This is a genomic window from Bradyrhizobium sp. USDA 4506 (assembly GCF_054058795.1).
In genome coordinates this window covers 1,831,920-2,062,605 of record NZ_JBSSBM010000002.1, presented here as the reverse complement: position 1 = coordinate 2,062,605, position 230,686 = coordinate 1,831,920, and the positions used below count along the sequence as shown (strand labels likewise).

The 230,686-nt window shown below is 62.0% G+C and carries 195 protein-coding genes and 3 pseudogenes (2 of these 198 only partly in view); 85 read left to right on the top strand and 113 right to left on the bottom strand.

Features of this window, described 5'->3' with window-relative positions:
• Positions 1 to 609: the 5' portion of a response regulator transcription factor gene (locus ACVIHF_RS11735; RefSeq protein WP_456780782.1), read on the bottom strand. Its footprint begins 27 nt before the window's first position; only the first 609 of its 636 coding nucleotides appear in the window; its start codon is at positions 607 to 609; its stop codon lies off the left edge, out of view.
• 266 nt (positions 610 to 875) lie between these two features.
• Positions 876 to 1,070 (bottom strand): hypothetical protein, encoded by a 195-nt coding sequence (locus tag ACVIHF_RS11730; RefSeq protein WP_456780783.1) that lies wholly within the window; start codon positions 1,068 to 1,070, stop codon positions 876 to 878.
• A 578-nt stretch (positions 1,071 to 1,648) separates the two neighbouring features.
• Here ACVIHF_RS11730 and ACVIHF_RS11725 point away from each other — a divergent pair.
• Positions 1,649 to 2,050, top strand: coding sequence for a response regulator transcription factor (locus ACVIHF_RS11725; RefSeq protein ID WP_456792123.1), 402 nt, complete (start codon positions 1,649 to 1,651; stop codon positions 2,048 to 2,050).
• On the opposite strand, the gene ACVIHF_RS11720 is transcribed toward ACVIHF_RS11725, so the two are convergent.
• On the bottom strand, positions 2,016 to 8,444 hold the full coding sequence (locus tag ACVIHF_RS11720) for an AAA family ATPase (protein WP_456780784.1): 6,429 nt from the start codon (positions 8,442 to 8,444) through the stop codon (positions 2,016 to 2,018). The two genes, ACVIHF_RS11725 and ACVIHF_RS11720, sit on opposite strands and share 35 nt — an antisense overlap.
• 253 nt (positions 8,445 to 8,697) lie before the next feature.
• Here ACVIHF_RS11720 and ACVIHF_RS11715 point away from each other — a divergent pair, with 253 nt between their 5' ends.
• The 8 genes from ACVIHF_RS11715 (at position 8,698) to ACVIHF_RS11680 (ending at position 14,293) form a co-directional block, all read left to right on the top strand.
• Entirely contained in the window at positions 8,698 to 9,582 is an 885-nt protein-coding gene (locus ACVIHF_RS11715; RefSeq protein ID WP_456780785.1) for a LysR family transcriptional regulator, read from the top strand.
• Positions 9,583 to 9,814: 232 nt separating this feature from the next.
• Entirely contained in the window at positions 9,815 to 10,096 is a 282-nt protein-coding gene (locus ACVIHF_RS11710; protein WP_456780786.1) for a DUF427 domain-containing protein, read from the top strand.
• A 347-nt stretch (positions 10,097 to 10,443) separates the two neighbouring features.
• Positions 10,444 to 10,830: a DUF1003 domain-containing protein gene (locus tag ACVIHF_RS11705; RefSeq protein ID WP_456780787.1), complete on the top strand. Its 387-nt coding sequence runs from the start codon at positions 10,444 to 10,446 to the stop codon at positions 10,828 to 10,830.
• Between the two features lie 139 nt (positions 10,831 to 10,969).
• Positions 10,970 to 11,383 (top strand): cupin domain-containing protein, encoded by a 414-nt coding sequence (locus ACVIHF_RS11700; protein WP_456780788.1) that lies wholly within the window; start codon positions 10,970 to 10,972, stop codon positions 11,381 to 11,383.
• Between the two features lie 111 nt (positions 11,384 to 11,494).
• A complete protein-coding gene (locus ACVIHF_RS11695; protein ID WP_456780789.1) occupies positions 11,495 to 12,100 on the top strand; it encodes a sulfite oxidase-like oxidoreductase in 606 nt (201 codons plus the stop codon).
• Positions 12,093 to 12,839 (top strand): ferredoxin reductase, encoded by a 747-nt coding sequence (locus ACVIHF_RS11690; protein WP_456780790.1) that lies wholly within the window; start codon positions 12,093 to 12,095, stop codon positions 12,837 to 12,839. Before ACVIHF_RS11695 ends, ACVIHF_RS11690 begins: the two co-directional genes overlap by 8 nt.
• A 250-nt stretch (positions 12,840 to 13,089) precedes the next feature.
• The gene (locus ACVIHF_RS11685; RefSeq protein WP_456780791.1) at positions 13,090 to 13,776 is read left to right on the top strand and encodes an antibiotic biosynthesis monooxygenase family protein; all 687 of its coding nucleotides are present in this window, start codon (positions 13,090 to 13,092) and stop codon (positions 13,774 to 13,776) included.
• Positions 13,777 to 13,795: 19 nt separating this feature from the next.
• A complete protein-coding gene (locus tag ACVIHF_RS11680) occupies positions 13,796 to 14,293 on the top strand; it encodes an OsmC family protein (protein ID WP_456780792.1) in 498 nt (165 codons plus the stop codon).
• On the opposite strand, the pseudogene ACVIHF_RS11675 reads toward ACVIHF_RS11680, so the two are convergent.
• From ACVIHF_RS11675 to ACVIHF_RS11665, 3 genes and pseudogenes are all read right to left on the bottom strand, one after another.
• Positions 14,290 to 14,642 (bottom strand): annotated as a pseudogene (locus tag ACVIHF_RS11675) (DUF488 domain-containing protein). The gene ACVIHF_RS11680 and the pseudogene ACVIHF_RS11675 sit on opposite strands and share 4 nt — an antisense overlap.
• Before the next feature lie 43 nt (positions 14,643 to 14,685).
• Positions 14,686 to 15,231, bottom strand: coding sequence for a carboxymuconolactone decarboxylase family protein (locus tag ACVIHF_RS11670; RefSeq protein WP_456792122.1), 546 nt, complete (start codon positions 15,229 to 15,231; stop codon positions 14,686 to 14,688).
• 200 nt (positions 15,232 to 15,431) lie between these two features.
• Complete coding sequence (locus ACVIHF_RS11665; protein ID WP_456792121.1) at positions 15,432 to 16,148, bottom strand: helix-turn-helix domain-containing protein; 717 nt, start codon at positions 16,146 to 16,148, stop codon at positions 15,432 to 15,434.
• A gap of 767 nt (positions 16,149 to 16,915) precedes the next feature.
• On the opposite strand from ACVIHF_RS11665, the gene ACVIHF_RS11660 reads away from it, so the two are divergent.
• Positions 16,916 to 17,974 carry a LysR family transcriptional regulator gene (locus tag ACVIHF_RS11660; RefSeq protein WP_456780795.1) on the top strand — a complete coding sequence of 353 codons (1,059 nt, stop codon included), beginning with the start codon at positions 16,916 to 16,918 and terminating at the stop codon, positions 17,972 to 17,974.
• A gap of 81 nt (positions 17,975 to 18,055) precedes the next feature.
• On the opposite strand, the gene ACVIHF_RS11655 is transcribed toward ACVIHF_RS11660, so the two are convergent.
• Positions 18,056 to 18,742 carry a redoxin domain-containing protein gene (locus ACVIHF_RS11655; RefSeq protein ID WP_456792120.1) on the bottom strand — a complete coding sequence of 229 codons (687 nt, stop codon included), beginning with the start codon at positions 18,740 to 18,742 and terminating at the stop codon, positions 18,056 to 18,058.
• A gap of 298 nt (positions 18,743 to 19,040) precedes the next feature.
• Here ACVIHF_RS11655 and msrB point away from each other — a divergent pair, with 298 nt between their 5' ends.
• From msrB to ACVIHF_RS11635, 4 genes are all read left to right on the top strand, one after another.
• On the top strand, positions 19,041 to 19,493 hold the full coding sequence (gene msrB / locus ACVIHF_RS11650) for a peptide-methionine (R)-S-oxide reductase MsrB (RefSeq protein WP_456780797.1): 453 nt from the start codon (positions 19,041 to 19,043) through the stop codon (positions 19,491 to 19,493).
• 2 nt (positions 19,494 to 19,495) lie between these two features.
• Positions 19,496 to 20,008, top strand: coding sequence for a peptide-methionine (S)-S-oxide reductase MsrA (gene msrA / locus ACVIHF_RS11645; RefSeq protein WP_456780798.1), 513 nt, complete (start codon positions 19,496 to 19,498; stop codon positions 20,006 to 20,008).
• 309 nt (positions 20,009 to 20,317) lie between these two features.
• Positions 20,318 to 20,572, top strand: a complete 255-nt coding sequence (locus ACVIHF_RS11640) for a DUF2171 domain-containing protein (RefSeq protein WP_456780799.1) — start codon at positions 20,318 to 20,320, stop codon at positions 20,570 to 20,572.
• Between the two features lie 123 nt (positions 20,573 to 20,695).
• A complete protein-coding gene (locus tag ACVIHF_RS11635; RefSeq protein ID WP_456794084.1) occupies positions 20,696 to 21,724 on the top strand; it encodes a transaldolase in 1,029 nt (342 codons plus the stop codon).
• A gap of 256 nt (positions 21,725 to 21,980) precedes the next feature.
• On the opposite strand, the gene ACVIHF_RS11630 is transcribed toward ACVIHF_RS11635, so the two are convergent.
• Positions 21,981 to 23,354 (bottom strand): helix-turn-helix domain-containing protein, encoded by a 1,374-nt coding sequence (locus ACVIHF_RS11630; RefSeq protein WP_456780800.1) that lies wholly within the window; start codon positions 23,352 to 23,354, stop codon positions 21,981 to 21,983.
• 631 nt (positions 23,355 to 23,985) lie between these two features.
• On the opposite strand from ACVIHF_RS11630, the gene ACVIHF_RS11625 reads away from it, so the two are divergent.
• The 11 genes from ACVIHF_RS11625 (at position 23,986) to ACVIHF_RS11575 (ending at position 34,960) form a co-directional block, all read left to right on the top strand.
• Positions 23,986 to 24,306 (top strand): hypothetical protein, encoded by a 321-nt coding sequence (locus ACVIHF_RS11625; RefSeq protein ID WP_456780801.1) that lies wholly within the window; start codon positions 23,986 to 23,988, stop codon positions 24,304 to 24,306.
• On the top strand, positions 24,284 to 24,580 hold the full coding sequence (locus ACVIHF_RS11620; RefSeq protein WP_456780802.1) for a GNAT family N-acetyltransferase: 297 nt from the start codon (positions 24,284 to 24,286) through the stop codon (positions 24,578 to 24,580). The genes ACVIHF_RS11625 and ACVIHF_RS11620 overlap by 23 nt, the downstream gene beginning before the upstream one ends.
• A 351-nt stretch (positions 24,581 to 24,931) precedes the next feature.
• Positions 24,932 to 25,726, top strand: coding sequence for a gluconate 2-dehydrogenase subunit 3 family protein (locus tag ACVIHF_RS11615; RefSeq protein WP_456780803.1), 795 nt, complete (start codon positions 24,932 to 24,934; stop codon positions 25,724 to 25,726).
• A gap of 11 nt (positions 25,727 to 25,737) precedes the next feature.
• Positions 25,738 to 27,498: a GMC family oxidoreductase gene (locus tag ACVIHF_RS11610; protein ID WP_456792119.1), complete on the top strand. Its 1,761-nt coding sequence runs from the start codon at positions 25,738 to 25,740 to the stop codon at positions 27,496 to 27,498.
• Between the two features lie 25 nt (positions 27,499 to 27,523).
• The gene (locus ACVIHF_RS11605) at positions 27,524 to 27,901 is read left to right on the top strand and encodes a c-type cytochrome (protein ID WP_456780805.1); all 378 of its coding nucleotides are present in this window, start codon (positions 27,524 to 27,526) and stop codon (positions 27,899 to 27,901) included.
• 712 nt (positions 27,902 to 28,613) lie between these two features.
• Entirely contained in the window at positions 28,614 to 29,249 is a 636-nt protein-coding gene (locus tag ACVIHF_RS11600; protein WP_456780806.1) for a nitroreductase family protein, read from the top strand.
• A gap of 35 nt (positions 29,250 to 29,284) precedes the next feature.
• On the top strand, positions 29,285 to 29,830 hold the full coding sequence (locus ACVIHF_RS11595) for a carboxymuconolactone decarboxylase family protein (RefSeq protein WP_456780807.1): 546 nt from the start codon (positions 29,285 to 29,287) through the stop codon (positions 29,828 to 29,830).
• A 470-nt stretch (positions 29,831 to 30,300) separates the two neighbouring features.
• Positions 30,301 to 31,218, top strand: a complete 918-nt coding sequence (locus ACVIHF_RS11590; RefSeq protein WP_456780808.1) for an NADP-dependent oxidoreductase — start codon at positions 30,301 to 30,303, stop codon at positions 31,216 to 31,218.
• Between the two features lie 64 nt (positions 31,219 to 31,282).
• Positions 31,283 to 32,200, top strand: a complete 918-nt coding sequence (locus tag ACVIHF_RS11585) for an NADP-dependent oxidoreductase (protein WP_456780809.1) — start codon at positions 31,283 to 31,285, stop codon at positions 32,198 to 32,200.
• Between the two features lie 91 nt (positions 32,201 to 32,291).
• On the top strand, positions 32,292 to 32,747 hold the full coding sequence (locus tag ACVIHF_RS11580; protein WP_456780810.1) for a (2Fe-2S)-binding protein: 456 nt from the start codon (positions 32,292 to 32,294) through the stop codon (positions 32,745 to 32,747).
• A 5-nt stretch (positions 32,748 to 32,752) separates the two neighbouring features.
• A complete protein-coding gene (locus tag ACVIHF_RS11575; RefSeq protein ID WP_456780811.1) occupies positions 32,753 to 34,960 on the top strand; it encodes a molybdopterin cofactor-binding domain-containing protein in 2,208 nt (735 codons plus the stop codon).
• Between the two features lie 114 nt (positions 34,961 to 35,074).
• On the opposite strand, the gene ACVIHF_RS11570 is transcribed toward ACVIHF_RS11575, so the two are convergent.
• The 5 genes from ACVIHF_RS11570 to ACVIHF_RS11550 form a co-directional block, all read right to left on the bottom strand.
• Entirely contained in the window at positions 35,075 to 36,796 is a 1,722-nt protein-coding gene (locus tag ACVIHF_RS11570) for a glutamine--tRNA ligase/YqeY domain fusion protein (RefSeq protein ID WP_456792118.1), read from the bottom strand.
• A gap of 8 nt (positions 36,797 to 36,804) precedes the next feature.
• Positions 36,805 to 37,254 (bottom strand): DUF983 domain-containing protein, encoded by a 450-nt coding sequence (locus ACVIHF_RS11565; protein WP_456780813.1) that lies wholly within the window; start codon positions 37,252 to 37,254, stop codon positions 36,805 to 36,807.
• A gap of 70 nt (positions 37,255 to 37,324) precedes the next feature.
• Positions 37,325 to 40,504, bottom strand: a complete 3,180-nt coding sequence (locus ACVIHF_RS11560) for an efflux RND transporter permease subunit (RefSeq protein ID WP_456792117.1) — start codon at positions 40,502 to 40,504, stop codon at positions 37,325 to 37,327.
• Positions 40,501 to 41,628, bottom strand: coding sequence for an efflux RND transporter periplasmic adaptor subunit (locus tag ACVIHF_RS11555; protein ID WP_456794083.1), 1,128 nt, complete (start codon positions 41,626 to 41,628; stop codon positions 40,501 to 40,503). Before ACVIHF_RS11555 ends, ACVIHF_RS11560 begins: the two co-directional genes overlap by 4 nt.
• An 89-nt stretch (positions 41,629 to 41,717) precedes the next feature.
• Positions 41,718 to 43,412 (bottom strand): GMC family oxidoreductase, encoded by a 1,695-nt coding sequence (locus ACVIHF_RS11550; protein ID WP_456780815.1) that lies wholly within the window; start codon positions 43,410 to 43,412, stop codon positions 41,718 to 41,720.
• Between the two features lie 275 nt (positions 43,413 to 43,687).
• Between ACVIHF_RS11550 and ACVIHF_RS11545 the strand changes: the two genes are divergently transcribed.
• The 4 genes from ACVIHF_RS11545 (at position 43,688) to ACVIHF_RS11530 (ending at position 46,941) form a co-directional block, all read left to right on the top strand.
• Positions 43,688 to 44,725, top strand: a complete 1,038-nt coding sequence (locus ACVIHF_RS11545; RefSeq protein WP_456780816.1) for a hypothetical protein — start codon at positions 43,688 to 43,690, stop codon at positions 44,723 to 44,725.
• Between the two features lie 322 nt (positions 44,726 to 45,047).
• Positions 45,048 to 45,599, top strand: coding sequence for a cytochrome P460 family protein (locus ACVIHF_RS11540; RefSeq protein WP_456780817.1), 552 nt, complete (start codon positions 45,048 to 45,050; stop codon positions 45,597 to 45,599).
• A gap of 178 nt (positions 45,600 to 45,777) precedes the next feature.
• Entirely contained in the window at positions 45,778 to 46,311 is a 534-nt protein-coding gene (locus tag ACVIHF_RS11535) for a DUF1993 domain-containing protein (RefSeq protein ID WP_456792116.1), read from the top strand.
• A gap of 69 nt (positions 46,312 to 46,380) precedes the next feature.
• On the top strand, positions 46,381 to 46,941 hold the full coding sequence (locus ACVIHF_RS11530) for a hypothetical protein (protein ID WP_456780819.1): 561 nt from the start codon (positions 46,381 to 46,383) through the stop codon (positions 46,939 to 46,941).
• Positions 46,942 to 46,948: 7 nt separating this feature from the next.
• On the opposite strand, the gene msrA (ACVIHF_RS11525) is transcribed toward ACVIHF_RS11530, so the two are convergent.
• Together msrA (ACVIHF_RS11525) and ACVIHF_RS11520 are read right to left on the bottom strand one after the other, a co-directional pair.
• Entirely contained in the window at positions 46,949 to 47,479 is a 531-nt protein-coding gene (gene msrA, locus ACVIHF_RS11525; protein ID WP_456780820.1) for a peptide-methionine (S)-S-oxide reductase MsrA, read from the bottom strand.
• Between the two features lie 76 nt (positions 47,480 to 47,555).
• Positions 47,556 to 48,002: a DUF983 domain-containing protein gene (locus ACVIHF_RS11520; protein ID WP_456780821.1), complete on the bottom strand. Its 447-nt coding sequence runs from the start codon at positions 48,000 to 48,002 to the stop codon at positions 47,556 to 47,558.
• Between the two features lie 362 nt (positions 48,003 to 48,364).
• Here ACVIHF_RS11520 and ACVIHF_RS11515 point away from each other — a divergent pair, with 362 nt between their 5' ends.
• The 4 genes from ACVIHF_RS11515 (at position 48,365) to ACVIHF_RS11500 (ending at position 52,505) form a co-directional block, all read left to right on the top strand.
• A complete protein-coding gene (locus ACVIHF_RS11515) occupies positions 48,365 to 48,766 on the top strand; it encodes an SPW repeat domain-containing protein (RefSeq protein ID WP_316396936.1) in 402 nt (133 codons plus the stop codon).
• Between the two features lie 244 nt (positions 48,767 to 49,010).
• Complete coding sequence (locus ACVIHF_RS11510) at positions 49,011 to 50,447, top strand: MFS transporter (RefSeq protein WP_456792115.1); 1,437 nt, start codon at positions 49,011 to 49,013, stop codon at positions 50,445 to 50,447.
• 89 nt (positions 50,448 to 50,536) lie between these two features.
• Positions 50,537 to 50,956, top strand: a complete 420-nt coding sequence (locus ACVIHF_RS11505; RefSeq protein ID WP_456792114.1) for a cupin domain-containing protein — start codon at positions 50,537 to 50,539, stop codon at positions 50,954 to 50,956.
• 751 nt (positions 50,957 to 51,707) lie between these two features.
• Positions 51,708 to 52,505, top strand: coding sequence for a hypothetical protein (locus ACVIHF_RS11500; RefSeq protein WP_456780825.1), 798 nt, complete (start codon positions 51,708 to 51,710; stop codon positions 52,503 to 52,505).
• A gap of 1,238 nt (positions 52,506 to 53,743) precedes the next feature.
• Here ACVIHF_RS11500 and ACVIHF_RS11495 read toward each other — a convergent pair.
• Together ACVIHF_RS11495 and ACVIHF_RS11490 are read right to left on the bottom strand one after the other, a co-directional pair.
• A complete protein-coding gene (locus ACVIHF_RS11495; RefSeq protein ID WP_456792113.1) occupies positions 53,744 to 54,331 on the bottom strand; it encodes a hypothetical protein in 588 nt (195 codons plus the stop codon).
• A 64-nt stretch (positions 54,332 to 54,395) separates the two neighbouring features.
• A complete protein-coding gene (locus ACVIHF_RS11490; RefSeq protein ID WP_456792111.1) occupies positions 54,396 to 54,764 on the bottom strand; it encodes a hypothetical protein in 369 nt (122 codons plus the stop codon).
• An 889-nt stretch (positions 54,765 to 55,653) separates the two neighbouring features.
• On the opposite strand from ACVIHF_RS11490, the gene ACVIHF_RS11485 reads away from it, so the two are divergent.
• Both ACVIHF_RS11485 and ACVIHF_RS11480 read left to right on the top strand, forming a co-directional pair.
• Positions 55,654 to 56,991, top strand: coding sequence for a hypothetical protein (locus ACVIHF_RS11485; protein ID WP_456792110.1), 1,338 nt, complete (start codon positions 55,654 to 55,656; stop codon positions 56,989 to 56,991).
• A gap of 77 nt (positions 56,992 to 57,068) precedes the next feature.
• Complete coding sequence (locus tag ACVIHF_RS11480) at positions 57,069 to 58,001, top strand: DUF4238 domain-containing protein (RefSeq protein WP_456792109.1); 933 nt, start codon at positions 57,069 to 57,071, stop codon at positions 57,999 to 58,001.
• 24 nt (positions 58,002 to 58,025) lie between these two features.
• On the opposite strand, the gene ACVIHF_RS11475 is transcribed toward ACVIHF_RS11480, so the two are convergent.
• Positions 58,026 to 59,906: a hypothetical protein gene (locus ACVIHF_RS11475; protein ID WP_456792108.1), complete on the bottom strand. Its 1,881-nt coding sequence runs from the start codon at positions 59,904 to 59,906 to the stop codon at positions 58,026 to 58,028.
• 555 nt (positions 59,907 to 60,461) lie between these two features.
• On the opposite strand from ACVIHF_RS11475, the gene ACVIHF_RS11470 reads away from it, so the two are divergent.
• The 3 genes from ACVIHF_RS11470 to ACVIHF_RS11460 are packed head-to-tail and all read left to right on the top strand — an operon-like array spanning position 60,462 to position 73,802.
• Positions 60,462 to 68,060, top strand: a complete 7,599-nt coding sequence (locus ACVIHF_RS11470; RefSeq protein WP_456792107.1) for a hypothetical protein — start codon at positions 60,462 to 60,464, stop codon at positions 68,058 to 68,060.
• On the top strand, positions 68,057 to 73,132 hold the full coding sequence (locus ACVIHF_RS11465; protein ID WP_456792106.1) for a hypothetical protein: 5,076 nt from the start codon (positions 68,057 to 68,059) through the stop codon (positions 73,130 to 73,132). Before ACVIHF_RS11470 ends, ACVIHF_RS11465 begins: the two co-directional genes overlap by 4 nt.
• A 19-nt stretch (positions 73,133 to 73,151) precedes the next feature.
• Positions 73,152 to 73,802 carry a hypothetical protein gene (locus ACVIHF_RS11460; protein WP_456792105.1) on the top strand — a complete coding sequence of 217 codons (651 nt, stop codon included), beginning with the start codon at positions 73,152 to 73,154 and terminating at the stop codon, positions 73,800 to 73,802.
• A gap of 2,072 nt (positions 73,803 to 75,874) precedes the next feature.
• Here ACVIHF_RS11460 and ACVIHF_RS11455 read toward each other — a convergent pair.
• From ACVIHF_RS11455 to ACVIHF_RS11350, 22 genes and pseudogenes are all read right to left on the bottom strand, one after another.
• Positions 75,875 to 76,615: pseudogene (locus tag ACVIHF_RS11455) on the bottom strand (TrbI/VirB10 family protein); the annotation flags it as partial.
• Positions 76,612 to 77,640, bottom strand: coding sequence for a P-type conjugative transfer protein TrbG (gene trbG / locus ACVIHF_RS11450; RefSeq protein WP_456792104.1), 1,029 nt, complete (start codon positions 77,638 to 77,640; stop codon positions 76,612 to 76,614). The pseudogene ACVIHF_RS11455 and the gene trbG, both read right to left, overlap by 4 nt.
• On the bottom strand, positions 77,637 to 78,320 hold the full coding sequence (gene trbF / locus ACVIHF_RS11445) for a conjugal transfer protein TrbF (protein ID WP_456792103.1): 684 nt from the start codon (positions 78,318 to 78,320) through the stop codon (positions 77,637 to 77,639). The genes trbG and trbF overlap by 4 nt, the downstream gene beginning before the upstream one ends.
• 93 nt (positions 78,321 to 78,413) lie before the next feature.
• Entirely contained in the window at positions 78,414 to 79,640 is a 1,227-nt protein-coding gene (gene trbL, locus ACVIHF_RS11440; protein WP_456792102.1) for a P-type conjugative transfer protein TrbL, read from the bottom strand.
• Complete coding sequence (trbK-alt, locus tag ACVIHF_RS11435; RefSeq protein ID WP_456792101.1) at positions 79,637 to 80,005, bottom strand: putative entry exclusion protein TrbK-alt; 369 nt, start codon at positions 80,003 to 80,005, stop codon at positions 79,637 to 79,639. Before trbK-alt ends, trbL begins: the two co-directional genes overlap by 4 nt.
• A complete protein-coding gene (gene trbJ, locus ACVIHF_RS11430; protein ID WP_456792100.1) occupies positions 80,002 to 80,736 on the bottom strand; it encodes a P-type conjugative transfer protein TrbJ in 735 nt (244 codons plus the stop codon). Before trbJ ends, trbK-alt begins: the two co-directional genes overlap by 4 nt.
• On the bottom strand, positions 80,733 to 83,174 hold the full coding sequence (gene trbE / locus ACVIHF_RS11425; protein WP_456792099.1) for a conjugal transfer protein TrbE: 2,442 nt from the start codon (positions 83,172 to 83,174) through the stop codon (positions 80,733 to 80,735). The genes trbJ and trbE overlap by 4 nt, the downstream gene beginning before the upstream one ends.
• A gap of 10 nt (positions 83,175 to 83,184) precedes the next feature.
• A complete protein-coding gene (locus ACVIHF_RS11420) occupies positions 83,185 to 83,448 on the bottom strand; it encodes a VirB3 family type IV secretion system protein (protein ID WP_456792098.1) in 264 nt (87 codons plus the stop codon).
• Entirely contained in the window at positions 83,448 to 83,771 is a 324-nt protein-coding gene (locus ACVIHF_RS11415) for a TrbC/VirB2 family protein (RefSeq protein ID WP_456792097.1), read from the bottom strand. Before ACVIHF_RS11415 ends, ACVIHF_RS11420 begins: the two co-directional genes overlap by 1 nt.
• A gap of 1 nt (position 83,772) precedes the next feature.
• Positions 83,773 to 84,687: a P-type conjugative transfer ATPase TrbB gene (trbB, locus tag ACVIHF_RS11410; protein WP_456794082.1), complete on the bottom strand. Its 915-nt coding sequence runs from the start codon at positions 84,685 to 84,687 to the stop codon at positions 83,773 to 83,775.
• Between the two features lie 358 nt (positions 84,688 to 85,045).
• Entirely contained in the window at positions 85,046 to 86,245 is a 1,200-nt protein-coding gene (locus ACVIHF_RS11405) for an MFS transporter (RefSeq protein ID WP_456792096.1), read from the bottom strand.
• A 129-nt stretch (positions 86,246 to 86,374) separates the two neighbouring features.
• Complete coding sequence (locus ACVIHF_RS11400; protein ID WP_456792095.1) at positions 86,375 to 86,800, bottom strand: ribbon-helix-helix domain-containing protein; 426 nt, start codon at positions 86,798 to 86,800, stop codon at positions 86,375 to 86,377.
• A 6-nt stretch (positions 86,801 to 86,806) separates the two neighbouring features.
• On the bottom strand, positions 86,807 to 88,795 hold the full coding sequence (locus tag ACVIHF_RS11395; protein WP_456792094.1) for a conjugal transfer protein TraG: 1,989 nt from the start codon (positions 88,793 to 88,795) through the stop codon (positions 86,807 to 86,809).
• Between the two features lie 36 nt (positions 88,796 to 88,831).
• Positions 88,832 to 90,595, bottom strand: coding sequence for a relaxase/mobilization nuclease domain-containing protein (locus tag ACVIHF_RS11390; protein WP_456792093.1), 1,764 nt, complete (start codon positions 90,593 to 90,595; stop codon positions 88,832 to 88,834).
• A gap of 385 nt (positions 90,596 to 90,980) precedes the next feature.
• Positions 90,981 to 91,691 (bottom strand): lytic transglycosylase domain-containing protein, encoded by a 711-nt coding sequence (locus tag ACVIHF_RS11385; protein ID WP_456792092.1) that lies wholly within the window; start codon positions 91,689 to 91,691, stop codon positions 90,981 to 90,983.
• A 173-nt stretch (positions 91,692 to 91,864) separates the two neighbouring features.
• Positions 91,865 to 92,377, bottom strand: a complete 513-nt coding sequence (locus ACVIHF_RS11380; protein WP_456792091.1) for a S26 family signal peptidase — start codon at positions 92,375 to 92,377, stop codon at positions 91,865 to 91,867.
• Entirely contained in the window at positions 92,374 to 92,838 is a 465-nt protein-coding gene (locus tag ACVIHF_RS11375) for a DUF2840 domain-containing protein (protein ID WP_456792090.1), read from the bottom strand. The genes ACVIHF_RS11380 and ACVIHF_RS11375 overlap by 4 nt, the downstream gene beginning before the upstream one ends.
• Before the next feature lie 289 nt (positions 92,839 to 93,127).
• Complete coding sequence (locus ACVIHF_RS11370; RefSeq protein ID WP_456792089.1) at positions 93,128 to 94,009, bottom strand: replication initiator protein A; 882 nt, start codon at positions 94,007 to 94,009, stop codon at positions 93,128 to 93,130.
• 22 nt (positions 94,010 to 94,031) lie between these two features.
• A complete protein-coding gene (locus ACVIHF_RS11365; protein WP_212485963.1) occupies positions 94,032 to 94,313 on the bottom strand; it encodes a helix-turn-helix transcriptional regulator in 282 nt (93 codons plus the stop codon).
• Positions 94,314 to 94,446: 133 nt separating this feature from the next.
• A complete protein-coding gene (locus tag ACVIHF_RS11360; protein WP_456792088.1) occupies positions 94,447 to 94,959 on the bottom strand; it encodes a DUF2285 domain-containing protein in 513 nt (170 codons plus the stop codon).
• Positions 94,960 to 95,026: 67 nt separating this feature from the next.
• Entirely contained in the window at positions 95,027 to 95,221 is a 195-nt protein-coding gene (locus tag ACVIHF_RS11355) for a transcriptional regulator domain-containing protein (protein WP_456792087.1), read from the bottom strand.
• Between the two features lie 166 nt (positions 95,222 to 95,387).
• Complete coding sequence (locus ACVIHF_RS11350) at positions 95,388 to 95,660, bottom strand: DUF2285 domain-containing protein (RefSeq protein ID WP_456792086.1); 273 nt, start codon at positions 95,658 to 95,660, stop codon at positions 95,388 to 95,390.
• A 161-nt stretch (positions 95,661 to 95,821) separates the two neighbouring features.
• On the opposite strand from ACVIHF_RS11350, the gene ACVIHF_RS11345 reads away from it, so the two are divergent.
• Positions 95,822 to 96,073 carry a helix-turn-helix domain-containing protein gene (locus tag ACVIHF_RS11345; protein WP_456792085.1) on the top strand — a complete coding sequence of 84 codons (252 nt, stop codon included), beginning with the start codon at positions 95,822 to 95,824 and terminating at the stop codon, positions 96,071 to 96,073.
• Positions 96,074 to 96,666: 593 nt separating this feature from the next.
• On the opposite strand, the gene ACVIHF_RS11340 is transcribed toward ACVIHF_RS11345, so the two are convergent.
• The 3 genes from ACVIHF_RS11340 to ACVIHF_RS11330 all read right to left on the bottom strand — a co-directional run bounded on the left by ACVIHF_RS11340 (position 96,667) and on the right by ACVIHF_RS11330 (position 99,836).
• Positions 96,667 to 97,650, bottom strand: a complete 984-nt coding sequence (locus ACVIHF_RS11340) for an HNH endonuclease (protein ID WP_456792084.1) — start codon at positions 97,648 to 97,650, stop codon at positions 96,667 to 96,669.
• The gene (locus ACVIHF_RS11335) at positions 97,647 to 99,428 is read right to left on the bottom strand and encodes a hypothetical protein (RefSeq protein WP_456792083.1); all 1,782 of its coding nucleotides are present in this window, start codon (positions 99,426 to 99,428) and stop codon (positions 97,647 to 97,649) included. Before ACVIHF_RS11335 ends, ACVIHF_RS11340 begins: the two co-directional genes overlap by 4 nt.
• Positions 99,429 to 99,524: 96 nt before the next feature.
• On the bottom strand, positions 99,525 to 99,836 hold the full coding sequence (locus ACVIHF_RS11330; protein WP_212485966.1) for a DUF736 domain-containing protein: 312 nt from the start codon (positions 99,834 to 99,836) through the stop codon (positions 99,525 to 99,527).
• Between the two features lie 261 nt (positions 99,837 to 100,097).
• Here ACVIHF_RS11330 and ACVIHF_RS11325 point away from each other — a divergent pair, with 261 nt between their 5' ends.
• Positions 100,098 to 100,406, top strand: a complete 309-nt coding sequence (locus ACVIHF_RS11325; RefSeq protein WP_456792082.1) for a hypothetical protein — start codon at positions 100,098 to 100,100, stop codon at positions 100,404 to 100,406.
• 44 nt (positions 100,407 to 100,450) lie between these two features.
• Here the strand turns inward: ACVIHF_RS11325 and ACVIHF_RS11320 are convergent, their stop codons facing one another.
• Entirely contained in the window at positions 100,451 to 101,059 is a 609-nt protein-coding gene (locus tag ACVIHF_RS11320) for a cell envelope biogenesis protein TolA (protein WP_456792081.1), read from the bottom strand.
• Between the two features lie 171 nt (positions 101,060 to 101,230).
• Positions 101,231 to 102,163 carry a non-homologous end joining protein Ku gene (gene ku / locus ACVIHF_RS11315; protein ID WP_456792080.1) on the bottom strand — a complete coding sequence of 311 codons (933 nt, stop codon included), beginning with the start codon at positions 102,161 to 102,163 and terminating at the stop codon, positions 101,231 to 101,233.
• A gap of 145 nt (positions 102,164 to 102,308) precedes the next feature.
• On the opposite strand from ku, the gene ACVIHF_RS11310 reads away from it, so the two are divergent.
• From ACVIHF_RS11310 to ACVIHF_RS11300, 3 genes are read left to right on the top strand one after another with little or no spacing between them, the layout of a single operon-like run.
• Positions 102,309 to 102,701, top strand: coding sequence for a hypothetical protein (locus tag ACVIHF_RS11310; protein WP_456792079.1), 393 nt, complete (start codon positions 102,309 to 102,311; stop codon positions 102,699 to 102,701).
• A gap of 46 nt (positions 102,702 to 102,747) precedes the next feature.
• Entirely contained in the window at positions 102,748 to 103,200 is a 453-nt protein-coding gene (locus tag ACVIHF_RS11305) for a hypothetical protein (protein ID WP_456792078.1), read from the top strand.
• Positions 103,200 to 103,925, top strand: a complete 726-nt coding sequence (locus ACVIHF_RS11300) for an SOS response-associated peptidase (RefSeq protein WP_456792077.1) — start codon at positions 103,200 to 103,202, stop codon at positions 103,923 to 103,925. Before ACVIHF_RS11305 ends, ACVIHF_RS11300 begins: the two co-directional genes overlap by 1 nt.
• A gap of 79 nt (positions 103,926 to 104,004) precedes the next feature.
• Here the strand turns inward: ACVIHF_RS11300 and ACVIHF_RS11295 are convergent, their stop codons facing one another.
• The 9 genes from ACVIHF_RS11295 to ACVIHF_RS11255 all read right to left on the bottom strand — a co-directional run bounded on the left by ACVIHF_RS11295 (position 104,005) and on the right by ACVIHF_RS11255 (position 120,911).
• A complete protein-coding gene (locus ACVIHF_RS11295; protein WP_456792076.1) occupies positions 104,005 to 104,487 on the bottom strand; it encodes a hypothetical protein in 483 nt (160 codons plus the stop codon).
• 102 nt (positions 104,488 to 104,589) lie between these two features.
• Positions 104,590 to 108,267, bottom strand: a complete 3,678-nt coding sequence (locus tag ACVIHF_RS11290) for a DEAD/DEAH box helicase (RefSeq protein WP_456792075.1) — start codon at positions 108,265 to 108,267, stop codon at positions 104,590 to 104,592.
• 237 nt (positions 108,268 to 108,504) lie between these two features.
• Positions 108,505 to 111,918, bottom strand: coding sequence for a TM0106 family RecB-like putative nuclease (locus ACVIHF_RS11285; RefSeq protein WP_456792074.1), 3,414 nt, complete (start codon positions 111,916 to 111,918; stop codon positions 108,505 to 108,507).
• A 90-nt stretch (positions 111,919 to 112,008) separates the two neighbouring features.
• Positions 112,009 to 114,894 carry a Z1 domain-containing protein gene (locus ACVIHF_RS11280; RefSeq protein WP_456792073.1) on the bottom strand — a complete coding sequence of 962 codons (2,886 nt, stop codon included), beginning with the start codon at positions 114,892 to 114,894 and terminating at the stop codon, positions 112,009 to 112,011.
• A 17-nt stretch (positions 114,895 to 114,911) separates the two neighbouring features.
• Positions 114,912 to 115,895, bottom strand: a complete 984-nt coding sequence (locus ACVIHF_RS11275; protein ID WP_456792072.1) for a PD-(D/E)XK motif protein — start codon at positions 115,893 to 115,895, stop codon at positions 114,912 to 114,914.
• Positions 115,892 to 117,382 (bottom strand): ATP-binding protein, encoded by a 1,491-nt coding sequence (locus tag ACVIHF_RS11270; RefSeq protein ID WP_456792071.1) that lies wholly within the window; start codon positions 117,380 to 117,382, stop codon positions 115,892 to 115,894. Before ACVIHF_RS11270 ends, ACVIHF_RS11275 begins: the two co-directional genes overlap by 4 nt.
• Before the next feature lie 35 nt (positions 117,383 to 117,417).
• Positions 117,418 to 118,164: a DUF6339 family protein gene (locus tag ACVIHF_RS11265; RefSeq protein WP_456792070.1), complete on the bottom strand. Its 747-nt coding sequence runs from the start codon at positions 118,162 to 118,164 to the stop codon at positions 117,418 to 117,420.
• Entirely contained in the window at positions 118,165 to 118,995 is an 831-nt protein-coding gene (locus tag ACVIHF_RS11260) for a hypothetical protein (RefSeq protein ID WP_038966900.1), read from the bottom strand.
• Positions 118,992 to 120,911 carry a hypothetical protein gene (locus ACVIHF_RS11255; protein ID WP_456792069.1) on the bottom strand — a complete coding sequence of 640 codons (1,920 nt, stop codon included), beginning with the start codon at positions 120,909 to 120,911 and terminating at the stop codon, positions 118,992 to 118,994. Before ACVIHF_RS11255 ends, ACVIHF_RS11260 begins: the two co-directional genes overlap by 4 nt.
• 500 nt (positions 120,912 to 121,411) lie before the next feature.
• On the opposite strand from ACVIHF_RS11255, the gene dcm reads away from it, so the two are divergent.
• Genes dcm through ACVIHF_RS11240 form a run of 3 tightly spaced genes read left to right on the top strand, consistent with a single transcriptional unit; the run spans position 121,412 to position 124,293 of the window.
• A complete protein-coding gene (gene dcm, locus ACVIHF_RS11250) occupies positions 121,412 to 122,632 on the top strand; it encodes a DNA (cytosine-5-)-methyltransferase (RefSeq protein ID WP_456792068.1) in 1,221 nt (406 codons plus the stop codon).
• Positions 122,625 to 123,074, top strand: coding sequence for a very short patch repair endonuclease (locus ACVIHF_RS11245; protein WP_456792067.1), 450 nt, complete (start codon positions 122,625 to 122,627; stop codon positions 123,072 to 123,074). The genes dcm and ACVIHF_RS11245 overlap by 8 nt, the downstream gene beginning before the upstream one ends.
• Position 123,075: 1 nt before the next feature.
• On the top strand, positions 123,076 to 124,293 hold the full coding sequence (locus tag ACVIHF_RS11240; protein ID WP_456792065.1) for a type II restriction endonuclease: 1,218 nt from the start codon (positions 123,076 to 123,078) through the stop codon (positions 124,291 to 124,293).
• Here the strand turns inward: ACVIHF_RS11240 and ACVIHF_RS11235 are convergent.
• The 4 genes from ACVIHF_RS11235 to ACVIHF_RS11220 form a co-directional block, all read right to left on the bottom strand.
• Positions 124,280 to 125,275, bottom strand: a complete 996-nt coding sequence (locus tag ACVIHF_RS11235) for an HNH endonuclease (protein WP_456792064.1) — start codon at positions 125,273 to 125,275, stop codon at positions 124,280 to 124,282. The two genes, ACVIHF_RS11240 and ACVIHF_RS11235, sit on opposite strands and share 14 nt — an antisense overlap.
• 192 nt (positions 125,276 to 125,467) lie before the next feature.
• On the bottom strand, positions 125,468 to 126,058 hold the full coding sequence (locus tag ACVIHF_RS11230; RefSeq protein ID WP_456792063.1) for a Cap15 family cyclic dinucleotide receptor domain-containing protein: 591 nt from the start codon (positions 126,056 to 126,058) through the stop codon (positions 125,468 to 125,470).
• Complete coding sequence (locus ACVIHF_RS11225) at positions 126,055 to 126,510, bottom strand: hypothetical protein (protein ID WP_456792062.1); 456 nt, start codon at positions 126,508 to 126,510, stop codon at positions 126,055 to 126,057. The genes ACVIHF_RS11230 and ACVIHF_RS11225 overlap by 4 nt, the downstream gene beginning before the upstream one ends.
• Before the next feature lie 30 nt (positions 126,511 to 126,540).
• The gene (locus tag ACVIHF_RS11220; RefSeq protein ID WP_456792061.1) at positions 126,541 to 127,707 is read right to left on the bottom strand and encodes a CBASS cGAMP-activated phospholipase; all 1,167 of its coding nucleotides are present in this window, start codon (positions 127,705 to 127,707) and stop codon (positions 126,541 to 126,543) included.
• Between ACVIHF_RS11220 and ACVIHF_RS11215 the strand changes: the two genes are divergently transcribed.
• From ACVIHF_RS11215 to ACVIHF_RS11200, 4 genes are all read left to right on the top strand, one after another.
• Complete coding sequence (locus ACVIHF_RS11215) at positions 127,681 to 128,844, top strand: CBASS cGAMP synthase (protein ID WP_456792060.1); 1,164 nt, start codon at positions 127,681 to 127,683, stop codon at positions 128,842 to 128,844. The two genes, ACVIHF_RS11220 and ACVIHF_RS11215, sit on opposite strands and share 27 nt — an antisense overlap.
• Positions 128,837 to 130,525: a ThiF family adenylyltransferase gene (locus ACVIHF_RS11210; protein ID WP_456792059.1), complete on the top strand. Its 1,689-nt coding sequence runs from the start codon at positions 128,837 to 128,839 to the stop codon at positions 130,523 to 130,525. Before ACVIHF_RS11215 ends, ACVIHF_RS11210 begins: the two co-directional genes overlap by 8 nt.
• On the top strand, positions 130,495 to 130,986 hold the full coding sequence (locus ACVIHF_RS11205; protein WP_456792058.1) for a Mov34/MPN/PAD-1 family protein: 492 nt from the start codon (positions 130,495 to 130,497) through the stop codon (positions 130,984 to 130,986). Before ACVIHF_RS11210 ends, ACVIHF_RS11205 begins: the two co-directional genes overlap by 31 nt.
• A 424-nt stretch (positions 130,987 to 131,410) precedes the next feature.
• A complete protein-coding gene (locus tag ACVIHF_RS11200) occupies positions 131,411 to 131,707 on the top strand; it encodes a helix-turn-helix transcriptional regulator (RefSeq protein ID WP_456792057.1) in 297 nt (98 codons plus the stop codon).
• On the opposite strand, the gene ACVIHF_RS11195 is transcribed toward ACVIHF_RS11200, so the two are convergent.
• Positions 131,661 to 132,917, bottom strand: a complete 1,257-nt coding sequence (locus tag ACVIHF_RS11195; protein ID WP_456794081.1) for a tyrosine-type recombinase/integrase — start codon at positions 132,915 to 132,917, stop codon at positions 131,661 to 131,663. The genes ACVIHF_RS11200 and ACVIHF_RS11195 overlap by 47 nt on opposite strands.
• 291 nt (positions 132,918 to 133,208) lie before the next feature.
• The gene (gene guaA, locus ACVIHF_RS11190) at positions 133,209 to 134,819 is read right to left on the bottom strand and encodes a glutamine-hydrolyzing GMP synthase (protein ID WP_456792056.1); all 1,611 of its coding nucleotides are present in this window, start codon (positions 134,817 to 134,819) and stop codon (positions 133,209 to 133,211) included.
• A 137-nt stretch (positions 134,820 to 134,956) separates the two neighbouring features.
• On the opposite strand from guaA, the gene ACVIHF_RS11185 reads away from it, so the two are divergent.
• On the top strand, positions 134,957 to 135,328 hold the full coding sequence (locus ACVIHF_RS11185) for a nuclear transport factor 2 family protein (RefSeq protein WP_456780827.1): 372 nt from the start codon (positions 134,957 to 134,959) through the stop codon (positions 135,326 to 135,328).
• A 222-nt stretch (positions 135,329 to 135,550) separates the two neighbouring features.
• Complete coding sequence (locus ACVIHF_RS11180; protein ID WP_456780828.1) at positions 135,551 to 135,883, top strand: DHCW motif cupin fold protein; 333 nt, start codon at positions 135,551 to 135,553, stop codon at positions 135,881 to 135,883.
• A 200-nt stretch (positions 135,884 to 136,083) separates the two neighbouring features.
• On the opposite strand, the gene ACVIHF_RS11175 is transcribed toward ACVIHF_RS11180, so the two are convergent.
• Entirely contained in the window at positions 136,084 to 136,533 is a 450-nt protein-coding gene (locus tag ACVIHF_RS11175; protein WP_456780829.1) for a winged helix-turn-helix transcriptional regulator, read from the bottom strand.
• Positions 136,534 to 136,648: 115 nt separating this feature from the next.
• Between ACVIHF_RS11175 and ACVIHF_RS11170 the strand changes: the two genes are divergently transcribed.
• A complete protein-coding gene (locus ACVIHF_RS11170) occupies positions 136,649 to 137,932 on the top strand; it encodes an MFS transporter (protein ID WP_456792055.1) in 1,284 nt (427 codons plus the stop codon).
• 97 nt (positions 137,933 to 138,029) lie between these two features.
• Here the strand turns inward: ACVIHF_RS11170 and ACVIHF_RS11165 are convergent, their stop codons facing one another.
• Genes ACVIHF_RS11165 through ACVIHF_RS11155 form a run of 3 tightly spaced genes read right to left on the bottom strand, consistent with a single transcriptional unit; the run spans position 138,030 to position 140,095 of the window.
• The gene (locus tag ACVIHF_RS11165) at positions 138,030 to 139,328 is read right to left on the bottom strand and encodes an RsmB/NOP family class I SAM-dependent RNA methyltransferase (RefSeq protein WP_253609086.1); all 1,299 of its coding nucleotides are present in this window, start codon (positions 139,326 to 139,328) and stop codon (positions 138,030 to 138,032) included.
• Between the two features lie 22 nt (positions 139,329 to 139,350).
• Complete coding sequence (locus ACVIHF_RS11160; protein ID WP_168855672.1) at positions 139,351 to 139,773, bottom strand: MAPEG family protein; 423 nt, start codon at positions 139,771 to 139,773, stop codon at positions 139,351 to 139,353.
• 37 nt (positions 139,774 to 139,810) lie between these two features.
• The gene (locus ACVIHF_RS11155; protein ID WP_253609088.1) at positions 139,811 to 140,095 is read right to left on the bottom strand and encodes a hypothetical protein; all 285 of its coding nucleotides are present in this window, start codon (positions 140,093 to 140,095) and stop codon (positions 139,811 to 139,813) included.
• A 64-nt stretch (positions 140,096 to 140,159) separates the two neighbouring features.
• Between ACVIHF_RS11155 and ACVIHF_RS11150 the strand changes: the two genes are divergently transcribed.
• Positions 140,160 to 140,996, top strand: a complete 837-nt coding sequence (locus ACVIHF_RS11150; RefSeq protein WP_456792054.1) for a metallophosphoesterase family protein — start codon at positions 140,160 to 140,162, stop codon at positions 140,994 to 140,996.
• A gap of 6 nt (positions 140,997 to 141,002) precedes the next feature.
• Here the strand turns inward: ACVIHF_RS11150 and ACVIHF_RS11145 are convergent, their stop codons facing one another.
• Both ACVIHF_RS11145 and ACVIHF_RS11140 read right to left on the bottom strand, forming a co-directional pair.
• Positions 141,003 to 141,260, bottom strand: coding sequence for a hypothetical protein (locus ACVIHF_RS11145; RefSeq protein ID WP_456794080.1), 258 nt, complete (start codon positions 141,258 to 141,260; stop codon positions 141,003 to 141,005).
• 144 nt (positions 141,261 to 141,404) lie between these two features.
• Entirely contained in the window at positions 141,405 to 142,427 is a 1,023-nt protein-coding gene (locus tag ACVIHF_RS11140; protein ID WP_456792053.1) for an NADP-dependent oxidoreductase, read from the bottom strand.
• A gap of 701 nt (positions 142,428 to 143,128) precedes the next feature.
• On the opposite strand from ACVIHF_RS11140, the gene ACVIHF_RS11135 reads away from it, so the two are divergent.
• The 6 genes from ACVIHF_RS11135 (at position 143,129) to ACVIHF_RS11110 (ending at position 150,289) form a co-directional block, all read left to right on the top strand.
• On the top strand, positions 143,129 to 145,099 hold the full coding sequence (locus ACVIHF_RS11135; protein WP_456794079.1) for an AMP-binding protein: 1,971 nt from the start codon (positions 143,129 to 143,131) through the stop codon (positions 145,097 to 145,099).
• Positions 145,096 to 145,881, top strand: coding sequence for an ABC transporter ATP-binding protein (locus ACVIHF_RS11130; RefSeq protein WP_051003365.1), 786 nt, complete (start codon positions 145,096 to 145,098; stop codon positions 145,879 to 145,881). The genes ACVIHF_RS11135 and ACVIHF_RS11130 overlap by 4 nt, the downstream gene beginning before the upstream one ends.
• A 9-nt stretch (positions 145,882 to 145,890) precedes the next feature.
• Complete coding sequence (locus ACVIHF_RS11125) at positions 145,891 to 146,820, top strand: branched-chain amino acid ABC transporter permease (protein WP_080667122.1); 930 nt, start codon at positions 145,891 to 145,893, stop codon at positions 146,818 to 146,820.
• 15 nt (positions 146,821 to 146,835) lie between these two features.
• Positions 146,836 to 147,963 carry a branched-chain amino acid ABC transporter permease gene (locus ACVIHF_RS11120; RefSeq protein ID WP_456792052.1) on the top strand — a complete coding sequence of 376 codons (1,128 nt, stop codon included), beginning with the start codon at positions 146,836 to 146,838 and terminating at the stop codon, positions 147,961 to 147,963.
• Between the two features lie 82 nt (positions 147,964 to 148,045).
• Positions 148,046 to 149,371 carry an ABC transporter substrate-binding protein gene (locus ACVIHF_RS11115; protein ID WP_456792051.1) on the top strand — a complete coding sequence of 442 codons (1,326 nt, stop codon included), beginning with the start codon at positions 148,046 to 148,048 and terminating at the stop codon, positions 149,369 to 149,371.
• 75 nt (positions 149,372 to 149,446) lie between these two features.
• The gene (locus ACVIHF_RS11110) at positions 149,447 to 150,289 is read left to right on the top strand and encodes an ABC transporter ATP-binding protein (protein WP_057019776.1); all 843 of its coding nucleotides are present in this window, start codon (positions 149,447 to 149,449) and stop codon (positions 150,287 to 150,289) included.
• Between the two features lie 75 nt (positions 150,290 to 150,364).
• On the opposite strand, the gene guaB is transcribed toward ACVIHF_RS11110, so the two are convergent.
• Both guaB and ACVIHF_RS11100 read right to left on the bottom strand, forming a co-directional pair.
• Positions 150,365 to 151,855 (bottom strand): IMP dehydrogenase, encoded by a 1,491-nt coding sequence (guaB, locus tag ACVIHF_RS11105; protein ID WP_028335041.1) that lies wholly within the window; start codon positions 151,853 to 151,855, stop codon positions 150,365 to 150,367.
• Between the two features lie 182 nt (positions 151,856 to 152,037).
• Entirely contained in the window at positions 152,038 to 152,289 is a 252-nt protein-coding gene (locus tag ACVIHF_RS11100) for a hypothetical protein (protein WP_253609095.1), read from the bottom strand.
• A gap of 139 nt (positions 152,290 to 152,428) precedes the next feature.
• On the opposite strand from ACVIHF_RS11100, the gene ACVIHF_RS11095 reads away from it, so the two are divergent.
• Positions 152,429 to 153,916, top strand: a complete 1,488-nt coding sequence (locus ACVIHF_RS11095; protein ID WP_456780840.1) for a DHA2 family efflux MFS transporter permease subunit — start codon at positions 152,429 to 152,431, stop codon at positions 153,914 to 153,916.
• A gap of 528 nt (positions 153,917 to 154,444) precedes the next feature.
• Complete coding sequence (locus ACVIHF_RS11090; RefSeq protein ID WP_456792050.1) at positions 154,445 to 155,191, top strand: phasin; 747 nt, start codon at positions 154,445 to 154,447, stop codon at positions 155,189 to 155,191.
• 339 nt (positions 155,192 to 155,530) lie between these two features.
• On the opposite strand, the gene ACVIHF_RS11085 is transcribed toward ACVIHF_RS11090, so the two are convergent.
• The 3 genes from ACVIHF_RS11085 to ACVIHF_RS11075 form a co-directional block, all read right to left on the bottom strand.
• Positions 155,531 to 156,367, bottom strand: a complete 837-nt coding sequence (locus tag ACVIHF_RS11085) for a Crp/Fnr family transcriptional regulator (protein WP_456781923.1) — start codon at positions 156,365 to 156,367, stop codon at positions 155,531 to 155,533.
• Between the two features lie 233 nt (positions 156,368 to 156,600).
• Positions 156,601 to 157,302, bottom strand: coding sequence for an RlmE family RNA methyltransferase (locus ACVIHF_RS11080; protein WP_456780842.1), 702 nt, complete (start codon positions 157,300 to 157,302; stop codon positions 156,601 to 156,603).
• A gap of 166 nt (positions 157,303 to 157,468) precedes the next feature.
• Entirely contained in the window at positions 157,469 to 158,512 is a 1,044-nt protein-coding gene (locus tag ACVIHF_RS11075; RefSeq protein ID WP_456780843.1) for a Ppx/GppA phosphatase family protein, read from the bottom strand.
• Between the two features lie 217 nt (positions 158,513 to 158,729).
• On the opposite strand from ACVIHF_RS11075, the gene ACVIHF_RS11070 reads away from it, so the two are divergent.
• On the top strand, positions 158,730 to 161,102 hold the full coding sequence (locus ACVIHF_RS11070; protein ID WP_456792049.1) for a xanthine dehydrogenase family protein molybdopterin-binding subunit: 2,373 nt from the start codon (positions 158,730 to 158,732) through the stop codon (positions 161,100 to 161,102).
• A gap of 167 nt (positions 161,103 to 161,269) precedes the next feature.
• Here the strand turns inward: ACVIHF_RS11070 and ACVIHF_RS11065 are convergent, their stop codons facing one another.
• Positions 161,270 to 162,073 carry a hypothetical protein gene (locus ACVIHF_RS11065; RefSeq protein ID WP_456780845.1) on the bottom strand — a complete coding sequence of 268 codons (804 nt, stop codon included), beginning with the start codon at positions 162,071 to 162,073 and terminating at the stop codon, positions 161,270 to 161,272.
• Positions 162,074 to 162,208: 135 nt separating this feature from the next.
• Between ACVIHF_RS11065 and ACVIHF_RS11060 the strand changes: the two genes are divergently transcribed.
• The 3 genes from ACVIHF_RS11060 (at position 162,209) to ACVIHF_RS11050 (ending at position 165,738) form a co-directional block, all read left to right on the top strand.
• The gene (locus ACVIHF_RS11060; RefSeq protein ID WP_057020032.1) at positions 162,209 to 162,709 is read left to right on the top strand and encodes a YaiI/YqxD family protein; all 501 of its coding nucleotides are present in this window, start codon (positions 162,209 to 162,211) and stop codon (positions 162,707 to 162,709) included.
• A gap of 4 nt (positions 162,710 to 162,713) precedes the next feature.
• On the top strand, positions 162,714 to 164,531 hold the full coding sequence (locus ACVIHF_RS11055) for an ABC-F family ATP-binding cassette domain-containing protein (RefSeq protein WP_456792048.1): 1,818 nt from the start codon (positions 162,714 to 162,716) through the stop codon (positions 164,529 to 164,531).
• A 127-nt stretch (positions 164,532 to 164,658) separates the two neighbouring features.
• Positions 164,659 to 165,738, top strand: coding sequence for a D-TA family PLP-dependent enzyme (locus ACVIHF_RS11050; protein ID WP_456792047.1), 1,080 nt, complete (start codon positions 164,659 to 164,661; stop codon positions 165,736 to 165,738).
• A gap of 145 nt (positions 165,739 to 165,883) precedes the next feature.
• Here the strand turns inward: ACVIHF_RS11050 and ACVIHF_RS11045 are convergent, their stop codons facing one another.
• The gene (locus ACVIHF_RS11045) at positions 165,884 to 166,786 is read right to left on the bottom strand and encodes a LysR family transcriptional regulator (protein WP_456792046.1); all 903 of its coding nucleotides are present in this window, start codon (positions 166,784 to 166,786) and stop codon (positions 165,884 to 165,886) included.
• Positions 166,787 to 166,879: 93 nt separating this feature from the next.
• On the opposite strand from ACVIHF_RS11045, the gene ACVIHF_RS11040 reads away from it, so the two are divergent.
• A complete protein-coding gene (locus tag ACVIHF_RS11040; RefSeq protein ID WP_456792045.1) occupies positions 166,880 to 168,097 on the top strand; it encodes an MFS transporter in 1,218 nt (405 codons plus the stop codon).
• Positions 168,098 to 168,174: 77 nt separating this feature from the next.
• On the opposite strand, the gene ACVIHF_RS11035 is transcribed toward ACVIHF_RS11040, so the two are convergent.
• The 9 genes from ACVIHF_RS11035 to ACVIHF_RS10995 all read right to left on the bottom strand — a co-directional run bounded on the left by ACVIHF_RS11035 (position 168,175) and on the right by ACVIHF_RS10995 (position 178,033).
• The gene (locus ACVIHF_RS11035; protein ID WP_456792044.1) at positions 168,175 to 169,395 is read right to left on the bottom strand and encodes a TIGR03862 family flavoprotein; all 1,221 of its coding nucleotides are present in this window, start codon (positions 169,393 to 169,395) and stop codon (positions 168,175 to 168,177) included.
• 2 nt (positions 169,396 to 169,397) lie between these two features.
• Positions 169,398 to 170,315 (bottom strand): SDR family NAD(P)-dependent oxidoreductase, encoded by a 918-nt coding sequence (locus ACVIHF_RS11030; protein WP_253609106.1) that lies wholly within the window; start codon positions 170,313 to 170,315, stop codon positions 169,398 to 169,400.
• A 269-nt stretch (positions 170,316 to 170,584) separates the two neighbouring features.
• On the bottom strand, positions 170,585 to 170,731 hold the full coding sequence (locus ACVIHF_RS11025) for a hypothetical protein (RefSeq protein ID WP_225159189.1): 147 nt from the start codon (positions 170,729 to 170,731) through the stop codon (positions 170,585 to 170,587).
• Positions 170,732 to 170,925: 194 nt separating this feature from the next.
• Complete coding sequence (locus ACVIHF_RS11020; RefSeq protein ID WP_016846543.1) at positions 170,926 to 171,405, bottom strand: MaoC family dehydratase; 480 nt, start codon at positions 171,403 to 171,405, stop codon at positions 170,926 to 170,928.
• A gap of 13 nt (positions 171,406 to 171,418) precedes the next feature.
• Entirely contained in the window at positions 171,419 to 173,143 is a 1,725-nt protein-coding gene (locus ACVIHF_RS11015; RefSeq protein ID WP_456792043.1) for an AMP-binding protein, read from the bottom strand.
• A gap of 130 nt (positions 173,144 to 173,273) precedes the next feature.
• A complete protein-coding gene (gene mmsB / locus ACVIHF_RS11010; protein WP_456792042.1) occupies positions 173,274 to 174,161 on the bottom strand; it encodes a 3-hydroxyisobutyrate dehydrogenase in 888 nt (295 codons plus the stop codon).
• A 25-nt stretch (positions 174,162 to 174,186) separates the two neighbouring features.
• Positions 174,187 to 175,269: an enoyl-CoA hydratase/isomerase family protein gene (locus ACVIHF_RS11005; protein WP_456792041.1), complete on the bottom strand. Its 1,083-nt coding sequence runs from the start codon at positions 175,267 to 175,269 to the stop codon at positions 174,187 to 174,189.
• Positions 175,266 to 176,411 (bottom strand): isobutyryl-CoA dehydrogenase, encoded by a 1,146-nt coding sequence (locus ACVIHF_RS11000; protein WP_456792040.1) that lies wholly within the window; start codon positions 176,409 to 176,411, stop codon positions 175,266 to 175,268. The genes ACVIHF_RS11005 and ACVIHF_RS11000 overlap by 4 nt, the downstream gene beginning before the upstream one ends.
• A gap of 125 nt (positions 176,412 to 176,536) precedes the next feature.
• Complete coding sequence (locus ACVIHF_RS10995; RefSeq protein WP_456792039.1) at positions 176,537 to 178,033, bottom strand: CoA-acylating methylmalonate-semialdehyde dehydrogenase; 1,497 nt, start codon at positions 178,031 to 178,033, stop codon at positions 176,537 to 176,539.
• A 121-nt stretch (positions 178,034 to 178,154) separates the two neighbouring features.
• Here ACVIHF_RS10995 and ACVIHF_RS10990 point away from each other — a divergent pair, with 121 nt between their 5' ends.
• A complete protein-coding gene (locus ACVIHF_RS10990; protein ID WP_456792038.1) occupies positions 178,155 to 179,069 on the top strand; it encodes a LysR family transcriptional regulator in 915 nt (304 codons plus the stop codon).
• 162 nt (positions 179,070 to 179,231) lie between these two features.
• On the opposite strand, the gene ACVIHF_RS10985 is transcribed toward ACVIHF_RS10990, so the two are convergent.
• Both ACVIHF_RS10985 and ACVIHF_RS10980 read right to left on the bottom strand, forming a co-directional pair.
• Entirely contained in the window at positions 179,232 to 179,843 is a 612-nt protein-coding gene (locus ACVIHF_RS10985) for a TetR/AcrR family transcriptional regulator (protein ID WP_057019760.1), read from the bottom strand.
• A gap of 60 nt (positions 179,844 to 179,903) precedes the next feature.
• Positions 179,904 to 180,455, bottom strand: a complete 552-nt coding sequence (locus ACVIHF_RS10980) for a PaaI family thioesterase (protein WP_456792037.1) — start codon at positions 180,453 to 180,455, stop codon at positions 179,904 to 179,906.
• A 221-nt stretch (positions 180,456 to 180,676) separates the two neighbouring features.
• On the opposite strand from ACVIHF_RS10980, the gene ACVIHF_RS10975 reads away from it, so the two are divergent.
• Positions 180,677 to 181,447 (top strand): enoyl-CoA hydratase, encoded by a 771-nt coding sequence (locus tag ACVIHF_RS10975; RefSeq protein WP_456792036.1) that lies wholly within the window; start codon positions 180,677 to 180,679, stop codon positions 181,445 to 181,447.
• Positions 181,448 to 181,606: 159 nt separating this feature from the next.
• Here ACVIHF_RS10975 and ACVIHF_RS10970 read toward each other — a convergent pair whose 3' ends face one another.
• The 4 genes from ACVIHF_RS10970 to ACVIHF_RS10955 all read right to left on the bottom strand — a co-directional run bounded on the left by ACVIHF_RS10970 (position 181,607) and on the right by ACVIHF_RS10955 (position 185,849).
• Entirely contained in the window at positions 181,607 to 181,987 is a 381-nt protein-coding gene (locus ACVIHF_RS10970; RefSeq protein WP_456792035.1) for a DUF5071 domain-containing protein, read from the bottom strand.
• 174 nt (positions 181,988 to 182,161) lie between these two features.
• Positions 182,162 to 183,574 (bottom strand): sensor histidine kinase, encoded by a 1,413-nt coding sequence (locus ACVIHF_RS10965; RefSeq protein ID WP_456792034.1) that lies wholly within the window; start codon positions 183,572 to 183,574, stop codon positions 182,162 to 182,164.
• A gap of 141 nt (positions 183,575 to 183,715) precedes the next feature.
• Entirely contained in the window at positions 183,716 to 184,975 is a 1,260-nt protein-coding gene (locus ACVIHF_RS10960) for an MFS transporter (protein WP_456792033.1), read from the bottom strand.
• Between the two features lie 229 nt (positions 184,976 to 185,204).
• On the bottom strand, positions 185,205 to 185,849 hold the full coding sequence (locus tag ACVIHF_RS10955) for a hypothetical protein (RefSeq protein WP_456792032.1): 645 nt from the start codon (positions 185,847 to 185,849) through the stop codon (positions 185,205 to 185,207).
• Between the two features lie 191 nt (positions 185,850 to 186,040).
• On the opposite strand from ACVIHF_RS10955, the gene ACVIHF_RS10950 reads away from it, so the two are divergent.
• From ACVIHF_RS10950 to ACVIHF_RS10940, 3 genes are all read left to right on the top strand, one after another.
• Positions 186,041 to 186,208, top strand: a complete 168-nt coding sequence (locus ACVIHF_RS10950) for a hypothetical protein (protein WP_253609117.1) — start codon at positions 186,041 to 186,043, stop codon at positions 186,206 to 186,208.
• A 634-nt stretch (positions 186,209 to 186,842) separates the two neighbouring features.
• Positions 186,843 to 188,039 (top strand): acetyl-CoA C-acyltransferase, encoded by a 1,197-nt coding sequence (locus ACVIHF_RS10945; protein WP_310880455.1) that lies wholly within the window; start codon positions 186,843 to 186,845, stop codon positions 188,037 to 188,039.
• Positions 188,040 to 188,280: 241 nt separating this feature from the next.
• Entirely contained in the window at positions 188,281 to 189,585 is a 1,305-nt protein-coding gene (locus ACVIHF_RS10940; protein WP_253609119.1) for an MFS transporter, read from the top strand.
• 27 nt (positions 189,586 to 189,612) lie between these two features.
• Here ACVIHF_RS10940 and ACVIHF_RS10935 read toward each other — a convergent pair whose 3' ends face one another.
• The 3 genes from ACVIHF_RS10935 to ACVIHF_RS10925 form a co-directional block, all read right to left on the bottom strand.
• A complete protein-coding gene (locus ACVIHF_RS10935; RefSeq protein ID WP_253610034.1) occupies positions 189,613 to 190,929 on the bottom strand; it encodes a carbohydrate porin in 1,317 nt (438 codons plus the stop codon).
• 48 nt (positions 190,930 to 190,977) lie between these two features.
• Positions 190,978 to 191,997, bottom strand: coding sequence for a transporter (locus tag ACVIHF_RS10930; RefSeq protein WP_057019751.1), 1,020 nt, complete (start codon positions 191,995 to 191,997; stop codon positions 190,978 to 190,980).
• 142 nt (positions 191,998 to 192,139) lie between these two features.
• Entirely contained in the window at positions 192,140 to 192,922 is a 783-nt protein-coding gene (locus ACVIHF_RS10925) for an acetoacetate decarboxylase (RefSeq protein WP_253609120.1), read from the bottom strand.
• Positions 192,923 to 193,161: 239 nt separating this feature from the next.
• Here ACVIHF_RS10925 and ACVIHF_RS10920 point away from each other — a divergent pair, with 239 nt between their 5' ends.
• Positions 193,162 to 194,325 carry a patatin-like phospholipase family protein gene (locus ACVIHF_RS10920; RefSeq protein WP_456792031.1) on the top strand — a complete coding sequence of 388 codons (1,164 nt, stop codon included), beginning with the start codon at positions 193,162 to 193,164 and terminating at the stop codon, positions 194,323 to 194,325.
• Positions 194,326 to 194,430: 105 nt separating this feature from the next.
• Here the strand turns inward: ACVIHF_RS10920 and ACVIHF_RS10915 are convergent, their stop codons facing one another.
• Together ACVIHF_RS10915 and ACVIHF_RS10910 are read right to left on the bottom strand one after the other, a co-directional pair.
• Positions 194,431 to 195,990 carry an acyl-CoA carboxylase subunit beta gene (locus ACVIHF_RS10915; protein WP_456780861.1) on the bottom strand — a complete coding sequence of 520 codons (1,560 nt, stop codon included), beginning with the start codon at positions 195,988 to 195,990 and terminating at the stop codon, positions 194,431 to 194,433.
• Positions 195,920 to 196,894, bottom strand: a complete 975-nt coding sequence (locus ACVIHF_RS10910) for an IclR family transcriptional regulator (RefSeq protein ID WP_310880451.1) — start codon at positions 196,892 to 196,894, stop codon at positions 195,920 to 195,922. The genes ACVIHF_RS10915 and ACVIHF_RS10910 overlap by 71 nt, the downstream gene beginning before the upstream one ends.
• A gap of 129 nt (positions 196,895 to 197,023) precedes the next feature.
• Here ACVIHF_RS10910 and ACVIHF_RS10905 point away from each other — a divergent pair, with 129 nt between their 5' ends.
• The 4 genes from ACVIHF_RS10905 (at position 197,024) to glsA (ending at position 202,651) form a co-directional block, all read left to right on the top strand.
• Entirely contained in the window at positions 197,024 to 197,245 is a 222-nt protein-coding gene (locus tag ACVIHF_RS10905) for an acetyl-CoA carboxylase biotin carboxyl carrier protein subunit (RefSeq protein WP_016847177.1), read from the top strand.
• Positions 197,246 to 197,398: 153 nt separating this feature from the next.
• Positions 197,399 to 198,562 carry a TAXI family TRAP transporter solute-binding subunit gene (locus tag ACVIHF_RS10900; RefSeq protein WP_456792030.1) on the top strand — a complete coding sequence of 388 codons (1,164 nt, stop codon included), beginning with the start codon at positions 197,399 to 197,401 and terminating at the stop codon, positions 198,560 to 198,562.
• A 143-nt stretch (positions 198,563 to 198,705) separates the two neighbouring features.
• Positions 198,706 to 200,769 carry a TRAP transporter permease gene (locus ACVIHF_RS10895; RefSeq protein WP_253609123.1) on the top strand — a complete coding sequence of 688 codons (2,064 nt, stop codon included), beginning with the start codon at positions 198,706 to 198,708 and terminating at the stop codon, positions 200,767 to 200,769.
• 22 nt (positions 200,770 to 200,791) lie between these two features.
• The gene (gene glsA, locus ACVIHF_RS10890; protein WP_253609124.1) at positions 200,792 to 202,651 is read left to right on the top strand and encodes a glutaminase A; all 1,860 of its coding nucleotides are present in this window, start codon (positions 200,792 to 200,794) and stop codon (positions 202,649 to 202,651) included.
• A 189-nt stretch (positions 202,652 to 202,840) separates the two neighbouring features.
• Here glsA and ACVIHF_RS10885 read toward each other — a convergent pair whose 3' ends face one another.
• From ACVIHF_RS10885 to ACVIHF_RS10815, 15 genes and pseudogenes are all read right to left on the bottom strand, one after another.
• Positions 202,841 to 203,368: a carboxymuconolactone decarboxylase family protein gene (locus ACVIHF_RS10885; RefSeq protein WP_253609125.1), complete on the bottom strand. Its 528-nt coding sequence runs from the start codon at positions 203,366 to 203,368 to the stop codon at positions 202,841 to 202,843.
• Between the two features lie 577 nt (positions 203,369 to 203,945).
• The gene (locus ACVIHF_RS10880) at positions 203,946 to 204,305 is read right to left on the bottom strand and encodes a Zn-ribbon domain-containing OB-fold protein (RefSeq protein WP_092085482.1); all 360 of its coding nucleotides are present in this window, start codon (positions 204,303 to 204,305) and stop codon (positions 203,946 to 203,948) included.
• A pseudogene (locus ACVIHF_RS10875) lies at positions 204,302 to 205,440 on the bottom strand (thiolase family protein). Before ACVIHF_RS10875 ends, ACVIHF_RS10880 begins: the two are co-directional and overlap by 4 nt.
• Before the next feature lie 121 nt (positions 205,441 to 205,561).
• Complete coding sequence (locus tag ACVIHF_RS10870) at positions 205,562 to 206,728, bottom strand: acyl-CoA dehydrogenase family protein (RefSeq protein WP_253609127.1); 1,167 nt, start codon at positions 206,726 to 206,728, stop codon at positions 205,562 to 205,564.
• Positions 206,729 to 206,739: 11 nt separating this feature from the next.
• Positions 206,740 to 207,939, bottom strand: a complete 1,200-nt coding sequence (locus ACVIHF_RS10865) for a CaiB/BaiF CoA transferase family protein (protein ID WP_456780862.1) — start codon at positions 207,937 to 207,939, stop codon at positions 206,740 to 206,742.
• Between the two features lie 163 nt (positions 207,940 to 208,102).
• A complete protein-coding gene (locus ACVIHF_RS10860) occupies positions 208,103 to 208,312 on the bottom strand; it encodes a hypothetical protein (protein WP_253609129.1) in 210 nt (69 codons plus the stop codon).
• Positions 208,313 to 208,455: 143 nt separating this feature from the next.
• A complete protein-coding gene (locus ACVIHF_RS10855; RefSeq protein WP_456792029.1) occupies positions 208,456 to 209,994 on the bottom strand; it encodes a class I adenylate-forming enzyme family protein in 1,539 nt (512 codons plus the stop codon).
• Between the two features lies 1 nt (position 209,995).
• Positions 209,996 to 211,165 (bottom strand): acetyl-CoA acetyltransferase, encoded by a 1,170-nt coding sequence (locus ACVIHF_RS10850; protein WP_253609131.1) that lies wholly within the window; start codon positions 211,163 to 211,165, stop codon positions 209,996 to 209,998.
• 45 nt (positions 211,166 to 211,210) lie between these two features.
• On the bottom strand, positions 211,211 to 211,861 hold the full coding sequence (gene eda / locus ACVIHF_RS10845) for a bifunctional 4-hydroxy-2-oxoglutarate aldolase/2-dehydro-3-deoxy-phosphogluconate aldolase (protein WP_253609132.1): 651 nt from the start codon (positions 211,859 to 211,861) through the stop codon (positions 211,211 to 211,213).
• On the bottom strand, positions 211,858 to 212,814 hold the full coding sequence (locus tag ACVIHF_RS10840; protein ID WP_456792028.1) for a sugar kinase: 957 nt from the start codon (positions 212,812 to 212,814) through the stop codon (positions 211,858 to 211,860). Before ACVIHF_RS10840 ends, eda begins: the two co-directional genes overlap by 4 nt.
• Before the next feature lie 156 nt (positions 212,815 to 212,970).
• A complete protein-coding gene (gene denD, locus ACVIHF_RS10835) occupies positions 212,971 to 213,957 on the bottom strand; it encodes a D-erythronate dehydrogenase (RefSeq protein ID WP_028344631.1) in 987 nt (328 codons plus the stop codon).
• A 55-nt stretch (positions 213,958 to 214,012) separates the two neighbouring features.
• A complete protein-coding gene (locus ACVIHF_RS10830; RefSeq protein ID WP_057019735.1) occupies positions 214,013 to 214,936 on the bottom strand; it encodes a carbohydrate ABC transporter permease in 924 nt (307 codons plus the stop codon).
• Positions 214,929 to 215,888: a carbohydrate ABC transporter permease gene (locus ACVIHF_RS10825; RefSeq protein WP_018271134.1), complete on the bottom strand. Its 960-nt coding sequence runs from the start codon at positions 215,886 to 215,888 to the stop codon at positions 214,929 to 214,931. Before ACVIHF_RS10825 ends, ACVIHF_RS10830 begins: the two co-directional genes overlap by 8 nt.
• A 109-nt stretch (positions 215,889 to 215,997) precedes the next feature.
• A complete protein-coding gene (locus ACVIHF_RS10820) occupies positions 215,998 to 217,317 on the bottom strand; it encodes an ABC transporter substrate-binding protein (RefSeq protein ID WP_057019733.1) in 1,320 nt (439 codons plus the stop codon).
• A 76-nt stretch (positions 217,318 to 217,393) separates the two neighbouring features.
• Entirely contained in the window at positions 217,394 to 218,461 is a 1,068-nt protein-coding gene (locus ACVIHF_RS10815) for an ABC transporter ATP-binding protein (RefSeq protein ID WP_028334988.1), read from the bottom strand.
• A gap of 208 nt (positions 218,462 to 218,669) precedes the next feature.
• On the opposite strand from ACVIHF_RS10815, the gene gntR reads away from it, so the two are divergent.
• The 4 genes from gntR to ACVIHF_RS10795 all read left to right on the top strand — a co-directional run bounded on the left by gntR (position 218,670) and on the right by ACVIHF_RS10795 (position 223,353).
• The gene (gene gntR / locus ACVIHF_RS10810; RefSeq protein ID WP_168855702.1) at positions 218,670 to 219,698 is read left to right on the top strand and encodes an HTH-type transcriptional regulator GntR; all 1,029 of its coding nucleotides are present in this window, start codon (positions 218,670 to 218,672) and stop codon (positions 219,696 to 219,698) included.
• A gap of 210 nt (positions 219,699 to 219,908) precedes the next feature.
• Positions 219,909 to 221,747 carry an IlvD/Edd family dehydratase gene (locus ACVIHF_RS10805; RefSeq protein ID WP_253609134.1) on the top strand — a complete coding sequence of 613 codons (1,839 nt, stop codon included), beginning with the start codon at positions 219,909 to 219,911 and terminating at the stop codon, positions 221,745 to 221,747.
• Positions 221,748 to 221,859: 112 nt separating this feature from the next.
• Complete coding sequence (locus tag ACVIHF_RS10800; RefSeq protein ID WP_253609135.1) at positions 221,860 to 222,594, top strand: SDR family oxidoreductase; 735 nt, start codon at positions 221,860 to 221,862, stop codon at positions 222,592 to 222,594.
• A gap of 12 nt (positions 222,595 to 222,606) precedes the next feature.
• On the top strand, positions 222,607 to 223,353 hold the full coding sequence (locus tag ACVIHF_RS10795) for an SDR family NAD(P)-dependent oxidoreductase (RefSeq protein ID WP_253609136.1): 747 nt from the start codon (positions 222,607 to 222,609) through the stop codon (positions 223,351 to 223,353).
• Here ACVIHF_RS10795 and ACVIHF_RS10790 read toward each other — a convergent pair.
• Positions 223,350 to 224,222: a LysR substrate-binding domain-containing protein gene (locus ACVIHF_RS10790; protein WP_253609137.1), complete on the bottom strand. Its 873-nt coding sequence runs from the start codon at positions 224,220 to 224,222 to the stop codon at positions 223,350 to 223,352. The two genes, ACVIHF_RS10795 and ACVIHF_RS10790, sit on opposite strands and share 4 nt — an antisense overlap.
• 92 nt (positions 224,223 to 224,314) lie before the next feature.
• Here ACVIHF_RS10790 and ACVIHF_RS10785 point away from each other — a divergent pair, with 92 nt between their 5' ends.
• The 4 genes from ACVIHF_RS10785 (at position 224,315) to ACVIHF_RS10770 (ending at position 227,926) form a co-directional block, all read left to right on the top strand.
• Positions 224,315 to 225,217 (top strand): DMT family transporter, encoded by a 903-nt coding sequence (locus ACVIHF_RS10785; RefSeq protein WP_253609138.1) that lies wholly within the window; start codon positions 224,315 to 224,317, stop codon positions 225,215 to 225,217.
• Positions 225,218 to 225,302: 85 nt separating this feature from the next.
• Positions 225,303 to 225,983: a site-2 protease family protein gene (locus tag ACVIHF_RS10780; RefSeq protein WP_028334324.1), complete on the top strand. Its 681-nt coding sequence runs from the start codon at positions 225,303 to 225,305 to the stop codon at positions 225,981 to 225,983.
• A 103-nt stretch (positions 225,984 to 226,086) separates the two neighbouring features.
• Positions 226,087 to 226,494 carry a hypothetical protein gene (locus ACVIHF_RS10775; RefSeq protein ID WP_026192644.1) on the top strand — a complete coding sequence of 136 codons (408 nt, stop codon included), beginning with the start codon at positions 226,087 to 226,089 and terminating at the stop codon, positions 226,492 to 226,494.
• A 196-nt stretch (positions 226,495 to 226,690) separates the two neighbouring features.
• Entirely contained in the window at positions 226,691 to 227,926 is a 1,236-nt protein-coding gene (locus tag ACVIHF_RS10770; RefSeq protein ID WP_225160636.1) for an ABC transporter substrate-binding protein, read from the top strand.
• A 140-nt stretch (positions 227,927 to 228,066) separates the two neighbouring features.
• On the opposite strand, the gene ACVIHF_RS10765 is transcribed toward ACVIHF_RS10770, so the two are convergent.
• The 4 genes in view from ACVIHF_RS10765 to ACVIHF_RS10750 are tightly spaced (at most 11 nt apart) and all read right to left on the bottom strand, a layout consistent with a single transcriptional unit that may run on beyond the window.
• Positions 228,067 to 228,861: a TonB family protein gene (locus ACVIHF_RS10765; protein WP_253609139.1), complete on the bottom strand. Its 795-nt coding sequence runs from the start codon at positions 228,859 to 228,861 to the stop codon at positions 228,067 to 228,069.
• Between the two features lie 11 nt (positions 228,862 to 228,872).
• A complete protein-coding gene (exbD, locus tag ACVIHF_RS10760) occupies positions 228,873 to 229,337 on the bottom strand; it encodes a TonB system transport protein ExbD (protein ID WP_076826519.1) in 465 nt (154 codons plus the stop codon).
• Between the two features lie 3 nt (positions 229,338 to 229,340).
• Positions 229,341 to 230,387: a tonB-system energizer ExbB gene (gene exbB / locus ACVIHF_RS10755; protein ID WP_253609140.1), complete on the bottom strand. Its 1,047-nt coding sequence runs from the start codon at positions 230,385 to 230,387 to the stop codon at positions 229,341 to 229,343.
• A gap of 3 nt (positions 230,388 to 230,390) precedes the next feature.
• A protein-coding gene (locus ACVIHF_RS10750; RefSeq protein ID WP_253609141.1) for a Fe2+-dependent dioxygenase crosses the window boundary here: on the bottom strand, positions 230,391 to 230,686 show its final stretch. The gene runs 394 nt beyond the window's last position; only the last 296 of its 690 coding nucleotides appear in the window; its start codon lies beyond the right edge, outside the window; the stop codon is at positions 230,391 to 230,393.

Here is a 230,686-nt window from a genome sequence, read left to right as displayed (position 1 = left end):
CAGCTTGAGCTTGTCAGCCATCCGACCAAGTTCTGGAAGCGAACCGGCCTGCATCTTCTGCATCGCCCTGCTGCGATGCACCTTCACCGTGGCTTCGGCGATGCCGATATCGTGGGCAATCTGTTTGCTCAGGCGACCGCGCGCCACCTGAATTACGATCTCGCGCTCCCGCGGGCTTAGGGAGGCGAAACGCTGCCGTAGGGAGACCAAATCCTTGTCATTCTCCCGCCGCGCTCGATCGCGGGCCAAGCCAAGCTGAATGGCATCGAGAAGATCCTGATCGCGGTACGGCTTGGTCAGGAACTCGATCGCACCCCGCTTCATTGCCTGCACAGACATCGGTATGTCGCCGTGGCCCGTGACGAAGATGATCGGGATCTCCCTGTTCGCCGCAGCCAGCTCGCGCTGGAAATCGAGGCCGCTTTGGCCGGGCAATCTGACGTCGAGCACCAGGCAGGTAGGGCAATCCGGTGGATCGGATTTGAGGAAGTCGGAAATGGAGGCAAATAGCTGAACGTTGATGCCGAGCGATCGCAGCAGGCGCCCGACCGACGCGCGGAGATCCGGATCGTCGTCGATGACCAACACGGTGGAGGTTGCGTCAGACATCGCTGCCACTCGGAAGAGATCGCGAAAATCAGCCTGCATCTTGCTTTTGCAGGTCCGACAACACCGCGCATTTCTAGTCCCAATCCCGGAACCTGAACAGCCCCTTTTTTCTGAAGGATGCGCGCCGGGAACACCAACGCTTGCGAGCACTGACACAACTCGTTTCCTCCGGACCCTCGGGTCGACTTTCGTCTGAAGTTCGATCTCTGGTCGGACCGATAGCTGCTGAGGGAAGCTGCCCATCGGCACTTGTATGCCTCGCGTATTCAGCGCTCGGCGGATCGAGCCGACGCCTTGGCTGCATCGTCGAACGTAGCCCTCTCGGCTCGCCGCTCGTAGTCGTCGGCAAGAGCCTTAAGCTGAGCCGCAATGGCTTGGTCCGTCATGCTTTTGGCAGTGCGAAGCAAAGTCTGCGCTGTCTTCAAATATTCCTTGCCTCGCTGTGAGATCTGAAGCGTCACGACGCTCTCGCACGGTTTTTGGGCGACTGGTCGAAAGCGAATGGGAACCAGCCCATCCAATTGTGGTCACCTTGGCGGCGCGCCTTGAAGCCATCGACGCACTTCCTGGAGCAAAGCGGCGTTCGCCACGAATAATGGCGGACGAGACCAAACTTGCCCCCACAGACCGCGCATCGCATGGCCTTGTCAGACCCGTGGCTTTTCAAGTGGTAAGGCATTGTTTTCTCCTCTTGGCCTGTGCGCATTTCGGATGCACTAAAACTAAGAGGATTGTCACCAACGGCTCAATTGAGCGCAGGTTGAGCTCGGACATCCAAGGGGGGCGGGACGGTGATACGAAGGCTTAGGGCGCTCGGGCGAGTCCTAGAGTTCGCCCGCTACGATCCCGCGACTGCTTTCGTCCGGCGAAAGCCTCGATTTGCAAGTCATGCCGGATAGGCTTCGCAATCATCGTCCAGATAAACCAAAGTTTACGGGGCACAGGCGGCACACTGGTGGCATTCTCTCAGATATCAAGCAATGTGAGTGTTACTATAATTGGATAGTTATCTGCCCGCAGACGCGTCCAGCGAACGGCCATGGGCGGTATGATGAAGAAGGTACTAGTTTCGGTCGTCGAAGATGATCGGTTCCTTCGTGAGTCCATGTACAGGCTCATGAGATCGCTGGGTTATACGGTCGAAATTTTCGCGTCTGCGGCGGATTTTCTCGCCTCCCCGCGGCTTACCGAAACAGCTTGCCTGATCGCCGACATCCATATGCCTGCTATGACCGGGCTCGAACTCCACCGGCATCTTGTCGACACGGGCAACGCGATACCGACAATCCTCGTGACGGCCTTTCCCAATGATGCTGATCGGGCTTGCGCCCTGAACGATGGGGTCTTGTGTTACCTGCGTAAGCCGGTGGATGAGGACCATCTCACACGATGTGTTTGCGCGGCTCTCAGGTCGGCAGGCTCGCCTGAGAAGGGGTCGTGAGCTCCCGTTCCGCCCTCGGCAGTGTGAACTGGAACACGGCGCCGCGGGGTTCGTTCGCCTCCGCCCATAGCTTGCCGCCATGAGCGCGGATGATAGACCGGCAGATCGACAGCCCCATGCCGGTTCCATTGGACTTCGTGGTGTAGAAGGCGTCAAAGACCCGGTCGAGATGTTCCGGATCAATGCCCGGCCCAGAATCGCGCACGGCCACGACGGCGCCTGCTTGGCCTTCCTCTGCGCTGATCAACAACTCTCTCGCCCCCTCCTCCATCGAACCCATTGCTTCAGCCGCATTCAGAATCAGATTCAGCAAGACCTGTTGCAGCTGAACGCGATCCCCCAGAACCGAAACTAGCCCCTCTGCAAGCCGGGCCTGGACCGAAACGCCATTCCTGAGGGTCACGCTTCGAGCCAATACGATCACTTCGTTGATTGCCACGTTGAGGTCAAAGCACTCTTTTCGCGGCGGCGCTTTCTTGATTTGCTCTCGGATGCGATCGATGATTTCTCCTGCCCGATCAGCATCTCCGACGACACAGGAAAGTGCTTCCCTTACCTCACCTAGGTCCGGCGACTGCATCTTCAGAAAATTCTGGGCCGCCCGCGCGTTGTTACGTGCGCTGGCGATCGGTTGCGCGATTTCGTGCGACAGCGAGGCTGCTAACTCTCCCATCGTGCTCACGCGGTTCATGTGGGCGAGATTCGCCTCGCTTTCCCGCAATGATTCCTCAGCTTGTTTGCGCTTTGTCACATCTACAGCGGTACCGACAAACTGGATGAGCTCGCCGTCTTCGTTGAGAACCGGATGACCTGAGGCACTGATGTGCCTAACTGTTCCGTCTGGCAGCACAACCCTGTACTCGGCATAGGTGTCAGTTTTTTTGCGAAGCGACTCCTCAAATCTCTCCTTTACCCACTCGCGGTCCTCGGGGTGGATCTGCAGTCGAAAATTTTCTCGAGAAGGTAGGCTCGACCGTGGATCCAGGCCGTAAATGTGGAACATTTCCTCGGAACAATACAGCACCTGTTCCGTGCGGGGATCCCAAGCCCAACTGCCTGTATGCGTCAGCTTCTGCGCTTCGGCCAAATAATCCTTACTTCGCATCAGAGCTTCCTCGGCGCGCTTGCGTTCAATGAACTGACCGATCTGGCTGCCGATGGTGGCCACCATGTCGAGCAGCTCTTGATCGGGTTGCTTGATCTCGCGGCTGAAAAACTCGATCACGCCCAAGACTTCGCTCCCGAGCAGGATAGGAAAGCCGATGGCCGCGTGTAGTCCTTCGCGTTCGGCGATGGGTCCGCGCGGCAAATTTTTATCAGGAACGACATCCGGAATGTATACGGGCTTAAGGCTGGACCACACCCGGCCCGGTAGTCCCACCCCCGGATTGAAGGTGAACTGCCAATCGGCTCTTTCAAATTCGGGGATTTCTATCGACGCTTTATGCCAAAGCTCGACACAGCGCAGCGCCTCGGCCTCCCGGTCCACACGCCAGAGCGCGCCTACGTCCCATCCCAGACACTCGCCCATGGCCCGCAGTATTCTCGGAGTGACCTCCTCGATCGTGGCCGCTTCCGCCAAGACCTGCGCGACGGTGTGCTGCACGCGGAGGCGGTCCTCCGCACGCTTGCGCTCTGTCAAATCGAGCACGAATGCTAGGCCCTCGTCGCCTCCTTCTCTGAACAGAGCGACGCCAATAAGCACAGGAACGCGGCTGCCGTCTTTCCGAATATACTCCTTCTCGAAGGGCTGAACTATCCCGGTTGAGTTCAGTTCCGCCCGAGTCAACATGTCGCGCTCGCGCCATTCCGGCGGCGACAGCTCGGTCCAGCGCACGCGGCCCGAAACCAGGTCTTCACGGTCATATCCCACGATACGGAGAAACGCGTCATTGGCCTCGAGAATTCGACCTTCGCGGTCGGCAATGATGATCCCAATGATGTTCGCGTCGACCAAACGCCGAATCTTCCCTTCGCGGTCTGCGACGTCGCGATAAAGCCGCGAATTTTCGAGTGAGATCGCCGCCTGCGACGCAAGCACCGTCAACAGGGCGACGCGGTCGGGCGTAAAGGCCATGGGCGTCAGATTGTTCTCCAGGTAGAGGATGCCCGTAAGCCTTCCCTGGTTGATTAACGGAAAACAGAGAATAGAACGGAGATGATTCTCAACGATGTAGGGATCGTCAGAATATGGATTGCGAGATGACGCGTCGTCGAGAATAACGCTTTCCCGGGTGCGCAGAACATAGTGGATCACCGACTCCGGCAGCACTGTCGCAGCCACCTCCTCGTCGCGCAGATGCACGGTCACCGAATCGCCGTCCGTCGTGGCTTCGGCGGCGATCCGTTGCTCAGCTCCGCGTGAAAGAAGCAACAAGCCTCGTTCGGCGCCAGCCTGTTCGAGCGCCGTGCGCATAAGCATTTCGAGCAGCTTCTCCAGCACGATCTCGGCCGAGACGGCCTGCGACACCTTGATCACCGTTGCGAGGTCGAGTTGCTCGACACACGCTGCGATCGTGTTTGTCGAAGCAGGTGCGGGCTCTTCCATCCTGAGGCGCGGATACATCGCATCCAGTTGGCGCACCTTGCCGTCCGCGCCCCAGCGCAGATAGCAGTCGCGGGCGTTTCGCAGATACAGGTGCGCGATTTGCTCGAAGCCGCACGCGGTGTAAAAGCGCGCCGCCAACTCATTGGCGAGCGCCTCGTTGTGGACAAAGCCGTTTGCCCGTGACGAAAGGATGGCTTGTTCGTAAAAGTTCATGGCATCGAACGCGCGGCCATCAATCCTGGCAATCTCCGCATCAACCAACGCAGCGCGGTTCTCGAAGTTTTCCGGACAGGCTGCGGCCCAGCTGGCGAGCTGACGGTGATGAGGGGCCAAGGCCTCCAGAGACGGCGTCCGCTGGCTGGCGGGCATCGAATCGCAAAACGCCGCGTACGACAAGGCGCCGTAGAAGTGATAGTCGGCCGCCTCCATGATCGTGAGGGACATGCTCAGAAGCGGCTGCGCCTTCGATGCAGCATCAACCGCCGTCGCATAGTCACCAGCCAAAAAGCGGGCCTGCAACTTGCAGATCCAATACAAGCATTGGGCGGCCGTCACGTCCGAAGTGTTCGCAAAATCGCGTTCGATTCGCTGCTCATCAAACTGCCCGCCATCCAAGGAGCCGAATCTTGCCGTTGCGCCGCGCAGCATTCGCACGATAGCGAGTGCCACACCGACGATTTCAAGGTTTGTGCCAAGCTGTATGTGGCCCAAGTGTACCCTTTCAGCTTCACGTTCGATGTCGGCAAGCGCATCACCGACCGCAAGAAGATTCAGGACCCTCAGCCCGGAGCAGATCCCTGCATACACGAGGTCGCCGGTTTTCTGCGCCGCATCAAATGCGCGGCCGATGAGTTCACAGCATGTTCTGATATCCCTTGTCCAAGGCATGACCATATTTCCGAAGTTCAGATATACACCCGCCTGGAAACGCCATAGTCCACGCTGCTCGACGAGCTCACAAGCGAGTTGCCCGACGCGGTACGCGCCCTCGTAATCGCCGAACCGCAGCCCGGCGATCATTCCAAGCCGACCATAGGCGACGGCAGACGCGTCGCTGTTGCCACGATCCAAGGTAAGACGCAGCATTTGGCAGACGACGAGCGTGTAGAGGTTGAGGTCGGTGTATTGCGCCGGCGAAGAGAGCCGGTTCAGGACATCTAGCTCGGCGAGGGATGCCGGGTCGGTCATCAAGGGAAGGGCGATCAGCTCCTCGGTCGCGCGCTGGCCGAGCTCCGACCAGACACGCTGATACGCTTGGCGCGCCTCCTCATCCGTCGGATGCGGCGACCAGCTGATGCCGAGGTACCTTAGGTACTCGAGACCGACGGCGACCGAGCGGCTGGGCTGATTGAGCGTGAGGTAAAGGTCGATTCCGAGGCGTGCCACACCCGCCCGATCAGCCATATCCGTGACGCGAGCAGATAATGCTGCCAAGTGGTTTTCTGCGTCCGAGAGCGCGCCAGTCAAGAGCTCGCATTCGGCGCGATGGAGGTCGAGTGCGAAGATGAGCTCCCGCCGGTGCTCCCAGCACCCCTCCGCCAATAGGCCTCGACCGGTGATAAAGTAACTGAGCGCCGAAACGTAGGCAGCCGATGCTTTGGCGCGCCGGCCTGCTGCCAAGTTCCATTCCGCGGCCTGCTCGCGTTCATCGACCGATGTGATCAAACCAAGACCTCGGTTGAGCTGATTAACAATTTCAAAGGTCGCTTCGTCTCGCTTCTCCGGAGATGTCCGTGCCGCGAGCAGTCTCCCTATCCGGAGGTGCGCCTCGCCGCGCAGCTGCTCCGGGATCAGCCCATAGGCGGCCTCCTGAACGCGATCGTGGACGAACCGATAAGCGCCTGCCACACGCTCGACCAACTCCTGATGGAGGGCCGGCCATAGACTCGTATCGAGTTGCTCCTCCGAAATCCCGAGTACCATCGAAAGGACTGTGCTCTCGGCAATGTTTCCAAGACAAGCCAGCTGCTGCAATGCATTCTGCGCCTCGGTCGGCAGGCGGGTTAGCTTCCCGACCATAAGATCAGCGACATTATCGGTGTAGCCCTTGGCTTCAATGCGGTCGATATCCCAGGACCAGCGCGCGCCATCATGATCGAATTTGAGTAGTCCTTCCTCGACGAGCGAAGACAGGAACTGAACGGCGAAAAACGGATTTCCGCCGGTCTTCAGTTGTACCAGCTTCGCAAGCGGCTTTGCGCGCTCTAACTCGCAGCGAAGTGCGTCCGCAACCAACTGCCCAAGGTGCTCTTGGGCGAGCGGCGACAGCTTGATCTCCGCGACCTTTCCGCCAGCGGTCTTGATGGCGTCGAGTTTTCTCGTTAGCGGATGGGCCGCAGTGACTTCGTTGTCGCGATAGGCACCGATAAGCATGAGGTGCTCCGAATCTGGCCGCAACAGGTCCTCCAGCAGATCAAGCGTCGCCGCGTCGACCCACTGCAGGTCGTCGAGGAAGAGCGCCAGTGGCCGGTTCGAGCGGGCAAGTGCGCCAATGAAGCGCCGAAATACGAGTCGAAAACGGCTTTGTGCCTGCTGTGGCGGCAACTCAGGAACCGGTGGCTGGTCTCCGATGACTAGCTTGAGTTCGGGTATGAGGTCGATCATGAGTCGCCCGTTCGATCCAAGCGCCTCTAAAAGCACGTGCCGCCAGCTTGCCAACTCGGTGTCGCCCTTGCTGAGGAGAGACCGGACGAGACTTTGAAAAGCCTGCACCAGTGTCGCGTAAGGAATATCGCGCTTGTACTGGTCGAATTTGCCAGACGCGAACAGGCTGCGCTGCGGCACGAGCGCCATGTGTAGTTCATCGACGACTGAGGACTTGCCGATGCCGGAATATCCTGAGACCAGCACCAACTCCGGCATACCGGTCTTGATGATGCGATCGAAGCACGAAAGCAACGTCGCGATCTCACGATCTCGTCCGTACAGCTTTTCGGGGATCAGCAGCTCATTCGGCGTGTCCTGCAGGCCCAGCGGGAAGTCATCGATGCGGCGGCGCGCTTCCCATTCCGCCAGGCAGCGTCGCAGATCGCGCTCGATACCGCCGGCGGTCTGGTAACGATCCTCGGGTGTCTTGGCGAGCAGTTTCATGATGATCGCCGAGACGGGCGCCGGGACAATCTCCAACCGCTCCCTTGGCGGCATCGGCTTTCTGGCAATATGGCAGTGCACCCACTCCATGGGATCGGCCGCCGTTAAGGGCAGAACGCCCGTGAGCATCTGGTACAGCGTGACGCCGAGGGCGTACAGATCGCTGCGGGCGTCGATCGAGCGGTTCATCCGCCCGGTTTGTTCGGGTGCCATGTAGGCGAGCGTACCGGCGATGGTTTCGGGCGGCTCAGGCGCCTGCCGCTCGCGGGACAGGCGCGATGCGATGCCAAATCCGGTGAGCCGTACGTGTCCATCGGCGCAGTGCACCACAATGTTAGCTGGCTTGATGTCCTTGTGGATGAGGCCGCGCTGGTGGAGCTTGCCTATAGCCGTTGCAGCACCGATCGCGAGGGCCAAGAAGCCTCCCACATCCATCGGTGACCCGAGCAGCCTAGCGAGCGGCTCGCCGCCCGGATCCTCGAGCACCAGCAGCATGGTGCGGCCGCTGCCGCGCTCCACCTTGAGCGGTCGCACAGCCCAGGCTGCGTCCAGCTCATCCTTCAAGCTCAATTCGTGAGCGAGGCGATCGAGTCTTGAGCGGGACGGTTGGTCGATGGCACGGGCATCAAGCAGCACGGCAAGCCGGTTGCCATTGTCGTCCAGTCGCCAGCCACGGCTCAACACGCGCTCGCCGTCCTCCCACAACACCTGAGAGCTACCGTCCGAGTACGCGACGTTCAGCGACTGCTGCACCATCTGTCAGACTCCGACGTCGGGCTTCGGCTTGAAGTCGGCTGATCAAGCTCTTCGTGCGCCACACGCGCGGCCTCCCGTCCCTTAGTCTTGCCGGATGCGCGGACGGAGATCTTCCTTCTCTTTAGCAGCAATTTGGAGCGATTTGCCGGGCTTTACTCGCTACGGCGGCGCACACGAGTCAATAAGCGCCCTGCCCGCTGGTTCCAAGGGAACTCGGAGCGCAACCGCGACCCGGAAGGAAAGAGAACAACCCATGGAGCTTCATCAAGTTCGCTACTTCCTCGCCGTCGCGTCCACACTCAATTTCACCCGCGCAGCCGAGCAGTGCAATGTCACGCAGCCCGCCCTGACCAAGGGGGTGCAGAAGCTCGAGCAGGAACTAGGCGGCCAGCTGATCTACCGCGAGCGCCAGTTGACGCAGCTCACGGACCTTGGGAAGGAAGTCCTTCCGATGCTGGAGCGCACATTGGCCTCGGAAGAGGCGGTGCGTCGCAGAGCCCAGGAGTTCCAACGCAAGGAGGTCGCGCCACTGAAGATCGGCCTCGCCCCCTCCATCTCGGCGTCGCTCGTCCTCGATCCGATCGCGGAAATCGCAAAGTTAGTCCCTGGGCTTCACGTCGAGCTGCGTGAGGGCGCAGCGGAGAAGCTCGTCGACCTCTTGCTTGAGGGGGACATCAACGCCGCAATGGTCGGGGACGTGCAGGACATGCCTGCCCGCATCGATGACTGGTTACTGTTCGAGGAGCGCTACGTCGTGGTTCTCGCGCCGACACACCGGCTCGCAAACCGTCCCTCGATCGGCATCGACGACCTCCGCGAGACCGTCTTGCTGGAACGCGCCGGATGCGACGTCGCCCCGAAGATCCAACGGTCGTATTTCCCCGAGGAACCGCTCCGGCTCGGCTATTGCAGCGGTCACGACTTGCACCTGCAGCACATGGCCGCGGCTGGCTTCGGCGTGATACTCGCACCCGAGCACATGCCACACCTTCCGACGCTCAAGACCATTCCGCTCGAAGGCGCCCCGGTTTCGCGGGAGGTGCGGCTGCTGGCTGTGCAGGGGCGCCGCTACTCGCCCGCGCTGGACGCTTTCGTCAAGGTCGCGCGGCTTCGCGACTGGTCGGTCGATGTCCCCTAGAAGGGCATGCTGCATGCAACGCTTTCGGAGGTGGCGAGCGCGCCCGCATAACCACGACGCGCACGCCGGCGGACAACCGCTTCAGCCACCGGCCGGGGCACTTGCGTCACACTGGAGTGGCCCGGCGAAGCGTAGCGCTATGCAATCCATTCCCGATCGTTATTTCGCGGAGGCCGCGGCGTGCGATAGCGTCGGAGCCATCGCGACAACGTAGCAGGACGAGGAACAGGAAATGACAACGGCGACTTGGAACGGCGCGATGATCGCGGAGTCGGATAAGACGGTCGTCGTCGAGGGAAACCACTACTTCCCGCCCGGGAGCATCCGCAAGGAATTCCTACAGCGGAGTTCGAGGACGAGCCGCTGTCCGTGGAAGGGTACGGCGAGGTACTACTCGTTGGTGGTGGACGGAAAGACCAACGAGGACGCCGCGTGGTACTACCCGGAGCCGTCGACGGCGGCCGCGAACATCAAGGACTACGTGGCTTTCTGGAACGGGGTTGACGTCAGGTAGTGCGCGATGGCGACCGCCAGGCTCGACGCGTGGCAGCAGCTGAGCGAGAACGAGCTTGCCGGCGCCTGGTACCAGGGGCGCCATCGCGGAGACCGCCGCCACGGCAGAACGAGGCGATCAGAACGCGGCAGGGCACTGGCCGCGTCGACCCCGCAATCGAGCGGACCGGGTCCTCGTAGCGTGGAAAATAAGGCGGAAGACCAGGGCAGCATGGAACAGGCCGAGCACGACCTGCTCGCCGACCTACGGCGAGCACGCCGCTCGCTTCGGCTTCAGGACCTGGATGAGCCCGCGGCGGTTGCGCGCCTGACACTGGGCAGAGGATAGCGGACGCGGTCGCCACCGTCATGGGATCGTGGAGCTTCATCATCGTCCCGAGTGCGATCCTTTTCGCCTGGGTAACCGGCAACCTGGTCGGCGCGACGAGGGGCTGGGACCCCTACCCGTTCATTCTTCTCAATCTCGTGCTTTCGTTCCAGTCGGCCTACGCCGCGCCGATCATCATGATGAGTCAGAACCGGCAGCAGGACATTGATCGCAAGGCTGCGGAGAACGACTACCGGATCAATGTGAGGGCAGAGCACGAGATAGAGTTGCCGCACGAGAAGATCGACCAACTGCGTGAGCGCGAAGTCCTGAAGCTAACGGAGGCCGTCAGGACGCTAACCGCGCTGCTGGAGCGGTCGGCGTTGGGTGCACGCGAGCCCGATGCGGAAGGCGGACGGCCGTCATAACGCGCGGCTATCGACTTCATGGCGTGACGTCATTTCCCATTCGCCGCACGGAATACCATGTTTCACGGTACGTTGTGAGCGGCGACCCTTCGCCGCCACTGCGAAGTCGAATAAGGGTCCAACAATCAGGAGTCTACAAATGTCAGTCCAGCAGCCGGTCCTCACGCCGCCACACGGCGGCGAGACAGTGACCTCGAGCGGAGGCTCGAGCATCGAGATGAAAGTGGAGAGCAGCCAGTCCGGAGGCGAATATGGCGCTGTCATGTGGACGGTGCGGGCCGGAGAGGAGCCGCCGCTGCACACCCACTCGCGCGAGGACGAGCTGCTCTACGTGGTGCAGGGCAAGCTCATCGCGCGGGTCGGCGATGCCCGTGTCGAGGTGGGACCGGGCGCCTACGCAGCTCTTCCCCGCGGTGTGCCGCATACGATCGAGGTGGTCGGCGACCAGGCGACCCTGTTGCTCAGCTTCGTGCCGGGTGGGCTGGAGCGTTTCTTGGTCCCACGGAAAGGCGAGCAGCCCGATCCGGCCGCTTTCGGCCTGACGTTCCCCTAGGGGCGGCGACCGCGGCGCGCGGCGTTCGTGACCGCGCGCGCGGGTCCGGGCGCCGACCGCTCGCGACCGCCGGATGATTGATGTCACGCGCCGGCACGGAGGAAATCCACCATGGTCACTCGCGGTTTCACAGGCCGCCAATCCGGATCCGAACCATCGGACCGGATTCCCCCGGGGCAGCACCTCGTCGACAATTTCCCGGTGCTTACGGCCGGCCCCACGCCGCAGATCGAGCCCGCGGACTGGACTTTCACGCTAAAGGTCGGCCCTCGTCCGGCCAAAGCGTGGAGCTGGTCGGAGTTCAACGCGCTCCCTCGAACCAGGATGACGCGAGACATCCACTGTGTGACCTCGTGGTCGAAGCTCAACACCGCCTGGGAGGGCGTGGCCGTCGACGACATCCTCGCCGACGCTGGCCTTACCGCACCCACTCCTTTTGCGCTCGCACATTGCTACGACGGATACTCCACCAACGTGCCACTCGCGGACCTCACGACGGGGAAGGCTATGGTCGCGCTCAAATACGAAGGCCAGCCGCTGCCGCGCGACCACGGGGGACCGGCGCGCCTGCTCGTGCCACATCTCTACTTCTGGAAGTCGGCGAAGTGGGTGAACGGGCTTCAGTTCACGGAGCGTGACGAGGCCGGCTTCTGGGAGTTGCGAGGGTACCACATGTACGGCGATCCGTGGCATGAGCAGCGATACACGAATGACTGAAGCGATTGCCGCAACCGCGCAATGGCAGAGCTGCGCGATTGTCAAGATTGCGACGAGGACGCCGGCTATCAAAAGCTTCTTTCTCCGCCTCTCCGAAACGTTCGACCATACGGCCGGACAGCATGTTGACGTGCGGCTGACCGCGCCCAACGGCTACACTGCCATGCGCAGCTACTCGATCGCCTCGGCCCCGAGCGATTCCGAGGTGATCGAGCTGGCGATCGAGCGCCTCCCGGACGGCGAGGTCTCCCCGTTCTTCCACGACGTCGCCCAAGTAGGCGACATGATCGAGCTTCGCGGGCCGCTCGGCGGACACTTTCTCTGGCCGGGGCCTTCCAACAAGCCAGTGCTCTTGATCGGCGCCGGCTCCGGCGTCGTGCCGCTCATGGCCATGATCCGGTATCGGAAGGCCAGCGGCGAGCCGGTGCCTGTCGCGCTGTCGCTCTCCTCCAGGACCTGGGGTGACGTGCTGTTCAGGGACGAACTCCTCGAGCTCGAGAGCTCGCTTCCCGATTTCGCGCTCGCCTTGGCGCTGACACGCGAGCCTGCGACGCGCCGCACCGACTTCAGCAGGCGGATCGACGCCAGAATGGTCGCTGACGTCGCGGCACGGCTGCCTATGTCTCCCGGCTGCGCCTTCGTGTGCGGGTCGAACGCCTTCGTCGACATCGCGGCGGACGCCGCCCTCGCCTTGGGACTGGAAGCGAGGGCGATCAAGACCGAACGCTACGGCGCTTGAGAGACGACTCCTCTCGCTTTGCGAGAGGATAGTTTTCGCAAAGGCCAGATTATCCGCGCGGCCTGTGGCGATCACGGTCGCGCCGAATGCAAGAAGACGCAACAGCGAACGAAACGGGAGCCGCGTGGATGCTGGCCAAAACGATCGATGATGACAGCTTGAAGGTCTTCTGCCGTGAAGAGCGCGCCTAGCTTGGGCAATTCGACATCGAAATCGACTGCGTCGCACACTCTAAGAGCGGGATACGAACATGTTTTCAGTGATTTTTGAAGTCCTCCCCAATAAAGTGAACTGCAATGACTACCTCGACAACGCCAAGATGCTGCGCCCCGATCTGGAGCAGGTCGAGGGCTTCGTCGACAACGTCCGCTACAAGAGCCTGACCCGCGAGGGCTGGATCCTTTCGGTTTCGAACTGGCGGGACGAAAAGTCGCTCGTCCGCTGGCGCACCCGCATGCGCCATCACGAGGTTCAGCAGAAGGGCCGCGACGAAATCCTCGCTGACTACCACCTGCGAGTCGGCCAGATCACTGCTGACAATCAAGTGCCTCCGGGGTACGCCCTCACGGAGCAGAGGCTCGACGAGACCGAAGTCGGAGACGGAACGACGGTCACGCTGATCAACGCGACTCGCCCCGCGGAGTGGAAGCAGACCAACAACCCTTACGATTGCGCCGAGTGGCTCGGCTTGAATCCGTGGGCCGCCGACAGCACGTCCTGGGACGTCTTCGACGCCATACTTACGCCCGGCGAGCTGATTCTCCTCGTGTCCTGGAAGGACGCCGATGCAGCGCAGGCCTACGAGGACGCTTCCGGGCCGAATGATAAGGCAAGGGTCCGTAGAGTGCGGATCGTGCGCGACTACGGGAAATACGACCGTCGCGAGGCGCCTCAGTACTACGCAGACGCCAAAGGCGGCGAGACCCTCCACGCCTGACACCGCTCCGGAAAGCACGATGACGAATTCGAACGACGATAGAGCCCCTCGCCCACAGGCTGAGGTGGCCGGGGACCTTGACGGTCCTGGCACCCTTAACGGCCGTGCCGGCGCATCGGTGTTTTCGATCGGCGGCCCCGACGGCAGGGGCGGCACGGCGGCGGCAGCTAACCCCTACGAGTTGTTAAGCGCTTCGCTCGCCGCGTGCACAGCGATGACGATACGGCTGCAGGCGCGAAGGCGGAGAATCCCGTTATCCCACGTCGAGGTAGCCGTGTCGTACCACCATGGCGGGGATGGCGGCCGCGATTCCTTCGAGCGCTCCATCAGGCTCGAAGGAAACCTTGGCAACGAGGCGCGCGCGCAACTGATGCAGGCTGCGAACATGTGTCCCGTCGGGCGGACGCTCGGCCTTAGCGCCGACATCCGCACGAACGATAACGTCGACGTCGCGCCAGCGGCAAGCTATGACGACGACTTGAGCGAGCTTTCGATCCCGTACATCGACCCCGACTAGTGTGCCGCGAGATAGTCCGCGAGCGCCACGGCGTTGTTGCGCTCGGTATCGTGCGCGCCGAAGAGCAGCGTGACTTCGCCCGTCGATACAAGATCCGTCAGGTGCGCGACTGCGGCGTGATTGGCGCGGAGTTCCTCGAAGTATCGCCTGTGAAACTCGCGTCGGGTCATGGCCAAACCAGGTCCTGAGGCTTGCGCTCGGGGCGATGTCCTTCCACCCGTCAACGCTGGCATGCTCCTTCGTGAGCCCGCGCGGCCAGATGCGGTCGACGAGCGCCCCTCATGCCGTCCGAGGCCTCGGGCGGCTGGTAGACGCGCTTGACACCAGGCCGCGGGCATCGTCGAGACATCGGATTCACCAGCCCTCCCCTCTCCAAAGGAAGGTGCCTCGCGTTAGCCTGCCTTCGCGGGACTGGCCTTGGGAAAATCGATCGGGGTCTGCACCGCATTGTTCATGAAGTTGGTCAACAGGAACTGGGCAGTCAGCGCAATCATCTCGACGATGTTGGCGTCTGTCCACCCAGCATCCCTGACCGCCGCAAACTGGGCGTCGGAAACTTTGCCGCGCGTCTCGATGAGCGCCTTCGCGAAGGCGACCGCAGCCTGGCGCTTGGGATCGCTCGAGCGGCCCTCCCTGTTCAGCCCGATTTCGTCCGCCGGGATTTTGGCCAGGTTGCCCGCGATGAAGCTGTGCGCGGCCAGGCAGTAGTCGCACCCGTCCGCCTCCGACACCGCCAGCGAGATCCCGTCTCTCGTCTTGACGTCCAGGGTCTTCGTGAGCGATCCCATCAGGGTAGCCCAGCCGGAGAGCGCGTTAGGGCTGATCGACATGAGGCGGTGCAGGTTGGGCACGAAGCCCAGCATCTTGTCAACGTTGTCGAGGATCGGCTTGGACTCCGCGGGGGCGTCCTCACGTTTCGGAATGGCAATACGCGGCATTTGATCCTCCTACCGTAGACCGCGAACGATTATTCGGTTCGTGACGATGCGGGCCGTCACTGACGCCCGACCGTCTCAGCCAGTGTTCGCCACTGGAGTGCCTCGAAAGCTAGCGCGCGTCACGCCGCGGCGGGCATGTTTCTTGATCATGCAATCGATAACAGCAGGTCATCGACTGAGCACCGACCGGCGCACCAATGTCACGTGTCCCGGCCTTCGTCCTCAGCTGCGCCTGCCCCGCCGCGCTGACCATGCGCGGAGCGCCCCTTACCCTCGGATTCTGCCGGGACGTATCCATGCACTTGGCGAAAAGCACGGAGAAAGCTGCTGCAGCTCCTATAACCGACCGCCCGCGCGATCTGCTCAACTGAAAATGTCTTCGCGGCGAGCATATCGGCTGCGCGCTTCATCCGCATTTGCCGGAGCGCGACCATCGGTGAACTTCCGATTGCGCGCACAAACCGCGCCATGAATGCGGATCGGCTCAAGCCAGCTTTCTGCGCCAAGGCCATGACGGAGTGATCGGCCGATGGCCGCGCCACCATATCGGCGAACGCATGGGCGATTTGACGGTCACTCAGGATAGAAAAGCGCTCGAGCCAAACGCTGGTCGAATTCAAACTCCGACGGATGAGCGTGACGAGCACCTGCTTCAGGATGGCGGTAGTCATCGCCCGCATTCCAACCTGCCGGCCGCTAATTTCTGCCAACGCAGCCTGCAACTTTGACCCCAGTTCGTCGTCGGGTTCGAAGCGCTCGACAATCGGCGTGGAAAGGTCAGCAAAGAGGTCGATCGACGAGCCGTAGGTGGCGCGAAAGTACCCGCAGATCAGCATCACCGCCGGGTCGACGTTCCCGGCGACAAATCGCTGGATACCCTCGCCGAAGCGGGGAATCCCATTGAGCTTCGACCACATTCACTGTTTTGGCCGCTGTGCGGTCATCAACCTCGATGTGAAACGGCTTCTTGGGCGGTGTGATGACAAGGGTGTGAGGTACCAGAGGAAATGCGGAGAAACCACTCACGATCATTCGTCCGGTCCCGGAAAGATTGTAGTGGATAGCCGGCGCGTCCGCGCTCTCGAATGACAGGCGCCAACCTGGACTGACCAAACACTCGATAAGACCAATGACTTCGACATCGAAAGTTGCCATCAGTACATCGAGATCGGATCGAGGCAATGCAAGATTTGGACGATCGGACATTTGTTTCGGACTCTCGGGGTGAGCTGATGTCCTATTCTTGGGACAGGACAATTGCAAATCTTGGTACTGCTTTATGGCTAACACGGTGCGTGCCTGCGCCCTGACAGCCTGGGTGGAAGCCTGGAACCTCCTTGACGAACGTGGGCTTGCCGCGCCCCTCATTCCGACGTTTCAGAACTGAGACCTTAGGAGATCCTAATGAACAAAAAGCACTTGATGAAAAAGACGACCGAGCCGATCCCGACGCAAACCCTGACATATGACTGGTCTCGCCTATGATGTTGCACGCAACCGCTGCGTTAATAGGAAACAGCGTCGGTGAGAACACTTTGCGCAAGACGCGGATCGACAATTCCGAGCCGGCGCACAATATCGGTTTCCGCGGAAACTCCGCGACAAACCGCTTTGCCATCGGCTCTGCCTGCTACGGCAACGAACTGGAACGGTCCGAACGAGGGCAAGTCTTTCGAGTATGAGTATGCAGCTCCAGTTTTATCAGGTGCGATATTTCTTAGCTCTAGCAAGGACACTCAATTTTACGCGGGCTGCGGAGCAATGCAATGTGACGCAGCCGGCGCTGACAAAGGCAGTACAAAAGTTAGAGCAAGAACTCGGTGGCGCGTTGATTCACCGTGAGCGTCACCTCACCCAGCTCACCGAGCTGGGCAAGATGGTTTTGCCCACACTGGAGAAGATATTTGCCGCCGCCGAGGCGGTACGGCTTCAGGCGCGAGGCTATCAAAAGAAGACAATCGCCCCGCTCAAGATCGGGTTGGTGCCGTCAGTCTCCGCCGCACTCGTTACGGAATTGCTCCTGGAAGTCGCCAGGATTATCCCTGACCTGCGAGTCGATCTGCGCGAGGCGGATGCCAACGGGCTCATTGCGATGCTTTTGGATGGCGAGATCAATGCCGCACTCGTCGGTGACGCCGTGGAGCTACCTGAGCGTATCGATCGCTGGCGGCTGTTCGAGGAGCGGTACGTGCTCGTCCTGTCTCTGAGACATCCGATGGCGAGGCAAACCGTTATCCGGCTCAAAGACTTGCATGAGGTGGAATTTCTCGAGAGGGTCGGATGCGACGTCGCCGGCCGATTCAAACAGGCTTGTTTTGCCGACCAGCCAGGCCCTAAGGTTGTGCACAGGAGCGATCAGGAAAGCCATCTTCAGGAAATGGCGTCCGCCGGTTTTGGGGCCATCCTGGCGCCAGAGCACGCTCCAAGGCTGCCGTCGCTCGCCGCTATGCCAATTGAGGGCGACCCCGTCCGGCGCGAGGTGCAGCTTCTGGCCGTGGCGGGGAGGCAGTATTCGCCCGCGCTTGACGCCTTTATCAAGGTCGCTCGTGTTCGTAACTGGACGACTGCACTGGACAAACTCCGCTGCGCGTCTGCCCCTACCTCAAGCAATGTCAATGTTCGCAAGGTTGACGCACAAGGTGCAGGCTCCTTGTTCCAGATCACAGGTCCCGGTCCCGCCTCCTCACGCCCGAGCTTGTCGCGGGCATCAACCGTCGTTGCTAAAGTGGCACGAAGTCGTTGATGGTCGAGGGACAAGCCCACGACGCAGTTGCAGTTACCCACGCGTAGCCTCTTGAATTGACTCGTCTCGTTTCCGGTTAGCCTAAGGGCGAGGCTTAGGCCCATCCAATTCGGACAGGGCAGCAAGCACGGTTTCGGTCGTCGCTCCCGTGATGGAGTCCGGCCCGACACACGCTCGACGGATGATCCCTCGTTGGTCGAGGACATATGTGGCCGGCATTGGCAACATCCAAAAGGAGAAGCCATGGGGAGCGGAGAGATCAAGGCCGCGCTGCAAGAGACGGCTCTTTATCTCGGCTGGCACCACGGACACCAGGCCGAACGAAGGGCTCACCCCAAGATCTAGGTCTGAGAGGATTTCCAGATCCAGTCGGTGATCGCATTTGAGATTGCGTGGCAAGTCTCCAGTCTCGGGCGTTATGGCAATTGCTCTGGCGCCGGCAGCGCGGATTCTGGGGGTGGCCCCGTGAAGAACCCGTAGTCCAGCTGCGCACAATGGGGACCAAGTCCCGTAAACGAAGGTGACGATCAACGGTGCAGTTTGTCGCAATTCCAAAGATAAAACGAGCTTTCCATTTGCCTCGGGGAGAAGGAAATCGGGCGCAGATTCGTTCACCTTCAGGGCGCCGTCAGGAACCCCCGCCTCTCTCAGCCATGATGAAATCAGCCGGTCGGTTCGGATATCCAGCGTGCGAAAACCGCTCAAGGTCTCCGCGGCGGGGTCGATCGTCTTACTAACCGGGCGCCCCTTCGAAACTTCATCGTCCATTCTGGTTCTCCCCCAACGGGGGCCCCTCGCAGTACCTGTCCGCGTATGTTTCTTGCATGGTGACCGTGCGTTCCGGGAAACTAAAATTCAACTTTGGAATGGAAGTCGTTGACGAATTATCTTTAGGAATAGTCGGGCGAGCGTCTCAGACCCGTCGCCTGGGCCGATAAATCGGTCCCGGCAGATTGAAACACCTCCTGGTGTCGATCCGCATGGCATCGTTTCTATAGCCGGAGGTGATTGGACGGTCGACCACCCGGTGCGTATCCTCAATGCTGAACAACGAGGAGTACGGCGAATGGCGATCTATAGGAAAAACCTCGAAGCCGTCTCGAAGTTGACTCCCGAGCAGTACCGCGTCACGCAGACCGCCGGGACCGAGCGCCCCTTCGCCAACGAATACTGGGACAACAAGGAGCCTGGCCTCTACGTCGACGTAGTTTCCGGCGAGCCGCTCTTCGCATCCTTCGACAAGTTCGACAGCGGGACGGGATGGCCGAGTTTCACGCGGCCCCTGGAGGCTGCAAACGTCGTCGAGAACGTTGACAGCTCGCACGGCATGGCCCGGACGGAGGTTCGCTCCAAGCACGGCGACAGCCACCTTGGCCACGTTTTCCCAGATGGGCCGCGCGACAAGGGCGGGTTGAGGTACTGCATGAACTCGGCCTCCTTGAGATTCATCCACCGCGACCAATTGGAGCGCGAGGGTTACGGCGCGTATGCAAAGCTCTTCGCAAAGCAGGAGGCCTGACGATGGCAGCGACTACAGAACGCGCAATCCTGGCAGGGGGTTGCTTTTGGGGAATGCAGCAACTGATGCGACGCCTGCCCGGTGTCGTCTCAACGCGGGTCGGGTACTCGGGCGGCAACGTCAAGAACGCCACGTACAGCAACCACGGCACGCACGCAGAAGCGATCGAGATCACGTTCGACCCGAGTCAGACGAGCTTCCGCGACCTGCTGGAGTTCTTCTTCCAGATCCACGACCCGACGACGCCCAACCGGCAGGGAAACGACCGAGGCGCGAGCTACAGGTCGGCGATTTTCTACACGAGCGAGGAACAACGCCGCGTCGCCGAGGACACCATCGCCGACGTGGACGCCTCAGGGCTGTGGCCGGACAAGGTGGTGACGGAGGTTTCGCCCGCTGGCGATTTCTGGGAGGCCGAGCCCGAGCACCAGGACTACCTGGAACGCTACCCGAATGGCTACACCTGCCACTTCGTCCGCCCGCAGTGGAAGCTTCCGCGCAGAAGCGCCGCCTGAGTGCGGCGCGGGGACGTGTGGACGGCGCCGGACACAGCTTACTTCGCTTCGTGAAACGAGGGTTGCGACGCACCCTCGCCAATACCCGCGCTTCCGCGCGGTCGAGGGAGCGGTCGGCGAGTGCAACGGCAACATTCATGTCCGGCCAGTTCGTGCTCCCGGACGGTTCGTGCGTCACACCGCCGGGCCACGTCCGCGCGAGCTACCAGAATTTTTCGCCGGCGCACACGCGTTGGCAATTCGCGGGTCTCTGGCTGGCGGAGCACGCTTCGCTTCGCCACAGTTGGCGAAATCACAAGGAGAGATGAGATGACCACGAACAAGATCGTCCAGAACATGGAAGTGATCGGCGCGGACGGTGTTCACGTCGGCACTGTCGACGGTGTCGCCAACGGTCGCATCAGGCTCGCCAAGGGCGACAGCGGCGAGGGCCAGCACAAGGGCCACGCGCATTTCATCGACCTCGGGCTGATCGCCGACGTCGAGGGGAAAAGGGTTCGCCTCTCGGCAAACGCGGCGGTAGCGGTCACGTTCGAAGAGGAGCAATCGGGAAAGCCCGTTTGACGAAAGAAAACCCGACGACCCTGGCCACGCGCGAGGCATAAAAAGCCGCGAACCGACGACAGGAAACCGGTTTCGCGGGCATGGTGCATGCACGACTTGAGCCGACATCGAGAGGAAAAGGCCTTGGTGTCTAAGCTGGATCAACTACGCGCAATGACAACGGTGGTCGCCGACACGGGCGATCTCGGTGCGGTGGCGCGTCTCAAGCCGGTAGACTGCACGACGAATCCAACGATCGTCCTGAAAGCTATCGACAATCCCGAGTACAGGGATGTTGTCGAAGAAGCGCTGACACGGGGACGAAAACTGAGCGGCGACGCTGCACGCGTCGCCGCCGCGACTGCCGACCGACTCGCAGTCTCCGTCGGCGTCGAGCTCTTGCAACTCGTGCCAGGCTTTGTGTCCGCAGAGGTGGACGCCAACCTGTCGTTCAATATCGGAGCATTGGTCGCGAGGGCGCGCCAGATTATCGACGCCTACAAGCAGCGCGGCGTCGGACCCGACCGCCTGCTCATCAAGCTCGCATCGACGTGGGAAGGAATACGCGCTGCAGAGATCCTCCAAAGGGAGGGCCTGAAGTGCAACATGACGTTGCTGTTGAACCGGGCGCAGGCGATTGCCAGCGCCGAAGCTGGCAGCTTCCTGATCTCGCCGTTCGTGGGCCGCATCTATGACTGGCACAAGAAGTCTGGTGGAGAGGACTTCGACCCCGCCGAGGATCCAGGGGTCCGGTCCGTGCGGGACATTTACGGATACTACAAGTCGAACGGCATCGAGACGATCGTCATGGGGGCGTCATTTCGCAACACCGGCCAGATCGAGGCGCTGGCCGGATGCGATCGGCTGGCGATCGCGCCAGCCCTCATAGACGCGCTTGCGTCCGAGGGGGGCGAGCTCAAGCGGGTCTTGGCGCCGACCGCCGTGGAGCCACGCTCCCTTCGCACGGCGGAAGACGGGATCTGCCACTGGTTCGTGAGCGAAGACGCCGTCGACATTAAGCACCTGGACCCCGCGGGTCCGATGGACGAAACAACCTTCCGGTGGATCATGAACGAGGACGCGATGGCGACCGAGAAGCTGTCCGAGGGCATTCGCGTGCTCGCGAACGACCTGAAGACGCTCCGCCGCAGGACTGCAGAACGCCTCCTGTGAGCCGCGACGTCGCCACGGCCGACAGCGAACGCAGAGCCGTGATCATCGTGATGCACCACCTGAACAACTTGAGGTCTCAAAGATCCCATGGCTGCTCGAGGAGCTCGGGCTGCAGGTCCGTCCAGCGTATCTCGCGGAGTGAAGGCCGGCGTCAGGCCGAATCGGATTCCTCGATCGCATCTTCGCTCGGCGTGGTGGGCCATACGGCAGACCTGCTCCTCAGCGAAATCTTCGGCGATGCAAACGTTCTTTGCTTCTAGCGTTGCGACCACCGAAACTCTCGAGGGGTCTCACCGAGCAAATGACGGAAATGACGTGCTAGATGACCCTGGTCGAAAAAGCCAACAGCGAACGCAATTTCTGCTAACGGAAGATCCGTCCGAACCAACATCTCCTGGGCGCGCTCAACGCGCTTTTGCGTGAGGTAGACATGCGGCGTCACCCCGGCGGATTGCTTAAACTGTCGTGCAAAATGATGCACTGATAGTCCGGCAACTCCAGCCAGCATCGAGAGATCGATAGTTTCGCCCAAATGCACTTCCACGTACTCCCGCACCCGACGCATTGCGCCCGGCGACAATCCGCCCCATGCTTGCGGTGCTGGCGGCAGGGTCGAAACATCAATTGAGCCCAGGCGCGGCCGCGTGTGCAGGTCATGGCTCGTTGGATTGTTTGAGGCAGTCACAGGGCGATCGGGTGGAGTGACAAGCGCGGGCCGACTATCATTGCTGCCGGCGATCGGTAACCGCACAGAGAAATCGGTCCGGTCCCGGTGCCGGAAAATGTCGACGTTTCGCTCGAAGATCGACCACAAGCTGGTACCTGCCCGGAGTCCACGATCATCGAGCATAAGGGACGTGCGCGCGAACCGGTTTGCGCCCATGATACGTTGGTTGCCGTCAATCGCCAGCAACATGCCTTGAGCGCCTCTCTCCGGCGGCGCTATGGCGACGATCCACTCTCGACGGAAGTGCTCACGAAAAAATCGCTCTTCTATCGCGCATGCCGATCGCAGTGTGAGCGCACCAGTGAGCGCGTGCGCTCGTTCCGAGAGTTCAGGATCGACGGCAGAGACGTCCAACACTGCCATCAATCGCCCATCAACCCCGAAGATCGGCGCACCAGAGCAGCTCAGATTAATGTGTCTGGACCTAAAATGCTGGCTTCTGTGGACCGTGACAGGCCGCTCTTCTATGATGCAGGTGCCGATGCCGTTTGTACCCTCCAACTCCTCGGACCACACTCCCCCAAGCCAAGTTCCCCAATATTTGAACTCGCTTGCCCGCATATCTTCACCGCGATGGGCGACTACGATTCCCGCGCTATCACAGAACAAGATGGCATAACCAGCTTCACGAACCACCCTATATAATTCATCTATCTCCTCTTGGGCACTAAAGGTGAGCTTATCCAGCGGTTCGCGAAAATGCTTCAATTCAGCCGGCGTAAGGATGCGCGGCGCCGTGCTATCGACTGGATCAAGTCCGTATTTTTTTACTGATCTTTGCCAGGAGCTTGATACTGCTTCCACCCCCGGCGGAGGCGCCGCCCCCTGTGCAACCGAACAAACGTGTTCGACGTGCCCAGCGAAAGTGTCGAGCGAGCTTGCAGACCGTTCCAGGAGTCCCATCACCGCACCTGGTTCACGATGGACAGGCTTACAGCAATGGCGCGCCGTCCATCTTCTGCCCGTGGCAAAACGCGCTATCGCGGCACGCGGCGCCGCAGGTCCTCAAGACACCACGGACACCTAAAATATCATCCTCGAAGCTGCATCAAGGTATACCGCGCGGAGTACCCTCGCAATCTCCGCAGGGGCAGCTGACGGTACTGCTTTCGGCTATGGAACAGCGAGCCTGACGGCGCGCCGTAGGCCAGAGTTCCAAGTAAAAAAGCAAGGGCCTCCGGTCCGGATCAAATCCCTCCAAGAATGGCTAGATCATTTGTTGGATGGTCAGCCATCGGACCAGACCTTCGCGGTCTTGTGTTCCGCTCCGAACATCCAAAGGAGAACGCTATGATCGACACTGGACATGTGGGCGCCGCGGCAGACAATATTGCTGAAGCGACGCAGCGCATCGCGACGATAGTCGCTAACGCTCGGGCCGCTCGGCACCTTCTGGATTATCGGCCGCCGGACCTAGACGAGATACGACAAGCGCTCGATTGCATCGTGAGGGACGCTTATCGAGCCAGTGACGTGATCTACCGGGTCCGCGGGCTGCGGCCCCTTCAAGGAGGCACCACCGAGGAAGGAGCGCGTGGAGATCAATGGAGCGATCCGCGACGTGCTCAAACAGACGCGTGACGAGGTAACGAAAAACGGCGTATCAGTGCTGACCCACTTCGCAGCGCGCTCGCCGACTGTCCAAGAAGATCAGGTGCAACTACAGCAAGTAATCCTCAATTTGACTATCAACGCCGTGGAAGCAATGAGCGGCATGCGCGAAGAACCGCGCATCCGTCGCCGTCCGTCCAGACACACGGCTCGCCCCGCTTGCTGCGGCGGTATCCTGGACAATCCGGCAATGAACCGGCTTGAAATGCCCTTCGGCGACGGTGCGCTCGCAGTCGCCTACTAAAAGCCGCCTCGCCCTGCTCCACACGGAGGTGCCGCAAGAGCTGTCCGGCCAAGGGTACGGATCGCGGCTGGCACAAGGCTTTTTCGAAGCGTTGCGATGCGATGGAAAAAGGGTGATCGCGAGGTGCCCCTTAATGTCTTCCTACGCCGCCCGACACCTTGAGTATGGCGCGCTCCTCGATGCTGATCGAAGACGGACGGGACGCACGCGCGCACAACGCTTCTGGATGAGGATACCTCCGCCTATCGAATGCATGACCAAAGGTAATTTCTAATTTCGTCGGCTGCGTCCGATCTTTGGGTCTGCTGGGCCGGCCGAGCACACGCGGTCGCCTCCACTAATCGAAAGCATTGCGGCGAGTCACCGTGCCACGCGTGGGCGGTAAAGGAGCCTCCATGAAGTAACCGACGACTGTTGGCCTGGCTGTTGCCGTCTCGCTGCTCGCCACCACTTTGGCGGCGCTCGCGTAGATCAGCGCAGCGGCTCCGACCGGCCCGACCGCGAACGCGCGTCAGGCAGACTGAGCTCCGCATGAGGCGACCCACGCTTCCGCCGCACAGAGGGACGCCTCGCACATGGATGATCACGCGATTACGCCGCGACAAAAAAGTGGACTGCAACTCCGATGACCAATGACCAAAGCGACAAAACCCTCCATCCGAATCGTCGAGGCTTTCTCGGCGTTGCCGCCGCCACGGGCGCCGCTTCGCTGGCTCCGGGTGTCCTGATAGGAACCGTCGTGACAACCGCGGCGCGCGCGGAAGCACCCGAACCGGCCTCCTCCCAATCCGTCGATGCTTCCGCGAGTACTATCGCTGCCAAGTTGCCGTCGCCAGTGCCCGGCTATCTGTCTTTCGGCCCGGACGAAGCCGTCTTCGTCGAAGTGATGGTCAACGTGATGTGTCCCGCGGATGCGCTGACACCCGGCGGCGTCGATTGCGGGCTTGCGGCCTACGTCGACCGACAACTGGCAGGCGGTTTCGGTAAGGGCGCACGCCTTTATATGCGCGGCCCCTGGCGAGAGGGTAAGCCAGAACTGGGTTATCAATTGCCGCTCACACCTGAGCAGTTTTTCAAGGCGGGACTCGCTGCCGCGGATGCGGCCTGCCGGAAACGCAATGGCAAGGCCTTTAGTGAATTAGATGAGATTGGTGCCGACCGATTTCTCCATGAAATTGCCGACGGCAAGGTGACGGACGAGCGCGTCCAGCTCGCCTCGTGGTTCAACGAACTCGTCTATCCGCTATTTGAGCAAGCTTGTTTCGCCGATCCCGTTTACGGCGGCAATGTCGGCAAGGTGTTTTGGAAGGCGATCGGCTATCCAGGTCTCCCCGCGGTTCATTCCCAGGACATGGTCGATTTCCGTGGCAAGCCCTTCCCGGATGCCGCCAATCCGAAATCCATCGCCGACTTCGCGTAAGGGTAGAAATCATGGCTATACGCTTGAAACATCGCACCGTCGTTTTCGTTGGCGGCGGATTTACGGCGGCGCTGGCTGCTCGCCAGCTAACAGCCAAGGGCGTCGATGTCGTCGTCCTTGAACGTGGAATCGACCGCACCCACACTGCCGCAACAAGCCTGCCATCGCAGCGCGACGAACTGCGCTGGGACGTGCATGGTGATCTCTTTCAGGATTGGTCCGTCCAGACCTACACGCTTCGCCATAATGATGGCGAAGCGGCTCTGCCGATACGACGTCTCCAGGCCTTCAAGCCCGGCGAGGGAATGGGCGGTGCGGCCAATCACTGGAACGGGCAGACCTGGCGCTGGAGCGAGTCTGACCCTGTTTTGCGCACCCACCTTGAGAACCGGTATGGAAAGAAGGCCATTCCAGCTGAAATGGCGATCCAGGATTGGGGCGTCACCTATGCAGAGATGGAGTCCTATCACGATCAGTTCGAAAAGCTGTTCGGCATTGCCGGCAAGGCAGGAAATCTGCGTGGAAAGGTGCAGGAAGGCGGAAATCCGTTCGAGGGACCACGGCAGAGCGAGTTTCCGCAAAACCCTCTGCCTATCACCGAAGCGGGCGTGATCTTCAGCGAGGCAACCAAGAAGCTAGGCTACAAACCTTTTCCCTTGCCGGCAGCAAATTCGCCGGAGGCCTACACCAATCCCGATGGTATGCAGCTTGGTCAGTGCCAGTTCTGCGGCCATTGCGAGCGCTTCATCTGCGAAGCCAACGCCAAGGCGAGCCCCGAAGTTCTGCTTTATCCGATGCTGAGAAAGCGCGAGAGCTTCGAATTGCGTCTGGAAACGCATGTTCTCGATATTCTTTATGATCGTAAGGCAAAACGCGTGAGAGGCGTTCGCTACATCGATCGCGTAACCGGCGAGGAGTATGAACAGCCGGCCGACGTCGTCGTACTTTCTTCCTTCACGATGTCGAATATCAAGTTTCTGCTGATGGCGGGGATCGGGACGCCTTACAATCCCAAGACTGGTCACGGGCTGGTCGGCAAGAATTTCTGCCACCAGACGATGTTCGGCACGCGTGTCTTCTTCAAGGACCGCTGGATCAACCCGTTCCTGGCATCCGGTGCGTCACAGACCGTGATCGACGAGTTCAACGGGGACCATTTCGACCACAGCAGTCTTGGCTTCTTCGGAGGCGGCTACATCTACGCCAACGTGACGAACGGACGGCCGATTACGAGCCGGGCTGTGCCGCCCGGCACGCCGAAATGGGGCGCGGAGTGGAAAAAAGCCAACGCGGATTGGTACGCACATAATTTCAGCATAACTGCCCATGGCAGCTGGTATCCGCATCGGGAGAACTATGTCGACCTCGACCCGACCTATGTCGACGCCTATGGGCAACCGCTCTTGCGCATGACGTTCGACGTTCGCGAGAACGAGCGCAAGATGTCGGTATATCTGTCGAAAAAGATCGACGAGATCGCCAAAGCGACCGGTGCCGACATCGCACCGCCGACAGCCCCCCGCAAGGGGCCGTACGATAGTCGCGTGTATCAGACCACCCATGTCGCTGGTGGCACGATTATGGGAAGCGATCCTGCGACGAGCGTCGTCTCCCCTCACCTGCAGCACTGGAATGCGCAAAACCTGTTTGTCGTCGGTGCATCCGTCTACCCCTTCAATGCAGGCTACAACCCGACAGGCCCGCTAGGGGCTCTCGCGCTTCGACTCGGCGACGACCTCAACGATTATGTCGCGCGGCCGCGCCACCTCTGATCCCGACCTAAAAAGGACGTTCCCTATGAAAAGCGCGGGAAAGATTGGCGCGTTTATCGCGGTGCTCGTACTTGCGGGAGCAACCGCGAATCGCGGCTACGCACAGGACGCCGAGCACGGAAAACCCATCTTCAAAGCTTGCGCAGCTTGCCATGCGACAGATCATGCCAGTCGCGCCGGGCCGGGCCTGGGGGGACTCATTGGCAGGAAGGCGGGTACGGTTCCCGGCTTCAGCTATAGTAACGCGATGAAGAAGTCCGACATTGTCTGGGATACGAAGACCCTCGATGCGTATCTGGAATCGCCACAGCAAGTGGTTCCCGGAAACAGGATGCCCTACGCAGGGCTGAAGAACCCGACGGACCGAACGGACCTCGTTGCCTATCTTGCTACGTTGAAGTAACGGCTCATTGAGCGAGGCGTCAGCAAGACGCCATCCATTCGCACGCTAAACATCGATGCCGCCGACCAATGTGTGCGGGCGTCGGAATTGCGTGATGCTGTGTCTGAAATCCTCACCGCCATGCGTTCTGGGCGTGCTGCCTGTGCGCTTCGAGAGCAGCGGCGATACGCGATGCGGTTCCCTGAAAAGACCGAAGGGGCGCACGCGCACAGCGCTTTTAGGAACGATACCCCGCGCTTATCGAATGCATGACCAAACGGAATTTCTAATTTCGCCGGCTGCGTCCGATCCTGAGGACCACTGGGTCGGCCGAGCACGCGGCCGCCTCGACATCGCATGAAGCCATTGCACCGGGCCACCGCGCCGCGCGCGGGCAACAAAGGAGACCCCCATGAAATTACCGAAGACCGTCGGCCCAGCTGTTGCGGTCTCCCTGGTCGCGGCCACCAAGGCGGCGCTCGCGTAGATGAGCGAAGCCGCTCCAGCCGGTCCGACCGCGAACGTGGTGGACGCTGATATGTGACTGGTCAAGCCGCCGCCCTACACCAAGCAGTTCTGGAAGCGAGGTCACACTGTTCTGCCTTCGTTTTCGGAAAACTACCCGTGGTTCCTGGCATTAGATGTCGAACGGACCCATCGCCGCAGCATTTTCAACAGAGAAAGCGAAAGCACTCTCGTACCTCAACCTATCCCTTCACCCATAGGAATCGCCATGACCGACGGAATCACCATGACCAACGGCGTCATCGAATGCATCCTGAGCCGCAGCGCCACCAAGTACTTCGACCCTGCCGCCACCTTGAGCGACGAACAAATCCGCGAGCTGGTGAGAATCGGCACCACCGCGCCGACGTCCTTCCACCTGCAGAACTGGCGCTTCATCGCCGTACGCACGCCTGAAGCCAAGGCTCGGTTGCGTCCGCTCGCTTGGGATCAGCCCGCGATCACCGAAGCAGCCGTTACCTTCATCGTCTGCGGCGTGTTGGCCGATTCCAGCGTTGTACCAGAGCGTCTGGCACCGCTGGTGGAAGCGGGCATCATGCCGGCAACGATGGTGCCTGAATGGGAAATCCCCGCACGCAATCTGTACATGGAATACCCGCAGCGCCAGCGCGACGAGGCAGTACGCACCGGCACGTTCGGCGCGGCGGCGATGATCTATGCGGCCCGCTCGCTGGGCCTGGGTTCGACGCCGATGATCGGTTTCGACGCCGAAGCGGTGCACCGCGAGTTCGGACTGGCCGAGGACGAAGTACCGGTCATGCTGTTGTCCGTGGGGCCGGAGCGTCCGGGAAACTGGGCGCAGAAGCCGCGCCGTCCGGTCGCAGACGTGCTGGATCTCGTATAAGTATTAGTAAAGCCCGAAACTTGCGGAAGAAGACGATGCAAAGAAGTGCAGCTCTAAAGCCGGAACAGGTGCCGGCCGATTCGAAACTGACCCTCGATACGATCACCAAGAACATCGGGTTCACCCCAAATATGATGGCGATCTTCGCGCAGAGCCCGATCGCGTTCAACGCGTGGGCCGCCCTGCTCGGCTCCTTGAGCAAGGCGCTGGACGTGAAGACGCGTGACAGCATCGGCCTCGCCGTCTCGGAAGTGAATGGCTGCAACTATTGCCTGACGGTTCACAGCTTTACGGCCGAGCATATGGCCAAGCTGCCGGCCGATGAAATCATTCTCGCTCGGAAGGGCCATGCCAGCGACCCGAAGCGGGATGCCGCCGTACAGTTTGCGCGCAAAGTCATCGAGACCCGCGGTAAAGTCAGTGACGCCGATCTGAAAGCCGTTCGCGATGCAGGCTACACGGATGCGAACGTCATAGAGATCGTCGCGCTGGTGGCTATGTACTCCCTGACGAACTTTTTCAATAACGTGTTCGATCCCGAGAAGGACTTTCCTGCCGTTGCGCGGGCTGGCTCGACCTGAACCGCACCGAGTTTCTCCGAGGGTGCCTGCAGGCGTCGCGTGATGCGAGCGTAACGCCAAAGGCCAGATGCACCCGGGAAAGTTTCCCGGGAACGAGTCTGGGCTTTTCGTATGTATCGACAAGGCTAGGATGATTTAGCACCACACCAAAATTCCACGATTATCTCCGCGGCCGAGCATGAAAAACCATATGCAGCTCCGGAGGATCGAAGGCGAAATCAAAGAGAGTCTCCCGCCCTGGATATTTTTTCCAAGTTAAAGGTGACGAGCGGCCGATCGTCATTGTGATGGCCGGCCCTATGGCGTGAGAAGCAGATGCTTGTTTCGCACCGTTGATTTCTGCGCGCCGAGCCGGTGGCATCGATTCCATACCCGAAGGTCATTGGACCATCGACTTTCTCCGTTCTATTTGCGCTCATCTGCAAGGTAATTCTGAAAATGACGGCATCCCACACATCGGGAGGTAGACGATGAAGGCGATCGTGGTAACGGACCAGGCTGCGGGAACGTCCGGGATGAAGCTGGCGGAGCGGCCCGAGCCGCAGGCAGCGATAAACGACGTCGTCGTTGAGGTTCACGCATCGGGATTCACCTCGGGTGAGCTGACATGGCCCTCGACCTGGACGGATCGCCTCGACCGTGACCGAACGCCGTCGATCCCCGGGCAGGAGCTGGCCGGAGTGGTCACCGCTCTCGGCTACGGCACGACGGGGCTGTCGGTCGGACAGCGGGTATTCGGCCTCTCGGACTCATATCGCGGCGGCACCCTGGCGGAATACGTGGCCGTCGAGGCACGCAACCTCGCGCCACTGCCGGGCGACGTCGACTTCACAGTGGGCGCGAGCGTGGCGATGCCGGGCCTGACCGCATGGCAAGGGCTGTTCCAGCATGGCCGTCTTCAGGCGGGGCAGAGCGTCCTCGTGCACGGCGCGGCCGGTGCAGTCGGTTCGATGGTGACGCAGCTCGCACGAGAGGCCGGCGCTTACGTCATCGGCACCGGACGCGCCCCCGACCGTCAGAAGGCGCTCGACTTCGGCGCGCAGGAGTTCGTCGACCTCAACAACGACGCGCTGGAAGACGTCGGCGGCGTCGATCTGGTGTTCGATGTCATCGGCGGCGACATCGGGAAGCGGTCCACAGGCTTGATTCGAGCCGGAGGAACACTGGTGACCATCGCCGGGCCAACCGAGGCGCGGCCGGCCAATGGCCTGACGATCGACTTTGTTCTCGTGTCCGATCGCGCCCAACTGAGTGAGATCGTCCAGCGAGTGCGTGACGGGCGACTGCGGACGAACATCGGCAACATCGCGACCCTCGACGATGCCGTCGCCGCTTTCAATCTGACCAAGCGGATCAGCGGGAAGACGATCATCCGCGTTCGTCCGTGAGCGACATGCGCCTGTCACTGCGACATTTCGACCAAAGAGACAAATAACCAAGGAGACAATTCACATGAAGGCGATCGTTGTGATGGACCAGGCCGCGGGAACGGCCGGGATGAAGCTGGCGGAGCGGCCCGAGCCGCAGGCAGCGATAAATGACGTCGTCGTTCAGATTCATGCGTCGGGATTCGTCCCGACTGAGCTGACGTGGCTCCCGACCTGGACCGATCGCCGCGACCGTGACCGAACACCGTCGATCCCTGGCCACGAGCTGGCCGGAGTGGTCACCTCTCTCGGCTACGGCACGACGGGACTGTCGGTCGGTCAGCGGGTGTTCGGCCTCGCCGACTGGTATCGCGACGGCACCCTGGCGGAGTATGTAGCCATCGAGGCACGCAAACTCGCGCCGCTGCCGGGCGACGTCGACTTCACGGTGGGCGCGAGCCTGCCGATCTCAGGCCTAACCGCGTGGCAGGGACTGTTCGAGCACGGCCGTCTTCAGGCGGGGCAGAGCGTGCTCGCGCACGGCGCGGCCGGCGCAGTCGGGTCGATGGTGACGCAACTCGCACGAGAGGCCGGCGCCCACGTCATCGGCACCGGACGCACCGCCGACCGTCAGAAGGCGCTCGACTTCGGCGCGAAAGAGTTCGTCGTCCTCGAGAACGACGCCCTGGAAGACGTCGGCAAAGTCGATCTGGTGTTTGATGTCATCGGCGGCGACATCCAGAAGCGGTCCGCGGGCCTGATTCGAGCCGGAGGAACGCTGGTGACCGTCGTCGGACCGGCCGAGGCGCGGCCCGCCGACGGCCGGGCGGTCGACTTCGTTGTCGACTCCGATCGTGCCCAACTAACTGAGATCGTCCAGCGGGTGCGGGATGGACGACTGCGGACGAACATCGGCACCGTCTCGAGCCTCGACGATGCCGTCGCCACCTTCAATGCGACCGAGCGACGCGCGGGGAAGACGGTCATCCGCGTTCGTCGATGAGCAACGCGCGCCCAGTGATCCGTGCAGCCGGACGATTGCAATCCAGGTCGGCTGGCTGTGTCCTATCAGCCCCAGCCACCAAGAGGCACGCATGGCTTTCACGTTGAAGATCAACGGCACACCTCATGAGGTCGATGTCGACGGCGACACCCCGCTTTTGTGGGTGTTGCGCGACGTGCTCGGCATGACGGGAACCAAGTTCGGTTGCGGCCAAGCGCTTTGCGGCGCCTGCACCGTGCATCTCGACGGCCGGCCGGTCCGCTCCTGCCAGACCCCGGTCGACAGCGTCGGCGATAGTCCGATCACCACGATCGAGGCGATCGGCCAAGCGCCGCAGGGCGCGGCCTTGCAGAAGGCGTGGCTGGAGCTGGAGGTGGTGCAATGCGGCTACTGCCAGTCCGGCCAGATCATGTCGGCGGCGGCGCTGCTGAAGGACACGCCGAAGCCGACGGATGACGACATCGACGCCGCCATGTCGGGCAATGTGTGCCGATGCGGCACGTATCAGCGCATCCGCGCTGCGATCAAACACGCGGCGGGAGTCTGAGATTCATGGATGAGCTTATTCTGAGACAGCAGATTGCCGATGAAACAGCGGTGTCACGGCGCGCCGTTCTTCAGGGCACAGGTTTGCTGCTTGGTTTTGCGCTGACCGGTGCAAGCACGGACTCCGTGTTCGCGGCGCCCGCTTCGCGGGTGGTTGAAAACGAGGTCATGGGTACTTTCGCCCCGAATGGATTTATACGGATCAATCCAACCGGCACCGTGGCCCTGGTCATGCCGATGGCCGAGATGGGTCAGGGGGTTTACACCGCGCTCTCGATGCTTCTGGCCGAAGAACTGGAAGTGGGGCTTGACCAGATTCAGGTTCTGCATGCGCCGGCAAATGATGCGCTTTACGCCAACACGTTCCTGCACATTCAAACTACAGGTGCTTCCTCCTCTGTACGAGCCTTCTGGACGCCCCTGCGTCAGGCAGGGGCAATGGGTCGTGATCTGCTGATTGCGGCTGCTGCCAAGCAGTGGAACGTCGATTCAAAGACTTGCCATGCCAAGAACGGCGTCGTGTTCAATGCGTCCGGATCGAAGCATCTGAGCTACGGCGAACTTGCGAAGGCTGCGGCGAAATTGCCTGTGCCGCCTGCAGCAAACGCCAAATTGAAGGATCCGAAGGCTTTCACACTGATCGGCACGCGTGCCAAGCGCGTGGATTCATCGATAAAGGTCGATGGGCGCGCGCTCTACGGCATCGATACGCTATTGCCGGGAATGAAGTTCGCCGCGGTTGCTATTTCGCCTGTGCTCGGCGGCAAGGCGAAAACGGTGGACGAGAGGGCTGCGCTGGCAGTGAAGGGCGTCCGGCAGGTGGTCAATATCGATGAAGCGGTTGCCGTCGTGGCGGATCACATGGGTGCGGCGAAGAAGGGCCTCGCGGCGGCGGCCATCACGTGGGACGACGGGCCGAACGGCAAGGTTAGCAACGCCGATATCGTCAAGCAATTGGAGGAGAACTCCAAGAAGCCGGGTGCGGTTGCCCGTAACGATGGTGATGCAGGGAAGGCTCTTTCCCAAGCGGCGCAACGGCTCGAAGCCGTCTATCAGGTGCCTTTCCTGGCCCATGCGGCGATGGAGCCGATGAACTGCACCGTTCATCTGCAGAAGGATCGTTGCGACGTTTGGGTCGGGACGCAGGCGATGTCGCTCACGCGGTCTCTGGTCGCCGAACTCAGCGGTCTGCCAAGGGATGCGATCAAAATTCACAATCATCTGATTGGCGGTGGCTTCGGCCGAAGGCTGGAGGCCGATGGCACGGTGCTGGCCGTCAAGATCGCCAAGCACGTCGATGGCCCGGTGAAGGTGATCTGGAGCCGCGAGGAAGACATCCAGCACGATATGTATCGGCCGTACTACTTCGATCGACTGTCGGCCGGACTTGATGCGGTCGGCGAGCCGGTTGCCTGGACGCATCGGATCGCCGGCTCCTCAATCGCCGCTCGCTATATTCCCTATTGGTTCAAGGACGGATTGGATCTCGATGCCGTAGAAGCGGCGGCCAAGCCGCCATATGCGCTGCCCAATATCCACGTCGACTATGTCCGGGTCGAGCCCCCTGGTGTCCGGACGGCTTTCTGGCGCGGCGTCGGACCAACTCACAATGTTTTTGTGGTCGAAAGCTTCATGGATGAGCTCGCGCATGCCGCAAAGCAGGATCCTGTCGCCTATCGCAAGGGATTGCTGGGTCACAATCCGCGAGCGCTTGCTGTTCTGTCCCTTGCCGCGGAAAAATCAAGGTGGGGATCACCACTTCCCGCACGGCATGGCCGCGGGATTTCGGTACAATTCGCATTCGGAAGCTACCTGTCGCAGGTCGCTGAGGTCGAAGTGGCGGCCGATGGCTCTGTCAAGGTCAAGCGGATCGTCTGTGCGGTTGATTGCGGCATGTACGTCAATCCGGATACGATCGAAGCACAGGTTGAGGGTGGAACGCTTTTCGGGCTGACCGCTGCGCTCCATGGGTCAATCACTTTCAAGGATGGACGCGTCGAGCAGAGCAATTTCGACAGCTATCTGCCGATGCGTATCGACGAGGTGCCGGTGGTGGAGACGCACTTGATTAAGAGCGCAGAGGCTCCAGGTGGAATTGGTGAAGCTCCGACAGCCATTGTCAGTGCTGCAGTGACAAATGCGATCTTCGCCGCCACCGGCAAGCGCCTGCGCAGCCTGCCGATCGATACGAATTCGCTGAAGTCGTCGTCATAGTCCTTGCCCATCATCCGTCATCCCTGCCCGTCGCAGCGCGCACGCGATGACTGTCCGGAGCCGACTGGCCCGACTGGGACGATTCCGCGAGACGCACCACTCGAGGGACTGGCCTCAGATGGTATGGCTCTGCGAGGGTCGTAGCAAGGAGTTGCTCCGTGGGTGCTGTAGCTTTCTCGGGCTCTCGCGCAACGAGGCGGTTCGATTGAAGACCAGCCGTTCGGGGCGGGAATCATCATCGTGGCTGAAATAGCCTTGGCGCTCAAACTGCAACGCCTCGCCATGGGGATCGGAGGCGGTTGCGCGCTCGACGAGGCAGCCGCGTAGCGTATGCATGGAATGTGGGTCGAGGTCGGCTGCGAGGTCCGTCGGGCTCGGCCTCGCTGCCAAGAAGAGCCGGCCGTAGAGCCTGACCTCTGCTGGCAACGCATCCACGGCGCTGATCCAGTGGATTGTCGCCCCGACTTTTCGCCCGCCGGCGCCCCCCCTGCTGTCGGGGTCGTAGGTGCAGCGTAGCTCGACCACACGGCCCGCCGCGTCCTTCACGACATCACGGCAAGTGATGAGGTAGGCGTAGCGGAGCCTCACCTCGCGGCCCGGCGCCAGGCGCCGGAAACCGTGTGGTGGCGCCTCGTGGAAGTCGTCTTGCTCGATGTACACCTCGCGGGAGAACCGGACGACTCTCGTCCCGAAGGCCGGGTCCGCCGGGTGGTTTGGCGCATCAAACTCCTCTATCCGGCCCGCATAGTAGTTCTCGATTGTCAATTTGAGCGGCTTGAGCACCGCCAGTCGTCGGGGAGCCCGCTCATTAAGGACATCCCGGATCGCTGCGTCCAGGACACCGTCGTCGACCGTGCTGTTGGCCTTCGAAACTCCGATGCCGCGTATGAACCGACGCACCGCCTCGGGAGGCACGCCGCGTCGGCGCAGGCCTGCAAGCGTCGGCATTCTCGGGTCATCCCGGCCCGCCACGCGGCCGTCGCGCACTAGCTCCGTCAGCACGCGTTTTGAGAGGACGGTATGCGTAATACCCAGGCGAGCGAACTCATACTGTCGGGGTCGCGATGGCATCGGGAGGTTGTCGAGGAACCAGTCGTAAAGAGGTCGGTGATCCTCGAACTCGAGGGTGCACAGCGAGTGGCTCACCCCTTCGATGGCGTCGCACTGGCCGTGCGCGAAGTCATAGCTCGGGTAGATGTGCCAGGCCGTGCCGGTGCGCGGATGGCTGGCGTTGAGAATACGGTAGATGACGGGGTCGCGCAGGTTGACGTTCGCTGACGCCATGTCGATTTTCGCGCGGAGAACCCGCTCGCCGTTCCTGAACTCGCCGGCGCGCATCCGCGCGAACAACTCAGCATTTTCCTTCACGCTGCGGTCGCGAAACGGGCTGTTCCGGCCATGGCTCGTCAATGTCCCCCTGCCCTCTCTGATATCGTGTGCGGACTGGTCGTCCACGTAGGCCTTGCCGATGCGAATGAGATGGCAGGCCCAAGCGTAGAGCTGCTCGAAGTAGTCGGAGGCGAAGTGGAGGCCCTGCGCCCAATCGAATCCGAGCCACTGGACGTCGCGCTTGATCGCGTCGATGTACTCCACCCTCTCCTTTGCCGGGTTCGTATCGTCGAGGCGCAAGTTGCAGCGGCCACCGAATTCCTTCGCAAGCTCGTAATTCAGCACGATCGACTTCGCGTGCCCCAGGTGGAGGAAGCCGTTCGGCTCGGGTGGAAAGCGCGTGACCACGACACGCGTGCGGCCGGTCTCGACGTCAGACGCTATGATGCCGCGAATGAAATTGCTGGCGCTCGCGCCCGCTTCTCCGAAGTCGTTCTGCTGAGACACCTTCCGCCTCAAGCCTGGAGTTCGTCGGGCGGGTGCACGCCGAATCCGTGCATCCTGAGCGCCCATTGCAGCGCCACGACGGCGCCCTTGACCGGCTGCAGGAGAGCTATCGAGGCCAAGGCCGTACTCGGAAGGTAGACGCCAAGCTGAAACGTCAGCGACGGTGCATAGTCCACCTCGATCCAGAGAATTACCGGAACCAAGACGTGTCCGACGATGACGATCACCAAGTATGCCGGCAGGTCGTCGGCCCGGTGGCCGGTGAAATCGAGGTGGCAGACAGAGCAGTGGTTATCGACCTTGAGAAACGCACAAAACAGGCGACCCCGCCCGCAGCGCGCGCACCTTCCTCGAATGCCCCTCCAAAGGGAGAGGCTAACTTTGCGCCCGGCGGCAGTTTCTGCTGACGTCCAGTCATGGTCGTGACTTCCAACATTGCCTTCAACCGTCGTGGCCATCGCCCGTCCTCCTGCCTTACACGGCAGCATGAGTTGTTCCGGCTTCATCGCGCATCGGCGTCACCGCAACTCACTCCGCCGCGACCGCTGTCGTCTGGGTCGGCTTGCCCTCGTTGTTGCCTTCCGCGAGATTGCGCACCACCATGTAAAAGATCGGCGTGAAGATCAGCCCAAACAGCGTGACGCCGAGCATACCGAAAAACACGGCGACGCCGACCGCCTGGCGCATTTCCGATCCGGAGCCGGTGGAGATCACGAGCGGCAGCACGCCGAGGATGAAGGCGAACGAGGTCATCAGGATCGGCCGCAGTCGCAACCGGCAGGCCTCGATCACCGCCTCCAGCCGCGGTTTACCCTCAAGCTCAATGTCCCGCGCGAACTCGACGATCAGGATCGCGTTCTTGGCGGCCAATCCCACCAGCACAATGAACCCGATCTGGGTGAGAATGTTGACGTCCTGGCCCATGATGCGGACCCCGATAGTGGCGGCTAGCAAGCACATTGGCACGATCAGGATGACGGAAAACGGCAAGCTCCAGCTCCCGTATTGCGCGGCCAGAACCAGATAGACGAACAGCACGCAAATCGGGAACACGAACAATCCGGTGTTGCCGCCGGTAACCTGCTGATAGGACAGGTCGGTCCATTCGAAGGAAAAGCCACTCGGCAATTTGTCCTCGGCGAGCTTCTTCATAGCGGCGATCACGGTCGCCGAACTCGTCCCCGGCAAGCCTTCGCCTTGTAGCTCGGCCGTCGGATAGAGATTGTAGCGGGCGACGCGATCGGGGCCCGAGACGTCCTTGAACTCTACGACGCTGCCGAGCATCACCGTGTCGGCATTGGCGTTGCGGGTCCGTAGTCGCGCAAGATCAGGACGCTCCTTCCGGAACGGCAGATCGGCCTGCGCGGTGACATGATAGGTACGGCCGAATAAGTTGAAGTCGTTGACATAAGTCGAGCCGAAATAGGTCTGGATCGTGTCGGTGATGTTCTGGATGGGAACGCCGAGCTTCTGCGCTTTGACTTGATCGATGTCGACGAAGACCTGCGGGGTGTTCGAGGAGAACGGCGAGAACACAGTGGGGGCGAGGAGCAGAGGCGACTTGCGCGCCGCTGCGACGAGTTCGTCAGTCGCAGCCGCCAACAGCTTCGGACCACGGCCTTGCCGGTCCTGGATGCGCATGGTGAAGCCGCCGCCGGTGCCGATGCCGGGGATCGGCGGTGGCGGGATCACGATGATGAACGCACCTTCAATGGCCGATAGCCGCTTGCGCAGATTTGCCGTTATCACCTGCGCGTTCAGCCCCTTCTTGCGGCGCACCTCCGGTTCTTCGAACACTGGAAACAGCGCCGCCGAGTTGCTTGCCTGTGTGCGGGTCGCTCCCGACAGACCTGCAAAGACCGCGATATGCGAAATTCCGGGCGTATCGAGCGCGATGCTCTCGATCCTGCGAACGATCTCAGTGGTCCGCGCCAGCGAGGCCGCGCCCGGCAGTTGCGCGGATATGATCACGTAGCCGCGATCCTGTGCCGGAATGTAGCCCTGGGGCGTGGTGACAAGCAGCCAGCCGGCGCTGCCGATCAGGACCACATAGACGAGCAGCATCACCACGCGATGCCGGATCACGAAGCCTGCAACGTCAGCATAATAACGCGACAGCCAGTCGAAGCCGCGGTTGAACAGCCTGATGAACCATTCCCAGCCGCGCGCGATCAGATTCCAGCCGGCCGACGGCCGCTTCTCCTCGTGCGGAAGGAGGATCTGCGAAGCCAGTGCCGGCGACAGGGTCAGCGAACAGAAGCAGGAAATTGCTGTCGCAACCGCGATGGTGACCGCGAACTGCTGGAAGAACTGCCCGGTAATGCCACCGAGAAACGCGGTCGGCACGAACACCGCGCACAGCACCAGCGCAATCGAGACCAGTGCGCCGCCGACTTCCTCCATGGTCTTCAGCGCGGCTTCGCGCCGGCTCAAGCCGCGCGCGAGATGCCGCTCAACATTTTCGACCACGACAATGGCGTCGTCGACCACGATGCCCACCGCGAGCACGAGGCCGAACAGCGTGAGATTGTTGATGCCGTAGCCGAGGGCTGCCATGGCCGCAAAGGTACCAACCAGCGATACCGGGATCGCCACGATCGGGATGATCGCCGGACGCCAGCCTTGCAGGAACACCAGCACCACGACGACAACCAGTGCCATCGCTTCATAGATCGTCTTGATCAGCTCGCTGATGGACTGCCGGATGAACTCGGTCGGGTTGTAGCCGATATTGTAGTCGAGCCCCTTGGGGAAGCCGACCTTCAGCTTCTCCATCGTGTCCTTAATGCCCTTGGCGGTCGCAAGCGCGTTCGATCCTGGCCGCTGTGTCACCCGCAACGCCACCGCTGACTTGCGGAACAGGAAGCTGTTGGTGGAATAGTCGAGCGCGCCGAGGTCGATCCGCGCCACGTCGCGCAGGCGAACGATGCGGCCGTCCTGGCCCGATTTGACAACGATGTCCTCGAATTGGGATGGATCCTTCAGCCGGCCAACGAAGGTAAGGTTTGGCTGGAAGGCGCGGTCAGCAATCGGTGGGCTCGCAAGCTGGCCGCCCGCGATCTGCAGGTTCTGGGCGCGGACCGCCGCAACCACGTCGTTCGAAGTCAGGCCGAGATTGGCGATCTTGTCGGGATCGAGCCAGAGCCGCATCGAATAATCGCGCGCGCCGAAGATCTGGATGTCGCCGATGCCGTCAAGCCGCAGCAACTGGTCGCGCACCTGCAGCAACGCATAGTTGGAGATGTAGAGCTGGTCGAGCGAGTCGTCGGGCGACAGCATGAACACGACCATGAGGATGTCGGGCGAGTCCTTCTTGGTGACGACGCCGTTGCGCTGCACTTCCTCCGGCAATTGCGGCTGGGCGATTGCGACGCGGTTCTGCACCAGCACCTGCGCCTTGTCGAGGTCAGTTCCGAGCTTGAAGGTGATGGTGATGGTGAGCTGGCCATTCGAGGTCGCCTGGCTGTACATATACAGCATATCCTCGACGCCGTTGATCTGTTGCTCGATGGGAGCGGCCACGGTATCCGAGATGGTCTGCGCGGAGGCGCCCGGATATTGCGCGGTTATCACCACGGTCGGCGGCACCACTTCCGGATATTCGGCGACCGGTAGCGTCCGATAGGCGATCGCGCCCACGATCAGGAGCACGATCGACAGCACCATCGCCAGGATGGGCTGGTTGACGGAAAGACGCCCGAGATTCATGTCTTGCTCCCGCCAATTTCGATCATGTGCGGGTTAACCTTGGCGCCGACGCGGGCACGCTGGATGCCGTCGATGATGACGCGGTCTTCGGGTTTGAGGCCCGTGCGGATCACGCGCAGGCCCTCGTTGATCGGTCCGAGCTCGACCGCGCGCGCTTCCACCGTGTCGTCATCCTTCACCACGAATACGATCTTGCGCGACTGGTCAGTCGCGATAGCCGCATCCGGCAACAGCAGCGCTTCATAGGGCGAGGAGCCGATCAGCCGCACGCGACCGAATTGTCCGGGCAGAATGGACAGATCGTGGTTGGGGATGATCGCGCGGTTGCGCAGCGTGCCGGTCGACGCGTCCAGCCGGTTGTCGAGGAAATCCATCTTTCCTTCATGCGAGGGTTTGGTCTCGCCGGTGAGCGTCACCTGCACGGGGTTGGCCGTGTCGCGCGAGCTCGGCCGCCTGCCCTCGAACCACAGCTTGTTGTTCTTCAGATAGGTCGCCTCGTCCAGGTCGAAATAGATGTAGATCGGATCGAGCGATACGATCGAGGTCAATAGCGTCGCGCTGCCCTCGCTGCCCTGCACGAGATTGCCCTCGGTCACCAGATGGCGGCTGACGCGGCCGGTGATCGGCGCCACCACATGCGTGAATTCGACATTGAGCTGTGCGGCCTTCAACGCGCCGTCGGCCTGGGTCTCGGCGGCACGCGCCGCCTGCAGCTGCTGGCGGCGCTGATCGACGACTTGTTCGGAGACCGCGCTGGTCTGCACGAGGGTCAGGCCGCGCTCGAGATCGCGCTTGGCAAGCTCCCCTTTGGCGCGCGCGTCGGCGAGTTGCCCTTCGGCTTGCAGCTTAACCGCCTCGAACGGGCGCGGATCGATGATATAAAGCAGATCGCCAGCGCGGACGGTCGCACCATCCTTGAACTCTACACTATTGACGAAGCCGCCGACGCGGGCACGGACCTGAACCTCCTGGATCGCCTCGAAGCGGCCGGTGAACTCGTCCCAGTCTGTGACGGTCCGTTTGACCGGTTGTGCCACCATCACCCGCGGCGGCGGAGGCGCGGCCGCCTGCGATTGCGCCCTCTCGTGGCAGCCAGCAAGCGCGAGCGCGAACAGCAGACCGATCGGAGCGCCGCCGCATCGTGCAAAGCGGCGAAACGAACCGCGATCGAGCCGGGGCGCCGGAGCCGGGTACTCCGTTTTGTCAGTCGCACTCACTTTCGCATCCCCGAGGACCTAGAATGTTGCAATTGAAGGAGAGATCGACGGGCTGGGAAACTGCCAGCGCCGTCGCCAGCTTGCGCCGGAGCTTCCCAAGACCGGTTCATATCCTCGACCAGCATTGCCGCGGCGTGGCGCGCGAGCGCCTGGGTCGGGGCGTTCGTGTTGCCGCTAGTGATGTTTGGCATGATAGAGGCGTCAATCACCCGGAGGCCCTCGGCCCCGCGGACCCTGAGCCTTGCGTCAACCACCGCTCGCGCATCCTGGCCCATCCGGCACGTGCCCACCGGATGAAACATCGTCGTGACGGCACGCTTCACCCATTCGCCGATCTCGGCATCCGACTGGATGCGCGGGCCGGGCTCGATCTCTTCCGTGATCACCAGCGCCAGCGACTCCTGCGCCATTACCTTGCGGATCGCGCGCACCGATTCCACCGCGGCCCTCAAGTCTTCTTCCTCGCCGACGAAGTTCGGGTTGATGAGCGGCATCGACGTGGGGTCGCTGTCGGCCAGCCGCACCCAGCCACGGCTCTTGGGCTGAAGCACCACGAGTTCGAAGGTGATGCCCGAGCGGTCGCCCGTCGGGCTGATTCCATCGGCCGCGATGATTGGCACGTGATAGCATTGGATCGTGGGTTCGGCGGTGAAGTCGGACGGATTCCAGTGAGAAACCGTCTCGATGCCGTTGCCCGACGCCGGGCCATCCTTGGTGACGAAATAGCGCAGGCCCGCCTTCACGCTGCCGAGGCCCTGCGCGGCAGCCTGATAGCCGAGATCGCCCTTCACATAGGCACGGACTGGCACGATCGCGTGGTCGTGGAGATTTTCGCCGACCTCCGGAGAATCGATGATCACCGCGATACCGTGCTGGCGAAGTTGCTCGGCTGGCCCGATGCCCGAGTGCATGAGGATCGTTGGGCTATGGACCGTGCCGGCCGACAGCACAACCTCGCCGGCCATGATCCTCCGCAGACCGTTGTCCACGAGCTCGACGCCGACAGCCCGCTTGTTCTCGACGAGAATGCGAAGGACCATCTTGCCGGTGAGAAGAGTAACGCGGCCCGAGGCGAGGTGTGGACGCAGATAAGCGTCGACCGCGCTGCACCGCCGCTGGTTCCCGACTGTCGATTGCACCGGCGAGACGCCGATCTGGCTCTTGCCGTTATAGTCGGGATTATAGGGGATCCCATATTCCTGGAAGGCCTTGAGGCAGTATTGATTCAGCTCGTTGATGCCCTTGGGCAACTGAACCGCCAGACCACCATTGATGCCGTGATATTCGTCGTGGAAGGTGTCGTTGTCTTCCTGCGCCACGAAGACGGGAAGCAGGTCTTCATACGACCACTTGCCAGTGTCGCCGACCGCGTCCTGCCACGCGGCGTAGTCGCGCATCTGACCCCGGACGTAGGCCATCGCGTTGATCGAGGAGCCGCCGCCGAGCACCTTGCCCGAGCGATATGCTCGCTTGGTGCCGTGCTGGGGAACCGTCTCATATTTCCAGACATGCCGGTCGTGGGCCAGTATTTTGGCGAAGCCGGCAGGAATGTGGATGAACGGATCGCGATCCGTGTCGCCCGCTTCGATCAGCGCGATCGAAGCATCGGTGTGTACGGCGAGATAACTCGCAACGACGCAGCCGGCCGCGCCCGCACCAACAATGACGACGTCGTATTGTTCCTGGGACATCAATTTCTTTCTGTTTCGCGATATTTGTATCGTTCAATCAACAACAGGAGCTGGCGCAGCAAGATCGCTGCGCCGGATGCTGAGATTAGTTGGACCAACTTTTGGAAAATGACTTTGCAATGCCGGCAAGGGAAATCACCTCTCGCCATGGAGTCGATAGACGCTTGTTATTGCCGCTTGCCGCGCAGCGTGATACGCGAAGGCAACTTTTCAAACCTGCCTTGGAAGTCGTCTCGCACACCGGTTTCTTTGTTGTGGCTTTATAGGTGTCTATGATGGAAGCACTCGTTCGCCCTCAGAACCGCAGAAGTTTTCTTGAGAAGCACGTTGATTACGTGGCTCTGGTTCCCGCAGCGGCGGCGATTTGTTATCCATTTCTGCTCAATGCTTTTCATGCCATCGTCGACACGCAGGCCGTAAGCCTGCCACCGCTCGCAATCGCCAGCGCGACCTCCATCCTGGTCGTTGCGTTTATCGTGCCGTTTCTTGGGATCGCTCTGGCTTGTCGTCCGACGTCCAATCCCGGTTCAAGACGCCTCGCCTATGCCAGCGTGGTATCGCCAACGCTCTATGTCTTTCTCGGCGTTGTCCAGACCTTGATCAAGAGTCCCATTCCCGACGAGGTCGTCTGGTGCGCAATTTGGCTCGCAATTGCGATCTGGTCGCAGTCTGCCCGAGATCCGGTCGCTGCAGCTGTGCCTGCAGTCGGGACCTGGCGCGTGGTCCACGGGGTAACGGCTGTGGTCCTGTCCCTATATGTGGTGTTTCATCTCACCAATCATCTGTTCGGCCTTATAGGGCCGGATGCGCATGCGGCCGTCATGAAAATCGGACGCGTGGTTTATCGCTCTGCCGTAGGTGAACCGTTGTTGGTGGCGGCCATGCTTTTCCAGATCGGTACCGGCCTCTTTCTGGCGTGGCGCTGGAGCGCCGCAACGCATGACTTCCAGCGGACCTACCAGGTCGCTTCGGGAGCCTATCTCTCAGTGTACATTCTCGGCCACATGAACTCGGTCTTCGTCTACGCCCGAAGCTTCCTCGGCATACCGACAGATTGGAATTTCGCGATCGGAGCCCCGACTGGGCTCATTCATGACGCATGGAATATCCGTCTGCTGCCTCACTACGCGCTCGGCGCCTTCTTTGTCCTGAGCCACCTTGCTTCAGGGCTGAGAGTGGTGCTGATCACGCACGGTGTCGACCAACGTAATGCCGATCGCCTTTGGGGTGTCTGTGTCGCGATGAGCGCCATCGTCGCGGCCGCGATCATCGCGGGAATGTGCGGCGTCAGGATCGGTGCATTGGCTTCGTGACTAGCGAACGTGATTATCGCGGTCGCATACGCCGTTCTGCCTAAGACGCGCGGGAATTCCCGAGTACGGCGCACTCCTCGACGGCTGATCGCAGATGGCCGGCCGCCGACGCCCCGCAGCGCTTTTGGACGACGATACCCACGCTTATCGAATGCATGTCCAAACGGAATTTCCAATTTCGCCGTCTCCGTCCGATTCTGAAGCCCACTGGGCTGGCCGAACACGCGACCGCCTCGACATCGATTGAAGGCATTGCGCCGAGTCGCCGTGCCGCGCGCAGGCAGCAAAGGAGACCCCCGTGAAATTATCGAGGAAAGTCGGCTTGGCTGTCGCCATCTCGCTGGCCGCCGGCACCGTGGCGGCGCTCGCTCAGTATAGCGGCGCGGCACCGGCAGGCCCTACTGCGAACGTGGTGGACGCTGCCGGACACCTTCGCGTGCCGGCCGACTACCGAACCCTCTACCAAGCGCTCGGGAGCTGGGCGATTGCCGCCGACAGCGGTCAAGGTTCGAAGGAAATGCACGCCGTCTACGCATCCCCGGGGGCGATCGACGCCTACCGGAAGACGGGGCATTTCCCGGACGGCGCCGTTCTGGTGAAAGAGGTCTTCGCGACCTCGACGAACGAGATGACCACCGGCACAGTAAGCCACGCCGACAAGCTTAAGGGCTGGTTCGTCATGGTGAAAGACAGCAAGGGAACGCATCCCGGCAATCCGCTGTGGGGCGACGGGTGGGGATGGTCGTGGTTCGACTCGGACAAGCCGCTCAAGACTACCTCGACCGACTACCACACCGATTGCCAAGGATGCCACGTGCCCGCCAAGGACACCGACTGGATTTACGTGAATGGATATCCCGTCCTGCGTCGCTAGGCGGCCGCATACGCAGGCGTTCTCCTCTTGCAGCGGTTTCGCGGAGGCCAGTGTCGTGTCTGGCGAGTTGGTGCGGCGAGCCAGAAGATTGAAGAGCTTATTGTGACGATTTGCTTCGGTCCGCGACCTTTCGGGTCCGTCCGACGTTCAGATTACAAACGAGCGCATGGAGGTCGGCATGTCCTTCTCGGTATATGACATCACAGTCCCTGTCATGCTGCATGGCTTGAACGTGATGGACGACTATCTTGATCACGCCCAAGCGCTCGAGCGGACCAAGGGATTTGAGCCTGGGAGGATCCTTGCTGAACGGCTCGCGCTCGACATGCTCACTTTCGGAGAACAGTTCTCCGTAAGCTGCAACAAGGTCGAGGCGCACATGGCAAAGTTGATGCAGCACGATCCGCCAGCACCCAGTAACACCCCGATGATGTATCCGGCGTTGAAAGGGCGGCTCCTTGAGACTCGCGGATTCCTGCAAAGCGTGCAGCCGGACGAGATTTCTGGCGCCCAGTCCCACACATACGAGCTGACGCCGCCTATAGTGCGCGGGTGGTTTGGCGGCGAAGACTACATCCGCCACCTGGTGCTGCCCGACTTCTTCTTCCACATCTCGATTGCGCACGCGATCCTCCGTCACCTCGGAGCGAAGATCGGGAAGCGTGCCTACCTCGGCAACATCACTCAGCAAAGCGGCGGTGACTACTCGTGAGAGCCGGGCGCGGTGCGCGGCACGGGCCGAGGCCCTCAAGACAGGAAAGCAAGCTCAGGGGATGACATTGTGAGCGATTTGCGAGAGGTCATTGGCGCGCTGCAAAGTGAAGTTGAATTCGAGGCTGCTGTAAGAGAGTTGGGAGCCGCGGGGATCGACCGCGCTCGCATAAGCTTCCTCGCGCAGGAAGAGATCGCAGCGTCTTGTGCGGGCGCTGTTGGCTGCGACATCAAGCAGCTGCCTCGCATCGAGATCGGCTTGAGCGATGACCGCCAGCAGGTTCGCACGCTTGCGACCTCGCTCGCGGCCACTGTCGCGTCGTTCGCCGGCGCCGGTGCCGTCTTGGCAACAACGGGCGGAGCGGCCGCGCCGGCTATGCTAGCTGGGTTGGCTGCCGGGGGTGGTGTGGGCGGGCTCGCGGCCTTGTTCGGGCAGCGACACGAAGCCCAGGTGCATGAGTGGACCGAGAGCCAGATACTCAACGGCGGCATCGTGGTGATCGTCCACCCCGCCAGTGCAGAACAGTTCGAGGCCGCTACCGCTATTATGCGCCGGCACCGCGGAGCCGACGTGTTCGCGACGCCATCAGCCCTAGCAACGAGCCTCACCCTGACTCAGCATCGCCGCTAGTTGCAGGTCAGTTTCCGTCGGTTCGCGACTTCTGGAATGCTTTAGCTGACGGCAGTCGCCAGTTCGGTCGGAAGAAGTGGCAGCTGTAGCCGCCCGGGTGTCGTTGCAGATAGTCCTGATGCTCGGGCTCCGCCTGCCAGAACAGTTCCTCGGGGTTGATTTCAGTCACCAAGGGACCGGGCCACAAACCAGAGGCTTCGATTTCGTCAATCGTCGCGAGCGCCGTGTCCTTCTGCTGCTCGTCCGTGTAGAAGATGGCGGAACGGTAGCTCGGCCCAAAGTCACTCCCCTGCTGCTCGTACGTTGTCGGGTCGTGGACCTGGAAGAAGCATTCAAGGATGGCCCGGTAGGTTACGACCGTGGGATCGAAGACGATCTCGATTGCCTCGGCGTGCCCCTGGTGGTTGCAGTAGCTCGGATTGGGGAGATCGCCGCCAGTATAGCCGACTCGCGTCGAGACCACGCCTCGCAGTCGGCGGAACATATCCTGCATGCCCCAGAAGCATCCGCCGGCCAACACCGCCTTCTCAGTCGTCATGTCAGGATTCCTCCGACCGGCCAAACGCCGCTGCGCGAGAGTAGCGGCTGCCAATTCTGTTGAGGCACCTTCCCCCTCAAGTCTGGAATTCGTCGGACGGATGCTCGTCGAAGCCGTGCATCCTGAGTGACCATTGCAGCGCCACGACGGCGCCCTTGACCGGCTGCAAGAGAGCTATCGAGGCCAAGGCCGTAATCGGAAGGTAGACGCCAAGCTGAAACGCTAGCGACGGCGCATAGTCCACCTCGATCCAGAGTATTATCGGAACCAAGACGTGTCCGACGATGACGATCACCAGGTAGGCCGGCAGGTCGTCGGCCCGGTGTCCGATGAAATCGAGGCTGCAGATAGAGCAGTGGTCGTCGACCTTGAGAAATGCGCAAAACAGACGACCGCGCCCGCAGCGCGGGCACCTTCCTCGAACGCCCCTCCAAAGGGAGAGGCCGACGTTGCGCCCGGCAGCAGTCTCTGCAGACCTCCAGTCGTTGTTACTTCCAGCAGGGCCTGCAACCGTCGTGGCCATCGCCAGTCCTCCTGCTTCACACCGCAACACAGTATTCGGCGACGGCGCGCAAACGTCATGAAGATAGGGCATGTAGTCGATAACCCGGCGTGATCGCGATGGCCTGCGCGGGTCGTGCGTCAACTGCGCGCGGCGCGATCGACGGCGCGCCGCGCCGGGCGAGCGGAATAGAAACAATAACGACCGGGCATTTCTAATGGTCGGCGTATCGGCATAGCCTTTCTGTGCGTCCAGCCGGGCTGACCCGTGGCGGTCGTACGGAGTGCTCGCCAGCAAAGGACGGCGTGATCGTCCTCGTGGGTGGCTGGTCCTCCGCGTCGCAAGGATCCGCTCGAACAACCAAGCACATGGGAGTATCGCCGATGTCGTTCCGCTTCATCACCAAGTCCATCCACGCCTACCTGATCGATTATCCCGTCGCGATCGTTTTGATCGCAGCGCCGTTCGCGCTGAAGCTCGGCCAGAGCGGACCGGTCGCAATGTGGCTTTCGGTTGTTGTCGGTGTCGCGGCGCTACTCTTGGCCGCCCTGACCGACCATCCCACCGGGCTCGTCCGCATCATTCCCTACTGGCTGCACCTTTGGGTCGATCGCGCGGTCGGGGTGGTGTTTGTCGTCGCCCCGTTTGCCTTCAAATTCTTCGGACTCGACGCCTGGTACTACTGGGTCCTCGCTGCCGCTGTCCTACTCACGACGTCGGTTTTCAACGCGCCTGAGAAGCCAGTCGCGATGCGTTCGGGATTGGACACGCGCACGGCGGGTTGAAGGCGGCAAAGAGCTCGTCGGCTTCGACCGCTTTCTTGACGTGCAGGCGTGCCTCAACCGTGGTGTCGCGCGTCCGGCGGCGCCGCGCGGGCCGGAAGTGACGGTGGCTTAGCGAGAGGCTGCTTGAGGTCAAATTGATGTTGCGAGGAGTGTTCCGCGAACGGACACGGCGGCGCGGCTTCTGGCTGCTGGCCAATGAGCGCGCGCGCCGCGAATCGCGCGACCTGACCTGAGAGATTAGGTCGTGAGCAGCGCGTCTCTAATCCTGACCGACCGCAGCCTGGCGCTCTCTGAGCCTAAGGCCGTCGGCGCGCAGGGCAGCACAAAGGTGCTCGCCGCGTCGAGCCTGGGCAGCTGCCTCGTGTTCGTCAGCGGCGCCGTCGTCACGGTCGCGCTCGCGGCGATTGGCCGAGACATGCGCCTGTCGCCGCTCGACCTGCAGTGGGTGATGAACGCCGAACTCCTGCCGCTCGCGGCCCTGACCTTGGTCGCCGGCGCTCTGGGTGACCGGTTTGGACAGAAGCGGATCTTCCTCGCGGGGATTGCTCTCTATGGCCTCGGCGCGACCGCGATTGGTTTCGCGCCGAGTTTCGCCCTGCTCATCGCCAGCCGGTTCCTGCAAGGCTTGGGCGAAGCCTTGATCCTGCCCAACGGCCTTTCCGTGCTCGGGCGGGCCTTTCCCTCAGAGAAGAAAGCCCGCGCGGTCGGCATCTGGTCCGCCGCCGCGGCTGTCGCCAGCGCAGTCGCGCCCGCAATCGCCGGCGCGATCCTGGATCACGGGTCGTGGCGGATGACCTTTCTAATGCTCCTGCCCGTGGTCGCCGGCGCGCTGGCCGCCGGCATTGTGTGGATACCCACGGACTCCCCGACCAGCCACGCCCGGGTCGACGTCGGCGGGGCGATCTCTTCGACAGCCGGCCTCGGCGGGCTGGGCGCGGGCCTGACCAGCCTCACCAACGGTTCCGGTCTGACCCTTTGGGTGCTCGTCACCCTGATCATCGGTCTGGGCGGCTTAGCCTGCCTCATCGTGACCGAACAGCGATTGGGCGAGAACGCCATGCTGCCCCCGTCCCTCATCACCTCGCGGTCGGTCGTCGGCGCGAACCTGTTCACCGCGCTCCTCTACGGAGCGCTCACGGTCATGCTAACCTTGATCCCGTTCGTGATGATCCGGGGCGCACACCTGCCGACGCTGATGGCGGGGCTGGCCTTCATTCCCCTGCAAGTGCTGATTACGGTCGTCTCGCCACTCGCCGGCATACTCTGCCGCGGGTTCGGCCGGCGCTTGCCATTGTTCGCCGGCGGCGCCGTCGTCGCCTTGGGATGCGCCCTGACGCTACGTGTCGGTTCGAACGCGACCTATTGGGCGGACATCTTCCCGCCAATCCTGTTGCTGTCGCTGGGCATGAGCCTGGCAATCGCACCGTTGACGACCCTCGTCCTCACCTCCGTCGAGTCCGATCGCGCCGGGACCGCATCCGGTGTCAACAGCGCGGTCTCACGCGCCGGGTCCCTCTTCGCCATCGCCCTGCTCGGCGGCGTCCTGCAGCAGGGCGGTTCTGCGCTGTTCTCGGGATTTCACATAGCGATGGCTGTCGCCGCGGTCGCGTGCGTTCTCGCCACGCTCGCGGTGTTCATTATCGAGCCGGGGCCCCACATCGACTTCATCCCACCAGACTGACCCGTTCGGTGTCCGCAATCAGCAAGCCGGCGAGGCGGGAGGAAGCAATGAAGAACGAAGACCAACCTATAGGCAGAAGGAGAAAGTCCATGAAGATCCGAACCGTCATCTCCGCCACCTGCGCCGCCCTCACCTTCTCGATGGCCAGCCCCATGCTCGCCCATGACAGTGACGCCGAAACCGTCACGAAGAACTTCGAGGCGACCATTCCCAATATCGCTGGCAAGTCGCTAATCGCCGTGGAAGTCGTTTACGCGCCCGGCGCGGCCTCCGCACCCCACACTCACGCGAATTCGGCTTTCATCTACGCCTATGTGGTTTCCGGCGCCATCAAGTCGAAGGTGAACGACGGAGAGACGCGCGTCTATCGGGCAGGCGAGAGCTGGTCCGAACCGCCGGGCGCTACCCATTCGATCAGCCGAAACGCGAGCAAGACCGAGCCGGCAAAGCTGCTCGCTGTCTTCGTCCTCGACACCAATGACGCCCCTCTGACCAAGCCCATCAAGTAAACCTTCAGACGGATTGAAAAAGAACGAGTATCCGGAAGCCATGAAAGGCTCTCGCTCCGCCGGTACCCGACGAGGCTCATTCGGGTCATGCGTTACTGGCTGCATCTCTGGGCGGACCGCGCATTCGGTGTGGTCTCCATCACTGCCCCTCCGGTTTCCATTTCACTCGGCTTGTCGCCTGCCACTACCGCACCTCGCAAATTTGAGGCAGCGTCTGAAAGCGATAATGCGCCATGAAGGAGGTGCGACCTTCCCATCAGTCGCAAGGCCCTCGTGGGCAGGGCCTAAACCTTGGTGTGGTCCTCTCAGCCAAAGATCCGATGAGGATCAACCTCTGTGCAATGGCTTGGCCCATCTCTCGGAGGCTACGCTTCGGCATAGCGGCTGATGTGTTGAGCGGCATCAGGAATAGGAGAGGTTTATCGATGATAACAATGGGTGCAACCGCATTTTCGGGTTTTGCTCGTAGGACGGCTGAGTTTGTCTCCGACTTCGCCAGTGTCGTTCGCAACCTGACTATGGACGTGCGCGACAGCTACCGACCCGAGCTGCACTACATGCGCGGCCCCGGCCCGAAATGGCTCGCCAAGAATCAGAGTTGGCTGAGATTCGGTTCTGACGCTGTAACGCTGGACGGGCAGCGCCAGCTGTCGCCGGTGCATATACGCGGTCCTAACGCGACTAACACCACCCGATAGTCGGCCGAGGTTATGTAGTCATGCTCGCTCACTGGGCGACCACCCGAGCTTGGATGTTGCTCAGCGCCCCCACCCTTCGCATCGCATTGCTCGGCTTGGTAGCCATGCTGGGCTGCTCGGCGTATGCCGGCGTCGCCCTCGAAGAACGCAGATTGCCGATGAAGTTCAGCTGGGTCGCTTGCCAGCCGAATTGCCGAGGCTGGATCAGCGCAGTCGGCATCGTCACCGCCGACACTCCAAGCGATTTCGATGCTTTCGCGCGCGATCATCAGCTCAAGGGCGAAACTGTCGTGCTGGATTCCAGCGGCGGATCGGTCAACGACGCGATCGCGCTCGGACGGCGGTTTCGGGCGCTCGAAATGGTCACGACCGTCGGGGTGAGCGTGCTTACCCCCAGCGCACGTAGCGGCGAGCGCGCCCACGTGTCGCCGGAGGCCTACTGCGAATCCATGTGCGTTTTTCTGCTGCTGTCGGGCAAGTCGCGTTACGTGCCTGGACAGGCGCATGTCCGCGTACATCAGATCTGGATGGGCGACCGCGCTGAGAATGCCCGGGCCGCGAGCTACAGCGCATATGATCTCATGACCGTTGAGCGCGATATCGGAAGTCTCGCCAAATACACCTTCGATATGGGCGGCGCGGGTGATCTGTTGTCACTATCGCTAAACGTTCCGCCATGGGAAGATTTACATGAACTGTCCAGGGAAGAATTGCGAGTCACTAATCTCATCACTACCGACAAAGTTGCTGAGCTGGGCAGCCCCACTGCAGCGGTGGTCGAGTTGACGCCCAAATCGCTACAAGGTCTGTTCGTAAGCACTGCAGCGGCGGCCTCCGCTGGGCAAGAGTAGCGAGTAGTTCGCCTCCAGAAATGTCAAAGGGCAACGCTGTTTCCTAAGTGTCAGAAACGGGAACGTCTTGAGTTGCCCGCTCCGCGTCCGCTTTCCCCTCAGTACGGACTTCGCCAGGTCATTTCGAAGCGGGATCTCAGAACAGGATCTTGCAAACTCGCGCCAATGGGCCCGTTTCTAACAACGGCCAAGAACAGCATTAAACAAGCAAATTTGGGCCGCTTTGCGCCAAAACCCTGCCGGTGCTCGAAGCTAAGGTTTGGGCCTCCGGCCCTTCTATACGATCCAACGCGCTGCGATACTCCATTAGTGAACACGCAATGGATTTTGGACTTCTACCGGGATAAGCCAAGCTCACCACTTCGGTCAGAATTCTCAATGCGAAGGAAGCGAGAACAACTCGACGAGACCACGCTAAACCACGCGATGCCAGCAGGCCGCACTACTCCCACTCGATTATTCGGGAAGGTACTTTCGCGTTGATTTCCAAGCACAAATCCTAGGAGCTGACGGACAAATGCCGACGGTACGGCCGTTCTAATTCTTCGGTCTTGAATTCACAGAAAAATTCGAGCTCCTCGCGATCCTCATCATTTCGCTACCTATCGGAGTCAATTGACTGATCAGCAGTGCCTGCGTAGCCAAGGCCGCAATTACCGCACTGCTTCGGCGTAGGTTCAAATACCGTCACAGAGCGGGAGCGCGCTGGTCCGGTCGTTCAATTCCTCTCACCGAATTGAAGAGACTCAAACATGAATGCGACCGACTGAAGCAGTTGGCCATTTCGACACTGCATCAAAGACCTTTCAAGCGATCGACGTGCATCAGTCACCGTGCGCAAGTTTCAAAGTTGCCGGCATGACCGTACCGGCACGAAAATACTTGGTAGTTTATAGAGGTTCGGCGCCTCCTCCCCACTCGGCGCCGCACAAGCCCCGCAATTAGTCAGGGCATTTTACGCAGCACAACATGCCGAATCCCATCGTTTGCCGCATCTCAACAGAGTTATGCGCGCTATAAGAAGCTTGCTGATAACGCCAAGGCGCCCGCACAAAAGAAGGTTGTCGAGCGCAACATGAAGCGCGTGGTCGAGTCGCTGAAAGCGCATCAGGTCAGATTCAGCAAGACTATGGCCACACTCAACAAGCTGAAACCCAAGTAGTCCCCACAAGTCCCTTCGGGGGGCTTTTGTTTTTGTGGCGTCCTTCTGCCCAACCTCCTGCCTTACAGCCGCCAGATCACGGCGCCCATCTAGATCCCGCCGCCTGGGCCTGGAGTCTTGTCATGAGCCACACATCAACATTGGGCTTAAGCTTACGCTGCGTGAGCAGGTATAGAGCGATATTGAACCGCCTATGGCCTTCGATCAGCACCAGCGAAACCGGCAGACCGTCTCGCCGACCGACTCGGTCTTCGGACATGTGTGCGTCTAGGTTGTCGAGAACAACAATAGGAGTGGGGAATTCGCCCTCCTCCAGCATGTACGTCGCGGTCGGGTATCTGTCGCCGTTCAACATCCGCTTCTTGCACAGCTCCTCGCCTTTTTCTCGGCAAGCCTTATGTTCCGGATCAAACCGGCACCAGCTTGATACGACCTCAAGGATCTTTTCGGCCGGCCATGTCTGGCGCTCGATTGTGTATTCGCCCGACTTCAGTGAGCTGTAAGGCGACACACCCCAGTGTTCGAATAGCCAATAACGAGCACACTCTTCTGGAACGCCACGATAGAATTTGGACGCCTTCTCCCACCACTCCGGGAAACGGTCGAGGTCGATACCGCCGAATTGGTCGCGGGCTGGTTCAAACTTCTTCGGGTAATCGTCCATGGCAATCCTCTGACGATATACTACGCAACTTGATTCCCTAGGGTCGTGACCCGGCGGCCCACTATCACAGAGAAGCAAAGCGATACATTGCAGCGACTACAGCGCTGATGAAGCCGCCCGCTCCAAATGTCAGAAAGAACCAGCTTGCGAAGCTTAGCCCTTTGGAGAAGTCGGCCTTTCCGGAGACCACTGCCTGCTGGAGTTCTACCTTACTGATCGTGAGCGTTGCATAATAGCCAACTGACCCGAGTAGACCCACTCCGAAGAAAAGGATGAAAACGCCTAAGCCGGGAATGGACGGCACCCCGTCCTTGAGCATCGTTAGGCATCCTCCAAATCCAACACCGTTGCCGCCGAGCATAAGCGTAGCGCCTTTGATGAAGCTCTCCCAATGCTCGTTAGCGGCCTTCATGCCGATCTCAATGCTTGGCATTCTCTCCTCCTCGTTTCACAATTTGTACGTGAAACGGGGACTGCTCGCCATAGGCCATCAAACGCGGAAGCTCTCTAACGTCTCGCCCTTCAGCTTCACCGGGGCAGGCATGGTGCCTATACGGCCTTAACTAATAGGATACAGCGGGTCCGTTCCAGTCGCCTCTCGCGCAAGCTTTCGGGTCGAGCATCTAGACGCTAGACGCGTCTCCCGCCTTGTGGTTGCATTCCTTTTCTGATGAAACTCGGGAGAATTGCTCATGCGCACGATTTTCGTGATTGGATTTTTGGCAGCTGGCATTGTCTCTGCTGCCGCGGATTATCATTCCTGCAGGTATGACGTGGATAAGCGGTATGAAGCCTGCTTGAGGGAGGCGTCCCAACAGCGGAAGCCTGACAGCTGGTGCTCCAACATCAAGCCGATGGGGTACGCCGAGTGTGAAAAAGAGCGCCGATAGCTATCCAAAACCAGATCAACGAGGCCAGGGCGGGACCGCGGTCCCGCCCGATATCGTTTGGGGTAGTCGTCGGATGTCGAAGGTCCTCAAATGAGCTTGTGAGTTCGGCTCTGGCTGGCTCTGTGCCGATGACCGGCTGCTTACGGCGCTCGCCGGCCGCCAGAACATGGGCGATATCTCGCGAGCTCTCGCTGCAGAGGGCGTGACAGTCCCCATTTTCGACTTCAACGAAGAGAAGGGCGAAGCTGTCGCCAAGGAAGTCCGACGCTGGGGACACATACGCCTTGCCGGCTATCGAGATACGGTGCAAAAGCCAGCGGATCAACTCATAACGCTATCACGCATGGAGCGGGGGCCTGGCAAATTTCGGTCCTCGCGCCCCGGCAAGGTCGGCAGTTGCTTGATCTTGCCCAGCCAAGCCACAGAGTTGTTATGAACGCACAAAACCAACTGAGGTACAATGTGACGGCCGACGGCTCCCCGAGAATATTCTGGTCCTGGCAGAGTGACTATTCACCTGAGACCTGCCGTACTTTCGTGCGCGCTTCATTGGTGGAAGCCATCAACCTGATCAACGGCGAAATGGATGTAAGCGACGCTGAAAGACCGGAGCTTGATCACGATACCAAGGGCGAGCGCGGTATGGTCGATATCGCGTCGTCAATCCTGACGAAGATTGCGAACGCAGCCGTCTTTGTCGCCGACTTGACGCCGATCGCCCGTACGAAGGCCCCGGGAGAGAAATGGCTCCCGAATCCGAACGTAATGATCGAATTGGGGTGGGCGATGCAAAAGCCCGGCTGGGAGCGGGTAATTGGCGTCCTGAACACGGCAACCGGTGCTGAAATTGAGGATTTGCCGTTCGATATCCGCCAGAGGCGCATACTTACCTATCACCTGTCCGACGGCGCCGATCCGGCTACGCGCAAGAGCGTGCAGAAGAAGCTGGTCAAGGAATTCAAGGGAGCGCTGGAGACAAATCTCGCCGACCGGGCTGACGAAATCGCCGCGAGTGTGACCGTCAAAGGTGTACCAGCCAACGCAGAGAATCCCTCGATTTGGGCATCCGCAAAGAGTTTGCTGGTACATAACGAAGCGTTTGGTCGTCCCGGGCGGGTCGAAGTCCGACTTCCTGACGTCCCGCGCGCCTACATCCGCGTTACGCCAGCAGGCTGGAAAACGCATCCGCCATCTGTTTCAGAAATCGCAGGCCTGCATCAATCGCTGGCCGTTGAAGCGCCGAGCGATACGGCTTTCGAAGGCAACTACGGCGCTACCGAAGAAGGGTTTGTAAAGTATTGGATCACGAGTGCGCACGGTGAGCCGACATCATCCACCAATGTCACCATGTTCTTCGATGATACTGGCGAGTTCTGGATGCTCCATGGCAGCGTTATCGTCCCGCACAACGGCTACTTGCTCTTGAGGGATCAGTTGATGCTCGGACAATGGTCGCAATTCCTGCGACGCTCGCTCGCCGTGATGGATCGCTTCGGAGGGCTCCCCACGCGTCGCGTTGAGGCCGGACTGGTCAATGTTCGCGACTTGCGCTGGTTTGCCGAATGGGAGATGGACCGGATACAATCCCGCCGGAATGAAGCCATCGAAACCAGACAACGTCATGACTGGAATAACGCCGCCCAAATCGCTTATTTGACTGACGCCTATAATCGCGTGCGAAGCCTCTTCGCATTGCCTCGCATGACGGAATCCCAGATCACCGAAGCCCTTGAGCACTTCGATCCTGATCGCTTCAGACACAAGAATTGACGGCCGCGCAGCACCGCACCAAGGTCGAGATACCGACGCCACCATGCCTTTCCACCCGCAGCCGAGGGGAGCGACCGTTGACCGGAAAGCCGCGCATACACCACTTCGTTCCGCAATTCTGGATTCGAAAATTTGCCGGACTTGACGGTAAACTCTGGGCCTACGACCACCTTTCCGGTCGAATCCGGGAGCATTCCGCGAAACAGCTGATGCAAATATTCAATCTTTACACGATCGAACCATCAGGAGCCGACGATACCACCCTCGAGACAGTTGATCTCAACAAGATTGACTCCCAAGGCAGCGCTGCCTTCGATCGCGTCCTCAATGGCGATTACAGTCTCGCCGCAAAGGAAGAGCTCGCCTCATTTCTGGCAGCGCAAGTTCTTCGCGATCCGGATGTCGTGACGTCCTACAATCCGAAAGCGCAGGAATTGACCTTGAGTCTCGTTGAGGCCTTCGAGGCCCCTGATTTCAACACGTTCAGCCAGACGTGGCAGACGCGCTTTCCCGGTGCTTCCGTTACGGAGGCTGAATTCAAACACATCAAGTCCCTAGGGCTCGGTGGCGCAGAGGATGCGCTGAACAAGATCATAACCGGGCTCGACGCAACGGAAGGCCTGCCGGAGCTGCCGTTCACTGACGTGGTGCGCAGTCCCGACGGCCGCAAAATTGTGCGCGACAGACTGTTATCACTCGATTGGGTAGTGAAGACAGACCCGTGCGGCCGCTTCATCCTGGGTGATACAGGCGTTCTGTACGCCAAGGGGGATATGGAGAGCCTCTCCGCTCCACTATCCCGCGCTACCGCGCTTTATCTCACCGCCAGCGACAGTCCCAAGCCCACGATCACTTCTGCAGCGGCGGCCGCTCACGAGGTCCAGACTCTCAACGCCGAGAGCGCTGCACGCTCACGTCGGTGGATCACAGGCGATAAAGCGGAACTTGACAGGCTGAAGACACAGGTCGGAAACAAGCCGCTGCCGGCCGCGGGCCAGCGTGACGTCTGACTAACCATCAGTCGATAGCTGGCGTTAACGGAGCCAGCCGTCCGGCCCCCGACGTATTCGATTTGCTGTGATCTCCACGAGGAGGTAGGGCTCGCGCCCCTCCCCGCCCAACGCTTTGGCCAGCAGTTGATCCTTCCAGTCGCCGGTCCACAATCCAATTACGTCTTCCACAAGCCACGTTCCAAGCCTCTTCCCAAGTTGAGAAGCCGCGGCCGGCGCGATCTGGGTTGAAGGCTCCCCACGCTCCACAAGGTCGAGGAAAAGACGCGCAGGTATTACAGGCATCGACACGCCTTCGCAGGCCGGACCGACAAGCAACAAAAAGCCTGCCATAGTTTGATCTGCGAGATCCCGGAGCTGCCCCGCATCGACAGGGTAGTAGTCCACCTCCAGCGCTCCCTGCCGGACAAAGATGCGTTTGGCCTGAATGAGAGAGGTCCGGCGCGTGAATGGCCGACCGTCTTCCCGTGCCTCAAATACAATGCAAATGTCAGCCGAAAATCGGTCAGAACCAATACCCCTGCCGCCCTCCTCCGCCTTGCCTACTAGCCGATGCTCCATTTTGAATTCCAGGCGCTCGTTCGCGTTTGTCTCAGCGGCATAGGCTGCTAACCTGTCGCTTATCTTCGAGAATGCGCCCGCCAGTCGCTCGAACAGTATGGCTACGTGAGTTTCCTCGCCGCTGTCCCGCGTCCGGCGCACCTCATCGCCGAAGGCGTGCGTCGCGACTCCAAGCGCATCTTCCATGAGACTCTCAATGCGCTTGTCTCCAATCCAGGTGCGGCTTGCGCCGAATCCGTCGCGGCGCTCGCTGACGGCAGATTTCGGTGCGCTTCTCATTTGCAGGAGCGCCTCAGCGTTCGGCACGCCATTTGCCATATTCAGAACAGCAGCTGCGCGCCGACGGACAAGACCGTCGTGGTGAGATGTGAAAGGCACTATCGCGGCCAGCTCATTTGACGCATGCAAGTCGAGAACAGCAAAGATGACGGCGCGATCATCATGAGGCGAGCCGAACCAGAGAAGCGCCTCAGTGACCGCATGCTTGAGCGCCGCAGCATTGCCAACGACTGTGTACAGGTCGTGTCGCCAGGACGCTCGCGTCTCGGCCGAGAGCTCAGCAAGCCTGTATGACCGGTGACTCGTGATCGTCAGGCCAAGCTCCATAAGGAGCTCCGCGGCCCGATGAACATCAGTTTCGCAGTTCTCAAGGACTGTGTGTGCGCGGTGCTTTTCAGTACCCTTGCGCCAAAGCAAATGCTGAAGTTGGCCCCAGACGCTGCCGCCCGACCATTCGGCGATCAGCGAAGCAAGCTCGTCATACTCACTGAATCCGGACCGCGACGTCACCGCCCTCATAACCCGCGCCGCGGCTGTTTCATCGCCCTGGAGTACCCGCAGCTGACCTATCCCTGCGTTGATTTCCGGTACCCCCCGCTCGAATGAATCCAGAGCTGACGAAAGAAGCAGATGGTCGTTACGGAGCCTCGGCCAGCCCTCGACAAAAGCACCAAAATCCCGACTGAAGGCGTAGCTGGACTTTCCGAAAAGATTCAATGCAAGCGCACGCGCCTGGGTTTCTATCAGGTGCCAGTGCGTGTCGGCCCAGGCCCGGGACACCTGACGAATGTCGGCGGCTGCCTTTGCATCCGGCGCTGCGTCAAGAGCCCTGCCAAGCTTCCAAAAACTCTCGGCATCCAGATTCAGGTGATCAGAACCGGCGACTATCGCAGCGGCAGCTGCGCACCAGTCGACCGGAGCGCGTTGAAGATCAGGCGACAGGTTCAAAACGCGGAAGTAAACACGATCATCCGCTTCACTGATGATATCAGCAAGAGCAGCGTCAGCATTCCCGTAAGTAAATTCCGCTCGGGGCCCGAATTCATCATCAGCGTCTTTCGACATAGTCACCCTTTTGCTTACCAACGTTACCGTTTCACGCGCCTTCCAGATCGGCGTACGCTGAGGCAACGTGCGTGGCGGAATGCGCATTGCCGTGGAGCATACGCAGACGGTTGTCTCCCGGTTCCGCTTGCAGCCATAGCAGGGAACTTGCTCCCCGTCCTTGCACTGCAGCTTGGCGACGCTTGTGAGGCTGGCCCATGTTCATCCGCCACAGCGTTGTGGTGTCAGTATAAAAGCTGTTGACTTCGCACAACCTGTAAATATTCTGTGCAATTACTGCGAGAGTACGCCATAAATTTCGCTGGGGGCACACATGGCTGGCAAGGCAAGATTTCCGAACTTCCACTTTTAATATTCCGGAAGCACTGGGTTCAGGCCTGATATAGGCCCGGCTACCGGCGCACAGTGAGGATGCAGGGGTCGCATTGAGGCGACGCCGGCTGGCCTCGTTCAAGAGTTTCAATCACGGACAAGCTCCTGAACCGGCTGTTTGGAGCGCGCGCTTTCGCGCGCCGACGCCGTTTATTTTGAGCCGAACAGTTTCGAGGGCTGGGTTTGGTCAAGATCACACGCCGGGAATTTTTGGGAAGCTCGACCGCAGCCCTGGCATTTGGCAGTGCCTCCGCATCAGCGCCGTTAATAATAGAAAGCACGACTGGCGGTCTTCTCGTGAGCGAGGGGAATCACCTTCGCTGGTTAGTTGAGAGTCGTTCTTTCGGCCCCTCTGCGGTCGTCAGCAAAACAAGCGAAACTTCGATTGGGATCCGTCAACTATCGCTGTCCGCTAACCTTGAGACCTCCGTTGATCTCAATTTCGAAAAGAGTGATGCAGGCTGGACCCTGCATTGTATCTGGCAGGATTTTGGACAAAGCCGCGCAAACCTGACGTTCGCCCGGTTTCTGCATGGAGAGCCGCTCGCGCTACCTCTGGACGCCTCGTCCCACGCCATATTCAGCAACGCAACCGGCCTGAAGCTGCCCGTTCAAACGAAGCTCGAGCTTCACCGTAACTCATCCGTGGTACTAAGACCTTCCAGGGGTACGCTAAGTACACTCGGCGACACGTTCAAACCTTCTGCACTGCTGATTGGCCCACGTCCAAAGGACGCATCTGGATGGCGCGGAGAATATCTGGCTCCGTTCACCAGCCGGACAGTTCGGTTGGGAGCTGCTCGTGATGTTTCAGTTACTCTTGATCTTGATCCCAGGGCCAGACTGTTTCTGTACGGCGGAGCGCATCCCGTCCGCATTATCGGTGACCTCGTCCTTCGTTTAAAGGGCAGGCAGGAAACACTGGCCGCCCCAATTGCCCAGGCTGAATTCAATCAGGATGGAGCCCGACGGAGCACTACGCTCGCGTGCGACCTTTCCCACTGGCCGTTTCGTTCAAGAGTCGGCACGTTTGACCTGAGCGGTGACGACGATGGACAACCGTTCAAGGTTTCGCTGACGAGCACGGCTGATGCCATAACCAGCTTCGACATGCCGACTCTGCTCTTCAACCACAACATCGCCATTCAGGGCTCTGATCGTACGCGGCTCGATTTCGTCGATCAGAAAGACAGAACCGTCTTCAACCGGCTGGATTTCAAGGGAGCAAACTTCAAGATCTTTCTTCCTGGCTTGCGCCGAAACCCGAATGAATTCGGCTACGAGTTCGGCGCTGCAACCAAGACTGTCCGCCTTCCTCTCGACGATGCAAAACTGAGGATCGCGAGATCACGAGACCTCATGAGTCTGGAGTTCAGGTTCAAGAACATCGATCTCGAGCTGCGAAACGGAAAGCCCTATCTGGTTGGACGCAAGATAGAAGGAGCAAATCCGGAGCGCGTTCTGGTGGTCGATCTTCCACCGCAGCATATCATGGAGCGGGCGTTTCTCCGTCAGCAGTTCGACCTGCCCGATTCTGCTCCGAATATCGTTGCTTCGGACCTTGCAAGGCTGCGGTCATCGAGTCTTGAAGACGTACTACGGTTACGTCGTCAAATACGTGATTCCAAAATTGCCGCAGAGAAGAGTGATCCGGGAAATGCTGGCTTGACACCCTTCGCTGATTTTTCAGCGCTATGGGATGCTGATCCCGAAAAGAAGGTTCCTCCCCGCGAGAAATTCTGGATCGGCCCTCTCGGTCTTGTTTCTGTGCCAGGACGGCAGGCGGCGAGGCAAATTCTCGCAAAGGGCCGACGAAGTGCGATCGACCAAGTGCTTCAGGATCTTGGCAAGGATCGGTCGCCGGCAGATACCGACAAGGACATCGAAAAAGCGGTTGGCCTGATTCCGCTTCCTCCTGTCGGAGTGGATATCCGCAAACAAAAAGAGATTGCCACGCGCGAACGCGATCCGGGAAAATTTTTCGCTGCGTTGTTTGCCGAGGCCCGAATTGACCGCTTCAATCACGACCTGTTCGAAGTACTCAAAAGCTGGGATCTGAAACACAAGGATGTTCTGCTGATATTGCCGAACTGGCCCCTGCGCCAGAAAGACTGGCAAGCGCTGTTTCCGGGCGTTTCTCCCCCCGTGGTGTCCAGAGCTTTCGCGAAGGAATTTCTGACCGTTCAGCTCAAGGAGAGCCTGCAGAAGAGCTCCGAGGATGCCACAACGGGAGTGGATTGCTCCCGTAAATGCGAAACGCCAGAGGGGTTGTCCTTACCCGTGGAAGCCCGAATGTCGGGCGCCTCAAGACTTGCGTTCGACTTCGAGGCTAAGGAACTCGCTCTCACGGTCGAAAATCTAACTGACTGGCGGAGCTTCAATCTGAAGGTGGTGCGTCAGGCCCATCGACTCTACAAGGCGCAGGATCCAAAACAATCAAAACTCGAGCCGCAGGATGACCCCGCGGAAATTCTGCGATATCACGGCATAACCGGCCGCGCCGAACTCTGGAATAGTGCGCACCGTCTTGCCGAGATCAGGCAGGCCATAGCCCGCCCCAGCGACTACGAAACTTCGCTTGAGGTACCCTCCCGACTAATACTTTCGCCATCACAAGATGCGAGATGGAAAACTACTCGCCATCTTCCGGCTCACCTTGACTTCTGGAAACCGCCCTCCGGCTCGCCTACGCTGATCTGGCAGGCACGGCTGCATGAGGCGCTGCCCACGCCCTCACTGAGAGCAATCTGGTCCCCTGACTACCAGCCCGGTGTCTTCAAAACCGACGGACGGGAACGGAGTCCTCCTCTGGGTCCTTGGGCGCCCTGGGATCTCAAGTCCCATAAGAATGACGAATCGAAGGCGCGACGCTTCCGTACCGCGCTTGATTCCGCAGACCGGCACGAACTCGTCATCCTCTCCTCTGTTCCCGGGCTGCCGGTTGTTGGCATTCCCCCGTCCGACAAGGGTTCTGACAAGAAAGACACGAGCCAGGTCGGTCCTCCTGCCGGCTATGGTCTGAGCGACATCTGGACGGAGATTATCCCGGGATCCGGCAAAACCGGCGCCGATACATCCGCAATCTACCTGCCTCGGCCTCTGACGACCAATCGACTTTTGTTGGGCAGTCTTGGTGCGACACTCGATCTGGACACGACTTTCGAGCCACCAAGTGCAGCCAGCATCGATGCCGATGGCAAGCGGACACAAAAGATGCCGCTCTATGAATCATTCAGCATAGAGCGTTGGCGTTCAATCATTGTCGACGGTCGGGACGTCGTAACAACTATCGTTCGACGAGGATATCTGTTTCCTCTTGGCCATAAGGCAGCTCTTGTAAAGCTTACAGAGCCCCGCATTCGACTTGCCGTTACGGACGATCCGGCGTCCGGATACATTGTAGAGCAGGCGCAGCGGTTCTTTATCGAGGTGTCGCGGGACCAACAGCTCTATCCCGCGACGGGACAGCTGTTCAGTGGCAGGGGCTTTCCGGCCAAACGTGTAAAGCTGCTTACCCTGCGAACTCCTGACCTTCTTGATCCAACCGAAGAAATACTGGGGCGCGTCGGCACAGCAAACGATGGTCTCAAGACGCGCCTCCGCGGAAACGTGGTTGGAGCCGTCAGCGATGGAGCCGGTCAGCAGGAGCGCGCTCTCTCAGGCCTCGTGTTCTGGCCTCGTACCGACGCCGGACCAGCCGGATCGGTCCGTTTCAGAATGCTCATCGACGACAGCGCGTCGGCCGTCTCCATGCCCTTGCTGTTCGTCGATAACCGGGCTGCGAATGATCCGCGCACGGTGGAAGCTCTCTGCAAGCGATATTACTCTGACAAGACTGATCCGACCGACCCCAAACCATTCCAGCACGACCTGATTGCACACAATGGCGTTGCGCGGAAATATGCCGATGAGCAGGAACCCGGCCAGTGTACCTTCAATACGGACTGGCAGCAGGTCGCTGCTGAAGGGCGACCTGGCTTCGACTTCGACGGCCCGCTCCAGGCGGCGACGCAGCCACCGTTTTATCCCAGCCTCTCAGTCGCCCAGATCCGTTCCCAGCAAATAGAGGGATTAAAAGGCAGCCCGGCCCCTCCGATCACTGTCACCTACAACAAGGAATACGTCCGACAGGGATTCGGCAGCACGGCCCGGGAGCAGACATTCCTCGACGCCGTTCCGTTCGACTTTGATATGGGCGACAAGGGCGACCGATCAGGCGGGATCGGGCGAATGGCGCTGCGGGTCGTCGGCTTCAATCGCCAACTCGGTCCAGTCGGAAGTTCACCCGACAAGGCCGCGAGGGCCTTGATGGAGGTCCCGCCAAGGGTGCGGTTTGCCGATGCGTCGACTACCCGATCAGATGCCGGCTCCGGCGTATCCCGAGCGACTTCGACCGCGGACTTCGTAGGCAACTTTTTCCCTCCCGGGGCGAAGCTGCTTGGCCTTATTGAATTCCGGCAATTCGTCCTGATTGCCATCGCTCTCATGGGGGAGAACGTCCTTCCGAAACTGCAGGAAGTTTCCCAGTTTGCGATTCCGAAAAATGAAATCGCAGCCATATTCGACGATGAGAAGGGAGTTCTCAAAAGTCTCATCGCAGATCTTAAGAACCGCATCGACAAGATCGGAAGGTCCGTTTTCGCGGATCTCAGCAATGCGCTTGACGAGATGGAAGCTGCCCGAAGCGCCGTGTCCGGCCTGAACCGGACTGCGCAGCCGAACGCCGACCAGCTTGCCATCGAACTTTCGAGAACATGGTCATCCGGTCGACGGGTACTTCATGCGCTGGACGAAATCTCCCGCGCACCGCTGGCCTCGGTCGCCGAAGACATCCGGCAGTCTATCAACGACTTCCAGGCAAGAATCTCCTCTGACCGGCTCCGCGAGCTCGATCCGGCACGCATCATACGCAGTGCGGTCGCGGCCAAGATTGCCGAGGCGACACGCAATGCAAATGCCTGGTCGGATGCCATCCTTTACGCAAACGCCGATCCAGCACGGAAAATCCTGCAGGATCTCAAAGACGACAAGGAACGATGGGCGGCAATCTGGACTGCCCCGGATCCCGTGGCAAAACTTCTCGCCGATCCTCTTTTTGCAGATTTGTCAAATGAAGCGCGCGAGGAACTGACCAGAACCATCGCCGGCCCGCTTTACGCGGAGATCAGGCAGGTCCTTGACGCGATCAACAAACTTGCTGATGCAGGCTTGGACAAGGGCGCGCAGCACATTGATGAAGCCATAAACGCGATCATCTCTGCGGCGTTGCGGTTCCAGGCCGTCGTCCAGAAGGCAAACTCCGTCTGCAGTTCGGGCATAACCACAGTTCGCGATATTATACAGGCTGTATTGCCTGATCTCGGGACCTGCCCTGCTCCCGCCATACATGTCCTCGCTGAACCAACCGGCAGGGCAACGTGCCGCGTTCTGCAGGATGCGATCGCGCAAATGAACAGCAGCCTCCAGGCAATCACGACTGCTGCAGCGGGTCGTGAAGCGCAGCTCGGTGCCTTCAGGAACTACGCTGAGGCGCTGGTCGCCGCAGCGACAAAGAACCTGCAGTCGTTCCAAGACGCAGTGAATCAGCTGACCGCAGCCCGTACTGCGCTCCTGCAACAGTTGACGGCGGGAGCGTGTCTTGCTCCGACAACCACCGTCGCACGTCTTCTCTCCCAGCTCCGGCACATGCGAGACCAGCTGGCCAGCCTTTCGCTTTCCGTCCCCGTCATCGCTTTGCCTCCCCCTAGGGGCGCCATACCGTCAGACATCAAAGCCGAATGGGACAAGCTCACTGCCAGCTACGTCACGGCATCGGCCGCCTGGCTTGACTTCTCCCGCGAAATCACGATCGCGGGTGCGGAGTCGGGAGCCCGGAAGAATGCACTTGAACGTGTCCGCACTCACATCCTCTCGAATCTGATGGGTGACGAACCTGATCCAAACCGGGTCATCAGCAGCATTCAGTCAGATGTGATTTCAAGATCTGCAACCCTCAAGACCCAACTGGAAGAATTCAGCTCGGCAACCGGGCTCGGTCTGGAGGACGTCAGGTCCCGGGTAACAGAGCTGGAAAAGAACTACAAAGCGCTGCTCCAGGCCGCACTCACAAATGAGGCGGAGATACTCCGGCGCGCACTTCGGGAAGCAATCGCAAACCTCCTCCCGGCAGAATTGCAGAGCCTGTTGAATACGGTGCTGAAAGAGGGAGCGAAATCAGTTGCCAGCCTTTACGACGACATTCGAGCTGTTCGAAAACTCGTTCTTGCGAAAGCAACACAGCTCAATCCTGTCGCCGAGACATTCTTCGGGCTCCCGCCTTGCTCGACAGGATGGGCCGAAAGCATCCTCGTAGTACAGAAAGGCGACGGGACATGCTCTGCTGATGACGACGAACTCGTCAAGGAAGCCCAGACTGCGAACGCTGCGGCCAAGGCGATTGAAGCAAAAGCCAGCCTCAACCGCGCAGATGCTATCCCCTTCCAGAACCTTCTCAAGCTGTGGCAAAGCGGGCAATCAGCTCCCCAGAAAATAACAACGCAGGTCAACGACTTTCTCGCCCATGGCGCCCGTGCCCGCCTCCAGCAGCTGATCGATGTCGACAGTGTGCGCCACAGTTTCGAGGATCAGCTCCGCAATCTCGTTCCGGCCCGCAAGACGCTCACCAGCACCCTCACACTTCCACTGTCCAAAGTAACAGTTGCCAGTTTCGTCACCTTTGAGCCCCACGGGTCGAAGCCGGTGCTCGATCTTCGTTCGAATGTAACTACCCACTTCGATCAAGCGAAGGTCACAGCAATTTTCAGCGGCCGGGTAGATCCATTCAAGCTCGAAATCCCCGAGATCATCACTGTCGACTTCAAAAAAGGTATCACTTACTCAGGCGGCTCAGGACAGACCGGGCAGCTTCTGGCGCCTCTCGACACAAACAACATCGTCTTTGGAAAGATTCTCAGTTTTCTGGCCGAGCTGGCAAAGTGGCTTTCCATCGGCGGTGACAACGGACCGTTTACCCGTCTCAGTCTTGTCAATCCGGCGATCGAAGCGGGATATCGAATTGCCATCCCTGTCATCACGGTTGGTGTAACATTCACGAACATCAACTTCTTCGGCTCGATGCTTCTGCCGCTCGAAGACAAGCCGGCGCGCGTTCGGTTCTCACTGGGGTCGCTCGATTCCCCCTTCATGATCTCGGCAGGCATATACGGAGGAACCGGTTACTTCGGGCTTGAAGGAAGCGCAAAAGGCATAGAGGCCTTCGATAGTGCCTGCGAGTTTGGCGGCATTGCTTCGATCGGTTATGGGCCACTGCAAGGCACAGCGTATGTAACTTCTGGCGTGTACGTCCGCCAGACCGCGAACAGCTGCGATCTGGGAGGCATTTTTTCAGCGGGCTTCACTGCGCATATCGCCTGCTTCTCTATTAGCGCCGCCTTCACTCTTCGTATGGTTCGGCAGGGTAACGGAGCACTGGAGGGAGAGGCTACACTCACATTCTCGTTCTCCGTGGGCCTTGCGCGGGTGAGCTACAGTGCCCAGGCAAAGCGCAATATGGGCGCAGGGTTCCAGGGTGGCGGAAACGCAGCCACTGCTTCGCTCGCTCCCAGCTCGCTTGTAAGACTTGCAGATGCGAGCGGCGACATTGCACGGGCTTCCTGGTGCCGCACCGATGACCTCCATCACGCCGAGCTCGCCGTCATTGGCGTGAGTGCCGGCGATAACTGGGGCCTTCATTCTACATATTTTGACGTTGAGCTCGCGCCTTCCCCGATGGATTTGACATGAGTGATTTGGCACTTCCCGGCACCGTTGAGCGGCCCACATACAACGTGAAGCAGTACGCGGCGGCTTCCAGAGCGATCGCAGCGGGTTTACTGAATTACAAGGGTGGTGCTCCGGGAGCTGCCCGTGTGACGATCACCTTTCAACCCACAGCCGACACAGAGATTGAGGCGCTGAAGGCATGGCCGGATATCCTGCGGGCTTTTGTCGAGGGTACAGACGGGACGCCGAAAGATCGGCGCATCACCATTCTGGCGGCGCCCTTCGCCGCGCCTGATCCCCTTGCGAAACATGAGAAGCTGGACGCGACAGTTGAATGGGCCCCACCCACGAAAGAAATTGCCGAGAGAATTGTGAATCTCTGGCACAGAATGATGGCGCGACCCTGGTCAGAAGGCCCTGACGAAGACTGGAAAAGCCTGATCGAGGTTCTCAAATGTGCGGCTAAAGAACAGAGCCTGATCCCTGACGCGATACTGCCGACTCCCTATGCTGAAGCGGCGATGGCGTTCACATTCGAAAGAGGTCGTCTGCTGCTTGACGCCATTGCCGAGCCAAATGCCTCGATACTCAACACCCCCGACCTGAGCCTCGCGTCTGATGTGCATCGTCCATGGCTCGGTGAAACTGCGCCACCTGTCCAGCTTGCGTACAATGCTGTCGGGAGCGATGTCGCGGTCGAACCTTTGTTGATTGGTCGTCGTTCGGACTGGATGGCCCCCTATCGGATTGCGACAGCCGAGGCTTTGTCCAGCCGTATTCCAGAGCCCATATGGCCTCTGCCGAGCACCTTCGCAGACAAGGCCCTGGGGCGCGATGGCGGATTGCAAGATGTGTTCGACAAGATCCATGCGGCGCATCATCACGCTACTCCTGCCCCGGCCCCCACAATAAAATGCAGCAGCGCCGAGGAGTTGCTGAACTCTGCCCGTCGCCGCTTCGCTGCCCTTCTTGCCCATCCTGTGTTGCAACGCCTCGTTGGCTTTGCTGTCGACGCGACCATACCGATAGATGCCCTGAAAGCTTTCACGTCCAGGCACGGCGAATTTTTGCGACTTTCGCTGAATGGTGACCATCGCTGCTGGACCCTTGCGAGGTTGTCACTGGATGGTATCGGTAATTTTCTTCCAGCCACGGAAACAGAGGCCAAGGCGGCGCAGAACCAGCGATCGGTGTCGAAACCAGCTGAGGAACCGGACAGGTTTGGCCTGATCAACCTCGGCATCGCCGGGCAGCATGGACCTCGTTACGAGATCTGCACGGTAGATCCCGCTCTTGCTTCAGAAGGCGATGTTACGCGTCAGAAAAAGGTAGTCGCGCAACATCGGGCCAGGGCTGCAGACGATGCAGCGGCGCACAAGGACGCCGGGGCCCCGGGCAGCCACGATACCCCGGCAGAACTTTCTACCCTTCGCTCGGGTGGATTTCGATTGATCGATCGCGATCGACTGCTCGCCGCTTGCAAGCAGCTCGCAAGCCAAGATGCCGTCAGAGATAGCGCAAACGCCTGCCGAGCCGGAAAAGCCCTTCTTCTGCAGGATGCGGCACAACTGGAAACCGGCAAGCGCTTGCTCGTCGGCGTAAGATCCGGGGAAACCATCGAGTGGCGATGTCCGCAGTTTCGTCGAGTGACGTACCGAGATCCAGCTCCGCCGGCTGGACAGGAGAATTGGGTCGAAAAGGAGCTCGAACGGCGGCTGGGGAGCGCTGATGGAGACCGTCGGCTCAATCTGGATGCCGCCAGTCTTAGCTCGCTCGATCAGGTACACATCAATGACAAGAACGATGATGACAGCCTTGATCGCAAGGTTGTAACGCTCATCATGGACAGTACTGTAGCAGCCTGGGGTGGCGAGCCAATGGGTCTGCCCCCGACTCCGCCACAAAAGGACGGCAAATCTGCTGGTGGAGAAGTCCGCACGCCGTTCCTTGCCGTCGACGAGCTGAACATCTCGCGTTCGTATGCAGCTCCCTCAACAGCGCGCAACAGCAACCGCCATACCGCCGGCGCAAGACTTCGGCTGGGCTGGCCGTACTACGTCAGCGTGATCCGCGTCGTCGAGGGCGGCGTATCAACTACCAGGGAAGGCGCCGCGCAGGTTCTCAAAACCCTGCCGAGCTTCTCGATGCCAGCCGCACAACTGGGCGATATTCCGGTTGAGGGGCGCCGTTTCCTGCGACACGAGAAAGTTGATGCCCCGATGATGCTCTTTCTGGATAAGGAGCTCCAGGCGCTCAAGGGTATCAAGCCAACGCAATACGGGACCTCGATGGTCGTTCGCTCCTCTGGTGAAGCGCACCGTGCACGTCCAAAACAGACCACCCGTTTGCTTGTTGCTCCTCCCGTGCCGATGCATTTCGCCAGCTTGCATGGTGTATTCGACCACCTTGGATCGGCAACGCGCTATCCTCCGGAAGGTTTGCGCGGCTTCAGTCGCCCGGACCTGCGGGCGAGCCAACACGATCCCAACACTCCGCAGCATGTGACCGCAACGCCTCATCGTGCCGAGCAACTTGATCCGGCACTGCGCTATTACCCGGATCCTGCGGCGAGTCTGCTGGTACTTGCCCTGCGCCGGCCCGAGTCAGGCGCAGGCGACGGCTGGCTTGGAAATCCCCTTGTTGTACCTGTTCGCGCTGGAAAAACGTGGCCTGATGCCCTGCCCGTCCTCATCGAACTTCAAGCTGCTGACAAGGGAAGCAAGGATACCCTCCGCCTCATGGATGGAGGACTTCGAAATCTTGCCGGTGCGAGTGTCAAGACAGTTCGCTGTCTGCTTCAGCCTGGCGAGGATGTAGAGCTCCAGGCCTGGTTCGTTCCCACTGTCGGACAACTTGCTAACTGGTTCGACAACGTTGAAGCGGCCAGCCTTCTGGCTACCCATGGTGGCGAGCCGGAAGGCCTGTTCGACAGCTCCAACGCTTGTGCCCGGGGACTGAAGGCTCTCGTTGGGAAACAAATTTCTGACGATCAAAATGGCACTGGCGCTGCATCGGCAGAGGTAAAGGTGTGCACAGGCGCGGGCAATTTGAGCGCGCCATCCGAGGTTCTCAGGCGGCAACTCGCCGTCCAGGTTCATCAGACCATGTTGCGTCGTCCGGTCACTGCACTGGCAACACCTCTTACTATGCGGCTGACGCATGCAATCGACGAGACATTTGTGACGGCTCCGGCATTGCTTCCAGGCACACTCAAGCTTACCCGCAGGCGCTTTGCGGGAGGCGACGACGCTGTTGATCCAACAAGAGAGAGCCGTCTGGACTTTATAGAGAGAATAAGATCCACGGATTGGGACATTAGATATTGCGAAGAGGGATCAGTTGGCGCGCTGTTTGGCGGTCACCTGGAAGTGGATCCCGTGACGACGAGTGCTCTGGAATTGGAAATCGAATGCGCTGCTCCTGATGGAGATCTCGACGACGAAAATCGCGGCCGGGGCAAGAATCAGAAGGTACAGGATATCTGGCCCGAAAATATTCAGGAAGGCGACCAACGGCTTTTCGGTTTCAGCATTGGAAGAGATCATCGTGTCACGTTTCCGCGCCGTCGGGTCATTGCACTTCGATTGGATGGAATACCCCTCCCCGAGGATTGCAAGGCTGGTTTGCGGCGGAATTGGCTTCTTGAGAAATTGCAATCAGCATCCTGGGGCGCTGCCAAACCGCTGGGAGACGCCCTGCGAACCAGTTTGTCTTCTACTCTCAAAACAACTGGCGCACGCCTTCTTAAGGTGAGACCGGTTGCACTCGGCCGCCACGCAGGTCTCATGCCTCCGAGAGACGCGAAGCATGTCGAGGACACGGGGGTAGCAGGTGCCTTCAGCGAGATCTGGCTGCCAAGCACAGCACGCCCGGCTCCCCCGGTCATAGACCGGATACAGGCCGGTTTTCAGGAACTTGCGATTACGCGTACGCAAACGGGGCCGCGCACCTTTACTCTGAAATACGAGCGAACAACGTCTTACCGGATCTGGCTGCGCCGTCCCTGGGCATCCTCAGGAGAAGGTGAAAGGCTGGGTGTGGTGCTTTGGCCGCCGGGCCTGCTTGCGAAAGGCGTCGGGCGAGACGATAGCGGGACGCCGATCCCGAAAGTTGAACTTCTGGATGGAGATCTGGGGGCCGGCGGCCAATATGTGTCACGCTGGGGTGGCGATCCCATCATGAGAGGCGCTGCTCCTGTCGGCCCTCTCCTTGCCCCGTCTCTCGTGCAAGGGCGCGGCGGAGAAACCATCGGAACTGCCTTTATGCCAATCCCGGTCGAGGGACCGTGGTCTTCCGCCGGTCAGGACAATGTGGCCAAGCAAACGACCATCGGGCCGGAAGCGGCGCAGAACCAAAGCTCTGCCCAACCATCGAAAGCGAGCCCGTCAGAATACCTTGCAGTCTCCCTGTCTACGTTCACACCTCTCTTTGATCCGTCAGAAGAGCTTTGGTACGTCGACCTTGCGTTGCGAACCGATCCCTATCCGCTGCCAAGAATGCGCCTTGGCCTCGTTCGCTACCAACCTCATGCTCGGGAAGACATCGAAGTTATTGATGGCGGCGCGCCAACAAGGCTCAGGGTTTCGACGCCTGTTGCGGAATGGGTTCAGCCGTTACCCGGGAGGATCATCGAAGCGACGTGCCAGCACACTGCTGACGACAAGCAGACCAATATTTTCGTAACCGTGAAAGGACCTTTTGCGCTACCGGATCAGTCCGCAAATGAAATAACGGCGACGGTCGATCCAGCTTCATCATTCGCCGGTACCAGACCCGCGCTCGAGGTCGAGTTGATCAGGCACCATCCAGGAGATCATTCGAAACCCGCGTCGGAGGAGTGCGCAATAGACATCAATGGCTCGCGCTGCACTTGGCAAACATGGAAGCCTGGCTCGTCGGGCATTGCCACGCAGGTAGACGGAGGCTGGGCCTGGACCTGCATGTTCACCTTGCCGCGGATGCTGGACAATGACGGCTGGCGGCACGCCGTTTCCGTCCGGGAAATCACGCTGGCCAAGAGCGCAAATGAGGAAACGTTCGATGGTCCGGTCGAATCCGGTCCAAGACTCCTCGCTCGCATCGAACTCGCCTGACCAATGAGAAGGAGATGTGATGTTTAAAACATTATCTGCTGCAACAGCAGTTTTGATCGCTACCATCCAGTGCGTCAGTGCCTCACCGGTCAGCCAGTGCGAAACCCGCACAGGCCGACCGGCCCAGACTGCGAAGGAACAGGCTGCAATCCAGAAACTCGGCTCACTAGCCCAGTGTCAAACCAGGATCGACGATCGAACCGCCTGCAATGTGTTCCTTGGACGGGCGCTCGAACTCCTGTTTGGAAACACCGATTTCAAGACCGGCAACGACAGCTATATGCTTGCCAATGACATCGCCAGCGGGCTTGAAAATACCGCAGCGTCGATGGGCTGGAAAAAAATCGGAGTAGCCACTGATCAAGCTGCTCTTGATCAGGCACAGGCGCAAGCCAACGCGGGCAAACCAGTCGTGGCAGCCCGGCTAGGGCGTCTGGACGGAGAAGTGCGACACGCCGGCCACGTCGTACTGATCATTCCCGGCATCGCCCAGAAGTACGAATTCGAGGACGTCGTAAAGAACAAAACCGTCAAGTTTCAGTGGAGTAATCTTGTTGCTCCCAACTCAGCAAGCTTCTTCCTCGATCGCCCCGACAAGTTCTTCTTGGGCTGCCCCCTCTCGGCGACATGGGTGAAACCCGATGACGTGGGCCTTTACTACAAGCCCTAGAGGAGCCCAAGCTCCCTGATCGTATTCCCGATTTTAGCACCGCCTGATTTTTCCGAGGGTCTCATCATGCGCAGGCTCTATTGGTGGAAGACACTTAGCTTCATTTATCTGGCGTGCCTGGCGCTAGCGACTGCGACGTTCTCACCCGCAGTCGCGATTGATCTGGACCCCCGCCACGCTTCGCCAATCACGCCGGCGCAGTTACCAATTCAGCCACCTGTTCAACCGCCTATACGTCCACCCGTTCAGCCACCAGGAACGCACGATTGCAACGGCCTTCCGGTGCCGAACGGCGTGGCCTGCCCCCAGCTGCCAAATCCGCCGATTACGCCACCGGGCCTTTCACTTTGTCATGGTATCCAGCTGAAGACAGGCATTCCATGCCCACCGGATCCCAAGCAAGTGGCAACGGCCCTCGCGGACCCTGGTGAATTGATGAAGGCGCTAGCTGACTGCGTCACGAAAGCCAGCAATTGCACAACCGATGTGCTCGGATCGATTACAGGGAAAGTGGCTTCGCAGATCTCCGAGCGCTATGCGGCGCAGATCAATGATCGCGTTGCATTCTGGCAGACCCAAACGCGCTACTGCATCAGTTCAAATATTGCGCCGTTTCCTGGAAAATCTAATCCGGACAAGCCACTCCTATGCGATGCCAACGATATGGGCTTGTTCAACGGCCTGCTTTGCTCGGCAGGTGATGCCAACGGCTGCGAAGCAGTTCGGAGGTCACAGGGTCCTGACGGTCAATGGTGGCGCGCGCCATCCTTGATAGGCAAGGATCGAACGCACGGAGGTCCGCTGGCCTCGATGAGCGAGGAGCAAACCTGGAGTGTCTTTCTTTATCTCATCGAGAAGAACGACAAGAACGCCTTTGACAAGTGGGTGAAATGGATCGGCGAAAAGAGCCGTCCCTGCTGGGTTGCCGGAAACGGCGGATCTTGTCTGTTCTCCGGACTTCCCCAGTGGTGTACCGACACGACCGAGACGGCAGCCTGCAATTTCCTCCCTTACGAATGCGTCGCATTCGAACATCTCGCACGTCACTTCAACGAAAATCCGATTGAGGTAAGTCGGAAGCTGGGCTGTGATCTGGTTATGGCCGTGACGTATGGCGGGACCACGGGTGTACTTGGCCTTTCAGCCGGAATTCTAGGCGGGGCGCTCCCCGCTGTCATGGGGGCGCTTCCGGCAGCTCTCACGACCAACGCTGCTTTGAAGGGCAAGCTCCAGACACTGATGTCCGATCCATCGAAATGGGGAGCGAGCTCCCCAGCTTTCGTCCTGGGCAGGAAGGTTACGGAAAACGTAGTTGCGCAGGCCAGGAAGCTGCCACTTCCTCCTACCCCTCCAAATCTTTGCCTGAAGGATTTACCAACCTTCGGACTTCCTTTGCCGAAACTGCCAAACTTGCCGGGTCTTCCCAGAGCCGACAGCTGCATAATTCCACCAACGCTTTTCCCGGCAGGGCTGAATCTTCCGGCTCTTCCAACCCTCGGGCCGATTGCAGGAGGATTCACCACCGGCTATCCAGTTCAGGAGCAAGTCGCAGTTCAGGCTAAAATCACAAAGGTGCCTTACGCCATTCACAAGGTCGCGGTTCAGATTCATCTACTTCAACGGCTGGGCCTCGACAGCCCGATTTTGCAAGCAGCGGCCGGCGAACTGGCCAAGAACGCGAAGCCAAACACATTCTTCGCATACTTGAGCGAGCACGGTTCAAACCGCGTCGCGCAATCACTGTTGGACAGGTGCCCTGCGCCAAACGGCAAGCAATCACCCACGCGTATCGAGTGGATATGGGAACAACCGGACGGTAAATCGGACTTCGCTTATTGGGATTGCATCTTTATCGCCAAGCTATTGGCAAACGCAAAAGCCGGCCCAACGCCCGTGATGCTTGCTATGCAACAGGCGCAGTCGGCTGTCGTTGCAAAGCCCTTTGCCGAGCCTTGCAATGCCGCGTTGTCAACAGCCGTAAACGCCAACGCAGTAGCCGCACCCTCCGATAAGAACGATTTCCAGATTTCTTTTGCTGGCCCCTTCTCGCCTCCAGACGTGTGGCATCAGGGAAAGACCTTTATCGCTCCCTGCGCCGCAATTTGGCCTGGCAGGTCCGATCGGATCCCGGTGATCAGCGCCCCTGGAATCACCGTCCCAGCCTGCACGATGTATGGTGAAGCGGGTCTGGTGACACGGTCAGGGCTTACCGTGCGACGGTCCACAGGGGCGTTCACGAAGGCAAGCTTGCGGTCCTGGCCGTTTTGCGCGGACCCATCGTCGCCAGTGCTCGTTGCGTTCGGTGACGCGACGCGGTCGCTTCCAACCGCCGCGGCGGTGGGCGGACGCGCTCCTCCATTGGTCGCAGCAAACAAATGGCTGATGCGGGCTGCCTCGGTCTCTTGATCCCGGCGCTGCTGGTCCGGATCAGTGCCGATCGGCGGCGACTGGCCTTGAGCGGCAAGTATCGGTCGACCGAGGTCCCCGGGGAGCGGCGGACCAAGCTGCGGAATTGGCTGGCGCGGAACGCCAGCATAGTCCTTCGGCAGCGTCGTAATACCGTCGGCAACATTGTGGTGGTCGGTACTGTAAAGCTCATCGGCAGCTTGATTGCGGGAGCGATTGTTCTGCAGCGACCACAGCACCGCTCCGCCGACGACAAGCAGGGCAACCGCGCTCCCGCCGGCCAAAACCTTCCGCGACAACCGCGTCACGCGCGGGTGCTCTGCTCTCAAGCGGAAGTTCTCGGACTGCTCCACTAATGTCTCCGGTGGAAAAGCTTGCTCGTGATCGTTTTCATTCCGAATGTTCATGACGACGGCCTCCCGTCAGTCCTGACAATCCTGACCTTCTGCTGGTGCTCACCGCCGAGCCGGAGTTCGGCGGCTGCAAACAGTCGATCGACGATCAGCACGTTGCCGTAGGCGCGGTAGTTGACGAGTTCGGTCTTGCCGTCCGGGCCGATGACAAAGAGCGGAGGCATCTCCCCTTGCACGATCCCGCGCGGGAATTCGACATAGACCTTGCGGCCATCGTCATATGCGGTGAGCGGCCGCCATGGAGGACTGTCCCCTTCGATGGCATAGCGGGAGATGCGCCGCGCCGGATCCGGAAGAACGGGCTTCAGAGCGACTGAACGGGATCGTTCACGCACTGTTTCCGGATAGTACCAGGCAACAGACGGCATGTACGGCCGTTCGCGGGAGCGCAGCTCGATCAGGTAGGTGCGCCGGTCGGTATTTACGACGAGATTGGTCTCGATCGATGCGCGGGTTGGCTTAACCAGGATATGGACGCGGCGCGTGTCGCCGTTCCCGCTCTCGGTATCGCCCACGACCCAGCGTACGGTATCTCCGGCCGCGATGGGCCCCGATCCCGTCAACTGCTCTCCTTCCTCGAGTGCGATATCCGTGATCTGCCCGGGTGCGGCATAAACCTGATAGAGCGCACCGGGGCTGTAAGCGTAGATCTGCGCCGCATTGAAATACCCCCGCTTGCGCGGTTCGACCCGCGCCACACTGTTTGCCGTCTCAACCCGGCTCACGGGTTCGGGCTCTTCCTTCCCGGCCAACTTGCCGCCGAGAGTTGGCTTCCAAAGCGGTGGAACGTGAAGCGGCCGGTCGTCCGGCGCCGCTGCAGCCGCCGGCAGCGGCGGGACCTCCGCGTCATAGCTGATCTCCGGCGGCACGTAGGTCGCGCACCCGCCGAGCGCCGACGAACAAAGCAGGAGAGCAAACAGAACTGCTCGCTTCGAATTGGCGCACTCCGACCAAGCCCGATTGAGCCTGCTTCGCTGGATGAAACGTTTCGAATGAACGTCAGACGGCGTCTTGGTCACTGACTCAACTCCTTTGACCAGTTGATGGCGCGGACATAGACGCCAAGGGGATTCTTACGCAGGCGTTCTGCATCGCGGGGGGTCTCGATCACGATCGAGAGAATTGCAGTCCAGCGCTCGGTCGAGCTCAACGCGCCGTTGTCGTAGACACGCTGGGTCCACGCGACGCGAAAGCTTTCTGAAGACGCGCGGATGACGCTTGAGACGTCCACGGAGACTTGCGCCTTGCCTAACTTTGCAAAGGGGTCGTTGTTGCGCGCATAGTCGTTGAGCGCAGCGGCGCCGCGATCGGTCGTAAAATCATAGGCCCGGAGCCAATTTTGGCGCAGAACGATGCCGTCGGCCGGTAGACCTCTGACATCCTCAATAAAGCGCGCCAGATGGTAGGCGATCTGCGCATCAGTGGGTTGATAGTCGATGTTGGCCGGCGCAACCCTTTGGGCCTGGCCAAGATGGTCGACTTCGACCACCCAGGGCGTGATCGATCCTTGATTCGACTGCCAGACCAGGCTACCTGCGAGACCGGCTGACAGCATCAAGCAGCCGAACGCCATCAAGCGCCAGTTTTTGGCTTGCACACGCGCTGATCCAATGCGCTCGTCCCAAACTTGCGCTGCTTTCTGATACGGTGTGACCGGCTCGGGCATACGCCCGTAATGAACGGAAGTTCGTTTGAACATCGATGGTTGCCCCTGGTATCGAGTGATCGGTTTCGAGTCGTGCGATGGAAGGGTTTGAGGCGCTGCTGTGCGGCAGAGGTGCAGTGGTGTGTCTCAGCGCTCTCCTTCGGACAAGTCGACGGAGGAGCCGCTGCCACCATGATCGCCCGAGCGGACGGCGTGGCCAGCAGCCGAGGCACCGTGCCGAATGGTCTGAGCACGCTTCATGCGGCGCGCCCAATCAGGCTGCCCTTCGGCCGAGGCGCTCGCGGCCTGCTCGCCCGCTTGCCGACCTCCGAAGGCAGCCGATGCTCGGCGCAAAGGACTCATGGCGGCCGAAGCGCTAGCCTCCGCGACGCCAGCAAGGCCGCCGCTCCGATAGGCGGCTGATGCTCCGCTTGTGGCAGCGCCGCCACCGCGCGCGGCGCCTGCAATCGCGCCGCCTGCGAGACCAGCACCGCCGGCGGCAAGACCTGCGCCTGCCGCAACAATGCCGCCGGCAGCAAGGCCTGTTCCAATCGCGGCACCGGCGCCGAGCTGGGGTCCGCCCGACACCAGGCCGTTTGCGATACCCGGACCGAAGATACCGAGGCCCAGCAAGGAGAGCGCGGCAAGCACCAGTGACATTGCGTCTTCGATGGTCGGCTGATTGCCACCAAAGCCAGCGGTGAACTGCGAGAACAGGGTCGAGCCGATGCCGACGATGACGGCCAGGACGAGGACTTTGATCCCTGAGGAGACGACGTTGCCCAAGACCCGCTCTGCCGCGAAGGCGGTCTTGCCAAACAGGCCAAAGGGAATGAGCACGAACCCGGCCAGCGTCGTGAGCTTGAATTCAATCAGGGTGACAAAGAGCTGGATCGCCAGAATGAAGAAGGCAAGCAACACCACGACCCAGGCGAACAAGAGAACGACGATCTGGACGAAATTCTCGAAGAAGCTGATGTAGCCCATCAGGTTGGAGATCGAGTCGAGCAACGGTCGGCCGGCGTCAAGTCCGACTTGGGCGATCTTTCCCGGCCGCAGGAAGTCCGACGCGGAGAGACTTGCGCCAGATGCCTTCAGTCCAAGACCGGCAAAGCTCTCGAAGACGATGCGTGCTAGACTGTTCCAATTACCGATGAGCCAGGCAAAAACGCCTACAAACAGCGTCTTCTTGACGAGACGCGCGATGATGTCTTCGTCCGGCCCCCAACTCCAGAACAACGCAGCAAGCGTAATGTCGATCGCCGCAAGGGTTGTCGCTACATATCCGACGTCGCTACCCAGCAGCCCGAATCCGTTGTCGATATAACGCGTGAAGGTTTCGAGAAACTGGTCAATGATCCCGGTACCAGTCATGGCTTGCTCGCCTCAGGTGCCACCAGGTTCGGATATCCCTGCGGGATCCGGCTTTGATCCTTGGGGGCGGTTATCGAACTGGCTGCGTCATCGTGGCCGGGAGCTGCGGCGCCATCTTTCTTGCCGAAGAAGCGACGCCGGTTTTCGGCCCAAACCTGCTGGCAATGGCGATAGCCTGCCGTCTCCTCCGGAGTGACGCTCCGGCAGTGTGCGAGGTCGGAGCTGACTGCATCGGTCCTCTGCTCCGCATTCGGTGCCGGCGGAGAATCGTTTCCGCCACGCAGCTGAATCCTGCAGGCAGCGACGGCCACCAGGCCGATTGTCGTAAGCAGCGACAACGCCTTGAATGCCCTTATGTCGGTCATTGGTGGAACATCTGCACATTGGATGATTGATAGCCCTGCCCCGGTGTCAGGAAGCGCCGAAGCTGTTCTCGTCCCTGCTCCTGGGCCGAGGCGCGCTGAGCCGCTTCAAGACTCTGCGCCCGACCTTGCGCCGTCACGACAGCGGTGAGGTCGGCGAGCTGCTGCGCGTTCAGCGCAAGAATCTGATTGCCGGCCTGAGTTGCTTGCAGAGCGCCGCTGGCGCCTTGGCTAGACGTTACGAGCGCGGACGTCTGGATGCGGTTGGTGTCGAGGTTGCCAACGATACCCGCCTGAACGCGCAGCGCATCTTGCGTCGCGGCATAGGAATTTTGCCATCGCGATTGAGCGTTGGCGACCAGCAACTGACTCGATTGGCTACCAGTGGCCGGCGCATAGCTCGTCGAAAACGCGCGATCGATCTGCTGGACGTCGTAGGCGATACGCTGGGCCTGGGCCAGCAATTGCTGAGTGCGCTGGAGCGAGGATTGCAGTTGCTGCAGCGACGAGTACGGCAGGCTTGCCAGGTTCTTCGCCTGATTGATCAGCATCTGCGCCTCGTTCTGCAACGAGGTGATCTGATTGTTGATCTGCTGAAGTTCCCGCGCGGCAGTCAGGACGTTCTGGACGTAGTTATTGGGATCGAAGACGATCCACTGTGCTCGCGCTGGCACCGTGACGCCGAGCATCAGCGCGACGGTGCCAGCGGCCGCCAACAAGCCAAGTCGCTTCATAGCGATTTCTCCAGATTGACGAGATTGGGGATCAGGTCGGTGGCCCAGGCGACACCACGGTGCTGAAGCCAGGCGGGCACGAAGCCATCAGGTCCATGCTCGGCCAGGAGCTGCGTGATGGCCGCCTGGTCTGTCTTGGAAGAGGCCGCGGTGAATGCGAGCGCGACCTCGCCGAGGCCGAGTTCGAACATCCGGTTGCCGCGACGGGACTGGCAATAGTAGTCCCGCTTTGGCGTTGCCCGGCTCAGAAGCTCGATCTGGCGGTCATTGAGGCCGAAGCGGCGGTAGATGGCGGTGATCTGCGGTTCAATCGCCCGTTCGTTCGGCAACAATAGGCGGGTCGGGCAACTTTCGATGATTGCTGGCGCGATTGCGGAGCCGTCGATGTCTGAAAGCGATTGGGTCGCGAAGATGATGGATGCGTTCTTCTTCCGAAGCGTCTTCAGCCATTCGCGCAGCTGGCCGGCAAAATCCTCGTCGTCGAGGGCAAGCCAACCTTCATCGACAATAAGGAGCGTCGGCCGGCCGTCGAGGCGGTCCGCGATGCGATGGAACAAATACGCCAGCACGGCCGGCGCCGCGCTCGTTCCAATCAATCCTTCGGTCTCAAACGCCTGGACCGAGGCCTCGCCGAGGCGCTCGAACTCGGCATCGAGCAGGCGCCCGGATGGACCGTCGAGGCAATAGGGTTGCAAGGCGCGTTTCAGAGGGTTCGATTGGAGCAGGACAGACAGGCCCGTGAGGGTACGTTCCTGAATTGGCGCCGACGCGAGAGACGTCAGCGCCGACCACAGATGATCCTTGACCTCCGGGGTGATTTCGATCTTTTCCCGTGCCAGGATCGCGCCGAGCCATTCGGTGGCCCATCCGCGCTCCGAAGGATCATCGATCCAGGCCAGCGGCTGCAACGCTACGGGTTTATCGTCTCCGTCGGACAAGGCACCGCCGAGGTCATGCCAGTCACCACCCATGGCGAGCGCGGCCGCCCGGATCGAACCACCGAAGTCGAACGCAAAGATTTGGGCGTCGGGATAACGCCTGAATTGCAACGCCATCAGTGCGAGCAATACCGACTTGCCAGCACCCGTCGGTCCCACCACGAGAGTATGGCCGACGTCGCCGACATGGAGCGAGAATCGGAAGGGCGTCGATCCCTCGGTCTTGCCGAACAGGAGTGGCGGCCCCTTGAAGTGCAGATCCCTCGCCTCACCCGCCCATACGGCCGACATCGGAACCATATGGGCGAGGTTGAGGGTCGACACCGGTGGCTGCCGCACGTTGGCGTAGACGTGCCCGGGCACACTGCCGAGCCAGGCTTCAACGGCGTTCACCGTCTCGATCATGCAGGTGAAATCGCGGCCCTGAATGACCTTCTCGACCAGCCGTAACTTCTCGTCGGCAGCATCGGGATCGCGATCCCAGACGGTAACGGTCGCCGTGACAAAGGCTTGCCCGATCTGATCCGACCCCAGTTCCTGCAAAGCCGCGTCGGCATCTATCGCCTTGTTGTGAGCGTCGGTATCGAGCAGCGTCGATGCCTCGTTGGTCATGACCTCCTTGAGAATGACGCCGATGGATTTTCTCTTCGCGAACCACTGGCGGCGGATTTTGGTCAACAGCTTGGTGGCATCGGTCTTGTCGAGCATGATCGCGCGGGTCGACCACCGATATGAAAACGCCAGGCGATTCAGGTCATCCAGAATTCCCGGGGTCGTCGCCCCCGGAAAGCCCACTATCGTGAGAACCCGCACGTTGGCTGAACCCAGCATCGGCTCAAGCCCACCGGTCAGCGGCTGATCAGCCAACAGCGCATCGATGTACATGGGAATCTCGGGCACCCGAACGCGATGACGCCTGGTCGAGATCGTCGAGTGCAGGTAAGTCAGCGTCTCCTGATCATCGAGCCAGGCGCATTCTGGCATGAACCCTTCGACCAGCTGCAGCACACGGTTGGTTCGGTCGATAAATCCGCGGAGAACCTCGCGCGCGTCCGCTCCAACGGTCCGATCGCGTCCCTCGTAGAGCAGTCGCTCTGCCTGGGCAGCCCCCTCCTCTGGCGGCAGATAGAGGAACGTCAGGAAATAGCTGGACTCAAAATGAGCGCCAGCCTCCTCGAACTGCGCTCGGCGCTCGGCGTCGACCAGCGCCGACGCGACATCCGGAAAGCTGTTGGGCGGATAAGCGCCCGCAGAATGACGCTGCGCCTCAACGAAAACGGCCCAGCCGGATCCCAGGCGACGCAAGGCATTGTTCAAACGACCGGCGACAGCCACGAGTTCAGCCGGCACTGCGCTATCCAGGTCGGGTCCTCGGAACTTTGCTGTCCGCTGGAACGAGCCGTCCTTGTTCAGGATGATTCCCTCGTCGACGAGGGCTGCCCAGGGCAGGAAGTCGGCGAGACGCGCGCTGGAATGACGATATTCGGCAAGGTTCATCATGACCGAGAACTCAAAGGTTGAGATGGCCGGGAATGCGCAAATGTCGGCGCACCACATCGACGAAGGCGGGATCCCGCCTGGCGGCCCAGACGGCGGCCAGGTGGCCGATGAACCAGAGGACAAGACCCGCGATCCAGAGCCGAAGTCCGAGCCCAAGGGCCGCCGCAAGCGTGCCGTTGACGATCGCAACCGACCGCGGCGCGCCACCCATCAGGATTGGCTCAGTGAGCGCGCGGTGAACGGGCACGACAAAACCTGCAACCGGTTCATCCATCAGATCAACACGCCGCCGCCGAAAGAGAAGAACGACAGGAAGAAGCTCGATGCGGCAAACGCGATCGACAGACCGAACACGATCTGGATCAGCCTGCGGAAACCACCTGACGAGTCCCCGAACGCGAGCGTGAGCCCTGTTACGACGATGATGATGACGGCGATGATCTTGGCGACCGGCCCTTCCACCGATTGCAGGATCTGATTGAGCGGCTGCTCCCATGGCATGTTCGAGCCAGCCGCCCATGCCGGCGGGGCTGCCACAAGCACCGCGCCGAAGGCAGCCAACGATGCACCTCGAAGAAAGCGAAATTGCTGACGCATGTCAGTCTCCTGCTGATGAAAGGTTGTAGTCGCCGGCGGCCGCGAGCCCGGTGACGAAGGCGAGCTCAGCGAGGCGACGGTCAGCGCCGCGCCCCGCAAGCACAGCAACGAGGTTGATGGTCTCGGCGATCAGGGCGCGCGGAACCGTGATGACGGCTTCCTGGATGAGCTGCTCGAGCCGCCGCAGCGCACCGAGCGCGGTACCCGCGTGAATGGTGCCGATGCCACCGGGGTGGCCGGTGCCCCAGGCCTTGAGCAGATCGAGTGCTTCTGCACCGCGAACTTCGCCGACCGGAATGCGGTCAGGACGCAGTCGCAGCGAGGACCGAACGAGGTCCGATAGCGTGGCCACGCCGTCTTTGGTCCGGAGCGCTACAAGATTGGGCGCCTTGCACTGAAGTTCGCGCGTATCTTCGATCAGCACGACCCGATCGGAGCTCTTTGCCACCTCGGCCAGGAGCGCATTCGTCAATGTTGTCTTGCCGGTCGATGTCCCACCAGCGACCAGAATGTTCTTCCGTGCGGCGACCGCGTTCTTCAGGATCCTGGCCTGCTCCGAGGTCATGATCTCCCTGGCGACGTAGTCGTCGAGCGTAAACACGGCGACGGCGGGTTTGCGGATAGCAAAGGCCGGCGCTGCAACGACCGGAGGCAAGAGACCTTCGAAGCGCTCGCCGGTCCCTGGGAGTTCGGCCGAGACCCGTGGTGCGCCGGCATGCACTTCGGCGCCTACGTGGTGCGCTACCAGGCGAACAATGCGCTCACCATCCGCTGCGGACAGAGTTTCACCTGTGTCGATCAGGCCATTCGACAACCGGTCGATCCACAACCGCCCATCCGGGTTGAGCATCACCTCGATGACCGCTTCGTCTTCGAGATAACCGGCAATCGCTGCCCCAAGCGCGCTGCGCAGCATTCGCGCACCACGCGAATTCGCTTCCGATTGAAAGGAATGGATTGCCACCGTCGTCCCCACCCAGTGAGAGCGTCCGCAAAGGGCCCTCAGATGGGGACGATTAGAAAAAGCACCTATGGAGTTGGCGCAACAAGCGCTTTCGGTGATCGTAGACTGGCGTAGAAAAAGGAAGACTGAGAACTGATATTGGACGCCTACTCATCGTACCGGTTCGCTAAGAGCTATCGCTCACCACTCCGCGCCGTCGTCCGCGGGCACCAGGATGGGCGAACTCTCGTACAAGCCGACCGACTCGACATCATTGGAAACGGAGGCTGGCATGGAGCGGGAAGTTGAACTCATCCATGAAGCGAAGACTCTACGCCAAGGCAGCGCGAACCAGACCAACGCTGCGATCTGCAGCGCTACGTTGAGGCCGAACGCGACCTGATAGGCGCTGGACGGACCTATGGCCATCGTTCGTGTGCCATTGCTCCAGGATCAGGCCTGTCGCGTATTGTGCCAGAAATGCCCAACCAAAGTGCAAGACGTTTAAAGCGCCATTGGCGCGACCAGCAAGCTCCGGCGGAAAATAATCCGCTATCACCGCGAAGCTGACCACTGTTGCCGTTCCGACAATTGCGACAACGGACCAGGGGAAGATGGACGGCAGAGGCGCTCGCAGGATCAAGACCGACTCGGCTGCGATGAACAGCACTGCAACCAGCGCCAATACCGTCTCAGCCCCGACTCCTCTTCGCTTGACGTAATGGACCGCCATTCCGAACAACCAGGCACCGCCACTAAGTGCGATCGACATCATGAACAGCTGTCTGACGAGACTTGCGCGATCGAGCCCCTCTACGTCTGTCAGCCAAGGCGATGCCCACAATCCCTGCAGGGACCAGGCCGATCCAACGCAAGTCGCCGACAACGGAGCAATGCGCCAGAAGCGCCGATCGCCGAAAACGGAGCCAAGGGTGGCGCGCGCTGTTGATGGGACAGTGCCTCGTTCAGGCACCACGACATAGATGAGAATGGCCGTCGCACCGGTGGCGGCCGCCAGGACCTCAAAGAGTTGCCGCCAGCCCATCCAGGCGAGCAGGTGTTCGACGGGAGCAGTAGCGGTCACCGCTCCTAGCGAGCCGAGCATGACCATGTAGCCGTTCAGCAAGCCAACGCGTTCCCTGGGGAACCAAAGGATGATGGATTTCAGACCTGCCGTCAGCGCCGCCGCCACGCCAAGCCCGATCATCGCACGCGCGATCAAGAGTGACAGGAAGCCGGTCGATACCGCGAACAGTCCGGCGCCCGCTGCCGCGAGCAAGAGTAGGACACTTTGAACGCGACGCGGACCAAATCGGTCCAACAATATGCCGACGGGGATCTGAGCCGTTGCGAAAACAAGGAAATAGACTGAAGTGAGCAACCCAAGGTCGGCAGTCCCAAGCCCGGTATCCGAGCTGAGATGACTGGCGATCAGGGCGTTGATCGTTCGAAACAAGTACGAAAGATAGTATCCAGCAGCAAAAGGGAGAAAAACGCGCGCAATTCCACTCCATCCTTTTGAGATTTGCATGCCGGGCCCTCTCGCTGTCAGCTCGTGCGAGCCGATAGCGCGTCCAGCTTTTTGTCAGTTCGGCTAAATTGTTGCGGTCGTAGGCTGGCGTGGAATAAGAAGGGACGGTGCGATGTCCAGGACGCTCAGTCAGGTTTCGCTGCCCGGCTGCTGACGGCGGATATCTTCTGGAATCTCGCGGAGAAAGCTTTGCCCCTTTTGCAAACGGCGCCCGAGCGCCTCAACAAATCCTTCAAACCGCTCCCGCCCCTTGGCCTGCGCGGCCGCCTGCGCGTCGTTGGGTAGCGGCGGCGTGATCGTCAGCCAGAACCGAATGAAAAGGGCCAGGGTCTCGGCCGTCAACCCAACGTCGCGCTCCAGCCTCTGCATCTGACGCGACAGCCGATCGAGGCGGCGGGTAAACGCTGCTTCCCACCTGTCCGCTCCGTCCGGTGACAAAAACGAAGCGACAGCCGCTTCCACGATGGCAGACCGGGAAAGCTTCTTGCGATCGGCGAGCTCCGAGATCTGTTTCAGAAGCTCTGGCGGGAAGTAGACGTTCATCCGGTCGCGCATATTGCCTCAAAGCTCCATACCGTCATTCGGGTCCATGGCGACCTGACGCGCAACGCCACGCATCTGCTGACGCATAAGTCGAGACCGGCGGACCACGTCCTCGTCGTCGTCAAGTACGGCGGCAAATTCCTCGACCGGCGTCGGCTCGTTTGTTTCCTTGACGATCGCGACGTGATCGGGGAGTTCGGGCTCGCGACGGAGTCCGCTATTCGCCGTGTCCTCCTCGGCCTCCGCAGCTTTGTCAGTTGGACCTGCCGTCGGATCCAACGGTCCGAGCGCTGACCATCCGTCCGTTCGCGACGATCGGCCGGCGCTCGCCGGATCGGGCGGCGGCAGAACGCGCTCCGTGAACCGCCGATCCTCGTAGTAGCGGGCCTTCTTCGCCCGGATCGGCGGCGCGCCCGCCACCATGACAATCTCGTCCATCGGCGAAAGCTGCATGACCTCGCCCGGGGTCAAGAGTGGCCTTGCCGTCTCCTGGCGCGAGACCATCAGGTGACCCAGCCAGGGGTTCAACCTGTGACCGGCATAGTTCTTCATGGCCTTCATCTCGGTCGCCGTACCGAGCGCGTCGGACACACGCTTCGCCGTCCGCTCGTCATTGGTCGCAAAGCTGACCCGGACGTGACAATTGTCGAGGATGGCGTTGTTGGGCCCATAGGCCTTTTCGATCTGATTGAGCGATTGCGCGATCAAGAAACTCTTAATGCCGTACCCCGCCATGAAGGCGAGCGCGGACTCGAAGAAATCAAGCCGGCCCAGGGCCGGGAATTCATCGAGCATCATCAGGACGCGATGCCGGCGGTCACGGGCGTGCAGATCCTCGGTCAGGCGCCGGCCGATCTGGTTCAGCACCAGACGGATCAACGGCTTGGTCCGAGAAATATCCGACGGTGGCACCACGAGGTAAAGCGTGTTCGGGCGGCTATCTGCGATAAGATCGGCAATCCGCCAGTCGCAGCGACAGGTCACCTGGGCCACGACGGGATCGCGGTAAAGTCCGAGGAACGACATCGCGGTGGACAGGACGCCGGAGCGTTCGTTATCGGACTTATTGAGGAGTTCGCGCGCGGTCGAGGCGACCACGGGATGAGCGCCCTGCTCGCCAAGGTGCGGCGTGGTCATCATAGCCTTCAGCGTAGTCTCGATCGGCTGCTTCGGATCGGAGAGGAAGGCGGCGACGCCGGCCAGGGTCTTGTCTGCCTCGGCATAGAGAACGTGGAGTATGGCGCCGACCAGGAGCGAATGACTGGTCTTCTCCCAGTGGTTCCGCTTGTCGAGCGAACCCTCAGGGTCGACCAGGACGTCGGCCACATTCTGGACGTCGCGAACCTCCCATTCCCCGCGCCGGACTTCGAGCAGCGGATTGTAGGCCGACGACTTCGAGTTGGTGGGGTCGAACAACAGGACGCGGCCATGCCGCGAGCGAAAGCCCGCGGTCAGTTGCCAGTTCTCGCCCTTGATGTCGTGAACGATGGCCGAGCCAGGCCAGGCCAGCAGCGAAGGGACGACAAGACCCACGCCCTTGCCGGATCGGGTTGGTGCGAAACACAAGATGTGCTCTGGTCCGTCATGGCGGAGGTAGTCGCGGTCGAGCTTGCCGAGCACCACCCCATCCTGACCGAGAAGTCCGGCCGCTCTGGCCTCTTGCGCATCCGCCCAGCGCGCTGAGCCATAGGTCTCGACGTTTTTGGCCTCGCGCGCCCGCCAGACCGACATGCCGATCGCCGCCGCGATCGAAACGACGGTCCCAGATGCAGCGATGAACGCACCCTCAACGAAGACCTGCGGCGCATAGGCGTCGTAAACGAACCACCACCAGAAGAAGATGGGCGGGTAATAGATCTTGAAACCCAACAGCTCGAACCAGGGCCGCCCAAGCTCCGGCTGCCAGGCGAGCCGCCAGGCCGTCCACTCGGTTGCTCCCCAGATGGCCAGGAAGACGATCAGGCCGACGACGATCACCTGTCCCCAGAGGATTTTGGTTCCGGACATCGCTAACGCCCTTCCGTATTTGAATCGGTGAGATAGCTAGAGGCCGAGGTCGCGCTTCCGACCAAAGCCCCATTCGATGCCACCGCCGTCCCTCACGACGCCGGTGACGTGTTGGCCGAGCCTCTTCTCGAGCTCGCGCGACCAGGGCACGAGCTGGAAGCCGAGCCCATTGTCGATCATGGCGAAGCGTCCCGAGGTAAGCGTCAGCCGCTCGCGATATGTGCCCGCCACATGCTCCCCGGAGTCAGGCTTCACGTAACGGAGGCCGGTGCCGGCCGAGACCTTCGTTGCCACCTCGTCCAGCTCGCGCCGTCGCAACGTGTTCAGGAGGTCGCGCCGCAGGATGATGCGTTGGCCCTGCCGCCGCGCCAGACCCGCCTGGATCAGGTGCTCGGCGCGGGCTTCCATGGCGTCGCGAGTCTCGCGGCCGAAGCCGCCCATGGCGAGCGGCGTGGGATCGCGTTCGACCAGCCTGTGGTCGAGCCAGGTGGCCCCTTTTGCCGTGACCTGCCCACCGAGATCGAGATCGGAACGGGTCGCCAGCACCACGGTCTGCCGCGGGTCTCCGGCCTGACCGAAGCGTCGCACTTCGACGATTCCGCCGATCGGCGGTGCGTGGTCGAAAGCCTCGAGCCCTCGGAAGCGCACGTGGTGCGCGCGTCCGTCTGTCCCGTCGATCAGGGCGTAGGCCTCGCCGGTCAGTTCATCATGCAATCCCCGGTCGACCAGCCGTCCGATAATCTGCGACGTCGGCTGTCCACCTTCGACGACGAAGTCGGCCACGCCGCGCGCTTCCCCGCGCTCGGTAAAGGCGCGGTGCATTGTCTTGATGATGTCGCCGCGCATGCCCAGATCGCGCAAGCTACGTTCGGCCTCGAGGCCCACCATCCATTCCCCTGATGCGGCGGATGCCGCGAGGCCCATCTTCTCCAGGTGTTGAAGGCGACCGATCATCAGGCGCCGGATCTCGGGATCGGACTGGCCGGGAATCTCCGGGCGAAGATCAATAGAACCGGTCTCATCTGCCGCCAGCCGGATCTCCCGATCGAGCCGCGTCCATCGCTCCGCCGCGACTTCCCTTTCCAGCGAATTGTGGATCTCGTGCTCCGGCTTTGGACCCAGTTCGATCGCGACCAGTTCCTCGGCGCGTGAGCGCAAGCCCTGGCTGATGTAGTCGCGGGAAATCACGAGATCAGCACCATCTTGGTCGACGCCCCGAACGAGAAGGTGGACGTGAGGGTTGTCCGTGTTCCAGTGGTCGACAGCTACCCAATCGAGCCGCGTGCCGAGGTCGGTCTCCATCTGCCTGGCGAGGTCGCGGGTGAAGGCCTTGAGGTCAGTCATCTCCCCCGCGTCCTCCGGCGAGACGATGAACCTGAAATGATGCCGGTCGTCCTTGCACCGTTCTGCGAAAGCCGCGCTATCGGCGCGGTCGCCGCCGGCATCGAACATCTCGGACCGCTCACCACTCCGGGTCACGCCGTCACGTTTCAGGTATGAGAGGTGGGTGGTCAGTGGTGCTGAACGGAAGGCTCGCCCTTTATGACGAACCACGCGCGCCTTCACCACAACGCGCCGCGTCGGGCTGAACAATCTGGCGCGGCTAAAGGCCAGCCGGCCGCGGCCAAACGTCGAGCGCCCATAGGCCGCAGAACGCCTGCCAGCCGCGGCCTGCCCCGAGGTGTGTCCTGCTTTCTTCGCGGCACGTAGCACCTGGTTGATGAAGCTCTTTTGCTTGGGCGCGCGGGTACTGCGGATACGCCCAGGCCGGATACGCAGGTCGCTGTCGCCCACGCTCACGGCAGGGCCTCCTGGCGATCAAAATCGCACACAGTGCCGAAAACGCCTTTGATTATATTCGTCAAAATGCAAGGCGCGGCACGCGCCCCGACCGACCGGCACGCCAGAACCCAAGCCATGCCAATGGCTTGCGGTTCGACCGGCGAGCCCCTTTTATCTCGCCGTCCTTCCGTCGTGGTCTCCCGGTCGCCGATTCCCGAAAGAGCCGCCGCGACCTGGCAGCCAACTCGCGAAGTCCCCACTGCTTCCGAGCGCTTGCGATAGCGATCGTTACCCGAAGGGCCGAGACACCCGAAGGGTAGCTCGGTGAGGAGCGAAGCGACGAGTAGAGCGCGGGCCGAAGGCATCGCCCATACGCCATCAGCTTGCGAACCCGCACACCTGGTCATTGCGATGCTCCCGAATCCGATCGAGGGACGAACATGCCAATTGGCCGGGGAACGATGTGCGAAACATCGGGCGCCGAAATTGCGGTCGTGACACCGCCCGACGGCCTGAGCGCGAACAATCGATCGCGCGTTTTCATGGGATCGGATCGCGTGACGAATAGCGTCGGAGTTGCTGATGACTGTCCGCTGGACGTCCACCTCGGCGGCAGTTCGATGCCAAGCAGATTTGCAAGCTTTGCCACGTATGCTCTCGTCTCATCTGGCAAAGAGGCACCCGCGAGATGCTCTTCGTAGCGAGATGGCCCTGCGTTGTACGCGGCAAACAAACCAGGCGAACCATAGCGATCGAGCAATTCGTGCAGGTATGCGGTACCTGCCAGAATGTTGTCGCGCGGATTGAACGGATCGTTGCCCAGATTGTAGCGCCGGCGCAGTTCGTCCCAGGTCGTCGGCATGATCTGCATCAGGCCCATCGCGCCTTTAGGTGATCTGGCGTGCGCGTCTCCAGCACTCTCAATGTTGAGCACTGTGTCGATCCACGGCACCGGAATCGCAAAACGTTGCGAGGCCTCGTCGATGAAGATCGCCGGGTTGCTCATCTGATGGATCGCTCTGACTTCCGATCCGTCTTGCGCCGAAGCAGTCGAGGCAGCGAGGATGAACAGGAGCCCCACGACTGCCCAAACACGCGCTACCGACAGTGCCAAGCGTGCCGCCGTGCTCGCGCCCGTCCAGGGTAAAGCTGCTTCGCGCCGGCCGTTCGGCCGCCCTAGACCGCCCCTGCGCGCGCCGGCCTTGCAAGCGTTGGTCGGGACGGAGGAATGGTCCCACAATCGATCGAACAGAGGAATGGCGGGGCGACCACGTGAAACGCGCACGATCACTCCTCCCACGTCCAGACCGGGAGCGCACGGCCAATGACGGCCGACGACGGCAGGAACCCAAAGTACCGGCCATCCAGCGAATCGTTCGACTGCCAGTTCATAAGAAAGACCTCGCCGTCGCCGACCACGCGGCAGCCCTCCCACTTCGGCAGTGGCCGACCGCGCCCGTCGCGGTCCCGCGCCTCACCCATTGCAATGTCGTCGACCGAAATCGTGAGCCCGCTCCTGCAGACCGTCTGCCCGGGAAGCGCCGAGACCCGCTTGAGCATGCGGACGCCGACCGGCAGATAGCCGTTCAGGTCGAGAAAGGTCGCAAGCGGCTCTGGCGGCTCAACGGCAACAAGCTCGGTGACATGGAAGCGCTTTGTCGGCCGCAAGCTGTAGAGACCGATTGGTACGCTCGCCGATGCATTCCAAATGTAGAGCGGAAGCGGCTCCAGGACGATAGTCGCGACGAGCGCAGCTGCGGCCCCAAGCGTCGCGATGAGCATCTTCAGGCGGACTGTCATCGCATCACCCTTTGGCGATGCAGCCAGGCCTGGTGGCGCGCCTTCGTATAGAGGCGCGGGTTTTCGTTGACGGACAGACGGTTATGAACGTGATGCCAATGATCAGGAGCGACGTCGGCGGGATCGATGCCGAGCGCCTCAACGGCATCGGTCATCTGCAGCACCCGTTCGACCTTCGGCCAGCCCGAGAGCCGTAGCAAAATCTCTCCGCCGGGCTTCACATACGGCACGGTCGAGCAGCGCTGTCCCGGTGCGGCTGCGCGCAAGATGTCGATCCGCGAAATGATCGTGCCAAAGTCATTCGAGGTCCAACGGACGAAGGCAAAGATGCTGCCAGGTGCAAATGACAGGACACGCCGGTGACGATCAATCTTCCGTTCCTCGACAACACGACCGAACCGAATGCGATTTTCGATACGCTTCTCGAGCCACAGAACTTCCACTTCCGTGAGATCGCTCATGCTGCGACTCCCTGACGCTGGAGTTGGCAGCGGTGAGCCCGGGGTTCGGCGAAGAGCGTGTGCGGCTTGCAAAGCCAAACAGGACTGGCGGCCGGCGGCTGCAGGTCGCCTCCATCGCGGCTTTCGGCCTGGTCCGTTAGAAGAAATCCGAAGGATTTCTGGTTAGTAAAGTTAGAGCGGCTGGAATGCGCAGGGAAACAAGCACTTAGCCTCGATTTCGGTCCCCGATAGCACGAGGATTGGGTCCCCGATAGCACGAGGGTTGCGGTCCCCGATAGCACGAGCTGATTCACAGGTTGTCCTCCGTTTTTGGAATGAGACCGCGCCGGCGGAGGCGTGCCGCTAAGGGATCAACAGGCTGAGGGGCGAAGTTCAGCCGCTCGGTGCCATCAGGATCGCGCGTGAGCACGAGCTGATAGCCGGGCAATGTCTGGCGCTGGACGATCTGCCGGATGTCGTAAGCGAAGTGCTTGAGTGGCGAGAGGATGCCGGACTTTGCATGGAGGTGTACAAGATCGAAACTCCAGCCGCCGTCCTGCCGGCCGCCGTGCTTGCGCACGAGCCGGTAAAGCCACCGCTCAAGTCCGCCCGTCAGATCGAAATAAGCGCGATCAATAGTCAGCACGAGCGCGTCGTCGATTACGCCGGCATAGAACCAATCAGGCAGGATCAATTCGAGTCCAAATGGACGACCATTTGCATCGGCCATTTCCTTCCACTCGTTGATCCACGAGAAGCGATGCCGTCGCCGCTCTGCCGGCTGGCGGATAGACGTCAGCACGGTCGTTGACTGAAGTCTGTCAAGACCGGCCTTCAGCCGGTCGTAGTCGCGTGCGCTGGTGCCGCGGCCGACGAACGTCAGAATCTCGTAAGGCGTCGCAGCCATCAGGCGGGACGTCTTCAAGCCGGCGTCACGGGCTTCTACGATCTGGGATGCAGCCCAGATCAGTACGTCCGCATCCCAAATGGTAGCCATGCCGTGTTCCGGCACCGATTCAACGCGAATAGCGATTGCGCCCGCGCGGAAATCGATCGGCACGATGCGCTTCGTTTTTGCGAGCGAGAAGAATGGATAAGCCATGAGATCCTGCGCGTCGCGAGGTGCAAGATCGCCGGGTAGCGCCCGAAACAGCTCAAGCTGCTCGCGCTCGGAATGGTGTTTGCGCCGCATGGTGACTGCTCTTTCGCGACGATCAGCGGCGTTCCTGGCCGGCATACGGGCGCAGCATCGGCTGCTTCCTGGCCGGCAGCACAGTCCCCTTTCCGGGATCAGACGTCGACGTCTTGGCGCCGAGATCAGCCCACGCCTTCAGGTCATCTACCGCGTAGACAACACGGCCACCAATCTTCCGGTACGTTGGTCCTGTACCGTACGTGCGGTGCTTTTCCAGTGTTCGGCCAGACAGGCCAAGATAGCGGGCGGCCTCGGGCGTGCGCAGGAAACGGGGTGGCAGACCGGCCATCGGATCGGGCATCTGAAAGCTCCAGGATGACAGCGCGCTGTGAAGGGTGGCGCCATCGTGTGTGCGGCCATCATGGAGAAGTGCAACGTCGGAGGGGGATGCCGAAGATTGAGGGGGTGATTTTCGATACCCCTGGCCGAGGACGCTATTCGTCTTTGTGCCCCGGTCGCAGAAGTCGGCGATAACCGCCACGCACTAAAGCGAGGCCGGTTTGCACCAGGCGTACAGTTCGGTTGCGGAGATCGTGCGTTTTCCAGGCACGGTCGGGGATGCGCTTCTTGCCGAACAGCGCCTCTGCGATCACCCGGTATGTGCCACCGGCACCCTGCGCATCAAGTGCACGAAGAGCTTCGCCCAATCGCTCGCGCCTTTGTTTTGACAGATCACGAAAGGCTGGGCCCGCCGAGCGGCCGTTTATCGCGCGCCAAAGCCGCCGCGCAGCAAATGCACGTTCTTCAAAATCGACGTCAAAAGGCAGTTCGGCGGTATAGAGACCGCCGACGACTGGAGGTTCTTTCGACCAGACACGGTGCTCGACCGACCCGATGCGCAGCACAGCATGCCAGCCGTCCCGGGCGCGCCGAATCTGGCCAGCCTCAAGATCGAGGAGCGGCTGAGGCAGCGCGCCATTGCCAAGAGGTGGCGCGGCCACTGCCACCGGCACGACGGAAGGCAGAACCGCGGGCGCCCAAAAGATTGTCTGTTCCCGGAAGGACCTTAGCGGGTCATGGGCGAAAGCAGATGCCCCATCTCCTCCTGTATTCTGCGGTCACTTCGCCGCTCGGGTTACTGGCGATCATCGCTTCGTAGTCGCGCTTATAATCCGCGTTACGACGAAGACATTCCCAGGCGATGTCGGTGATTTCTGCTTCCTGAAGACACTTATAGGATTCCGGCGACCGCCAGTCGAACTCAGGCATTCCTTCCGCCCCACTGCACGCAGCTAACAAGGATTGCGGCGCAATAAATATAAACCGGAGGGTTGCAGGAAGGACCTGTTTTGGCACCACGTGGTGCTCGCGGAGTGACCACGGATCGGCTGGAGAAGACGGTGGCCAGAAAGATGTTTCCGACGACGAAATTCTTCTACTTCGTCCCCCCGCCGCGCAAGAGACGCCCCTGCTCCGTCAACCACTTCGCACGAGAAAGATGGCTCTGGTATGCATTCCGGGCGCGGTCCGGTTCATGATCCGGATCGATATGCAGCACTATTCGAGCCACGTCCCGCCAGTCGGCGCCCTCACCCTCGGCTTGCAGCAGGCGAATGTATGTAACGACATGTCCTTCGTCATATGCTGTCAGCGCCGGCTCATTCGGCGCGACCTCCGCAACATCGGGATCCAGCTCGGGCTTGGTCATGGGGTATCCCAATAATCAGCGACTAATTCTAGCCTCCCAAGCGAGCCCAAAATACCCATCAGTTCCATTCTGAACTTGTCCTATCTTTCGACCAATGCGCAGATCGAAATACATATTATAGGAGATAAACCTCATAGTATGTAAAGACGCAACTTGCGCAAATGGACATGCGCAAGTTGGTCGGCCGGAATTTTGCAAGACTGCGGAAGCAAAAGCGCTTTACGCAAGAGAAATTCGCCGAGTTGTCCGGCTTCACTCAACAATACGTCAGCGACCTGGAGCGTGGGCGCCGTAACCCAACCGTCGTAACGTTGTTTGAACTCGCCAGCACGTTGGGTGTCAGTCACGTTGATCTAGTCCTCCCAGACGAAGATGCGCGAACCGAGCGCTCAAGACCTACCAAGCGAAAATAGTCGGCTGAGTATTGCAAGGCCGACCGGCTCGCGCGTAAGCCGCTCAAAACAGGCTATCTCCCCGAGACGAAGTCATCATGCTCTAAGTCATTTCTCTATGGCTGCGGTTAAAGCGCAGCACTGCGCTGCAACCCTGCCCGTCGGCGAGACCGGGGGTAGCAAGTGCCAGGGCGCCCCGTGCGGAGGGGGATCACCCGCCCGACCAAGGGCCGCTCGAAGAGCGGGTCTGCACAAGCGCGTGGGTGGCTCGGGAAACTGCAGGATCCAGGAGAGCGCGGAAGATCGGGGAGACCGCTCGGGGCGGCGCCGGCATGAGCCGGCGCTTTACCCTGGCGCGCGCGAGGGGCAGAGCCCCTTAGCTTTCAAAAGGTCTGTTCGTGTAGCGCAAGCGGAATGCCAAACAATGAAAAAAGCAAAAGAGGCACCCGCAGGAGGGTCAGCATAGCGCCGACGCGCAGCGGCGGGACCCGGGACCGAGTGCAGTCGCGAGACCGGTTAACAAGGCACCCGCGCGATGGGCAGTGATAGCGACGCCGGCATGAAATGACGGCGGGCCCCTCGCGCGAGTGCCTCCGGCGAGCGACACCGCAAGCTCATGGCAGGCTCAAAAGGCAGCTCTGAAAAAGCTCCCAGTGCTGCGCAAGAGCGCTGGGGTCAGGGCCCGTTGTCTCGCCAACGAACAGAAGAACTCCGTCGAACTCCCGGTAGGCAGAGCACATGCAAGCAGGATTGAGCGAGATCCGTAAGGTAGCAGGGTTTATTCCAATAAAGCCCAGATCAAAGAGAGTATGGAGATCACTGCGAAGAAGAAGCCCGTTTCCTGCGCCGTTGTCTTCGGATGACGCATAAGGTCGGATGTGAGCGGCCTCTATTGCGGCGGCAAAATCAAATCCACTAATCTGGCAACGGAGGCCATACCGGCGGATGAGCCTGTCACGAAATTGTTTTTGCCCCCGCCGCAAGCTGATCTCTCGCAAGACCCGCCGACGTGCGGCGATAACGGACTGGAGGTCGTCGTCCCGCGCAAAAGTTGCCTCGTCGGGAACAGACATCCGGCCGATATAGCGTTTCAGCAACCCGTCAGCATTCCCGCCCAGAAACGCCTCGAGACGCGCAAGATCCATCTCCTTGATTGACATCTGGTCACTTGGCCTCAGCACCGCTTCGTTAAGGCGACTGACCGTCAGTTCAGGGGACACAGAGCGGAACGAGGATGCATACCGCGCCTCGTAGGTTTTTACGGCGACAGGCTCGTTGAGAGGCTCATCAAAATAGTGACCGGATTTGCAGGCCCATGGAGGGGTCTTTGTCTGACGTTGCTTGATGTTTGTCGCCCTGCAATGAGGGCAGCGCAGTCGGTCCTTCTGCCCTTCCCCGACATGAACGCTTTCAATCTCGGCAACGCCAAGAACATTCAATCGGGAGCGAACAAACACAACATCACCGACCTGGACCTGAAGGTGGTTCGCTACATCGCTGTCATACCGATAGACGACTTCCGGATCATCGTCATAGCCCGTATTGCCGCCATATTGGCGAACGCCGTCAATCGTTAGAAACGACCATACCCGGTTCATCGTCGGCGCACCTCAGCAGTGCCCGAAGCAAGGGATCCGTCCGCGGCGGTCTGCATGACTGCAAATTTCAGGGAGTCGAGCACATACTCCACTGGCGCCTGGTCACGATGATAGCGATCGGGTGTATCCACGATAAAGGTTCGCAACATTGTGTGGATTCCGCCGAGCGTGCGGAAATCCCCCTGCTGCTTTTCCATGAGCATTACGGTGTTGACCAGTTGATCCCAGGTGGCAAACGAGGTGTCGTCATCAAGCTGCGCGGACCGAAGCGACCATGCGTGATGCCGCGCCAGAACAAGCTTGCGAATTCGCTTTATCTGCAGGCCACGCGGTATACGAAACGTAGCCCCCAACTTTTTCTCGCTCGTGACCTCAAGCCATCCCGACACGACTTCAAGCCAGCGCACCGACTCATCGCGGAAATGCTTCATGCGGGAAGCGTCGACCCGGAAATCACTGGCGGCACTATCCTGAAATTTCAGCTGTATAAGCAACAGATAGCCTTGCTGCCGGTCGATGACGGCCAAATCAATGTCTGTAAGATCTTTTCCATCCTTTCGTAGCCTGACGTTCCGGCGCATTTCAAGATCGGGAAATGAGCTAGTGAGAAGACGTTCAACAGCGCTTTGGAAGGAACCTTCCCGCAATCGCTGGTAGGAATCGAATTCCTTACGATAGGTTCGTCTGAGTGATCCCAGCAGAAACTCCATCTGACGATGTCTCCCGAATAGACATTTAACGATCCCCCCTTGCGAGAATTCGATTATGCAAGGTAGCGCGGCCGCAGCACCGTCGAGAAGTTCAGCGTTGCGGGGAGTGACGGCAACTATTTCGTATATCTGCTTCGCCTGCTCCTCCGTTGTGGTCGTGTAGTGCTGGAAATTGCGACCAACAATGTTAAGGGAATCCCGGATCGAATCTATCAGTCCTGCCCGGTCAGCAGATATCGTCAGAATATTTTCCATCCGCACTTCGGGATGTTTCCTCACCATGGCGCGGCAAAAGGCCTCGTGCTTCAGGCAGAGAGAGTTCACGAACGCCGCCGCGAGAGTATATTTTAAATAGCTAATCCCACCGAATTCGCGGCGCTCGTTAAAGGAGTCGAATCCCGTCGCATTTTTAAGGTCGTTCCATGCGATCTGAAAATAATACTCGTCAAGCAGCGGATCCGCACCATAACCCATGAAATATTCGCGAAAGAGAAACACGTTTTCATCCTGCAGCTCGTCTATGACGTTCCGCAGCTTTAAGCCTTCCGATTGCTGCATCTGTTCATTGCGGATTCGCACAATCTCGCGGGCAAAATGGCTGCTGACGTCCTTCTCAACCGCCGCATGGTTGACGATCTCCGCGGGCAGAACGAACTCATAGCGACCTTCTGCTCCGCGCCCGACTTGGCAGATTCCCGCGAGCGCTGACTCCGCTATCCGGCGGCCCTGCTGAATGAATCCAAGGTGGCTGATGAGGGTCAGGATCTCCCGGTATGGCCCGTCCTGCCGTCTAAAGGTAAGTGCCGGAACAAGGAAACCGCAGTGAAGTTGCATCGAGAGCCGAATGAGCCGGGTCACCCCCAATGAAATAATCAGATACTGCTCTTCCTGCTCTTCTGTTGGCTCGTCCTGCTGCGCATAATTCCAGACATACCAGTCGAGCTCATTGATTGCGGTGCGGAAGGTCATGCCGAGCTGATCCGAGGCGAGGTTGCGACTAACGCTCTCTTCCTCGCGCACGAGTCCGGCTTGAAATTCCCGGATGATTTCCCGCTCTTCCGGCGTCATGTCCCCTCAACGGCATCAGGCTTACTTCAAAGTGCGGAGACAAGCACACAAAAAAAGGCCCCGCCGCAGAAAGGCGGGGCCCATTGTCGCCAGCGATCAGTCGCCGTTGCGGCGCGACCAGATCAGGATGAAGCCTTCCTCGCCTTCGACTTTCACCAGCGAGGCGTAGATAGGGGCCGGGAAGCTCGGATCGTCGAGCTTGACCGAGAGGTATTCACGATCGCTGTCGCGAGCAGTTTTCTTCCAGGCGGCGCCGAACTCGGTCACACCGGCGAAGATGCGATAGTCGGGCGCCTTTTCGTTGTCCTTCTCGGATGGGGCGAACCGTGCCTTGATGTTCAGCGTCAGGGTCTTGATCGAGCCGATGTAGCCGTTGTCCGAAGCTGTGAAGTTGCCGATGGTAGCCATGGTTGTCTCCGTTTGTTGCTCGGGCCGCCCTTCGCAGCCTCGATGGCGATCACTGGGCCCGGGGAGCGATCGGCCCGCAGCCTCCAGGCCCGCAGCGTCAGCGAAGGACGGCGAGAAGCCTGCTTTTTTGTCTTCCGCGAGGAATGCCGTCTCTTCGCGGCAGGGGAAAAAAGCAGGCGTAGCCGTTGCGGGAAGGCGATCGAGGCTCTTGCCGGCCCTCGGGCTTGATCAGCCCATTCGAGGTTGCGTTGGACGCGCCCGATGAACGAACTGACGGAGACAATCATGGCGGCCGGCACCACCGCAGGACAAGGACGCGCCTGGATTGATCGAACAAAAAATGACGGCCGCGTATCAAAGGCAAGAAAGAGGCATCCTGGCGAACGCCAGCTCGCCACGCATTCCCGCGCGTCGGATATAGGTGCTGCTGGCGTGATCTCCCGGACAAGCCGTCGCGAACCGGAAGGCCTCCTGGACTGGGAGGCCGTGGCGGGCCTCGCGCAAGGCCTGTCCTGGCCCCACTTTGAGGCAGGTCGCACCGCGCGTGCTGATGCGGCTGACAAGCACTAAGGATCTTGGCCTTCACGTGCGACTGCCGTCCGACTGTGGGCCGCTCACGAGCCTCGCGCGCGCCGCAGCGCAGCTTCCAATCGCGCCTTCTCTTGATCCCAGCGGGTTTCTTCGGCCTGCAACCTTTTCTCGAGAGCCTCGACCTCGGCCTGGACGACCGCGGCCCGCTTCGTGTGCTCTTGCCTGGCCTTGTCCAGCGCAGCCTGCGCCTTGTCGACCGCCTGCTGACGGCGTTCGCGCTCCTTCTGCCTGGCCGCCTCCTCTCTTGCTCGTTCAAGCTCGCGACGTCTCTGTTCCCGGTCGTAGTCAAGAGCGGCATTTCGCTCCGCAGTCTTGTCGACAGGGCGAGACTTCTTTGCTTTTGAGCCTTTCGACCTGCGGGCAGCCGTTGATCTGCCGTCGCCAAGATCGGTAGGCAGCTCGGCATGCTCGTTGAAAGATCCGTCGGATCCGACCGGGCGCCTGAGAACGACGCCGGGCTTTGCCATGGTCGCGGCGATGACGTCCGGTTCATCGCTTTCTTTGGCCGCGCCCTGATGAAAGAGATTGCTGTCTGCGCCCCACGCGTCCAGCGCCGCTTTCATTGAAGGCGCCGCTATCGCCAGATCGAAGAAGCCCAGCGATGTCTGGTAGGTTTTCAGTTTTCTCGCCATGACAACCTGCCCACCACGCGACCCTACGATTCCGTCTACGCCGCAAGCAGGCATTTCCCAAAGCATGCGAACAGCGCGGGCTAGTCTTGGAGACCGGGATTTGCCGGCCGTCAAAGGCTGCCGCAGACGACGAAGTAGCGACGGCCGGGCGTCACTGGACGCTTACAATACCTAAGCCGACTTCCGCTGCGGTTTTGCCGCCGGCTTCCTGGCCGCAGCCTCTTTCGCCGGCTTCTTGCCGGCGATCGGCATCAGCATTTCCTTCTGCCCGGCCGCCGCCTTACGCGGCTTTTTACCTTGCTTTTTGGGAGCCTCTGTTGCGGCCGCCGCGTCTCGTCCAATGCTCTTGCGCAGCGCGTCCATCAAGTCGACGACGTTCTCGCCTTGAGGGCGCGCTTTCGCGGTGATGGGTTTGCCGGCGCGCTTCTGGTTAATGAGATCGATAAGGGCAGTTTCGTATTGGTCTTCGAACTTGTCCGGCTCGAAGTGGCCCGCCTTCTGATTGACGATGTGCCGGGCCAGGTCGAGCATGTCCTTGGTGACTTTGACATCCTGGATATCGTCGAAATACTCTTCCGCGGGCCGGACTTCGTAGGGATAGCGCAGCAGGGTCCCCATAAGCCCCTTGTCCAGCGGCTCCAGCGCTATGATGTGCTCGCGATTGGTCAGCACCACACGGCCGATCGCGACCTTGTTCATTTCGCGGATGGTTTCGCGGATAACCGCGAAGGCGTCGTGCCCGACTTTGCCATCGGGAGTCAGGTAGTAAGGACGGATCAGATAGCGCGGATCGATCTCGCTGCGGTCGACGAACTCGTCAATCTCGATGGTTCGCGTCGACTCCAGCGCGACATTTTCGAGCTCATCCTTTGTCACCTCGATGAAGGTGTCGGTGTCGACCTTGTAGCCCTTGACGATATCTTCGTTGGCAACCTCTTCCCCGGTATCGGCGTCCACCTTGGCGTATTTGATGCGGTGACCGGTCTTCCGGTTGAGCTGGTTGAACGAGACCTTTTCGGACTCCGACGTGGCCGGATAGAGCGCTACCGGACAGGTGACCAGGGAAAGACGCAGGAAGCCTTTCCAGTTAGCGCGGGGGGCCATTGCGGGAACTCCGTTACTTGGTGCCGGATTCAAGACGAACGGCCCGGCTTGGTTCCGACATCACTCCCCCCGTCAAAACCGAAGATTTTTTCTCGATGTGGTTGGAGCGGACTCGACATTTGTTCTTGTTATGTTCTAATTCAGAATGACCGATCGACCCGCGAGCTGGCGCATGCCGACACCGAAGCAGATGGAAAAGCTGGCCGCTGAAGCCGCCCGCAGGCCGGGCCCCTCCGCGGCTGCGGATGAACCACTTCCCCCGGAATATTGGGAAGCGGTCCTGAAAGACCCTCACGCCGACAGGACCGGAGCCCGGACGCAGCAGCGACGTCTTTCCGAGATTCAGCGCCACGTCCTGCGCATCTGCTGCCGCCGCTGCGAGCGGACCGTGGAAATCCAGACCGCCGATGCAGTGCGATTGTATGGCGGGAACGCAGTCTGGAAGGACGTGGCGCAACGGCTGCTGGACAACACTTGCCAGCAGCGCACCGGCAGACATGAGGAAGACGGGTGCTGGCCGGCGTTCGAGACGTCCTAGCCCCTTCCGGAACGCAATCCGATCTCTTGCGCCTGGATAGGTCCGGATGGCTCCGAAGTACCACCCTACGCCCCTGTCGGGCGGCGATCGCAAGGCTCTGGCGAAAGGGCTCGGCAAGGCACGCGCAATGGCCAACATCCTGGCTGGCCAATCGACGGAGATGCGGGCCAAGGGCGAGGCCATGATCCAGCAAGCTGACAGGCTGCTTTGCGAAAGCTGGAACGAGCGCATGTGGAGCGACGGCAAACCGATTGATCCGTCACCCACTATCGACCAGGCCGTGAATGGAGGCTTTCCTTGGCTTGAAATCAGGTGCACGCGCTGCAAGACACCGAGCGATGTCGACCTCGCAGCAATGCAACATCCGCCAACCACCTTCGTGCACGATCTCGCCAGCCGACTACGCTGCCGCAAATGCGCCAAGGCGGGCCGGCGCCTATCCGCGACTCTGCTACAGCTAACGTGGCAGCCTCGCCATCCCAGACCCGAGCCTGACTGATGTGCAATCTCTACTCGATCACGACAAACCAGGCCGCCATCAGCGCGCTATTCCGGGTCGTGAACCGGTACGTAGGCAATCTGGCGCCCATGCCCGGCGTGTTTCCGGACTATCAGGCACCTATTGTGCGCAACGGGGCCGAAGGCCGCGAGCTCGCTACCGCGCGGTGGGGTATGCCGTCGTCATCAAAGGCATTGATGGACGCCACCAAAAAACGTGCCGAAAAGCTGCAGGCCAAGGACAAGACGGTCGATTTCAAGGAATTGCTGCGGATGGAGCCCGACGGCGGCACTACCAACATCCGCAACGTGAAGAGCAAGCACTGGACACGATGGCTCGGAACCGAAAATCGCTGCCTGGTGCCATTCAATTCCTTCAGCGAGTTCAATAAAGCCGAGTGCGGTGATATCTGGTTCGCGCTCGGTGAGACCCGGCCCCTCGCCTGCTTCGCCGGCATCTGGACCAACTGGACGTCCGTCCGGAAGGTCAAGGAAGGCGAGACGACCAATGACCTCTTCGCGTTCCTCACAACGGAGCCTAACGCCGAGGTCGGCGCCGTCCATCCGAAGGCAATGCCCGTGATCCTGACCACGCCCGACGACATCGAGACTTGGCTGACCGCCTCGGCGGATGAGGCACTCAAGCTGCAGCGACCGCTCCCGGATGAGTCACTTCGGATCGTTGCCCGCGGCGTCAAAGAAGATCCGACCCAGCCAACGGCGTGACGGACGAAACCGACCATGACGCTACCCCGACGTCACCTCACATATGGGCCGGTCCTTTACTCGTCGCGGCAAGCAAAGGCTAATCAACGCGCCTTGGCAACCGCGAAACATCAACACCTGCATCTTCAAGGCGCTTGGTTGCCGCCGCCATGACGGCGGCATCGAACCGCTCTCCGTGCCGCAAGACAATCGCCTCGCCGGTGAGCTCCGGCATGTTTCGCTCGATCAGCATGTCGAAGCCGTCCGTGCTCTTGCTTGTCAAGGCCCAGTCACGGAGCGTCTCGATCACGCCGACGCGCGCGACCTTCTGGCGTGTGCGCCCCAGTCGCGTGGTTTTGCCGCGCTCATCGCTGAGCATATGTTCGAAAGCGTGGATGGTGCGCCAGAAATCATGTTCTACGGTGCCTGCCACCTCCTTTGGGAGAATATCGATCAATCGGCGAAACGCCGCTTCCTCGATTTCTTTTTCGTTTCCTTTTTGGGCATTCGCGATCCAGTTGCGCAACTTCCCTGCATCGTCGCAGACAGCAATCAAAGCTAGCATTTTCGCGTAGTCCGTCATTCGAGATCCTCAAGTCAAAGTAACGTCACGGCAACAATTCCGAGCAGCCCCAACAAACGGCTGTAAACTCAAATTACAAGACTACCTCTGCCCGAAGCTGCGTTAGCGGAATCCGCCACGTCCGTCTCGCTTCACGATCGCAATATTGCCAAGGATCGCGTTGTCTTTAAACGAGTACAGCATCGCCGCATGTTGGGTTCTAAGCCCGAGTAAGGATTTAACCTCGACGGCCAGAGCGAGTTTTTGCCCATCAGGCGAGAGTTGCCCGGACTCAATCTGACACCTCTTCGTGTTTACGGCTGACGATACCGAAGGAAGGATGGCATCCCAACGATCTTGCACATCACCGGCGCGGCGCCTGCCGGCAAGAAGCTCCTCAACAGGCTGGAGACGGCGCGAATCGTCTGACAGATATTGAAAATGAACGGAGAGCCCCAACAGGGCGCATGACTTGAGATCATCCGGGTGGGTGGCGGCCCCACTCCATTGACAACGCTTTGCTTCAATCGGAGCGCAGAACTTTCCGTAAGCCGATCGTATACCCTCCTCTTCCAGGAAAACGGCATCAGACAGGCTGCTTGCGACCAAATTCTCGGCCAAGACCCGCTTGCCGCTCACCGACGATGTCCGAAGCTCGCCGGGAAGCACACGCTTGCCCGTTACCGCGCAGGGCTGAAGAACATCTGGAGCAACGATCTTCCCGGTCTTTGCGCATCGTTCCGCCTCACGCGGCAGCAAGGTGCGTTTGGTTTCCTGGCAGCGAACGAATTCTCGGGCGTGTCCACGCTTGCCGGAGACGACTGAGGATGCCTCTTGATCAAGCCGATATAGCTTGTCTGAAACCTCGCTTTTGCCAAGTTGCTCCGAGAGCACATCAGTCTTTGTAAAAGCGCATTGCCCAAAATGGGCCGGCTCACCTATCTTGCCGGTGATGGCGCAGGTTTTTAACAATGTCCGGTCGACGACTGCATTCGTGATATCGGACATGCCACCCTCGTCGACGAGGATAGATTTCCCGGAAAGCGAACAGCGAAGGAGGTGCTCAGGCAATCCATAACGTCCACTCACCTCCGAGCGCGCCAACCGGTGCTTTAGCGCGCGCACGCCCGACAGTTCACAAGCGGCGAGACAGTCGGCAGGCACCTCTAAACGCGTCAGCGCGCACGGCGCTAGCGCGGGCGCAGTGTCGATCCGACCGTCGGAAGGCGTGATAGTCAGGTCACTCTCATATGAAGCCCCATCGAGCTGGTACCTTACCTTAAGATTTATCCGCCGGCTCACCCGACCATCCAGGGCGACAAGTGCAGTATCAATCTGAGGCGTGAATTCATCTTCCAACTTCTTTCGCTTGCGAGCATCTTTGCCAGCCGACCTCAGTTCGGCGTCGCGTCGCTCGAGATAGAACCGATTAAATTCAACTATGTTCGGATCGCGGCAGGCTTCATCCAGGATAAGCCTTGAGTTGAGACCGGCGGCCGCGGGTTGCTGAAGTAGATCCGGCATAGCGTCCAGCGCAGCGGCAGGTTGGGTGTGCTCAACGGGATTGCAGGTGATTGTCACGATGCGCTCGTAACTGTCATGAGCCGTCGTCGCGCGTATACGGGCAACGGCGTTGCCTTCAAACCGGCGCTGGGCGCTTTGTATTGTCACCTCAGAGTTTGTTCCCTTAAAGCCCGACACCCACTCGTTGACAAGTTCGTCTATCCGCTGCCTCGGTTCATGATCGATATCCTGAACTGCGTGAAGACCGGAAGCCGTGACGCGATCGATGAGGCGCAGGAAGGCGGGACTACCTGGCCTATAGAGCGGCACCTTTGCGTAATCTGAACCAGCATCCTCCTTGAGGCGCACGAGTTCGGGTCCACCTTTGCTCGCGACGCGCAAGACACCGGGGGCGATATCGCTGATGGCTCCGCCGAGTCTCTTAAAGGCCGCCCGTACGAAAGGCTCAAGCTCCATGGAAGGTTTGATCTTTTCGAGCGTCGGAGTCTGGGGGCCGACATAGCCGTAGCCATCCGGCGAGCCCAACGTTTGCTCGATATTTTCTTTTTCTTCTTCGAGGGTCTTCTTTGCAGCTTCGATGCTGCGGGCGATCCTCTCGGCAGCAGCCTTCATATCGCGCCCGGCAAGCGCTGCAACTACAAGCTCGCGTATTTTCTCGTCGAACCCAGCGCCCTCTTCACCGTCGCCGACGCCAGAGGCTTCAAGCAGAGATTCGATATCACCAATGGCATCTGTTGCCATCTGCAGCTTCATCATTAGTCGGCCGACGATATATTCCTCAAATGTGCCGGCGAGCATGACGTTATAGATGATCACGTTCTTATGCTGAGAGCCGAGGCGTTGGACTCGACCGATTCGCTGCTCGACAATCATTGGATTCCAGGGCAGATCGAAATTGATCAGCACGTTGGCAATCTGAAGATTGACGCCTTCCGAACCAGCTTCAGTTGAGACGATGGCACGAATTTCAGGAGGATCGGACCGGAATCGAGCGATGGTTTCCTGATTTCGTTGACCGGACGATCCGTTGATGATGCCGACCTTCAGGCCGAGCTCCTCTAGAAACGCTTGAATCGTGGTCTGAGTTTCGCGCCTTCCAGTAAACACGACCATACGCCAGCCGGTGGGATTTTCCTGCTTGAGCATGGAAACGAGTTGGCGAAGCCCTTCGAGCTTCGCGCTCGTCTTCATGGGGGTGACGATGGCCTTGACAGTCGCCGCAAGTTCCTGCGGCACCGTCTCGTTGCGGGCCATGGTCTGAAGCTGCGCCATAAGTGCATGCGGACTGCTCGTCAGTGCCTGGAGAATGCTTATCTGTGCGAGCCGGTTTAGCTTCTGGATCGGCTCGGCAATAGCATCGATAAGGGCAAGCTCATCAGCGGACGGTGCGACCTTGTGCAACTGAATCTTGCGTTCGGGAAAATCCAGATTGGCATCGCCCCGCCGTACGCGCGACATATAGCCATAGACGATCCTTCGAAACTCCTCCCGCGCTTCGGGTTTCAGGACGCGCGCACTATCGCGCTTGTCGTCGATGAAACGGCGGGCGAACATGCCTTCGTTACCGAAGGGGTTTTCGTGACCGCGCGCAACGGTGAGCAAATCGACCAGGGAATAGAGGTCCCAGAGCCGGTTCTGGATCGGCGTGGCGGTCAGCATCAACACATAGCGAAAGCGGCGCTGCTGAAGAGCTCGATGAAAGACTTTTGCGACCTGCGGCGTGGGATCGACACCGTAGAGATTGCGAAGCTTATGGGCTTCGTCCAACACCAGCATGTCGAAGCGGTCGTCTGGAATCTTTTCCAGATGCGACCGCGCCGAATGATAGGTCGTGATGACGGCCCCTACGTCGTCAGGTTCAGCGGAAACAAGCTTGCTTCCGGTGACAACCTCAGCGGGGATATCGAACTTCGTCCCAAGCTCGTCCTTCCACTGAGGGCCGAGCAATTTGGGAGCGACAATCAGGATCCTGGCAACGCGGTTTCGGGCGATAAGCTCGCTCGCAACGAGCCCCGCCGATATGGTTTTGCCGAGACCGACGTCGTCCGCGAGCAGGGTAACCGGGAGTCGCCTGCAAAAGGTAATGAGGTTTTGGACTTGGTGGTGGAAGGGATCGAGGCGTTCCTTCCAGCGGAATTCCGATTTGAAATCGTCTCGGCTTTCAATGACGATCGGGTCGGTCAGCCCCCATTCGAGTGCAGCCCGATAGACGGAATAGTCTTCTGGCGACTTCGCGCGCCGCAAAATCCTGGTCTGTAATCCCTCCGCCGACGCCATGGCACCCGCCCCCTTTTGCAACCAGAGTGACGCCAGGCTTGAACCATCGCAAGCCCTTCTTTCGCTAAATCTCCCAAAGACTTAAGTGTGTACCCCGTACAGACACCCCGCGGACCCGCACAAGGTCGGGCGCAGGGGCGAACGCAATGTTGTAGACCGGCGCTTAAAGCCCCTTCCGCACGTCGGCGTTGATTTCGATCGTACGGATAGACCGGATCGCACATCCAATTGTCCCGACTACAGCGTGATCGTCTGCGCCAGTTCAAGGTAACGACAGAACGCATTTGCCAGTTGCATCTGGCGCGGCGTTTTGCATTCAGCCTCAAAGATAGCTGGAGACGCAATCATGATCGCGAGACATTTCGCGCGGGAAATCGCAACGTTCAGGCGATTGGCGCTGTAGAGAAATTCCATTCCGCGCGGCGCATCAGCGTACGATGATGTCGCTAGAGAATAAATCGCGATGGCGGCCTCTTGCCCCTGGAATTTATCGACAGTGCCGACGTGCGCGCCGGGAATGCGCTGCTGAATTTCAAAAACCTGCGCGTTATAGGGAGCGATGATAATAATGTCAGAAAGCTCCAGCACTTTCGTTTTGCCGTCCCTGTCCGTCCACTGCGTTCCTGAAGACAGCAAAGAGGTCACGATTCGCGCAACCTCTTCGGCCTCTTCAATCGAACTGGACTGGTTGCCGGTGTGAGAAACCGGCACGTACCGCAACCCCGATCCGAGGAATACCCCGCTGGAAGTCACATTCTGCTGCGCGCATTTGGGTACCGCGTGCAGTTTGGTGTCGTAAAACAGCTCCGAATTAAAGGCGGTAATCGCCGGGTGCATCCGCCAAGTCTCTTCAAGAAAAAGCCCCTGATCAAGAACAATCGTCTGGCGACCGGCGAGGATGTGATGAAGCGCCGATACGCCGGTGCCGTCGGGATGCGATCCCTGCATGGGCTGCTCCAGCTGTTGGGGGTCGCCCAACAGAATAACCTCGGGAGCGGCCTGTGAAACGGCCAAGACGTTGGCTAGCGACATTTGCGCCGCTTCATCGACGAAGAGAACGTCCACACTTTTCGCCACATCCTCACGCGCCCAGAAGAATGACGTGCCGCCCAGGATAGCGATTTCGCGCGATCTAATCGCCGCAATAGCCTTAGGATTGTCGGGATAGACACCTACCTGATCTGTTTCAGAGTCCTTGTCCGAGCATCGATGCCCGGCCTTGACGGCCTGTCCCGCGGCCATTGCCACTTCGATCGCCTTGTCGATCAGATTGCGAATGACCTTGTGGCTGTTAGCGGTGACGCCGACGCGCTTGCCGTCTTTGAGCAGACGACAAATCATGTGCGCACCGGTGAACGACTTTCCGGTGCCGGGTGGCCCCTGGATCGGCAGGATACCGCCTGAAAGCGCAGGAGTGATCCGAAGTGCGCCCTCCAGAGTGCTTTCACTTTCGACGTGCAGCGGCTCGGCACCAAGCCGTGGCGGCAATCGAAGCAGAAGGTCACGTGCCGCCTGGTATTCACCCACACCCTCGATGCCATGATCAGCTACGTAGGTGCCGAGGCGCAGAAGCGATCCTTGTTGCTCTTTCGTGGGAATGTGCGTGTGCTCGAAAACGGCATCCGGATGGATATCCGTCGACTTTTTGGACTTCTTGATATCGATCGTGCGATCATCCTGTGAGATAGCGATAACTGACCCGAATTTCTCACCTCCCAGGACATGCAGGTCGGCTTCCTCGCGAATATCCGTGTCTTGCGAAGCAAATCTGTATCGATCTGTGGGAATGCCTTGTTTGCTTCGTTCGACCGTCCTCACGAATTCCAAGCTGCTAAGGCCCGCCTTTTCGTCAAGCAGGTCTTCGGCCGTCAGCGCCGCCAACCGGAAATACTCCCACCAGTTCGCTTTCTCTTCCCTCCGGTGCCAGTCGAGCGAATGCGCCAAAATGAAGCGACCATGCTGCTCCGGCGTACGTTCAACAGGGTCGATAGGAACATCGAGCGTCAGCCGCCCGATCAGCTCATTGATGCGCGCTTCATGCTCGGCAATATCGTCGCTTGGACCATTACTGCCCGGTTCTGGCCGATCAATCGCGGCGCCATCTGCAATCGTCTGCGCGCGCAACTGCTCCAACCAGTCCCGCAAGGTCGCCGTCGAATTACAGTCGTCCCGATTATACGCTGCCACGGCCTGGCGTGCCGTCTCATTGATCGACTGGGCGTCGTCCAGTTCCAGACCCGCCTGAATAGCTGCCAGCGCCACGTTTGCATCCTGGAGCGGCATCACGCGCGTAAACGCGTAAAAGGGTTCCAGCTTCTTGATCGAGTAGCTCTCGACACTTGCGCGGATTGCATTGCGCACAACGGCATAGAGATCCACCATAACTTTACCGCGCAGGAGATCATCCACCTCGGTCTGCCGCGTGGCATAGCGCCCCATAAGGCGCTTCAGGGCGCCGGGCTCGTAGGGCGCGTAGTGATAGACGTGCATCTGCGGGAACTCGACGCGCCTTGCAGTGACGAAGTCCATAAAGGTCTCAAAGATCGCCTTTTCGGACGCGCGGTCGAATGCCCACTGCGCTTCGTAATGGTCGCGGCCCACCGCGTCGCGATAGCAATAGCCGAACAAATATTCGAAACCGCCTTCGCCGATGAACGGGTCTCCCTCGATATCAAAGAAGACGTCGCCCGGAGACGGTGGAGGCAAAAGGTAAAGGCCCGTTCCAGGGATCATATCGAGCAGTTCGTAGCACAAAGTGCCTGTCTCGCGCCCTTCGACCTGAACACGCGCCTGCTCCCGTGCCTTGATGTAGCTGGTAACTGACCCCCGCTTCGGCTTCCATGGCAGAGGAACGGGCATTGTAGAAAGCGTCTTTGCTGTCGCGATACCATTGGTGCGCAGCTCATTCATCTGCAGCGTGGACACGTTGGCCACCAGACAGAGATGGTCATCTGCGCGCCTGCGCGCGTCGCATTGCGGCTGCCACCGACATACGTCACAATGGGTCTTCGGGTCGGGATAGACGGTGTCGGCAATGTCGGCGCCGCCTTTCACCGCCGTCTGGGTGGCGCGCTGCGCCTTGCGAAAAAACGCCATATAATCGGCAACACGGAATTGCTGCGGATGAAAGTCAGACCACGGCGCAACGACGTAGACGAACTCCGGCTCTACGCCCTGCATGGCAGCGAGAAGCTGCGCGTAGAGGCATAGCTGCAAGACGGTCCCGCCCTTGGTTTCGCGGGCAAGCTTGGTATCGATAATCTCGTAGGACCACTCCCCAAGGTCACTCGGTGCTTCCACTCGCCGCAGAATGTCAGCACGTCCCACCCAGCCTGCGTCGCGCAAAGCTGCCTGGACGATGATTGCATGCCCCGCCTGCATCGCTTCGCGCGTTTGGGTCACGGCATCATCCGTAATGTCGACGCCCTCAATCACGAACGGCTCAAACCCGTTCGCCCTCAGGTGACAGAGGAAGGCCTGTTCGTGTTTCCTGCCGCGCTCGCGCAATATATCCAGGAGCGGATCCCAGCGCGCAGGTTTAGGCAGCAAACCCTGTGCGACCTTAAGATCGACGCTTGTCAAATGCGCGCAATAGAGATTGCCCACGAGATCGTGGGCACTGAGCACTAAAGCGGTGCCGGCTTTTTGCATGATTCAGGCCCCTAAAAGCGCGAAGGCAATCGGACACCTGCCCGCGCTTGGCCACGCCGGCGCCGCAGCAGGTCCCCTCCGGCCTGCCTCTCACGAGACGCCCTCTTCAACGACAATCTCATCGCTGTGGCGCCGCACTGTAAATCCCGTGTCGTACGGCAATGAATTTGGAGAGAAGAAAAGCTCATAGCCCATCGACACCAGGTCAGTCTCATTTTCTCGAACCGGATAAAGGAGCAAAACCCCGGTGTGCGCCGACTGGAGAGCCTTGGTTGCTGAGTTCGGCGTCATGGGATTCTTGCTCTTGATTCCGGCAAGAAAGTCCGCGATGTCACGGTGTCGAGGTTCGCCGAAAACCTGAAAATGGTCACTCTTGCCGCGGCCACGATGCTTTACCGCCATCTGCCCAACACCATCAATCGAGACGGCTTTTCCAAATGACTTGCTCCGTTGCGGAGCAACAATCAGCCAGTTCGATATCTCATGCTTCTGCTTCGTCAGAAACTCTATTTGAAGATTAACATCCGCAGGTCTGTCGCTGTCGTCTTTGTATTCAGTCTCCACCCATCGGTAAGAATTCAGAAGCTGGATCAGCGACTCGTTCGACGACCTAAACACTAAGGCATCGGCTTCAAACTGCTTACCATCGGAAAGTGATCCGCCGAGGGCCATCTGTCCGAGCGCCTTTGCACTCTCAAGCAGAGCGGTAACCACATCGATATTCGCCTTCCGTCTTGCCGGCGTTTCCGGAGTCATCGTCAGCATCGACCGGCGACCACCGAAATTCTTGTTTTTGATCCTTGCGTTGAACATCTTGTTGCGCGCTGTAGGCGGAAGACTGCCGGAAATCGCAATCAGGGGCGGAATGTCCTTCGGGGTGATGCGAGCAGCTCCCTCAACGCGGATGTATCGTTTGATCTCTTCCCGGAAGCGCTCCTCCATCTGGCAAACGTCCTTGAAGAGAGCAACGAGATCCGTGTCGCCTTTCTTGCCTTCCTTGACACCGAGGAAAACCCGGACGAGATCCCGATAACCTGGCCGAAAGCCGAACCAACGCCCCATCTGCATCAACGTATCAGCGGTGTTGGAAACGCGACGATAGTAGCTGACTGTAAGCCCCTCGACTGTGTAACCCCGAGACAGCTTGTTTCCACCGATCAGTATTTTCCAGACCGGCCCGGCGCCGAAGTCCGGCGCATCGTCAGTGTCACTGTTAACGACACGGAATATACGGTTCCCCTCTTCGATCTGCCCAATCGCCTGTGCAAGATGCGGCCGAAGGTCGTCGAATGAAGCAGGAAGCGTCTCTCCATTTCCGACCGCCTGGCTTACCTTCCGGTGGTCTGCCTCCCACAAGTTCCCAAGCTCGCGCAGCCCCTTGGGGCTGTTGAAGGCACATTTCAGCCAGAGCTCCTCCACGCGGCTTGCCGTCGTCACGTGCGCACCCTTGCTCGTAGACGTATGCACCAGCATGGTGTGATGGCGGAAGTATTCGCTCTTATAGTGCTGCGGTTTCAGAGCGCGCCGAAACAGCTTGATTCCTCCAGCCAGCACGTAGCTACGTAGCGCTTTCTGGAGATCCTCATCGTCTTGATCAGGAGCAGACTCGACCCTGCGGATATATGCAATTTCGGGCTGCCCATAGTCATTTGGGTCCAGATCCTCGTAGGCAGATAACGGATCAAAAAAATCCGCCACGCCCATATATCCGGGCGGCCGATCCAGCGAGACGATGAAATCCTTCGGGTAAAGATCCTCGGGATCGTCAGGATCAACAAGCGCGTTGGCGTACGGTGTTGCCGTATAGCCAACATACTGTCCGCGCGGGAAAAGCTTGAGAAGCTCAACGATGCCTTGATTGGTAGGTGCCCGCTTCTTTCCAGTTGCGCGCGGATCAACGGTATTCAGACCGGCCTGGTCCGACTCATCATCTATGATGAGGACCGGCAGCTCCGCGAGCGCCGTACTCAATAGCGCAAGGTCCTTGATCAGGCCGGAAAGGATACCGGCGTGCTTTTTAATCACCAGAAGTTTGACAGGCAGAGTATGGAGATTTGACGGATCGTATAGCCGCGCGGCCTTGTTTCTCCGTTCGAATTCAAGATTGTCGATCGCTTGTTTCAGTCTTCGCAGATCAATATCAGGACGTGTCAGTCGCTGCCAGGCAAAGTGGCCAAGCTCGGCCGGATCGTTACCATGCTCAAGAAATTCATCCCAATCAGAGGGGGGCTGCTTTATATAGGTCTCATCGTTCTTGAGTAGCTCCTTGCCAAGTAGCTCCTTGTCCAGGCGCCGCTGCGTCTGATTTCGCAGGATGTTCCATGTGCCGGCGAGGACGATAATCAGCCGGTAACCAGCGTCGGCCGCGCGAGCCACGACACCGGCAAAGTTTGCAGTCTTCCCGCTCTGGACATAGCCCATCACCAGCCCGCGTGACGCGTATGCTTTCGACGATTCCGGGTTGCCAAGACATTCGACGATCGCGCGCGTGCTGTTGTCGATGGTCAGGATCGAGACGTCATTCCAGTGACGCTTCTCTTTCAGATACTGAACATATTTGCTCCAGTAATAGTCCCTGATGCCTGCCTTCGGCTCATACCAGTCCTGGTGCTTTTCAGAGACGATCAGCGGCTCTTCGAGGCTGTAGAACGGCAGCACCAAGTCGATGCGGCTCTCGTCCTCGGCGGTCGATTTGAGAATTTCATGAATGGCCTTCCGTCGGACCGCGCTATTTCGGGCGGTCTGTGTCCAGTCCACGTTCTTTGCGTTGTCCCATGAGCGCAGGAGATTCGAGAACCGGACGCGCGCCGGCTCGTTCGGGTTAGTAGAGAGTAGCAGGTCGAGCATCCTATCGAGGTCCGATGCTGAGGCACTCTCAAAATCCGGACCAGGCTTCTCGAGGTACGCCCGCAGGGGGCGAGGCCTCAGGCTCATGGCTCCCAGCGCGGTCTCGATCCGTGTATTGAAATCACTCATCGAATATCTCTACCCTGTCACAATGGAAGCCCCGACTCAAAGACGGAAGTGCCGTCCTCGTGTTCCAGGCCTTCGACATTTACGTCGTAGCTCAGCCCCTCAATTCGCGCAGCTGGCGGCCCCAGAACGGCCTGGATTCCAGGGCGGGTGATCGCGGGAAACGCGGCATCGACATGGACAATCGCAGTTGGTCGTCTGATCGCAAACGGACGCGAGTAGTGCACGCTATCTTCCGAGCGAAATTCGTAGCCCTTCAATGCAGCGTTGAACTGCTCCAGCCGGGCCACATCACCAGCGAGAAGACCAGTCAATTCCGCTACCTTCTGGGTCAATGAAAACCCACCCCCTTCGCCAGGAGGCCCGAGGACCGTTGAGACCAGACAGAGCTTGCATTCCTTGGACGGAACGAGCTGCTCAATGCCATTAATGGTATGGATCCGCTGCGCCGAAATGGTCGTTTTGACTTCGAATTCCAGATAGCCGAGGCGAAAATCGTGAGGCTCCGGCAACCACCCAATCCACCCATCGACGGCGCGCGTCCCGATCTTCCGGATCAGACGCTCAAGAAACAAGAGCTCCCCGATCAGTCCAATCTGCCTCTCAAGCGCGAGCAGCGGCTTTGTCTCCAGCAAATCAGCAAAACATCGCAGCTCGAGCGTAACCGCCTCAAGGGGAGGACGCTTCTCAACGATGATCCGTTCAGTCACGGCGACCGAAAAGTGATAGAACTGCCGGTATAGAGAGACAGTAGACGTCGCCACCTCGATGCAATTGCGACCGTTGTGGTTCACCTCCCTCAGCGTTACGGACGCCAGCCGGGACAATTCGGCAGGAACTTCGCTCCCAGATGGAGTCTCGACCCAAAGGCCAATTTTGTTTGTGACCCCGTCACCAAATACTTCAACGAGGGGCGTATCGGTTACGCGATGCACCCGTTGCTCGCCGGCGATCAGGACGGTGGATTTGAAGTTTTCCCAAGAGAGATATTTAGCCGCTGTCATTCAGGGCACCTTTCAAACCGAACTGCACGTACCAGTATTCGATTGATCTGCTCTAGCCGTTCACGCATTTTCGATCCCATCCGCTCAGACGAAAGTGCGTCTTCGAGCACCAGAAACAGCAGACACTTCAGCACAGGTAAATCCGCCGACGAACCGGCAAGGCCGTGCTGCAGCTGTTTTCGATAGGCCTGATTGATGTAAAGATTTCCTCCATCACGATCGATGTCAAAGAAGAGTCCGTTGTCCAGTTTTCTCCACCCGATCTTCAAGTCATGATGCTTCGTGGTCGCCTTTATCCTGAGCTCCTTGTGTAGAAAGGTAACCAGGGTCGCAGGGAGGCCGCCTGAAGGTATCAGCGGTAGTTCGGCATCAGTGACAGCCCGCTTTCGATACGCATCGTTTGCAAGTGATAAGTACTTCTTGAAGTCGATCCCGGTTGCGGTTTGCGCGCGAAGAAGTGACTTTGCCAGGTCAGGCGGAAGCTGAATCTCCATCTTCTTGACGTCGAGACTAACGTCTACATCCAGCTCGGCGGCGATATCGACTTCAAGGCGAGCGAGAGACGAATGCGGCTCCGCTTCGCGGAGGCCGTTCCAGCCACCTGCCTGGATCAGGCGGTTGTTCCTGTAGAAATAGAACCCTTGCCGGCTATTGGCTCCGCCGGGAAGCCGGTAGGCAGGAGTGGCCGAATTGGGCGGCCAGATGTGTGCCATCACCTTGATGCGGTCGCTGTAGGGACCGTCTACTGACATCCGGAGCGGAAATGCGGGATTGCCGCTGCGATCATATCCAAAGGGATCGAGTGGTTTGATCTGTACCGGCAGGCCCGCCGAGTCTGAGTGTTGGTCAAATACGTCGAGGGATATCGCTATTTTACGAGGCCGCCCGGAAAGAAAGCGATGAAAGGCAAGCGCAAGAAAGTTCTCGAGCCTCTTGAGAAGCTTTTGAGCGAACTCTTCGGCCGTGTCCTGATGCCGTCGCAGCCTGTACAAATTTGACCATCTGACAAGGGTTCCGGAGCGCTCCAGTGGATGCTCAGGTATCGCATCGTGGACTAGACGGACGCATTCTTCCTCGTCGAAAACCTTGCATACAAACCCCTGGGCGATGCCATGCTCGGGCCATTCCCGCCCCGAGATCTTTCCATCCTTGCGCGTGACTACCTGAACTTCACGCGCCTGGCTGAGGGAGGCAAGCTTCAGTCCGAGACCAAACTTGCCGAGACGGTTGATGTCGTTCGAAACATCCGCACCGAATCGCATTGCATCCCGAAGCGTGTCCGGATCCATACCGTGACCATCGTCCCAGACGAACAGGTCGAGTTGCCCGTCTTTTCTGATGTAGATCCGGACGAGAACGTTGGGTGCCCGCGCGTCTATCGAGTTATCGATTATATCGGCAACAGCGCTTTCGAACGTGTAGCCGATAGATCGCAACGCCACTTCGAGCTTGCGGTTGATCGGCGGAAGGAGCTCTTCTCTACTCATGCAAATTCGGGGTTCAGTCTGGAGTTGACTCGCAGTCAGGCCAGCGTGCGAGCGTGGGAAAGGCAATCCTTCAGGAAGAGATTGATCTCATCCGTATCGAGCACCTCGAAAACAATTCCGCCGCCGAGCCTGTTCAGTGATTTCATGAATATTCTGAAATTCTTCTCTGCGTCGGTAACCCACGGCTCTGATTTCATCAGGCCGAGAACTGCGGAAGCGATATTACGGCGGCTCGTCATCCAGATCCGCTCGACAAAATTGCTGCGAATGTCTGCGGTCTTCAGGATGAGAGACAGGGCTTCATCCGGATCATCGGGATTACAGGTGCGAGCGATCTGGTAATTCCACCACAGCCGCGAGAGTGCGTGGTCATCGCGAATCTTCGTTTGCCCGGATGCGAAGAAGTGGTCCTCGACTAGCTTCGGAACAGCCTCGTCCCCGGCCTGCCCTATCCAGCGTTCACGCGCATAGTCAAATGCCTCGATGTGCGACAGCCGTACCCAGATTCGTTGCTCGTTAGCGAGCGTAGGTGACAGGTTTGCCAGCGCTTTCCCGACAATGCGGGAATTTGCGAGATCTATTGCGGCAACAGTTCGTGGCGTGCTGTGGTCCAGCGTCCCCAGCATAACTTCGTCGTACTCAACGCCCAGACCGATATTCCAGCCGGGGTCATCTGCAAATTCCAGAAAGCCGTCTGCCTTGTATCGCGCAACATTGGAAATTACGGCACCCTTTAACTGTGCGAGGGCCGCGTCAGAAAGGTATTTGAGCTGGGCGACCATCTACATAGTCCCCACTACGGCTATGGACTTCCTGAGAGGTGCCCTCAAGAGCTTCTGGGCAATCATGAGCGGGGAGCCATTGCGGTCAGCGGGGTTGATGCCCAGATCATCGCACTTCGCCTTGAACACCCGATACCAGTTCATGCCCGTTGCAGCCGTGTCACCGCTCTGCAGCAGCGCAAGGACGTCCATGACCGCTGGCAAATAGACCGAGCTCAGCAGTATGCTTCGGCCGGCCGGCATATTTCGCATGTCCGCTAGGTCCTTGTGCGTCTTTGGTTCGGCAAGGATCGTGATCCGGTCACGCAACGGATCGACCTGAACCATTCCGGGCTCGATCCCCTCACCCACCGCCAGCTCGAAGATGCTTTCAAATGGCTTGAATTTTTTCTTGTCGATCGAGAAACGGAATTCAGGCCCAAGGGCGATAACCGCTCCCTTTGGAAGATTGACCGACGCGCCGAATTCCTTGTGAATAAGCGGGCTGCTGAAGTGATGTACAGGGGTCAGCGTCCATACTGCCGGTCGCAAAGTGACGGCGCCAAACAGCCTTGACCCGTCAAAATGCTTTTCACTGCGTCCCAGCGGAGCCGGCTGAAGAACATTGAAGTAGGTACGACGGCAAACGACGAAGTAACCGGTCGCAGCCTGCTGGTTCTCGATCAGCCTCCGCAGGTCCGTGGAATCAAGGCTCAGCTCCGCAGTAAGCTTAAGCTCACCCTCTCCGGTCATTTGTTGAACGAAGGAGCATTTGAATTCACCGGTGACATAATCGGATGAGAAATCGCTCAGGACGGGATGAGGATACCTCATGCTCTCGTTCAGCTTCATGAAGGCGCTCCGTCCGCAAGAGGCACTACCACGGCTGACGTCTCGATAGGGCCTGCGTATGAACTATCAAACTCGATATCAAGCGCAACCCGATCACCACGCTTGCAGGCAACCTCGATTTTTCCACCGTTCAGGGTGCCACCGGAAACCGCTGCCACTACGAGCTGGTCCGGATTACTGAGACCTGTCGCCTCCACCGACAGGTTCACCGAGCCTGTAACGGGTGACGTGAAAAAAAGCCTGCGCTTCTTGCCTGAAGTACCGTCAAGCAACAGGTTACGCTCGCCTTGCAGCTCAATGCTCCTCGCTTGCGGCTGCGGTCGGGGCGGCTTCGGACCGGAGTCAGAATCAGGACCCGGCTCGGAGCCAGGCTCTGGGGCCGGCTCTGGAGGCAACGGGCCTGGACCTGGAATCGGCGGATCGTCATCCTCGCTCACGGGACTTGCGGCCCGGCGGGGCTTTGGCGGCGATTTCTGGATCACCGTCGGCTTTAGTACGCGCGGGTCGGTTTCAGGGCCGGCATCGTCCCATTCACGGGCCGCGTCCGACGCAAAGAAATCGTTCAGCTCGTCGAGCTCCATGCTGCTGGTCGGCTCGGACTTCGCTAACTCCCGGATGCGCTGGCGTATCTGTTTAGCCAGCCGTTCAAAGGCCCGCTTTCCCTGCGCCCGGAGTTGAGGATCAGTGATCCGGTCTGCTGAAAGGTCGTCGTGGGCCGGATTCTCCAGGCGTTTGAACCACTCACTTTCAGTTATGCCGTCCGGCTCGATAACAACGGCGAATTCGCGGTGCAGAGGAAAGCGCTTGAAGGGCTCGTTGAACTTGGCAAGATTGTCCGTGATATACATGCCATTGCGGATAATTCCGATCGTATAGCCGAGCCCGTCCCTGAGGAGCACACGCATCTGCACCTTGCCGAGGCCCTGAACGTCCAGCATCGTCAGGGTGGTCTTTTCGTCGATCAAACATCCATGCAAGGTCCTAGCAGTCTCGAAGGCCACGCCCGCGTTCGTCAGCCTGACGGCTTCGATCACCTTCGGATTTTGGAAGAGGGATTGCAGTGTATTCCTGTTGATCTTGATAGTGCCGTTATCGATCTCGAATTCCATCTCCTGACGCTCGATAGCGCCGAAGAAGTTGATGATGATGGCTGCGGCCATTTCGTATTGCCAGTCAGCATCGTCGTCGCGCACGCAGGCCGAGAAGATCGACGTACCCTGAAGGTCGCGAAGCATCCACGCCGGGATCTCGGCCTGGTTGTCCAGTGGCAGATATCCGTCCAGCTTGCCCCAGTACCCCTTGCGCCTCCGTGCCTTCCCTTCCGCATCAGTATGAGAAATGAAGAGCGTCTTTCCCATGCAAAGCACGCAATCGGAGCCCTGGTCGTCGCGATAGCGCGTCGAGATAAATGCAGTCTGGATGTCAGAGACAGCGAGGGCAGCATTCTTGCCAATGCCAAAAGAGCCTCCGGAGCCGATATCCTCCTTGGCGCTCACGCTGTCTGACTTGGCGAGCGCATGAAATGGATATCCTTCCTCACAAGGACCACGAACGCCCGTTGTGTTGAAGTCAGCGATTCTCAGAACCCTGATTTGGGAGGCCTCAAGGGCACGTATCGCCTGCTCGAAGAATCCTTTCTCCTTCTCGTTCTTGGGCCGGTCAGCCTTCTTGAGGCACAGTCGTGCGGCCTGCCGATAGGCAGCGATTGAAGGAAAATCCTCGGAGCTCATCGAAAGGACGTCGAAGGTGAGACGCACCGGCCTGGTGTGGTCCCGTCTCGCATCCCTGCTGTTCTGGCCGGTTTCGCGAGCTACAGCTGTAAATGGCTTGTCTCTGAAATTCTCTACGCCGGGATCACTGAGACCTTCGGACTCACCGCCAGTATTCAAAAGAAACTCAAGTCCTATCCTGGGCAATCCTAATGCTCCCCCTGCTGTTGCTCGGTCAGCAATTCCTTTTTGGAAACAATAGGCTGGCTCAACGCCCGGTTGCAAGATGCCATTTCCCAGGCATTTCGTCGGGATCGACTCCGCACTGTGGATTTCGGTCTGCTTCTGATTCCGGCGCTACAAGTTGAAGCCGGATCGACCAATTGGTCGCCGCACGTGTTCACCCGTGGAAAGCGCGAACCATTTCCTTCAATCGGCCGGCACGCATGTGCGAGCAACGCGACCGGAGATGGCGAGGATAGTCTGGCCATGCAGGGCGGTGCCTGGGGCCAAGGACACCGCGCAGATGTTCGCGCGGCTTCTCGCCCTCCACCTCTAAGGGCCCTGCTCCTGTCACCAACCGATGCGCTGGTAATTTTCCTGTGCGCCACCCGCGCCATGAGAACAAATTAGGAACATTTTAATTGTTCGCTGGGAATCTTTGTGTCACGGTGAGACTCGATGACACAGATTCGGGGGGACAAACGGTGGCCGGTAAACTGACGCGATTCACGGCGTTACGCCAGCAGGCCGGCCTATCCTTCGATGAAGCCATTCATTTGATCGGTGTTTCCCGCAGCACCGGGTTCCGTTACCAGAACGGCAAGAATAGGCTCGAAGGCGCCGAGCTGAAGCTGTTGGAGCAGGCTGCCGCGGCCCGCGTAGCTGACGCTCCCGGCTGGTTCCGTTTCATCGACCTGTTCGCAGGCATCGGCGGCCTGAGAAAGGGCTTCGAGAGCATCGGCGGCCGCTGTGTTTTCACGTCCGAGTGGGACAAGAACAGCCAGAAGACCTACGCCAACAACTTCCCCGATAATCACCCGATCGCCGGTGACATCCGCGAGTTTTCAGAAAAGCCCGATCTCATCCCGGAGCACGACGTGCTGCTTGCGGGTTTCCCATGCCAGCCCTTCTCCATCGCCGGCGTGTCAAAGAAAAACGCACTCGGAAGGAAGCACGGCTTCCTTGACGAGACGCAGGGAACTCTGTTTTTCGACACAGCTCAGATCATCAGGCACCATGAGCCTTCGGCATTCGTGCTGGAGAACGTCAAGAACCTCGAACGCCATGATGGCGGCAAGACGTTCAAGACCATCATGAAAGTGCTGGAGGAGGAACTCGGCTATCACGTTCAGCACCGTGTCATCAGCTCGGAGCCGTGGGTGCCGCAGAAACGGCAGCGCATCTTCATCGTCGGCTTCAGAAACCCGACCACATTCGATTTCAAGGCGCTTCAGTTGCCTTCGGCCGAGAATGGACCGAAGCTCGGCAGCATTCTCGAGCCCGAGGTTGACCCGAAGTACACGCTGACCCGTCACCTGTGGAAGTACCTGCAGGACTACAAGAAGAAGCACAACGCCGCCGGCAATGGCTTCGGCTACAGTGTCTTCGGTCCCGACCAAGTGACACGCACCCTGTCGCAGCGCTATTACAAGGATGGTTCGGAGATCCTAGTGGAACAGAAAGGCAATCGCCCTCGCCGTCTCACTCCGCTCGAATGCGCACGCCTGATGGGCTTCGATCGGCCAGGCAAGCCGTTCATCCTGAAGGACGTATCCGACACCCAGCTCTATCGGCAGTTCGGCAATGCCGTCGTCGTGCCGGTTGTAGAGTTCGTGGCCAAGGCAGTGAAGCCGCATCTCGTCGAAGCCATCAAGCCCGAGCAGGACGCGCAGCGAGCGTTCGACTTGCGCGTCGCCAATGGCTGACGTCGTCTCTCCGGAGGTTCGCAGCCGGATGATGTCTGGCATCCGGGGAAAGAATACCAGGCCCGAGATCTTCTTGCGCAAAGGCCTTCACGCGGAGGGCTTTCGTTTTCGGATCCATGCGTCACTCCCCGGCAAGCCAGATATGGTCTTCCCCAAGTGGAATGCCGTGTTGTTCGTTCATGGCTGCTTCTGGCACGGCCATAACTGCCATTTGTTCAAGTGGCCATCCTCCCGCCCGGATTTCTGGCGGGCCAAGATCAGCGGCAATGTCACGCGCGACGAGGCAAACATCACGAAGTTGCTGGATGCCGGCTGGCGGGTCGGGATTGTCTGGGAATGCGCCCTAAAGGGGCGCACGCGCCTTGACTCTTCGCGCGCAATCGCGAGTTGTTCAAAATGGCTAACGTCCAGCAGAAAACGTTTTGAACTCGCCGGGGCATAGAATGCAGCGCGGGCTTCTGTCCGATTATTTCGAGGGCGTCGCTGTCAAACGCCTCAGCGCGGTCGAGGCAGATCCCAAGCGCTCGCGCCAGCACGAATTCCAGGGCGGGCATATCCGCAGACTGCTGGGCGATGACGACCGGCTGAAGATCCCTGCCCGGTTCATTTGGCTCAGCGACGAGCAGGAAGCGATCTCCGAAGACGGCGTTGTGAGCTGGTACGACTCCCGAAGAAAGCAGGTTCACAGGTCTGCGGAATACCGTCTCTACTACTATGAGAACGGCGTCACAGCGTTGATGGGCGAAGGCGACACGTTCTTCGTGGCGATGCGTCCCGACGGGACAGCGATGATCATCGTTACGCCTAAGGACAGCACGATCCAGAGCCAGCTCATTTATCTGTTTGGCCTCGAGCAGCAGCCTGACTTTACGTTCAAGGTGAAGGAGATCCCCGAGGACCAGTCATCCCGGCTGGATTTTGCGGCTCGGTACATCCTTGACGAGCTGGGGATCGATGCCGAGGAGCCGGAAGCGGACAAGCTCGACAGCATTCTAGAGCCCTTCGGCACTAAATTTCCCGCCACAGCCGACTTCTCGAAGTTGGCGCGGGACTCCTTGGCAAACGTGAATGCCAGTGACAACGCTGACGCCGTCCTAATGGCATGGATCGAACGTGAGGAGCTTCTGTTCCGACGGCTCGAGCGGCTGGTCGTGGCCGACCGTCTGCAAGCCGGATTCCTGACCGAGAAGGTCCCCGACGTAGACGGCTTCATCTCGTTTTCTCTCAGCGTTCAGAACCGGCGCAAATCGCGCGCCGGGAAATCGCTGGAACATCACGTCGCAGCGCTGTTCTCCGCTCGCAAGCTGAAATTCGAACGTGGTGTCGAGACTGAACTCCGCAACAAGCCTGACTTTCTCTTTCCTGGCCGCACTGCGTACCAAGATACAAACTTCAATGCCGAGAAGCTAACCATGCTGGGCTCGAAGTCGACCTGCAAGGACCGGTGGCGACAGGTCTTGTCGGAAGCACAACGAATTCCGCACAAGCACCTTATCACACTCGAGCCGGGCATATCCGAGAACCAGACCGACGAGATGCGTGCGAAGAACCTCCAGCTCGTGTTGCCAACTTCGCTGCACGCGACTTATCGTGAGAAACAGAGAACTTGGCTCATGAACGTCGAGGAGTTTGTCAGCCTTGTAACGATCAGGCAGACTTGACTGCTTTCTTTGCTTTTCTTGCCGTTTTGGCAGGAGCTTTCTTGTTCACCAGATTCTTCATGTGCCAGGCAAGCGCGTCCTCATGCGGGACCTTCGATCCATCCGACGGCTTGCGAAGTTCTTTCGTTGCAAATGCGGCCAAAGACGCGTTCTGGGTCAATTTGCCGACGTCATCCCTGACAAAGACCGCTCCGGAGGCGAGTACGCCCCACATCCCCTTGTCGAAGGCCCAATGGTGAGACCTGCACAGGGCCAGTCCATTGCGAGCGTCGTCCTGCCCGCGCCTGGCTCGAGGAACGATATGCGCGGCTTCAGTTTCCGACGCTCCGCTCGCTGTAACCAGTGCTTCCCCGCACAGCGCGCACCTTCCGCCATAGTAATCTGAAATTAGCCTCTTGAACGTGCTTGATCTCGCCAGCCGGCGCGTTCGGGATTCCTGGTATGGCGCCGCCGTATCAAAGAGATCGAATTTCTTCTTTTCCCGTTCCCGCTGCTCGCGCTCTGCATCTTCAAATTCCGTTTCCGTGGCCGGAGACAGGCCTTCGGTCGTTACAGCACCGGATCTCTGCCCACCAGCGATGGCATCGACACTCAGGAATTCAGGCGTGCCCTTCTTCAGAAGAGTCAGTCGGTACATGCTCCGGTCAGCCAGACTGCGCTCGATAACCAGAATGTCATCCTCAGCGGACAGCCTGTGGAGTGGCGCGATTCGCGTGATGCGATATTCGCCAGTTCTCTTGTTCCCTCTGGTCTGCATCTTGTAACTAGCAGCAACCGTCTCCAGCTCCTTCGATCCACTGACGAGGATCGCCGTGATTGGGAGGGTCGCGGATCCCTTCCCCACAGGTCGATTCAGTTTTGGAAAATAGGCGACGAGGTCTTCAGGGATCAGTGGTCCGCCCTGCTTTCCCTTCGCCTCCGCAGTATCGTTCTTGGCCAGCTTCTTGAAAACGGGCACATCGAACTCAGGTACTTCGTCCATTCGCAGCTCTCCAGCTGCTAACGGGCTACCTGATTCTCCAGCCGCCAGGTCACGACGGTACATTGGCCATTAGTTCAACGCAGAGCCCCGACCTCTCTGCCCGGTTGCTGCAATTGAATGGCATGGACGAGGGGCTTGTTACACCGTTTCGCCCTGCCCCCTACGAAGGGGTCGCATGACGTCAACGCTTGTTCAGCGGCTCAGATCGAAGTGCCCGACTCCCTGGCGGCTCGTGAAATAGTTTCCACTTAATCGGTTCGGGCCTGAGTTCGAAATCTTGAGGATAGCAGATCCCTCATATGATGAACCGGCGTCGGCCTTATTGTATTTCGGGATCACGCGGTAGACATAATAAAGGATAGGCCTGCCGGACTCCGGATCCTTTTTGGGCAGAGCAATCAGAGTTTCCGAGTCGGAGTCGCGAGAGAACACCTCCATGCTGATGCGAAGTAGATCCTGCTTGATCTGTGCTCTTGCTACGACGAAGCCGCTCCGTTCTGCATTCTGCCAATGAATGTTCATAATCCAGTCGCCGTTCAGATCGGGAAAGACAAGCCGATTGAGCTGGGGAAACATTGCCCAAATCCGCTTCCAGCCAACATAGATCAAGAACAGCAACAGGATATTCAACGTGGTCGCACCCGAGAACGCGACACCGACGCTCGACCAAACGGTCGGCTTGTCCCCCCATTGCCAGACCATCGCAAGGATCGCAGCAATGCAAGCAGCGTAGGATACCGCGATGATTGCGATAATGCGGGCAAGGGGAAGAACGCTGATCATTTGGTTTCCTCAAAGAAGACCTCGCGGCCCCGCTCAAAAATTGCGATCCCGAAATCCTCGCTAGCGATGCCTGACAGGCTTACGGCAGGAATGGACGACCCAAAGAGAGCAGCCAAATATCGTCCGCCAAATCGCTTGGAACGATCGATTACGGCATCGTGGGCAATTGGCGGCGAAAAATACTGCGCAACTCTGATCAGTTGCCATGAAGGGGAGATGATATGGAAGCCATCATGGTAAGCGCTGCCGCGTGAAGCAATCGCAATTAGCTGTCGTACAAGATCACCCTCTTCAATATTCGGCTCGGACTTCGAGAGAGGTACGATTGGCAATTTTTCGGGCGAACTACAAACGACGAGGCCGATGCCAGAGAAATCGTACGTTCGCCGCGCCATCACGTCGCGGAGGATGTCCCTTGTGCGCTCGATTCGAACCACCTGATCAGACCACATGAGATCTTTCGACGTTTGCTTTTGCCTACCTCACTGAAGCGCGCCCGGAAATTGAGGCGGATCAGGCACGTGCGACAGAAATTGTTGAAGCCCGGGATAGGCAGCCACCTTCTGAAAGCTACCCTCCGCCAGACCTAGTAACGTGCCTTGAGCGTTTTCATCAGCAACATCCAAGGCCAGATCCGCCTGCTGCTCTTCCGATTGGGTGGTATCGATCCGCAGGTAGCGGTCGCCAAGTTGGTGGCGAAGCATGTAGTCAACGAGTTGCTGCTGGGAAGAAACGATCGTTCTCAACAGCCGGCCTCGCATCATCCATTTAGCGCTGCCGAGATTGCGACCGAGGGCACGTTTGAGCGAAAAACCGGTCGATGTGGTCCCAATGCTCAGGATTGAGACCTGACACACATCTTGCTTCAAAAAGTGCGTTGCCTCATGTAGGGCGCATTGATCGGGCGCATTGGCCACGAGCCCACCGTCGGCATAGTGCGCATGGTCGACTTCGGCCAGCGGGAAATAGGTCGGCGCGGCGCTGGTTGCCATGACCACATCGACCAGTCGCCGGTTGGGGTCTATCGTAAAGTCTGGGTGATGACCCGTCTTGAACATCTGGACACTCCCCTTAGTCATATTGACCGCTGGGATGATGAGGCGGTGCTTACAGGCAGCCAGCGTCGTTTGATCGCCGATAATTTCCGACACAACGCTCCGCAACGCTCGGCCATCGTATTTCGGACCTAGCAATGATCGCCCCGCGTCGATCCAGCCGAACTTCGGCCGCGGCCGGCTCGAAAAGATGTCCCGACCTCGTTCAATGAAAAGGTCTCGCATCCGGGCAGCCGGCACATCCAGCGAAGCGCCCGCTGCGAGGATGCCACCAACCGATGTGCCGGCGATCAAATCAAAGCAGCTTCCAATGGGTCTGCCGGCCATGCCCTCGAGGCGGGCAAGGATCTCGGAGGTATATAGCCCCAGATAGCCACCCCCACTCAGAGCAAGTATCTGAAACAGCTTCTTTTTTGTGGATTCTGTTGCCAATTCGTTCTCCGATACCAAGAAAGGCGCTATTGTATAGCGGTAGCCATCGATTCGTGCCGCTGGATGCAAGCCGTCCCCGACGCCCGGATCGCCGAACGTCGGTGGCAAGCGACCTGCAAACAGAAAGGTACCACTGTGGCAAACGTCGATAAGCTGCTCCATGGCGCCCAGGGGGGCGTCGACCTCCTCGCCAAGCTCGAACTGTTGGCTGACGAACAGGGCAAACTACAGAAGGCCAAGCGAAAGATCCGCGACCATCTCAGGGCAGTGATCGCGACCGAGACGAAGCGTCAATTCGGAAGACAGATCATTCCGCGCTTCTTCACCCAAGGCAGCGAGGCTTACAAACTGCTTAACCGGCGGGCATGGATGCCGCCGCAGCAGATCGACGTGGACGACGGCCTCTATCTGCCGATGACGTTCGTCAAGGGCAATGGTCCCACCGAAGCAGCGATCCTTTATTTCGCCATTGTCGATGCCGCGCTGAAGGTGCTGATCGAACGCGAGAAGTGGAAGGGCTTCGAGGAAAAGGACACCTGCGCGCGGGTCATCATCGACGATTGCCTGCACGTTGACGTCCCCTTGTACGCCATACCGGATGACCAGTTTGGCAGGCTGACCAAAGCCGCAATGGATATGGCGATTGCCGATTCTGAAGACAACATCGACTTCATGAGTTCGCGGAAGATGCGGATCGAGAGTTGGGATCAGGTCGATTCCGATAAGGTCCTGCTCGCGCACCGCAAGGAGAACTGGAAGCCATCCGATCCGCGAAAGATTCACGACTGGTTTCTCAATGCCATCGACTTCTATGGCGAACTCTTGCGGCGCGAATGCCGGTACTTGAAGGCCTGGCGCGATCATCACAAGCTTGATCATGTCTCATCGATCATCCTGATGGCCTGCGCCTTTTACGCCTTCGAGGACGTTGGCCATCTGAGCGTCCCTCGCCGCGACGATCTCGCGCTCCTCGAAGTGACTTCGCGCCTTGCCGATATGTTCTCCGGTGAAATTCTCAATCCAGCCGAAACCACCGAAGTTCTCGGGTCATCCTGGACCCGCGAGCAACGTCAACAGGCCATCAAGGCTGCCAACGCGATGCACGAGCAGCTGGATGACGCGATCAACCATTGCTACCTGCCAGAGGTCGCCGTGGACCATCTGAAAGCCATTTTCGGCGAGCGAATTCCCAACCGTCCTGATCTCGTCAAGGCTCACGCGGCTGCGGCAGCGGCTGTAGTAGCTGCACCGGCCATCATCTCGCCGGCGCCGTCTGTGGGACGGTCAACCAGTGGATGAGCAGGAGGGCCTCCGAGCAATCGATGCCGCGCTGAGACAGGAGGGCTTCAAAAAGGATTGGAGCCAGAGCGCGCATCCATACTACGTTGGCCGGATCGACCGGCATGGTCTGGAGGCCGAGGTGTCGATCGAGGTGCCTGACCTTGATTTCGTCGATCCGCCGGTCATCAAACTGCTCTCGCGCGGCAAAGCGGAAGGTAAGCGAACGCCGCATTTGCTCGGGCCAGACAACATGGTGTGCTACGTCGCAAGAAATGCCATGGTGCTCGATCGATATGACCCCGCGGGGACCGTTCTGCAATGTCTGAAGCTGGCGGAGAAGGTTCTGGGCGATGGGCTTCGAGGCCGTTCCGATGTCGACTACGTCGACGAATTCAGCCAATACTGGGCTGCCGGCCCTTTAATCCTGGTGGATCTGCCAGAGGGTTTTCGAGGCGAGGGTGAGATATTCTTTGTTGGGCTGTCACGGACGGCCAACGACAAGCTAGTGCTGGCGCCGAAGGACGGTCTCGCCCCTTCCCTCAAGGCGCTCCATGCGGCTAACCGCGGTATCAAGGCTACTCCGGAAACTGCACCTTGCCGGATCGTGCGGGTAGATTTCGATCTGGGCGCAGATGGGGGCGGAGCCCTGCCCCGGAATCTTCGAGCCCTTGCCGCTTTTCTCGACCGGATTGGCATAGCAAGCGAATTGGAGCCCGCGCTGGGGCTGGGAACCGGTCTGACGCGTTGGATCGCGATCTGCGCACCCAATGCCATCTGTCTCGCGGAGATCAAAATCCCCAAACGCTTTGATCGCCCCGAATTCATGAAATCGCGGAAGTCGGCTCTGCCGAAGCTCCTGCTCGACCACACCGAGGATGTGGCGGTCGAACGCCATCTGGGTTCTCCAATCGATGAACGCTTTCTCTACCAGCGCAATCTTGGGGCTTTGCCGAGCCTCGCCGGAAAGAACATAGTTCTGATCGGTTGCGGGACCATCGGTGGCTTTCTCGCCTACAATCTCGCGCAAAGCGGTGCCGGGTCGCTGGGAGGATGTCTGAAGCTGATTGATTACGACAGATTATCGCCGGCCAATCTCGGGCGGCATATTCTCGGAATCTCGTTTTTGGGCCAGAACAAGGCTGACGGTTGTGCCGAGTACATTCGCGGACAGCTTCCGTATCTCGCAATCGAATGCCGCCCTCTGGACGCGACAGCGATCTTGAAGTCATTGTCGGGCGACCTGATCATCGACGCAACGGGTGAAGAACCGTTCTCGATTGCTTTGAACCATCATGCCGTGTCCCAGCGTCCAAACTTTCCTGCAGTGCTTCACGCTTGGATCGTCGGCAACGGCGGCTCGGCTCAGGTTTTACTTTGCGACGGACCGGAATACGGGTGCTTCAAATGCCTCAAGCCCAAACTAGCCGGCGAGCCGCGGCACCGGGTCATGCGTCCGGACGCCGATAACGAGTTACGGCGCAATCCAGCATGTGGGGATGGGCTCTACGCTCCATTCCCGGTCTCGGCATCGATGTCGGCAGCGGCCTTGGCGCTGGATCTTGTACTCGCATGGAGCAGCGGCGATCCAAGACATCGCTTCCGAACGCGCGTGCTAGATCCGGACCGCAGCTTCCAGATCAAGGACATGAACCTGACGCCAGCTTCAGAGTGTCCAGCTTGCCAAGCACGGGTTCAGTGATCTTCCGCGCCCGCCTGCGGCTCATAGTCGTCCACGAGCAGGTGACGAAGAGAATCGATAGCTACTTGCGCGCTCCCGAGAACGCGACAGAGGCTGGAGGGATCCTGATTGGTTGCTATAGAGGCCCCCATATCGAGATCACGGAATGTTCGGAACCTCTGCGGCGCGATCGCCGTGCAAGACTACGATTTGATCGAGACGATCCCGGGCATCAGACGCTCGCCAAGAAGCGATGGACCGAGAGTGGCCGCACCCACACATTTGTCGGTGAGTGGCATACGCATCCCGGTTTTTCGTCGGCGCCATCAGTGATCGATCTGAATACGTGGCGAGAGGTCACACGGAGTAACGTAGCCGGAAGCTCAGTCTTTCTCATAAGAGGCGAAGATGGCTGGTGGGCAAGTCTTGGCTCTCGAAGGGCCATCACCAGGATGTCGATAGTCCCTTCTGATGACGGATGAGTGCAGCTACGAAGGGCGTCGGCGAGAGGAAAGCGCAGCCGGTTTTGCGAGCGTTTAGAGAAGACTGCTGGCGACATTTTCGAAGGATTCTAATGCTGATAATCAGTCGTTCGTCGCGCAAGGACTCGCTAAAAGGTCTGGGGATTCCAGCTCAAATGTACGGGTTGTATGAAAATCGAGAGAAGAGAGAGAGAGAGAGAGAGAGAGAGAGAGAGAGAGCAAAAAGTTGACTTAGAAACTGTTCTGGATAGCGAAAGCACGCTGGAGCGGGTGAATGGATCAAACCTTTGGATTTAGCTTGGAAAGCGTACGACCGCCGCCCGACCTTTCTTTTTCCACGATCCGCTCCCCAAGAAGTTGCCGAGAGCGAACCCAAGCTCTTACCTGCTCGAGAACAATCAGACTCAATCGAGAATCTAGAAATATGGCACGTCAAGAAATCATCCGCATCAAACGCACCATCCGGCGAGACCAGCTTCGCGAGATGGTCCCGCTTGCCGACAGCACCATCTATGAGATGGAGCAGCGCGGCGACTTTCCGAGACGGTTCGCACTCTCGGCCCGGTGTGTGGTGTGGGACCTTGCTGAGGTCGAAGCCTGGCTGGCTGCGCGCAGATCGACTCCTCCTGCTCGTGCGCCGCATCCTGACGTGAGGCAACGTCGAGCCCGGCCGGTTAAAGGGCCGGGTCGGGCTGCAGGAGCGGCATTGAAGGCGGAATGAGCGTTGGGATGTATTTCTGGCCACCGGCCCAGGCATCAACGATGTTGGACCACTCTTGCATCATGTGACGACGCTGCACCTCGTATTCGGCCTTGTTGTAGACTCCCCGGGATGATCGTCCGTCCTCGTGCGCAAGGCACTTTTCAATCCAGTCGCTGTTGAACCCGAGCTCGTTCAGAAGGGTGGACGCGGTCCTTCGCAGGTCATGAACCGTGAACGGCTGCAGCGGAAGCCCTTCCTTGCTTGCCTGCTCAACGACCGAGTATGTGACCCGGTTGAACGTTGCCCGCGACATCGGAGCGTCGGCGTCATAGCGCGACGGCAGGACATACTTTGAATTCCCTGCGCAGGTCTTCAACGCAATGAAGATATCGAGCACCTGGCTCGAGAGATAGACGTTGTGCGCCTTCGAGCGCTTCATACGCTCCTTCGGAATCGTCCAGACCGCATTCTCGAAATCGACTTCATCCCATGTGGCATCGAGCAGTTCGCTCTTGCGGACCATCGTGAGCAGATAAAGACGCAATCCTAGCCTGATGGTGGGCAATGTCGCGACATGATCCAGTTGTTTGAGCATGACGCGAATTTCAGCCGGTGAAAGCGAGCGGTCTCTCGGGACAAAGCTTGCGATCGACGCAGGTCCCACCTCGTCCGCTGGATTTGCGATCTTCTCGCCATGCAGGATCGCAAATCCATAGATCTGCTTCACGATATCACGGACGTGGATCGCGGTTGCGGGAGCGCCGCGCTCCACGATGGCAGCGCAATGAGCGCGAAGATCGCCGGGTGCGATCTCATTCAAAAGGCGCTTGCGCCAAACGGGAAGCAGTTCGCGTTCGAAGATCGATCGCCGCATTGCCCGGGTGCTATCGGCCATGGGTGCCGCGACGAGCCACTTCTCTCCGAGCTCACCGAAACTCCTGGCTTCAAGGAGACGCCGTTTCTCGCGCTGCTTCTCGATAGCGGGTGACCGCCCCTCGCCTACCGCGCGCCTCGCATCGATGCATTTCTCGCGAGCGCGTGCGAGCGACAAGCCTGTCGGGCCGTACTTTCCGAGAACCACAGTCTCGCGTCGACCATGCAGACGGTAGTCTAGTCGGAAAGACAGCGTGCCGGCGGGCGACACAACCACGTACATGCCGTCTCGGTCGGTGACCTTGTATGATTTTTCCTTTGGTCTCAGCGCCTTAAGCGCAGCGTCTGTCAGCAAGGACATTCCCTCCAGGCAAATACCGTCAGCCATTTTTGAGCCGCGTTTGACTGGAGATCTCTTTGTTTTCCAAGCACTTGGGCAAAGAAAAATACCGTCAGACGCAGCATCGCGTATGACGGTATTGATCGGGATCGATGGTTTCAATGGACGGCGACACCGTCAGGCGCTCCGTCTGTCCGGTTTTATGCGCGCCGATAGTTCTCGAATGCAGATGACGATTTAGATCGTAAAATCAGTCTGTTAAGTCGTGCAATTGGACAGAGCGGGATAGTCCTGGACGGATCCGAATTATTCCCACTCAATCGTCCCCGGCGGCTTGCTGGTCACGTCGTACACCACGCGGTTCACGCCCTTCACCTCGTTGATGATGCGCGTCGCGGTCTCGGCGAGGAACTTCATGTCGAACTGGTAGAAGTCGGCGGTCATGCCGTCGGTCGAGGTGACGGCGCGCAGACCAACGACGTATTCGTAGGTGCGGCCGTCGCCCATCACGCCGACGGTCTTGACCGGCAGCAGCACCGCGAAGGCCTGCCAGATCGCATCGTAGAGGCCGTGCTTGCGGATCTGGTCGATATAGACCGCGTCCGCATTGCGCAGGATGTCGAGCTTTTCCCTGGTGATATCGCCGGGGCAGCGGATGGCGAGGCCGGGGCCCGGGAACGGGTGGCGGCCGACGAACACTTCGGGCAGGCCGAGCTCGCGGCCGAGCGCGCGCACCTCGTCCTTGAACAATTCGCGCAGCGGCTCCACCAGCTTCATGTTCATGCGGGCCGGAAGGCCGCCGACATTGTGGTGCGACTTGATGGTCACCGACGGGCCGCCGGTGAACGAGACGCTCTCGATCACGTCGGGATAGAGCGTGCCCTGCGCCAAAAATTCGGCGCCGCCGATCTTCTTGGCTTCCGCCTCGAACACGTCGATGAACAAGCGCCCGATGGTCTTGCGCTTCACCTCGGGATCGGTGACGCCCTCGAGCTCGCCCAGGAACTCCTTCGACGCGTCCACATGGACCAGCGGGATGTTGTAGTGGTTGCGGAACAGGTCGACGACGGTCTTGGCCTCGTCGAGCCGCAGCAGGCCGTGATCGACGAACACGCAGGTGAGCTGGTCGCCGATCGCCTCGTGGATCAGCACCGCCGCCACCGCAGAATCGACGCCGCCGGACAGGCCGCAGATCACCTTGCCCTTGCCGACCTGGGCGCGGATCTTCTCGATCGCCTCCTCGCGGAACGCCCGCATGGTCCAGTCGCCGGTCAGCCCCGCGACCTTGCGCACGAAGTTGCGCAAGAGCTTGGCGCCGTCGGGCGTGTGCACCACCTCGGGATGGAACATCAGGCCGTAATATTTGCGCGTCTCGTCCTGGATGATCGCGAACGGCGCGTTCGGCGAGGTGCCGGCGACGGAGAAGCCGGGCGGCATCTTTGTGATGCGGTCGCCATGGCTCATCCACACCTGGTGTTTTTCGCCGTGGCCCCAGATGCCGTCGAACAGCTGGCTGTCGGTCTTCACCTCGACATCGGCGCGGCCGAACTCGCGATGATGCCCGCCCTCGACCTCGCCGCCGAGCTGGGCCGCGAGCGTCATCTGGCCGTAGCAGATGCCGAGCACGGGAACGCCCGACTCGAAGATCAGCTGCGGCGCCCGCGGCGATCCGGTCTCGTGCACCGATTCCGGACCGCCGGAGAGGATCACCGCCTTCGGCTTCATCTCCTTGAAGGCGGCCTCCGCCTTCTGGAACGGCACGATCTCGGAATAGACGCCCATCTCGCGGACGCGGCGGGCGATCAGTTGCGTCACCTGGCTGCCGAAATCGACAATCAGAATCTTGTCATGCGCCGAGGCCACGGAGGGCGTCGACGGCGCTTGAGCTGTGTCTTGGGCTGTGTGCTGGGCTGTCATGGCAAGCAGATACGCGACGGCGCCCGCCCCCGCAACCGCGCTCGAAGGGGCGCCCACATTCTTCTTTGGGCATGGACAAATCCGTATAGGTCAGTATTATTGACCTAATTTGGCCATAAGCCACATGGAGGAAACCAATGCCGGATTTTCACGAGCCGCCCCGCCTTGCGGCGCTCGGCCGCGACTGGATCGCCGCCTGGAACGCGCGCGATCTCGAGCGGGTGCTGGCGATGTATGCCGAGGATGCCGAGATGACCTCGGACCGGATCCCGCCGCTCGGCTTCGGCGCGTCGGGAACCGTGCGCGGCAAGGCGCAGCTGCGGGCCTATTGGAGCGCGGCGCTGGCGAAATTGCCCGAGCTGCATTTCGAGCTGATCGACCTCTATGTCTCGCCCGACAGCGTCGTCGTGTTCTACCAGAACGAACGCGGCAAGAAGATCTGCGAGTATTTGCGGCTGGATGATCAGGGCAAGATCAGGCAAGGCTCGGCGAACCATCTGGTGGGTTGAGGTTGCCGCATGCAGTAATCCGTCACCCTGAGGAGGTCGCGAAGCGACCGTCTCGAAGGGCGACGGCCCGGCTCCATCCCCATCCTTCGAGGCCCGCCGAGCGCTGCTGGCGCACCGCTCGACGCGCACCTCCAGCGACAACGGCTTCGCCGTTGCGCGGGGATGACGCCGGCATTTGGAGATGCAGACGCGTAGAGTCACAGAACGTCAGGAACCACCCCCATGAAAATCCCGTCCCTGCCCTTCACCGTCACCGACTGGAGCAAGCTCGAACCTTCAGTGCATCCCGGCGAGACCGGACAGGCGTTGTGGCGCACGCTCAACATCGGCGAGCTGCGGGTGCGGATGGTCGAGTATTCGCCCGGCTACCTCGCCGATCACTGGTGCGATCGCGGCCATGTGCTGTTTGTTGTCAGCGGCGAGCTCGACACCGAGCTGCGCGACGGCCGCACATTCACGCTGATGCCCGGCATGAGCTACCAGGTCTCCGATTTCGGCGACGCCGCGCACCGTTCGTCGACCAAGACAGGTGCGACGCTGTTCATCGTGGATTGATCACACGTCATCCGTCACCCCCGCGCAAAGGCTTCGCCTTTGTCGCTGGAGGAGCGCGTAGCGCGTCTCGAAGGGCGACGGCCTGGCTCAATCCCCGTCATTGCGAGCGTAGCGAAGCAATCCATCGCGCCGCTTGCCGAGACATGGATTGCTTCGTCGCTTCGCTCCTCGCAATGACGTGGAGAGAGTTCGCCCTTCGCTCACCGCCGCCGCGCCACCTTCCTCACCTTCGTATCCGCCCAGCCCAGCGGCTTGCCGTTCTTCGACGGCAGCACGAGCTGCCCGACCGCCTGGCCGGCCTGGTCGAGCAGCACCGAATGCGGCTCGCCGCGCGCAAAGAGATGCGCCTCGCCCCATTGCCGCAAGCCGACCACGATCGGGAACAGGTCGTGGCCCCGCCTGGTCAGCACATATTCCTGATAGGCGCTGCCGTCGGAGGCCGCGACCTGCTCGAGCACGCCGAGCTCGATCAGCGTGCGCAGCCGTGTCGTCAGCATGCCCTTGGCGATGCCGAGATTCTTCTGGAAGTCGCCGAACCGGCGCAGGCCGTCAAACGCGTCGCGCACGATCAACAGCGACCACCAGTCCCCGATCGCGTCCAGCGCGCGCGCCACCGGGCATTCCGCTTTTGCAAATGCGGTCCGCTTCATCGCGCTCCCGCCTCCCTCGATCACGATTCCGAACTGGTCTTAAAATAGGACTAGACAGCGTCCGACGCAACTGGTCTCATGATGAGACCAGATTGCGAATTGCAGCGGAGGCAAGATGACGAACCAGACCATGGCTGAGGCCCGGCCGGCCGAGGACCATCACAAGACAAACGACAAGACCGGCGACGCAACGCCGCGCGCTCTGTCGCCCGCCGTCGTGCTGCTGTTCGCCGTCGCCTGCGGCCTCAGCGTCGCCAACATCTATTTCGCGCAGCCGCTGCTCGACACCATGGCGCAGGATCTCTCCATTACGCCGGCGGTGATCGGCGGCGTCGTGACGCTGACCCAGGTCGGCTACGCCTTCGGCTTGATGCTGATCGTGCCGCTCGGCGACCTCTGGGACCGCCGCAGGCTGATCGTCGGCCAGACCGTGCTGTCGGCGATCGCGCTCACCATCGTCGGCACCGCGCCGAACGCCGCGGTGCTGCTGGTCGGCATGGTGCTGGTCGGGCTGCTTGCCGTCGTGATCCAGGTGCTGGTCGCCTACGCCGCGACGCTGGCGGCGCCGGCCGACCGCGGCCGCACCATCGGCACCGTCACCAGCGGCGTGGTTTCGGGCATCCTGCTGGCACGGTTTGCCGCCGGCGCGCTGGCCGATCTCGGCGGTTGGCGCGTGGTCTACCTCACCTCGGCCGCGCTGACGCTGGTGCTGGCGGCGCTATTGGCACGCGCGCTGCCGCAGCATGCGCCGCAGGCGATGGCCGGATCGTCCTACGCCAAGCTGTTGCGCTCGACGCTCGCGCTGTTCGTCGAGGAGCAGGTCTTGCGCGAACGCGCGGTGTTCGCGCTCTTGATCTTCGCGAGCTTCAGCGTGTTCTGGAGCTCCGTCGTGCTGCCGCTCGCCGCACCCCCGCTCTCGTTGTCGCACACGACCATCGGCATGCTCGGAATCGCGGGCCTCGCCGGCGCGCTGGCGGCGCGCAATTCCGGCCAGCTCGCCGATCGTGGCTGGGGGCAGCGCACCACCGGCTTGTCGCTGCTCTTGATGCTCGCCGGCTGGGTGCCGATCGCCTGCCTCAACACCTCGCTATGGCTGGTCGTGGCCGGCATCCTGATGATCGACTTCGCGGTGCAGGCGATCCATGTCACCAACCAGAGCCTGATCGTCGCCGCACGCCCCGACGCGGCGAGCCGGCTGGTCGGCGGATACATGGTGTTCTATTCGATCGGAACGGGTTTTGGCGCGATCAGTTCGACAATGGCCTATGCCGGCGCCGGCTGGCCCGGCGTCTGCGTGCTGGGTGCCGCGATCAGCGCCTGCGCGCTGCTGTACTGGGTCATCGTGGTGAGCCGGACGCCGGCGGCAGTTGGTGCGGCGTATGATTGCGGGCACTCATGACGTGGATTTCGTCATTCCGGGGCAATGCGTAAGCATTGAACCCGGAACCTCGGGATTCCGGGTTCGTCCTACGGACGCCCCGGAATGACGATCGCTGTTACGCCTTCCTCAGCACCGAGACGAAGAACCCATCCGTGCCGGTGCGGCGTGGCGTCATCAGCAGGCCTTCCGCTGACTGCAGCGCAGCCTCGACAAAGGCTTCGGCCTTGTCCCACAGCACCGCTGCGGTCTGCTCCGGCGGCTGCACGGAAAACTCCGGATGCCGCGCGATGAAGGCCCTGACCTGCTCGCCGTTCTCGTCCGAGAGCACCGAGCAGGTGATGTAGGCGATCCGGCCGCCGCCCTTCACCAGCGGCGCGGCGCGCTCCAGCACCTCGGCCTGGTCCTTCAGCCGCACCTCGAGCGCGCCGGGGCGCATGCGCCATTTGGCGTCCGGATTGCGGCGCCAGGTACCGGTGCCGGTGCACGGCGCGTCGATCAGCACGAGGTCGGCGGACGCCTTGATGTCCGACAGCACCTCCTCCTCGCCGCGCGGCGTACGCACATCGCAATTATGCACGCCGGCGCGCGACAGCCGCTCATGGATCGGCGCGAGCTGCCGCTTGTCGCTGTCGGTCGCGATCAGCCGGCCCTTGCCCTGCATCATCGCCGCCACCGCCAGCGTCTTGCCGCCGGCGCCGGCGCAGAGGTCGATCACCTGCTCGCCCGGCTTGGCCGCCGAGAATAGCGCGGCGAGCTGCGAGCCCTCGTCCTGGACCTCGATGGCGCCCTTGATGAAATCCTCCTCGGCATGGATGCCCGGATTGCGCGCGTCGGCGCCGAGCTCGATGCGCAGGCCGAGCGACGACCACGGCGTTTCCCTGGCGCCGAGATGCGACAGCCGCGGCAGCACCTTCTCGCGCTTGCCGCGCAGCGTGTTGACGCGCAGATCGAGCGGCGCGCGGCTCGCCATCGCGGTCGCTTCCGCCGCGCGGTCGTCGCCGAATACCTTTGCCAGATGCGGATCGAGCCAGTCCGGATAGTCGCCCGCGACATGCGCCGGCGCATCCCTGAGCGAGCGCGAGGCCAATGCGGCCTCCTCGGTCGCGGTCAGCGGATCCGGCGCGAACCGGCCGCCGTCGCACAGCGCCTGGATCGTGGCGATGTCCATGCCGCGTTCGAGCTTGAGCATGCCGAGCACGCGCGACCGGGCGCTGGCGTCATCCATCAACCAGGCCGAGGAGGATTGCCGACGCAGCACGTCCCAGATCAGGCCGGAGATCGCGGCGCGATCGCCGGAGCCGGCATAACGGTGCGCGGTGCCCCATTCCTTCAGCGCTTTCGCCGCGGGAATGCGCTGTGCGTCGATGGTGGCGATCAGCTCGATCGCGGCGGAAAGCCGGGCAGCGGGGGTCATTGATCTCTTTCGGTTGGGCGCATCAGATCAGCAGCAGCAGTCTGAGCGCGAAATACAGCCACATGGCCGCCAGCACCAGCGCGCCGGCGAACCAGACGAGCGAGCGCGGCCGCACGTCGTTGGAGGTGACGAATACGCCGGCATGGGCAAACCGCGTCACCACGAACACCCAGGACATCAGCACGATGAACAGATCGGCACGGCGCAGCGGCAGCGCAATAGCGATCAGGACATAGAACAGGATCGGCAGCTCGAACTGATTGGCGAAGCAGTTGCCGAACTTGGTGGCCTGGGCCGGCCAGTTCGGCTCGCGCAGCGCGATGTCGGCGATCTTGGTCTCGCCGCTCGTCAGCGCCCTTGTACGCGTCGTCGCCATGGCGAACAACAGCGCGAAGGTGAGCCCGATCTGGATGAAGACCGGCAGCAGAACCATTTGAACCGACATCAAAATCTCCCTCAGCCGCGGGCGCCCGGCCGCCCTCTTAGCCGCCACCGCCGCCCAACACAATGAAGCGTGCGCGGTAACCCGTTGAACCGTGATCCGAGCCCGGGTGACCAACTCCCAGGACCAATGGCGGTTTCAGCCCCTCACGGTTGGCCCGATCAGCATCATCACCCTGATCCTCGACAGCGCGGCCCCGGGAAGCGGTGTGCCCGGTGACGGCGGGCTCGCCGGCGTCGGTGCGGCAACTGGCGATCAGCGGCCGCCCAAAAGGCGCCAAACCAAACAACACATCAAACAGGGCTTCAAACGAGGCATCGAACAAGACGGCGAAATCGTCATCGTTCCGACTTCGCGCCGACCTATGCTCCGGCCGAAAGGAGCGATGCATGCCCCAATTTCGCCTGACACAGATCTCCGACACCCATCTCGCGCGCCGCTTCAAGCCGCTGATCGACAACTTTCATCGCGTCAGCGAGCACATCGACGCGACGCGTCCCGATCTCGTGCTCAACTCCGGCGACGTCTCGTTCGACGGGCCGACCAGCCGCGACGACCTCGCATTCGCAAAGGAGCTGCACAACGCGCTGCCGGTCGATTGTCTCTATCTGCCGGGCAATCACGACATCGGCGACAATCCGACCGCGGTGGGCGCGCCACCGACGCAACTGCCGACCGAGGAGACGCGCGACGCCTTCACCTCGGTGCTCGGCGAGGACCGCTGGCATTTCGACGCTGCCGGCTGGTGCTTCATCGGGCTGAATTCACTGATCATGAGCACCGGCCTCGACAGCGAGGCCGAGCAGTTCGACTGGCTCGCAGGCGCGCTCGACAAGGCGGTCGGCAGGCCGGTCGCGCTGTTCCTGCACAAGCCGCTCTATCTCGACCTGCCCTACGATGCCGAGCGCGCCGAGACCGCCATCCGGTTCGTGCCGCAACCGGCGCGCCGCCGCCTGATCGAGATGTTCGGCAAGGTCGATTGGCGCCTGGTCGGCAGCGGCCATGTGCACCAGCGTCGCGACTATACGTTCGAGCATGTCAGACACATCTGGGCGCCCTCGGCCGGCTTCATCATCTCCGACGCGCGGCAGGAGGTGATCGGCATCAAGGAAACCGGTCTCGTCGAATACCGCTTCCAGCCCGACAGTTTCGAGGTCCGCCACGTCAGGGCGAAGGGCCAGGTCGATGTCGACCTGGACATGCTGCTCGGCAAGCAGCCGGCCTGAGCCGCGTCAGCTCCGCGCCGCGTCGTGCAGGTCCTGCTTGATCACGGTGAGCAGCGCCTGAAGCGAGTCCCTGTCGGGCTGTGTTGCCGCCTGCGCGGGCCGTACGCGAGATACGTGCGGCATGAAGCGGACCGGCGTCGTATCCGGCTGCTCCTCGACGAATTTTCCATGCAAGACGTCATCGCGGCGGCCCATGACGAACATCGTCGCCCAATAGCCGACGGCGAGGAGAATGACCCCGACAACAATAGCTTCAAAAATCATGGCTACACCTGAAATATAGCCATATTGAATCAACTGCTGCGGGTCTCCGTCAAGCAAATGGGGGCCAAAAGGCCCCCAAATCCCCGCCATTGTGGCGCATTTGATACTTTGTTGCGCGGAATGGGAGCTTCCGGGGCCTGTAACTCAGGCCTTGTCCGGCCCGACCCGGACCAGCTGCTTGCCGAAATTGGCGCCCTTGAACAGGCCCATGAAGGCCTCCGGCGCGCTGTCCAGGCCCTCGGTCACGAACTCCTTGTACTTGACCTTGCCCTCACGCACCCACTGCGACATGTCGCGGAGGAAGTCGCCATGCATGGCGGCGAAGTCGCTGACGATGAAGCCGCGGAAGGTCAGCCGCTTGGTCAGGATGTTGCGCATCATCGCGCCGGCCCATTTCGGGGCATGCGCTTCGGTGTCGTTGTAATGCGCGATCAGACCGCAGACCGGGATGCGCGCGAACGCGTTGAGCAGCGGAAACACCGCGTCAAACACCGCACCGCCGACATTCTCGAAATAGACGTCGATGCCCTTCGGGCAGGCTTCCTTCAGCTTCGGCGCGAGATTGGGATCGCGGTGGTCAAGGCACTCGTCGAAGCCGAGCTCGTTCTTGACGTAGGCACACTTGTCTTTGCCGCCGGCGATGCCGATCGCCCGCGCGCCCTTGATCTTGGCGATCTGGCCGACCGCCGAGCCGACCGCGCCGGACGCGGCCGCGACCACCACCGTCTCGCCCGCCTGCGGCTTGCCGATCTCGAGCAGGCCGGTATAGGCGGTCATGCCGGGCATCCCGAGCACACCGACCGCGGTCGAGATCGGCGCGATCTTCGGATCGATCTTGGCAAGGCCCTTGCCGTCGGACAGCACATGCGTCTGCCAGCCCGCGCGCGACAGTACGATATCGCCCTTGGCAAAGCCGGGATTGTTGGAGGCGATCACCTCGCTCACCGTGCCGCCTTCCATCACGCCTCCGACCGGCACCGGTGCGGCATAGGACGGACCGTCGGCCATGCGGCCGCGCATATAGGGATCGAGCGACAGCCAGATGGTGCGGAGCAGCACCTCGCCCGCACCCGGTGCCGGCGGCGTGTAGTCCTCGAGCCTGAAATTGGCCGACGTGGGCTCGCCGTGCGGGCGCGAAGCCAGAACGATGCGCTTTCCTTGGGACATGATTTCCTCTTGGGATGATTGGTTCGTGGCGCACACGTAGTCATGCAATCCACCTCCCCGCAAGGGAAATGGATTTGCTGTCTTCGCGTTGCGTTGTTTGAAATGTTGTTTGAAATGACAGCCATCATGCCAGGCACATTGGCGCCAACGCGATACCGTCACGTCGCGGCGGTTCGCAGGGCCCCCTGGTGGCGGCAGTTTGTCACGGCGCGCCACCGGCAAACGAAGCGGCCATCGTCAAGTCGCCTGACCCGACCTCGCGATCCGGCACGGCGGAGCCAAGGCGGTCAGGCGGCCCTCCATGGTCGCAACGAGGCGGCCGCCCAGCTGATCGGCAATCGGTTTCCGGTCGCCCTCGAAACCTGATGGCGCAGGACTTCGGTCCGCTTCGCGGGACCGTCCGACGGACGTGAGGCTCTCCGAAGCATTGGGGTTACCTCTTGAGAGCCGATCAGCGTCTTCGCGCCGCAATGTCCGTCTGGTGGCGGCCGGATTCACCTTCGGCGAATTGGCAGCCGGTAGACCTATCTCTGCCGCGCGCGCCCGCGGCAAAACGCGACCTATCAATCTGGCACTTGTCGGACTTTCGATTCGCTGTAATCTCTGACCATGCGGCACTCGCATGTCTGTTACCCAAAAATGGGGCAGGCATCACCATAACAGGAGCGAACCAACGCTTCGGTTTTTGGATCGAGACCGACATGGCCGGCGGCGCATCGTATGACACGTTTCCCAAATTGCTGCTGCGAAACACGGCACAATTTGGCACGCGGCCAGCGTTCCGGCACAAGGATCTTGGCATCTGGCAGAGCTGGACCTGGGCTGAGGTTGCCGAAATCATACGTAGCTACGCTGCCGGCTTGCATCGCCTCGGCTTGCGGCCAGGCGAGACAATCGCGGTCGTCGGCTCCAATCGGCCCAAGCTTTACTGGACCATGATGGCAGCGCAGACGCTGCGCGCGATCCCCGTTCCAGTCTACTCCGATGCAGTGGCTGATGAGCTTGCTTTTGTTCTCGCTCACGCCGAGGCGACGCTGGTCGCTGCGCAGGACCAGGAGCAGGTCGACAAGGTCCTGTCGGTGTCCGACCGACTGCCGCAACTGAACAGGATTATCTACGATGAACCGCGCGGAATCGACGGCTACGACCACGGTCGACTGATCGCAATCGGCGATATCATCAATGACGGCCGCGCCGCGCTTGCAGCCGATCCCGCGCTTGGCGAACGGATCGATGAGTCCATTCGGGCCGGCAACGGTTCGGACATCGCGGTCATCCTCTACACCTCGGGAACGACCGGCGCGCCCAAGGGCGTCATGCTGTCGGCGCGAGGCTGCATCGATGCCGCAACCGACACCACGCGGTTCGACAAGTTGACCGACAAGGACGTGGTGCTGGCCTATCTGCCGCTGGCCTGGGCGGGCGATCATTACGTCAGCTATGCGCAAGGCATGGTGGCCGGATTCTGCATGGCGTGCCCCGAGAGCAGCAACACAATCGAGCAGGATCGGCATGAGATAGGACCAACCTTCTACCTGGCCCCGCCACGCGGTTACGAGGCCATGCTGACGCGGCTGATGGTCAGGATGGAGGACGCAGCGCCAATCAAGCGGCACTTGTTCAGCTACTTTCTGGACGTCGCGCGGCGGTATGGCGAGCAAGTCTTGACGGGACGTCCGGTGCCGCTGTCGGGCCGATTGCTCTATGCGCTCGGGCGCTGGCTGCTCTACGAGCCCCTCAAGAACGTTCTTGGCCTGTCTCAGGTGCGCGTCGCATACACTGGAGGTGAAGCTATCGGTCCTGATCTGTTCGCGTTCTACCGCGCGATCGGACTGAACCTGAAACAGCTCTACGGCCAGACCGAAGCGTTCCTCTATGTAACGTGTCAGCCCGATGGCGAGATCTACCCCGATACGGTTGGTCCGCCGGCGCCCAACGTCGACATCCGCATCGCGGACTCGGGCGAAGTGCAGTTTCGCTCGCCCGGCATGTTCCTCGGATATTTCAAGGATCAGGCAAAGACCGCGGAAGCGATGACGTCCGACGGATATGTCAGGACTGGCGATGCGGGCTTTTTCGACGAGAAGACCGGGCATCTGAAGATCATCGATCGTGCGAAGGACGTCGGTCGATTGGCTGACGGCACGATGTTTGCTCCCAAATACCTTGAGAACAAGCTGAAGTTCTATCCCAATATCAAGGAAGCGATCACGTTCGGTGACTCCAGAGAGTTCGTATGCGCCATGCTCAACATCGACCCGGTCGCGGTCGCGAATTGGGCGGAACGCAACAACGTCGCCTACGGATCCTATCAGGAGCTTGCCGGGCATCCGCTGGTCTACGACATGGTCGCCAAAGACGTTGCCGCGGTGAACCGCTCCCTAGCCGGGGAAACGGTGCTCGCGGGCGCCCAGATTCGCCGCTTCCTCATTCTGCACAAGGAGCTCGACGCGGATGACGGCGAGCTGACCCGCACGCAGAAAGTGCGCCGCCGCTTCATTGCCGAACGCTATGCGTCGCTGGTCACGGCACTCTACAACGGAGCGCATGACGCCGACATTTCCACGGAAGTGACGTTTGAGGATGGCCGGAAGGGCACGATCGCGGCACGAGTCGAGATTCGCGACATGCAAATCATCGGTCCGGCAGAATCGCTGGGAAGAGCAGCATGAGAGCGCCAAACGCCAACGAAATCCTGCTGCAGGTCGAGGGCGTGGCACTGGCCTTCGGCGGCGTCAAGGCGCTGCGGGACGTCTCGTTCAACGTCAGAAAAGGCGAAATTCGCGCCATCATCGGCCCCAACGGCGCCGGCAAAACCTCAATGCTGAACGTCGTCAACGGGTTCTATCACCCCAACCATGGCGCCATCACCTTCAAGGGAAGCACCCGGTCCAAAATGCAGCCGTTCGAGGCGGCGCGCGGCGGCATCGCGCGCACCTTTCAGAATGTCGCCCTGTTCAAGGGCATGAGCGCGCTCGACAACATCATGGCAGGCCGCACCTTGAAGGTGCGCCGGGGGCTGTTGTGGCAGCTGCTGCGTTATGGCCCTGCCCTCGCAGAGGAGATCGAGCATCGGCGCAAGGTCGAGGAGATCATCGACTTCCTGGAGATCGAGACAATCCGCAAGGTACCCGTCGGGCGTTTGCCATACGGCTTGCAGAAGCGTGTCGAACTCGGTCGCGCCCTGGCGATGGAGCCCGACCTTCTGCTCCTGGACGAGCCGATGGCAGGCATGAACCTCGAGGAGAAGGAGGACATGTCGCGGTTCATCATTGATGTGAACAACCATTACGGCACGACCATCGCCCTGATCGAGCACGACATGGCCGTGGTCATGGATCTGTCGGATCGCGTAGCGGTGCTTGATCACGGCGTGAAGATCGCCGACGGCACGCCTGATGAAGTGAAGAGAAGCCAAGCTGTCATCGACGCATATCTTGGCGTCGCGCATTGAGGTGCGTCCATGATCGCACTGGGTCAGTTTCTCGAGGTCCTGATCGGCGGATTGATGTCCGGCGTGCTCTATTCGCTGGTCGCGCTCGGCTTCGTGCTGATCTTCAAGGCATCCGGCGTATTCAACTATGCGCAGGGAGCAATGGTGTTGCTCGCGGGATTGGCGCTGGTTCGCGCCCTCGACCTCCTGGTCGCCAACGGCCTTCCGCTTTGGGTCGCGGTCATCCTCGCTATCGGCTTTGCCGCCGTGATCATGGCAGCAACCGCCTGGCTCATCGAGCGGTTCGTGATCGGACCTCTGGTCAATCAGGATGGCTTGACGCTGTTCATGTCGACGATCGGCGTGACATTCGTTATCGAGGGCGCCGCGGAGATGATCTTCGGATCGGATGTCTACCCGCTGCGGCTGTTCCCGACCGACGCCTGGTTCTTGTTTGAAGGCCTGTTCCCGGGCGGGATTCTGGTCAACAAGCTGGATGTCTGGGGCGCATTGATCGCGGGCGTCCTGGTCGCCGGCCTCGCGGTCTTCTTTCAGCGTACCAAGACCGGTCGCGCGCTCAGAGCCGTGGCCGACGACCATTTGGCCGCGCACTCGATCGGGATTCCAATCAGTTGGATTTGGTTCGTGGTCTGGCTCGTTGCCGGCCTCGTTGCGCTCGTCGCGGCGACCGTGTGGGGGACCAAGCTGGGCGTGCAGTTCTCCATCACGTTTCTCGCGCTGAAGGCTTTGCCGGTCCTGATCATCGGCGGCCTCACCTCCATTCCCGGAGCCATCGTCGGCGGGCTCATTGTCGGGGCGGGTGAGAAGCTCGCAGAGGTATATCTCGGGCCATCCATCGGCGGCGGCATCGAATATTGGTTTGCCTATGTGCTGGCATTGGCGGTGCTGCTCTTGCGGCCACAGGGCCTGTTCGGCGAGCGGATCATCGAACGCGTCTGAGGCAAGGAGGTCGTTGTGCTCTATCGCGAAGCCGGCCAGTTCAAGGCGACCTATGCGGAGGATATGGCGATCTTCCCGATTCGACAGGATCGTATTGCCCTCGCGGTCTTGCTCGGAATTGCCTTCATTGGCGTGCCGCTGTTGGCCACCTTCCGGATCTGGCCGTTCGGCACCGACTATCTGTTGTGGGCCATCCTGCTGCCCTTCCTCATCCTGGCGCTCGCCGCCATCGGGACAAACATTCTCGTCGGCTATTGCGGCCAGATTTCGCTCGGCAGCGGCGCGTTCATGGCCATCGGCGCCTATTCCGCCTACAAGCTGGCGACCGGCATTCATATCCCGCTTGCCTGGCTTGGCTTCGCGATCGCGATTCCGCCGTTGCCCGTGCTGGCATCCATTCTGCTGGGCGGGTTCATGGCGGCGGGCGCCGGAATCCTGTTCGGCATTCCCAGTCTGCGGATCAAGGGTCTCTACCTGGCGGTCGCAACGCTCGCCGCGCAGTTCTTCTTCGATTGGGCCTTCCTGCGGCTCCCGTGGTTCACCAACTACGCCCCGTCGGGATCGGTGAATGCGCCGGAACTGAATTTCTTCGGTATGGTCGTTCGCACGCCGGTCGAGCGCTACCTGCTGTGTTTGCTCTTCGTGACCGTGATGGCGTTGCTGGCAAAGAATCTCGTGCGCGGCAATCTCGGCAGGCAGTGGATGGCGATCCGCGACATGGATATTGCCGCCGAGCTGATCGGCATCAGGCCGCTTTATGCAAAACTGACGGCTTTCGCGGTCTCTTCGTTCATCATCGGGGTGGCGGGTGCGCTCTGGGCGTTCGTCTACCTCGGTTCATGGGAGCCGCTTGCATTCTCGATCGACCGCTCGCTTGAGCTTCTGTTCATGGTCATCATCGGCGGGCTCGGCTCGATCATGGGTTCGTTCATCGGAGCAGCTTTCATCCTCATCGTGCCGATCATGCTGAATGTGATTCCGACCAAGCTCGGCCTGCCACTGTCGACGCAAACGATCACTCATCTCCAGTTCATCATCTTCGGATCCTTGATCTGCTATCTGCTCATCAAGGAACCCCATGGCTTCGCCCGGCTGATCTCGATCGGCAAGGAGAAGCTCAGACTTTGGCCGTTTCCGTATTGAGGAAGCGATCGTGCCTCGATCGCAATCGGGTGACGGCCGCCGACAACCTAGAGGAAGGAAGTACCGCAAGGAGGATATCAATATGGCAAGTATTGCACGCAGGTTACTGATAGTCGCGACCGCCTTGGCCGGCGCGGCGCTTAGCGCACCGGCCGCAGCGCAAAACGAACAGTTCATCCCAATTCTGTCCTACCGGACCGGACCGTACGCCGTGAACGGCGCGCCCTACGCAAACGGCGTAGTAGACTATTACAACCTGATCAATGAACGTGACGGCGGCATCAACGGTGTCAGGATTCTGATCGAGGAATGCGAGACGGGGTACGCGACCGACAAGGGAGTGGAGTGTTACGAGCGTCTCAAGAGCAAAGGACCAACCGGCGCGGCCTTCATCAATCCGCTGTCGACCGGGATCACCTTCGCACTCACCGAAAAGACCGCGGCTGACAAGATCCCGATCATTACGATGGGGTATGGCCGTGCCGATTCCAAGAACGGCGCGGTGTTCGCGTATAATTTTCCATTGCTCGGCACTTATTGGTCCGCGGCCGACATCGCGATCCAGCACGTCGCCAAGGAACTCGGCGGCTTCGACAAGCTGAAAGGCAGGAAGATTTCGCTGCTGTACCATGACAGCCCCTATGGCAAAGAGCCAATCCCGATGCTGCAGGTGCTGGCGCAGAAGTACGGCTTTGAGTTCACGCCGATTCCCGTCACGCATCCCGGCGTCGAGCAGAAGTCGCAATGGCTGGCGATCCGCCAGCATCGGCCGGACTATGTCCTGGTCTGGGGCTGGGGCGTCATGAACAGCACGGCAATCAAGGAAGCCGCCGCCGTCGCCTATCCGCGCGACAAGATGATCGGTGTTTGGTGGTCAGGCGCGGAGCCGGATGTGACGCCGGCGGGCGATCAGGCCAGCGGTTACAAATCGTTGATGCTTCAGCATGGCGCAGGAAAATTCCCCGTGCACGCCGACATAGAGAAGTACGTCTACGCCAAGGGAAAGGGTTCGACAGAACCCGGCAAGATCGGCGAAGTCCTCTACAACCGCGGCATCACGAATGCCATGCTCGGCGTAGAGGCGATCCGCAAGGCGCAAGAAAAATTCGGCAAGCAACCGCTGACGGGCGAGCAGGTCCGTTGGGGGCTTGAGAACCTCATACTCACCGATGCACGAATCAAGGAGCTCGGCTTTGAGGGTATGTTGAAGCCGGTCAGCATTTCCTGCTCCGACCACGAAGGCGCGCGCTACGGGCGCGTCCAGCAATGGGATGGCAAGGGTTGGAAAGTGATCTCCGACTGGTACACGGCTGACGAATCGCTGATCGAACCACTCGTCGCCGACGTGTCCGCGAAGTATGCCGCGGAGAAAAAGATCAAGCCGCGCGACTGCGCGAAGGAAACCTGACCCCGTGCGAGTGATCCGGGAGGCAGGATTGCCTGCTCCCGGATCGCAGCCCCTGCTCAGTTTGGAGGTCTGCGCATGTCAATCGCCAAGGTCGTCACCGCTGCGACGGAAGCGGCAGCGCTGATTTTATCGGTCAACAATATAGAGGTTGTCTACGATCACGTCATTCTCGTGTTGAAGGGCGTCTCGCTGGAGGTCCCGCGAGGCGGCATTGTTGCGCTTCTCGGCGCCAACGGCGCCGGCAAGACGACGACGCTGAAGGCGGTCTCCAATCTGCTGCACGCAGAGCGCGGCGAGGTCACCAAGGGCTCGATCCTGTTCAACGGCGTCGAGGTGAAGTCCCTGTCGCCAAACGAGGTGGTGCGACGCGGCTGCATCCAGGTGATGGAGGGGCGGCGCGCCTTCCCTCATCTGACGGTCGAGGAGAACATCCTGACCGGCGCCTTTACACGGACGGACGGCAAGCTCGCGATCGCGCAGGACCTTGAACGTGTCTACGCTTATTTCCCCCGCCTCAAAGAGCGACGCAGTTCCACCGCCGGCTATACGTCGGGCGGCGAACAGCAGATGTGCGTGATTGGCCGCGCGCTGATGTCACGCCCGAAGATGATCCTGCTCGACGAACCATCGATGGGCCTCGCGCCGCAGATCGTCGAAGAGATCTTCGAGATCGTGAAGGATCTCAACGCCAGGGAAGGTGTGTCGTTTCTTCTCGCCGAGCAGAACACCAATATGGCGCTCAGATATGCAAGCCACGGCTACATCCTCGAAAACGGCCGCGTGGTGATGGACGGCGAAGCGCACGCGCTCGCCGCAAATGAGGACGTCAAGGAGTTCTATCTCGGCGTCGCCGGAGAGAAGCGAAAATCATACCGCGATGTGAAGCACTACAAGCGACGCAAGCGCTGGCTCGCCTAGCGGATGATGTCGTCCCGGACTCCCGGGACTCCGGGTTCGGCCCTTCGGACCGCCCCGGAATGACGGTGCTTGTGCTTACACCCCGCCCGGATAGTTCGGGGCTTCGCGCGTGATGGTGACGTCATGGACGTGGCTCTCGCGCAGGCCGGCGCCGGTGATGCGGACGAATTCGGCCTTGTCGTGGAAATCCCTGATGTCCTTGGCGCCGACATAGCCCATCGCCGCCCTGAGCCCGCCGGCGAGCTGGTGCATCACATTGCCGACCGGACCCTTGTAGGGCACCTGGCCCTCGATGCCTTCGGGGACGAGCTTCAGCGTGTCCTTGATGTCCTGCTGGAAGTAGCGGTCGGCCGAGCCGCGCGCCATCGCGCCGACCGAGCCCATGCCGCGATAGGCCTTGTAGGAGCGGCCCTGCCACAGGAAGACTTCGCCCGGCGTCTCGTCGGTGCCGGCGAGCAGCGAGCCGACCATGGCGATGTCGGCACCGGCGGCGAGCGCCTTGGCGAGGTCGCCGGAATATTTGATGCCGCCGTCGGCGATCACGGGCACGTCGGCCTTCTTCGCGGCCGCGACCGCATCCATGATCGCGGTGAGCTGCGGCACGCCGACGCCGGCGACGATGCGCGTGGTGCAGATCGAGCCGGGGCCGATGCCGACCTTGATGCAGTCCGCGCCGGCATCGATCAGCGCCTGCGCGCCGCCCTCGGTCGCGACGTTGCCGGCCACCACCTGCACCGCGTTGGAGAGCCGCTTGATGCGGTTGACGGCGTTGAGCACGTGGCGCGAATGGCCGTGCGCGGTATCGACCACGACGACGTCGACGCCGGCATCGATCAGCCGCTCGGTGCGTTCATAGCCGGTCTCGCCGACCGTGGTGGCGGCGGCGACGCGCAGGCGGCCGTGCTCGTCCTTGCAGGCGAGCGGATGGGCGACCGCCTTCTCGATGTCCTTGACGGTGATCAGGCCGACGCAGCGATACTGGTCGTCGACGACGAGCAGCTTCTCGATGCGATGCTTGTGCAGCATCCGCTTCGCCTCGTCCTGGCCGACGCCCTCGCGCACCGTGACGAGGTTCTCGTGCGTCATCAGCTCCGAGACCTTCTGCCGGGGATCGCTGGCGAAGCGCACGTCGCGGTTGGTCAGGATGCCGACCAGCTTGCCCGGCACGTTCTTGGCGGCACCGGTGACGACCGGAATGCCCGAGATGCCGTTCTCCTTCATCAGGGTCAGCGCATCGGCGAGGGTGGCGTCGGGGCCGATGGTCAGCGGATTGACCACCATGCCGGACTCGAACTTCTTGACCTGCCGCACCTGCGCGGCCTGCCCTTCCGGATCGAAGTTGCGGTGGATGACGCCGAGACCGCCGGCCTGCGCCATCGCGATCGCCATGCGCGCCTCGGTGACGGTGTCCATCGCGGACGCCATGATCGGGATGTTGAGCGAGATTGCGCGGGTGACGCGCGAGCGAATATCGACTTCCGAGGGAAGCACGTCGGACAAACCGGGCTTCAGCAGCACATCGTCGAACGTGAAGGCTTCGCGGATAGCCGGAAATCCCGTGGCCATTGCCAACTCCTTTATCTGCGGCCCAGCCGCGACGGTCTTACGGATGAACGCTACCTGCGGCGACGCTCGCTGCGTCACCGTCGAATCGGCGCCCATCGGTGGGGTTGACGCTGGTCGATAGCATGGCGGCATGACGAATCAAAGTGTTTGCCAGCCATGCACAGGCCTTTTTAGGGTCCGGTTCAGGGCGCCCGGTAACCCGGCGGCGGCCCATGGCGGCGGATCGCCTCGACCATTTCGCGATGGCGCCGGTCCTCGCGCTTCATGTGGACCGCGATCACGGCATGGGCCGACGGCACCAGCAGCAACACGTGGAAAAACAGCCCAAAAATCGCGCAAAACACGATCAGGACCAGATTAAAGATGGCCGAAAACGGCTGTCCGTTCAGGAGCAGTCCGATCGGCGGCAGGAGAGCGGCAAGGACGTAGATCACGGCGAACCTTTGGACACGGGCGGATGCATACCAGCGTCACGCAGGATTTAGGGCGTTTGGCCGGTTCCGCAATAGCGTGGCCGAGGGCAGGATGATATGGCCCGCTCGCCCGCCTTTTCAGCACAGCTGTCCTATTTTGATGAACAAGCAACGCCTGATCCCGCTCATCGTGGCCACCGCCCTGTTTATGGAGAACATGGACTCCACGGTGATCGCGACCTCGCTGCCGGCGATCGCCGCCGATATCGGCACCAGCCCGCTGACGTTGAAACTGGCCATCACCTCCTATCTGCTGTCGCTCGCGGTGTTCATCCCGGCGAGCGGCTGGACCGCGGACCGCTTCGGCGCCCGCATCGTGTTTGCCGGCGCCGTCGGCGTGTTCATGCTGGGCTCGATCGGCTGCGCACTGTCGTCCTCGGTGACCGATTTCGTGTTCGCCCGCATCCTGCAGGGCCTCGGCGGGGCGATGATGACCCCGGTCGGGCGGCTGGTGCTGCTGCGCTCGGTCGACAAGAGTGCGCTGGTCAACGCGATGGCCTGGGTGACGGTCCCGGCGCTGATCGGCCCGGTGATCGGGCCGCCGCTCGGCGGCTTCATCACCACCTATTTCTCCTGGCACTGGATCTTCCTGATCAACATCCCGATCGGGCTGCTCGGCATCTTCCTGGCGCTGAAATACATCGATCCGATCAAGAGCGAGGATCCCGAGCGCTTCGATCTCGTGGGACTGGTGCTGGCCGGGATCGGCCTCGCCGGCATCGCCTTCGGGCTGTCGGTGGCCGGGCTCAATCTGCTGCCGTGGCCGATCGTCGCCGTGCTGGTCGGTGTCGGCACGGTCTCGATGACGCTTTACGTCATCCACGCACGGCGGACCGGTTCGCCGGTGCTCGATTTCGGCTTGCTGCGGCTGCCGACCATGCGCGCGTCGATCGTCGGCGGCTTCATGTTCCGGCTCGGCATCGGCGCGCTGCCATTCCTGCTGCCGCTGTTGATGCAGGTCGGCTTCGGCCTGTCGCCGTTCCAGTCCGGTCTCGTCACCTTTGCGTCGGCGGTCGGCGCCATGGGCATGAAGACGCTGGCGGCGCGCATCATCCGCGCCTTCGGCTTCCGCAACATGATGACCGTCAACGCGGTGGTCAGTTCGGCCTTCCTCGCCGCCTGCGCCCTGTTCACGATCTCGACGCCGCTGATGCTGATCTTCACCATCCTGGTGGTCGGCGGCTTCTTCCGCTCGCTGCAGTTCACCGCGATCAACACGGTGGCCTATGCCGAGGTCGAGGCGCCGCAGATGAGCCGGGCCACCACCCTCGTCAGCGTCAACCAGCAGCTCGCGGTGTCCGCGGGCGTCGCGGTCGGCGCGTTCTCGGTTGAAACCACGCTGGCGCTGCACCACCAGACCGAGCTCTCCGCCGACGTGTTCGCGCCGGCCTTCATCGTGGTCTCGCTGATCTCGGCGGCCTCGGCCTGGTTCTTCTGGCAGATGCCGGCTGAGGCCGGCAACGAGATCGCCGGCCGCAAGGCGATCGACATCTCGAGCCGCAAGGGCGCCGAGAAGCGCGCCGCGACGGAAGCCGTCAAGGTCGCCACCGAGGACACCCAGAACGCACGCGATCAGCGGCTCGGCTAGTCGATCGAACGAGCCGTCTCCGAAGCACGGACACCGCGAGTCGCCGTCAGGTCACGACCAGGCCATCAGGGGTGGCCGGTCATTCCGCCTGGCTGTCCTCGATCCGGACGTTCGATTAGTTCGTATGTAGGAACGTGGGTCGCTTCCAACCACGATTCCAGCGCAGCTCCGCAGACCGTGCAGATCGCATCACCCGTATGCGGCACCAAGAACTTCTCTTCAGTGCGTCTGTACTCGGCGCCGCAATTGCATTGAACAATGGTCGCCATCTGGGAAATATGCGCTTGCGTCGCCCGATTTTCCAGTCCTGCAAGAAACGGCCCCAGTGCGCGAAACCTGACGCTGCACCAAGGCCGCCAACCCAGTTGGGGTTTTCTCCCGGTGGGCTTGGGGGGCATTGGCCGGGAGCAAAGGAGTCGACTCCAGCCGCGCACCGAGGTTCCAAGCAGTCGCGTCGAAATGTCGTGCTGCGCGCCTTCAGATCGGGATGACACCCGACTACCCACCCTCCTGAGGCAAGCGGTCGGGATGTCCAGCCGCATCGGCTGCGCCTCCGCCGCGATCGGTGGCCGAACGCCCCACAGTGCCACCATACGACGGTCGTTTCGTCCCGGAAAAAAATCTCCGCGAGAGTCAGAAAGCGAACGGAAGCTGCACCGCCGATCCTGCATAGTCCTGCTCAAGCGAGCACGCGGTGACCCGGCATCAGCAAAAAACCAGGTGGAAGGGAGCGCTCCAGCTACGCTTCCCCAGCGTCCGTGCACTGCGAGGCGCCGATTTTCCTTGATTTTGTTTCGCTTGAAAGGATCAGAGCCAGTGAGTGACGTCCAGACGAATGAAGTGAGCGACAATCCGAAAGCCGGCGGCTTCAGCCTGCCCCTGTTCGCGCTGCCCCAGGCCTTTCAGGGTATCGCCGAACAAAATGCGACACGCGCCCGGGAACAGTTCGAGAAGGTCAAGGAAGCCTCGGAGGAAATCTCCGTCTTGCTCAAGGAGGCATATGCGGTCAACGCCAAGGGCGCTGCGGATTACGCAGCCAAGGTGATCGAGATCTCGCATTCCAACGCCAGTTCGGCCCTCGCTTTCATATCCGAACTCGCCGGCACCAGGTCGCTGTCGGAAGTCATCCAGCTTTCGGCCGATCACGGCCGCAAAAATTTCGAAGCGACGACCGCGCAGAACAAGGAGCTCTGGGAGATCGCGAAGAAAGTCGCGACCGAGACCTCCGAGCCGATCAAGAAGAGCTTTGCCAAGGCCTTGAAAACACCTTCCTGAGGAGCCCCCCCCCCCCGCTCCCAGGCCGGCTGGACCAAGGGTCTCCGTCAGAAGAGGCACGGTCCAGCCGACGGTGCGCGGGACCAGCAATTCCTGACATTGGAGGAGGACCAAGGTGGGCGTCATCATGATCAAATGCCCGCGGACGGGACGTGCGATCAATACCGGCATGAAATCCGACCGTGAGACGTTCCGGTGCAGCACCGTGTTCTTTTCGCGCAGCTATTGCACGAGCTGTCGGACCAATCACGAATGGTTCGCCAGGGACGCGTGGGTGCACGAACCCGAGCACGAATTGCGCAAGGCGTCCTGACACCCGCGTCTGCGTTGCAACCGCATTCAATGGCTTCGTGATCGCTCAGCACCCGCGCCGCGGGTATGTGCATGAACCTTGTCGCCATTGGTCCACGGTCCGGCGTGCGAACGCCGATGTCCGTGTGGCGGCCCGCCGTGACCGGACGACCTCATCCCTTCCGCGGATACGATGCGGTCGATCCTGCCGCGCATGATCTCGTAGCACTCGCAGGCCGCGGTTTCGAGCCGCGGCCTGTCAACCTCGATCGAGCTCCGCCGGTTGGAGCGGATTGCGCCCGAGGCGCGAAGCTTGTGCACGACGTGGGTCACGGTCGTTCGTCGCACGCCGAGCAATTCCGACAGCGTCTCCTGCGTCAACGGCAGCGTGTCGTCGCCGATCTGATCGTGAACCTGCAACAACCACCGGGCCAGACGGGCCTCCACGGAATGGAGCGCATTGCACGCCGCGATATGCTGGAACTGAACCAGCAGCGACCGCATATGGAGCTGCACCGCGCTGCCAAGCGCGTGACTGTGCGCGAGCGCGGCGTGAAATCGTGCCGGCGAAATCTGCCACGTCGTGCCCGCGACGCGAACCACCGCGGTCATCGGCGAGCGTATCGACCTGAGTGTCGACAGGATGCCGGCGGCGCCCTCGTTGCCGATCATTGTCGTCGCAACGGCCTGTCCGTTCGGCATGTCCATAACGAACGCGATCAATGCCGTGCAGGGAAAATAGATCTGTTCGACGAGGTCGCCCGACCGCACCAGCACGGCGTCGCGTTCGAGCGATATCTTGCGGAGATGAGGCGCAAGCAAATCAAGGTCGGCGGGCGGCAAGGCCGCCAGAAGGCGATTACCTATGCTCGACCTGCGTTCCATCACGGAAGAGCTCCGCAAGACGGAGGCGCGGCTCGCTGCACAAACCTGTCATGGCGCCAGGCCGAAACACGCAACGAACTGACCGCGCCGGGAAGATAGAATACGCCGTAACGGAAAGAGTTCCAATGGATTCAGGTCAGCTCGCGACGCGCTCGCGTACCGGGCAGCGCTCCGGCCGGGCCCTATGAGGGATCTGGATTGCCTTCGCGGAGGCTTCGGCGAACGCGTCGCCGCTACGCCCCGCGCAATGACGGCTGTTGCTGCCCGCGAAATCCCGTCGCCAGCACGTAGCGCTCCGACGAATCCTGCCGGCTGGCGGCCGGCTTGACGTGGCGGACGGTCGCGAAATCGCGCTTCAGCTGCGCCACCAACTCGGCGTCGGCGCCGCTCTGGAACACCTTTGCCAGGAACGTGCCGCCGGGATTGAGCACCTCGCCGGCGAAATGCGCGGCGGTCTCGACCAGGCCGATGATGCGCAGCTGATCGGTCTTGCGATGGCCGGTGGTGTTGGCGGCCATGTCGGACATCACGATGTCGGCGCGGCCGCCCATCATCGCGATCAGTTTTTCCGGCGCGTCGTGGTCGAGGAAGTCGAGCTGCGCGAAGGTGACGCCGGGAATCTCGCCCATCTCCAGCAGATCGATTGCGACCACCTTGCCCTTGCCGTCGACTGCTCCTGTGCGTTTGGCCGCGATCTGGCTCCAGCCGCCGGGCGCCGCGCCGAGGTCGACCACGGTCATGCCCGGCTTGAGCAGACGGTATTTGTCGTCGATCTCGAGCAGCTTGAAAGCTGCGCGGGAGCGGTAGCCCATCGCCTTGGCCTTGGCGACATAGGGATCGTTCAGCTGGCGCTCGAGCCAGAGTTTTGACGACAGCTTGCGCTTGCCGGCGCTCTTGACCGTGACGTGCAGCCGCCCGGTGGTGTCTTTCGCCATACTGCTTCTCTACTCCCTCGCCCCGCTCTTGCGGGGAGAGGGTTGGGGTGAGGGGCTGGTTCCGCAATGAAGGTGAGAGATGCGCTCGTGGAAAGTCCCCCTCACCCGGATTGCATTGACATGCAATCCGGCCTCTCCCCGCAAGCGGGGCGAGGCAAGAGAAGCTCTAGCACGCCCGCAGCGCGCCGTCCTCGCGCATCATCTCGACCAGCATGCCCTCGCGCAGGCCGCGATCAGCGACGCGGAGCCGCGGCATCGGGAACGCGTTGCGGATCGCATCTAGGATCGCGCAGCCGGCGAGCACCAGATCGGCGCGCTCGACGCTGATGCAGTTGTTGTTGACGCGCGCCTCATAGCTCATGCCGAGCAGCTTCTGGATCGTCGCGGTAACGTCGCAATCGTTCATCCAGATGCCGTCGATGCGGCGGCGGTCGTAGCGCGACAGATTGAGGAACACGCCGGCGAGCGTGGTCACGGTGCCGGAGGTGCCGAGCATGTGCATGTCGCGCAGATCCTTGCCGTGCTCGGCCGCGAACGGCGCGACGTGCCGCGCAACCTCATCGATCATCCGCGCATACAGATCCCTGGTGACGTTCTTGCCGCCGAAATGTTCGGCCAGCGTGACGACGCCGAGCGGGATCGACATCCATGCCTTGATGCGTGGCGCCGCGTCGGGCGCGTTGGGGTCGCGCTCGATCCGCACCAGCTCGGTCGAGCCGCCGCCGATATCGAACAGGATGGCGCCCCGCCCCTTCGGATCGAGCAGCGGCGAGCAGCCGATCACCGCGAGCGTCGCCTCGGTCTCACGATCGATCACCTCGAGCTTGATGCCGGTCTCGGCCGCCACCCGCGCGCGGAAGCTCTCGGCATTGCCGGCGGCGCGGCAGGCCTCGGTGGCGATCAGGCGGAGCCGGCGCGCCTTGCGATAGCGAATCTTGTCGCTGCAGATGGCCAGTGCGGCAATCGCCCGCTCAATCGCGGCCTCGCTGATCGAGCCCGTGGCGGCGATGCCCTCGCCGAGCCTGATGATCCGCGAGAATGAATCGACCACGCGGAACCCGTCGCCGGTGGGACAGGCGATCAACAGCCGGCAATTGTTGGTGCCAAGGTCCAGCGCGGCGTAGACGCCACTTTCCGCCGCTGCCGCAACCAACCCTGGCGGGGCTTCGCTGGCCGGGGGGCCGTCGCAAAGCCGCACATGGTCGTTCATCAAAACTGTCTTTCCGCGGGACCCCAGGGGATCCGTAGGATCCTTTAGGCCCGCCGAATAATTATCGTTCACGGAAACTTTAGCAGCGTCAAAGCCCTACGCAAACTCCGTTCACATTGGGTCCATGCCCAATCGGGCGTTGTCGTTAAGGGGGGTGTGCGTTATCTCCTCAGCGCCCCCAAACTCCAGCAAATCCGGGCATTTCAGGTCATTTTCGATGCAAGATCACACGCCGCCTGCCTCCCTCGAAAACGCTATCGCACTGCAAAAATACGGTGTCGGACAACCTGTTCGACGAAAGGAGGACGACACCCTGGTGCGCGGCAAGGGCAAATACACCGACGATTTCTCGCTGCCCGGCCAGGCCTATTGCTGGATGGTTCGCTCCTCGCATGCCCACGGAATCATCAAGGGCATCGATACGGCGGCGGCCGGGGCGATGCCGGGCGTGCTCGGGGTCTGGACCGGCGCTGACCTTGCGGCCGCCGGCTACAACCCCTTCACCTGCGGCCTGCCGCTGAAGAACCGCGATGGCTCCCCGCTCAAGCAGACCAACCGCCCCGCGCTCGTGACCGACAAGGTGCGCTTCGTCGGCGATCCCGTCGCCTTCGTGGTCGCGGAGACCGCGGCGCAGGCGCGCGATGCCGCCGAAGCCGTCGAGGTCGATATCGAGCCGCTGCCGGCGGTGACCGACGCGGCTGAAGCCGCCACGCCCGGCGCGCCGCAGCTCTATGACGACATCCCTGATAACGTCGCGCTCGACTATCACTATGGCGACACCGCCAAGATCGAGGCGGCGTTCGCCGGCGCGGCGCACGTCACCAAGCTCGACATCGTCAACACCCGCGTCGCCGTGGTCTCGATGGAGCCGCGCGTCGCCCTCGCCCATTACGACAAGAAAACCGAACGCTTCACGCTGCAGGTGCCGACCCAGGGCGTCTCCGGCAACAAGGCGATCCTGGCACGCCTGCTCAACGTGCCCGCCGACAAGGTCCGCATCCTCACCGGCAATGTCGGCGGCTCGTTCGGGATGAAGAACCTCAACTATCCCGAATACACCTGCATCGCGCATGCTGCGCGTGAACTGGGCCGTCCGGTGAAGTGGCTGGACGAGCGCTCGACCAGCTTCCTCTCCGACAGCCAGGGCCGCGCGCAGCTGATCCATGCCGAGCTCGCGCTCGATGCCGACGGCAAGTTCCTCGCGGTGCGGCTGTCCGGCTACGGCAATCTCGGCGCCTACATCACCGGCGTCGCGCCGGGCCCGCTGTCGCTCAACACCGGCAAGAACCTCGCCAGCGTCTATCGCACGCCGCTGCTCGGCGTCGACATCAAGACGGTCCTGACCAACACCACGCTGATGGGCGCCTATCGCGGCGCCGGCCGGCCCGAGGCCAATTACTACATGGAGCGGCTGATCGATGCGGCCGCCGACGAGATGGGCATCAACCGCTTCACGCTGCGCAAGCGCAACTTCATCAAGCCGTCGCAGCTGCCGTTCCCGGCGGCGTCCGGCGTCACCTATGACAGCGGCGATTTCGCCGGCGTGTTCCAGAAGGCGCTGGAGATCTCCGACTACGACAACTTCGCCAAGCGCAAGAAGGAAAGCAAAAAGAGCGGCAAGCTGCGCGGCATCGCCGTCGGCTCCTATCTCGAGGTCACCGCGCCGCCGAGCGGCGAGCTCGGCAAGATCAGCTTCGAGCCCGACGGGGCGGTGAAGCTCACCACCGGCACGCTGGATTACGGCCAGGGCCACGCCACGCCGTTCGCACAGGTGCTGTCCGACCAGCTCGGGGTGCCCTTCGAGAAGATCACGCTCGAACAGGGCGACAGCGATCTGGTGCGGTTCGGCAACGGCACCGGCGGCTCGCGCTCGATCACCGCGACGGGGCAAGCGATCGTCGAGGCTTCCGCGCTCGTGGTCGAGAAGGGCAAGAAGGCCGCCGCGCACATGCTGGAGGCCTCCGAGGCCGACATCGAATTCGGCCAAGGCCGTTTCACCATCGCCGGCACCGACCGCTCGATCGGCATCATGGAGCTCGCCGAGCGGATGCGCGAGAGCAAGATGCCCGAGGGCACGCCGGAGACGCTCGACGTCGATCACGCCACCAAGGAGACGGCGTCGACGTTCCCGAACGGCTGCCACGTCGCCGAGGTCGAGATCGATCCCGACACCGGCGTGACGCGGATCGTGCGCTACTCGGCGGTCAACGATTTCGGCGTCGTGGTCAATCCGATGATCGTCGCGGGCCAGCTGCATGGCGGCGTCGCGCAGGGCATCGGCCAGGCGCTGATGGAGGAAGTCAGCTACGACGCATCAGGCCAGCCGATCACCGGCTCGTTCATGGACTACGCGCTGCCGCGTGCCGGCGACGTGCCGTCGATGCTGGTCGGCGATCATCCCTCGCCGGCGAAATCCAACCCGCTCGGCACCAAGGGCTGCGGCGAGGCCGGCTGCGCCGGCAGCCTCGTCTGCATCGTCAACGCCGTGGTCGACGCGCTGTCGGAGTACGGCATCAAGCACATCAACATGCCGCTGACGCCCGAACGCGTCTGGCGCGCGATCCAGGACGCCAAGGCGAGCGCGGCATAAGGGCTCTCCTGCTCCCTCGCCCCGCTCTTGCGGGGAGAGGGCTGGGGTGAGGGGCTCCATCCGGCGAGCAAGGTCGTTGTAACTGGAATTGTGCCTTGCCCCTCACCCGGATCGCATCTGCGATGCGATCCGACCTCTCCCCGTGAAGAACGGGGAGAGGTGGAAAGTTACGCCGCGGCCTGCTCGCGCGGCTGGGTGATCGCGATGTGCCAGCAATGCGCCAGCGGCACACCGTTGCCGAGCACCAGCGCGTCGAGCTCGACGAAGCGGTGGCCCTTCTTGTCGTAATTGCCCGTCACCTTGGCGCGCGCGGTCAATTCGTCGCCGATCTTGCCCGCCGACAGCAGCTGCATGCGGGTGCCGACATGGATCCAGGGCCCGAGGATCGCATTGTCGACCAGCAACTTGTTCATCACCCGCGGCAGCAGGCCGGGATGGCCGAGACCTTCGCGCAAGTAGATCGGGTCGGTCTCCCTGATATCGGCGAGATACTCCTTCGCGGCATCGCCCGACCAGTCGCGCGGGATGGTGCCGAGCCACTTGCCCTCTTCATAGGACGACGCGCTGACCGGCTTGCGCTCGGCGACCGCTGCGACCTGCTTGTAGTCGTCGAGCACGAATTTCGGCGCCGACGGCGGCAGCGATGCGGTGCCGGTCGCGCAGAGCTCGCCGCGGCTGTGGAGTTCGATCGTCAGCCCATTGCCGGTCTCCTGGCCGGTCAATTCCGCGATCTCGCCGTCATAGACCGGCTTGACGAAGCGCGCCTCGATCAGGCCGCGCGCGAGGAAGTCGCGGCCCCATTTCTCAACCGGCAGGTGCATCATGTAGGCCATCACGTCGACGCCGGGCACCAGCCCGCCGGAAAAGCCGAACTTCCGCGCCACCGTGTCGTCGTGGATCTTGTTCTCCGACAGTTTCGAGGTGTTGTACGCCGAGACGCGGTAGGTCAGCGAAGCCGTCTTCGAATCCATGGGGTTTCCCCTTATTTCCGTTGTTTTTCTCAGGCAATCGTAGTCGAACCGGGCAGCGTGACAAGCCTCTCGTTTTGCTCGCTATTTTCCGCCCGATGGAGTACACGCAGGCCGCGCCTGCCAACCCTGGAATCGATGACTGAAACCCCTGCTCCCACCCGCATCTATGTCGACGCCGACGCCTGCCCGGTGAAGGACGAGATCTATCGCGTCGCGATCCGGCTCGGCGTGCCCGTCAGCGTGGTCGCGGGCAATTTCATCCGCGTGCCGCAGGATCCGCTGATCGAGCGCATCGCCGCCGGTTCCGGCATGGATGCGGCCGACGACTGGATCGCGGAACGCGCGCATGAAGGCGACGTCGTGATCACGGCGGACATTCCGCTGGCGAGCCGCTGCGTCAAGGCCGGCGCCGATGTGATCGCGCCGAACGGCAAGCCGTTCACCGAACAGTCGATCGGCATGACGCTCGCGGTGCGCAATCTGATGACCGATCTGCGCTCGTCGGGCGAGATCACCGGCGGGCCGAAATCATATTCGCCGCGCGACCGCTCGACCTTCCTGTCGACGCTCGACCAGACCATCCGCCGTATCCAGCGCCGTCGCGCCGAGCAGGCGCAGGCGAGCCAGCCGGGTTAGCGCGATGGCTCCGCCTCCTCTGATCCAGCTCAAGGACATCAGCCTGACCTTCGGCGGCACGCCGCTGCTGACGGGCGTCGAGCTGTCGGTCTCCGCCGGCGAGCGCGTCTGCCTGATCGGCCGCAACGGTTCCGGCAAGTCGACCCTGCTGCGGATCGCGGCCGGCCTGGTCGAGCCTGACGCCGGCAGCCGCTTCGTGCAGCCCGGCGCCACCATCCGCTATCTGCCGCAGGAGCCGGATTTCGGCGAGCATAAGACGACGCTCGCCTATGTCGAGGCCGGCCTCGGGCCCGGCGACGACCATTACCAGGCACGCTATCTGCTTGAGCAGCTCGGCCTCACAGGCGAGGAAGATTCCGCGCATGTCTCCGGCGGCGAGGCGCGCCGCGCGGCGCTGGCGCGCGTGCTGGCGCCCTCGCCCGATATCCTGCTGCTGGACGAGCCGACCAACCATCTCGACCTGCCGACCATCGAATGGCTCGAGGCCGAACTGGAAAGCCGGCGCTGCGCGCTGGTGCTGATCAGCCACGACCGCCGCTTCCTCACCAATCTGTCGCGCACCACGGCCTGGCTCGACCGCGGCCAGATCCGGCAGATCGAGCGCGGCTTCGGCGCCTTCGAGACGTGGCGCGACGAGGTGCTGGCCGAGGAAGAGCGCGAGCAGCACAAGCTCGACCGCAAGATCGTCAACGAGGAGCACTGGCTGCGCTACGGCGTCTCCGGCCGCCGCAAGCGCAACGTCAAGCGGCTCGGCAATCTCTTCGCGCTGCGAGACCAGCGCCGCAACTATCGCGGCGCCACCGGCAATGCAACGCTCCCCGCCGCCGAAGCCGAAAAGTCCGGCCGCCTGGTGATCGAAGCCAAGAACATCGCGAAAGCGTTCGGTGAACGCAGGATCGTCGACGGCTTCTCGACCCGGATCCAGCGCGGCGACCGGCTCGGCATCGTAGGTCCCAACGGCGCCGGCAAGACCACGCTGGTGCACCTGCTGATCGGCAACGATCCGCCCGACTCCGGTTCGGTGCGGCTCGGGGCCAATATCGAGATGGCAACCCTCGACCAGCACCGCGAGAGCCTCGATCCGAAGCTGACGCTGGCCGAGGCGCTGACCGGCGGCCGCGGCGACCATGTGATGGTCGGCGACAAGTCGAAGCACGTCATCGGCTACATGAAGGATTTCCTGTTCGCGCAGGAGCAGCGCGGCACGCCGCTCGAAGCGCTCTCCGGCGGCGAGCGCGGCCGCCTGATGCTGGCGCGCGCGCTGGCCAAGCCGTCGAACCTCTTGATCCTGGATGAGCCGACCAACGACCTCGACCTCGAAACCCTCGACGTGCTCGAGGACATGCTCGGCGATTACGAAGGCACGGTGATCCTGATCAGCCACGACCGCGACTTCCTCGACCGCGTGGTGACGTCGGTGATCGTGCCCGAAGGCCAGGGACGCTGGATCGAATATGCCGGCGGCTATTCCGACATGCTGGCGCAGCGCGGCGCCGACGTGAAGCGCGAGACGGTGAAGGCGGAAGCCGCGACCGAAGAGAAGAAGGAAGCCAAAGCCGCGGCGCCCGAAGCAGCACCGAGGCGCCGGCTGAGCTTCAACGAGAAGCACGCGCTGGAAACCTTGCCGAAGACGATCGACAAGCTGCACAACGAGATCGCCAAGCAGCAGAAGCTGCTCGACGATCCCGATCTCTATACGAAGGATCGCAAGACATTCGACGCCGCCTCGGCCGCGATCGCAAAGGCGCAGCAAGAGCTCGCTGCCGCCGAGGACCGCTGGCTCGAACTCGAAGTCCTGCGCGAAGAGATCGAACAGGCATGAACACAATGATTCTTGCCGTCATTGCGAGGAGCGGAGCGACGAAGCAATCCATGCATCTGCAAACGCGGACAGATGGATTGCTTCGCTCCGCTCGCAATGACGGAAACTCTGCAATGGAGCCACCCCGATGACGACGCCCCTCGCCGCCAAGATCGCCAAGGAATACGGCACGCCCTGCGCCGTGATCGACATGGACCGGATCGAGCGCAACATCGCGCGCATCCAGAAGGCCTGCGACGAGGCCGGCGTCGCCAACCGTCCGCACATCAAGACGCACAAGAACCCGATGCTGGCGCAGCTGCAGATCAAGGCCGGCGCCAAAGGCATCACCTGCCAGAAGCTCGGCGAGGCCGAGATCATGGCGGACGCCGGCATCGACAACATCCTGATCAGCTACAATCTGCTCGGCGACGAGAAGATGGCGCGGCTCGGCGCGCTGCAAGCAAAGGCCAGCGTCACCGTCGCAGCCGACAATTCCGTCGTCGTCGGCGACCTGCCGAAGGCCGCCGCCGCCTCCGGCCGCCCGCTCTCGGTCGTGGTCGAATGCGACACCGGCCGCAAGCGCGCCGGCGTCGAGACCCCGGCCGAGGCGATCGCGCTGGCGCGCGAGATCGCAGCCTCCAAGGGCCTCAGCTTCGCGGGCTTCATGCTTTACCCGACCGAGACCGGCTGGGCCGATGCGCAGAAATTCTATGACGAGGCGCTGGCCGGCGTGCGCGCCCACGGCCTCGACGCGACCATCGTCTCCACCGGCGGCACGCCGAACCTGAAGAACCTCGGCAAACTGAAGGGCGGCACCGAGCATCGCTTCGGTACCTACATCTACAACGACCGCATGCAGGTCGCGGCCGGCGTCGCGACCTGGGACGATTGCGCGCTGCATATTTATTCCACTGTCGTCAGCCGCGCCGGCCCCGAGCGCGGCATCCTCGATGCCGGCTCCAAGACGCTGACCTCGGACACCGGCGGCCTCGAAGGCCACGGCCTGATCCTCGAACATCCGGAGGCCAGGATCGCGCGCTTCGCCGAGGAGCACGGCTTCCTCGACCTGTCCCGCAGCAACACGCGGCCCAATGTCGGCGACGTGGTGCGGATCGTGCCCAATCATGTCTGCGTCGTCGTCAACATGATGGACGAGGTCGTGATGGTCCGCGGTGACGAGATCATCGGTGCGCTGCCGGTGACGGCGCGGGGCAAGCTGCGCTGACTGAGCGCCCGCGCATCCTTCGAGGCTCGCTTCGCGCGCACCTCAGGACGACGCTCTCTTGAAGCCGTCACCCTGAGGTGCCGTAGCGAAGCGGAGGCCTCGAAGGGCGGCGACGGGCCAAAGGTCGCGCAGCGCACAAACCTCGCTACTCTCGCATCAGCGCCTGCAGCTCGCGGTCCAGCGCCGCGCGAAACACCTCGATCGGCCGCGCCAAGCGGCCGGCGGGCGGGCGATGCACGATCCAGGCGCGGACTGCGGGATTGAAATCGGCGATCTTCACGGCCTTGAGCCGGCTGCGGATCGGGCTTCGTTTCAGCGCCACCGGCGTCACGAGGCCGATGCCGAGCCCGCGCGCCACCAGCGAGAGGCGCAGCTCGCTGTCGAGCGCCTCGACCGCGATGTTGAACGGCAGATGCGCCGCATCGAATTGACGCTTCAGCGTCTGGCGAAAGCCGCAGCCGTCCTGGTTGATCACCCATCCGGTCCGCGACAGCCATTCGAGATCGACCGACTTCGGCGTCTTCATGTCGCGCGCGACGACGAACACCACCGGCTGCGCGCCGAGATCGTCGGCCGCGAGATCGTCGGGCGGCGCGGTGCCGTCAGGCAAACAGATTGCAGCGGCATCGAGCTCGTTGCGGCTGACCCGCTCCATGTGGTTGGGCGACCAGCCCGAGACGACACGCACCGCCAGCGCCGGAAATTCGCCGCGCACCGCGTCGAGCGGACCGGTGAGCCCCGCCTCCGACAAAAACGGCGTCAGGCCGAGCCTGAACTCACCGCGCACCACGCCGTCATTGGCGACGCCTGACTTGAGGTCGTCGAGCATGCGCAGCAGCCGGCGGCCCTGCTCATAGGCCTCGATTCCCGCCGCCGTCGGCTTCAGCGGCTTCGATAGCCGGTCGAGCAGCTGCGCGCCGAGCATCTCCTCGAGATTCTGGATCCGCCGCGTCACGCCGGGCTGGGTCAGGTTCAGCCGCGCCGAGGCCGCGACGATCGATCCGGTCTCGACGACGGCGACGAACGCCACGAGGTCATGGGTGTTCATAATAATCTCGCATATTCTTCATCATCTTATTTGAATTGTAGCATATTATCCCGATCCCCTAAAGGGGGCCTCGCCACTCCATCGCGAGGTCCCATGACCATCTCCGAAGCCACCAAACTCTCCCCGGCGCGCACCGTCGCCGTGCGTCCGCTGATCTGGATCGGCGCCATCACGACCGGCACCGTCGTCACCAATCTCTTTGCGCCGCAGATCCTCGTTGGCCTGATGGGCCGCTCGCTCGGCATGACCGCGCTAGAGGCCGGCCTGATCTCGACGTTGACCCTGCTCGGCTACGCGCTCGGGCTGCTGCTGCTGGTGCCGCTGGTCGACCTCGTCGAGAACAAGCGGCTGATCCTGCGCACGTTGGCCTGCGCTATCGTCGCGGCGATCGGCACCGCGATGGCGCCGACGCCGCTGATCCTGCTGGCCGCCACCTTCATCCTTGGCGCGTCGTGCGCCGCGATCCAGATGGTAGTGCCGCTGGTGGCGTCGATGGTGCCGCCGGAGCGCCGGGGACAGGCGATCGGCGATGTGATGAGCGGCCTGATGATCGGCATCCTGCTGTCGCGGCCGATGGCGAGCGTGATCGCGGACAGCTGGAACTGGCGCGGCTACTATGTCACCTCGGCCGTGCTGATGACGGTGCTCGCCGGCGCGCTGGCGCGCACCCTGCCGACGCTGCAGCCGGCGGCGAAGGTCAGCTACGGCGCGCTGCTGCGTTCGTTCCCGACACTGCTGCGCGAGGAGCCGGTACTGCGCGTCCGCTCCTGGACCGCGGCGCTGGTGATGGCCTCGTTCACCGCGTTCTGGGCCGCCGTGGCGCTGCGCCTGCCGGATGCGCCGTTCAAGCTCGACGCCAGGGGGATCGCGCTGTTCGCGCTGATCGGCGTTGCCGGCGCTGTCGCGACACCGCTGGCCGGCCGCTGGGGCGACCGTGGCCTGGCACGGCCGATGCTGATCGGCTCGCACCTCCTGATATCGGCATCGCTGGCGCTGTGCGCGTGGGCCGGGGTGATGGAGTCGCGGATCGCAGCACTCGTCGTGCTGAGCGCCGGCACCATCCTGCTCGATCTCGGCATCACCACCGACCAGACGCTCGGCCGCCGCGCCGTCAACCTGCTGCGCCCCGAGGCGCGCGGCCGCATCAACGGCCTGTTCGTGGCGCTGTTCTTCATCGGCGGCGCCGTCGGCGCGGCAGCGGCATCCGCGGCGTGGAGCTTTGGTGGCTGGACAGCTGTGTGCGCAGTGGCTGCGGCGTTCGGTGTGCTCGGCTTGATCACGGACATCGCGACGAAGACGGGCTCGGAATGAGCGGCATCGCGTAGGATGGGTAGAGCCAACGGGTCCGCGCAAAGCGCGGCCCCGTTGGCTCTACCCATCCTACAGAGCTACGATTTCTGCACGAACCATCGTAACACGCCCCTCCCAGCTGCGACGCCGGTTGCAAACGACGCCTGCAACAGATAGCCGCCGGTCGGCGCTTCCCAATCGAGCATCTCGCCGGCCACGAAGACGCCGGGCAGCCGCCGCAGCATGAACTGCGTGTCGAGTTCGTCGAACCTGATCCCGCCGGCGCTCGAGATCGCGCGAGCGATCGGCGCCACGCCGGTGACCTTGATCGGCACCGCATTGATCAGCTCGGCCAATTCCGCCGGCGGCAGCGCGGTCAGCGAACGGCCGGCGGCGACGGTCGCCTCCTGCAACAGCCCGATGCCGACCGGCGAGAGCTGCGCGGCCTTGCGCAGGAAATTGGAAAGGGATTGCTTGCCCTTCGGCGCCGACAGACGCGCGACCAGTTCGTCGCCCGCAGCATCGGGCCGCAACGCCGCCGTCAGTGTCGCCGTTCCCTTCGCGAGCACCGCCTCGCGCAATTCCGCCGACAGCGCATAGATCGCACCGCCTTCGATGCCGGCATCGGTGACGATGGCCTCGCCGCGCACCGTATGCGAGCCGATCGTGAGCGCGACGCCCTTGAGCGGCTGGCCCTCGAACCGGTCGCGGAAGATATTCGACCAGGCAACCGTGAAGCCGGAATTGGCTGGCTTGATCGGCGCCACCGCAACGCCCTTCGCGGTGAGGATCTCCGCCCAGGCGCCGTCCGAGCCGAGCCGCGGCCAGTTCGCGCCGCCGAGCGCCAGCACGGTTGCATCGGCATTGACTGTGCGCTGGCCGTCCGGCGTCTCGAACAGCAGTCCCCCGCGCGCGTCCCATCCAACCCAGCGATGCCGGAATGTGAACGCGACGCCCGCGGAATCGAGCCGCCGTAGCCAGGCGCGCAGCAGGGGCGACGCCTTGAACGCCTCGGGGAATACGCGGCCGCTGCTGCCGACGAATGTCGGCTGCCCCAGCGCATCGCTCCAGGCGCGTAAGGCATCGGGCGGAAATGCCTCGACCGCAGCCGCCAAGCGCGGCATTGCCTCGCGATAGCGTTTGAGGAAATCCGGCAGCGGTTCGGAGTGGGTCAGGTTGAGCCCGCCGCGGCCGGCCATCAGAAACTTGCGGCCCGCCGACGGCATCGCGTCGTAGACGGTGACCTCAGCGCCGCCGTGCGCAAGCACCTCCGCCGCCATCAGGCCGGCAGGCCCGGCTCCGATGACGGCGACGGTCATGCTCAGAGCTTGATCCCGGCCCGCGCGGCGGCCTGGGCGACATACTTCTGCGTCTGCTCGAACGCGCCCTGCAGCGCCTTCGCGGTCGACATGTCGCTGATCGCGTTGAAGTGCGCGGCGACGCCGTCCGGCGTCCATTCGGACTGCGGCAGGTTGACGCCTTCGGTCTCCAGCACGCGGATCACGGCAAACGAGCCGGCGCCGGCGCCCATGATGGTGCGGGTCGGTGCGTCTTCCGAGAGCAGGAATTCGACCGCGGGCGTGATCGCTTCCGGCTTCATCAGCGCCAGCGCCTGCGGCGGCAGCAGTTCCTCGGTCATGCGGGTCGCAGCGGTCGGCGAGATGGTGTTGACCTTGATGTTGTTCTTGCGGCCCTCTTCGGCGAGCACGTTCATCAGGCCGACCATGCCGGCCTTCGCCGCGCCGTAATTGGCCTGGCCGAAATTGCCGAACAGGCCGGACGACGAGGTCGTCAGCACGATGCGGCCGTAATTGCGCTCGCGCATGCCGGCCCACACCGCCTTGCAGCAGAAGAAGGTGCCGGTGAGATGCACGTCGAGCACCTTGGCCCAGTCGGCGACCTCGAGCTTGGTGAACGACTTGTCGCGCAGGATGCCGGCATTGGCGCACAAGAGATCGACGCTGCCCCACTCCTTGGTGGCGCGCTCGACCATCGCGGTGACCTGCTCGAAGTTCGAGACGTCGGCGCCGTCGGCCATCGCGGTGCCGCCGGCTTTCCGGATCTCCTCGACCACGGTCTCGGCCGGCGACAGCGACCCACCGGTGCCGTCGCGCGCGCCGCCGAAATCGTTGACCACCACCTTGGCGCCGCGGCCGGCGAGCCCCAGCGCATGCGCCCGTCCGAGACCATTGCCCGCGCCGGTGACGATAGCGACGCGTCCGTCAAACCTGATTGCCATGCTTGTCATTCCTGCTCTGACTTCCCTGCTCCCCTTGTGGGAGAAGGTGGCGCGCGCGAGCGCGCCGGATGAGGGGTTCTCTCCACGGATGAGCACGCGGAGAGAGACCCCTCACCCGGCTTCATCTCGCTCCGCTCGATTTCGCCACCCTCTCCCACAAGGGGAGAGGGTTAGTGCCCGAGCGGCATGAAAAGGTTGGAGACTTTTGAGCAGCGATGGATGGCCGGGTCAAGCCCGGCCGGGGCAGCCAAGGACGGCCAGCGGGCGCGCTAGACCGAAGGGGTCATCGACCCGCAGGGTTTCAGGCTTTTGAGCAGATGTCCGCTCCAGCACTCGTGATGCTCTTGAGCGTAGCTAATCGCACCGATCACAATCAAAGCGACTACGACAATTCCGGCGACGATGTTTTGCACCATGGCTGCCACTCCCGGGACCGCACCGCCTAAAGCGGGCATCATGGACACCAGGGAACACAGCCGTCAATGCGCCACATGGGCCAGAGCAGAGCATCGCCAAAAAAATCAGATTGGGGTGGCTCGCTGCACCTCCCCCGCTTGCGGGAGAGGTGGCGCAACTCTTCGCGGTTGCAACACAACCGCGTCTTGTGACCCTAGCTGAAATAGATCAGTCCGAGCCAGTCGGCGACCAGCGCGGGCTTTTCCTCGCCCTCGATCTCGACCGTGACGTTGGTGCGCGACAACAACTCCTTGGGCTTGCGCAGCGTGGCTTCGGCCAGCACGAAGCGGCCGCGGACGCGCTTGCCCGAGCGCACCGGCGAGATGAAGCGCAGCTTGTCGAAGCCGTAATTGACGCCCATTGCGGTGCCCTCGAGCACCGGCATCACCTCGTAGGACATGATCGACATCAGCGACATCGTCAGGAAGCCATGCGCGATCGTGGTGCCGAAGGCGGTCTCCTTCCTGGCGCGCTCGGGATCGACATGAATGAACTGGTGATCCTCGATCACGTCGGCATAGGTGTCGATGCGGCCCTGATCGAGCAGGTGCCACGAGGACACGCCGATCTCCTTGCCGACCATGCCCTGGTAGGTTTCCAGCGACACCGGCGGCTTCTTCCAGACTTCGTTCATTGGCTAACCTCTGCTAACCGGAGGTCCGCACCTTCTGCAGCTCCGGAAATTCTTCCTCGCGGAACTCGACCCCGCGCAACGCATCGCTTCTGACATCGTCGTGTTCGAGCCGGCGCAACTGCACACGACGGATTTTTCCAGAAATCGTCTTCGGCAGTTCGGTGACCAGCTCGATCTTGCGGATGCGTTTAAACGGTGCGAGCCGCGTGTGCAAATGTTTGAAGATCGACAGCGCGGTCTCCGGCGTTCGTTCGACGCCTGATACCAGCAGCACATAGGCCTTCGGGACCGCCAGCCGGATCGGGTCCGGGCTCGGCACCACGGCGGCTTCCGCCACCGCGTCGTGCTCGAGCAGCACGCTCTCCAGCTCGAACGGCGAGATGCGGTAGTCGGAGGATTTGAACACGTCGTCGGTGCGGCCGACGAAGGTGAGATAACCCTCGTCATCGGTGAACACGACGTCGCCGCTGCGATAGATCTCGCCGTCGGTGCCGATCAGCTTGCCGTCGTCGCCCTGATAGCCCTGCATCAGGCCCGCCGGCCGGTCTGCGCCGAGCAGCAAGGTCACCTCGCCTTCCTTCGCGGCGTGGCCGTCATTGTCGGTGACCTGCACGCGATAGCCCGGTAGCGGCCGGCCCATTGAGCCGACCTTGACCTCCTGTCCCGGCGAGTTGCCGGCCAGCGCGGTGGTTTCGGTCTGGCCGTAGCCGTCGCGGATGGTCAGCCCCCAGGCCGATTTGACCTGGTCGATGATCTCCGGATTGAGCGGTTCGCCGGCGCCGCACACCTCGCGCAGCGAGACCTTGAAGCTTGCGAGCTCTTCCTGGATGAACAACCGCCACACCGTGGGCGGCGCGCACAGCGTGGTCACGCCGCAGCGGCCGATGATCGAGAGCAGTCCCTTCGCCTCGAAGCGTGGCTGATTCGCGATAAAGATCGTTGCGCCGGCATTCCACGGCGCGAAGAAGCAGCTCCAGGCATGCTTGGCCCAGCCGGGCGAGGAGATGTTGAGATGGATGTCGCCGGGCTGCAGGCCGATCCAGTACATGGTCGAGAGATGGCCGACCGGATAGCTGCGCTGGCTGTGCCGCACCAGCTTCGGCTTTGCCGTGGTGCCCGAGGTGAAATAGAGCAGCATCGGATCGTCGGCCTTGGTCGGGCCATCGGGCGTGAACGCCTCGGGCGCCTTCGCCGCATCCTCGAACGGCAGCCAGCCGTCCTGCGGCTGCGTCGCGCCGACCACGATACGGGCGAGCTTGTCGCTGCCGAGGCCGACGAACTTCGCGACCTGATCCTGCGTGGCGACCACCGCCCTCGCCTTGCCGCGGTCGAGCCGGTCGCGCAATTCATCCGCGGTCAAGAGCGTGGTGGCGGGGATCACGACGACGCCGAGCTTCATCGCCGCCAGCATGGTCTCCCACAGCGGCACGACATTGCCGAGCAACAGCAACAGATGATCGCCGCGCTTCAGCCCCTGCGCGCGCAGGAAATTTGCAACCTGGCTTGAGCGGCGCGACAGCTCGGCGAAGGAAAGCTTGGTCTCGTTGCCGCTGGCGGCATCGACGATCCACAGCGCCGGCCGGTCGCGGCTGTCAAGATTTCGCGCCAGTTCGGCATCGAACCAATCGAGCGCCCAGTTGAACGGCACCGGATCGGGCCAGCGAAATCCCTTCACCGCGGCGTCGTAGTCGGTGCGGTGCTTGAGCAGAAAGGCGCGTGCGTCCTGAAATGTGGTCATCCGGCTTCACCACGTATTCTGTCGTCATCCTGAGGAGCCGCGCATTGCGCGGCGTCTCGAAGGATGGCCACGGACACCATCTTTCCATCCTTCGAGGCTCGCTCCGCTCGCATCTCAGGATGACGGCGATTTACTTCGGGGCAAGGGCCCTAACGTGCTGGATAATTCCGGAAAAGTCGACCCCGCCGTGGCCCGACGCGTCGAAGGTCTTATAGATCTCCTGCGCGTGCTTGCCGAGCGGCGTGACCGCGCCGGCGGCATTGGCGGCGTCCTGCGCCAGGGTCAGGTCCTTGACCATCAGGTTCGAAGCAAAACCCGGCTTGTAATCGTTGTTGGCCGGCGACGTCGGCACCGGGCCGGGAACCGGGCAATAGGTCGTCAGCGACCAGCACTGTCCCGACGAGGTCGAGGCGACGTCGAACAGCGCCTGGTGCGACAGGCCGAGCTTTTCGGCGAGCACGAAAGCCTCGCCGACCGCGATCATGGAAATACCGAGGATCATATTATTGCAGATCTTGGCTGCCTGCCCTGCACCGCCCGCGCCGCAATGCACGATCTTCTTGCCCATGTTTGCCAACATCGGCTGGGCCGCCGCGAATGCCTTCGGCTCGCCGCCGCACATGAAGGTCAGCGTCGCGCCCTTGGCGCCACCGGTGCCGCCGGAGACCGGCGCATCGACCGAGGCCAAGCCGTGCTTGGCAGCCAGCACATGCGCCTGCTTTGCGCTTTCGACGTCGATGGTCGAGCAGTCGATGATCAGCGCGCCGTTGGCCATCGCCGGCAGCACCTCGTTCCAGACGCCGAGCACGTGCTTGCCGGCCGGCAGCATGGTGATGACGACATCGGCGCCCTTCACCGCAGCAACGCTGCTCTCGGCGATCGCGGCGCCGTCACTCCTGGCCTGATCGCGAGACGCTGCGACCAGATCGAACGCGGTCACCTTGTGGCCGGCCTTGACCAGATTGGCGGCCATCGGCCCGCCCATATTGCCGAGCCCGATGAATGCGACGTTTGCCATGGGAAGTCCTCCGCTTGCGACGTTTCTATTTGCTGTCGGGAAATTTCAATTCGTCAGCGCCGATCTCGGCGAAGTAAGGCGTGAGCATCTCCGGCGTCACCTGTTCGATCCCGGCCGGCGACCATGTCGGATTGCGATCCTTGTCGATGACGGCTGCGCGCACGCCCTCGCGGAAATCGTCGCTGGCGAACACCTCGAGCGCGGCGCGATATTCGCGCTTCAGGCACTCTTCCAGCGTCGCGGTCGCGCGCGCCAGCCGCAGCAGTTTCAGCGTCACCACCATGCCGCGCGGCGACTTCTCACTGAGCGTCTTTAGCGCGGCCTGCGCCATATCCGATCCGTCGGCCGTCAGCGCGGCGACGACGTCCTCCATCCGGCCGTGTGCGAACCAGCCGTCGATTTTGGCCTGCATCGCGGCGACAGGGCCAGCCGTCTCGCTAGTGGCGAAGCCTCCGATCAGCCGATCAATCTCGGCCGAACTCGTACCCGGCGTAACCTTGGTCAGCGCCTCGCGCAGCGCCGGCAGCTTTGCGCTCGGCACCACGGCGTCGGCGAATTTGGCGTAGATCGCATCGGGTCCGTTCATGGTGGTGCCGGTGAGCCCGAAATAGGTGCCGATCTCACCCGGCGAGCGCGACAGCAGATAGGTGCCGCCGACATCGGGGAAGAAACCGAGGCCGACCTCGGGCATCGCGAGCTTGGTCCGCTCCGTCACCACGCGGTGGCGGCTATGCGCCGACAGCCCGACGCCGCCGCCCATCACGATGCCGTCCATGAAGGCGACATAGGGCTTTGGGAACTTCTTGATCCGCGCGTTGAGGATGTATTCGTCGCGCCACAGGATCTTGCCGAGATCGCCCTTGACCTTGGAGCTCTCCCAGAGCGCGCGGATGTCGCCGCCGGCGCACAGGCCACGCTCGCCCGCGCCCTCCAGCACGATGACAGCGACATCGGGATCGGCCTCGAACGCATCGAGCGCCCTGTCGACGTCGTGGAACATCTCCAGCGTCACGGCATTGATCGCCTTCGGCCGGTTGAGCCGGATGATGCCGGCAGAACCTTCCTTGCGCGCGATCAGATCGCCTTCGGCTGCTGCCGCATCATTCATCGCGCGCCCTCGATCAACTTGCGCGACACGATCAGCCGCATGATTTCATTGGTGCCTTCGAGGATCTGGTGCACGCGCAGATCGCGCACGATCTTCTCGACACCGTATTCGCTGAGATAGCCGTAGCCGCCATGCAGCTGCAGCGCCTGGTTGGCGACCTCGAAGCCGACATCGGTGCCGAACCGTTTTGCCATCGCGCACAGCATGGAAGCGTCCGGATCCTTGCGGTCGAGCGCGGCGGCCGCCCGCCACAGGAAGGTGCGTGCAGCTTCCAGCTCGGTCGCCATGTCGGCGATCTTGAATTGCAGCGCCTGGAATTCGTCGAGGCGTTTGCCGAATGCCTTGCGGTCCTTCATGTAGGCCAACGCCTTGTCGAGCGCCGCCTGCGCGCCGCCGAGCGAGCACGCCGCGATGTTGAGGCGGCCGCCGTCGAGGCCGGCCATCGCGATCTTGAAGCCGATGCCCTCCTCCCCGAGCCGGTTCGCGACCGGCACGCGCGCGTTCTCGAACATCACAGCGCGGGTCGGCTGCGCATTCCAGCCCATCTTGCGCTCGTTAGCGCCGAACGACACGCCCGGCGTCTTGCCGTCGATCACCAGCGTCGAGACGCCGCCCGGACCGTCGCCGCCGGTGCGCACCATCGCTACCAGCAGGTCGGTGCTGCCGGCGCCGGAGATGAACTGCTTCTGGCCGTTGAGCACGTAATGATCGCCGTCGCGCACCGCGCGGGTGCGCAGCGCGGCCGCGTCGGAGCCGGCGCCCGGCTCGGTCAGGCAGTAGCTCGCGATCAGCTCCATGGTGCAGAGCTTCGGCAGCCATGTGTGGCGCTGGATGTCGTTGCCGTAGGCATCGATCATCCAGGACGCCATGTTGTGGATCGAGATGAAGGCCGACGTGGTCGGGCACCCCGTCGCCAGCGCCTCGAAGATCAGCGCCGCGTCGAACCGCGTCATCGCCGAGCCGCCGACATCGTCCTTGATATAGATGCCGCCGATGCCGAGGCCTGCCGCCTCGCGCATCACGTCGACTGGAAAGTGCTTTGTCTCGTCCCATTCGAGCGCGCGCGGCGCGATCTTCTCCGCCGCAAACGCCCGCGCCATGTCGCGAACCGCGATCTGGTCCTCGTTGAGAGCGAACTGCATCTCGCCGCCTAGCCCTGAAGGTTACCCCACCGTCATTGCGAGGAGCGAAGCGACGAAGCAATCCATTCTTCCACGCGGGGGATAGATGGATTGCTTCGCTGCGCTCGCAATGACGTTCCCGGAAATTACTTCATCGTCGGGATCGAGAACTCCGCGCCTTCCTTGACGCCGGACGGCCAGCGCGAGGTCACCGTCTTGGTCTTGGTGTAGAAGCGGATCGAGTCCGGACCGTGCTGGTTGAGGTCGCCGAAGCCGGACTTCTTCCAGCCGCCGAAGGTGTAATAGGCGATCGGCACCGGGATCGGCACGTTGATGCCGACCATGCCGACATTGACCTTGGCGGCGAAGTCGCGCGCGGCGTCGCCGTCGCGGGTGAAGATCGCGACGCCGTTGCCGTAGTCGTGGTCGGACGGCAGCGCCAGCGCCTCGTGATAGTCGTGGGCGCGCACCACCGAGAGCACCGGGCCGAAGATCTCTTCCTTGTAGATCCGCATGTCCTTGGTGACGTTGTCGAACAGCGAACCGCCGAGATAGAAGCCCTTCTCGTAGCCCTGCATCTTGAAGCCGCGGCCGTCGACCGCGAGCGTCGCCCCTTCCTTGATGCCGATGTCGATGTAGCTCTTGACCTTCTCGACCGCCTCGCGGGTCACCAGCGGGCCGTAATCGGCCGACGGATCGACCGAGGTGCCGATCTTGAGCGACTCGACGCGCGGGATCAGCTTCTCCATCAGGCGGTCGGCGGTGGTCTTGCCGACCGGCACCGCGACCGAGACGGCCATGCAGCGCTCACCGGCGGAGCCGTAGCCGGCGCCGATCAGCGCATCGACCGTCTGGTCCATGTCGGCGTCCGGCATGATGATGGCGTGGTTCTTGGCGCCGCCGAAGCACTGGCAGCGCTTGCCGGTCTGCGCGGCGCGCTCGTAGATGTACTGCGCGATCGGGGTCGAGCCGACGAAGCCGATCGCCTTGATATCGGGATCGTCAAGGATGGCGTCGACCGCCTCCTTGTCGCCGTTGACGACGTTGAGGACGCCGGCCGGCAGGCCCGCCTCGATCATCAATTCGGCGAGCATCATCGGCACGCCGGGATCGCGCTCCGACGGCTTGAGGATGAAGGCGTTGCCGCAGGCGATCGCCGGCGCGAACTTCCACATCGGGATCATCGCCGGGAAGTTGAACGGCGTGATGCCGGCGACCACGCCGAGCGGCTGGCGCATCGAATAGATGTCGATGCCGGGGCCGGCGCCCTCGGTGTACTCGCCCTTCATCAGATGCGGGATGCCGCAGGCGAACTCGGCGACCTCGAGGCCGCGCTGGATGTCGCCCTTGGCGTCGGGAACGGTCTTGCCATGCTCGCGCGCCAGCAGCTCGGCGAGCTTGTCGTAGTCGCGCTGCACCAGCTCGAGGAACCGCATCATGACGCGGGCGCGGCGCTGCGGGTTGGTGGCGGCCCATTCCGGCTGCGCGGCCTTGGCGTTCTCGACCGCGGCGCGGAGCTCGGCCTTGGAGGCCAGCGCCACCTTGGCCTGGACGTCGCCGGTCATCGGCTCGAAGACGTCAGCCGTACGGCCCGACGTGCCCTTGACCTCCTTGCCACCGATGAAATGTCCGATTGAGCGCATGGAAAAACCTCCCTGAAGCACCTGAAGCGCCGCTCCTCGCGGCGGGATCGCTTTACAAACCCTATTGACCCTGCATTTTATGGGATTCAAGTCCGATAAATTGCACCATAGATGTGCGGAAATGCTGGATCAAGGCGGCGGCACAATCGACTGGGACGACTTCCGTTTCGTGCTTGCCATCGTGCGCGGCGGGTCGGTTTCGGCTGCCGCCAAGCAGCTCGGCGTCGATCATGCCACAGTGATCCGCCGTGTCGACCGGCTGGAGCGCCACCTCTCCGCAAAACTGTTTGATCGGCGCAAGACCGGCTATCTGCTGACCGAGGCCGGCCAGCGCGTCGCCGACAGCGCGGAGGCGATGGAATCCACCATCGTCGCCAACCAGGAGGCGGTCGGCGGCTCGCGCGCCCACCTCACCGGCACGGTGCGGATCGGCGCGCCCGACGGCTTCGGCAGCCACTTTTTGGCCTCGCGGCTGGTCAAGTTCACCGAGCGGTATCCCGATCTCGATCTGCAGCTCGTCGCCACCGCGCGGCTGTTCTCGCTCTCCAAGCGCGAGGCCGACATCGCGATCAGCCTGACCATGCCGAAGGAAGGGCGCATCGTCGGCCGCAAGCTGTTGGACTACACGCTCGGGCTTTATGCCGCACCCGCCTATCTCGCCCAGGCGCCGGCAATTGTTGCGCGCGCCGACCTGCCGCAGCACCGCTTCGTCGGCTACATCGAGGAGCTCTTGTTCACGCCGGAGCTCGACTATCTGCCGCAGGTCTCGCCAAAGATCTCGGCGAAATTCCGCAGCGCCAATCTGATCGCGCAGCTCAACGCCACCATCGCCGGCTTCGGCATCGCCGTGCTGCCGCACTTCATGGCGACGGCCCACCCCGAGTTGCAGCCGGTGCTGCCGGACGAGGTGCGGATCTCCCGCACCTTCTGGCTGCTGATGCACGCCGACAGCAAGGACCTCGCCCGCATCCGCGCGGTGGCGGACTACATCTACGAGACGGTGGAAGCCGAGCGCGCGCTGTTCAGCGGGATGTGAGGCGCACACCCTGTTATTCCCGTCATCCTGGAGCGCGTAGCGCGTCTCGAAGGATGTACGGCCCGGCTGGTGGCCGTCGACCCTTCGAGACGCGCGCGATGCGCGCTCCTCAGGGTGACGGATCGAGTATTAGGCGCGCCGCGCCAGTTGGCGCTTAAAGCGCTAATTCACCTTCTTCTTCGCCGGTGCCTTGGCCGCGGCGGCGCGCCCCAGCACCGCCTCGCGGCCCGCGCTCAGGATCTCGTCGGACATTTCGCCGCTGCCGGCGATGCGCGACATTACTATGGTGCCCATCATGGTCGCCAGCGTCGCCATCGCCTGCTTGCGGGCGGTCTTGCGCGGCACGTCGATGATCTGGTCGGCCATCATGTCGATCATCTGGTCGAGCTTGAGGGCAAACGCCTTGCGGGTCTTCGGGCTCTCGCGGGCGATCTCGGCGCCGAGCGCCGGGATCGCGCAGCCCTGGCCGGGATCGTCGCGGTGCACCGCCGAAAGATAGCCGTCGATGATGGTCGAAAGTCGCTTCTCCGGCGGCGTGTCCGCGGCGACCTTGCGCCAGCGCTCGATGGCGCGGTCCATCGCGTAGCTGAAGGCCTCGATCACCAGCGCCTCGCGCGAGTCGAAATGCGCGTAGAAGCCGCCATGGGTCAGGCCGGCGTCCTTCATCAGGTCGGCGACACCGATGCCGTGGGCGCCCCGCTCGCGCAGCCGCGTCGCGGCCTTCTTGACGATCCGCGCGTGGGTCTCCTGCTTGTGTTCTTTCGAATAGCGCATGCCGGTCTCATGGAATGTTTCTAATCATATAATAGCAGATTTGCGGCCGGAATGCTGCAGTTATTTCGCCTTGTCGGCCACTTTCGGTTCCCCGCCGAGCATCGAAAACGTCGCGGTCGCGTGCACCGCAAGATTGCCCCTGCCGTCGCGGACGAAGCCCTCGGTGTAGCTGGTCTGGCGGCCGAGCTTGATCACCTTGCCTTCGGCGCTGATGGTGCCCGAACGTGCCGACAGCGGCCGCAGATAGGTCAGCTTGAGGTCGAGCGTCACCGAGGTCTGCCCCGCCGGCAGCATGGTCGAGATCGCGCAGCCCATCGCGGTATCGAGCAGCGCCGCGGCGGTCGCGCCGTGCAGCAGGCCGATGGTGTTTTCCAGGCTCTCATGCGGCTCGAGTTCCATCACGATGCGCCCCTGCTCGACCACGGCCATGCGGAAGCCGATTAGCTTGGCCATCGGCGGCGGCGGCAACCGGCCGTCGCGGATCGCGCGCATCGCCTCGATCCCGGACATCGGCAGCGCCGCTTTCGCCACCGGTCCGGGCGCCTGCCATTCCACCACGCGGGTGCGCGTTAGATCGGGCGAATGAAGGTCGATGCTTTCGGCAGCGGTCATGAGGGCTCCATTTATATGATGCGTATAATTCTATAGATCCGCATCCCTCGGCGCAACCGCCGCACCCGGTCCCTTGACAGAGCCATGCTTTGTCCGGGACATGGCGCAAGTCATTCCGGGGCGACGCAAGCGTCGAACCCGGAATCTCGAGATTCCGGGTCTGGTGCTTGCGCACCATCCCGAAATGACTTGTCGATCCATTCCTGCGCCGGGGCTTTTCCATGGACATGCTCAATCCCCACTGCGGCATCGCCCGCGACGACAGAGGCGTCGTCCGCCTCACCATCTGCAACGCCGGCAAGCTGAACATCGTGAGTTCCGCGGTCACCAACGGCGTGCGCGAGGGTTTTGAGCATCTGGCCGCCGATCCGAGCATCCGCGCGGTGATCCTGGCCGGCGAAAGCGAGCGCAGCATGATCGGCGGCGCCGACATCAAGGAAATGGCGACGCTCGACCAGACATCCGCCGAAGCATTCATCAGCCGGCTGCGCGACCTCTGCGAGGCCGTGCGCAGATTCCCGGCGCCGGTGATCGCCCGCCTGCCCGGCTGGTGCCTCGGCGGCGGCCTCGAGGTCGCGGCCGCCTGCGACGTCCGCGTTGCCGCACATGACGCGATGTTCGGCATGCCCGAGGTGCGCGTCGGCATCCCCTCGGTGATCCACGCCGCGCTGCTGCCGCGCCTGATCGGCTGGGGCCGCGCCCGCTGGCTGATGATGACCGCGGAGAACATCGACGCCCAAACCGCGCTCGCCTGGGGCCTGGTCGACACCGTGGCAAAGCCCGGCGGCCTCGACGACGCCGTCGAACGCACCGTCAAGGCGCTGCTGGAATGCGGCCCCGAGGCGCTACGCATCCAGAAGGACCTGCTGCGGCAATGGGAAGAGCTGCCGCTGACCGAGTCGGTGAACCTCAGCGTCGGCGTGTTCGGAAAGTCGTTTCAGACCGGCGAGCCGCAGCGCCTGCTGCAGGGATTTTTGGACCGGAAGCGATAGCGGTTCAGCACCTGTGGCCCGTATGAGCGCCGCGACATGCGGGGCCAGTCATCTGTAGCCCGCATGAGCGAAGCGACATGCGGGGGGCCGGATGCCCCGGATATCGCTTCGCTCATGCGGGCTACGGGCGACTGAGTGCGACTAGCTTAGCAGCGCCTGTCAACTCAAGAGGTCCTTGGCGACGATATCAAGTTCTTCTGCCTGTTCACCTGCCGTCGGGCTGGTAGCAAGGCGTTCAAGGTCCGTCCTAAGCTTTGCTTGCAGATCTGCTGATTGCGCAACGATGAAGCGCAGCGTCCAATTCTTCCAAACGTCGTCATCTGCTTGCAGAATGCGTCGAACGTGCGGATAGAGCGGCGTACCGATCCCCGCCAAAAATGGCTGCAGCACTCGAGCGACCGGCCAGTTCATGTCCTGCATCCATTCAAGCAGGGCCGGAACGATCGGCTCGACAGCTGGGAAACCCAAGGCGACGATGGCCTCGGCCCTCTCTGTATCGAATTTGTCTCTTGGTAGAAGCGCCGCCAAGTCGGAACACATCGTCCACTCCCCATGAGTTGCTGAAGCTTGTAGCACCTGTAGCCCGCATGAGCGCCGAGACACGCGGGGCCGGATGCCCCGGATATCGCTTCGCTCATCCGGGCTACGCTGCTGCGGGTGACCTTCGCCGCGCGTTCGCAGGCACCTGCACCGGCCCGAGGTCGGCCCGCCCGCTCAGCTCGAGACGGGGATCTCGATCAGCACCAGCGTGCCGCGGCCCGGTTCGCTCTCCAGCGCGATCCGGCCGCTGAGCGACGACACCACGGTGTTAAAGGCGATGTGCAGGCCGAGGCCGATATTGCCCCGCTCCCGCCCGGTGGTGAAAAACGGATCGAACACGCGGGCCTGCAAATCCTCGCGGATGCCGACGCCTTGGTCGGCGCAGGCGATCCGGGCCAGCGCCTGTTCCGGCTGCGTCACCGTCATGGTGAAGCGTCCGCCGCGGCCGTCGGGATAAGCATGCGCCGCGGCGTTGAACGCCAGGTTGCTGATCACCTGCGCCAGTGCGCCGGGATAGCTGTTCAGAACGATGCCTTGCGGGCAGTCGAGTTCGACGATCAATCCCTGCCGGGACAGCAGCGGCCCGAGCTTTGCGATCAGCTCGGACAGCCATCCGCCCAGCTCGAACGTGTGACGCTCCTCGTCGGCCTGATGGATGGCGACTTGCTTGAAGCTGTGCACCATCTCGGATGCCCGATGCAGGTTTTCCGAGGTCAGTCGAAGGCCGTTCTCGATCCGTGCAATGCCCCTTGTCAGGTCGGAGCGCCGGACAGCTGCGCCGTTCAGCGCCTCGCCCATCGCGCGAAGGTCCGCCTCCATCGTCGTCGACGTGGTCAGCGCCAGGCCAAGCGGCGTGCTGACCTCGTGTGCGACACCGGCGACGAGCTGCCCGAGCGAGGCCAGCTTCTCGGCCTGCACGAGCTGCGATTGCGTCGCGTGCAGATCGCGCAACGAGGCTTCCGAACGCTCCTTTTCCTGCTTCAGCGCCTGCGCCGTTCGAAACTGCTGGCGCGCGCGGAACTCGCGGGCGGCGACGGCGTAAAGCGACAGCGCAAAGGCGTTGAGGACCAGGGAATGATTGATGAAGCGCAGCCCCGGCGGCAAAGCCGGCCCGAGCGATTCAGCGATGCATAGCGCAATCCATGTCGTGAGACAGAACACGGCCAGCGGCCCGATCCGGAGCGGCAGCATGGTCGAGACGAACAGGATCACCATCATCACGCCGGGTGCCGCATAGGTAAATCCCGAGGGCAGCACGAGGTAGACGCTCGGCAGCACGCAGCCTGGAACGACGCAATAGACGAGGAAGATCGTCTCGGCCCACGGCTTCATCGCCGGCACCGAGAGCAAGGCGGTGAGCGGCAGCAGGACCAGCACGGCGACCCCGCTGCGGATCGCCAGCGTGGTCGCCACGACGTCGGGATAGAGCACCCAATCCCAGAACGCATATCCGGCATAGGTGAAGGCGCCGAGCAGCATCGCGACCTGCGTCCAGCCGATATTGCCCCGCACGTACTGGTCTACAAATCGGCGCTCCTCGACGATGTCGTCGAAGCGCAGTCCAAGGCGGGTCAAAAGACGGAGCATTACGATATCAAACAAAAAAGGCCTGGCACCGGAACTTGGCGCTGCAAATGGGAGCGTCGAAAATGATCTACGACAGCTTGCCCGCGCTGTCGCGTCCTTTTGGCGCATCGGCGACCGCGGCGCGGCATCGCGCCGCGCCCCTCACCGGGCGTTGGCCGGGGCGTGGGTCGGCCAGAGGTCGGCGCGCCAGTGCAGCGCGATCGCCAGCATGGCGACGAAGCCGGCGGCGGCGAGCAGCGTGCCGGTCGCGGTGTAGCCGATCAGGTCGATCAGGCTGCCGGCGGCGAGCAGCCCGAGCGGCAGGCCGTAGATCACCATCATGCGCACGCCCATGACGCGGCCGCGCAGATGCGCGCTGGCATTGCGCATCAGCATCACGGCGGCCGAGATCATCGACATGCTTTGCGCGATGCCGGCGAGCAGCAGGCAGGCCATCGCGACCGGCATGGTCCGGAGCTCGACGAACACCAGGAGCATGGCGTACCAGGCGAGCGTCGCGCCGATCAGGAGCCGCGCGATGCGTACCCCGCCGGCCATGCTGAGCGTGATCGAGCCGATCAGCGAGCCCACCGCAAAGCTGGCCGAGAGATAGCCGAGCCCGGTCTGGTCGGTATGGAAGATGTCGCGCGCGACATAGGGCAACAGACCGTTGGTGAGCGGGAACGCCGTGAGGTTGGCGAGGAACGCGACGCAGAGCGCGGCGCGCATGCCCGGACCGCTCCAGGCATAGACGATGCCCTCCTTGAGGTCGCGCAGCAGCTTTGAACCCGGCGCGTCGCCGGAGGCGAGATCGGTCGTGCCATGCGACTTGGGGCGGCTCATGCAGAGCATCAGGATGGCGGCGACGAAATAGAAGCCGGCGATCCCGACATAGACATAGCCGATGCCGAGCGCCGCGAACAATCCGGCCCCGGTCAGGGCTCCTGCGATGCGCGCGGAGTCCTGCGTGGTGCGCGCCAGGCTGATGGCGCCGACCAGCTGCTCCGGCGGCATGATGTCGGCGAGCAGCGCGCCGCGCACGCCGAGATCCGACGGGCGGATCACGCCCATGATCGCGACGATGATCATGACGTTCAGCGGGGCGAGATGCCCGGTCAGCGCCAGCGTCATGATGGTGCCGGCGAGCGCCGTATAGGCAAAGCGCATCACGGCGAGGAGATCGCGGTGCCCCATGCGGTCGCCGATCATGCCGACGACCGGCGCGACCAGCGTGCCGACATATTGCAGCGACGCCAGCACGGTCAGCAGCAGCACCGAGCCGGTCTCGACCATGATGTACCAGCCGAGCACCAGCGTCTCGACCTCGAACGCCCAGGAGGTGAGCAGATCGGACGGCCATTGAAAGCGATAGCTGCGGATGCGAAATGGCGCGAGCGCGGAGGTCCGCGTGGTCCCGCTCAAGACGCGATGACGCGTGTCACGGCGTGTCCTGCCCTTTTTCCTTGTTCTTCTGGGTCTTGCTTCTTGGTCGTGCTTGCGGCGCTTTGAATCTGTCTTGAGTCGCTTGGGAAAATGCCCTGTTCCGGCAGCGTAGCGCCGAGGCGATTGGTGTCAATCGAAGCCGCCGCATGCGGCCATGCACGATGGTATCCGCGGCGACGGGACTAGCGCAGCCTCGCGAGCGCAGGCCCTACACCGGCGGCACGGCGCGCCGCAGCATGAAATGGGTGGGTATGAAGGCAAGCAGGGGCAGGCCGATCATCAGGCCGGCCAGCCAGACCAGCGGCGGCACGAAGCCTTGCGCCGCCCTGTCGCTGGTGCCGAAGACGTAGTTGATGTTGACCGGAGTCATGCCAGGGTCCGGCCGCGGTCCTGGCATCACAAAGTAGCAGATCAGCAGCAGCGCCCATGCCAGCACGCTCCAGGCGATCAGCGCGCGTTGGTCATAGCCGAGCCGCCAGACCAGGAACAGCAGCAGGAACGGCAGCCAGCCGTGGAAGCCCGACAGGAACCGCAGGAACAGCGAGAGGTTCTGGTCGAACATGTAGTCGGTCATTCCGGTGAGCGAGCAGCCGGCGACATGGGCGAGAAAGTCGATCACCCAAAATGTTTGCGGCACAAGGAGTCCGACGGCGCACATCGAAATTAACAGCGCGCTCTCGGTCCAGACCCCGATCAGGGTGAGGATCAGGCAGACGTCGCAGAAATACAGAAAGTTGGTCGGCCCGTAGCAGTAGGTGTACACCGGCACCAGGACGGCCATGAAGGCGCTGAAGCCGATCTTGACGGAGAGCGGAATGCGGGCGGACGGCTGCTCGACGGCGATCACGGACATTGCGGTGGGACTTTCCGTTGCACAATCCGCCAGCCCTAGCGCCGGATCGGTAAACAGACCCGTATTCCGCAACCTTGAATTGATCAGCGCTCGGGAATTCGGTTAACGCCAACTCAGCGGCGCCGGTACAGTTTTATCCGCCCGCGAGGTGGTCGTGCTAGCATGCCTGTTCCGAGGCAGCGGAGGACGACATGAACGCCTTCGAAGTTTTCGCGATCTACCTGATGCCCTTTGTAATCATCGCGATCGCAATCCGGCTGCTGATGCGGCGTTATGCCGTCGACCTGCCGGACGTGCAGAAACAAGCGGGCTCCGCGCCGAAGCGACGATTTCTGCTCGGCGCCTGGCGGTTTGATTAGATCAGATCGCAGACTAGCTCGGATGCCGCCGCCCTGCGAAATTCTCAATCACTGACTGCCCGACGACGCAAGCGAAGACCAATCCAGTGTATGGTTTGTCCGTCTCACCCGATCGAGGGGCGAATCGCGATCGTCACGAACGTGGGTCGAGATGCGGACACCTATTCGGTGTCGTCCCTGCCTAGTGCGCAATTGCGCACGGGAGCAGGGACCCATAACCACAGGCCGTCATTGTTGAGCGACGCCCGAACAACGAGTCCCATTCACAATATCCGCTGCGGAGTATGGGTCCTGGCTTTCGCAGAGACGACGCCTGGGAAGCAACCGTGCGCTCTCATTCTCCCCGGCATCGTCATGAATCGAGGACCATCCTCGTCGTCCTGGCGAAGGCCAGGACCCATTATCCCGAATGCGAATTGCCTCGCTATGCTGGGGCCGCTACCCTCCAACAACACAAGTCGGTGGTTATTGGTCCTGGCTTTCGCCAGGACGACATTGGTGATGGCGGAACGATCCCATCCCCAGCTCATGCGAACACGACATTTTGTCATGAGAGCCGCAGTTGCATTTTTTGCATTGCATCATATGATGACAATAATTCAATCAAATCCCCGGCATTGAAGGGACTCCTGCCATGGCAACCAGCACCGATCCCGTCGTCATCCTCTCCGCCGCCCGCACCCCGCTCGGCCGCTTCATGGGCGAGCTCGCGCCACTGCCGGCGCACAAGCTCGGCTCGCATGTGATCGGCGCGGCGCTCGAACGCGCAAAACTTGCGCCCGAGCGCATCGACGAGGTGTTCATGGGCAACGTGCTGCCCGCCGGCCAGGGGCAGGCCCCTGCCCGCCAGGCCGCGCGCGGCGCCAGACTGCCGGATGCCACCGGCGCCACCACGGTCAACAAGGTCTGCGGCTCCGGCATGAAGGCGACCATGCTGGCCCACGACATCATCAAGGCCGGCTCGGCCGAGATCGTGCTGTCTGGCGGCATGGAGAGCATGAGCAATGCGCCGTATCTGTTGCAGAAGGCGCGCGGCGGTTATCGCGCCGGCCACGACCGCATCATCGATCACATGATGATGGACGGGCTCGAGGACGCCTACGAGACCGGCCGCTCGATGGGCGATTTCGGCGAGGCGACCGCGGAGGCCTATCAGTTCACCCGCGCCGACCAGGACGCGTTCGCGATGGAGACGTTGAGCCGCGCCCGCAAGGCGGTCGAGGGCGGCGCCTTCAAGGCCGAGATCGCGCCGATCACGCTCGCCGAGAAGGCCGGCCCGCGCATCGTCGCCAATGACGAGCACCCGCTGAAGGTCGATCCGGCAAAAATCCCCGGCCTGAAGCCGGCGTTCCGCGCGGGCGGCACCATCACGCCGGCCGCCTCCTCGGCCAATGCCGACGGCGCCGCAGCGCTGATCCTCAGCCGGCGCTCGCTCGCCGATCGCGACGGACTGCCGGTTCTGGCCGAGATCAAGGGCCACGCCACCCACAGCCAGGAGCCGCAGTGGTTCACGACGGCGCCGATCCCGGCGATCAGAAAACTGCTCGACAAGGTCGGCTGGAGCGTCGGCGATGTCGACCTGTTCGAGATCAACGAGGCGTTTGCGGTGGTCGCGATGGCGGCGCAGCGCGACCTCGGCATTCCCAGGGACAGGCTGAACATCAACGGCGGCGCCTGCGCGCTCGGCCATCCGATCGGCGCCACCGGCGCGCGGCTGATCGTGACGCTGCTGCACGCGCTGGAGGCGCAGAACCTGAAGCGCGGCGTTGCCGCGCTGTGCATCGGCGGCGGCGAAGCCACCGCGATCGCGGTGGAGCGGGTCGCGCACTGATCCGGTATGCCGTCATTGCGAGCGAAGCGAAGCAATCCATCTCTTTTCACAAACCGAACGATGGATTGCTTCGTCGCTTCGCTCCTCGCAATGACGGCTAGTTATGAAAGGCGTCCATGAGGCAGTACGACGGCCTGGCGTCTGAGTCCGAAAACGAGGGAACTATGGCATTTTAGACATGGCTCCTCCGTGCCATATTGCGCATCACGCAAAGCTTTCACCGCAATCGATCCGGAACACAATGATCTCGAACTGGCTTGCTTCCACCCTCGCCCGCCGCAACATCCACTACGGCTGGGTGATGGTGGCCGTGACTTTCCTTGCCGCGCTGATCTCCGCCGGCACCGTCGGAGCGCCCGGCGTGTTCATCGTGCCCCTGCAGAAAGAGTTCGGCTGGTCCACCGCCGAGATTTCCTCGGCGCTGTCGATCCGCTTCATCCTGTTCGGGCTGATGGCGCCGTTCGCCGCCGCGCTGATGAACCGCTACGGCCTGCGCAACGTGACGCTGGCGGCGCAGCTGATCGTGGTCTGCGGCCTATTGGCCTCCCTCGCCATGACCCAGGTCTGGCAGCTCATCCTGCTGTGGGGCGTCGTGATCGGAATCGGCACCGGGATGACCGCGCTGGTGCTCGGCGCGACCATCGCGGCACGCTGGTTCGTGGCGCGGCGCGGCCTCGTGGTCGGCATCCTCACCGCGAGCGTCGCGACGGGCCAACTCGCCTTCCTGCCGCTGCTTGCGACACTGACCGAGCGCTACGGCTGGCGTGTCGCGCTTGGGCTGGTCTGCGTCATGCTCGGCGTCGCCGCCTTTGCCGTGCTGATGGTGATGCGCGACCGGCCGAGCGACGTCGGCCTGCGTCCGTTCGGCGACGAGGGCACCGCGCCGCTTGCCGCGCCGCCGCCGGCCAATGCGCCGATCGTGGCCGCCGCGCTCGGCACGCTGCGCGACTCCGCGAAATCCTCGGTGTTCTGGATCCTGTTCGCGACCTTCTTCGTCTGCGGCGCCTCGACCAACGGCCTGGTCCAGGTTCATTTGATCCCGATGTGCCTCGATTACGGCATCCCGCAGGTGCAGGCAGCGAGCCTGCTCGCCGCGATGGGGATCTTCGATTTCTTCGGCACCATCGTCTCGGGCTGGCTGTCGGACCGCTACGACAACCGCTATCTGTTGTTCTGGTATTACGGCCTGCGCGGGCTGTCGCTGCTGTTCCTGCCGTTCTCCGACTTCACGTTCTACGGACTGTCGCTGTTCGCGATGTTCTATGGCCTCGACTGGATCGCGACGGTGCCGCCGACGGTGCGCCTCACCGCGCAGCGCTTCGGCGCCGAGCGCGCCAATCTGGTGTTCGGGTGGATCTTCGCCGGCCACCAGCTCGGCGCAGGCGCCGCCGCGTTCGGCGCCGGACTGTCGCGCACGATCTATCAAAGTTACCTGCCGGCGTTCTTCATTGCCGGTGCGCTGTGCATCTTTGCCGCGCTGATCGCGCTGGCGATCGCGCGGCCGCAGCCGAAATCGGTGGCGGTGCCGAAGCCGGTCGCGGCCTGAGGTCGCTTCCCGCGCGACGTGCGCCGGTCAGTACGACAGGATGGTGCGCATCCCGAACACCACGCTGTCCTTGATCCGATGCGTTTGCGTCGGATCGTTGGGATCGACGGCGCCGCCGCCGGGATGGGCGATGTATTGAAACATCGGCTGCATGGTGAAATTCGGGTTCACCACGTGCTGGTAGGTGATCTCGAGAATCGCCTCGTAGTCGCGGATCGGATACGGCGTGCCCGTGAAGATCTGGGTGTCGCGGTCGAGCGCACGCGCGGCGTCCGAAATCCTGGCATAGATCGCGGCGATGCCGAACCGATCGTCCGGATATGTCTCGCTGAAGCCGGTGAACAGGAAGCCGCCGTCGACATAGGTGCTGATCAGGTTGCGGTCCGATGGGCTGACCGAGGCGCGCATGAAGAACGCGACGCCCTTGTCAGCGTCCGGCCTGGCGCGCGCAAGCAACTGCTCGTAGACCATGAAGATGCCGTTGTCCCGCCGCAGCCAGCGCGTGTCGCCGGAGCTGTCGGGATCGGCGAGCGACAGCCCGTCGGCCGAGAAGCGCTGGTCGGCGAACGAGCCCATGTGATACCAGGCGCCGCCGGTGATGGTCGCCGGCAGCCGGCTCTCGCCGATCTCGAACTTGTATTTGAGCTGGCCGATCCACCACGGCGGATCGTTGGCCCGGAAATTCAGCCCGTGGGCGTTCAAGATCTGCGGATCGTCCGTCCCCTGCGGCGGCGAAGCCGAACCGTCGAACAGCGCCAGATAGGCGGTGATGCGGTCGGACAGATTGGCCTTGATCCGGATGCCGGGCACGGCGAGTGGCGGCGACGGTCCGCCGGCCGGCAGAATGGTGCCGACAATGCCGGGCCAGCCCAGCGCCGAATTGATGAAGATGTCGTCGTACTGGCTGTCGATGAACTCGACGTCCGAGCCCTGCTGGCCGACGCGCACCGAGAGTTTGCCGCCGAGCAGCTTCTGCTCGATCCAGAATTCATAGAGCCTCGTCGCCGGCAACGACTCGACGCCGGACACCAGGAACAGGTTGCCGACATAGCTCCGCGACAGCCCGTCGCCGTGGATCTGGTACATGTTGGCGTGGAAGGTCGCGCCGGTCCAGCCGATCGCCTTCTCGAGGTCGATGGTGGTGCCGAGATCGAGACGGCCGGTAAAGGCCGCGCCATTGCTGACGCCGCCGGAGACGTTAGCAAAACCCTCCCCGATATAGGTCAGGCTGAACTGGTAGCCGGCCTCCTCGAGCGCAGCCCGCGTATCCGCAATCCGGTCGGCGGCCGGCTTGTCCTCCGCATGCGCCGGCGCGCCGAGCGCGAGGGCCGCGGCCACCAACATCGCGCGGGAAAGAACTCTGCACATCGGGAATACCGCGGTGCGCTCGCGCTATTTGACGATGCCGAGCCGCCGCATCAGCAGATAAGCCAGCAGCGCCGACCCGATCAGAAGGCCGGCCGCGACCAGGAACCCGCTGTCGACGTCGGTCAACGGCAATCCCTTGGTGTTCATGCCGAAGATGCCGGTGACGAGCGTCGGCGGCAGCAGCATCATGGTGACGACGGACAACGCGTGGAGGTGCTTGTTGCTCTCCTCCTCGAGCTTGAAGCGCAGCTCCTCCTCGAGCAGGCGGCTGCGCTCGTGCAGTTCCACGATGTCGTGGTCGAGGCCGTCGAGCCGCTGCGCGAGCTTGCCGGCCTGCAGCCGCAGCGCCGGACTGAGATTGTCGGTGTTCTTCTGCTCGAGCCGGTGAAACAGCACGCGCAGGCCGGCGAGCTGGCGATGCAGGCGCACGCAGGTGCGGCGCATCCGGCTCAGATTCTTGCGCAGCTCCGATCCGGTATCCTCGGCGAGCACCCGCTCCTCGATCGCATCGATATCGGTGCCGATTTTGTCGGCCATGCGGTCCATGGTGTCGGCGATCTCGTCGACGATCTTCTCCAGCAGCGCCGCGACGCTGCCGACGCGATGGCCGCCCTCGAGCACGCGGCGTGTCGCATCGGCGGAGCACAGCGCCTGATGGCGGCCGCTGACCAGGAGGCGTTCGGTCATCGCAAAGCGGAGAAAGCCGGTCTCCCGGGTCGCGGCGTCGATATCCCGCACCAGATCGGAAAACACGCCGTAGACGCAATTGTCGACGACGTGGATCTGCTGGAAATTGTCATTCGACAGCAGCAGGTCCCGCGCCAGCTGCGGGATGTGCATGTTGGCGAGCCATGCCCGGGTGCGAACGTCGGTCAGGTTGAAGTGCAGCCACAGCCTTCCGTCATGGCTCGGTTCGATCGGCGCATCGATCGGAAGCGCCTCGGCACGGCCGTCGTGATGCAGGCGGAACGCCCAGACCAGACCGGGGACCGCCTCGCGGGTCAGCAGCGACCCGACCGGAGCGGGAGGTGGATCAGCCAGCATGGCCCGCCCCCAAGGCAATCGATAACGCAACCGCGCGAAATGACATGTTCAAGACCTCGCCCACGCGCAACGCTGAGCAAGCGCGTCCCTTCGACGCAACATAGGAGGACGCGCCTGTTACAGTTTTATGTCAGCGACCGCCCTACTCCGCGGCCAGGCCGGTCGGCGCCGCCTCCGCAGCCTCCTTGTTGTAGTCATGCACGACGCGGCCGAACGGCAGCGTCAGATCGGCGAGGAAGTGGTGCGCGCCGACGACACGCTTGACCGGGAAATCGGCGACCGGTGCATTGACATGCGGCACCAGGTGAAGCCGGCCGGGTCCGATCCAGGAGCCCTTGACGACGATGTCGGTCAAGTTGATCGCGACCAGCTGGCAGACCTCGAGATGGCCGTCGACGCCGGGGATCATCTTCAGATTAACTTGCGTCTTCGACAGCGTCGCGCGGGTGACGTCGCCATTGCCCGCCATGCTCTCGTGCTTGTAGCCCATCGTGCCCATCGCAACGAGCTGGCCGGCATATTCCAGCGTGCCGGTCAGCGTGTCCTTGACGATCTCGAGCTTGGGATGAGCGTACTTCTTCGGAAAGCCCCAGATCTCGCGGCCGGCCGCGATCGGCGGATCATCGTCGAGATACATCTGGCAGACGAAGTTGACCTCTTCGCCATGCAGGCGCGCGGGGATCACGAGGCCGGACTCGGTGTAGCTGCCGAAGCCGAAGCTGTCGGGCATCTTGATCCATTCGTAATGCACGATCGCCTGCTCGATCGACTCCAGCGGCTCGGGCAGGCCGGCGCGGATCAACTCCGGATCGGTCTCATAGGTGATGACGAGGAATTCGCGATCGATGAAGCGATACGGACCGGCGGGATAGCTCGGGCCGGCGGCCGGCATCGACGGAAGCTTGAGCAGATCTTCCCTGCGCATCGCAATAACCCCTGTTTGAAAAGTTTACGCGGAAGCTAACGGCCGAGATTGACAGCGATGTGAGGAATTTCCGTCAGGCGCATGACCGCGGTTACGCGTCGTGACCCGCGTCGCGCTACTGGGGCCAATGCTAACCATGCAGGCAGCCATGCCGGATGCGCCTTGCGCGGCCGCCGCAATTGTCATCACGGCGTCATCGGCGCGCTGAATTCTCGCCGCGAATTTCTGGAGTGTCTGATATGGACGCGCGAACCCCGCATTTCGACGACATCGAACACGCGACGCCGGGCCGGCGTCCAGAAGGCTGCGATCGTGTGGCCCTGGTCCTGCAGGGCGGCGGCGCGCTCGGCGCCTATCAGGCCGGCGTCTATCAGGCGCTGCATGAATCCAACATCGAGCCGGACTGGGTCTGCGGCGTCTCGATCGGCGCGATCAACTCGGCGATCATCGCCGGCAATCCGCCCGAAAAGCGGCTGGAGCGGCTGCACACATTCTGGGATCGCATCACCAGCCGCAAGATCTGGCACTACACTCCGGACGGCGACGTCTTCCGCAAGGCGCGCAATTTCACCAGCTCATGGCTGACGACCACGCTCGGACAACCCGGCTTCTTCACCCCGCACCAGGCCAATCCGTGGTTCAGCCCGGCCGGCGCGCGCACCGCCACCAGCTACTACGACACCACGCCGCTGCGCGAGTCCTTGCTCGAGCTGGTTGATTTCGACCGCATCAATTCCAAGAAGATACGCTTCGCGGTCGGCGCAGTGAACGTGCTCTCCGGCAACTTCATCTATTTCGACAATGCCCATGACGAGATCATTCCCGAGCACATCATGGCGAGCGGCGCGCTGCCGCCGGCGCTGCCGATGGTGAAGGTCGGCACCGATCATTTCTGGGACGGCGGCATCGTGTCCAACACGCCGCTGCAGCATCTGCTCGACCAGGAAGACAACATGAATTCGCTGGTGTTCCAGGTCGACCTGTTCTCGGCGCGCGGCGCGCTGCCGCGGGACATCCAGGACGTGATGGCCCGGCACAAGGACATCATGTATTCGTCGCGCACCCGCTACAACACCGACGTCTATCGCAAGACCTACAATCTGCGCACCGCCCTGCACAATGCGCTGGGAAAAATCCCCGACGATCAGCTGTCGGACGAGGAGCGCCAGCTCAAGAAGGCAAACGCCCGGTTGCCGGGCATCACGCTATTGCAGCTGATCTATCAGCAGAAGGCCTATGAGGGCGACGCCAAGGATCACGAATTCTCCGGCACCTCGATGCGCGAGCACTGGGTGAGCGGGCACGAGGACACCAAGCGCTCGCTGAAGCGGCGCGAATGGATCAAGATGCCCGAGAACGGCATGGGCATCGTGATCCACGACGTGCATCGCGAAGCGGAGTAAATACGTGTCGTCGTTGCGAGGAGCGCAGCGACGAAGCAATCCATACCTCAGCACATGGTTATATGGATTGCTTCGCTGCGCTCGCAATGACGATTGAGGCGCCGCTTACGGCCGCGTCGACATGTTGCTCGGCGGACCAGCCTTGCGGATCGGTTCGGCGAGGCGCGCGAACTCGCAGAGCAGCGAGCGCGTCTTGCGCGGATCGATCACCTCCTCGACCCAGAACTTCTCGGCCGAGCGGAACGGCGAGCGCAGCTTGTTGAGGCGATCCTCGATCTCGCGCAGCTTGGCGGCGGGATCGGCGGCCGCATCGATCTCGGCGCGATAGGCCGCCTCGATACCGCCTTCGAGCGGCAGCGAGCCCCAATAGGCCGACGGCCACGCATAGCGCATCGAGAAGCGGTTGGCCGGCTGATGCACCACGCCGGCGACGCCGAAGGCGTTGCGGATGATGATGGTGCACCACGGCACCGTGCTCTGGTTGACCGCCGCCATCGCCCGCACGCCGTGGCGGATGGTCGCCGTCTTCTCCGCCTCGAGCCCGATCATGAAGCCCGGGCAGTCCATCAGATAGACCACCGGCAGATGGAAGGTCTCGGCGAAGTCGACCCAGCGCACCACCTTCTGGCAGGCGTCAGCGGTCCACGAGCCGCCATAGTGGAACGGATCGCTGGCGAGCAGCAGCACCGCCCTGCCCTCGATCCGCGCCAATCCGGTGATGATCGGGCGGCCGAAATTGGTGCCGACCTCGAAGAACGAGCCCTTGTCGACGACGGCATCGATGATCGGCCGCATCTTGTAGACCTGCCGGCGGTTGCGCGGCACGGCCTTGAGCAGCGATTGCTCGGCACGCTCCGGATCGTCGGTGCAGGGAATGGTCGGCGGCAGATCGTAGACCGACGACGGCAGATAGGACAGGAAGCGCCGCGCGTAGTCGAACGCCTCCTCTTCGGTCTCGACGGCCTGATCGATCGCGCCGGCGCGGGTCTGGATGTCGGCGCCGCCGAGCTCCTGCTTGGTCAGATCCTGCCCCAGGCGCTTCACCACCGGCGGGCCGGCGACGAACATCGCGGAGCTCTTGGTCATCACCGAGTAATGCGTGGCGGCAAGCCGTGCGGCACCGAGGCCCGCGACCGAGCCGAGCCCGAGACCGACCACCGGCACGCGCGCCAAATTGGCGGTCGTGTACCAGTACCAGCGCGTGCCGCCGACGCCGCCGGGCAGATTGGCGGCGCCCCTGGTCTCGATCGTCTTCACCGAGCCGCCGCCGCCGGAGCCCTCGATCACGCGAACGATCGGCAGGCGGAAGTCGTGCGCCATCTCCTCCGCCATCAACGGCTTGGCGGAAATCGATGCATCCGCCGAGCCGCCGCGCACGGTGAAGTCGTCGCCGACCACAACGACGGTGCGGCCGTCGACCCTGGCGCGGCCGAACACGCAGTTCGCCGGCGTCAGGTGCTTGAGTTCGTTGCTCTCGTCATATTCGGCGATGCCGGAGATGGCACCGACCTCATGGAAGCTGCTCTGGTCGACGAGCTTGTCGATGCGCTCACGAACCGTGAGCCGGCCCTGGTCGCGTTGCCGCTTGACCTTGTCAACGCCTCCCATCTCCCGCGCGAACGCTTCGCGGCGGGCGAGGTCGTCGAGTTCCGGCTTCCAGTTCATTCACTGCTCCCGTCTTGATGATTTTGTTGTTGTTATGGGCGGTCACCGGAAGCGTCTTGCGCTCGATCCGATTGCTGAAGATGTCGCCGTCGGCGCCTTCGAGCAGGCTGCCGAGCGCGGCGGCGAGCTCGACCATTTGCGGCGCGACCTCGCGATGCAGCCGCGCCTCGTCATACATCGCCGAGAGCAGGCCGATCGTGGTGACCACATAGGTCTGATACTGCGGCGACCACAGCGGCACCGCGACGCCGTTGATATGCGGGCTCCACAGGCCGCAGGCGACGACGTAGCCGTGCTCCTGCAAATGCCGGCGGTTGGCCTCGATGCGCGGCGTCAGCATCTTGGCGCTGTCGGGCAGCTCGCCCTCCATCTCCGCGATCAGCGCGTCGCCGACCGCGGGATCGAGCGCGGCCGTGTAGGCGTGGCCGGCCGCGGTGGTCGCCATCGAAATCCGGCTGCCGGTGGCCTCATGCAGGCCGAGCGCGTTCGCCGCGCGGGCGAACTCCAGATAGACCAGGTGAAAGCGGTCGGGGATGACGAAGCCCACCGTGCCGGGCAACTGATCGGCGACATCCTGCAGGCGCAGCCGGATCAGATTGCGCAGCTGCAGCCCCTTCATCATCGTGGTGCTCATCGCGACCGCGCTCGGGCCGATGCGATATTTCTGGTCGCGCGGCAGATAGACCAGCTGTCCCATCCGCGTCAGCGTGTGCGTCAGCCGCGACACCGTCGAACGCGGCAGACCGCAGCGGTTCGAGATCTCGAGATTGCCGAGCCGGGCCTCGTGTCCCTCGAAGCACCGCAACACATCGAAGGCGCGCGACACCACCTGGATGACATCGCCATCGCCTGTCTCGCTGGCGAGCATTCCCTGCCTGCTAAGCCGTTCCGAGCGCCTTCCCATCTGTTTGGCTCCATTCCGTCCTGCGGAATAAAATTCCACTTGCAGAAGAAGCTACCTCAGGCAATCTGCCGCCACAACAAAAAGCCGTTCGCCGGATGAAATTTCCGCAAGACGGTATCGGAGAGTGGAATGCCAGAGATCAAGGTTGTGACCGAAGTTGCCGGACGCGTTTGCGCGCTTCCTGTCGAGACCGGCAGCAGCATCGGCAATGGCGACGAGATTGCGTTCGTCGAAGCGATGAAGATGGAAATACCGGTCACGTCGACGGCAGCAGGCAAAATCAAGTCGATTCTGGTCAAGATCGACGATGTCATCGCCGAAGGCCAGGCGGTCGCGATCGTCGAGACCTGAGATCCCGTCCTTCCAGTCCGGCCGCGACAATCTGTCCGGTGATGCAGCGGCCGAAATCGCCGGCTTGCGCCGGAGGTAGCGTTGCCATCGCCGGATCACGATGCAATCATTCCGCCCGGAAAAGTTTCGCACAGCGAAACAAAGGGAGGAATTATGATCCATCGGCTGATGGCGCTCGCGCCTGCCGCTCTTGCCGGCATTTCGATCTTCGCTGCCCTGCCCGCCTCGGCCGAGGACGTCAAGCTGCCGCCGACCATGGCGGTGACCGCCTACGATACCGGCACCGCCGGCTTCAACATCGCGGTCGGCGTCGGCAAGATGATGAAGGACAAATACGGCACCGACGTCCGCGTGCTGCCGGCCGGCAACGACGTCGCGCGGCTCGCGCCGCTGCGCGCCAAGCGCGCGGTCTCCTCGGCGATGGGATCGGGGACCTATTTCGCGCAGGAAGGCGTGTTCGAGTTCGGCGCCAAGGAGTGGGGCCCGCAGCCGCTGCAGCTCATGCTGTCGTCGGTGGACTGCAATTGCGGCGCGCTCGGCGTGGCAGCCGATGCCGGCGTCAAGGAAATGAAGGACCTTCGCGGCAAGCGCGTCGGCTTCGTGGTCGGCTCGCCGGCGCTGAACCAGAACTCGCTCGCGATGCTCGCGTTCGGCGGCCTCACCCAGAAGGACGTCAAGATCGTCGAGTTCGCAAGCTACGGCGCGATGTGGAAAGGCCTGATCAACAACGACACCGATGCCGCGTTCGGCACCACGATCACCGGCCCGGCCAAGGAAGCCGAGACCTCGCCGCGCGGCCTGATGTGGCCACCGCTACCCGCCGACGACAAGGAAGGCTGGGCACGGGTGAAAAAGGTCGGCTCGTTCTTCTTCCCGCAAACCGCAACCTGCGGCGCCGGCATCTCGCCGGACAAGCCGATCCAGCTCGGCAATTACCCTTACCCGATCTTCGTCGCCTATGCCGCGCAGCCGGTCGACCAGATCTATGCGATCACCAAGGCGATGATCGTCAACTACGACGCCTACAAGGATTCGGCGCCCGGCGCCGCCGGGCTCGGTGCCAACCGGCAGACCAAGAACTGGGTCGTCCCCGTGCATCCCGGCGCGGTGAAGGCGCTCAAGGAAACCGGCCACTGGAGCGACGAGCAGGAGGCGCACAACAACACGCTTTACAAGCGCCAGGAGGTGCTGGCCGCCGCCTGGACGGATTACGGCAAGTCGAGCCCGCCGTCGGACGACAAGGCCTTCCTCGATGGCTGGATGAAGGCGCGCGCTGCCGCGCTTGCGAAAGCCAATATGCCCAATGGCTTTGAGTGAGACCCGCCAACGCGCGATGAGATCGGGTTAGTCGTCATCGCGCTTGCGCCCGTTCGAGCATGGTGCTTCCGGAAAACCGCTTCGCACTTTTCCGGATCATGCTCTAGGCTACGGGCAAAACGGACAACATTGGGGGATGCGTAATGCCCGAGAACGCCGCGGCTGCGCCTGCGAAAAGAATCGAGTTTGAAGATCCGCATGCCGGTCTCGACAATCTGCAGGAGGCCGAGGTCACGCGCGTGCGCACCCTGCGCGGGGTGTGGCGCTGGGCACTGGTGGTCGCAACCGCCGCAACCATCCTGCTCTGCATCAACCAGCAATTCTCGCTGCGCTTCTTCATCGACTACACCCAGCTCAACACCGAATATTTCTATCTCTTGATCGCGCTGATGCTGCCCTTCACGTTCCTGATCTTCCCCGGATCGGAGCGCGCGCCGCTGAACCGCATTCCCTGGTATGATCTCGCGCTCGCCGTCGCGACCTTCGCCGCCTCGATCTGGCTGATGCTGAACGTGCGCAAGGCGGCGCAATATGGCTGGGAGTCCGACGGCGCCCCGAGGAACGTCATCATCGCCGGCCTCGTGATGTGGGTGATGCTGATGGAGGCGCTGCGCCGGACCGGCGGCTGGAGCCTCCTGCTCAGCGTGCTGCCCTTCACCGTCTATCCGCTGTTCGCCGAGGCCAGCTGGCTCGGGCCGTTCCGCGGCTCGCAGCTCACGCTCGACCAGACCACCGCCTATCACGTGTTGTCCGGCGAGAGCCTGCTCGGCATTCCGATCCAGGCCTTCGCCGATACCGTGATCGGCTTCCTGGTGTTCGGCACCGCGCTGATGATGACCGGCGCCGGAAAATTCTTCATTAACCTCGCCTTCGCGCTGTGCGGCACGTTCCGCGGCGGCGCCGCCAAGGTCTGCATCTTCGCGTCCGGCCTGCTCGGCATGATGTCGGGCTCGATCGTCTCCAACGTGCTGACCGCCGGCACGATGACGATCCCGGTCATGAAGAAGAGCGGCTTCCGCGCCTCCTATGCCGGCGCGATCGAGGCCTGCGCCTCCACCGGCGCCGTGCTGGCGCCGCCGGTGATGGGCGCCACCGCGTTCGTGATCGCGCAGTTCCTCAATATCAGCTACGCGGAGGTCGCGGTGGCCGCGATCATTCCTGCGGCGCTCTACTATGTCGGCCTGTTCATGCAGGTCGACTCCTACGCCGCACGCCACGGGCTGAAGGGCATTCCGCGCGCCGAGCTGCCGCGCGTGATGGATACGATCAAGAACGGCTGGTATTACGTCTTCGTCATTGCGCTCCTGATCGTGATGCTGCTGTATTTCAAGCGCGAAAGCCACGCGCCGTTCTACGCCACCGCGCTGCTGCTGGTGCTCAACCAGATCTTCTCCAAGGAGAGCCGCTGGACGCTCGGGACGATCGGAAAATTCCTCGAGGTCAATGGCCGCACCTTCGTCGAGCTGGTCGGCATCCTCGCCGGTTGCGGTCTGCTGATCGGGGCGTTCTCGATGACCGGCGTGGTCTCGAGCCTCGCCAACGATCTGTTGACGCTTGCGGGCGACAACGCGTTCCTGCTGCTCGTGATGTGCGCCTTCACCAGCCTGATCCTCGGCCTCGGGCTGACCACCACCGCCTGCTACATCTTTCTCGCCATCCTGGTCGCGCCCGCGCTGGAGAAGCTCGGGCTGAACCGGATGGCGGTGCACATGTTCATCTTCTATTGGGGCATGCTGTCGTCGATCACCCCGCCGGTGGCGATCGCCTCCTTCGCTGCGGCCGGCATCGCCGGCTCGCCCGCGATGAAGACCGGATGGGAATCGATGTGGGTCGGCAGCATCATCTATTTCATCCCGTTCTTCTTCGTGCTGAACCCGGCGCTGGTGATGCAGGGACCGAGCCCCTATCTCGCCGGCCTCGGCCTGATGGCGCTCGCGGCGTGCGGCACGCTGTTCATCTGCGGCGGCATCCAGGGCTATCAGGCCTTCGTCGGCGACCTCCGCGGCGCCGGTGCCCTGGAATGGCCGCTCCGGGTGCTGCTGGTGATCGGCGGCTTCGTGCTCGCGACGCCCGGCGGCGGCATCAACCCGCTGTCGCAGCTGCAGGTGTCGCTGCTGGGGGTCGCGATCCTCGCCCCGACGCTGTTGATCGCGTTGCTGCTGGTCCGCCGTCAGGCGCTGGTTCCGAACCAGTTGCGCGCGCCCTGATTGCGATGCACAACAGGAGGCGATGAAACGATCGCCTCCTCCCGTCACCGCCACCACCACGGCCTGGTCCAGCTCGAAGCCGCCGCTGCTGCGGTTTCTGCACACCTGTTACGCAGACTTCCTGCCGGAGACCGCCGGCGCGGTGGCCGACTACATCCCCGAGCTCGGCAAGGCCGACCCTGCCCATTTTGGCATCAGCCTGGCGACGCTCGACGGCCACGTCTACGAGGTCGGCGACACCAGGGTGCCGTTCACCATCCAGTCGATGTCGAAGCCGTTCGTGTTCGCGCTGGCGCTGGACACGCTGGGCGCCGAACGAGTGGAAAGCGTGATCGGCGTCGAGCCATCCGGCGACCCCTTCAACTCGATCCGGCTCAATGCCGAGAACCATCCGTTCAATGCGATGGTCAATGCCGGCGCGATCGCCTGCTCCGGCCTGCTCCACGCCGACAAGGGCGACGGCGCGTTCGACTATATCCGCCAGGCGCTCGGCCGCTTCGCCGGGCGTGAGCTCGATGTCGACGAGGCGGTCTACGCCTCTGAGAGCGCCACCGGCGACCGCAACCGGGCGATCGGTTATCTCCTGCGCACCAACAGCGTGATCACCGAGAACGTGCCTGCGGTGCTCGATGTCTATTTCCGGCAATGCTCCATCCTGGTCACCGCGCGCGACACCGCCGTGATGGCGGCTACGCTCGCCAATCGCGGCATCAACCCGCTGACCGAGGAGCAGGTGGTGACGCCCTACGCCATCGCGCGCACGCTATCGGTGATGACCTCGTCGGGCATGTACGACTATGCCGGCGAATGGATCTACCGCGTCGGCATTCCCGCCAAGAGCGGCGTCGGCGGCGGCATTCTCGCGGCACTGCCGGCGCGGCTCGGGCTCGGCAGCTATTCGCCAAAACTCGACAAGCACGGCAACAGCGTGCGCGGCATCAAGGTGTGCGAGACGCTGTCGGCGCATTACGACCTGCATATACTGAACCGCAGCGACGACGCCCGCCACAGCATCATTGCCGACTACAATATCGGCAAGAACCCGTCGCGGCGGGTGCGCCGGCCGCAAGAGCAGGAGACCCTGGCAAAGCACTTCCAGGAGGTGCGCGTGATCGAGCTGGTCGGTACGCTGTCGCTTTCCAATGTCGACTATGTCTCGCGCCGCCTCGCCGGCAGCCCGCGGCCGGAATTCGTGATCTTCGATCTGCGCCGTGTCACGGCGACGACCCGCGCCGGCGCAAGGCTGGTGGCCGAAGCGTTCCAGGAACTCGCCGAGCTCGGCGTCACCGTGATCCTGTCCGGCATCAAGCGGACCTCGCGCGAATGGGCCACGATCAGCGAGTGGACCAGGCGGCTCGGCAATATCAGGGATTTCTACCTGCTCGACACCGCGATCGAGTGGGCCGAGGACCAGATCGTCTACCGCTACGGCGGCTCGATCGACTTCCTCGAGACCACGGAGCTTTCCGAGCAGCCGCTGCTCGCCGGATTGAGCGAAGCCGAGATTGCCGATCTCACCGCGCTTTGTACGGTCCGAACCTACCAGCAGAACGAGAAGGTCATCGCCGCGGGCAGTGAGGCGGCCTCGCTGTTCTTCCTGCGCAGCGGCGTGGTCCACGTCACTCTGCCCGACGGCATCCGGCTTGCGACGCTGACTGCCGGCATGGCGTTCGGCGAGATGGCGCTCTTGGAGCCGACGCGCTCGGCGGATGTGCTCGCTGACATGTCGGCGACCGCCTATGAGGTCACGATCAAGGATTTCGAACGCTTCCGCGAGCAGCACCCGCGCGCCGGCGAGCGGATCATGCGCAACCTCGCGCAGATCCTCGCCGATCGGCTGATCGTGGCGAATGCCAAGGTGGATCTGCTGACGTCGGGGTAGGTCTCTCTGTTCTCCCTCTCCCCGCCCTTCGCGGGGAGAGGGTCAGGGTGAGGGGCTGCATCCGCAAAATAACTTCGAGTTAGACTCGCGGAGATTCCCCCTCACCCGGACCGCATTCCGCTTCGCTGCATGCGCTCCGGCCTCTCCCCGCAGGCGGGGCGAGGCGAAGGACTCCGCGACGCGATCCGCTCAGCTCACCACTTCCGTGACCGGCTGCATGTCGATCTCGAAGGTCTCGAGAAATTTCGACGTCATGATGTAGAACCCGACCGAGAGCTGCAGCTCGATCAGCGCGGCCGGCGTCAGCTTCGCCGCGATCGTCTTGAAGGTCTCGTCGGTCGGCTTCTTCAGCTTGACGATCTCGTCGGTAAAGGCGAGCGCCGCGCGCTGCACCTCGTTGAAGCAGGTCGCGGACTGCCAGTCCTCGAGCGCGGCGTTCTGCTCGTCGGTGACGCCGACATTCTTGCCGATGCGCTTGTGCGCGACGATCTCGTAGGGCGCCTCGCAGAGAATGCCGGTGCGCGTGATCGCAAGCTCGCGGACGACGGGATCGAGCTCGCCCTTGTGGCGGATCGCGCCGCCGAGCCGGCAGTACTGTTCAAAGTAACTTGGCGAATGCGCCATCATGCGGAAGATATTGGCGTTGCGGTTCTTGTCGAGGATCTCGCGGGTCCGCGGGCTTGCCTTCGCGGGATCGGAGTAGTCGATACGGGCCATTTCCTAACCTTGATCTTGCTGTCGTTTCTGTCGGGTTCCGAAACACTAGAGCTTTTTCCGTTCCGATGAAATCGGAACGGGGCCCTAGATCCTTGTTTTGACGCGTTTTCTTGACGCGAACCGGTATCAACTTCGCTCGAAAACGCTCTGTACGAGCTGCTGTCGCAGGAGCAACACGCGCGAGTCAAATTGCCGCCGCATTCCCAGACAACGCTGTCACAGTCGATATTCGCTGAGTGGGGACTCGTCAAAAGCGAATACTCGACGCGGGGTGTTCCGAGTAAAAAATCCGGCCGTCTTGCGCGCAATTTGCGCAACGATGAGTCACGCCCAAGTCTAGGGGAAACGCATGAAGGAAGCCACCAAGAGGGCGGCCTCGGAAGCGCTTGCGCAAATGCTGGCGGTGACGGCAATGCTCGTCATCGCCAGCTTCATCTTTTATTGGCACTGAGGCATGATCCGGAAAAGTGTGTAGCGGTTTTCCGAAAGATCATGCCCAAAATGATCCGCAAACTATGAGGGGCAAGAGCGAACCAGTTTAGCCTGGTCTTGCGTTCTGACTGGATCGTTCAGCCCCTCATTTCGCCTTTGCGAAATATGGAACCAGCCTCCCCGCGAATTGCGTGAAGCGCGCCGCGACCTTGTCGCCGATGGCAAGGTCATTGTCGCCATGAGCCATCATGCGAAAGCCCTCGTCGGCATCGACAAGCACGATGTTGTACGGCACATGTGCCCGCGTCTCGGGCGTCGCGGCGCGGCAGACCAGCGAGGTCGCATACACCGTCCCTGCCCCGCTCGCGCGATGCTCGGCAAGATCGGGCGAGCCGCAGGCGGCGCAAAAGCTGCGGCGGAAATATTGCCGCGCGCCGCAGCCGTTGCAGGTCTGGTAGACGATGGCTTCAGTGCCCTTGGTCCAGTCCACGATCGGTCCGCTCATCGCACGCGCTCCAGGAACATGCTGACATGCGACGACAGCACGCCGCCATCGCCGTGCAGCAGCGCCACCGAGGCGTCGCGCACCTGACGATTTTCGGCGCGGCCGGTCATCTGCAGATGGGTCTCGATCAGATGCGCCATCGCGCCGCCGACGCCGCAATGGCCGTAGCTGAGCAGGCCGCCATGGGTGTTGAGCGGCATCTCGCCATCCTGATTGAAATAGCCGGCGCGCACCCGCGCCGCCGCCTCGCCGCGTCCGGCAAGGCCGAGATCCTCCAGCAGCATCGCGAGCGTGATCGTGAAGCTGTCATAGACCGCGGCGTAGCGCACGTCCGGGATCGCGACGCCCGCCGCCTGCTTCGCTTTCGCGATCGAAATCTCGGCGCCGAGTTCGCTCAGCGCAGGTGCTGCGGTGACGTGCTGATGGGTGTGTGCCTGGGCGCAGCCGCGGACGCGGACCTGCCGCTCGCCGGTCGGCTCGCGGCTGATCACACAGGCCGCACCGCCGTCCGACACCGGGCAGCAGTCGAGCAATTTGAGCGGCATCGCCACCGGCTTGGAGGCCATCACGTCGGCAACCGTGATCGGCTCGTGGAATTGCGCGCCGGGATGCGTCAGCGCGTGCTTGCGCATCAGCACCGCGAACTCGGCGAGGTCTGCCTGCGTGAGGCCGTATTCATGCATGTAGCGCGTTGCGACCAGGCCGTAGTAGGCCGGGATCGTCGGCCCCAGCGTCACCTCGTAATCGGGATGGCCGACCTGGGCCAGCGCCTGGATCGAGGCGTCGCGGCTCTGCCCGGTCAGCCGGTTCTCGCCGCGCCGACCACCAGCACGTGTTTTGCAACACCGGCATCGACCAGGTGATGCGCCAGCATGGTCATCGCAAGCCCGGTGGCGCCGCCGACCTGCACGGCGTGCGCGTAAGCCGGGCGAATGCCGAAGTGCTCGGCGAACACCGTGGCCAGCATGATATGCGGCGAGACCGTGGAGTAGCCGCAGAGGATGCCGTCGATCTCGGAGCGCTTCAGCCCGGCATCCGAGATCGCAAGCTCGGCCGCCTTGCTCATCAGGTCGAGCGAGGACAAGCCCTCATGCTTGCCGTAGGACGTGAGGCCGACGCCGGTCACGAAGCTCATCGTGTCTCTGCCCTCTCCATCGTCATTCCGGGGTGGTCCGAAGGACCATTCCCGGAATCTCGAGATTCCGGGTTCGATGCTTCGCATCGCCCCGGAATGACGCTGTGGGAACTTCCTGTCATCAATACGACTTCGGAAGGCCGAGCACCTTCTCGCCGATGAAGCTGAGGATCAGCTGTGGACTGATCGGCGCGATGCGCGGGATCAGCGATTCCCGCAAGTAGCGCTCGACGTGATACTCCTTGGCGTAGCCGAAGCCGCCATGGGTCATCACCGCCTGCTCGCAGGCATGGAAGCCGGCTTCCGCCGCGAGATATTTTGCGGAGTTCGCCGCGGGGCCGCAGGGCAGGTTCTGGTCATACTGCCAGCCGGCGCGCAGCACCATCAGCCAGGCAGCCTCCAGTTCCATCCAGCACTTCGCCAGCGGATGCTGGATCGCCTGGTTCATGCCGATCGGACGGTTGAACACGATGCGGCCCTTGGCATATTCCGACGCCCGCTTCAGCGCGATCTGGCCGAGGCCGACCGCTTCGGCCGCGATCAGGATGCGCTCGGGATTCATGCCGTGCAGGATGTATTCGAAGCCGCGGCCCTGCTCGCCGATGCGGTCTTCGACCGGGATCTCGAAATTCTCGAAGAACAGCTCGTTGGAATCGACCGGCTTGCGGCCCATCTTCTCGATTTCGTGCACGGTGACGCGCTTGCGGTCGAAATCGGTGTAGAACAGGCTGAGGCCATGGGTCGGGCTGCGCACCTCCTCCAGCGGCGTGGTGCGCGCGAGCAGCAGGATCTTGTTGGCGACTTGGGCGGTCGAGATCCACACCTTCTGGCCGTTGACGATGTATTTGTCGCCTTGGCGCACCGCGCGGGTCTTGAGCTGCGTGGTGTTGAGGCCGGTGTTCGGCTCGGTCACCGCGAAGCAGGACTTGTCGCGGCCGTCGATGATCGGCGGCAGCATGCGCTGGCACTGCTCCTTGGTGCCGAAGACCACCACCGGATTGAGGCCGAACACGTTCATATGCACCGCGGACGCGCCGGACATGCCGGCGCCGGATTCGGAGATCGTGCGCATCATGATCGCGGCATCGGTGATGCCGAGCCCGGAGCCGCCGTACTCCTCGGGGATGCAGATGCCGAGCCAGCCGGCATCGGCCAGCGCGCGGTGGAAGTCGGCCGGATAGCCGCCCTCCTTGTCCTTCTTCAGCCAGTAGGCCTCGTCGAAGCGCGAGCAGATCTTGGCGACGGCATCGCGGATCGATTCCTGGTTGGCGGAGAGTGCGAAATCCATCTGTCGTGCTCCTATGCCTGCACCGCTTTGGCCGCGCCGTCGCGCACCATTGCCGCGATCTCCTCGGTGGAGAAACCTGCCTCCTGCAAAATCTCCGCGCTGTGCTCGCCGAGCCGGGGCGCCAGCCGACTCGGCTCGACCTTGGTCTCCGACCACCGCGCGGACGGCGTCATGCTGCGGATCCGGCCCTCGGTCGGATGATCGACCACGGGGAAGACGCCGGTCGCGACCATATGCGGATCCTCCAGCAGGCTTTCGAGATCGTGCATCGGCATCACCGGCACGTCGGCCTTTTCGAGGATCTCGTTCCACGCGGCGGTGGTCTTGGTCTGGAGAATACGCGCGAGCTCGGCGTAGACGACATCGATATTGGTGGCACGGCCGGCGAAGGTCGCGAATTTCGGATCGCTGCGCAGATCGTCGCGGCCGGTTGCCTTGAAGAAGTTCTCCCACTGCTTGTCGTTGTAGACGATCACGCAGATATAGCCGTCGAGCGTCTTGTACGGCCGCCGGTCCGGCGACAGATGGCGCGCATAGCCGCCCTTGTCGAGCGGCGGATCGTAGGTCAACCCGCCCATGTGGTCGCCCATGACGAAGCCGGCCATGGTCTCGAACATCGGAATGTCGACGCGCTGGCCCTGCCCGGTGCGGTCGCGATGCACGAGGCTCGCACAGATCGCGCCGACCGCGGTGAGGCCGACGATGCGGTCCACCAGCGCGTTCGGCACATAGCGCGGCACGCCGTCCGAGGTTTGCGCCATCAGCGCCGGCAGCGCGGTCGCGCCCTGGATCAGATCGTCATAGGCGGGCTTGGCGGCATAAGGTCCCTCCTGGCCGAAGCCGAACACGCCGGCATAGATCAGCCGCGGGTTGACCTCGGAAACGACGTCATAGCCGAGCTGCAGCCGCGCCATCGCCTGCGGGCGCACATTGTAGACCAGCACGTCGGCCTTCGCGATCAGCCGCAGCACCGCCTCGCGCCCCGCCGGCTTCTTCAGATCGAGGCAGACCGAGCGCTTGCTGCGGTTGGTGTTGAGGAACACCGGTCCCATGCCGGGATGCCGCGTTGGGCCGATCTGCCGCGTCACGTCGCCGTCGGGCGATTCCACCTTGATGACGTCGGCGCCGTAATCGCCAAGCATCTGCGTGGCGTAGGGTCCCATCAGCACGGTCGTCATGTCGACGACCTTGATACCCTGCAGTGGTCCCATCGTCCTGTTCGCTCCCGGATGTCGTGGTTATGGAGCTAGTAACGGGAGCTATTCCAAGAGATCAAGCTGCGCCGGGCGTATGGGCGTATGCATGGCCGCGGCCGGGCCGCTTCCGTGCGGCGGAACGCAGGGTGGGCAAAACGAAGCGGATTCACCGCCGCCCTTATGCCAGCGACTGCCCCGTCATCACCTCGCGCGCCTTCAGGAGCTTCTCCAGTTCCGCATTCTGCTGCTCGAGCCGCTCGGCGATGCGCTCCTCGACTTCGGCGCCGGCAGCGCCTGCGGCCTGCTCGATCAGCTGCCTGATATTGTCCCGGAGGATCGCGATACGATCGTTCACTTCCGACAGCGACAGAGACGTCTCGATTCCCATGGTCCGTTCTCCCGGTGACAAGCACAGGCAGCTTAGCGCGGCGGGAGGTCCGGGCATATCCCCTAACCGCCTTAGTGACCCCAATCCCTACTGTGCATGGGGTTGTTTTCGATGTTTTCGATTCAACCCAGCCTCGCCCCGCTTTAGCCCATGCCTTTGGCCAGCATCTCCCGCAGCGCGGTCTTCAGCACCTTGCCGTAATTGTTCTTCGGCAGGGCATCGAGATAGACATAGCGCTTCGGCCGCTTGAAGCGGGCGATCGAGGCAAGGCAATGCGCGTCGAGCTTGCCGTCGTCGGCGGCAGTGCCCTCCGTCAGCACGACGCAGGCGACGACGATCTCGCCCCATTCCGGATCCGGCACACCGACGGCCGAGACCTCGCGGACATCGGGATGGGTCAGCAGGGCTTCCTCGACCTCGCGCGGATAGATGTTGGTGCCGCCGGAGATGATCACGTCCTTGGAGCGGTCCGACAGCGTGAGGAAGCCGTCGGCGTCGAGGCGGCCGACATCGCCGGTGCGCAGCCAGCCGTCCTTCAGCGTCTCGGCATTGGCCTTCGGATTGTTCCAGTAGCCGAGCATCACGGTCGCGCCCTTGACCTCGATCTCGCCGGTCTCCCCGGCAGGCAGCGGCTTGCCGTCCCTGTCGGTGATGCGCACGGTGACGACGCTCTGCGCCAGCCCGACCGAAGCCAGCCGTTCGAGATAGCGCGGGTGATCGCTCCGGGCGTGCCAGCCGCGCGACAGCGCCGTGATGGTCATCGGCGACTCGCCCTGGCCGTAGATCTGCACGAAGCGCTGGCCCATCGTCGCCATCGCATCGGTGATGTCGGCCGTGTACATCGGACCGCCGCCATAGATGATGGTGCGCAGCCCTTCGCCGTTCTCGCCGCGCTTCTTCGCGGCATCGACCAGGCGGCGCACCATCGTGGGGGCCGCGAACATCACGACATTGTCGAGCTGGCGGCCGAGGTTGAGCACCTCGTCCGGATCGAAGCCGCCGGACTCCGGCACGACGTGGCGGCCGCCCATCCGGACATGCGGGAAATTGTAGAGGCCGGCGCCATGCGAGATCGGCGCGGCATAGAGCGAGGCATCGTGCGGCGTCGCCGGATCGACGTCGGCGAGATAGCATAGCGACATCGCGACCAGATTGGCGTGGCTGAGCATCACGCCCTTGGGACGGCCCGTGGTGCCTGATGTGTAGAACAGCCATGCGAGATCGTTGCTTTCGCGCGGCAGCGGCGCAGGCGCGCCCTCGCCGCTTCGCATCGTCCTGTAAGCGGCGCTGTCGACCGACAGCGTGGTCATTCCGGCGGGGCAGTCGTCCTTCGCCTCGTTCAACGCACCGATCGTGTCATCAGAGACGAAGGCGAGTTTGGCACCGCCATTGCCGCAGATCCACGCAGCCTCGCGGCCGTGCAGCTTGGCGTTGATCGGGATCGCGGCGGCGCCGATCCACCAGATGCCGTAGAGGCATTCAAGATATTGCGTGCAGTTCGACGCAAACAGCGCGATGCGGTCGCCGGCGGCAATGCCGTGATCGCGCGCCAGCGCCGCCCCGATCGAGGCGGCGCGGCGGGCAAAGGTGGCGTAGTCGGCGTCGAGATCGAAACCGGTCAGCAGCGCCGGCGCGTCGGGACGCGCCCGTGCCGTCGCCGCCAGCCATTCGGCAATGTTCAAGCTACTTCGCCGGCTCGAGGATCGAGACGTAGTTGGCGACCGCGGCGCCGCCCATGTTGAAGATGCCGCCGATCTGCGGGTTCTTGAGCTGCATGCCCTCGGGCGCCTGCCCCGTGAGCTGCATCGCGCTCATCACATGCATGGAGACGCCGGTGGCGCCGATCGGATGGCCCTTGGCCTTGAGGCCGCCGGACGGATTGACCGGCAGCTTGCCGTCCTTCTGGGTCCAGCCTTCCATGATCGCGCGCGCGCCCTGTCCCTTCGGCGTCAGGCCCATCGCTTCGTATTCGATCAGCTCGGCTACGGTGAAGCAGTCATGGGTCTCGACGAAGGACAGGTCGGAGAGCTGCAGGCCGGCCTTCTGCAGCGCGCGCTGCCAGGCGGTGGTGCAGCCTTCGAACTGCAGGATGTCGCGCTTGGACATCGGCAGGAAATCCTGCGCATGCGCGGTGGCGCGGATGTTCACCGCCTTGCCCATGGTCTTGGCGGTCACGGCATCGGTCAGCACCAGCGCGGCGGCGCCGTCCGAGACCAGCGAGCAGTCGGTGCGCTTCAAGGGACCGGCGACGAACGGGTTCTTGTCGCTCTCGGCGCGGCAGAACTCGAAGCCGAAATCCTTGCGCATCTGCGCATAGGGATTGGCGACGCCGTTCTTGTGGTTCTTGGCGGCGATCATCGCCAGCGCATCCGACTGGTCGCCGTATTTCTGGAAATAGGCCTGCGCGATCTTGCCGAACACGCCGGCGAAGCCGCCGACCGTGTCGCCATCCTCGGGCAGATACGACGCCTTGAGCAGGTTCTTGCCGATCTCCGGGCCCGGCGTCTTCGTCATCTGCTCGACGCCGACCACCAGCACGATCTTCGCGGCGCCGGCTTCGATGGCGCGAATGCCCTGATGCACGGCGGCCGATCCGGTGGCGCAGGCATTCTCGACCCGGGTGGTCGGCTTGAAGCGCAGCGCCGGATTGGCCTGCAGCACCAGCGAGGCCGTGAAGTCCTGGGGCGAGAAGCCGGCGTTGAAATGGCCGAGCATGATCTCGTCGACATCGGATGCAGCGATGCCGGCGTCAGCCAGCGCCTCGTTGGCGACCTTGACCACGAGACCCTCGACGGTCTCCGCGTCGAACTTTCCGAATGGCGTGTGCGCCCACCCCACGATGCTGGCGGTCATGGCTGTATCTCCCTGTTCCTGTTCGGAGAGTTATGTAGCGTATCTTCAGGCGGCTTTCAGCGTTTTCATCGCCTTCGCGCACATGGCGGTTATGCCGGCCCAATTGCCGGCGCGGATATCGGCCGCGGGGCACAGCCAGGAACCGCCGACTGCCAGCACATTCGGCTCGGCGAGCCAGGTCGCCGCATTGGCCTCACTGACCCCGCCGGTCGGGCACACCCTGACCTGCGGAAATGGCCCGGCCAGAGCCCGCAGTGCCTTGATACCGCCCGCCTGCTCGGCCGGGAAGAATTTGACGACGTCGAAGCCGTGGGCCAGCGCCTGCATCAACTCGGAGGCGGTCGCGATCCCCGGCGCGAAGGGCAAGCGGCTTGCGGCCGCTGCCGTCAACAGCTCGGGCGTCGCCCCCGGGCTGATGCCGAATTTGGCGCCCAGTGCCTCGGCGCGCACCAGGTCGTCACCATTGAGGATCGTGCCGATCCCGACGATCGCCTCCGGCACACCGGCGATGATGGCCCTGGCCGCGTCGACCGCGACCGCCGTCCGCAGCGTCACCTCGAGCGTCCGCACGCCGCCGGCGACCAGCGCCTTCGCCAGTGGCACCGCGTCCTCGAGCCGCTCGATGGTCAGCACCGGGATCACGGTGGCCTGGCGGATCAGCTCGGCGATCCGGTCCTGCTTCGATGTCGTTGTCATTGCGAGGCCTTGCGGGATGGTGGGAGACGAAGCGCCTTCTTCGGCGGCATGGCGTAACGCGGAATGATCGCGCCGGGATAGCACACCACGACACCGGCCAGCCGATGGCCGGCACGCGCGGCCTCCTCGGGCTCGGCGCCGCCGAGCCGCGCGGCAAGATAGGCGGCGGCAAAGCTGTCGCCGGCCGCGGTGGTATCGACCACCGGCTTGGTAAGCTGCTCCGCCTTCACCTCGCGCGTTCCGCCGGCCGAGCGCACGATGCAGGCCGGCTCGGCGAGCTTCAGCACCACCTCGGGGCTCGAGATGCCGGCCAGCAGCGCCGTGTTGCTCTCGCCGGGATAAAGCGGCGCCAGATCCTCGGTCGAGGCAAGCACGATATCGGCCGTCTCGAACGCGCTGCTGAAGACCTTCCGCGCGACGTTCAGGTCCGGCCAGCCGCGGGCGCGGAAATTTGTGTCGAACGCAAACCGCGTCCCCAGCAGCCGCGCACGCTTCAGTGCCGCCAGCAATCGCTCCCGCCCATCCTCGCGCAGGATCGAGAGCGTGATCGCCGAGAGATAGACGACGTCATAGGTCGCGAGTGAGTTCAGGATGTCTTCCGTTCCGGGCAGATCCATCAGGTCGCGCGCGGCAGCGCTGTCACGCCAGTGGAAGAAGCGCCGCTCGCCCTTGTCGTCGGTCTGGATCAGATAGAGGCCGGGCAGCTTGCCCGCCGATCGCACTACATGCTTGGTCCCGATGCCCTCGCTCGCCCAGCCCGCGATCATCTCATCGCTCAGCGCATCATCGCCGAGCGCCGTGAAGTAATCGACGTGGACGCCGAGCCGGGACAGATAGACCGCGGTGTTGAGCGTGTCACCGCCATAGGAGCGCGAATACAGCCCGCCGAGCTGGCCACCAGGGGCCTGGCGCAGCTCGATCATGCATTCGCCGATGCTGGCAACTCTGGTCATCTCGAGCGCCGCGCTAAAGCGCGATGAAGCCTGGTTGAATCATCATCGCGCCTTAGCCCCTTGTCTGAGCATGATCTTCGCGCAAACGCGTTCCGCGTTTGTCGCGAGGGAAACCGCTTCGCACTTTTCCGGATCATGCTTTAGCCCGGACGTTGCTCAGGCGGCGAACTTGCCGCCGAGTTCGTCCTCGATATGGATCCGGATGATGTCGTCGAACGTCTTCTCGGCCGTGGTGAAGCCGAGCTTCAGCGCGCGGTCAGTAGCGAAATCGCGCGGCCAGCCCGAGACGATGCTGATGATGGTCGGATCGGGCACCCGCTTGATGCGCGCGGTGACGTTCTTGCCGGCGACGCGCTCCAGCGACGCGATCTGCTCGCCGACGGTGACGGACATCCCCGGCATGCTGAGATTGCGCCGCGGCCCCATCGCATTGAGATCCATCGTGCCGGCGTGAACCAGAAAGCCGACCGCCGATTTCGGCGAGGCGTGCCAGTGCCGGACGTCCTCGGAGACCGGCAGCACTGCCTCCTCGCCCGCCAGCGGCTCGCGGATGATATTGGAGAAGAAGCCGGACGCCGCCTTGTTCGGCTTGCCCGGACGCACGCAGATTGTCGGCAGGCGGATCGAGATCCCGTCGAGCAGGCCCTTGCGGGTGTAGTCGTTGATCAGGAGCTCGCAGATCGACTTCTGCGTGCCGTAGCTCGTCAGCGGCGTATGGAAGAACTCGTCGCCGATCTTCTCGGGGAACGGCGCACCGAACACCGCGATCGAGGAAGTGAACACCAGCCGCGGCTTGTAGCCGCCGCCAACGGCACGGATGGCGTCGATCAGATAGCGGGTGCCGTCGAGGTTGATCCGGTAGCCCTTGTCGAACTCGGCCTCGGCCTCGCCCGAGACGATCGCGGCGAGATGGAAGATCACCTCGGGACGCTCGGCGATCAGGGGCGCCGCGGCTCCGGCATCGGCGAAATCGGATGCGACCACATTGACCGGGATCGAGGCGTTGGCGGGCTTCGCCGGCGCGACCACGTCCTGCAGCGTCATCCGGGTGATCTCTTGCTTGCCGAGGCGGCCCTCGCGCAAGAGACGCTCGGTCAGCTTGCGGCCGACCATGCCGGCGGCGCCCAGAATCAGAATGTGCACGACCCTGCTCCTTTTCTTGTCTTGTTGTTCGAATTCAGCTGCGGGCCTTGCGCGCTCATTCCTTCACGGCACCCGTCATCGCCGAGACATAATGCTCAACGAAGAACGCGTAAAGAATAACCAGCGGCAGCGAGCCGCATAGCGCCCCTGCCATCAGGGACCCCCAGCGATAGATGTCACCGTCAACGAATTCGTTGACGATGGCGACCGGGACGGTCTTGTTCGGGGTCGATTGCAGGAACGTCAGCGCATAGATGAACTCGTTCCAGCACAGCGTGAAGCAGAAGATGAAGGCCGAGATCAGGCCGGGAACGGCGAGCGGCAGCACGATCTTGATCAGTATCTGCCAGCGGCTGGCGCCGTCGATCAGCGCGCATTCCTCGAGCTCGAACGGGATGGTCTTGAAATATCCCATCAACAGCCAGGTCGAGAACGGAATCAGGATCGTCGGATAGGTCAGGATCAGCGCCAGAGGCGAGTCGAACAGGCCGTACTGAAACACGACGGTCGCGAGCGGAATGAACAGGATCGACGGCGGCACCAGATAGGCCAGGAAGATCAGGCCGCCGACGACGTTGGCGCCCTTGTAACGCAGCCGCACGATCGCATAGGCCGCGAGCACACTCGCGATGATCGACAGCACGGTGGCACCCACCGCCACATACATCGTGTTCCAGAGCCAATGCGGATAGTAGCTCTCGAACAGCAGCTTGTGGACGTGCTTGAAGGTCGGATTCCAGGTCCAGAACGGATTGTACTTGTCGAGGTCGAGCAGTTGCTCGTCCGGCTTGATCGCCGTCAGCCCCATCCAATAGAACGGGAACAGCAGGATGATCACGATGATCGACAGCGGGATGTAGAGCGTCACGATCCGCCGCGGCACCGACTGCAGGTAGCTCATGCCCTCGCTGTTGTCGACGCGCGACGGCGTCGACAGGATGCTCTTGAGGTCGACCTTGGAGGCGGGAAGATCAGTCATTGCTCTCTCCCTGCTGCCACTTCCTGCGTTGCAGGCCGAACCATGACACCATGATCGCGGCGAGCAGGAACGGGATCATCGCGCTCGAGATCGCGGCGCCCTCGCCCAGCTGCCCCGCGATGATCGCGCGCTGATACGACAGCGTCGCCATCAAATGAGTGGCGTTGACCGGGCCGCCGCGCGTCATCGCCCAGATCAGCTGGAAGTCGGTGAAGGTGAACAGCACCGAGAACGTCATCACGACGGCGATGATCGGCGTCAGCAAGGGATAGGTGATGTAGCGGAACATCTGCCAGCGCGAGGCGCCATCCAACGTCGCCGCCTCATACAGCGACGGCTGCACGGTCTGCAGGCCCGCCAGCAGCGTGATCGCCACGAACGGTACGCCGCGCCAGATATTGGCGAAGATCACGCAGATCCGGGCCCAGGTGGTGTCGCCGAGGAAATTGATGTTCTGGGTGATCAGGCCGAGATGCTTGAGCGACCAGGAGATGATCGAGAACTGGGAATCGAAGATCCACCAGAACGCCAGCGCCGACAGCACGGTCGGCACGATGAAGGGGATCAGCACCGCGGCCCGCAACAGCGCCTTGAACGGCATGCGCTCGTTGAGCAGCAGCGCCAGATAGAGCCCGACCGCGAACTTCACGGCGCTCGCGATGAAGGTGTAGAGCAGCGTGTTGAAGACCGACAGCCAGAAGATGGCATCGTCCCACAACCATTCATAGTTCTCAGTGCCGATGAAATGACCGACGCGGCCGATGCGGGTGTCGGTGAAGGACAGCCAGATGCCGAGCCCAAGCGGATAGGCCAGGAAGAAGATCAGGAACGCCATCGCCGGCAACATGAACCAGAAGCCGAGCCAGTTCTTGTTGTGGCGGAGCTGATCCCATGCGGTCGCTTCGCGGATTTCGGTTTTCGCACGTCGCGGCGCGAGGGCGATGTCAGCCATAGGCGATGTCCCGATTGCTCAACGGATTGAGCATGACTACGCAATATTCCAATGATGGCATTCCAATGATGACGCGGGCGGCGGCGCTCCGCCGCCCGCGGCCATCACATCAGCGATAGATACGCTTCAGCTGCCGTTCGGCTTCCGCCATCGCGGCCTTGCCGTCCTTGGCACCGGTGCAGTAGTTCGCGAACATGTCGACCACGATGAAGTCGGCGATCGCGGTCGCGGCCTTCTCGCCGGGCGTGCCGATGCCGGAGGCCGGCAGCGCGCGCTTCGAGGCCTGGCCGAACACCGCGTTCTTCGGATCGGCGGTCCACACCGGAGCCGAGTCGTAGGCGTTGAGCGTGTGGGTGAGATAACCCCGCGCGCCCGACAGCCACTTCTCGAAATTCTCCTTCTCCAGCATGAAGGCGATGAAGGCCTTCGCCGCGTTCGGATATTTGCAGAAGTTGAAGGCGAGGATCGGAACCGCGAGTTGCAATTCGGTCGGCTTGCCGATCGAGCCGACCGGCCACAATGCGTGGTCGATGTCCTCGGCGAGCTCCTTCTTGCTCGGATCGTCCTTGGCCGCGACGTAGATCGAGATGCCGTTCGAGGTCAGGAACAGCTCGCCCGACAGGAAGGCCTTGTTGTTGGAGGAATCGTTCCAGGACGCGACACCCGGAATGAAGGTCTCCGACAGCGCCTTGGCATACTCCAGCGCCTTCATCGTCTCCGGCGAATTGATGATGACCTTGTCGTCCTTGTCGACGGTCCAGGCGTTGTGGCCCCAGAGGATGTTGTGCACCCAGGCATTGGCGTCGCCGGTGGCGTGGCCGAGCGCGAAGCCGGCCGGCGTGTTGTTCTTCTTCAGCGCTTTGCACAGTTCAAGATAGGCCGGGAAATCGGACGGCACCTGCTTGAAGCCGGCCTTCTCGACCGCCGACTTGCGATAGGTCAAATAGCCGCCGATGGTCGCGACGGGAATGCCGAGCCAGTCATTGCCCTGCTTGCAGGTCTTGGCCGCGGCTTCGGTCCAGCCGCCATATTTGTTGCCGAGATAGTCGGCAACGTCGTTCATCTTGAGAACCTTGGTCGGGAACAGCTGCGGCAGCGTGTGCAGGCCCCAGGCGAGGTCGAGACCCGAGCCGGTGTTGGCGGCGACCGAGGCCTTCGGCTGCACGTCCTCGAAGGACTCGCTGAACACGTTCATCTCGGTGCCGGTTGCCGACTTGAAGGCCGCGACCATGGCGTTGAATGCATCGTCTTCCGCGGGCACGAAGCGCTTCCAGCGCATCACGGTGAGCTTGGCGCCGGGCTCCGCCTTCCAGGGCGCGCTCTGCGCCCAGGCCTTGGCGAAGTCAAACAGCGCCGGCCCGGTGAGCATGCCGGTTGCAGCCAGCGCCGTGCCGCCCTGAAGTAGCGAGCGGCGAGTAAAATCGTGCATCGTCCTTCTCCCTATGATTGTGTTTTTGTTGTTTTTGATCTGGCCTGTTGGTCGGCCATTAAGATCGATCGGTCCGTCAGCTGTTCAGTCGCTTCCCCGTCGAATCGTCGAACAGATGGACCAGCGACGGATCCGGCTTGAGCCGAACCTTGTCGCCCGGGTTGAACAGATGGCGCTCGCGGAACACGGCGACGACCTGCTCGCCGCCGAGCTTGGCGAACACCTGGGTCTCCGAGCCGGTCGGCTCGACCACCACGATCTCGGCCTCGGCGCCGTCATCGGCGATGGTGAAATGCTCGGGCCGCACGCCGTAGACCGCGGGTTGGCCGTCGGAATTGGCCGGCGCCGATTTCAGCGGCAGCTTGACGCCGTTCGGTCCCTCGAAATAGGCGGCGCCGTTCACCTTCACATTGCCCTTGAGGAAATTCATCGCCGGCGAGCCGATGAAACCGGCCACGAACTGGTTCGCCGGCGTGTCATAGAGTTCGAGCGGCGAGCCCATCTGCTCGACGATGCCGTCATGCATCACGACGATCTTGTCGGCCATGGTCATGGCCTCGATCTGGTCGTGGGTGACGTAGACGGTCGTGGTCTTCAGCCGCTGGTGCAGCTCCTTGATTTCGGTGCGCATCGCAACACGCAGCTTGGCGTCGAGGTTCGACAGCGGCTCGTCGAACAGGAACACCTGGGGATCGCGCACGATGGCGCGGCCCATCGCGACGCGCTGGCGCTGGCCGCCGGAGAGCTGGCGAGGATAGCGCTCGAGCAGCGGCGTCAGCGCAAGGATTTCCGCGGCGCGCTTGACGCCGGTCGAGATCTCCTCGGGCTTGGCGCCGCGCAGCTTGAGCGAGAAGCCCATATTGTCGGCGACGGTCATATGCGGATAGAGCGCGTAGTTCTGGAACACCATCGCAATGTCGCGCTCTTTGGGCTGGACATTGTTGACGACGCGGTCGCCGATCGAGATCGTGCCGGAGGTGATGTTCTCGAGCCCCGCCAGCATGCGCAGCAGGGTCGACTTGCCGCAGCCGGAGGGGCCGACCAGAACGACGAACTCGCCGTCCTCGATCGGGATCGACACGCCGTGCAGGACCTCAAAATTGCCGAACGATTTCCGCACGTCGCGAATCTGGACCGACGACATCCACTTCCCTCCCTCAAGTTCCCGACGACGTACGACGAGTGCCGCCACCGCTCTGTTTTGTGTTCCGGCCGCGCTGGGTGCGCGGCGCTGTTGGACTGGCGTTATTGTCCGCAGTTTATCCGGTTTTGGCAATCGTTCGATTAGCAATCGCTTGGTAGCGCTGTCAATATCAGTTTGTCTGCGACGAACGTCGTGATATGAGCGGCAAATGGCCCGAAAGCGCATCACGCCAGGCAAGATCCGGCTCGCCGAAGTCGCGAAGCTCGCCGGTGTCAGTCCGATTACGGCCTCACGGTTCTTCAGAAATCCGGAAGCACTTTCGGCCGGCAAGCGCGCGCGGGTCGATAGTGCGGCAAAAGAACTCGGTTACGTGCCCAATCTCGCGGCACGCGCGCTTGCGTCGCAGCGCACCGAGGTGATCGGTGTCCTGATCCCGTCGCTGACCAACAACGTGTTCTCCGACGTGCTGCGCGGCATCTATGACGCGCTCGACGGCAGCCGCTACAGCATTCAGCTCGCCAACACCCGCTACAGCATCCTGCAGGAAGAGCGCCTGCTTCGTCTGTTTCTGGCACAGAAGCCCGCCGGGCTGATTATTACCGGCATCAACCAGACCGCCGATTCCCGCCGCATCATGGAGACGGTCGATTGTCCGATCGTCCAGATCATGGAGGTCGGTCCCTCCCCGATCGACATGATGATCGGATTCTCGCATTTTGACGCCGCAAAAGCGGCCATTGCCCACCTGCTCGCGCAGGGCTACCGGCGGATCGGCTTCCTCGGCGCGCGGATGGACCCGCGGGTGCAGCGTCGGCTCGACGGCTATCGCTCCGCGATGACCGACGCTGCGCTGTTCGATCCACAGCTTATTGTGACAACGGCGATCCCGACCTCGGTCACGCTCGGCGGGACGCTGTTTGCCGACCTGCTCGCCAAGGCGCCCGACATCGACGCCGTGTTCTGCGTCAATGACGACCTTGCGCTCGGCGCGCTGTTCGAATGCAAGCGCCGGCACGTGGCGGTGCCAGAGCAGATGGCGATCGTCGGCTTCAATGACCTCGAATTCATGGCGTCGAGCGAGCCGACCTTGAGCAGCGTGCGCACCAATCGTTACGAAATGGGCAGAAACGCTGCCGTGATGGTGATCGAGACGCTGGAAGGGCGCCGGCCCGCCGAACCCGTCGTCGATCTCGGCTTCAGTGTCATGGAACGGCAAAGCTCGGCGCGACGCAATTGAGGTCGCCCGGCAGCTGCCCGTCATAGGAGACGCGAAAAATGATAAAATGATAGCGCAACCAAGACCCTTCAACTAAGGTCCAATCCATCACACGAAACACCTGTGCGTGATCGGTCGGGTTTGTAATGCACGACGATTTGCGCAAGGTAGCAACGACGTTGAACCAGAGCCCTTGAATGGGCCCACCAGTTTGCATTGCGGGAGAAACCAATGACAAAATCCCCCACCAACGGGCACGACGCCGCAGGCGCGACCAGCAAGGGCAAGGGCCGCAGGCTCCGCTCCCAGGAATGGTTCGACAACCCGCACAATCCGGGCATGACCGCGCTCTATCTCGAGCGCTATCTCAACTACGGCCTGACGCGCGAGGAATTGCAGTCGGGCAAGCCGATCATCGGCATCGCGCAGACCGGCAACGACCTGTCGCCCTGCAATCGGCATCACCTCGAGCTCGCACACCGCGTCCGCGAGGGCATCCGCGCCGCCGGCGGCATCGCCATGGAGTTTCCCACCCATCCGATCCAGGAGACCGGCAAGCGCCCGACCGCGGCGCTCGACCGCAACCTCGCCTATCTCGGCCTCGTCGAGGTGCTGTTCGGCTATCCACTCGACGGCGTGGTGCTGACCACCGGCTGCGACAAGACCACGCCGGCCTGCATGATGGCGGCGGCGACCGTCAACCTGCCGGCGATCGTGCTGTCGGGCGGCCCGATGCTGAACGGCTGGCACGAGGGCCAGCGCACCGGCTCCGGCACCGTGGTGTGGAAGGCGCGCGAGCGGCTCGCCGCCGGCGAGATCGACTATGAGCAATTCATCGAGATCGTGGCCTCCTCGGCCCCCTCGGTCGGCCATTGCAACACGATGGGCACCGCCTCCACCATGAACTCGCTCGCGGAAGCGCTCGGCTTCTCGCTGCCGGGCTGCGCGGCGATCCCGGCGCCGTATCGCGAGCGCGGCCAGATCGCCTACGAGACCGGCAAGCGCATCGTCGACATGGTCTGGGAGGATTTGAAGCCGTCGGACTTCCTGACGCGCGAGGCGTTCGAGAACTGCATCGTGGTCAACTCCGCGATCGGCGGCTCGACCAATGCGCCGATCCACATCAATGCGCTGGCGCGCCATGTCGGCGTCGAGCTGTCGATCGACGACTGGCAGAAATACGGCCATGACGTCCCGCTGCTGGTGAACATGCAGCCGGCCGGCTTCTATCTCGGCGAGGAATATCACCGCGCCGGCGGCGTGCCCTCGGTGGTGCGCGAGCTGATCAAGCACAAGCGCATCCACGAAGGCGCCCTCACCGTCAACGGCCGCACCATGGGCGAGAACTGCAAGGAAGCACCTGCGCCCGACGGCGACGTGATCTGGGGCTACGACAAGCCGCTGGTGAAGGACGCCGGCTTCATCGTGCTGCGCGGCAATCTGTTCGACTCCGCGATCATGAAGACCAGCGTGATCTCGAAGGAATTCCGCGACCGCTATCTGTCCAACCCGAAGGACCTCAATGCCTTCGAGGGCCGCGCCATCGTGTTCGAGGGGCCGGAGGATTATCACAACCGTATCGAGGATCCCGCGCTCGACATCGATGAGCACTGCGTCCTGTTCGTCCGCGGCACCGGCCCGATCGGCTATCCCGGCGGCGCCGAGGTGGTGAACATGCAGCCGCCCGCCGCGCTGATCAAACGCGGCATCCTATCCCTGCCCTGCATCGGCGACGGAAGGCAGTCCGGCACTTCGGGCTCGCCCTCGATCCTCAACGCCTCGCCGGAGGCCGCCGCCGATGGCGGGCTCGCGATCCTGAGGACCGGCGACAAGGTGCGCATCGACCTCAACAAGGGCAGCGCCAACATCATGATCTCGGAGGATGAGCTGCGCACCCGCCGCGCCGAGCTGAAGGCCAAGGGCGGCTTCCCGCATCCGGCCAACCAGACGCCGTGGCAGGAGCTCTACCGCAAGACCGTCGGCCAGCACGCGACCGGCGCCTGCCTCGAGCTCGCGACGCGCTACCACGACATCGCCGGCAAGGTCGGCGTGGCGCGCGACAATCACTAGGACGCAAACCGTCATTGCCGGGCGCGACCCGGCAATCCATCGCTCCTCGAAGATGGATGCGCGGGTCAAGCCCGCGCATGACACTGCAAATCGTCAAAGAAGGAAGAAACGCATGTCAGACCGCCTGAAGGGCAAGCGCGCATTCGTAACCGCAGCGGCCGTCGGCATCGGCCGCGCCTGCGCGCTGGCCTTTGCCCGCGAGGGCGCGAGCGTGTTCGCGACCGATATCGACGAAGGCAAACTTGCGCTGCTCAAGCAGGAAGGCGTCGCCGAGGTTGCGAAGCTCGACGTGCGCGACACCGCAGCCGTCGAGGCAATGGCAAAACGCGCGGGCAAGACCGACATCCTGCTCAATGCCGCGGGCTTTGTGCATCACGGCACAGTGCTGGAGTGCTCGGACGACGACTGGGATTTCTCCTTCGACCTCAACGTCAAGTCGATGCACCGCACCACGCGCGCTTTCCTGCCCGGCATGCTGGCGCAGGGCGGTGGCGCCATCGTCAACATCGCCTCCGCCGCCGGCGCGGTGAAGGCGGCGCCGAACCGCTACGTCTATAGCGCCACCAAGGCCGCGGTCGCGGCACTGACGCGCTCGGTCGCGGCCGACTTCATCACCAAGGGCATCCGCTGCAACTGCATCTGCCCCGGCACTATCGAGACACCTTCGATGCTTGAGCGTGCGGCGGCTGCCGGCCCGCAGGGACGCGAGATGTTCGTTGCGCGCCAGCCGATGGGCCGGCTCGGCACCGCCGAGGAAATCGCCGCGCTCGCCGTCTATCTTGCCAGCAACGAAAGCTCGTTCACGACAGGTGTCGCGCATGTCATCGACGGCGGCTGGACACTCTAATCGGGAGGCAACATGAACAAGATCGATCTCAACGGCCGCTGTGCCGTCGTCACCGGCGGCGCGCAGGGATTTGGCCGCGCCATCACCGAGCGCTTTGTCGCGTCGGGCGCCAAGGTCGCGATCTGGGATTTCGACCAGCCGCTGGCCGAGAAGACCGCGCGGGCGATCGGCGAGAACGTGATCGCGATCAAGACCGACGTCACCAATCCCGACGCGGTCGACGCCGCGCGCGATCAAACGCTGCGGGCGTTCGGCAAGATCGACATTCTCGTCAACAACGCCGGCATCACCGGAGCCAACAAGCCGGTATGGGAAACCGATCTCGAGGACTGGCGCCGGGTGATGCGCATCAATCTCGAGGGGCCCTTCATCTGCTGCAAGGCGATCGTGCCGACCATGATCGGCCGGAAGTACGGCCGCATCGTCAACATCGCCTCGATCGCCGGCAAGGAGGGCAATCCGAACGCCGCGCATTATTCGTCGTCGAAGGCGGGCCTGATCGCGCTCACCAAATCGCTCGGCAAGGAGCTCGCGCAGCACGACATCCTGGTCAATGCGGTGACGCCGGCCGCAGCGAAGACCGCGATCTTCGACCAGATGACGCAAGCGCACATCGACTTCATGCTGTCGAAGATCCCGAAGGCCCGCTTTGTGCAGGTCGAGGAGCTCGCCTCGATGGTGGCATGGCTGGCCTCGGAGGATTGTGCCTTCTCCACCGGCGCGGTGTTCGACATTTCCGGCGGCCGCGCGACCTATTAGATCGCCGCTCGCCTCGCCGGCTGCCGCAGCGCCGCGACGAGATGATCGGCCAGGAGTGACGCCGCGTGCGACAGGTTTTGCGCGCGATGCAGCCGTATCTCGGCCCGCGGCAGCCGCGGCATGCCGTCGCGCGCGGTCAGCCGACGCAGCGTCGGCGGAAACGTCCCCGACTTGACCACGGTCACGGCGAGGCCCTGCGCCGCGATCGCCTCGACCGCGGACAGGCTGTGGCTGACAAAGGCGAGCCGCCACGGCCGGTTCGCCTCGTCCAGCGCCTGCATCGCCCAGCTCCGGAACAGGCAGCCCTGCGGATAGAGCGCGACCGGCAGCGGATCGAGTTCCTCGACGCGATGTGCGGCGCTCGCGGCCCACACCGCCTGCTCGGTGCGCAGCAACTCGCCCTCGCCGCGTCCCTCGGGGTGCATCGCGATCACGAGGTCATAGGCTTCGCCGAGCCGATCGGTCATTGTCGACGTCAGCCCGGTCTCCATCTCGACATGGATCAGCGGATAGCTGGCGATGAAGTCCTTGAGCAACGGCGGGACGATCATCGTCCCATAGTCGTCCATCACGCCGAGGCGAACCCGTCCATCCGTGCCGTGCGCGCGCACCCGGCCGACCGCTTCCGCGTTGAGGCTCAAAATGCGGCGGGCATAGCCGAGCAATCCCTCGCCTGCCGCAGTCAGGTCGACACTGGACGTGCTGCGGTGAAACAGTTCGGCCTGCAGCCGCTCTTCCAGCCGCTTCACCTGCATGCTGACGGCGGATTGGGTCCGGTTCAGCGCCGAGGCCGCGCGGGTGAAGGAGCGATGCTCCGCCACCGCGACAAAGGCCTGCAGAAGATCCGGGTCCAGGATGGGCGCACTCATAACGATCTGTGATTTAGTCAATCACATCTATTCCATTCCCTGATTATGTTCCCTTCCCTAGATTGCGCAAGCAAAACCAAGGGGCCAACGGAATGGGCGAGATCTGGGGGGTGTTGGCGGCGGTGGCCTCGAGCGCGCTCGGCGGCACTTCGATCGGCGCGACGCGGTTTCTGGTCGGCGCCATCGACCCGCTGGCGATCGGCGCGTTCCGCTTCGGCATCGGCGTCCTGCTGCTGCTGCCGCTGGCACTGCTGCAACGCCGGAGCTGGCCGACGCGGCGCGACTGGCTCGGCGTTGCCGGCCTCGGCCTGCTGTTCTTTGCGGCGTTTCCGGTCCTGTTCAACGCCTCATTGATCTTCACCACCGCCGCGCGCGGCGCACTCGCGCTGTCGACACTGCCGCTGCTGACCATGCTGGTCGGCGCGGTGCTGGGCGCCGAAGCGCTCACCGCGCGCAAGACCACAGGCGTCCTGATCACCATCCTCGGCGTCTCGATGGCGCTGCTCTCAGGCCTCGCCACGGCGCCGCCTGGTGCCTGGCGCGGCGACCTCCTGATGATCGCAGCCGCGCTGTGCATGGCGCTCTACAGCATCTGGTCAAAACCCTATATCCGCCGCGCCGGCCCGATCCCCTTCACCACGCTCGCGATGGCCGCCGGGGCGGTGGTGCTCATTGTCGCCTCGCTGCTGCGCGGCAGTTTTGCGCCGGTTGCCGATTTCGGCGCGCCGCAATGGTTCGGCGCGATCTATCTCGGCGCCTTCGGCGCTGCGCTCACCTTCTATCTCTGGGCCTTCGCGCTGGAGCGGACGACGCCGACCCGGGTGGCGATCTCGGTCACCGTCAATCCGATCGCGGCATCGCTGGTCGGCGCAGCCCTGCTCGGCGAGCCGCTGAGCTGGAATCTGGTGGCCGGCATCGTCACCGTGTTCGCCGGCATCTGGATCGCGACCACCCACCCGCCTCTGGCGCACGCGGTCGCCCCCGACATGCGCTGACCTGCGGCAACGCTCGCCAGCAAGGCCTTCCGCGAATCCGTGCTAGCCTGAGGTCCGGTCCCAGCGAACCCGAGGCGGCACGCCATTGAACATCTCCCTCTATGACATCTCCGTCTGGGTATTGCCGGTCGTCATTGCGATCACGTTTCACGAAGCCGCGCACGGCTTCGTCGCTCATCGGCTCGGCGACGACACCGCCTGGCAGCTCGGCCGCGTCAGCTTCAACCCGCTGAAGCACATCGATCCGTTCGGCACGCTGATCCTGCCTGCAGTGCTGCTGTTCGCGCATTCGCCGTTCCTGTTCGGCTACGCCAAGCCGGTGCCGGTGAACTTCCGCAAGCTCAATCATCCCAAGCTCGACATGGTGTGGGTGGCGCTGGCCGGCCCGGCCACCAACATCATCCTGGCGATCGCCGCGGCGCTGGCATTCCACGCGCTGCCATTGGTGCCGGCCGATGCCGCAAAATGGACCGCGGACAATCTGAAAAACGCCTTCCTGATCAACATCGTGCTCGCGATCTTCAACATGATGCCGATCCCGCCGCTGGACGGTGGCCGGGTCGCGGTCGGGCTGCTGCCAAGGCCGCTGGCGATCCCGCTCGCCCGGCTGGAGCCCTACGGCATGCTGATCCTCATCGGGCTGTTGATCCTGCTGCCGGTGATTGGCCAGCAAATCGGCCTAAATCTTGATGTTATTTCAACGATACTGCGAACTCTGACCGGCTATGTAATCAACGCCCTTCTCCTCATTACCGGAAACACATAGCCTTGATCTGCGCACGACCCGACCGAAAAACCGGTAGCCATTTTTCCGGGTCGCGCGTTGAGGACGGGAACGCTTCGAGGCCATGGTGATCAAAGCTGCCGATATGCTGATTGCACGACGCGCCGACACCCGCGCGCGGGCCGACTTTGCGACCTGGAAGATGATGGCCAAGCTGAACGGCGCCTCCGCCTTGCCGCCTGAGGCGCAGAATTTCCTGGCCATTTACAACAAGCTGCTGGGACAGATGAGCGAAGCCGACGCCGGCGAGGCGACCATCCAAGAGATGTACCGCACTTACTATGTCGAGATGGGCGGCGCCGGCAAAGCGCCGGAGGTTCCAGCGCGCGCGCGCGAGCCGGTCGCCGACAGCGGCAACGTCACGACGTTCCGCCGCCTGCCCCCCAAGAAGACGAGCACCTCCGACCCGAACGCCAAGCGTTCGATGCCGGTGGCACTGATCTTCGCCTGCCTCGTCGTGGTCTACGTCGCGATCCGGTACTACTGGAAATAGTGCCGTCCCCGCTTCACCCTATCCGCGTCTGATGATCGAACTACGCACACCGCGGCATCCCGTCGCGCGTTACCGGCTGCGCAATCGCCGTGGCGTGGAATATCGCGCGCGAGCGATCGCGCCGGCGCTCTAGGCGATGCGCCCGATGCCGGGCATAATGCGGAACTCAAAAAAACAAAATCATATTGGAGGGAAGATGAAGCGTTCCATTGCAGCCTCGGTCACGACGGCCTTGGTCATGACCACGAGTCTCGTGTTCTGCGGCGGTGCGTCGGCGCAGACGATGGACAAGGTCGCCAAGGTCGGCGCGCTCGGCGATCAGTCCGGCCTCTATCAGGATATCGGCGGTCCCGGCTCGACGGTGGCGGCGCAGATGGCGATCGAGGATTCCGGGCTGCTGGCGAAGGGCTGGAAGATCGATCTGATCTCGGCCGATCACCAGAACAAGCCCGATGTCGCGGTCAATATCGGCAAGCAGTGGATCGACGTCGAGAAGGTCGACGTGTTCGTCGATCTCGCGGCCTCCAATGTCGGGCTCGCGATTGCCAACCTCTCGAAGGAGAAGAACGTCGTCAACCTGAACTCGGGCTCGGCCTCGTCCGACCTCACGGGCGCGCAATGTTCGCCGAACACGGTGCACTGGGTCTATGACACCTACATGCTCGCCAACGGCACCGGCAAAGCGCTGGTCAAATCCGGCGGCGACACCTGGTTCTTCCTCACCGCGGACTATGCGTTCGGCCAGGCGCTCGAGCGCGACACCTCGGCGGTGGTCACCGCGAATGGCGGCAAGGTGCTCGGCAGCGTCAAGCATCCGCTCAACAATGCCGACTTCTCGTCCTTCCTGCTGCAGGCGCAAAGCTCGAAGGCCAAGATCGTCGGCCTTGCCAATGCCGGCGGCGACACCACCAACGCGATCAAGCAGGCCGCGGAATTCGGCATCGTCTCGGGCGGCCAGCGGCTTGCGGGCATGCTGCTGTTCATCACCGACATCAACGCGCTCGGCCTCAACGTCGCGCAGGGGCTGAACTTCACCGAGACATTCTATTGGGACATGAACGACCAGACCCGCGCCTTCTCCAAGCGCTTCATGGAGCGCTTCAAGAAGAACCCGCCGACCATGGTGCAGGCCGGCGTCTATTCCTCGCTGATCCACTATTTCAAGGCGCTGGAAGCGCTCGGCGGCAATCCGCATGACGGCCGCGCCGTGGTCGCCAAGATGAAGGAGATGCCGACCGACGATCCCCTGTTCGGCAAGGGCTCGATTCGCGTCGACGGCCGCAAGATCCACCCGGCCTATCTGTTCGAGGTGAAGAAGCCGTCCGAGTCGAAATATCCGTGGGACTATTACAAGCTGGTCGCCACCATCCCCGCGGACGAGGCCTTCCTCCCGCTCGAGAAGAGCGTCTGCCCGCTGGTGAAGAAGAGCTGAGGCAACGTCGTTCCGGGCCGCGTGAAACGGCGAATCAGGAATCGACCAGCGGCTCATTCAATGGAGAAATGATTTCCGGGTTCGCGACTTGTCGCGCCCCGGAATGACACCGGCGTCTGATCGCAGGCAGCCGCGGCTCGCTACTTCTTCGGCTTGTTGTAATTGACGTCGAGGCTGAAGGAGAACTGATCGTCGGTCAGGTCGGCCGGCGGCGCCGGGACCGGATCGGACCGGTGGACCATCGAGATCGCCGCGTCGTCAAAGGCGGCATCTCCGGACGATTCCAGCACGGCAACCGACAGCACCTTGCCCAGACGATTCAGCACCAGGGCGACCTTCACCTTGGCCTCCTTGGCCTTGCCCTTCTCCGGGAATTTCTTGTGCAGGTCGAGATAGGCGCTGATCTTCTTGCCCCACTTAGCGGTCAGCAGCAGCTTGTCCTTGCCGATGCCTGGGTTGGGTGCCTTGGTGGTTTCCGACTGACGCGCGTCCTCCAGCTTGGTCGGCGCGGCCGCCTCCGAGGCCTGCTGCGCTTCCTGCGCGTTGGTCTCGACCTTGGCGACCTTGGCCTCCTCCTCCTTCTGCTTCTTGGCAGTGTCTTCCGTCACGATGCGATCGGGGTCGTCGGACTCCACCGGCTTTTCCTGAGGCAGGTCGGTGTCCTTCACCTCGGCCTTCTGCTGCGCCATTTCCTGCACAGCCTGCTGCTCGTCAGCCAGCGGTCCGGGCGGTAGGGCCTCCTCGGTCGCATCCGCGGAAGCCAGCTCGACGGCGTACTCCGCGCCGGCAGCGCCGAGCCCCTCGTCGCCGTCGTCGCCGCGCAAATTGGTCAGCGCCAGCGCGGCACCGCCCAGATGCATCCCGACTGCCGTCACGGCAGCGATCACCCAGAGCCGCTTCGAGGTCCGCAGATCGAGATCGGGGTTGGTGGACATCGCGTTCGCCGTCAGGGTTTGGCAGGATCGGCCTGCGCCGCCGCGGGCGCTCCCGGAACGCCCTCGAGCGCGACCAGCTTCACGTGCGTGTAGCCGCCGGCGCGCAGCAGCTCCATCACGCCCATCAGCTCGCCATAGGGTACCATCCGATCAGCCCGCAGGAACACGTATTTGTCCCGGGTCATGTCGGGCACGGCATCCAGCGAATTGACCAGGTCGACGCGCTTCACCGCGTTCTCCCCGATCGCCAGCGTCAGATCCGGCTTGATGCTGAGATAGGTCGGCTTGTCCGGCTTCTTCTGCGGCGTCGCGCTGGAGGTCGGCAGATCGATCGGAAGATCGACGGTCGAGAGCGGTGCTGCCACCATGAAGATGATCAGCAGCACCAGCATGACGTCGATGAACGGCGTGACGTTGATCTCGTGGGATTCCGCGAAATCGTCGTCGCCATCGTTCTCGGAGATCGAGACTGCCATCGCCTACTCCGCCGCCGCGGCGCGCGCATGCGCGTTGCGCGGAACGTCGCCATGGGTGCGGTCGAGATCGCGCGACAACAGCCGTCCTGCGGCACCCGAGGCGCGGTTGACCAGCTCGAGATAGACCTTCGTGACGCGCGAGAAATGGTTGTAGATGATGACCGCGGGGATCGCCGCGACGAGGCCGATCGCGGTCGCGAGCAGCGCTTCCGCAATGCCCGGCGCCACCACGGCAAGGTTGGTCGTCTGCGACTTCGAAATGCCGATGAAGCTGTTCATGATGCCCCAGACGGTGCCGAACAGGCCGACGAAGGGCGACGTCGCGCCGATGGTCGCGAGCAGGCCCATGCCGATGCGGATCTTGCGGGCTTCGGCGCGCACGATCTCGGCGAAGCTCGACGCCGCGCGCTCCTTGATGCCGCTGTCGCTCGAGATGCCCGCCGACAGGCGCCCCTCCCGCATCGCAGCTGCGATGAATGACGACAGCACGCTGCCCTTGGCACCGAGCGCGAACTGCGCTTCGGCCAGCGAGCGCGATTCAGCGATCTTGGCCAGCGCGCCGCGCAGCTTGCGCTGCGCTACCGTCAGCTCGACCATCTTGGCGATGAATACGGTCCAGGTCACGAGCGACGCGAAAGCGAGACCGAGCATCACCGCCTTCACGATGATGTCGGCGTTCAAGAACATATTCCACGGCGACAATTCGTGCAGGCCGGTCGAGGTCGACTTCAGCGACTTGCTGTCGCCGCTCGCGGGCGCAGCCAGGGACGCCTCGTTCGCCGTCGGTGCCGGAGCCGCCACCGCAGGGGCCGGCGCGGCCTGAGCCTGCGGCGCCGCTTGTGCCGGCTGGGCGGCCACCGGCGCGGCCTGGGCAGCCGCCGCAGGCTGGGCTGCCGCCGGCTGGGCCGCGGGTGCGGGCTGAGGCCGGGTCACGGGAGCAGGCTGCGCTACAGGCGCCGTTTGCTGCTGCGCCGAAGACGGCGCGGCCAGCATCAGCATCGCCAGCGAGGCGATCATGGCGGATGCAGCGGGGAACTTGAATGTCATCATCAGTTACACTTCAGCCCAGTGACGGATCAGGTTGTGATAAATCCCGGTCAATTTGACCGTTTCGGGGTCATCGCGCCCCAGCCGCTCCACCAGAGCCTGGATCGCGGTATCGAGATCAAAGATCAGACTGCGCGCGTGTGCATCCCGTACCATGCTCTGCAGCCAGAAAAAAGACGCTACCCGGGTCCCCCGCGTGACCGGCGTGACCAGATGCAAACTGGAAGCAGGATAAACTACGAGATCGCCCGCCGGCAGCTTGATTTCATGGGATCCGTAGAGGTCTTCGATGACGAGCTCGC

Coding starts and splice junctions, on each gene's coding strand:
- ACVIHF_RS11725 (WP_456792123.1), top strand. CDS start 1,649: ATGGGCGGTATGATGAAGAAGGTACTAGTTTCGGTCGTCGAAGATGAT.
- ACVIHF_RS11720 (WP_456780784.1), bottom strand. CDS start 8,444: ATGGTGCAGCAGTCGCTGAACGTCGCGTACTCGGACGGTAGCTCTCAG.
- ACVIHF_RS11715 (WP_456780785.1), top strand. CDS start 8,698: ATGGAGCTTCATCAAGTTCGCTACTTCCTCGCCGTCGCGTCCACACTC.
- ACVIHF_RS11710 (WP_456780786.1), top strand. CDS start 9,815: ATGACAACGGCGACTTGGAACGGCGCGATGATCGCGGAGTCGGATAAG.
- ACVIHF_RS11705 (WP_456780787.1), top strand. CDS start 10,444: ATGGGATCGTGGAGCTTCATCATCGTCCCGAGTGCGATCCTTTTCGCC.
- ACVIHF_RS11700 (WP_456780788.1), top strand. CDS start 10,970: ATGTCAGTCCAGCAGCCGGTCCTCACGCCGCCACACGGCGGCGAGACA.
- ACVIHF_RS11695 (WP_456780789.1), top strand. CDS start 11,495: ATGGTCACTCGCGGTTTCACAGGCCGCCAATCCGGATCCGAACCATCG.
- ACVIHF_RS11690 (WP_456780790.1), top strand. CDS start 12,093: ATGACTGAAGCGATTGCCGCAACCGCGCAATGGCAGAGCTGCGCGATT.
- ACVIHF_RS11685 (WP_456780791.1), top strand. CDS start 13,090: ATGTTTTCAGTGATTTTTGAAGTCCTCCCCAATAAAGTGAACTGCAAT.
- ACVIHF_RS11680 (WP_456780792.1), top strand. CDS start 13,796: ATGACGAATTCGAACGACGATAGAGCCCCTCGCCCACAGGCTGAGGTG.
- ACVIHF_RS11670 (WP_456792122.1), bottom strand. CDS start 15,231: ATGCCGCGTATTGCCATTCCGAAACGTGAGGACGCCCCCGCGGAGTCC.
- ACVIHF_RS11665 (WP_456792121.1), bottom strand. CDS start 16,148: ATGTGGTCGAAGCTCAATGGGATTCCCCGCTTCGGCGAGGGTATCCAG.
- ACVIHF_RS11660 (WP_456780795.1), top strand. CDS start 16,916: ATGCAGCTCCAGTTTTATCAGGTGCGATATTTCTTAGCTCTAGCAAGG.
- ACVIHF_RS11655 (WP_456792120.1), bottom strand. CDS start 18,742: ATGGACGATGAAGTTTCGAAGGGGCGCCCGGTTAGTAAGACGATCGAC.
- msrB (WP_456780797.1), top strand. CDS start 19,041: ATGGCGATCTATAGGAAAAACCTCGAAGCCGTCTCGAAGTTGACTCCC.
- msrA (WP_456780798.1), top strand. CDS start 19,496: ATGGCAGCGACTACAGAACGCGCAATCCTGGCAGGGGGTTGCTTTTGG.
- ACVIHF_RS11640 (WP_456780799.1), top strand. CDS start 20,318: ATGACCACGAACAAGATCGTCCAGAACATGGAAGTGATCGGCGCGGAC.
- ACVIHF_RS11630 (WP_456780800.1), bottom strand. CDS start 23,354: ATGGGACTCCTGGAACGGTCTGCAAGCTCGCTCGACACTTTCGCTGGG.
- ACVIHF_RS11615 (WP_456780803.1), top strand. CDS start 24,932: ATGACCAATGACCAAAGCGACAAAACCCTCCATCCGAATCGTCGAGGC.
- ACVIHF_RS11610 (WP_456792119.1), top strand. CDS start 25,738: ATGGCTATACGCTTGAAACATCGCACCGTCGTTTTCGTTGGCGGCGGA.
- ACVIHF_RS11605 (WP_456780805.1), top strand. CDS start 27,524: ATGAAAAGCGCGGGAAAGATTGGCGCGTTTATCGCGGTGCTCGTACTT.
- ACVIHF_RS11600 (WP_456780806.1), top strand. CDS start 28,614: ATGACCGACGGAATCACCATGACCAACGGCGTCATCGAATGCATCCTG.
- ACVIHF_RS11595 (WP_456780807.1), top strand. CDS start 29,285: ATGCAAAGAAGTGCAGCTCTAAAGCCGGAACAGGTGCCGGCCGATTCG.
- ACVIHF_RS11590 (WP_456780808.1), top strand. CDS start 30,301: ATGAAGGCGATCGTGGTAACGGACCAGGCTGCGGGAACGTCCGGGATG.
- ACVIHF_RS11585 (WP_456780809.1), top strand. CDS start 31,283: ATGAAGGCGATCGTTGTGATGGACCAGGCCGCGGGAACGGCCGGGATG.
- ACVIHF_RS11580 (WP_456780810.1), top strand. CDS start 32,292: ATGGCTTTCACGTTGAAGATCAACGGCACACCTCATGAGGTCGATGTC.
- ACVIHF_RS11575 (WP_456780811.1), top strand. CDS start 32,753: ATGGATGAGCTTATTCTGAGACAGCAGATTGCCGATGAAACAGCGGTG.
- ACVIHF_RS11565 (WP_456780813.1), bottom strand. CDS start 37,254: ATGGCCACGACGGTTGAAGGCAATGTTGGAAGTCACGACCATGACTGG.
- ACVIHF_RS11560 (WP_456792117.1), bottom strand. CDS start 40,504: ATGAATCTCGGGCGTCTTTCCGTCAACCAGCCCATCCTGGCGATGGTG.
- ACVIHF_RS11550 (WP_456780815.1), bottom strand. CDS start 43,412: ATGTCCCAGGAACAATACGACGTCGTCATTGTTGGTGCGGGCGCGGCC.
- ACVIHF_RS11545 (WP_456780816.1), top strand. CDS start 43,688: ATGGAAGCACTCGTTCGCCCTCAGAACCGCAGAAGTTTTCTTGAGAAG.
- ACVIHF_RS11535 (WP_456792116.1), top strand. CDS start 45,778: ATGTCCTTCTCGGTATATGACATCACAGTCCCTGTCATGCTGCATGGC.
- msrA (WP_456780820.1), bottom strand. CDS start 47,479: ATGACGACTGAGAAGGCGGTGTTGGCCGGCGGATGCTTCTGGGGCATG.
- ACVIHF_RS11520 (WP_456780821.1), bottom strand. CDS start 48,002: ATGGCCACGACGGTTGCAGGCCCTGCTGGAAGTAACAACGACTGGAGG.
- ACVIHF_RS11515 (WP_316396936.1), top strand. CDS start 48,365: ATGTCGTTCCGCTTCATCACCAAGTCCATCCACGCCTACCTGATCGAT.
- ACVIHF_RS11505 (WP_456792114.1), top strand. CDS start 50,537: ATGAAGATCCGAACCGTCATCTCCGCCACCTGCGCCGCCCTCACCTTC.
- ACVIHF_RS11500 (WP_456780825.1), top strand. CDS start 51,708: ATGTTGCTCAGCGCCCCCACCCTTCGCATCGCATTGCTCGGCTTGGTA.
- ACVIHF_RS11495 (WP_456792113.1), bottom strand. CDS start 54,331: ATGGACGATTACCCGAAGAAGTTTGAACCAGCCCGCGACCAATTCGGC.
- ACVIHF_RS11490 (WP_456792111.1), bottom strand. CDS start 54,764: ATGCCAAGCATTGAGATCGGCATGAAGGCCGCTAACGAGCATTGGGAG.
- ACVIHF_RS11485 (WP_456792110.1), top strand. CDS start 55,654: ATGAACGCACAAAACCAACTGAGGTACAATGTGACGGCCGACGGCTCC.
- ACVIHF_RS11475 (WP_456792108.1), bottom strand. CDS start 59,906: ATGTCGAAAGACGCTGATGATGAATTCGGGCCCCGAGCGGAATTTACT.
- ACVIHF_RS11465 (WP_456792106.1), top strand. CDS start 68,057: ATGAGTGATTTGGCACTTCCCGGCACCGTTGAGCGGCCCACATACAAC.
- ACVIHF_RS11460 (WP_456792105.1), top strand. CDS start 73,152: ATGTTTAAAACATTATCTGCTGCAACAGCAGTTTTGATCGCTACCATC.
- trbF (WP_456792103.1), bottom strand. CDS start 78,320: ATGTTCAAACGAACTTCCGTTCATTACGGGCGTATGCCCGAGCCGGTC.
- trbL (WP_456792102.1), bottom strand. CDS start 79,640: ATGACTGGTACCGGGATCATTGACCAGTTTCTCGAAACCTTCACGCGT.
- trbK-alt (WP_456792101.1), bottom strand. CDS start 80,005: ATGACCGACATAAGGGCATTCAAGGCGTTGTCGCTGCTTACGACAATC.
- trbJ (WP_456792100.1), bottom strand. CDS start 80,736: ATGAAGCGACTTGGCTTGTTGGCGGCCGCTGGCACCGTCGCGCTGATG.
- trbE (WP_456792099.1), bottom strand. CDS start 83,174: ATGATGAACCTTGCCGAATATCGTCATTCCAGCGCGCGTCTCGCCGAC.
- ACVIHF_RS11420 (WP_456792098.1), bottom strand. CDS start 83,448: ATGGATGAACCGGTTGCAGGTTTTGTCGTGCCCGTTCACCGCGCGCTC.
- ACVIHF_RS11415 (WP_456792097.1), bottom strand. CDS start 83,771: ATGCGTCAGCAATTTCGCTTTCTTCGAGGTGCATCGTTGGCTGCCTTC.
- trbB (WP_456794082.1), bottom strand. CDS start 84,687: ATGCTGCGCAGCGCGCTTGGGGCAGCGATTGCCGGTTATCTCGAAGAC.
- ACVIHF_RS11405 (WP_456792096.1), bottom strand. CDS start 86,245: ATGCAAATCTCAAAAGGATGGAGTGGAATTGCGCGCGTTTTTCTCCCT.
- ACVIHF_RS11400 (WP_456792095.1), bottom strand. CDS start 86,800: ATGCGCGACCGGATGAACGTCTACTTCCCGCCAGAGCTTCTGAAACAG.
- ACVIHF_RS11395 (WP_456792094.1), bottom strand. CDS start 88,795: ATGTCCGGAACCAAAATCCTCTGGGGACAGGTGATCGTCGTCGGCCTG.
- ACVIHF_RS11380 (WP_456792091.1), bottom strand. CDS start 92,377: ATGACAGTCCGCCTGAAGATGCTCATCGCGACGCTTGGGGCCGCAGCT.
- ACVIHF_RS11375 (WP_456792090.1), bottom strand. CDS start 92,838: ATGAGCGATCTCACGGAAGTGGAAGTTCTGTGGCTCGAGAAGCGTATC.
- ACVIHF_RS11370 (WP_456792089.1), bottom strand. CDS start 94,009: ATGCGGCGCAAACACCATTCCGAGCGCGAGCAGCTTGAGCTGTTTCGG.
- ACVIHF_RS11365 (WP_212485963.1), bottom strand. CDS start 94,313: ATGCCCGATCCGATGGCCGGTCTGCCACCCCGTTTCCTGCGCACGCCC.
- ACVIHF_RS11355 (WP_456792087.1), bottom strand. CDS start 95,221: ATGCCTGAGTTCGACTGGCGGTCGCCGGAATCCTATAAGTGTCTTCAG.
- ACVIHF_RS11350 (WP_456792086.1), bottom strand. CDS start 95,660: ATGACCAAGCCCGAGCTGGATCCCGATGTTGCGGAGGTCGCGCCGAAT.
- ACVIHF_RS11345 (WP_456792085.1), top strand. CDS start 95,822: ATGGACATGCGCAAGTTGGTCGGCCGGAATTTTGCAAGACTGCGGAAG.
- ACVIHF_RS11340 (WP_456792084.1), bottom strand. CDS start 97,650: ATGAACCGGGTATGGTCGTTTCTAACGATTGACGGCGTTCGCCAATAT.
- ACVIHF_RS11335 (WP_456792083.1), bottom strand. CDS start 99,428: ATGACGCCGGAAGAGCGGGAAATCATCCGGGAATTTCAAGCCGGACTC.
- ACVIHF_RS11330 (WP_212485966.1), bottom strand. CDS start 99,836: ATGGCTACCATCGGCAACTTCACAGCTTCGGACAACGGCTACATCGGC.
- ACVIHF_RS11325 (WP_456792082.1), top strand. CDS start 100,098: ATGAACGAACTGACGGAGACAATCATGGCGGCCGGCACCACCGCAGGA.
- ACVIHF_RS11320 (WP_456792081.1), bottom strand. CDS start 101,059: ATGGCGAGAAAACTGAAAACCTACCAGACATCGCTGGGCTTCTTCGAT.
- ku (WP_456792080.1), bottom strand. CDS start 102,163: ATGGCCCCCCGCGCTAACTGGAAAGGCTTCCTGCGTCTTTCCCTGGTC.
- ACVIHF_RS11310 (WP_456792079.1), top strand. CDS start 102,309: ATGACCGATCGACCCGCGAGCTGGCGCATGCCGACACCGAAGCAGATG.
- ACVIHF_RS11305 (WP_456792078.1), top strand. CDS start 102,748: ATGGCTCCGAAGTACCACCCTACGCCCCTGTCGGGCGGCGATCGCAAG.
- ACVIHF_RS11300 (WP_456792077.1), top strand. CDS start 103,200: ATGTGCAATCTCTACTCGATCACGACAAACCAGGCCGCCATCAGCGCG.
- ACVIHF_RS11295 (WP_456792076.1), bottom strand. CDS start 104,487: ATGACGGACTACGCGAAAATGCTAGCTTTGATTGCTGTCTGCGACGAT.
- ACVIHF_RS11290 (WP_456792075.1), bottom strand. CDS start 108,267: ATGGCGTCGGCGGAGGGATTACAGACCAGGATTTTGCGGCGCGCGAAG.
- ACVIHF_RS11285 (WP_456792074.1), bottom strand. CDS start 111,918: ATGCAAAAAGCCGGCACCGCTTTAGTGCTCAGTGCCCACGATCTCGTG.
- ACVIHF_RS11280 (WP_456792073.1), bottom strand. CDS start 114,894: ATGAGTGATTTCAATACACGGATCGAGACCGCGCTGGGAGCCATGAGC.
- ACVIHF_RS11275 (WP_456792072.1), bottom strand. CDS start 115,895: ATGACAGCGGCTAAATATCTCTCTTGGGAAAACTTCAAATCCACCGTC.
- ACVIHF_RS11270 (WP_456792071.1), bottom strand. CDS start 117,382: ATGAGTAGAGAAGAGCTCCTTCCGCCGATCAACCGCAAGCTCGAAGTG.
- ACVIHF_RS11265 (WP_456792070.1), bottom strand. CDS start 118,164: ATGGTCGCCCAGCTCAAATACCTTTCTGACGCGGCCCTCGCACAGTTA.
- ACVIHF_RS11260 (WP_038966900.1), bottom strand. CDS start 118,995: ATGAAGCTGAACGAGAGCATGAGGTATCCTCATCCCGTCCTGAGCGAT.
- ACVIHF_RS11245 (WP_456792067.1), top strand. CDS start 122,625: ATGGCTGACGTCGTCTCTCCGGAGGTTCGCAGCCGGATGATGTCTGGC.
- ACVIHF_RS11240 (WP_456792065.1), top strand. CDS start 123,076: ATGCAGCGCGGGCTTCTGTCCGATTATTTCGAGGGCGTCGCTGTCAAA.
- ACVIHF_RS11235 (WP_456792064.1), bottom strand. CDS start 125,275: ATGGACGAAGTACCTGAGTTCGATGTGCCCGTTTTCAAGAAGCTGGCC.
- ACVIHF_RS11230 (WP_456792063.1), bottom strand. CDS start 126,058: ATGATCAGCGTTCTTCCCCTTGCCCGCATTATCGCAATCATCGCGGTA.
- ACVIHF_RS11225 (WP_456792062.1), bottom strand. CDS start 126,510: ATGTGGTCTGATCAGGTGGTTCGAATCGAGCGCACAAGGGACATCCTC.
- ACVIHF_RS11220 (WP_456792061.1), bottom strand. CDS start 127,707: ATGGAGCAGCTTATCGACGTTTGCCACAGTGGTACCTTTCTGTTTGCA.
- ACVIHF_RS11200 (WP_456792057.1), top strand. CDS start 131,411: ATGGCACGTCAAGAAATCATCCGCATCAAACGCACCATCCGGCGAGAC.
- guaA (WP_456792056.1), bottom strand. CDS start 134,819: ATGACAGCCCAGCACACAGCCCAAGACACAGCTCAAGCGCCGTCGACG.
- ACVIHF_RS11185 (WP_456780827.1), top strand. CDS start 134,957: ATGCCGGATTTTCACGAGCCGCCCCGCCTTGCGGCGCTCGGCCGCGAC.
- ACVIHF_RS11180 (WP_456780828.1), top strand. CDS start 135,551: ATGAAAATCCCGTCCCTGCCCTTCACCGTCACCGACTGGAGCAAGCTC.
- ACVIHF_RS11175 (WP_456780829.1), bottom strand. CDS start 136,533: ATGAAGCGGACCGCATTTGCAAAAGCGGAATGCCCGGTGGCGCGCGCG.
- ACVIHF_RS11170 (WP_456792055.1), top strand. CDS start 136,649: ATGACGAACCAGACCATGGCTGAGGCCCGGCCGGCCGAGGACCATCAC.
- ACVIHF_RS11165 (WP_253609086.1), bottom strand. CDS start 139,328: ATGACCCCCGCTGCCCGGCTTTCCGCCGCGATCGAGCTGATCGCCACC.
- ACVIHF_RS11160 (WP_168855672.1), bottom strand. CDS start 139,773: ATGTCGGTTCAAATGGTTCTGCTGCCGGTCTTCATCCAGATCGGGCTC.
- ACVIHF_RS11150 (WP_456792054.1), top strand. CDS start 140,160: ATGCCCCAATTTCGCCTGACACAGATCTCCGACACCCATCTCGCGCGC.
- ACVIHF_RS11145 (WP_456794080.1), bottom strand. CDS start 141,260: ATGATTTTTGAAGCTATTGTTGTCGGGGTCATTCTCCTCGCCGTCGGC.
- ACVIHF_RS11140 (WP_456792053.1), bottom strand. CDS start 142,427: ATGTCCCAAGGAAAGCGCATCGTTCTGGCTTCGCGCCCGCACGGCGAG.
- ACVIHF_RS11135 (WP_456794079.1), top strand. CDS start 143,129: ATGGCCGGCGGCGCATCGTATGACACGTTTCCCAAATTGCTGCTGCGA.
- ACVIHF_RS11130 (WP_051003365.1), top strand. CDS start 145,096: ATGAGAGCGCCAAACGCCAACGAAATCCTGCTGCAGGTCGAGGGCGTG.
- ACVIHF_RS11125 (WP_080667122.1), top strand. CDS start 145,891: ATGATCGCACTGGGTCAGTTTCTCGAGGTCCTGATCGGCGGATTGATG.
- ACVIHF_RS11115 (WP_456792051.1), top strand. CDS start 148,046: ATGGCAAGTATTGCACGCAGGTTACTGATAGTCGCGACCGCCTTGGCC.
- ACVIHF_RS11110 (WP_057019776.1), top strand. CDS start 149,447: ATGTCAATCGCCAAGGTCGTCACCGCTGCGACGGAAGCGGCAGCGCTG.
- guaB (WP_028335041.1), bottom strand. CDS start 151,855: ATGGCCACGGGATTTCCGGCTATCCGCGAAGCCTTCACGTTCGACGAT.
- ACVIHF_RS11095 (WP_456780840.1), top strand. CDS start 152,429: ATGAACAAGCAACGCCTGATCCCGCTCATCGTGGCCACCGCCCTGTTT.
- ACVIHF_RS11090 (WP_456792050.1), top strand. CDS start 154,445: ATGTCCAGCCGCATCGGCTGCGCCTCCGCCGCGATCGGTGGCCGAACG.
- ACVIHF_RS11085 (WP_456781923.1), bottom strand. CDS start 156,367: ATGGAACGCAGGTCGAGCATAGGTAATCGCCTTCTGGCGGCCTTGCCG.
- ACVIHF_RS11080 (WP_456780842.1), bottom strand. CDS start 157,302: ATGGCGAAAGACACCACCGGGCGGCTGCACGTCACGGTCAAGAGCGCC.
- ACVIHF_RS11075 (WP_456780843.1), bottom strand. CDS start 158,512: ATGAACGACCATGTGCGGCTTTGCGACGGCCCCCCGGCCAGCGAAGCC.
- ACVIHF_RS11070 (WP_456792049.1), top strand. CDS start 158,730: ATGCAAGATCACACGCCGCCTGCCTCCCTCGAAAACGCTATCGCACTG.
- ACVIHF_RS11065 (WP_456780845.1), bottom strand. CDS start 162,073: ATGGATTCGAAGACGGCTTCGCTGACCTACCGCGTCTCGGCGTACAAC.
- ACVIHF_RS11060 (WP_057020032.1), top strand. CDS start 162,209: ATGACTGAAACCCCTGCTCCCACCCGCATCTATGTCGACGCCGACGCC.
- ACVIHF_RS11055 (WP_456792048.1), top strand. CDS start 162,714: ATGGCTCCGCCTCCTCTGATCCAGCTCAAGGACATCAGCCTGACCTTC.
- ACVIHF_RS11050 (WP_456792047.1), top strand. CDS start 164,659: ATGACGACGCCCCTCGCCGCCAAGATCGCCAAGGAATACGGCACGCCC.
- ACVIHF_RS11045 (WP_456792046.1), bottom strand. CDS start 166,786: ATGAACACCCATGACCTCGTGGCGTTCGTCGCCGTCGTCGAGACCGGA.
- ACVIHF_RS11040 (WP_456792045.1), top strand. CDS start 166,880: ATGACCATCTCCGAAGCCACCAAACTCTCCCCGGCGCGCACCGTCGCC.
- ACVIHF_RS11035 (WP_456792044.1), bottom strand. CDS start 169,395: ATGACCGTCGCCGTCATCGGAGCCGGGCCTGCCGGCCTGATGGCGGCG.
- ACVIHF_RS11030 (WP_253609106.1), bottom strand. CDS start 170,315: ATGGCAATCAGGTTTGACGGACGCGTCGCTATCGTCACCGGCGCGGGC.
- ACVIHF_RS11025 (WP_225159189.1), bottom strand. CDS start 170,731: ATGGTGCAAAACATCGTCGCCGGAATTGTCGTAGTCGCTTTGATTGTG.
- ACVIHF_RS11020 (WP_016846543.1), bottom strand. CDS start 171,405: ATGAACGAAGTCTGGAAGAAGCCGCCGGTGTCGCTGGAAACCTACCAG.
- ACVIHF_RS11015 (WP_456792043.1), bottom strand. CDS start 173,143: ATGACCACATTTCAGGACGCACGCGCCTTTCTGCTCAAGCACCGCACC.
- mmsB (WP_456792042.1), bottom strand. CDS start 174,161: ATGGCAAACGTCGCATTCATCGGGCTCGGCAATATGGGCGGGCCGATG.
- ACVIHF_RS11005 (WP_456792041.1), bottom strand. CDS start 175,269: ATGAATGATGCGGCAGCAGCCGAAGGCGATCTGATCGCGCGCAAGGAA.
- ACVIHF_RS11000 (WP_456792040.1), bottom strand. CDS start 176,411: ATGCAGTTCGCTCTCAACGAGGACCAGATCGCGGTTCGCGACATGGCG.
- ACVIHF_RS10995 (WP_456792039.1), bottom strand. CDS start 178,033: ATGCGCTCAATCGGACATTTCATCGGTGGCAAGGAGGTCAAGGGCACG.
- ACVIHF_RS10990 (WP_456792038.1), top strand. CDS start 178,155: ATGCTGGATCAAGGCGGCGGCACAATCGACTGGGACGACTTCCGTTTC.
- ACVIHF_RS10985 (WP_057019760.1), bottom strand. CDS start 179,843: ATGCGCTATTCGAAAGAACACAAGCAGGAGACCCACGCGCGGATCGTC.
- ACVIHF_RS10980 (WP_456792037.1), bottom strand. CDS start 180,455: ATGACCGCTGCCGAAAGCATCGACCTTCATTCGCCCGATCTAACGCGC.
- ACVIHF_RS10975 (WP_456792036.1), top strand. CDS start 180,677: ATGGACATGCTCAATCCCCACTGCGGCATCGCCCGCGACGACAGAGGC.
- ACVIHF_RS10970 (WP_456792035.1), bottom strand. CDS start 181,987: ATGTGTTCCGACTTGGCGGCGCTTCTACCAAGAGACAAATTCGATACA.
- ACVIHF_RS10965 (WP_456792034.1), bottom strand. CDS start 183,574: ATGCTCCGTCTTTTGACCCGCCTTGGACTGCGCTTCGACGACATCGTC.
- ACVIHF_RS10955 (WP_456792032.1), bottom strand. CDS start 185,849: ATGTCCGTGATCGCCGTCGAGCAGCCGTCCGCCCGCATTCCGCTCTCC.
- ACVIHF_RS10950 (WP_253609117.1), top strand. CDS start 186,041: ATGAACGCCTTCGAAGTTTTCGCGATCTACCTGATGCCCTTTGTAATC.
- ACVIHF_RS10945 (WP_310880455.1), top strand. CDS start 186,843: ATGGCAACCAGCACCGATCCCGTCGTCATCCTCTCCGCCGCCCGCACC.
- ACVIHF_RS10940 (WP_253609119.1), top strand. CDS start 188,281: ATGATCTCGAACTGGCTTGCTTCCACCCTCGCCCGCCGCAACATCCAC.
- ACVIHF_RS10935 (WP_253610034.1), bottom strand. CDS start 190,929: ATGTTGGTGGCCGCGGCCCTCGCGCTCGGCGCGCCGGCGCATGCGGAG.
- ACVIHF_RS10930 (WP_057019751.1), bottom strand. CDS start 191,997: ATGCTGGCTGATCCACCTCCCGCTCCGGTCGGGTCGCTGCTGACCCGC.
- ACVIHF_RS10925 (WP_253609120.1), bottom strand. CDS start 192,922: ATGCGCAGGGAAGATCTGCTCAAGCTTCCGTCGATGCCGGCCGCCGGC.
- ACVIHF_RS10920 (WP_456792031.1), top strand. CDS start 193,162: ATGGACGCGCGAACCCCGCATTTCGACGACATCGAACACGCGACGCCG.
- ACVIHF_RS10915 (WP_456780861.1), bottom strand. CDS start 195,990: ATGAACTGGAAGCCGGAACTCGACGACCTCGCCCGCCGCGAAGCGTTC.
- ACVIHF_RS10910 (WP_310880451.1), bottom strand. CDS start 196,894: ATGGGAAGGCGCTCGGAACGGCTTAGCAGGCAGGGAATGCTCGCCAGC.
- ACVIHF_RS10905 (WP_016847177.1), top strand. CDS start 197,024: ATGCCAGAGATCAAGGTTGTGACCGAAGTTGCCGGACGCGTTTGCGCG.
- ACVIHF_RS10900 (WP_456792030.1), top strand. CDS start 197,399: ATGATCCATCGGCTGATGGCGCTCGCGCCTGCCGCTCTTGCCGGCATT.
- ACVIHF_RS10895 (WP_253609123.1), top strand. CDS start 198,706: ATGCCCGAGAACGCCGCGGCTGCGCCTGCGAAAAGAATCGAGTTTGAA.
- glsA (WP_253609124.1), top strand. CDS start 200,792: ATGAAACGATCGCCTCCTCCCGTCACCGCCACCACCACGGCCTGGTCC.
- ACVIHF_RS10885 (WP_253609125.1), bottom strand. CDS start 203,368: ATGGCCCGTATCGACTACTCCGATCCCGCGAAGGCAAGCCCGCGGACC.
- ACVIHF_RS10880 (WP_092085482.1), bottom strand. CDS start 204,305: ATGAGCGGACCGATCGTGGACTGGACCAAGGGCACTGAAGCCATCGTC.
- ACVIHF_RS10870 (WP_253609127.1), bottom strand. CDS start 206,728: ATGGATTTCGCACTCTCCGCCAACCAGGAATCGATCCGCGATGCCGTC.
- ACVIHF_RS10865 (WP_456780862.1), bottom strand. CDS start 207,939: ATGGGACCACTGCAGGGTATCAAGGTCGTCGACATGACGACCGTGCTG.
- ACVIHF_RS10860 (WP_253609129.1), bottom strand. CDS start 208,312: ATGGGAATCGAGACGTCTCTGTCGCTGTCGGAAGTGAACGATCGTATC.
- ACVIHF_RS10850 (WP_253609131.1), bottom strand. CDS start 211,165: ATGACCGCCAGCATCGTGGGGTGGGCGCACACGCCATTCGGAAAGTTC.
- eda (WP_253609132.1), bottom strand. CDS start 211,861: ATGACAACGACATCGAAGCAGGACCGGATCGCCGAGCTGATCCGCCAG.
- ACVIHF_RS10840 (WP_456792028.1), bottom strand. CDS start 212,814: ATGACCAGAGTTGCCAGCATCGGCGAATGCATGATCGAGCTGCGCCAG.
- ACVIHF_RS10830 (WP_057019735.1), bottom strand. CDS start 214,936: ATGACTGATCTTCCCGCCTCCAAGGTCGACCTCAAGAGCATCCTGTCG.
- ACVIHF_RS10825 (WP_018271134.1), bottom strand. CDS start 215,888: ATGGCTGACATCGCCCTCGCGCCGCGACGTGCGAAAACCGAAATCCGC.
- ACVIHF_RS10820 (WP_057019733.1), bottom strand. CDS start 217,317: ATGCACGATTTTACTCGCCGCTCGCTACTTCAGGGCGGCACGGCGCTG.
- ACVIHF_RS10815 (WP_028334988.1), bottom strand. CDS start 218,461: ATGTCGTCGGTCCAGATTCGCGACGTGCGGAAATCGTTCGGCAATTTT.
- gntR (WP_168855702.1), top strand. CDS start 218,670: ATGGCCCGAAAGCGCATCACGCCAGGCAAGATCCGGCTCGCCGAAGTC.
- ACVIHF_RS10805 (WP_253609134.1), top strand. CDS start 219,909: ATGACAAAATCCCCCACCAACGGGCACGACGCCGCAGGCGCGACCAGC.
- ACVIHF_RS10800 (WP_253609135.1), top strand. CDS start 221,860: ATGTCAGACCGCCTGAAGGGCAAGCGCGCATTCGTAACCGCAGCGGCC.
- ACVIHF_RS10795 (WP_253609136.1), top strand. CDS start 222,607: ATGAACAAGATCGATCTCAACGGCCGCTGTGCCGTCGTCACCGGCGGC.
- ACVIHF_RS10790 (WP_253609137.1), bottom strand. CDS start 224,222: ATGAGTGCGCCCATCCTGGACCCGGATCTTCTGCAGGCCTTTGTCGCG.
- ACVIHF_RS10785 (WP_253609138.1), top strand. CDS start 224,315: ATGGGCGAGATCTGGGGGGTGTTGGCGGCGGTGGCCTCGAGCGCGCTC.
- ACVIHF_RS10775 (WP_026192644.1), top strand. CDS start 226,087: ATGCTGATTGCACGACGCGCCGACACCCGCGCGCGGGCCGACTTTGCG.
- ACVIHF_RS10770 (WP_225160636.1), top strand. CDS start 226,691: ATGAAGCGTTCCATTGCAGCCTCGGTCACGACGGCCTTGGTCATGACC.
- ACVIHF_RS10765 (WP_253609139.1), bottom strand. CDS start 228,861: ATGTCCACCAACCCCGATCTCGATCTGCGGACCTCGAAGCGGCTCTGG.
- exbD (WP_076826519.1), bottom strand. CDS start 229,337: ATGGCAGTCTCGATCTCCGAGAACGATGGCGACGACGATTTCGCGGAA.
- exbB (WP_253609140.1), bottom strand. CDS start 230,387: ATGATGACATTCAAGTTCCCCGCTGCATCCGCCATGATCGCCTCGCTG.